The sequence below is a fragment of the Paraburkholderia sp. RL18-101-BIB-B genome, from assembly GCF_046026985.1.
Lineage (GTDB): Bacteria > Pseudomonadota > Gammaproteobacteria > Burkholderiales > Burkholderiaceae > Paraburkholderia.
This window is the reverse complement of the sequence record NZ_JARESV010000002.1, coordinates 115,344-341,788: the sequence shown is the minus strand read 5'-3', so window position 1 is coordinate 341,788 and position 226,445 is coordinate 115,344. Positions and strand designations below refer to the sequence as shown.

The 226,445-nt window shown below is 63.4% G+C and carries 209 protein-coding genes, 4 tRNA genes, 1 other RNA gene and 2 pseudogenes (2 of these 216 cut by a window edge); 128 read left to right on the top strand and 88 right to left on the bottom strand.

All coding sequences use genetic code 11. The annotated features are described in order from the left end of the window. Together P0D73_RS04585 and P0D73_RS04580 are read left to right on the top strand one after the other, a co-directional pair. Window positions 1–23: the final stretch of a heme-degrading domain-containing protein gene (locus P0D73_RS04585; protein ID WP_408429981.1), read on the top strand. Its footprint begins 475 nt before the window's first position; 23 of the gene's 498 nt are visible here — the last part of the coding sequence; its start codon lies beyond the left edge, outside the window; its stop codon occupies window positions 21–23. A gap of 10 nt (window positions 24–33) precedes the next feature. Beyond that, window positions 34–366: a DMT family transporter gene (locus P0D73_RS04580; protein ID WP_408175798.1), complete on the top strand. Its 333-nt coding sequence runs from the start codon at window positions 34–36 to the stop codon at window positions 364–366. Between the two features lie 31 nt (window positions 367–397). Here the strand turns inward: P0D73_RS04580 and P0D73_RS04575 are convergent, their stop codons facing one another. Both P0D73_RS04575 and P0D73_RS04570 read right to left on the bottom strand, forming a co-directional pair. After that, window positions 398–790, bottom strand: coding sequence for a hypothetical protein (locus P0D73_RS04575; protein ID WP_408175644.1), 393 nt, complete (start codon window positions 788–790; stop codon window positions 398–400). A gap of 75 nt (window positions 791–865) precedes the next feature. After that, on the bottom strand, window positions 866–1,057 hold the full coding sequence (locus P0D73_RS04570) for a hypothetical protein (RefSeq protein ID WP_134456271.1): 192 nt from the start codon (window positions 1,055–1,057) through the stop codon (window positions 866–868). A 289-nt stretch (window positions 1,058–1,346) separates the two neighbouring features. Here P0D73_RS04570 and P0D73_RS04565 point away from each other — a divergent pair, with 289 nt between their 5' ends. Both P0D73_RS04565 and P0D73_RS04560 read left to right on the top strand, forming a co-directional pair. Next, complete coding sequence (locus P0D73_RS04565) at window positions 1,347–1,631, top strand: hypothetical protein (protein WP_408429978.1); 285 nt, start codon at window positions 1,347–1,349, stop codon at window positions 1,629–1,631. Then, window positions 1,631–2,092 (top strand): DUF1488 family protein, encoded by a 462-nt coding sequence (locus tag P0D73_RS04560; RefSeq protein ID WP_408429977.1) that lies wholly within the window; start codon window positions 1,631–1,633, stop codon window positions 2,090–2,092. Before P0D73_RS04565 ends, P0D73_RS04560 begins: the two co-directional genes overlap by 1 nt. 48 nt (window positions 2,093–2,140) lie before the next feature. Here the strand turns inward: P0D73_RS04560 and P0D73_RS04555 are convergent, their stop codons facing one another. Further along, window positions 2,141–3,139 (bottom strand): NAD-dependent epimerase/dehydratase family protein, encoded by a 999-nt coding sequence (locus P0D73_RS04555; RefSeq protein ID WP_408429975.1) that lies wholly within the window; start codon window positions 3,137–3,139, stop codon window positions 2,141–2,143. Between the two features lie 135 nt (window positions 3,140–3,274). On the opposite strand from P0D73_RS04555, the gene P0D73_RS04550 reads away from it, so the two are divergent. Together P0D73_RS04550 and P0D73_RS04545 are read left to right on the top strand one after the other, a co-directional pair. Next, entirely contained in the window at window positions 3,275–4,153 is an 879-nt protein-coding gene (locus P0D73_RS04550) for a TetR/AcrR family transcriptional regulator (protein ID WP_408429972.1), read from the top strand. 46 nt (window positions 4,154–4,199) lie between these two features. After that, on the top strand, window positions 4,200–5,336 hold the full coding sequence (locus P0D73_RS04545) for an enoyl-CoA hydratase/isomerase family protein (RefSeq protein WP_408429970.1): 1,137 nt from the start codon (window positions 4,200–4,202) through the stop codon (window positions 5,334–5,336). Between the two features lie 90 nt (window positions 5,337–5,426). Here the strand turns inward: P0D73_RS04545 and P0D73_RS04540 are convergent, their stop codons facing one another. Beyond that, window positions 5,427–5,852: a hypothetical protein gene (locus P0D73_RS04540; protein WP_408429967.1), complete on the bottom strand. Its 426-nt coding sequence runs from the start codon at window positions 5,850–5,852 to the stop codon at window positions 5,427–5,429. 504 nt (window positions 5,853–6,356) lie between these two features. Between P0D73_RS04540 and ssuD the strand changes: the two genes are divergently transcribed. Genes ssuD through P0D73_RS04520 form a run of 4 tightly spaced genes read left to right on the top strand, consistent with a single transcriptional unit; the run spans window position 6,357 to window position 9,678 of the window. Next, entirely contained in the window at window positions 6,357–7,517 is a 1,161-nt protein-coding gene (gene ssuD / locus P0D73_RS04535; protein WP_408175637.1) for an FMNH2-dependent alkanesulfonate monooxygenase, read from the top strand. Window positions 7,518–7,573: 56 nt separating this feature from the next. Further along, window positions 7,574–8,416, top strand: a complete 843-nt coding sequence (gene ssuC / locus P0D73_RS04530; protein WP_408288226.1) for an aliphatic sulfonate ABC transporter permease SsuC — start codon at window positions 7,574–7,576, stop codon at window positions 8,414–8,416. Then, window positions 8,413–9,414 carry an ATP-binding cassette domain-containing protein gene (locus P0D73_RS04525; protein ID WP_408429964.1) on the top strand — a complete coding sequence of 334 codons (1,002 nt, stop codon included), beginning with the start codon at window positions 8,413–8,415 and terminating at the stop codon, window positions 9,412–9,414. The genes ssuC and P0D73_RS04525 overlap by 4 nt, the downstream gene beginning before the upstream one ends. 48 nt (window positions 9,415–9,462) lie before the next feature. After that, the gene (locus tag P0D73_RS04520) at window positions 9,463–9,678 is read left to right on the top strand and encodes a TOBE domain-containing protein (protein WP_012432764.1); all 216 of its coding nucleotides are present in this window, start codon (window positions 9,463–9,465) and stop codon (window positions 9,676–9,678) included. Between the two features lie 6 nt (window positions 9,679–9,684). On the opposite strand, the gene P0D73_RS04515 is transcribed toward P0D73_RS04520, so the two are convergent. Then, window positions 9,685–9,999, bottom strand: a complete 315-nt coding sequence (locus P0D73_RS04515; RefSeq protein ID WP_408429961.1) for a hypothetical protein — start codon at window positions 9,997–9,999, stop codon at window positions 9,685–9,687. A 150-nt stretch (window positions 10,000–10,149) separates the two neighbouring features. On the opposite strand from P0D73_RS04515, the gene P0D73_RS04510 reads away from it, so the two are divergent. The 3 genes from P0D73_RS04510 to P0D73_RS04500 all read left to right on the top strand — a co-directional run bounded on the left by P0D73_RS04510 (window position 10,150) and on the right by P0D73_RS04500 (window position 11,166). Continuing rightward, window positions 10,150–10,347, top strand: a complete 198-nt coding sequence (locus P0D73_RS04510; RefSeq protein WP_132374864.1) for a hypothetical protein — start codon at window positions 10,150–10,152, stop codon at window positions 10,345–10,347. A gap of 112 nt (window positions 10,348–10,459) precedes the next feature. After that, entirely contained in the window at window positions 10,460–10,705 is a 246-nt protein-coding gene (locus P0D73_RS04505; protein WP_408175633.1) for a DUF6566 family protein, read from the top strand. A 92-nt stretch (window positions 10,706–10,797) separates the two neighbouring features. Next, window positions 10,798–11,166 carry a glyoxalase superfamily protein gene (locus tag P0D73_RS04500; RefSeq protein ID WP_408175631.1) on the top strand — a complete coding sequence of 123 codons (369 nt, stop codon included), beginning with the start codon at window positions 10,798–10,800 and terminating at the stop codon, window positions 11,164–11,166. Window positions 11,167–11,315: 149 nt separating this feature from the next. Here P0D73_RS04500 and P0D73_RS04495 read toward each other — a convergent pair whose 3' ends face one another. After that, window positions 11,316–11,582, bottom strand: a complete 267-nt coding sequence (locus tag P0D73_RS04495; protein ID WP_408175630.1) for a hypothetical protein — start codon at window positions 11,580–11,582, stop codon at window positions 11,316–11,318. Between the two features lie 313 nt (window positions 11,583–11,895). Between P0D73_RS04495 and P0D73_RS04490 the strand changes: the two genes are divergently transcribed. The 4 genes from P0D73_RS04490 to P0D73_RS04475 all read left to right on the top strand — a co-directional run bounded on the left by P0D73_RS04490 (window position 11,896) and on the right by P0D73_RS04475 (window position 13,738). Next, on the top strand, window positions 11,896–12,120 hold the full coding sequence (locus P0D73_RS04490; RefSeq protein WP_408288215.1) for a hypothetical protein: 225 nt from the start codon (window positions 11,896–11,898) through the stop codon (window positions 12,118–12,120). 89 nt (window positions 12,121–12,209) lie between these two features. Beyond that, window positions 12,210–12,455, top strand: coding sequence for a hypothetical protein (locus P0D73_RS04485; RefSeq protein ID WP_132374860.1), 246 nt, complete (start codon window positions 12,210–12,212; stop codon window positions 12,453–12,455). 117 nt (window positions 12,456–12,572) lie between these two features. Beyond that, window positions 12,573–13,574 (top strand): tRNA dihydrouridine(20/20a) synthase DusA, encoded by a 1,002-nt coding sequence (dusA, locus tag P0D73_RS04480; RefSeq protein ID WP_408288211.1) that lies wholly within the window; start codon window positions 12,573–12,575, stop codon window positions 13,572–13,574. A gap of 88 nt (window positions 13,575–13,662) precedes the next feature. Continuing rightward, window positions 13,663–13,738 (top strand) — tRNA-His (locus tag P0D73_RS04475). A gap of 77 nt (window positions 13,739–13,815) precedes the next feature. Here P0D73_RS04475 and P0D73_RS04470 read toward each other — a convergent pair. Then, window positions 13,816–14,184, bottom strand: a complete 369-nt coding sequence (locus P0D73_RS04470; RefSeq protein WP_408175627.1) for a hypothetical protein — start codon at window positions 14,182–14,184, stop codon at window positions 13,816–13,818. 349 nt (window positions 14,185–14,533) lie between these two features. Between P0D73_RS04470 and P0D73_RS04465 the strand changes: the two genes are divergently transcribed. The 3 genes from P0D73_RS04465 to P0D73_RS04455 all read left to right on the top strand — a co-directional run bounded on the left by P0D73_RS04465 (window position 14,534) and on the right by P0D73_RS04455 (window position 17,420). Beyond that, a complete protein-coding gene (locus P0D73_RS04465; protein WP_408429959.1) occupies window positions 14,534–16,126 on the top strand; it encodes a tetratricopeptide repeat-containing sulfotransferase family protein in 1,593 nt (530 codons plus the stop codon). Beyond that, a complete protein-coding gene (cysC, locus tag P0D73_RS04460; protein WP_408429956.1) occupies window positions 16,123–16,662 on the top strand; it encodes an adenylyl-sulfate kinase in 540 nt (179 codons plus the stop codon). The genes P0D73_RS04465 and cysC overlap by 4 nt, the downstream gene beginning before the upstream one ends. Before the next feature lie 107 nt (window positions 16,663–16,769). After that, a complete protein-coding gene (locus tag P0D73_RS04455) occupies window positions 16,770–17,420 on the top strand; it encodes a trimeric intracellular cation channel family protein (protein ID WP_408429954.1) in 651 nt (216 codons plus the stop codon). Window positions 17,421–17,486: 66 nt separating this feature from the next. Here the strand turns inward: P0D73_RS04455 and P0D73_RS04450 are convergent, their stop codons facing one another. Next, on the bottom strand, window positions 17,487–17,732 hold the full coding sequence (locus tag P0D73_RS04450; RefSeq protein WP_132374854.1) for a hypothetical protein: 246 nt from the start codon (window positions 17,730–17,732) through the stop codon (window positions 17,487–17,489). Window positions 17,733–17,939: 207 nt separating this feature from the next. After that, window positions 17,940–18,152, bottom strand: coding sequence for a DUF3820 family protein (locus tag P0D73_RS04445; RefSeq protein WP_132376917.1), 213 nt, complete (start codon window positions 18,150–18,152; stop codon window positions 17,940–17,942). A gap of 155 nt (window positions 18,153–18,307) precedes the next feature. Between P0D73_RS04445 and P0D73_RS04440 the strand changes: the two genes are divergently transcribed. After that, window positions 18,308–19,360, top strand: a complete 1,053-nt coding sequence (locus P0D73_RS04440; RefSeq protein WP_408429951.1) for an NADP(H)-dependent aldo-keto reductase — start codon at window positions 18,308–18,310, stop codon at window positions 19,358–19,360. 138 nt (window positions 19,361–19,498) lie between these two features. Here the strand turns inward: P0D73_RS04440 and P0D73_RS04435 are convergent, their stop codons facing one another. Further along, entirely contained in the window at window positions 19,499–20,782 is a 1,284-nt protein-coding gene (locus P0D73_RS04435) for an MFS transporter (RefSeq protein WP_408429948.1), read from the bottom strand. 64 nt (window positions 20,783–20,846) lie between these two features. Then, entirely contained in the window at window positions 20,847–22,250 is a 1,404-nt protein-coding gene (locus P0D73_RS04430; protein WP_408429946.1) for a M20 family metallopeptidase, read from the bottom strand. 227 nt (window positions 22,251–22,477) lie between these two features. Between P0D73_RS04430 and P0D73_RS04425 the strand changes: the two genes are divergently transcribed. Together P0D73_RS04425 and P0D73_RS04420 are read left to right on the top strand one after the other, a co-directional pair. Next, window positions 22,478–23,440, top strand: a complete 963-nt coding sequence (locus tag P0D73_RS04425) for a LysR family transcriptional regulator (protein ID WP_408175617.1) — start codon at window positions 22,478–22,480, stop codon at window positions 23,438–23,440. 342 nt (window positions 23,441–23,782) lie between these two features. Further along, a complete protein-coding gene (locus tag P0D73_RS04420) occupies window positions 23,783–24,205 on the top strand; it encodes a hypothetical protein (protein WP_106283591.1) in 423 nt (140 codons plus the stop codon). An 86-nt stretch (window positions 24,206–24,291) separates the two neighbouring features. Here P0D73_RS04420 and P0D73_RS04415 read toward each other — a convergent pair whose 3' ends face one another. Together P0D73_RS04415 and nodI are read right to left on the bottom strand one after the other, a co-directional pair. Continuing rightward, window positions 24,292–25,119, bottom strand: a complete 828-nt coding sequence (locus P0D73_RS04415) for an ABC transporter permease (protein ID WP_408175616.1) — start codon at window positions 25,117–25,119, stop codon at window positions 24,292–24,294. A gap of 94 nt (window positions 25,120–25,213) precedes the next feature. Next, a complete protein-coding gene (nodI, locus tag P0D73_RS04410; protein WP_012432785.1) occupies window positions 25,214–26,128 on the bottom strand; it encodes a nodulation factor ABC transporter ATP-binding protein NodI in 915 nt (304 codons plus the stop codon). 288 nt (window positions 26,129–26,416) lie between these two features. Between nodI and P0D73_RS04405 the strand changes: the two genes are divergently transcribed. Next, entirely contained in the window at window positions 26,417–26,881 is a 465-nt protein-coding gene (locus P0D73_RS04405) for a universal stress protein (protein WP_091794608.1), read from the top strand. Between the two features lie 49 nt (window positions 26,882–26,930). On the opposite strand, the gene P0D73_RS04400 is transcribed toward P0D73_RS04405, so the two are convergent. The 3 genes from P0D73_RS04400 to lexA all read right to left on the bottom strand — a co-directional run bounded on the left by P0D73_RS04400 (window position 26,931) and on the right by lexA (window position 28,774). Continuing rightward, a complete protein-coding gene (locus tag P0D73_RS04400) occupies window positions 26,931–27,599 on the bottom strand; it encodes a DUF2939 domain-containing protein (RefSeq protein WP_408429941.1) in 669 nt (222 codons plus the stop codon). Between the two features lie 107 nt (window positions 27,600–27,706). Continuing rightward, window positions 27,707–28,051, bottom strand: coding sequence for a hypothetical protein (locus P0D73_RS04395; protein WP_132374847.1), 345 nt, complete (start codon window positions 28,049–28,051; stop codon window positions 27,707–27,709). 72 nt (window positions 28,052–28,123) lie between these two features. Further along, a complete protein-coding gene (gene lexA, locus P0D73_RS04390) occupies window positions 28,124–28,774 on the bottom strand; it encodes a transcriptional repressor LexA (protein ID WP_012432789.1) in 651 nt (216 codons plus the stop codon). A 313-nt stretch (window positions 28,775–29,087) separates the two neighbouring features. Here lexA and P0D73_RS04385 point away from each other — a divergent pair, with 313 nt between their 5' ends. The 6 genes from P0D73_RS04385 (at window position 29,088) to P0D73_RS04360 (ending at window position 35,539) form a co-directional block, all read left to right on the top strand. Beyond that, on the top strand, window positions 29,088–30,128 hold the full coding sequence (locus P0D73_RS04385) for a sulfate ABC transporter substrate-binding protein (RefSeq protein WP_408288178.1): 1,041 nt from the start codon (window positions 29,088–29,090) through the stop codon (window positions 30,126–30,128). 138 nt (window positions 30,129–30,266) lie between these two features. Continuing rightward, window positions 30,267–31,169 (top strand): sulfate ABC transporter permease subunit CysT, encoded by a 903-nt coding sequence (cysT, locus tag P0D73_RS04380; RefSeq protein ID WP_408429938.1) that lies wholly within the window; start codon window positions 30,267–30,269, stop codon window positions 31,167–31,169. Next, on the top strand, window positions 31,166–32,206 hold the full coding sequence (gene cysW / locus P0D73_RS04375) for a sulfate ABC transporter permease subunit CysW (protein ID WP_408175609.1): 1,041 nt from the start codon (window positions 31,166–31,168) through the stop codon (window positions 32,204–32,206). The genes cysT and cysW overlap by 4 nt, the downstream gene beginning before the upstream one ends. After that, window positions 32,206–33,264 (top strand): sulfate/molybdate ABC transporter ATP-binding protein, encoded by a 1,059-nt coding sequence (locus P0D73_RS04370; protein ID WP_012432793.1) that lies wholly within the window; start codon window positions 32,206–32,208, stop codon window positions 33,262–33,264. The genes cysW and P0D73_RS04370 overlap by 1 nt, the downstream gene beginning before the upstream one ends. Before the next feature lie 83 nt (window positions 33,265–33,347). Continuing rightward, a complete protein-coding gene (locus P0D73_RS04365; RefSeq protein WP_106283582.1) occupies window positions 33,348–34,274 on the top strand; it encodes a CysB family HTH-type transcriptional regulator in 927 nt (308 codons plus the stop codon). A gap of 221 nt (window positions 34,275–34,495) precedes the next feature. Continuing rightward, window positions 34,496–35,539, top strand: a complete 1,044-nt coding sequence (locus tag P0D73_RS04360) for an asparaginase (RefSeq protein WP_408288175.1) — start codon at window positions 34,496–34,498, stop codon at window positions 35,537–35,539. Between the two features lie 159 nt (window positions 35,540–35,698). On the opposite strand, the gene P0D73_RS04355 is transcribed toward P0D73_RS04360, so the two are convergent. From P0D73_RS04355 to gcl, 4 genes are all read right to left on the bottom strand, one after another. Next, window positions 35,699–36,100 carry a DUF3597 domain-containing protein gene (locus P0D73_RS04355; protein WP_408288172.1) on the bottom strand — a complete coding sequence of 134 codons (402 nt, stop codon included), beginning with the start codon at window positions 36,098–36,100 and terminating at the stop codon, window positions 35,699–35,701. Between the two features lie 554 nt (window positions 36,101–36,654). Beyond that, complete coding sequence (locus P0D73_RS04350; RefSeq protein ID WP_408175605.1) at window positions 36,655–37,563, bottom strand: 2-hydroxy-3-oxopropionate reductase; 909 nt, start codon at window positions 37,561–37,563, stop codon at window positions 36,655–36,657. 97 nt (window positions 37,564–37,660) lie between these two features. Further along, complete coding sequence (hyi, locus tag P0D73_RS04345) at window positions 37,661–38,470, bottom strand: hydroxypyruvate isomerase (RefSeq protein ID WP_408429935.1); 810 nt, start codon at window positions 38,468–38,470, stop codon at window positions 37,661–37,663. Window positions 38,471–38,576: 106 nt separating this feature from the next. Then, a complete protein-coding gene (gene gcl / locus P0D73_RS04340; protein WP_408175603.1) occupies window positions 38,577–40,352 on the bottom strand; it encodes a glyoxylate carboligase in 1,776 nt (591 codons plus the stop codon). Between the two features lie 157 nt (window positions 40,353–40,509). Between gcl and P0D73_RS04335 the strand changes: the two genes are divergently transcribed. From P0D73_RS04335 to P0D73_RS04290, 10 genes are all read left to right on the top strand, one after another. Next, the gene (locus tag P0D73_RS04335) at window positions 40,510–41,424 is read left to right on the top strand and encodes a LysR family transcriptional regulator (protein ID WP_408175602.1); all 915 of its coding nucleotides are present in this window, start codon (window positions 40,510–40,512) and stop codon (window positions 41,422–41,424) included. Between the two features lie 144 nt (window positions 41,425–41,568). After that, window positions 41,569–42,303, top strand: coding sequence for an RNA polymerase sigma factor (locus tag P0D73_RS04330; RefSeq protein WP_408430255.1), 735 nt, complete (start codon window positions 41,569–41,571; stop codon window positions 42,301–42,303). Then, window positions 42,293–43,237, top strand: a complete 945-nt coding sequence (locus P0D73_RS04325) for a zf-HC2 domain-containing protein (protein WP_408429932.1) — start codon at window positions 42,293–42,295, stop codon at window positions 43,235–43,237. The genes P0D73_RS04330 and P0D73_RS04325 overlap by 11 nt, the downstream gene beginning before the upstream one ends. 279 nt (window positions 43,238–43,516) lie before the next feature. Continuing rightward, a complete protein-coding gene (rpsF, locus tag P0D73_RS04320; protein WP_006048823.1) occupies window positions 43,517–43,891 on the top strand; it encodes a 30S ribosomal protein S6 in 375 nt (124 codons plus the stop codon). Window positions 43,892–43,941: 50 nt separating this feature from the next. Continuing rightward, entirely contained in the window at window positions 43,942–44,241 is a 300-nt protein-coding gene (gene priB / locus P0D73_RS04315; protein ID WP_007182110.1) for a primosomal replication protein N, read from the top strand. Window positions 44,242–44,243: 2 nt separating this feature from the next. Beyond that, window positions 44,244–44,519, top strand: a complete 276-nt coding sequence (gene rpsR, locus P0D73_RS04310) for a 30S ribosomal protein S18 (RefSeq protein WP_007182109.1) — start codon at window positions 44,244–44,246, stop codon at window positions 44,517–44,519. 27 nt (window positions 44,520–44,546) lie between these two features. Continuing rightward, window positions 44,547–44,999, top strand: coding sequence for a 50S ribosomal protein L9 (rplI, locus tag P0D73_RS04305; RefSeq protein ID WP_132374835.1), 453 nt, complete (start codon window positions 44,547–44,549; stop codon window positions 44,997–44,999). Window positions 45,000–45,172: 173 nt separating this feature from the next. After that, a complete protein-coding gene (locus P0D73_RS04300) occupies window positions 45,173–46,558 on the top strand; it encodes a replicative DNA helicase (RefSeq protein WP_064269887.1) in 1,386 nt (461 codons plus the stop codon). Window positions 46,559–46,686: 128 nt separating this feature from the next. Then, entirely contained in the window at window positions 46,687–47,313 is a 627-nt protein-coding gene (locus tag P0D73_RS04295) for a DUF47 domain-containing protein (protein WP_012432805.1), read from the top strand. After that, the gene (locus P0D73_RS04290; protein WP_132374806.1) at window positions 47,313–48,323 is read left to right on the top strand and encodes an inorganic phosphate transporter; all 1,011 of its coding nucleotides are present in this window, start codon (window positions 47,313–47,315) and stop codon (window positions 48,321–48,323) included. The genes P0D73_RS04295 and P0D73_RS04290 overlap by 1 nt, the downstream gene beginning before the upstream one ends. A 55-nt stretch (window positions 48,324–48,378) precedes the next feature. On the opposite strand, the gene P0D73_RS04285 is transcribed toward P0D73_RS04290, so the two are convergent. From P0D73_RS04285 to P0D73_RS04230, 12 genes are all read right to left on the bottom strand, one after another. Then, window positions 48,379–49,185, bottom strand: coding sequence for an SDR family oxidoreductase (locus tag P0D73_RS04285; RefSeq protein WP_408288156.1), 807 nt, complete (start codon window positions 49,183–49,185; stop codon window positions 48,379–48,381). A 128-nt stretch (window positions 49,186–49,313) separates the two neighbouring features. Next, a complete protein-coding gene (locus tag P0D73_RS04280) occupies window positions 49,314–50,513 on the bottom strand; it encodes an NlpC/P60 family protein (RefSeq protein ID WP_408429930.1) in 1,200 nt (399 codons plus the stop codon). Window positions 50,514–50,718: 205 nt separating this feature from the next. Then, a complete protein-coding gene (locus P0D73_RS04275) occupies window positions 50,719–52,578 on the bottom strand; it encodes a PhoH family protein (protein WP_132374804.1) in 1,860 nt (619 codons plus the stop codon). Between the two features lie 353 nt (window positions 52,579–52,931). Further along, window positions 52,932–53,393, bottom strand: a complete 462-nt coding sequence (locus P0D73_RS04270; RefSeq protein ID WP_408175596.1) for a peroxiredoxin — start codon at window positions 53,391–53,393, stop codon at window positions 52,932–52,934. 141 nt (window positions 53,394–53,534) lie between these two features. Further along, entirely contained in the window at window positions 53,535–54,428 is an 894-nt protein-coding gene (locus P0D73_RS04265; protein WP_408175595.1) for a polysaccharide deacetylase family protein, read from the bottom strand. A gap of 10 nt (window positions 54,429–54,438) precedes the next feature. Next, window positions 54,439–55,485, bottom strand: coding sequence for a bifunctional UDP-4-keto-pentose/UDP-xylose synthase (locus P0D73_RS04260; protein ID WP_132374801.1), 1,047 nt, complete (start codon window positions 55,483–55,485; stop codon window positions 54,439–54,441). Continuing rightward, on the bottom strand, window positions 55,482–56,417 hold the full coding sequence (locus tag P0D73_RS04255; protein ID WP_408429927.1) for a formyltransferase: 936 nt from the start codon (window positions 56,415–56,417) through the stop codon (window positions 55,482–55,484). Before P0D73_RS04255 ends, P0D73_RS04260 begins: the two co-directional genes overlap by 4 nt. After that, entirely contained in the window at window positions 56,414–57,457 is a 1,044-nt protein-coding gene (locus tag P0D73_RS04250) for a glycosyltransferase (protein ID WP_132374799.1), read from the bottom strand. The genes P0D73_RS04255 and P0D73_RS04250 overlap by 4 nt, the downstream gene beginning before the upstream one ends. A 6-nt stretch (window positions 57,458–57,463) precedes the next feature. Then, window positions 57,464–58,615 carry a DegT/DnrJ/EryC1/StrS family aminotransferase gene (locus P0D73_RS04245; protein ID WP_408175592.1) on the bottom strand — a complete coding sequence of 384 codons (1,152 nt, stop codon included), beginning with the start codon at window positions 58,613–58,615 and terminating at the stop codon, window positions 57,464–57,466. Between the two features lie 257 nt (window positions 58,616–58,872). Further along, window positions 58,873–59,244, bottom strand: a complete 372-nt coding sequence (locus P0D73_RS04240; RefSeq protein WP_132374797.1) for an SMR family transporter — start codon at window positions 59,242–59,244, stop codon at window positions 58,873–58,875. Between the two features lie 25 nt (window positions 59,245–59,269). After that, window positions 59,270–61,012 carry a glycosyltransferase family 39 protein gene (locus P0D73_RS04235; protein ID WP_408429924.1) on the bottom strand — a complete coding sequence of 581 codons (1,743 nt, stop codon included), beginning with the start codon at window positions 61,010–61,012 and terminating at the stop codon, window positions 59,270–59,272. 413 nt (window positions 61,013–61,425) lie between these two features. Beyond that, window positions 61,426–61,800, bottom strand: coding sequence for an Mth938-like domain-containing protein (locus P0D73_RS04230; protein WP_408175589.1), 375 nt, complete (start codon window positions 61,798–61,800; stop codon window positions 61,426–61,428). A gap of 462 nt (window positions 61,801–62,262) precedes the next feature. On the opposite strand from P0D73_RS04230, the gene P0D73_RS04225 reads away from it, so the two are divergent. The 6 genes from P0D73_RS04225 (at window position 62,263) to P0D73_RS04200 (ending at window position 68,705) form a co-directional block, all read left to right on the top strand. Then, a complete protein-coding gene (locus P0D73_RS04225; protein WP_408175796.1) occupies window positions 62,263–63,513 on the top strand; it encodes a pyridoxal phosphate-dependent aminotransferase in 1,251 nt (416 codons plus the stop codon). 98 nt (window positions 63,514–63,611) lie between these two features. Beyond that, window positions 63,612–64,943: a homoserine dehydrogenase gene (locus P0D73_RS04220; protein ID WP_132374792.1), complete on the top strand. Its 1,332-nt coding sequence runs from the start codon at window positions 63,612–63,614 to the stop codon at window positions 64,941–64,943. Window positions 64,944–64,951: 8 nt separating this feature from the next. Continuing rightward, the gene (gene thrC / locus P0D73_RS04215) at window positions 64,952–66,403 is read left to right on the top strand and encodes a threonine synthase (RefSeq protein ID WP_132374791.1); all 1,452 of its coding nucleotides are present in this window, start codon (window positions 64,952–64,954) and stop codon (window positions 66,401–66,403) included. Between the two features lie 236 nt (window positions 66,404–66,639). After that, complete coding sequence (locus P0D73_RS04210) at window positions 66,640–67,902, top strand: molybdopterin molybdotransferase MoeA (protein ID WP_408430252.1); 1,263 nt, start codon at window positions 66,640–66,642, stop codon at window positions 67,900–67,902. Window positions 67,903–67,928: 26 nt separating this feature from the next. Further along, window positions 67,929–68,186: a molybdopterin converting factor subunit 1 gene (moaD, locus tag P0D73_RS04205; protein WP_132374790.1), complete on the top strand. Its 258-nt coding sequence runs from the start codon at window positions 67,929–67,931 to the stop codon at window positions 68,184–68,186. 42 nt (window positions 68,187–68,228) lie between these two features. Further along, the gene (locus P0D73_RS04200) at window positions 68,229–68,705 is read left to right on the top strand and encodes a molybdenum cofactor biosynthesis protein MoaE (protein ID WP_408288133.1); all 477 of its coding nucleotides are present in this window, start codon (window positions 68,229–68,231) and stop codon (window positions 68,703–68,705) included. Window positions 68,706–68,859: 154 nt separating this feature from the next. Here P0D73_RS04200 and P0D73_RS04195 read toward each other — a convergent pair whose 3' ends face one another. Beyond that, on the bottom strand, window positions 68,860–69,405 hold the full coding sequence (locus P0D73_RS04195) for a group III truncated hemoglobin (protein ID WP_408429921.1): 546 nt from the start codon (window positions 69,403–69,405) through the stop codon (window positions 68,860–68,862). A gap of 305 nt (window positions 69,406–69,710) precedes the next feature. Here P0D73_RS04195 and P0D73_RS04190 point away from each other — a divergent pair, with 305 nt between their 5' ends. Both P0D73_RS04190 and clpB read left to right on the top strand, forming a co-directional pair. After that, complete coding sequence (locus P0D73_RS04190) at window positions 69,711–70,211, top strand: Rrf2 family transcriptional regulator (RefSeq protein ID WP_408175583.1); 501 nt, start codon at window positions 69,711–69,713, stop codon at window positions 70,209–70,211. Between the two features lie 118 nt (window positions 70,212–70,329). Then, the gene (gene clpB / locus P0D73_RS04185) at window positions 70,330–72,927 is read left to right on the top strand and encodes an ATP-dependent chaperone ClpB (RefSeq protein WP_132374786.1); all 2,598 of its coding nucleotides are present in this window, start codon (window positions 70,330–70,332) and stop codon (window positions 72,925–72,927) included. A gap of 151 nt (window positions 72,928–73,078) precedes the next feature. On the opposite strand, the pseudogene P0D73_RS04180 reads toward clpB, so the two are convergent. Further along, window positions 73,079–73,537, bottom strand: a pseudogene (locus P0D73_RS04180) (YidB family protein); the annotation flags it as partial. A gap of 186 nt (window positions 73,538–73,723) precedes the next feature. Next, window positions 73,724–74,314: a ComEA family DNA-binding protein gene (locus tag P0D73_RS04175; protein WP_408429919.1), complete on the bottom strand. Its 591-nt coding sequence runs from the start codon at window positions 74,312–74,314 to the stop codon at window positions 73,724–73,726. Window positions 74,315–74,635: 321 nt separating this feature from the next. On the opposite strand from P0D73_RS04175, the gene P0D73_RS04170 reads away from it, so the two are divergent. Further along, window positions 74,636–75,073, top strand: a complete 438-nt coding sequence (locus P0D73_RS04170; RefSeq protein ID WP_408429916.1) for a MerR family transcriptional regulator — start codon at window positions 74,636–74,638, stop codon at window positions 75,071–75,073. An 8-nt stretch (window positions 75,074–75,081) separates the two neighbouring features. Then, window positions 75,082–75,531 carry a carboxymuconolactone decarboxylase family protein gene (locus P0D73_RS04165; RefSeq protein ID WP_408429913.1) on the top strand — a complete coding sequence of 150 codons (450 nt, stop codon included), beginning with the start codon at window positions 75,082–75,084 and terminating at the stop codon, window positions 75,529–75,531. A gap of 194 nt (window positions 75,532–75,725) precedes the next feature. On the opposite strand, the gene P0D73_RS04160 is transcribed toward P0D73_RS04165, so the two are convergent. The 8 genes from P0D73_RS04160 to trxA form a co-directional block, all read right to left on the bottom strand. After that, window positions 75,726–77,105: an MATE family efflux transporter gene (locus tag P0D73_RS04160; RefSeq protein ID WP_408288118.1), complete on the bottom strand. Its 1,380-nt coding sequence runs from the start codon at window positions 77,103–77,105 to the stop codon at window positions 75,726–75,728. Between the two features lie 2 nt (window positions 77,106–77,107). Then, window positions 77,108–78,865: an ArnT family glycosyltransferase gene (locus tag P0D73_RS04155; protein ID WP_132374780.1), complete on the bottom strand. Its 1,758-nt coding sequence runs from the start codon at window positions 78,863–78,865 to the stop codon at window positions 77,108–77,110. Window positions 78,866–79,158: 293 nt separating this feature from the next. Then, the gene (locus P0D73_RS04150; RefSeq protein WP_064269917.1) at window positions 79,159–79,425 is read right to left on the bottom strand and encodes a type B 50S ribosomal protein L31; all 267 of its coding nucleotides are present in this window, start codon (window positions 79,423–79,425) and stop codon (window positions 79,159–79,161) included. Window positions 79,426–79,663: 238 nt separating this feature from the next. Beyond that, on the bottom strand, window positions 79,664–80,497 hold the full coding sequence (locus P0D73_RS04145) for a M90 family metallopeptidase (protein ID WP_408429910.1): 834 nt from the start codon (window positions 80,495–80,497) through the stop codon (window positions 79,664–79,666). A 15-nt stretch (window positions 80,498–80,512) separates the two neighbouring features. Beyond that, window positions 80,513–82,069: an MFS transporter gene (locus P0D73_RS04140; protein ID WP_408429908.1), complete on the bottom strand. Its 1,557-nt coding sequence runs from the start codon at window positions 82,067–82,069 to the stop codon at window positions 80,513–80,515. Continuing rightward, window positions 82,066–82,602, bottom strand: a complete 537-nt coding sequence (locus P0D73_RS04135; RefSeq protein ID WP_408313217.1) for a MerR family transcriptional regulator — start codon at window positions 82,600–82,602, stop codon at window positions 82,066–82,068. Before P0D73_RS04135 ends, P0D73_RS04140 begins: the two co-directional genes overlap by 4 nt. A 222-nt stretch (window positions 82,603–82,824) precedes the next feature. After that, window positions 82,825–84,093: a transcription termination factor Rho gene (gene rho / locus P0D73_RS04130; RefSeq protein WP_006048863.1), complete on the bottom strand. Its 1,269-nt coding sequence runs from the start codon at window positions 84,091–84,093 to the stop codon at window positions 82,825–82,827. 238 nt (window positions 84,094–84,331) lie between these two features. Then, on the bottom strand, window positions 84,332–84,658 hold the full coding sequence (trxA, locus tag P0D73_RS04125) for a thioredoxin TrxA (RefSeq protein ID WP_006048864.1): 327 nt from the start codon (window positions 84,656–84,658) through the stop codon (window positions 84,332–84,334). A 443-nt stretch (window positions 84,659–85,101) separates the two neighbouring features. On the opposite strand from trxA, the gene ffs reads away from it, so the two are divergent. From ffs to P0D73_RS04085, 8 genes are all read left to right on the top strand, one after another. After that, window positions 85,102–85,200: signal recognition particle sRNA small type (gene ffs, locus P0D73_RS04120), an RNA gene on the top strand. A 230-nt stretch (window positions 85,201–85,430) separates the two neighbouring features. Further along, window positions 85,431–88,136, top strand: a complete 2,706-nt coding sequence (dnaX, locus tag P0D73_RS04115; protein WP_408429905.1) for a DNA polymerase III subunit gamma/tau — start codon at window positions 85,431–85,433, stop codon at window positions 88,134–88,136. 67 nt (window positions 88,137–88,203) lie between these two features. Beyond that, on the top strand, window positions 88,204–88,530 hold the full coding sequence (locus P0D73_RS04110; protein WP_007182071.1) for a YbaB/EbfC family nucleoid-associated protein: 327 nt from the start codon (window positions 88,204–88,206) through the stop codon (window positions 88,528–88,530). Window positions 88,531–88,795: 265 nt separating this feature from the next. After that, entirely contained in the window at window positions 88,796–89,392 is a 597-nt protein-coding gene (gene recR / locus P0D73_RS04105) for a recombination mediator RecR (protein WP_011488245.1), read from the top strand. A gap of 149 nt (window positions 89,393–89,541) precedes the next feature. After that, complete coding sequence (locus tag P0D73_RS04100) at window positions 89,542–90,783, top strand: CaiB/BaiF CoA transferase family protein (RefSeq protein WP_408429903.1); 1,242 nt, start codon at window positions 89,542–89,544, stop codon at window positions 90,781–90,783. Between the two features lie 74 nt (window positions 90,784–90,857). Beyond that, complete coding sequence (locus P0D73_RS04095) at window positions 90,858–91,895, top strand: ABC transporter substrate-binding protein (protein WP_132374773.1); 1,038 nt, start codon at window positions 90,858–90,860, stop codon at window positions 91,893–91,895. 113 nt (window positions 91,896–92,008) lie between these two features. Next, window positions 92,009–92,821, top strand: coding sequence for an ABC transporter ATP-binding protein (locus P0D73_RS04090; protein WP_132374772.1), 813 nt, complete (start codon window positions 92,009–92,011; stop codon window positions 92,819–92,821). A gap of 58 nt (window positions 92,822–92,879) precedes the next feature. Then, a complete protein-coding gene (locus tag P0D73_RS04085; protein WP_132374771.1) occupies window positions 92,880–93,704 on the top strand; it encodes an ABC transporter permease in 825 nt (274 codons plus the stop codon). A 117-nt stretch (window positions 93,705–93,821) separates the two neighbouring features. Here P0D73_RS04085 and P0D73_RS04080 read toward each other — a convergent pair whose 3' ends face one another. Further along, window positions 93,822–94,796 (bottom strand): NADPH:quinone oxidoreductase family protein, encoded by a 975-nt coding sequence (locus tag P0D73_RS04080; RefSeq protein ID WP_408429899.1) that lies wholly within the window; start codon window positions 94,794–94,796, stop codon window positions 93,822–93,824. A 224-nt stretch (window positions 94,797–95,020) separates the two neighbouring features. On the opposite strand from P0D73_RS04080, the gene surE reads away from it, so the two are divergent. The 6 genes from surE to rlmD all read left to right on the top strand — a co-directional run bounded on the left by surE (window position 95,021) and on the right by rlmD (window position 101,224). After that, complete coding sequence (gene surE / locus P0D73_RS04075; protein ID WP_132374769.1) at window positions 95,021–95,779, top strand: 5'/3'-nucleotidase SurE; 759 nt, start codon at window positions 95,021–95,023, stop codon at window positions 95,777–95,779. Next, complete coding sequence (locus tag P0D73_RS04070) at window positions 95,776–96,843, top strand: protein-L-isoaspartate(D-aspartate) O-methyltransferase (RefSeq protein ID WP_408175565.1); 1,068 nt, start codon at window positions 95,776–95,778, stop codon at window positions 96,841–96,843. Before surE ends, P0D73_RS04070 begins: the two co-directional genes overlap by 4 nt. A gap of 5 nt (window positions 96,844–96,848) precedes the next feature. Beyond that, window positions 96,849–97,790, top strand: coding sequence for a peptidoglycan DD-metalloendopeptidase family protein (locus P0D73_RS04065; RefSeq protein ID WP_408175563.1), 942 nt, complete (start codon window positions 96,849–96,851; stop codon window positions 97,788–97,790). A gap of 16 nt (window positions 97,791–97,806) precedes the next feature. Further along, window positions 97,807–98,889, top strand: coding sequence for an RNA polymerase sigma factor RpoS (rpoS, locus tag P0D73_RS04060; protein WP_132374766.1), 1,083 nt, complete (start codon window positions 97,807–97,809; stop codon window positions 98,887–98,889). 4 nt (window positions 98,890–98,893) lie between these two features. Then, window positions 98,894–99,670, top strand: a complete 777-nt coding sequence (locus P0D73_RS04055; protein ID WP_132374765.1) for a 3'-5' exonuclease — start codon at window positions 98,894–98,896, stop codon at window positions 99,668–99,670. A gap of 135 nt (window positions 99,671–99,805) precedes the next feature. Then, a complete protein-coding gene (gene rlmD / locus P0D73_RS04050; protein ID WP_408429896.1) occupies window positions 99,806–101,224 on the top strand; it encodes a 23S rRNA (uracil(1939)-C(5))-methyltransferase RlmD in 1,419 nt (472 codons plus the stop codon). A 94-nt stretch (window positions 101,225–101,318) separates the two neighbouring features. Here rlmD and P0D73_RS04045 read toward each other — a convergent pair whose 3' ends face one another. After that, the gene (locus tag P0D73_RS04045; protein ID WP_132374763.1) at window positions 101,319–102,179 is read right to left on the bottom strand and encodes an outer membrane protein assembly factor BamD; all 861 of its coding nucleotides are present in this window, start codon (window positions 102,177–102,179) and stop codon (window positions 101,319–101,321) included. Window positions 102,180–102,217: 38 nt separating this feature from the next. On the opposite strand from P0D73_RS04045, the gene P0D73_RS04040 reads away from it, so the two are divergent. From P0D73_RS04040 to P0D73_RS03975, 14 genes are all read left to right on the top strand, one after another. After that, window positions 102,218–103,495, top strand: a complete 1,278-nt coding sequence (locus P0D73_RS04040) for an RluA family pseudouridine synthase (RefSeq protein ID WP_408429893.1) — start codon at window positions 102,218–102,220, stop codon at window positions 103,493–103,495. Beyond that, window positions 103,492–104,349 carry a peptidoglycan editing factor PgeF gene (pgeF, locus tag P0D73_RS04035; protein ID WP_408429890.1) on the top strand — a complete coding sequence of 286 codons (858 nt, stop codon included), beginning with the start codon at window positions 103,492–103,494 and terminating at the stop codon, window positions 104,347–104,349. Before P0D73_RS04040 ends, pgeF begins: the two co-directional genes overlap by 4 nt. A gap of 638 nt (window positions 104,350–104,987) precedes the next feature. Continuing rightward, the gene (gene phaC / locus P0D73_RS04030) at window positions 104,988–106,817 is read left to right on the top strand and encodes a class I poly(R)-hydroxyalkanoic acid synthase (protein WP_408430250.1); all 1,830 of its coding nucleotides are present in this window, start codon (window positions 104,988–104,990) and stop codon (window positions 106,815–106,817) included. A 137-nt stretch (window positions 106,818–106,954) separates the two neighbouring features. After that, complete coding sequence (locus P0D73_RS04025) at window positions 106,955–108,136, top strand: acetyl-CoA C-acetyltransferase (RefSeq protein WP_408175559.1); 1,182 nt, start codon at window positions 106,955–106,957, stop codon at window positions 108,134–108,136. 182 nt (window positions 108,137–108,318) lie between these two features. Further along, window positions 108,319–109,059 carry a 3-ketoacyl-ACP reductase gene (locus P0D73_RS04020; protein ID WP_408175557.1) on the top strand — a complete coding sequence of 247 codons (741 nt, stop codon included), beginning with the start codon at window positions 108,319–108,321 and terminating at the stop codon, window positions 109,057–109,059. A 132-nt stretch (window positions 109,060–109,191) separates the two neighbouring features. Next, the gene (gene phaR / locus P0D73_RS04015) at window positions 109,192–109,821 is read left to right on the top strand and encodes a polyhydroxyalkanoate synthesis repressor PhaR (protein ID WP_132374758.1); all 630 of its coding nucleotides are present in this window, start codon (window positions 109,192–109,194) and stop codon (window positions 109,819–109,821) included. Window positions 109,822–110,112: 291 nt separating this feature from the next. Continuing rightward, window positions 110,113–111,135, top strand: coding sequence for a tRNA dihydrouridine synthase (locus P0D73_RS04010; RefSeq protein WP_408429887.1), 1,023 nt, complete (start codon window positions 110,113–110,115; stop codon window positions 111,133–111,135). An 80-nt stretch (window positions 111,136–111,215) separates the two neighbouring features. After that, the gene (gene rimO, locus P0D73_RS04005) at window positions 111,216–112,601 is read left to right on the top strand and encodes a 30S ribosomal protein S12 methylthiotransferase RimO (protein ID WP_408429884.1); all 1,386 of its coding nucleotides are present in this window, start codon (window positions 111,216–111,218) and stop codon (window positions 112,599–112,601) included. 3 nt (window positions 112,602–112,604) lie between these two features. Next, entirely contained in the window at window positions 112,605–113,555 is a 951-nt protein-coding gene (locus tag P0D73_RS04000; RefSeq protein ID WP_408429881.1) for a sugar kinase, read from the top strand. 67 nt (window positions 113,556–113,622) lie between these two features. Further along, complete coding sequence (bktB, locus tag P0D73_RS03995; protein WP_408429878.1) at window positions 113,623–114,807, top strand: beta-ketothiolase BktB; 1,185 nt, start codon at window positions 113,623–113,625, stop codon at window positions 114,805–114,807. 49 nt (window positions 114,808–114,856) lie between these two features. Beyond that, window positions 114,857–115,501, top strand: a complete 645-nt coding sequence (locus P0D73_RS03990) for a hypothetical protein (RefSeq protein WP_408429875.1) — start codon at window positions 114,857–114,859, stop codon at window positions 115,499–115,501. Between the two features lie 139 nt (window positions 115,502–115,640). Then, window positions 115,641–116,825, top strand: coding sequence for a cystathionine beta-lyase (locus P0D73_RS03985; protein ID WP_408175549.1), 1,185 nt, complete (start codon window positions 115,641–115,643; stop codon window positions 116,823–116,825). A 192-nt stretch (window positions 116,826–117,017) separates the two neighbouring features. Further along, window positions 117,018–117,467, top strand: coding sequence for a hypothetical protein (locus P0D73_RS03980; protein ID WP_408429872.1), 450 nt, complete (start codon window positions 117,018–117,020; stop codon window positions 117,465–117,467). A gap of 49 nt (window positions 117,468–117,516) precedes the next feature. Beyond that, entirely contained in the window at window positions 117,517–117,648 is a 132-nt protein-coding gene (locus tag P0D73_RS03975; protein WP_408175545.1) for a hypothetical protein, read from the top strand. A gap of 52 nt (window positions 117,649–117,700) precedes the next feature. On the opposite strand, the gene serB is transcribed toward P0D73_RS03975, so the two are convergent. After that, a complete protein-coding gene (serB, locus tag P0D73_RS03970; protein WP_408429869.1) occupies window positions 117,701–118,540 on the bottom strand; it encodes a phosphoserine phosphatase SerB in 840 nt (279 codons plus the stop codon). 351 nt (window positions 118,541–118,891) lie between these two features. Between serB and P0D73_RS03965 the strand changes: the two genes are divergently transcribed. From P0D73_RS03965 to P0D73_RS03950, 4 genes are all read left to right on the top strand, one after another. Beyond that, the gene (locus tag P0D73_RS03965; RefSeq protein ID WP_408429866.1) at window positions 118,892–120,145 is read left to right on the top strand and encodes a cytochrome P450; all 1,254 of its coding nucleotides are present in this window, start codon (window positions 118,892–118,894) and stop codon (window positions 120,143–120,145) included. Between the two features lie 144 nt (window positions 120,146–120,289). Next, entirely contained in the window at window positions 120,290–121,300 is a 1,011-nt protein-coding gene (gene ku / locus P0D73_RS03960) for a non-homologous end joining protein Ku (RefSeq protein WP_408429863.1), read from the top strand. 42 nt (window positions 121,301–121,342) lie between these two features. Next, on the top strand, window positions 121,343–124,321 hold the full coding sequence (gene ligD / locus P0D73_RS03955) for a DNA ligase D (protein WP_408429860.1): 2,979 nt from the start codon (window positions 121,343–121,345) through the stop codon (window positions 124,319–124,321). Between the two features lie 42 nt (window positions 124,322–124,363). Further along, complete coding sequence (locus P0D73_RS03950; protein ID WP_408175538.1) at window positions 124,364–124,666, top strand: hypothetical protein; 303 nt, start codon at window positions 124,364–124,366, stop codon at window positions 124,664–124,666. Window positions 124,667–124,705: 39 nt separating this feature from the next. Here the strand turns inward: P0D73_RS03950 and P0D73_RS03945 are convergent, their stop codons facing one another. After that, entirely contained in the window at window positions 124,706–125,659 is a 954-nt protein-coding gene (locus P0D73_RS03945; RefSeq protein WP_408175537.1) for a LysR family transcriptional regulator, read from the bottom strand. 163 nt (window positions 125,660–125,822) lie between these two features. Here P0D73_RS03945 and P0D73_RS03940 point away from each other — a divergent pair, with 163 nt between their 5' ends. Together P0D73_RS03940 and P0D73_RS03935 are read left to right on the top strand one after the other, a co-directional pair. Further along, window positions 125,823–126,845 carry a zinc-binding alcohol dehydrogenase family protein gene (locus tag P0D73_RS03940; protein ID WP_408175535.1) on the top strand — a complete coding sequence of 341 codons (1,023 nt, stop codon included), beginning with the start codon at window positions 125,823–125,825 and terminating at the stop codon, window positions 126,843–126,845. A 362-nt stretch (window positions 126,846–127,207) separates the two neighbouring features. Continuing rightward, window positions 127,208–127,765 (top strand): DUF6013 family protein, encoded by a 558-nt coding sequence (locus tag P0D73_RS03935; protein ID WP_132374746.1) that lies wholly within the window; start codon window positions 127,208–127,210, stop codon window positions 127,763–127,765. 44 nt (window positions 127,766–127,809) lie between these two features. Here the strand turns inward: P0D73_RS03935 and P0D73_RS03930 are convergent, their stop codons facing one another. Together P0D73_RS03930 and P0D73_RS03925 are read right to left on the bottom strand one after the other, a co-directional pair. Beyond that, the gene (locus P0D73_RS03930) at window positions 127,810–128,616 is read right to left on the bottom strand and encodes an ABC transporter permease (RefSeq protein WP_408286736.1); all 807 of its coding nucleotides are present in this window, start codon (window positions 128,614–128,616) and stop codon (window positions 127,810–127,812) included. Then, a complete protein-coding gene (locus P0D73_RS03925; protein ID WP_408429857.1) occupies window positions 128,613–129,341 on the bottom strand; it encodes an ABC transporter ATP-binding protein in 729 nt (242 codons plus the stop codon). The genes P0D73_RS03930 and P0D73_RS03925 overlap by 4 nt, the downstream gene beginning before the upstream one ends. A gap of 158 nt (window positions 129,342–129,499) precedes the next feature. Here P0D73_RS03925 and P0D73_RS03920 point away from each other — a divergent pair, with 158 nt between their 5' ends. Together P0D73_RS03920 and P0D73_RS03915 are read left to right on the top strand one after the other, a co-directional pair. Further along, window positions 129,500–132,001: an AsmA family protein gene (locus P0D73_RS03920; RefSeq protein ID WP_408429854.1), complete on the top strand. Its 2,502-nt coding sequence runs from the start codon at window positions 129,500–129,502 to the stop codon at window positions 131,999–132,001. Further along, on the top strand, window positions 132,001–132,129 hold the full coding sequence (locus P0D73_RS03915) for a hypothetical protein (RefSeq protein WP_279388571.1): 129 nt from the start codon (window positions 132,001–132,003) through the stop codon (window positions 132,127–132,129). The genes P0D73_RS03920 and P0D73_RS03915 overlap by 1 nt, the downstream gene beginning before the upstream one ends. Window positions 132,130–132,276: 147 nt before the next feature. On the opposite strand, the gene P0D73_RS03910 is transcribed toward P0D73_RS03915, so the two are convergent. Beyond that, window positions 132,277–132,771, bottom strand: a complete 495-nt coding sequence (locus P0D73_RS03910; RefSeq protein WP_091794435.1) for a hypothetical protein — start codon at window positions 132,769–132,771, stop codon at window positions 132,277–132,279. Between the two features lie 414 nt (window positions 132,772–133,185). Here P0D73_RS03910 and P0D73_RS03905 point away from each other — a divergent pair, with 414 nt between their 5' ends. From P0D73_RS03905 to P0D73_RS03895, 3 genes are all read left to right on the top strand, one after another. Next, window positions 133,186–134,805: a sensor histidine kinase gene (locus tag P0D73_RS03905; protein WP_408429851.1), complete on the top strand. Its 1,620-nt coding sequence runs from the start codon at window positions 133,186–133,188 to the stop codon at window positions 134,803–134,805. Between the two features lie 79 nt (window positions 134,806–134,884). After that, window positions 134,885–135,394 carry a response regulator gene (locus P0D73_RS03900; protein WP_132374741.1) on the top strand — a complete coding sequence of 170 codons (510 nt, stop codon included), beginning with the start codon at window positions 134,885–134,887 and terminating at the stop codon, window positions 135,392–135,394. An 81-nt stretch (window positions 135,395–135,475) separates the two neighbouring features. Further along, window positions 135,476–137,449 (top strand): hybrid sensor histidine kinase/response regulator, encoded by a 1,974-nt coding sequence (locus P0D73_RS03895; protein ID WP_408429847.1) that lies wholly within the window; start codon window positions 135,476–135,478, stop codon window positions 137,447–137,449. A gap of 112 nt (window positions 137,450–137,561) precedes the next feature. Here P0D73_RS03895 and mscL read toward each other — a convergent pair whose 3' ends face one another. The 4 genes from mscL to mfd form a co-directional block, all read right to left on the bottom strand. Then, window positions 137,562–138,008, bottom strand: coding sequence for a large conductance mechanosensitive channel protein MscL (gene mscL, locus P0D73_RS03890; RefSeq protein ID WP_310812031.1), 447 nt, complete (start codon window positions 138,006–138,008; stop codon window positions 137,562–137,564). Between the two features lie 88 nt (window positions 138,009–138,096). Further along, on the bottom strand, window positions 138,097–139,131 hold the full coding sequence (locus tag P0D73_RS03885; RefSeq protein ID WP_408429844.1) for a threonine/serine dehydratase family protein: 1,035 nt from the start codon (window positions 139,129–139,131) through the stop codon (window positions 138,097–138,099). Between the two features lie 54 nt (window positions 139,132–139,185). After that, window positions 139,186–140,424: an acetylornithine deacetylase gene (gene argE / locus P0D73_RS03880; RefSeq protein WP_408313173.1), complete on the bottom strand. Its 1,239-nt coding sequence runs from the start codon at window positions 140,422–140,424 to the stop codon at window positions 139,186–139,188. Window positions 140,425–140,587: 163 nt separating this feature from the next. After that, complete coding sequence (mfd, locus tag P0D73_RS03875) at window positions 140,588–144,070, bottom strand: transcription-repair coupling factor (RefSeq protein WP_408429841.1); 3,483 nt, start codon at window positions 144,068–144,070, stop codon at window positions 140,588–140,590. A 121-nt stretch (window positions 144,071–144,191) separates the two neighbouring features. On the opposite strand from mfd, the gene ispD reads away from it, so the two are divergent. Together ispD and ispF are read left to right on the top strand one after the other, a co-directional pair. Next, window positions 144,192–144,905, top strand: coding sequence for a 2-C-methyl-D-erythritol 4-phosphate cytidylyltransferase (gene ispD, locus P0D73_RS03870; RefSeq protein ID WP_408286724.1), 714 nt, complete (start codon window positions 144,192–144,194; stop codon window positions 144,903–144,905). A gap of 45 nt (window positions 144,906–144,950) precedes the next feature. Next, on the top strand, window positions 144,951–145,430 hold the full coding sequence (gene ispF / locus P0D73_RS03865; protein ID WP_132374734.1) for a 2-C-methyl-D-erythritol 2,4-cyclodiphosphate synthase: 480 nt from the start codon (window positions 144,951–144,953) through the stop codon (window positions 145,428–145,430). 83 nt (window positions 145,431–145,513) lie between these two features. Here the strand turns inward: ispF and P0D73_RS03860 are convergent, their stop codons facing one another. From P0D73_RS03860 to ompR, 3 genes are all read right to left on the bottom strand, one after another. Further along, window positions 145,514–146,062, bottom strand: coding sequence for a peroxiredoxin (locus tag P0D73_RS03860; RefSeq protein ID WP_408175517.1), 549 nt, complete (start codon window positions 146,060–146,062; stop codon window positions 145,514–145,516). 186 nt (window positions 146,063–146,248) lie between these two features. After that, on the bottom strand, window positions 146,249–147,598 hold the full coding sequence (locus P0D73_RS03855) for an ATP-binding protein (RefSeq protein WP_007182020.1): 1,350 nt from the start codon (window positions 147,596–147,598) through the stop codon (window positions 146,249–146,251). Between the two features lie 44 nt (window positions 147,599–147,642). Continuing rightward, window positions 147,643–148,377, bottom strand: a complete 735-nt coding sequence (gene ompR / locus P0D73_RS03850) for an osmolarity response regulator transcription factor OmpR (RefSeq protein ID WP_006048917.1) — start codon at window positions 148,375–148,377, stop codon at window positions 147,643–147,645. Between the two features lie 229 nt (window positions 148,378–148,606). Between ompR and P0D73_RS03845 the strand changes: the two genes are divergently transcribed. The 3 genes from P0D73_RS03845 to P0D73_RS03835 all read left to right on the top strand — a co-directional run bounded on the left by P0D73_RS03845 (window position 148,607) and on the right by P0D73_RS03835 (window position 152,089). After that, window positions 148,607–148,927 (top strand): hypothetical protein, encoded by a 321-nt coding sequence (locus tag P0D73_RS03845; protein WP_132374732.1) that lies wholly within the window; start codon window positions 148,607–148,609, stop codon window positions 148,925–148,927. Between the two features lie 182 nt (window positions 148,928–149,109). Beyond that, window positions 149,110–150,747 (top strand): DUF1800 domain-containing protein, encoded by a 1,638-nt coding sequence (locus P0D73_RS03840; protein ID WP_408429839.1) that lies wholly within the window; start codon window positions 149,110–149,112, stop codon window positions 150,745–150,747. A gap of 97 nt (window positions 150,748–150,844) precedes the next feature. Next, a complete protein-coding gene (locus P0D73_RS03835; protein ID WP_408429836.1) occupies window positions 150,845–152,089 on the top strand; it encodes a DUF1501 domain-containing protein in 1,245 nt (414 codons plus the stop codon). 46 nt (window positions 152,090–152,135) lie between these two features. On the opposite strand, the gene P0D73_RS03830 is transcribed toward P0D73_RS03835, so the two are convergent. Further along, window positions 152,136–152,960 carry a squalene/phytoene synthase family protein gene (locus P0D73_RS03830; protein WP_408286716.1) on the bottom strand — a complete coding sequence of 275 codons (825 nt, stop codon included), beginning with the start codon at window positions 152,958–152,960 and terminating at the stop codon, window positions 152,136–152,138. Window positions 152,961–153,369: 409 nt separating this feature from the next. Here P0D73_RS03830 and P0D73_RS03825 point away from each other — a divergent pair. The 11 genes from P0D73_RS03825 (at window position 153,370) to P0D73_RS03775 (ending at window position 165,837) form a co-directional block, all read left to right on the top strand. After that, a tRNA-Leu gene (locus P0D73_RS03825) sits at window positions 153,370–153,456 on the top strand. Window positions 153,457–153,838: 382 nt separating this feature from the next. Further along, the gene (locus tag P0D73_RS03820) at window positions 153,839–154,975 is read left to right on the top strand and encodes a porin (protein ID WP_408313159.1); all 1,137 of its coding nucleotides are present in this window, start codon (window positions 153,839–153,841) and stop codon (window positions 154,973–154,975) included. A gap of 156 nt (window positions 154,976–155,131) precedes the next feature. Beyond that, window positions 155,132–156,541 carry an MFS transporter gene (locus tag P0D73_RS03815; protein WP_408429833.1) on the top strand — a complete coding sequence of 470 codons (1,410 nt, stop codon included), beginning with the start codon at window positions 155,132–155,134 and terminating at the stop codon, window positions 156,539–156,541. Window positions 156,542–156,550: 9 nt separating this feature from the next. Then, complete coding sequence (locus tag P0D73_RS03810; protein ID WP_408429830.1) at window positions 156,551–157,096, top strand: GAF domain-containing protein; 546 nt, start codon at window positions 156,551–156,553, stop codon at window positions 157,094–157,096. A 163-nt stretch (window positions 157,097–157,259) separates the two neighbouring features. Next, complete coding sequence (locus tag P0D73_RS03805; RefSeq protein ID WP_408429828.1) at window positions 157,260–158,408, top strand: branched-chain amino acid ABC transporter substrate-binding protein; 1,149 nt, start codon at window positions 157,260–157,262, stop codon at window positions 158,406–158,408. Between the two features lie 60 nt (window positions 158,409–158,468). After that, complete coding sequence (locus P0D73_RS03800) at window positions 158,469–159,743, top strand: NAD(P)/FAD-dependent oxidoreductase (RefSeq protein WP_132374724.1); 1,275 nt, start codon at window positions 158,469–158,471, stop codon at window positions 159,741–159,743. A gap of 73 nt (window positions 159,744–159,816) precedes the next feature. Then, complete coding sequence (locus tag P0D73_RS03795; protein WP_408429825.1) at window positions 159,817–160,719, top strand: dihydrodipicolinate synthase family protein; 903 nt, start codon at window positions 159,817–159,819, stop codon at window positions 160,717–160,719. A 57-nt stretch (window positions 160,720–160,776) separates the two neighbouring features. Further along, window positions 160,777–161,775, top strand: coding sequence for a 4-hydroxyproline epimerase (locus P0D73_RS03790; protein ID WP_408175505.1), 999 nt, complete (start codon window positions 160,777–160,779; stop codon window positions 161,773–161,775). A gap of 46 nt (window positions 161,776–161,821) precedes the next feature. Then, window positions 161,822–163,057 carry a metal-dependent hydrolase family protein gene (locus P0D73_RS03785; RefSeq protein WP_408429823.1) on the top strand — a complete coding sequence of 412 codons (1,236 nt, stop codon included), beginning with the start codon at window positions 161,822–161,824 and terminating at the stop codon, window positions 163,055–163,057. A 133-nt stretch (window positions 163,058–163,190) separates the two neighbouring features. Next, window positions 163,191–163,868: a GntR family transcriptional regulator gene (locus P0D73_RS03780; RefSeq protein ID WP_243658260.1), complete on the top strand. Its 678-nt coding sequence runs from the start codon at window positions 163,191–163,193 to the stop codon at window positions 163,866–163,868. A gap of 352 nt (window positions 163,869–164,220) precedes the next feature. Further along, the gene (locus tag P0D73_RS03775; protein ID WP_408429820.1) at window positions 164,221–165,837 is read left to right on the top strand and encodes an aldehyde dehydrogenase (NADP(+)); all 1,617 of its coding nucleotides are present in this window, start codon (window positions 164,221–164,223) and stop codon (window positions 165,835–165,837) included. 76 nt (window positions 165,838–165,913) lie between these two features. Here the strand turns inward: P0D73_RS03775 and P0D73_RS03770 are convergent, their stop codons facing one another. Next, window positions 165,914–166,312 carry a pyrroline-5-carboxylate reductase dimerization domain-containing protein gene (locus P0D73_RS03770; RefSeq protein ID WP_408429817.1) on the bottom strand — a complete coding sequence of 133 codons (399 nt, stop codon included), beginning with the start codon at window positions 166,310–166,312 and terminating at the stop codon, window positions 165,914–165,916. A 149-nt stretch (window positions 166,313–166,461) separates the two neighbouring features. Next, window positions 166,462–166,686: pseudogene (locus P0D73_RS03765) on the bottom strand (NAD(P)-binding domain-containing protein); the annotation flags it as partial. Window positions 166,687–166,815: 129 nt separating this feature from the next. Here P0D73_RS03765 and P0D73_RS03760 point away from each other — a divergent pair. Then, window positions 166,816–167,367: a cupin domain-containing protein gene (locus P0D73_RS03760; protein WP_408175502.1), complete on the top strand. Its 552-nt coding sequence runs from the start codon at window positions 166,816–166,818 to the stop codon at window positions 167,365–167,367. A gap of 259 nt (window positions 167,368–167,626) precedes the next feature. On the opposite strand, the gene P0D73_RS03755 is transcribed toward P0D73_RS03760, so the two are convergent. The 5 genes from P0D73_RS03755 to P0D73_RS03735 all read right to left on the bottom strand — a co-directional run bounded on the left by P0D73_RS03755 (window position 167,627) and on the right by P0D73_RS03735 (window position 172,632). Then, complete coding sequence (locus tag P0D73_RS03755) at window positions 167,627–168,097, bottom strand: aconitase X swivel domain-containing protein (protein ID WP_408429813.1); 471 nt, start codon at window positions 168,095–168,097, stop codon at window positions 167,627–167,629. 10 nt (window positions 168,098–168,107) lie between these two features. After that, entirely contained in the window at window positions 168,108–169,364 is a 1,257-nt protein-coding gene (locus P0D73_RS03750; protein WP_408429810.1) for an aconitase X, read from the bottom strand. 102 nt (window positions 169,365–169,466) lie between these two features. Continuing rightward, complete coding sequence (hpnR, locus tag P0D73_RS03745; RefSeq protein ID WP_408286699.1) at window positions 169,467–171,005, bottom strand: hopanoid C-3 methylase HpnR; 1,539 nt, start codon at window positions 171,003–171,005, stop codon at window positions 169,467–169,469. 250 nt (window positions 171,006–171,255) lie between these two features. After that, window positions 171,256–171,921, bottom strand: coding sequence for an ureidoglycolate lyase (locus P0D73_RS03740; protein WP_408175497.1), 666 nt, complete (start codon window positions 171,919–171,921; stop codon window positions 171,256–171,258). Between the two features lie 96 nt (window positions 171,922–172,017). Then, window positions 172,018–172,632, bottom strand: a complete 615-nt coding sequence (locus P0D73_RS03735) for a TetR/AcrR family transcriptional regulator (protein ID WP_132374713.1) — start codon at window positions 172,630–172,632, stop codon at window positions 172,018–172,020. 85 nt (window positions 172,633–172,717) lie between these two features. Between P0D73_RS03735 and P0D73_RS03730 the strand changes: the two genes are divergently transcribed. After that, window positions 172,718–173,848 (top strand): MBL fold metallo-hydrolase, encoded by a 1,131-nt coding sequence (locus tag P0D73_RS03730; RefSeq protein WP_408429806.1) that lies wholly within the window; start codon window positions 172,718–172,720, stop codon window positions 173,846–173,848. A 535-nt stretch (window positions 173,849–174,383) separates the two neighbouring features. Next, complete coding sequence (locus tag P0D73_RS03725; protein WP_408175494.1) at window positions 174,384–174,905, top strand: SgcJ/EcaC family oxidoreductase; 522 nt, start codon at window positions 174,384–174,386, stop codon at window positions 174,903–174,905. Between the two features lie 20 nt (window positions 174,906–174,925). On the opposite strand, the gene P0D73_RS03720 is transcribed toward P0D73_RS03725, so the two are convergent. Next, window positions 174,926–175,834, bottom strand: coding sequence for a LysR family transcriptional regulator (locus P0D73_RS03720; protein WP_408286691.1), 909 nt, complete (start codon window positions 175,832–175,834; stop codon window positions 174,926–174,928). Window positions 175,835–176,007: 173 nt separating this feature from the next. Between P0D73_RS03720 and P0D73_RS03715 the strand changes: the two genes are divergently transcribed. Beyond that, a complete protein-coding gene (locus tag P0D73_RS03715) occupies window positions 176,008–176,712 on the top strand; it encodes an SDR family NAD(P)-dependent oxidoreductase (RefSeq protein ID WP_408429804.1) in 705 nt (234 codons plus the stop codon). Between the two features lie 80 nt (window positions 176,713–176,792). Here the strand turns inward: P0D73_RS03715 and P0D73_RS03710 are convergent, their stop codons facing one another. The 9 genes from P0D73_RS03710 to P0D73_RS03670 all read right to left on the bottom strand — a co-directional run bounded on the left by P0D73_RS03710 (window position 176,793) and on the right by P0D73_RS03670 (window position 185,209). Then, window positions 176,793–177,146, bottom strand: a complete 354-nt coding sequence (locus P0D73_RS03710) for a RidA family protein (RefSeq protein ID WP_408175489.1) — start codon at window positions 177,144–177,146, stop codon at window positions 176,793–176,795. Between the two features lie 79 nt (window positions 177,147–177,225). Further along, the gene (locus P0D73_RS03705) at window positions 177,226–178,398 is read right to left on the bottom strand and encodes an NAD(P)/FAD-dependent oxidoreductase (protein WP_408286688.1); all 1,173 of its coding nucleotides are present in this window, start codon (window positions 178,396–178,398) and stop codon (window positions 177,226–177,228) included. Then, on the bottom strand, window positions 178,391–179,809 hold the full coding sequence (locus tag P0D73_RS03700; protein ID WP_408429800.1) for an FAD-dependent oxidoreductase: 1,419 nt from the start codon (window positions 179,807–179,809) through the stop codon (window positions 178,391–178,393). The genes P0D73_RS03705 and P0D73_RS03700 overlap by 8 nt, the downstream gene beginning before the upstream one ends. Continuing rightward, entirely contained in the window at window positions 179,799–180,179 is a 381-nt protein-coding gene (locus P0D73_RS03695; RefSeq protein ID WP_408286686.1) for a (2Fe-2S)-binding protein, read from the bottom strand. Before P0D73_RS03695 ends, P0D73_RS03700 begins: the two co-directional genes overlap by 11 nt. A 7-nt stretch (window positions 180,180–180,186) precedes the next feature. Next, window positions 180,187–181,335: an NAD(P)/FAD-dependent oxidoreductase gene (locus P0D73_RS03690; RefSeq protein WP_408429797.1), complete on the bottom strand. Its 1,149-nt coding sequence runs from the start codon at window positions 181,333–181,335 to the stop codon at window positions 180,187–180,189. Then, a complete protein-coding gene (locus P0D73_RS03685; RefSeq protein ID WP_132374704.1) occupies window positions 181,332–182,129 on the bottom strand; it encodes an ABC transporter permease in 798 nt (265 codons plus the stop codon). The genes P0D73_RS03690 and P0D73_RS03685 overlap by 4 nt, the downstream gene beginning before the upstream one ends. Window positions 182,130–182,145: 16 nt before the next feature. Then, window positions 182,146–183,018, bottom strand: a complete 873-nt coding sequence (locus P0D73_RS03680) for an ABC transporter permease (protein ID WP_408429794.1) — start codon at window positions 183,016–183,018, stop codon at window positions 182,146–182,148. Further along, window positions 183,005–184,084 carry an ABC transporter ATP-binding protein gene (locus P0D73_RS03675; protein ID WP_408429791.1) on the bottom strand — a complete coding sequence of 360 codons (1,080 nt, stop codon included), beginning with the start codon at window positions 184,082–184,084 and terminating at the stop codon, window positions 183,005–183,007. The genes P0D73_RS03680 and P0D73_RS03675 overlap by 14 nt, the downstream gene beginning before the upstream one ends. Window positions 184,085–184,141: 57 nt before the next feature. Then, a complete protein-coding gene (locus P0D73_RS03670; protein WP_408313133.1) occupies window positions 184,142–185,209 on the bottom strand; it encodes an ABC transporter substrate-binding protein in 1,068 nt (355 codons plus the stop codon). Window positions 185,210–185,366: 157 nt separating this feature from the next. Here P0D73_RS03670 and P0D73_RS03665 point away from each other — a divergent pair, with 157 nt between their 5' ends. Together P0D73_RS03665 and P0D73_RS03660 are read left to right on the top strand one after the other, a co-directional pair. Beyond that, entirely contained in the window at window positions 185,367–186,335 is a 969-nt protein-coding gene (locus P0D73_RS03665) for a LysR substrate-binding domain-containing protein (protein WP_132374701.1), read from the top strand. Window positions 186,336–186,536: 201 nt separating this feature from the next. After that, window positions 186,537–187,217: an alpha/beta hydrolase gene (locus P0D73_RS03660; RefSeq protein ID WP_408429788.1), complete on the top strand. Its 681-nt coding sequence runs from the start codon at window positions 186,537–186,539 to the stop codon at window positions 187,215–187,217. Between the two features lie 120 nt (window positions 187,218–187,337). Here P0D73_RS03660 and P0D73_RS03655 read toward each other — a convergent pair whose 3' ends face one another. Next, window positions 187,338–187,625, bottom strand: a complete 288-nt coding sequence (locus P0D73_RS03655) for a hypothetical protein (RefSeq protein ID WP_106283485.1) — start codon at window positions 187,623–187,625, stop codon at window positions 187,338–187,340. 451 nt (window positions 187,626–188,076) lie between these two features. Here P0D73_RS03655 and P0D73_RS03650 point away from each other — a divergent pair, with 451 nt between their 5' ends. Both P0D73_RS03650 and P0D73_RS03645 read left to right on the top strand, forming a co-directional pair. Continuing rightward, window positions 188,077–191,505, top strand: coding sequence for a DUF2339 domain-containing protein (locus P0D73_RS03650; RefSeq protein ID WP_408429785.1), 3,429 nt, complete (start codon window positions 188,077–188,079; stop codon window positions 191,503–191,505). Further along, window positions 191,502–192,962: a DUF3999 domain-containing protein gene (locus P0D73_RS03645; protein WP_408429782.1), complete on the top strand. Its 1,461-nt coding sequence runs from the start codon at window positions 191,502–191,504 to the stop codon at window positions 192,960–192,962. Before P0D73_RS03650 ends, P0D73_RS03645 begins: the two co-directional genes overlap by 4 nt. A 27-nt stretch (window positions 192,963–192,989) precedes the next feature. On the opposite strand, the gene P0D73_RS03640 is transcribed toward P0D73_RS03645, so the two are convergent. Then, on the bottom strand, window positions 192,990–193,439 hold the full coding sequence (locus P0D73_RS03640) for a MarR family winged helix-turn-helix transcriptional regulator (RefSeq protein WP_408429779.1): 450 nt from the start codon (window positions 193,437–193,439) through the stop codon (window positions 192,990–192,992). A 62-nt stretch (window positions 193,440–193,501) separates the two neighbouring features. Further along, on the bottom strand, window positions 193,502–194,647 hold the full coding sequence (locus P0D73_RS03635; RefSeq protein WP_408429777.1) for a glycerate kinase: 1,146 nt from the start codon (window positions 194,645–194,647) through the stop codon (window positions 193,502–193,504). Window positions 194,648–195,214: 567 nt separating this feature from the next. Here P0D73_RS03635 and tig point away from each other — a divergent pair. The 8 genes from tig (at window position 195,215) to P0D73_RS03595 (ending at window position 204,402) form a co-directional block, all read left to right on the top strand. After that, window positions 195,215–196,561 (top strand): trigger factor, encoded by a 1,347-nt coding sequence (gene tig, locus P0D73_RS03630; RefSeq protein WP_132374696.1) that lies wholly within the window; start codon window positions 195,215–195,217, stop codon window positions 196,559–196,561. A 192-nt stretch (window positions 196,562–196,753) separates the two neighbouring features. Continuing rightward, entirely contained in the window at window positions 196,754–197,407 is a 654-nt protein-coding gene (gene clpP / locus P0D73_RS03625) for an ATP-dependent Clp endopeptidase proteolytic subunit ClpP (protein ID WP_007182010.1), read from the top strand. A gap of 183 nt (window positions 197,408–197,590) precedes the next feature. Then, a complete protein-coding gene (gene clpX / locus P0D73_RS03620) occupies window positions 197,591–198,862 on the top strand; it encodes an ATP-dependent Clp protease ATP-binding subunit ClpX (protein ID WP_007182009.1) in 1,272 nt (423 codons plus the stop codon). 202 nt (window positions 198,863–199,064) lie between these two features. After that, window positions 199,065–201,488, top strand: a complete 2,424-nt coding sequence (gene lon, locus P0D73_RS03615; RefSeq protein ID WP_132374695.1) for an endopeptidase La — start codon at window positions 199,065–199,067, stop codon at window positions 201,486–201,488. A 342-nt stretch (window positions 201,489–201,830) separates the two neighbouring features. Continuing rightward, entirely contained in the window at window positions 201,831–202,103 is a 273-nt protein-coding gene (locus P0D73_RS03610) for an HU family DNA-binding protein (RefSeq protein WP_012432917.1), read from the top strand. A 73-nt stretch (window positions 202,104–202,176) separates the two neighbouring features. Continuing rightward, window positions 202,177–202,252: transfer RNA gene (locus P0D73_RS03605), tRNA-Val, on the top strand. A gap of 49 nt (window positions 202,253–202,301) precedes the next feature. Continuing rightward, window positions 202,302–202,378: transfer RNA gene (locus P0D73_RS03600), tRNA-Asp, on the top strand. An 86-nt stretch (window positions 202,379–202,464) separates the two neighbouring features. Next, window positions 202,465–204,402 (top strand): SurA N-terminal domain-containing protein, encoded by a 1,938-nt coding sequence (locus tag P0D73_RS03595; protein ID WP_408175474.1) that lies wholly within the window; start codon window positions 202,465–202,467, stop codon window positions 204,400–204,402. 93 nt (window positions 204,403–204,495) lie between these two features. On the opposite strand, the gene P0D73_RS03590 is transcribed toward P0D73_RS03595, so the two are convergent. Both P0D73_RS03590 and P0D73_RS03585 read right to left on the bottom strand, forming a co-directional pair. Then, on the bottom strand, window positions 204,496–204,837 hold the full coding sequence (locus P0D73_RS03590) for a hypothetical protein (RefSeq protein WP_132374693.1): 342 nt from the start codon (window positions 204,835–204,837) through the stop codon (window positions 204,496–204,498). 118 nt (window positions 204,838–204,955) lie between these two features. Further along, complete coding sequence (locus P0D73_RS03585; protein ID WP_207915635.1) at window positions 204,956–205,627, bottom strand: arylesterase; 672 nt, start codon at window positions 205,625–205,627, stop codon at window positions 204,956–204,958. 28 nt (window positions 205,628–205,655) lie between these two features. Between P0D73_RS03585 and P0D73_RS03580 the strand changes: the two genes are divergently transcribed. Beyond that, window positions 205,656–206,342 carry an ABC transporter ATP-binding protein gene (locus tag P0D73_RS03580; protein WP_106307454.1) on the top strand — a complete coding sequence of 229 codons (687 nt, stop codon included), beginning with the start codon at window positions 205,656–205,658 and terminating at the stop codon, window positions 206,340–206,342. Between the two features lie 137 nt (window positions 206,343–206,479). On the opposite strand, the gene pgi is transcribed toward P0D73_RS03580, so the two are convergent. From pgi to P0D73_RS03565, 3 genes are all read right to left on the bottom strand, one after another. Further along, window positions 206,480–208,102, bottom strand: coding sequence for a glucose-6-phosphate isomerase (gene pgi, locus P0D73_RS03575; RefSeq protein ID WP_408429774.1), 1,623 nt, complete (start codon window positions 208,100–208,102; stop codon window positions 206,480–206,482). A gap of 247 nt (window positions 208,103–208,349) precedes the next feature. Then, window positions 208,350–209,939 (bottom strand): NAD(P)H-hydrate dehydratase, encoded by a 1,590-nt coding sequence (locus tag P0D73_RS03570; RefSeq protein ID WP_408429772.1) that lies wholly within the window; start codon window positions 209,937–209,939, stop codon window positions 208,350–208,352. A gap of 117 nt (window positions 209,940–210,056) precedes the next feature. Then, window positions 210,057–211,355, bottom strand: coding sequence for an FAD-dependent oxidoreductase (locus P0D73_RS03565; RefSeq protein WP_408429770.1), 1,299 nt, complete (start codon window positions 211,353–211,355; stop codon window positions 210,057–210,059). 394 nt (window positions 211,356–211,749) lie between these two features. Here P0D73_RS03565 and purL point away from each other — a divergent pair, with 394 nt between their 5' ends. The 3 genes from purL to P0D73_RS03550 all read left to right on the top strand — a co-directional run bounded on the left by purL (window position 211,750) and on the right by P0D73_RS03550 (window position 217,723). Continuing rightward, entirely contained in the window at window positions 211,750–215,829 is a 4,080-nt protein-coding gene (purL, locus tag P0D73_RS03560) for a phosphoribosylformylglycinamidine synthase (RefSeq protein ID WP_408429767.1), read from the top strand. Between the two features lie 354 nt (window positions 215,830–216,183). Further along, window positions 216,184–216,441: a helix-turn-helix domain-containing protein gene (locus tag P0D73_RS03555; protein ID WP_408175791.1), complete on the top strand. Its 258-nt coding sequence runs from the start codon at window positions 216,184–216,186 to the stop codon at window positions 216,439–216,441. Beyond that, complete coding sequence (locus P0D73_RS03550; protein WP_408286666.1) at window positions 216,431–217,723, top strand: HipA domain-containing protein; 1,293 nt, start codon at window positions 216,431–216,433, stop codon at window positions 217,721–217,723. Before P0D73_RS03555 ends, P0D73_RS03550 begins: the two co-directional genes overlap by 11 nt. Before the next feature lie 153 nt (window positions 217,724–217,876). Here the strand turns inward: P0D73_RS03550 and P0D73_RS03545 are convergent, their stop codons facing one another. The 5 genes from P0D73_RS03545 to P0D73_RS03525 form a co-directional block, all read right to left on the bottom strand. Then, window positions 217,877–218,656, bottom strand: a complete 780-nt coding sequence (locus tag P0D73_RS03545; RefSeq protein WP_408175465.1) for a peptidylprolyl isomerase — start codon at window positions 218,654–218,656, stop codon at window positions 217,877–217,879. Between the two features lie 11 nt (window positions 218,657–218,667). Then, window positions 218,668–218,982: a BolA family protein gene (locus P0D73_RS03540; RefSeq protein WP_408175464.1), complete on the bottom strand. Its 315-nt coding sequence runs from the start codon at window positions 218,980–218,982 to the stop codon at window positions 218,668–218,670. 1 nt (window position 218,983) lies between these two features. After that, a complete protein-coding gene (locus tag P0D73_RS03535; protein ID WP_408175463.1) occupies window positions 218,984–219,514 on the bottom strand; it encodes a septation protein A in 531 nt (176 codons plus the stop codon). 167 nt (window positions 219,515–219,681) lie between these two features. Beyond that, window positions 219,682–220,104 (bottom strand): peptide-methionine (R)-S-oxide reductase MsrB, encoded by a 423-nt coding sequence (gene msrB / locus P0D73_RS03530; protein WP_132374684.1) that lies wholly within the window; start codon window positions 220,102–220,104, stop codon window positions 219,682–219,684. 93 nt (window positions 220,105–220,197) lie between these two features. Then, window positions 220,198–221,754, bottom strand: coding sequence for a protein adenylyltransferase SelO (locus P0D73_RS03525; RefSeq protein WP_408175462.1), 1,557 nt, complete (start codon window positions 221,752–221,754; stop codon window positions 220,198–220,200). A 191-nt stretch (window positions 221,755–221,945) separates the two neighbouring features. Here P0D73_RS03525 and P0D73_RS03520 point away from each other — a divergent pair, with 191 nt between their 5' ends. The 3 genes from P0D73_RS03520 to P0D73_RS03510 form a co-directional block, all read left to right on the top strand. Beyond that, window positions 221,946–223,631: a 3-(methylthio)propionyl-CoA ligase gene (locus P0D73_RS03520; protein WP_408429764.1), complete on the top strand. Its 1,686-nt coding sequence runs from the start codon at window positions 221,946–221,948 to the stop codon at window positions 223,629–223,631. 164 nt (window positions 223,632–223,795) lie between these two features. After that, window positions 223,796–225,880 (top strand): 3-hydroxyacyl-CoA dehydrogenase NAD-binding domain-containing protein, encoded by a 2,085-nt coding sequence (locus tag P0D73_RS03515; protein WP_408429762.1) that lies wholly within the window; start codon window positions 223,796–223,798, stop codon window positions 225,878–225,880. A gap of 87 nt (window positions 225,881–225,967) precedes the next feature. Beyond that, a protein-coding gene (locus P0D73_RS03510) for an acetyl-CoA C-acyltransferase (RefSeq protein ID WP_408429759.1) crosses the window boundary here: on the top strand, window positions 225,968–226,445 show its 5' portion. Its footprint extends 701 nt past the window's final position; the window shows 478 of its 1,179 coding nt (coding positions 1–478); the start codon lies at window positions 225,968–225,970; the stop codon falls past the right edge of the window.

Genomic DNA, 226,445 nt, shown 5'->3' with positions numbered 1-226,445 from the left:
AGCTCGCGCTTGCAAAGGCCTGAGGCGATGCGGCTGCCTCCTTATGCCTTGCTCGGCATCGCGATCGTGGCCGAAGTGATCGCGACGTCCGCGATGCGCGCGTCGGAGGGCTTCTCGCGGTTCCTGCCTTCAGCGGTTGTCGTGCTCGGCTACGGCGTGGCGTTCTATTGCCTGTCGCTCACGCTCAAGAGCATTCCGGTCGGCATCGTCTACGCGGTGTGGTCCGGCGCCGGCATCGTGCTGATCACGCTGGTCGCGGTGCTGCTGTACCGGCAGGTGCCCGACGTGCCGGCCGTCATCGGGCTCGGGCTGATCATTGCCGGGGTTGCCGTGCTGAACATGTTTTCGAAGATGCAGGCGCACTGAGCCGCCACGCGAACCCAGGCGCCGCGGGCGCTTATTTGCAGCGCACGATCATCGAGCGGTTTTTCACGTTGGCCGAGACGACGTTCGTGACGCTGCCGCCGGCCGTGCCGCCTTCGTCATTGTCTTTCGACACGATGTCGTAGCCCGTCGCGCCGCATGCCTTGCCGGCCTGCACGTAGCAGGAGGCCCAGCTGGAAGCGGCGTCGGCGCCGCTGCAATTCACGGCGAAGCCGGTCTGGCCGTTCGGCAGATTGATCAGCGACGTGGTGTTCGACGATGCGCAGCCGGCGAGGCCCGCCGCGCCGAGCAGCACGGCGGCGGGAAGGGCGGCCGACAGCGACGTCCGGCGAACCAGCGCAAACACTGCATTGGTTCGGAAGCGGTCGAGGCGGCCGGCGCGGCGCAGTTGCGTCATGAAATGCATCGTGTTGTTTCCTTTCAGATTGATATTCGGGCTTGCCACGCAGACCGGGAGCGCCTGTCGAGTCTCGCAAGACGTTCAGGGCGTTTCGATCGTAATGCCCGCCGCGCTGACCATCCGGCGGCTTTCCTCGCCCTCCTTGGTGGCCGCGTCTTCCCAGATGCTGATGGCTTTTGGAATGTCGATGCCGTGGCTTTCGGCGTAAGCAAACCATGTGTTCGCCGCATCCGGCTCGGGCAATTCGTGGTTTTGCAGAAAATATTTTCCCATATTGCGCTCGCTGAACTCGAAAAGGCGTCGTCGCGGCAGCACGGACCGTGCCGATGATCCCGTTCGACCGGCGCGAGCCGAACAAGTGCGATCGGGTCCGTCGCCGCGTGAGTCGGACAGAACTAATCGGCTCGCGAGGCGCCTTACATACTGGTTAACCGCGCGCCGACGCGCGTGCTGCACCGGCCGCGCGGCCGCAACCGGCGACATGAAGGTCAACGCACAGGCAGACGTATCGAACGCAGGTCCACGCGGCGTCCGCCCATGAATTGCAACGAGGAGAACGAATATGGCTGAACGGGTCAGCGGCCCTTACCGTGGTTATTACATCAGCGCCGCCGCGCGCCTCGTGCCGGCGACCGTGACCGATACGCCGGCCACGGCCGCCGGCAGTGCGAGCGGGATTTACGTCGGCTCGGTGAGCCTGGCTGAACACGGTCCGGACGATCCTCACCGAATGGAAACCTTGCTTGAACTTGGCGACGGGCAGCGCTTCGGCAGCGAAGAGGAGGCGCTCGTCTTCGTCGAGCAGGCGGCGCGCGATTACGTCGACCGCTTGTTGGGAGGCGCTTGATGGCAGTGAGTAAGGCGGAGAAAAGCGTGACTGCGAGCATTGACAAAACCGCTGACGAAAGCGCTGCGGCAGGCTGGACCGCGGTCCGGCCGCGCGAGTACCATATCGACGTTGTCCGGGGCCGGCCAGTTCTCGCCGGCGCCGGTTCCCTGCCGGATCTTTCTGATGAGGCGACCATGGAAATTCGGTTTCCCGCGGACGCGCCCGCTTACCGCGACTCGAATCTGACCGTTGTCTTTCCCGCACTGGTGGACGGCGAGCCGGTGCCGTGCGCGATCTCGGTGGAGGCGCTCGAAGATCACTTCGGCGCCTACTCCGAGGACCTGGAAGGCTGGATGCGGGCGTTCGACGCCGGACGTCCGCGCATCGAAGCGGTTGCGCGCGAGCACTTGCAGATCAGCAACGGCACGCCCGTGCTGCTCAAGAGTGGCCACTTTCCGCCGGGCAACGTAGCGGGGTAGTGGCGCTGCCACACCAGCGCCGTACCCGGACAGTGCTCGTATTCTCATTCAAGCCGCGCTCGCGGCGCTTCTGTTCGCTCCTGCATTTGCCGATGCCGACTTGCGCGCGGCATCGAAGGCATGGCGGATGCCTTCTTCATAAGACGTCCTGGCGATCGGGCCGATCAGTTCGGTCAACGCCGAGTCGTCGAGCACGACCGGTTCGGTCATCAGGTAATTCATCTCCACCAGTTCCCGCATCAACGGATTGAACAGGCCGAGGATGCGCAGCAGGGTTTTGCCCGCCACCATCAGCTTCGGTTGGCGGCCCGCCAGCGCGTAGGCTTGCCGCGCCACTTCGCGCTGCGTGATGGTGCCCGCGCCAGCGAGGTGCCACCATCGTCCATACGCCTCGGGCGTGCGGGTGAGCTGTTCGACCACCGGTCCGATATCCGGCAGATAGATGAATTCATGTGGCACATCCACGGGGCCGATCACCTGCGCGCGTTTGCCGTTAGCCGCGGCTTCGAACACGCCGTTCAGCAGACTGCGTTCGACACCCGGGCCGTAGAAGTCGGGCAGGCGCAGCACGAGGGTCGAGAGGCCGTCCTTGCCATGCGCGGCCAGCACCAGATTTTCCTGCGCGAGCCGCATTTGGCCCTTGAACGTATGCGGCTCACGCGGATGGTTTTCGCGGACCGGATTGCCGCGGGCGCGGCCGTACGGATACACCGTGCCGATCAGAATGAAGCGCTCGACGCCCGCTGCCGTTACGCCGGCAAGCGTTCTCTCCATGAGCGGCGGATGCGCGGCGAACTGATCATAGGGCACGCCGACCAGATAGATCACCGTCTGCAGGCCTTGCGACGCCGCGCGGATCGAAGCCGGGTCGTCCGGATTCCACGTGACGATCTCCGCGTGGGGATCGTGGCCGAACGCTGCCTCGAGCGGCTGGCGCGAGCGGCCGACTACCCGATAGTCGCGGCCCGCCGCGCCGAGCGCCGCCGCGATGATCTGACCGGCCGCGCCCGCGGCGCCGAATAAACCCACCTTGCCTGTGACTTGCATGACGACTCCTTGAAGCGGCGCCGCATCGCGTCCGCATGAATTGCGACTGATGTTCGAAAATTTAATGAACACCGTTCAGTGAACAGCGTTCAGTTTAATTTGACTTTTCAGTTTGTCAACCCGAAAATGCTCGTCATGGGAATAGCCGAACGAAAGAACCGCCAGAAACAGGCACTGCGCGAACGCATCCTCGATGCGGCGCGGCGCATCGTGATGCGCGAAGGCTTTGCCGCGCTGTCCATGCGCAAAATCGCCGACGCCATCGAATATTCACCGGCCACGCTGTATCTGCACTTCGCGAGCCGCGATGAGATCGCGCAAGCGTTGTGCGCGGAGGGCTACGCGCAACTGCTGGAGACGTTCGTGCCGCTCGCGGGCATCGCCGATCCTGCCGAGCGGCTCAAGGCGCTCGGGCGGGCTTATGTGGCATTCGGCGTCGCGCATCCGGAAACGTACCGGCTCATCTTCATGGAAGATCCGAGCTACACCGGCGCGGCGTTGGGTGGCGCGGCGAAGGGTAAGGCGGTGGCGGGCGAGGGCAACGGGATCACGGCGTCTGACGAGGCAAGCGGCGAAGCGGCCGCGCCCGAGGACGATCCCGGCGAGGCCGCCTTGCACATCATGATTTCCGCGCTCGAAGAACTCAAAGCGGCGGGGCGTCTGTCGGCGTCGATGGATGTGGCGGTGTGGGCCGAGGCGTTCTGGGCGAACCTGCACGGTATCGTTGCCCTGAACCTCACGTGTCCCGTGTTTCCGAGCGCGCCGCTCGATACGGTGGTGGAGGTCGCGCTCGGCGCCTGGCTGGGCACATCGCACGCAACGCAACCGCAGAGCACCAAGACCACCGCCGGCACGCGCAAGAAAAAATCCCCTGATGTTCGCACCGAATCGTCAGAGGAGTCGGAGCCGGAACCAGACAACGAGCCCGCCGCTCAGCCTTCAGCCAAAAAATCGGCGAAAGCGGCGAACGGTGTCAGCGTGCCGGCTCCCAGGCGCAAAGCCACGAGTGCGTGATAACGTTCAATTCCACCTCACTGTGCGCCGTTGCGCTTAGCTCTCCATGTCCATTTCCGCCTCGCCCGCCATCAGCGACGAAGTCGCGACTTACGTAGCCAACCGCATCGGTTTCATCGAACTGGAAAGGCCGAAGGCGCTCAACGCGCTGTCGACCGGCATGATTCGCGCGATGCACGCGGCGCTCGACCAGTGGCGCGAAGATCCGGACGTGCTCGCCGTCGTGGTGCGCAGCCAGCACCCGCGCGCGTTCTGCGCGGGCGGCGACATCCGCTTTCTCTACGAGTCGGCGCAGCGCGGCGCGCATGACGCGCGCGACACGTTTTTCATCGAGGAATACCGGCTCAATCACGCGATCTTTACCTATCCGAAGCCGTATATCGCGTTGATGAACGGCGTCGTGATGGGCGGCGGCATGGGCATTTCGCAGGGCGCGCATCGCACCGGCGGTCTGCGCGTCGTTACCGGTTCAATCAAGATGGCGATGCCCGAAACCCGCATCGGCCTCTTTCCCGATGTCGGCGCGGCCTGGTTTCTGGCCCGCACGCCGGGCGCGATCGGCCGCTATCTGGCCGTGACCGGCGAAACGATCGGCGCGGCCGACGCGCTCTACGCGGGTCTCGCCGACACGTATATGGACGACGCGGCGTTGCCCGCGCTGGTCGACACCTTGCGCGGCGAGCGGTTCGAGCGCGGCGCGGACGTGGTGGCGTGCGTCGAACGCGAGACGCTCGCGCATCAGGTCGTGCCGCGACCGGAGGCGTCGTCGCTGGCGAACGCGCGTGCGTTGATCGATCGTCACTTCGCGTTGCCGGATGTCGCGCGGATTCTCGCGTCGCTCGAAAGCGAGCGCAACGGCGGCGGCGACGCCGCCGATTGGGCCGAACAGATGATTGCGGTGTTGCGCGAACGTTCGCCGCTGTCGATGGCGGTGTCGCTGGAAGTGGTGACGCGCGCCGAGGGTTCGATGGCCGATGTGCTGCGTAGCGATCTCGATCTGACGCGCTCGAGCTTTCTGCACGGTGACACGATCGAAGGCATTCGCGCGCGCATCATCGACAAGGACAACGCGCCGCGCTGGCGCTTTGCGCGCATCGAAGACGTGAACCCCGCCGAGGTGGAGAAGATGTTCGAGAGCCCGTGGCCGGCGAATGAACACCCGCTGCGGGATTTGCGCGGTTAAGGCGCGAGCGATTCCAAGTTCAGCATGCTATGTGGCCCTTGCCGGCGGCATAGCGTTGCGACTGACCCTGCGGCCAAGCGGCCAAACCGCTCATTCCTCGTCTTCGCTCGCCATGAACGCGCGCATGAACACCAGCGCGCCCCAGCCCCACATCGCATTCGCCGCGAACGCCACGGACAGGCGCGGCAGCATGTTGCCGCTCGGCCAGATGCCGCGCAGCGGATCGATCACGAACACACTCGCCGCCGTCAACGCAATGCCGCCGAACACGAAAGCCGGCACCCACGGCGCACGCCGATGCGGCGCGACGCGCAAGAGCCACGCCATCAGCACGGCCCAGAACGCGCTCCAGATCGCATTGGCGATGAACTCAGGCAGCCCGAGCGGTAAAAACGGCGCGGTCGAAAAACCGGTCGGGTCGATCATCCCGGCCGCATGCAGCAGCGCCAGCGTCGATTCGTGAAAGAACAGGGAAGCCAGAAAACCGGCGACGAACGGCAGGATGAGTTTTTGCATGCATTGCACCGCCAGGGTACAGGCGGCGTGGTTCGCATGGCCTGTACCGGGATTATTGGAAACGTGCGCCATTATATATAGTGACCCTGCCTTTCCAGCGTGCACAACGCGCAACATCCGTATGCTTTAGCGTCGGGCTAATCACGAAAGTGGAAAACCTAAGCTAAAAAAAATCGTTCAAAAGCCGCAGCCCGATCCATAGACTGTTTCTCCATGCAGACGGTGTTTGCCGCCGTCGCCGTTTAATCGAGCGCATGACGCGCACGTTTGGTCGAGGGAAGCCGTCTCGATGTCCTGCCTGATGCCGATCTTCACCCGCCACATGGCGCACGCGCGCCGGTGGGTCCGCTGTCGCCGCTAGCCAGCGCCGCTACCGAATTTTTTCCGCCTCTTTGCGATGCACCGTCCGGCTGTGTGCCGGATGGATGCGCGCGGCCGGCGTGTGCGCGAACGCTCGACGCACCGTCTTCATTCAATCCAGTTTCGACCATGCAGGAGCAGCAAATGAATGTGTTCTGGTTCATTCCGACTCACGGCGACAGCCGCTATCTCGGTACGTCCCAAGGCGCACGCGCAGCCGATTACGACTATTTCCAGCAGATCGCCGTCGCCGCCGATACGCTCGGCTACGAGGGCGTGCTGCTGCCGACGGGCCGCTCGTGCGAGGACGCATGGGTCGTTGCGTCGAGCCTGATCGCCGCGACCAAACGCCTGAAGTTTCTGGTGGCGATCCGCCCTGGCATTTCGTCGCCCGGATTGGCTGCGCGCATGGCGGCGACCTTCGACCGCCTGTCGAACGGGCGTCTGCTGATCAATGTCGTGACCGGCGGCGACGCGGCGGAACTGGAAGGCGACGGCGTGTTCGTCGACCACGACACGCGCTATGAAATCACCGACGAATTCCTGCACATCTGGCGCAAGCTGCTGGCCGCCTCGCACACCAACGACGCGATCGATTTCGAAGGCAAGCATCTGAGTTCGAAGGGCGGCAAGGCGTTGTATCCGCCCGTGCAGAACCCGCATCCGCCCCTGTGGTTCGGCGGTTCGTCGCCGGCCGCGCACGATATGGCGGGCGAGCATATCGATACCTATCTGACGTGGGGCGAGCCGCCCGCAGCGGTGGCAAAGAAAATCGCCGACATTCGCGCGCGCGCCGCGGCGCATGGCCGCCAGATCAAGTTCGGGATTCGTCTGCACGTGATCGTGCGCGAGACGGAAGAAGAAGCGTGGGCCGCCGCCGACAAGCTGATCAGCAAGCTCGACGACGAAACCATCACGCGCGCCCAGGCCTCGTTTTCGAAGATGGACTCCGAGGGTCAGCGCCGCATGGCCGCGCTGCACGGCGGCAAGCGCGGCGGCCGCGCGGAGCTCGAGGTCTATCCGAATCTGTGGGCGGGCGTCGGCCTCGTGCGTGGCGGCGCGGGCACGGCGCTGGTCGGCAGCCCGGAGCAGGTGGCGGCGCGCATGAAGGAGTACGCCGAGCTCGGCATCGACACCTTCATTCTGTCGGGCTATCCGCATCTGGAAGAGTCGTATCGCTTCGCCGAGCTGGTGTTTCCGCTGCTGCCGAATCGTCAGAACAAGGTGTCGAACGGACCGCTGTCGGGGCCGTTCGGCGAGATCGTCGGCAACAACTATCTGCCGAAGGCGGCGAGTTCGAGCTGAACTCGCGTGTTGTGATCAGCAGGCACCACCACCGATAAGCAATGAGGAACGCAAGCATGGCTCAATCCACTGTGAGCGCCGGGCAGCACGAAGGCGCCGAGGCCGGCGTGGCTTTGAACGCGTTGCGCCGGATCGGCGCGCATCTCGCGCCGTGGCTCGCGCCGCTCGCGATTCTGCTGGCCTGGGAATTCGCCGCGAGGAGCGGCGTGCTGTCGACGCGCGTGCTCCCTGAACCGCTCGCGGTCGTGAAGGCCGCGTGGTCGCTGATCCAGTCCGGCGAAATGTGGGCGGACGTGAAGGTCAGCACGTGGCGCGCGGTGTCGGGTTTCGCGATTGGCGGCGGTATCGGCCTCGTGCTTGGACTCGCGACGGGTCTGTTCAAGCCCGCCGAGATCGCGCTCGACTCGACCGTGCAGATGATCCGCAACATCCCGGCGCTGGCGATGATTCCGCTCGTGATTCTGTGGTTCGGCATCGAGGAGCAGGCGAAGGTGTTTCTCGTCGCGCTGGGCGTGTTTTTCCCGATCTACGTGAACACTTTTCACGGCATTCGTTCGGTCGACGCCAACCTGATCGAAATGGCGCGCAGTTATGGCGTGAAGGGTTTCGCGCTGTACCGGCACGTGATTCTGCCGGGCGCGTTGCCCTCGATTCTGGTCGGCGTGCGCTTCGCGTTCGGGCTGATGTGGGTCACGCTGATTGTCGCCGAAACCATTTCCGCGCAATCGGGTATCGGCTACATGACGATGAATGCGCGCGAATTCCTGCAAACCGATGTGGTGGTGGTCGGCATTCTGCTCTACGCGGCGCTCGGCAAACTCGCCGACGTGCTGGCCAAGAGTCTCGAGCGCGTCTCGCTGCGCTGGCATCCGGCCTATCAACGAGGAGCGAAATCATGAGCGCAACGACCTTGTCCGCGTCGTTCGGCGGCATTGCCGGCAGCGATCTCGAAGCCGAGTTGGCGCAAGCGCGCACCGTCGATCATGACGCGCATGAAGCTGCTGACCGCGAATATGCCGATGCAGCGCACCATCATCAGGCGCGTGTCGATACGGCGCTGTCGGCCGGCGCGCTCGCGCGCAACGACGCCCGCCGCGCCGGGGATTATTCGGTGGAATTGCGCGGCGTCGGCAAACGCTATGGCGAGCGCCAGGTGCTGTCCGATTTCAATCTGTCGATCGAGCGCGGCAGTTTCGTGGCGATCGTCGGCCGCAGCGGCTGCGGGAAATCGACCTTGCTGCGGCTCGTCGCCGGTCTGGAAAAGACCACTTCGGGCGTGCTCGAAAAGCGCACCGAGGACGGCGGTCCGCTCGACACCCGCATCATGTTTCAGGACGCGCGTCTGCTGCCCTGGAAGAGCGTGCTGCAAAACGTGATGCTCGGCCTCGGCCGCAGCGCGCGTGAGGACGCCCGCGCCGTGCTCGCCGAAGTCGGCTTGCTCGAGCGCGCCAACGACTGGCCCGCGCAGCTTTCCGGCGGTCAGCGTCAGCGGGTGGCGCTGGCGCGGGCGCTCGTGCATCGGCCGCAATTGCTGTTGCTCGATGAGCCGCTCGGCGCGCTCGATGCGCTGACGCGCATCGAAATGCACGCGCTGATCGAGCGGTTGTGGCGCGAGCATCAATTTACCGCGCTGCTGGTCACGCACGACGTACATGAAGCCGTGGCGCTCGGCGACCGGATCCTGCTGATCGAAGAAGGGCGCATCGCGCTCGATCAGCCGGTGCCGCTGGCGCGTCCGCGGGCGCGCGCGTCGGCCGGTTTTGCCGCGCTCGAAGAACATGTGCTGCAACGCGTACTGAAGACGGCGCCGAATGACGACGCGCTGTCCCACCGCGCATACGACGCACGTGACGAAGGCCGTCTCAGGCGGCCGACGGAAGTTCGCTGGGCCGTTTGACATTGCTTGACTGACTGTTTCTAAATCGCTTTTCTGGAGTCACTCGATATGGGCATTTCCGCAATCAACGTACGCAATCAGTTCAAAGGCAAGGTCAAGGAAATCATCCGCGGACCGGTGGTGTCCGAAGTCGATGTGGATACGCCATTCGGTATCGTCACCTCGGTGATCACCACGCGCTCCATCGACGAACTCGAGCTGACGGTCGGCTCGGAAGTGATCGCGCTGGTGAAGTCGACGGAGGTGTCCATCGCGCGCCTCTGAGGCTCGCTATTTTGCGTTCGCGCCGCTGGCGGGCGGCTCGTGCGTCATCCTGTCGTTGGTCGGCTTGGTCGGACGCTTGATCGGCATGTTGTCAGGATTGCTCGAGCCGCCAGAGCCCGAGGCGGACTCGGGCGGCTTGACCATCGACGAGTTGTCGTTTTGCGGCGCTGCCTGGGCCGGGTTTTTCGTCGTTTGTCCGGTTTGCCCTGCTTGTTGCGCGGTTCCCGGTTTCGCCGTCTGTGCGAGTGCCACCGTGCCACTCGTGCCGGCTACCGCCAGCGCGACGCCCGCTGTCAGCGCCGCCCATCTGCTTCGCTCCATGTCCGTCCTCCTTGGCGATGCCGCCTGGCGGTTTCGCCGCTGTCACGCTGGTGGGATGACTCCCGCCACGCAACCCGCGTGCCTCGACGCGCGCCTGCATACGTCCCCGAAACTTGCTAGGATGAATTGAGCATGTAGACGGAGACGGCCATGTCGAAGTCATTGAGTCCCGAAGCGGTTGAAGCCTTGCGGCGTCTGAACGACGTCGGCGTCGGACAGGAGGCGCCGAAACTGGCGCAGTCCATTACAGCCGAATTGCTGGCAGGCGGCCTGGTTGCCGAAGCGAGCGGCGGCGACGTCGAAATCACCTGCAACGGCCGGCAATATCTGTCTGGCGATTGCGATTGATCGTCAGCGCAAGGTCGGCCTGACGCTCGGGCCGAATCGTTCCGCGAGCCGTCGAGCCTGCTCGCCGGACGAGTCTGGCCGTCACATTCACGGCGACACCACGGAGGCGCACATGGAGCCGAAGGGCCTCGACATGGGGGACTACCAGGAGCGCTATCAGGACTACGACATCGAGGTCGCCGTCGAGCAGGTGCTGACAGGCGTGAAAGCGCATTTTCGGGTGTTGCGGGGCGACGTGGTTGTGCTCGACTGGCGGCTCGTGCACATCGACACCTTATGGTGCACGGAGCATGCCGCGGCCGAGGCGGGCTTCCGGGCGGCGCGCGCAGTGATCGACGCGGGCGGCCTGGCCGCCTAGCCACCTGGCCGCCTGCTCCTTGCGCGCCTGGGTGAAATTGCGAACGCGTTCGATTAAGCTGGCTGTCCCGCCATGACTAGCTGGAGACCGCTGTGCATCTCGCGCGTGCCATCCCGATCATCCGTATCTTTTCCGAGGAAAAAGCCCGGGAGTTTTACGTGGACTTTCTCGGCTTCACTGTCGAATGGGAACACCGGTTCGAAGAGAATTTCCCGCTCTATGCGCAGGTGCGGCGCTCCGATCTGATCCTGCACTTGAGCGAGCATCATGGCGACGCCACGCCAGGTTCGACTATTTTCGTGCCGATGCAGGACATCGACGCGTTTCATGCCGAACTTCAGCGCAAAGACTACAAATATGGAAAGCCGGGTGTTGAAACGTTGCCGTGGGGAAGGGTGCTGGAGACGGTCGATCCGTTTGGCAACCGGATCCGGTTTTGCGAATCGCCGAAGGGCGACTAGGCGGGCGATCAGTCGCTGAGCAGTGAGCGGCGTGCAATGGTGCGGCTTGAATGCCGCGTAAACGCAACTGGACGCCGGCATCGATACTGCATGCGCGGCGCCCAGTTTACCGGTTGCCCTCGTGAGGCAGCCGGTTCAACGGCAACTGCTTAGTGGCCGAAGAAAACCGATTGCGGGCCCGAAACCGGCTCTTTGGTGCCCGATTGCGACGACACGTTGTTCACGCCGCCGTAGGCATTCGATTCAGCGTTGGCGCGTTCAGCTGCGACGGTTTGTGCGTTCTGGCCTTGTTGCGAAGCCGGTGCGCCGACCGACGGACGGTAGAACGGTGCCGGGCCGTAGCCGCTAGCAAAGGCGGGAGCAGCGATCGAGGCAGAAACAGCAACCAGCAGGGCGGCGATGAGCTTGGTCTTCATGGTGTGACTCCGATAACGTTTCGACTTCAATTCAGGAAGGCGTCGCAGGGGCCGGTGAGGTGTGTCTGCAACGTCGATGGGAGGCAGTGTATACCCCTACTATTGAAAATTTGTGCCGATAATCTGAAATTACTGTTCTTGATTCTGAAATAATCGGCTGAAGGTAAGCGGGACAAGCGTCAGCGGTGTTCCGACCCCGCGGGCCAAGCGTTTTGGGCCGTCAAAGACCCGCATGGCGGTGCGGGTTAATCGCAATTGGCAGCGGGGTGCGAATCGGCGTTCAGTCTGATTAGTTGCCTTGGGGAGCACTTCGATGGACCTGTGGATTCAACCGTGCGCCGACTGCTTCGAGCTTTTTGGCTTGCCGGCCGCCCATCGCCCGCATGACAACCTGACGTTGAATAGTCGCGAGGCAGTGAAGGACGAGCGAGCGGAGGAGCACTACACGTGCGTGCGCTGTCGAGCGGCGTTCGCGCGCGTCCTTGCCGGCGAGCCGCGGAAGCAGATATGGATGCTGTTGAACGCGGGGCAGCACTGATGGCTGGTCTGTTCCGCGAGGGGCGACCGTTTCGCATGCTCTCGTGAGCCCGCTGTAAAGTTTTCGGCGCGGCTGCCGAAAACGGGAGCATGAAATACTTCTTCGACTACAAGCTCGCCGATAAATATGGCTATGGGATGGCCGTATATATCGCCGCTGAAACTTCCGATTTGCAGCGCGCGATCGATTTGACGAACGCACGACGCCTGCGCGCCGGCCGACGCCTGATCGAGGACGCGCGCATCGAGGACGTGGTATCGGCCATGCGCAACACTGGGTTGCTGCAGGCTAAAACGGATGAGGGCGGAACGAACGTCTCGGGCGCGACTCGCTGAAGCTCAGCGTTTTGGTGTCAAACAATCGAAGCGCAGGTGGCCAGTAGCCCGCCCGGGCCGGCGATTTCACGCCTTGCGGTAAAATCGGTGTTTTGAATCAAGCCGTCTGGCCGCCCCATGTCTTCACCTCACACTCCCAGTCCGCGCCGCGTATCGGTTGCACCGATGATGGACTGGACCGATCGTCATTGCCGTTCCCTGCATCGCGTGATCTCTCGCCATACGTGGCTTTACACGGAAATGGTGACGACCGGCGCGTTGCTGCATGGCGACGTGCCGCGCCATCTCGCGTTCACGCCCGAAGAAGCGCCGGTCGCTTTGCAACTGGGCGGCAGCGAACCTGACGACCTCGCGCGCTCGGCGAAGCTCGGCGAGCAATGGGGCTACGACGAAATCAATCTGAACTGCGGCTGTCCATCCGAACGCGTGCAGCGCGGCGCATTCGGTGCGTGCCTGATGAACGAGCCGCAACTCGTCGCCGACTGCGTGAAGGCCATGCGCGATGCGGTGTCGGTGCCGGTCACCGTGAAGCACCGCATCGGCGTGGATGCCGTGGAAGAGTATGGTTTCGTGCGCGATTTCGTCGGCACGATTGCGGAAGCCGGCTGCAATGTATTCGTGGTGCATGCGCGCAACGCGATTCTCAAGGGCTTGAGTCCGAAGGAGAATCGCGAGATTCCGCCGCTCAAATATGAGTATGCATATCAGTTGAAGCGCGACTTCCCGCATCTGGAGATCATCATCAACGGTGGCATCAAGACGCTCGATGAAGTGGAGACGCATCTTCAACACGTAGACGGTGTGATGCTCGGGCGTGAGGCTTATCACAACCCGTATCTGCTGGCCGATGTCGATGCGCGCTTCTATGGTTCGACGGAAACGCCGCTGACTCGCGAGCAGGTCGAAGCGAAGCTGATCGAGTATTGCGCCGCTGAAATGGCGCGCGGCACTTATCTCGGCTCTATCACGCGCCATGCGCTCGGTCTCTATCGCGGCGAAGCGGGTGCACGTGGATGGCGTCGCGTGTTGTCCGATAGCAAGCGGCTCGCCGCGCGTGATCTGACCATCTTCGACGAGGCAAGACAGCATCTGCGCGAGCCTATCGAAATTTTTGAATAAAGGACTAGGCAAACGGGATTCTTGTTCGTATAATCTCGTTTCTTCATCGGCGAGCCAAGTTTTACGGCGAGTCAAGCAGATGTCAGTGGTGGCTGTAGCTCAGTTGGTAGAGTCCAGGATTGTGATTCCTGTTGTCGTGGGTTCGAGCCCCATCAGCCACCCCAAAGAATTCAGGCAGTAAAAGTTTTACGAACGGCGTTGTGAGAAATCACAACGCCGTTTTTGTTTTGGGTTCGCGGTTTCAATGCCCATGTCCTCCGTGGCCGCCACCGCCGCTGCTCCACGAACTTCCCCCGCCGCTAGCGCTGCTGCCGCCGTGAGATCCGCCGTATCCACCGCCATGCCAGCCACCGCCGCCGCCGTGCCATCCGTTTCCGCCATGCCATCCATGGCCGCCATGCCAGTACCCGCCGTGATAACAGCAGGATCCACCCCAGCCGCCATAGATGCCGACGCTGCCATAAACCGGCGCATACGGCGGCCCGTAGGCATAGCCGTAATCAGGGTAATAAGGTTGCGCGTAGCCGTAGTCATATCCCGGTGCGACCGCGCATCCGGTCAGACTGGCCGTCACTGCCAACAGCGCCATTGATGCAATGAGCTTGCTCACGATTTTCTCCTTCGTATGTGATTCAGAAAAAACGCACGCGCAGGAGTTCAGCAGCATTTGTGTCCACAAATTACGGTTTGCGCATGACATGGCGCGGCGCTCAGACTTGCATGGCGATCGAAAGCCATGGCAATAAGGCGGGGCGACAAGCTTTCCACACCTTACCCATGCGTCGTGCTGTAACAGTTAGTTAAATATTCGAAACGCAACTGTAGGGCGCGCCTGTTAAGTTGCCTTCAGACAATTACCTTCGACTCCCGACCGTGCCGCTTGCCGGGCTGGATGAAAAGATCGCACTCGCTCACTGTCAGGACCGCTCGATGCGAAGCCTGCAAAAATCCAGCCGTCAATGAAGCAAGATCCACAGCCGGCTACCGCATCGGAATGGCGCGCCGAAGGCGACGCCTGCGCCGCGCGCGGTGAACTCGACGCCGCGCTCCAACGTTACGAAACTGCCCGCGCCCTCGATCCTTCGGACGCACTCGTTCAGCAGCGCCTCGCGGCCACGCTCGCCGCGCTGAACCGTTTTCCCGAAGCCGTCGTCCGCTATCACGAAGCAATCGCGCTCGATCCGCGCGATACGGATTCGCATCACGGCCTCGGCTGGGCGCTCGAGCAGATGCATCGGCTCGAACCGGCGGTGGAGGCCTATCGCGAGGCGACGCGCGTGAATCCGCAAGCCGACGGCTCGCACAACAACATGGGCAACTGTCTGCAGGCGCTCGGCCGTTTCGACGAAGCGCACGAAGCGTATCGCCGCGCGATCGAAGCCGCGCCGCAAGTGCCGCTGTATTACCGCAACTTCGTGCAGTCCAAGCGCCTCGCCGCCGACGATCCCGTGTTCCTCGCGATGGCGCGCCTGGTCGACGACGCCGCTTCGCTCACGCCGGCCAATCAGGCGGAACTGCACTTCGCGTACGGCCAGGCGCTGTCCGACGTGGGCCGCAACGACGCATCGTTCGATCACTTCCTGAAGGGCAATGCGCTGCACCGCGCCGGCGTGCGGTACAACGAAGCGGAAACGCTCGGCCTGTTCGCGCATCTGCCGGAGCTGATGACCTCCGACGTGCTGGCGGCGAAGCGCGGTCTCGGCGACGCATCGCAGGCGCCGATTTTTATCGTCGGCATGCCGCGCTCGGGTTCGACCTTGATCGAACAGATTCTTGCGAGCCATCCTCAAGTGTTCGGCGCGGGCGAGCGCACGGAATTCGGCGAGGCGCTGGTGAATTGCATCCGCCGCGATCTCGGCGATCCGTTGCGGATCGATATCGAAGCATTGTGGGACGTCGGCGCCGCGCCGTTGCGCACGCTCGGCGCGGACTATCTGCGTCGCATGCGCAATGCGTTGCCGGAACTCCGGGACTTCGCACAAAACGATGAGTGCAATCCGGCTGCGAACTACACGCACTTCACCGACAAATATCCGTTCAACTTCATCAACCTCGGCCTGATCCATCTCGCGTTGCCGAACGCCCGCTTCATTCACAGCCGCCGCGCGCCGTTACCAACCTGCCTGTCGATTTTTTCGCGGATCTTTCACGACGTGCCGTTCAGCTATGATCTCGGCGAACTGGGCCGCTACTACCGCGCGTACGACGCCTTGATGGCTCACTGGCAACGCGTGCTCCCTGAAGGTGTGATGATCGAGGTCAAGTATGAAGAACTGGTCGGTGATTTCGAAGCCAATGTGCGCCGCGTGCTCGCGCATTGCGGGCTCGACTGGGACGAACGCTGTCTGTCGTTTTATCGGACCACTCGCCAGGTGAACACGGCCAGTTCCGCGCAGGTGCGCCGTCCGCTGTACAAGACGTCGCTGCAACGCTGGCAGCCGCAACGCGCGTTGCTGCAACCATTGCTCGAGGGCTTGGGCCCGGAACTCGCTCCGGCGTGTCACCACGAGGCTGACGAGGTCGCGGCCAGCGGCGCGGAGCGTCGCTCATGAGCGCGTCCCGCGGCGCCGTGATCTGGATGACGGGGCTTTCCGGCGCCGGCAAATCGACGCTCGCCAACGCCTTGCATCAGCGGCTGAAAAAAGCGGGGCATGCCGCGATCGTGCTCGATGGCGATGTGCTGCGGCGCGGACTGAACGCCGACCTCGGCTTCACGCCCGAGGACCGCACCGAGAACTTGCGGCGGGTCGCGCATGTCGCGGCGCTCTTCATGCAGCAGGGCTACGTTGTGATTGCCGCGGTGATTTCGCCGGAGCATCGGCATCGGCGTTCGGCGCGTGAAATTGTCGGTGACGGTTTCGTCGAAGTGTTCGTGAATGCCCCGTTGAAGGTCTGCGAAGCCCGCGATGCCAAAGGGCTTTACGCTCGCGCGCGGCGCGGCGAGATTCCGCATTTCACCGGCATTTCCGGGCCTTTCGAAGCGCCGCTCGCATCCGATGTGGAGATCGAGAGCGACCGGATGCCAGTCGACGAATCAGTGGATTGCCTGCTCGCGCATCTGGTCGCGACGGGGCGTCTGAGCGCTTAGCGCGCTTCGTCCTGAAACCCGGCGAGCCATGCGCAGATTTCTCACCCGGCCCACGACGTTTCGCTATACCGTTTCGATTTCTCGGGGACAGAAAGGGTGAAGCGTCGATGCCGACATTGCCGATACGAAAACTCAGGCTGAACGTCGAAACACTGGTGCTGGCGGCCGACCTGGCGGGCACGGTGGTCTTTGCGCTCGAGGGTGCGCTCAGCGCGATACGCGGCGGTCTCGACCTGTTGGGCGTGATGGTGATTTCGTTTGTCGCGGCGCTCGGCGGCGGCGTGATTCGCGATCTGCTGATCGGCGATTCGCCGCCGAACGCGATCCGCGACTGGCGCTATCCGGCGCTGACCTTCGTCACCGGTTTGCTCACCTTCATTTTCCACTCGACGGCGCAGCAGTTTCCCGTCGCGCTCGTCACCGTGCTCGATGCTGCCGGCCTCGCGCTCTTCGCCGTGGCGGGCGTGGAAAAAGCGCTGCTGTTCGGCATCCGTCCGTTCATCGCGATGTTGATGGGCACGGTCACGGGTGTGGGCGGCGGCGTGATTCGCGACGTGCTGCTGGCGCGCGTGCCGCTCGTCCTGCACGCCGACATCTATGCGACGGCTGCGTTCGCGGGGGCGTTCATCGTGGTGGTGGCGCGTCGCGCCGGCTTGCCACCGGGCGGGGCGGCGTTGGCGGGCGGCTCGGCGTGCTTCATCTTGCGCGTGCTCGCCGTGACTTACGGCTGGCAGCTGCCGAAGGTGTCGCCCGTTTGAGCGATGCGCATCGACCGTAGGCACACGCACACGCATATGCAAGGCGCGCTTCGAATCGGCTTCGCGTTACCGCAACAACCCGGCCGAATGATGCAAAGCCGGGTACACGCCGATGATGAACGCCGCATAGATGGCGGCCATCGTGACGCCGGCGGCGGTACCCCAGATGTCGCGCGATGCGGCGCCCTGGCGGAAATGCACAGGCAGTCCGACGACGAGGTAGCCGATCAGGAAGAACGCGATGACCGCCCGTACCGGCGAGAGGTCGTGGCCGATAAATTCGAGCAGCGCGGACAAGCTGAATTCAGACATGGACAGACAGGCAAGATGACAGGCGGACGATAGCGCGAATCATTGAAGTTTGCGCGAAGACCTACGTGGATTAAAGTCCATTCAACCGGCAAGGTACAAGCAAAAGACTGTATAAATTTGTACAGGCCTACATTGCTTGCACGATGCCTGCAGGGCAACTTTCAACCATGCTTCACGGCGCTTCACGCGGCTTTCACCGGGAGGCGATCAGCGCTTGCGCAACGGCTCGAGCAGCGACTTCAAACCGTTGTGATCGATCTCGTGCATTAACGCCAGCAGCCGGCCGATTTCGCCCGGCGGAAAGCCTTGGCTAGCAAACCAGTTTAGATAATGACCGGGCAGGTCCGCAATGATGCGGCCTTTATATTTCCCGTAAGGCATGACGCGCGTGACCAGCAGTTCGAGATGTTCGGGATTCATTGCAGAAGGGTCGGCGCTGGGAAACCGCCGCGACACGTTTTGCGCGGCAAAGCGGGCGGCGCCCGCTGGAACCGCATTTTAGCCTGTCCTGCAGGTATCGCGCGGGCATGGTAACGTCAGCGCTTTTCGTTCAACCAATCAACAGGACAAGTTCAATGGAATACCGCAGACTCGGCGACTCCGATGTGCAGGTTAGCCTGATCGGTCTCGGCACCATGACGTGGGGCGAGCAGAACACGGAGCGGGAAGCGCACGCGCAGATCGATTACGCACTCGATCACGGCGTCAATCTGATCGACACCGCTGAAATGTACCCCGTGCCGCCGCGTGCCGAGACGCAGGGTTCGACGGAGCGCTTCATCGGCACGTGGCTCGCGCAGCATCGCAGCGCCCGCGAGAAAATCGTGCTGGCCACCAAGATCGCCGGCCCGGCGCGTCAGCCGCACAACCCGACCCATATTCGTGGCAAAGGCAACCAGTTCGACCGCAAGAATCTGACTGAAGCGCTCGACGACAGCCTGAAACGCCTGCAAACGGATTACGTCGATCTGTATCAGCTGCACTGGCCGGATCGCAGCACGATGACGTTCGGCCGCCCCGCGTATCCGTGGGTCGACGACGCCTATACGGTGCCGATCGAAGAAACGCTGTCGGTGCTCGCCGAATTCGTCAAGGCGGGGAAGGTGCGCCACGTTGGCGTGTCGAATGAAACGCCGTGGGGCGTCGCGCAGTTTCTGCGCGCGGCCGAAAAGCTCGGCTTGCCGCGCATCGTCAGCATTCAGAATCCGTACAGCCTCGTCAATCGCACGTACGAAGTGGGTCTGTCCGAGTATGCGCATCGCGATCACATCGGCTTGCTGGCTTATTCGCCGCTGGCCTTCGGCTGGCTGACGGGCAAGTATGAAGGCGGCGCGCGTCCGGCCGGCGCCCGCATCTCGCTGTTCGAGCGCTTTCAGCGCTACAGCAAGCCGCAAGCGGTGCAGGCGATCACGCGTTACGTCGAGCTGGCGAAGCGTCACGGTTTGTCGCCCGCGCAATTCGCGCTCGCGTTCGTCAATAGCCGGCCGTTCGTGACCAGCAATCTGATCGGCGCGACCTCGCTCGAGCAGTTGAAGGAAAACATCGCCAGCGCCGAGGTGAAACTCTCGCCGGAAGTGCTGGCGGAAATCGACGCGCTGCATGAATTGCAGCCGAATCCGGCGCCTTGATGCGCGAGCGTTGAGCGCATGGTTTCGGCTCGGCTCGAATCATTCGTGACTGTGCCCCGGCTTCGCGGCCGGGGCGTTCGCAAGGCGGAGGTGTGCTTCGCTTTTACAACGCCGCCGCCTTGACCTCGACGTACGCTCTCAGCGGATTTTCAGCTTCCCGCGTACAGCATAAAGCGCGAGCAAACTCGCCACCGCACAGAACATCAGATAGAAACCAGGCGCGAGCTTGTTGCCGCTTGCGTCGATCAGCCACGTGATCACGAACGGCGCAAAGCCGCCGAACACCGTCACGCCGATGTTGTAGCTCACCGCGAGCCCGGTCGCACGCGTCTGCGTCGGGAAAATCTCCGACATCAACGCGGGCAGCGCGCCGAAATACGTCGCCTTCAATACGCCGATCCAGATCAACGCGAGCAGCATCGTCGCGAACGAGGGATGCGCGTTCATATACATAAAGGCCGGATACACCGTCACCAGCATCAGCACGGCGGCCGTCGCCATGATGCGGATGCGTCCGATGCTATCGGACAGATGGCCCGCGAACGGCGTCAGCACCGTGAGCACCACGCCGGTGGCGAGTGTCGCCGTGAAGCCGGTCGAGGCGGGCAGGTGCAGCTGCTTGATCGCGTAGGTCGGCATGTACAGGATCATGTAATTGGCCGCCGTGGAAATGATCAGCGAGCCGACCGCCAGCGTCATGCGAACCTTCTGCGTGCCGAACAGGTCGCGCAGCGGTGTGCGGGCTTTGGGCTCCGCATTGAACTCCGCGCCTTCATCCACGTAACGGCGGATGTAGAAGCCGACCGGACCGATCGCGAGGCCGAACAGAAACGGCACGCGCCATCCCCATGATTCGAGTTGCGCGCTCGTGAGCTGGCTCGTCAGCAACGCGCCGAAACTCGAGGCGAGCAGCGTCGCCATGCCCTGGCTCGCGAACTGCCAGCTACCCATGAAGCCGCGGCGCTCGGGCGCATGCTCGACCAGAAACGCGGTGGACGCACCGAACTCTCCGCCCGCCGAAAAACCTTGCACGAGCCGCGAGAGCATGATGCCCGCGGGCGCCCACAGGCCGATCGCCGCATACGGCGGCATCACGGCGATCGTCAGGGTGCCGATCATCATCAGCGCGATCGACAGCAGCAGCGACGCCTTGCGTCCGGCGCGATCCGCGAGCGAACCGAGCACGAGTCCGCCGAGCGGCCGGATCATGTACGAGATGCCGAACGTGCCGAGCGTGAGCATCAGCGAGATCGCTTCGGTGCGCGCCGGAAAGAACAGCTTCGCGATGGTCACCGCGAAGAAACCGTAGACGACAAGGTCGAACCATTCGAGCGCGTTGCCGATCGACGCCGCGAGAATGATGCGATGGACCTTCGCGGCGGACGGCCGCGCGGCGCTGGCTTGCAAAGTGGACGTGCTCATCGTGGACGTGCCTCGTGACAGATGCGGATAACGGCGGCTTGCGCCCGGTTGGTCCGGGCGTCGCTCAGGTTGCGGCGTGAGGTACGGCGCGCGGCGAGTTCTCGCCGAGATCCCAGAAGAGGCCCGCCATGATCTGCAGGCCTTCGCGCACGACCGGGCCGAGCAGGTGCTCGTTCGGCGCGTGCTGCGAACAGGCGGGGTAGGAGTGCGGCACCCAGATGGTCGGCAGGCCGAGCGTGTCGGCGAACACTTCGTTGGGCAGCGTGCCGCCCAGATTCGGCAGCACGGCGGTCTTCTTGCCGGTGGTCTGCTCAAGCGAGGCGATCGCCCAGGTGACCCACGGATCGTCCGGGTTCAGACGCGTGGCGGGCGCGCCGCGCTCGACGTCGATCCGCACCTGCGAGAAGCCGTGCGCATCCAGATGCATGCGCAGATGCCGTTCGAGGTTGTCCCAATCGGTGCCGACCACGAAGCGCAACTGGCAATGCGCGAACGCCGACGACGGGATTGCATTGACCGGGTTCTCCGGATTGCCGGCCTTGAACGCGAGTATTTCGAAGCTGTTCCAGCCGAACACGCGCTCAGGCGCGGAGAGGCCGGGCTCGCCCCAGTTCTCGTCGACGGCCGGATCGCCCGGGCCGCCGCCTACCGTGATATCCGCGAGAGCACGGCGCACCGCTTCGGGAATCGGCGGCGGCCGCAAACCGTCGACAGCGATCACGCCGCGCGCGTCGACGAGGCTCGCCAACGCGTTCGCGAGCACCGTGGCCGGATTGCGCAGCAGACCGCCCCAATTGCCCGAATGATGCGCGCCGTCGCGCAGATTCAACGACAGCTTGAAGTTCACCGAGCCGCGCGAGCCGAGGAACACGGTGGGGCGGCGCGCGGCAAGACGCGGACCGTCTGAGGCGATCAACACGTCGGCGGCCAGTTCTTCACGGTGCGCGTGGCAGATCGCGTCGAGTCCGGGCGAGCCGGTTTCCTCGCCCATCTCGATCAGCAGCTTCGCGTTGAAGCCGAGCTTGCCGTCGCGCGCGGCCAGCACGCTCGCCAGCGCGGCGAGGTTGATGCTGTGCTGGCCTTTGTTGTCGGCGGTGCCGCGGCCGAACCAACGCTCGCCTTCGACGGTCACGGCCCACGGCGTGAGCGGCGCGCGCCACTGGCTGTCGTAGCCGCGCACCACGTCGCCGTGGCCGTAGATCAGCACGGTCGGCAGATGATCGCCCTCGTGGCGGCTCGCGATCAGGAAGGGCCCGAAGCCATCCACCGGATTCGTGACGATGCGCGTGCGGAAACCGAGGGCCGCCGCTTCGGGCGTGATCTCGTCGGTCAGATACGACAGCAGTGTGGCGGCGCGATCGTCCTCCTGACTTTCGGTGCGAAAACCGACGCGACGGTTGAGGGTCTCGAGAAAGGCGCCGGATTCGAAATGCTGGGTGGCGTGCTCGATGGCCTGTGTGCGGCTCATGGGTGTCTTCAATGCGGGCGGAATGTGGGGGCGGGCGGCGCGTGGTCTTGTCTGATTTCGATTGGACGTAGCCTGCAGCTTCGAACCGATTCTAGAAGGCCGTTTTTTTTGTCACAATGATCGTCTTTCGAAGCTTGCGTTGCCGAAAAGGCAAAGCTCGCTGCATTGAGTTGAAGCGCTCGCGGACATTGGCTCGGCGGCGCATACCGTTGAACGAGGCACAAGGCATGGCACTTTCGCTGCATGGCATCGCGCTGCGCTATTTCGTCGAGGTCGCTCGCACCGGCTCGCTCAGCGACGCGTCCGCGCGCTTGCATGTCGCTGTCTCCGCGATCAGCCGGCAAGTGGCGCGGCTCGAAAGCGACCTCGGCGTCGCGCTGTTCGAGCGGCGTCCGCGCGGCATGGCGCTCTCGGAAGCCGGCGAGCGCCTGCTCGCCTACGCGCAGCGCAGCCTGCTCGAAGCCGAGCATGTGATGAAGGAGATCGGCGGCCTTGAGACCTTGCATGGCAGCATGATCAAGGTGGCGAGTTCCGAAGGCTTCGCCGCGGACTTCCTGCCCACCGCGATGGCAAGCTTCCGGGTTCAGTATCCGGGCATCGACTTCACGCTCTCGGTCATGTCGCCGGGCGAGGCGACCCGTCAGGTGCGCGACGGCGACGCCGACCTCGCGTTGACCTTTAGCCTCGCGCCGGAGAAGGGCGTCAAGGTCGAGCACACGGAACGCGCACCGGTGCTGGCGCTGCTGCGCGCCGATCATCCCTTGGCCGCGCGCGCGAAGGTGTCGCTCGCCGACTTGCAGCGCTATCCGCTCGTGCTGCCTGAACCCGGCACGACGATTCGTCAGTTGATCGACATTACCTGTGCGCTCGAAGGCGTCCTGCTCGAGCCCGAACTCACCTGCAACAACAGCGGCGCCATGTACCGCTACGCGCAGAAGTCCGGCGCGATCATGTTCACGGGTCTGCTGTCCGTGCGCGATCGTTATGCCGGCGATGGCTTCGTCGTGATGCCGATGACGCATCCGCAGATGCGCCAGCGCAGCATTCAGGTGCAGACCATGGCGGGGCGTGAACTGCCGCAATCGGTGAGGGCGTTCCGGGATCATCTGATCGCGGAAATCGCGGGCGCGAAGCCAGCCGATGCGGCTTCCTCGAAGGCCACGCGAAAGCGCAGCAGGAGCACGCGCTGACGGCTCCAGGGTTTGGAGAATCCACGCGGCATCTACGCGGCGAAACAGGGTTTGCGAGCGCCCGCGCATCACGAAGCAGGCTGGCCGCATGCGTGCGATAGCGATCCATTCGCTATCAAATGAAAGGCAAATGTCCCAGCCGGAACGCGAATCACGACCTAAACTGTGGTGGACGGGGCGGGTTGAAGACGCGGACTGCACGGCAGGCAATGCTGCAGTGCACGCACCGAAGGAAGTCACCTTGGGGACACCGGTGGTAGGATTCAGCCCGAAAAATGGACAGCGGCGCGCGCTCGAATTCGCGTGCCATCCACAACAGAGCGATAGGACTCAGGACATCGAATGGCGCAACAAAAAACAAACCCAAAACTTGAGCAGGCGCTGACGCGCGGGGATCTCGCAATCCGTCAGGCGAATTCGGCGCGGGCCACGGCGTTGCTGCGCGCGTTGGGCAAGATGATCGTGGACGCGTCGGCGACGATCGGCGTGGAAGCCTTCACACTGATTCCCGACGGCGACAAGATCTACGATCCGGCCGATGGGCTGTGGCCGCAGGAACTGCAGATCTCGCTCGACGGTCCCGTCGAAGAAGCCGATCCGGACGAAGTGCGTACGGTCCGTCTGATCGCCGACGATCCGGGCACGGTGTTCCGGGTCGAGTGGCAGCGCGCCGACGGCAAGATCGGGCGTCAGGACGGCGGCCCATTCGCCACGGTGGCGTTTATCTCCGACGTGGACATTCCGTGGACGGACGACGAGGACTAAGCAAGCCCGGTTCGCGACAGGCGCCGATGCCAGGTTGATTGCGGGTATCGGCGCCTGTGGTGCGTGGTTGTCGAAAGCCGGAAAACCTACTTCATCATCCGGCGCCGAAACAGAATCGCCGACACGATAAACCCGCCCACCGCATACGCGGCCAGCACGGCCACATGCCACAGCGCATTGTCGACGGGCCGGCCCAGCATGGCCGGCCGCATCAAGTCGACGGCATGCGCCAACGGCAACAGCTGGGTAGCGCCTCGCGCCACTGCGGGCAGTTGCGACACCGGAAAGAACACGCCGGATAGCAACAGCATCGGCGTCAACACCAGCGTCTGGTAAAACATGAAGAAGTCGTACGAAGGCGCAAGCGCTGTCACGACCATCGCGACGCTCGCAAACGCGAGCCCGGTCAGCACAATGACCGGCAACGCCAGCAGCATCGACGGAAAATTCGCGTAGCCCAATGCGCCGGCCACCAGCATGATCGCCGCGCCCGAGAGCACCGCCTTGCTGGCCGCCCAGATCACCTCGCCGAGCACGATGTCGCCGAGCGTCAGCGGCGTATGCATGATCGCTTCCCAGGTGCGTTGCACGTGCATGCGCGAGAAGCCCGAATACATCGACTCGAAACTCGCCGACATCATCACGCTCGAGGCCACCGTGCCCGCCGCGAGAAACGCGATATACGACACGCCGTCGACATGCCCCACCATCAGCCCCAGCCCGAAGCCGAGGCCGAACAGATAGATCATCGGATCGGCCAGGTTGCCGAACATCGAGGCGATCGCGAGCTTCTTCCACACCAGATAGTTGCGGCGCCACACGGCGATCCAGTTGCTTGCGTTCGCGGGAAAGGCGGCGAAGGCTTCCTGTTTCGACGGCGTATCGCCCGGGGTTTCGTAAGTGCGTGCGTCCATTGCGTGTCTCGTGCGGTGTTCCTCTACGGAACTTCCTTTTGGGGTGTCTTTGTATCTGTAGCGCGTTGCGTGCGAGTCCGGTCTCGATGCGCCTCTAATCCTGCATCTCGCGACCGGTGAGCCGCAGGAACACATCCTCCAGATTCGCCGGTCGATGCAGATAGCGCAGATCCGCGCGCTGCTTGAGCCGGGCATGCACCGGCTGCGCGTCGTTGACATAGCAGAACAGCGTCTCGCCGCTGATCTCGGTGCGCTCGACGAGCGGCGCCAGTTCATCGCGCAACGCCACCGGATCGGGCCCGAAGATCTCGATCACATCGCAACCGATCTCGGATGCGATCAACGCGCTCGGCGCGCCTTCCGCGATCTTGCGCCCTTCCTCGATCACGCACAGCCGGTGGCAGAGCCGTTCGGCTTCTTCCATGAAGTGCGTGGTCAGCAGAATGGTCTTGCCGCGCGCGAGCAAGGAGCGCAGCCGCTCCCAGATCAGATGCCGCGCCTGAGGATCGAGGCCGGTGGTCGGCTCGTCCATGATCAGCACATCGGGATCGTTGACGAGCGCGCGCGCCAACGTGAGGCGCCGCTTCATGCCGCCTGACAATTCGCTCACGCGCGCGTCCGCCTTGCTCTCGAGGCGCGCGAATTCGAGCAGCGACGGCACCATCGCGCGGCATTGCGCGGCGCTCAGGCCGAAGTAGCGGCCGAACACCAGCAGGTTCTCGCGTACCGTGAAGTCGGGATCGAGATTGTCGAACTGCGGCACCACGCCGACGCGCGCCCGCGCCACGCGCGCGCGGCCGGGGATCGGCTCGCCGCACAGACGGATCGTGCCCGCATCCGGTGCCGCGATACCGAGCAGCATGCGCAACGTGGTGGTTTTGCCTGCGCCGTTCGGGCCGAGCAGGCCGAAGCATTCGCCGGCGTTGACATGAAACGACAGTCCATCGACGACCGTTTTTTCGCCGTAGCTTTTTTTGACCTGATGAAATTCGATGGCGGCTTCGGGCATGGATCGAACGAGTCTCCGGAAAAAGACGTGAATGACGCGAATGGCCGGGGGAGGCCGCCTATTCTAGGGCATCGGCGGGACGCTGTTGGTTCGCCCCCGACAGTCCGAAGCGGGTTTCTTGCACTGCGGCATCGGCGCGCGGAGGACCCGCGGGCGGCTCGCGCACCTGTTTAGGGCGTCGTTAAGGGGCAGTTAGCGCACACTTAGCGTTTTCCATCCCTTGCAACCTGAATTGCGGCGCACCATGATTAATTCAGATCGCGCGTCCCGCGCGAAGGGAGAAAAATCATGGCGAGCTACCAGAAAATCCTGCTGTGCTACGACGGCTCGCGTGAAGGCCGCAAAGCACTACGTTGCGGCGCCGACCTGGCGTTGGATCTGAAAGCGGAAACGCACTTGTTGTCGGTCGTCGACATGCGTTCGAGCATTGCGCAAAGCGCGGGCCTGTTGACCGACGTGGCCTGCGGCAGTTTTGAAAAGACCGCGCGCGACATCCTGCAGGAAGGCGTGGACTGGCTCACGGAGCGAGGCGTGAGCGCCCAGGGGCATTTCGCGTTCGGCCATCCGATCGACGAGATTGCCAACCTCGCCAATGAATTGCATGTCGACCTGGTCGTGGTCGGCCACCGCTGCCGCACGGGTTTGTCGCGATGGTGGATGGGCGCGGGCAATACGCCGCTGCTCGACCGTGTCTCGTGCAGCATTCTGGTGGCGTGTTCTTCAGCGCAGGAGCAGCAGCAAGCGGCGGCTTGAGGCGGGCTAGTCACGTGACCGGCCGCCTCGGCCTGACGGCATCAGGTGATCACTCGTTCAGGTTGACCGCGGCCAGCTTCCACGTGAATACGCCCTCGCGCTGGAAGATCGCCGAGTAACGCGCGTCGCCGGCGCCATGCTGGTACGTGACGACGAACTCGTTGAGGCCGCGATAGCCCGCCGTGGTTTGCGGCGGTTGCGGTGGCGCGGAGTTGACATTGGCCGCGTTGCCGTTTGCGGGAGCTGCAGGCGCAGGTGCGGTCGCAGCGGCGTCCGGCGGATTATTCGCGGCCGGGGGCGCGGGTGGCCGCTCGCCCGGATCGCCGCGCGGCGGCATGCCGTTCAGCAAGGCCGCCACGCCGTCCGGTGTGGCATACGCATCCACGAGCGGACCGATCAACGCAACGCCGATCATCGCGCCAATGGCGGCCAATGGATTGCCGTTGCTGTGCGCGCCAAGCCGCCGTGTCAGCAAGCCGGCGACTTGCTCCTTCAGGCTCTCACGCAACGCGGGGAAGTCGACATACTGATTGACGGTTTGCGCGTCGCGCGCATCGGCCGCGCGTTTGAGATTGTTCAGCGCGATGTACGGTGTCGCGTAAGCAAACCCCAGCGCGGCGATCACCACGATCACGATCAGCGTGACGATCAGCGGCCGGGCGGCGCCGCCATGCATGCCGCGCTTGCTGCTGCGTTTGGTACGTTTTGAAACTGCCATCGAGTGGGACTCTCCATCAGGTGTGATCTAACGTGGACCGCAGCCACGCGAAAACGATCCCACGCAATACATCTCTCGCTGTCCCGTTCAAGACACATCAAGACCCATCAAGACTCGAACACCGCCCCATGCACGTTGGCTTCATCGGCGATGCAGCGGTCGATCATGCGGCAAACCGCGTCCATCGTGCCGACCATGATCAGACGCGACGGCCCGTGATAAACCCGCACCGGTGCGCGACGCGCCGGTTCCGCCGTATTCAAGCCCGAATTCAACGACACGCGGGCAAATGCCGGCATCGACGACGGCAGGCTCGGCGCGGCCTCGGGCGAGTCGAACAGCGACGGCGTGCCGAGCGTGGCCGCCTCGATCAATGAGCAGGGCACCAGCTTGCGAAGATGGCGCAGACGACCGAACTGGCGAAAGGGCAGCAGGCGGGCAAGACGTTCCATGAGACTCTCCAGGCGATGCAACGTTGATGCGACGTTGGCGCGGCTTCTTATTTTGTCGAACGGGCGAGAGGGTTAAAACTCGCCGGGGCGGATCAGCCCCACGGCGATACCCTCCAGCGCGAACTCCGCACTGCCGGTTTCAACGAAGATGTTTTCGTAATCGGGGTTCTCGGCGATCAGCTCGAGCCCGTTCGGCCTGCGCTTCAGGCGCTTGACCGTGACGTCGTCACCAAGCCGGGCAATGATGATCTGGCCGTCTTTGGCTTCGCTGCGCTTTTGTACCGCGAGCAGGTCGCCGTCGAAGATGCCCGCGTCGCGCATGGACAGCCCGCGCACCTTCAACAGGTAGTCGGGCTTGCTCGAGAACAGCGCCGGGTCGCACGCATAGTGCTGCGAGATATGTTCCTGCGCGAGGATCGGGCTGCCCGCGGCAACCCGCCCGATGAGCGGCAGCGACAGTTGCATGATGCTGGCGTGCGGCAGCGTGAACTGGTGCGGCGAGTCTTCCGGGCCGGCCAGCAGGCGAATGCCGCGCGATGCGCCGGCCGCGAGTTCGATCACGCCCTTGCGAGCCAGCGCGCGCAGATGTTCTTCTGCCGAGTTGGCCGAGCTGAAACCCAGCTCGGCGGCGATCTCCGCGCGGGTGGGCGGAAAGCCGGTGCGTTCGATAGCCCTGCGGATCAGATCGAAAACCTGCTGCTGTCGTGCGGTGAGTTTGGTCATGGCGCCACTGTATGTATGAACAGGTGACTGTATTTTTATACAGTATTCGGCGCAATTCAAGCTTTACTTTAAGTTCGGGGTGAAGGGTGTCGTTCCAGCGCCGTCAAGCGACGCTCAAACACCCGTTTTCCTGCCGCAACGCCTTATCCAGCTGTCATTACCACTTTTGCGTATTAAAGAATGAAGAAACATTATTTTTAATGATGAAAGCCCTTCGATAGACTGGCCTCCAGTTGGCGCTCATGTGCACGTGACCGCGACGTAAAAAGACACCACACGCTGTTTCAGCGGACACAACGCGGAGAAAGTTGACATGGATCACCAAGGTACGGGGCTGGCAGGCAGGACGAAAAAACTGATCGCGGCACTCGCATTGGGCGCGGCGGGCGCGCTCGGCGTGATGGCGCAGGCGCACGCCGCCGACACGACGCTGCTGAACGTGTCCTACGACCCGACGCGCGAGCTGTATCAGGACGTCAACCAGGCGTTCGGCAAGGAATGGAAGGCGAAGACGGGCGAGACGATCACCTTCAAGCAGTCGCACGGCGGCTCGGGCGCCCAGGCGCGCTCGGTGCTCGACGGCCTGCAGGCCGACGTGGTGACGCTGGCGCTTGCATACGATATCGACGCACTGGCCGGCAAGGGTTTGCTGGACAAGGGCTGGCAGAAGCGCTTGCCGGATAACGCGTCGCCGTACACGTCGACGATCGTGTTTCTGGTGCGCAAGGGCAACCCGAAGCACATCAAGGATTGGGACGATCTGACCAAGCCGGGCGTGTCGATCGTCACGCCGAATCCGAAGACCTCGGGCGGCGCGCGCTGGAACTACCTCGCGGCCTGGGCGTATGCCGAGCATCAACCGGGCGGCAATGATCAGAAGGCCAAGGAGTTCGTCGGCAAGCTCTATAAGAACGCCGGCGTGCTGGATTCGGGCGCGCGTGGCGCGACCACCAGCTTCGTGCAACGCGGTATCGGCGACGTGCTGATCGCGTGGGAAAACGAAGCATTCCTGTCGCTGAAGGAATTTGGTCCGGAGAAGTTCGAGATCGTGGTGCCGTCGGTCAGCATTCTGGCGGAGCCGCCGGTCGCCGTGGTGGACAAGGTCGTCGACAAGCACGGCACGCGCAAGGTCGCCGAAGCGTATCTGAACTTCCTGTATAGCGAGCAAGGGCAGGAGATCGCGGCGAAGAACTTCTACCGTCCGCGTTCGAACAAGGTGCCGGCTGAGCTGACCGCCAAGTTTCCGAAGCTGAAGCTGTACACGGTGGACGATTCGTTCGGCGGCTGGGCCAACGCGCAGAAGACGCACTTTGCCGATGGCGGCGTGTTCGATTCGATCTATCAACCGCAATAACACTGCCGATGCCGGAACCGGCATAGGCAACGAAGCGGCGCGGCAACGCGTCACTCCCAAGCGCGCCCATGGGCGCGCTTTTGGCCGCCAGGGCCCGGCGGCCGGCAACACGAGCATCAACCTGAACGAGTAACGAGCATGACGACGTTGACCTTCCGAAAACCGAGCGCGTTGCCCGGTTTTGGCCTGACACTCGGCATCACGGTGGCTTATCTGAGCCTCGTGGTGCTGATTCCGCTTGCGGCGACCTTTCTCAAGACCGCGACGCTCGACTGGAGCCAGTTCGTGCGGGCGGTGAGTTCGCCGCGCGTGCTCGCGTCGTATCGGCTCACCTTCTTTTCCGCGCTCGGCGGCGCGCTGATCAACGCGGTGTTCGGTTTTCTGGTGGCGTGGGTGCTGGTGCGCTACACGTTCCCGTTCAAACGTATCGTCGACGCCGTGGTCGATCTGCCGTTCGCGCTGCCCACCTCGGTCGCCGGCATTTCGCTCGCGGCCGTGTACGCGGGCAACGGCTGGATCGGGCAGTTCCTCGAACCGCTCGGCCTGAAGATCGCTTTTACGCCCGCGGGCGTGCTGGTCGCGCTGACGTTCATCGGCTTGCCGTTCGTCGTGCGCACGGTGCAGCCGGTGCTCGAAGAGTTCGAGCGTGAACAGGAAGAAGCGGCGGCGTGCCTCGGCGCCTCGCGCTGGCTGACGTTTCGCCGCGTGGTGTTGCCGGCGGTGTTTCCGGCCTTGTTGACGGGCTTCGCGTTGGCATTCGCCCGTGCGCTCGGCGAGTACGGTTCGGTGATTTTCATCGCCGGCAATGTGCCGATGAAGTCGGAAATCACGTCGCTGCTCATCATCACCAAGTTGGAGCAATACGACTACGCGGGTGCGACAGCGCTGGCGGTGGTGATGCTGGTCGTGTCGTTCCTGATGCTGCTCTTCATCAACACTTTGCAGTGGTATTTGCAGCGCCGCACGAGTCGCGGCGGTGCAGGCCCGGCGCCTGCCGCTGCGAGTGTCGCGGCGATCGGTATCGGCGGAGGTGCGCAATGAGCCGCCGCGCCGTGAACGAAGTAAATGGCGTGAACAACGCTGTAGCCGTGGCACCGCGCGCGCCGCTGAACGTCGCGCGCCGGCCCGATCCGGTCACCGAGCCGCCCGTTGTGCGCTGGATTCTGACCGGCGTCGCGCTGCTGTTTCTCGCGCTGTTTCTCGTCGTGCCGCTCGTCGCCGTGTTCTATCAGGCGTTGAACAAGGGGCTCGGTTTCTATCTGGAATCGCTCGCCGATCCGGACGCGCTCTCGGCGATCAAGCTCACCGTGATCACCGCCGCGATCGCGGTGCCGCTGAACCTCGTGTTCGGCCTCGCGGCTTCATGGTGTATCGCCAAGTTCGAGTTCCGCGGCAAGGCGCTGCTGACCACGCTGATCGATCTGCCGTTCTCGGTGTCGCCGGTGATCTCGGGCTTGATCTATGTCTTGATGTTCGGCGCGCAGGGCTGGTTCGGCCCGTGGCTGCAGGACCACAACATCCAGATCATTTTCGCGGTGCCGGGCATCGTGATGGCGACGATCTTCGTCACGTTCCCGTTCGTCGCGCGTGAACTGATTCCGCTGATGCAGGCACAAGGCAACGACGAAGAAGAAGCCGCGCACGTGCTCGGCGCGTCGGGCTGGCAGATCTTCCGCCGCGTCACGCTGCCCAACGTCAAATGGGGCCTGCTGTACGGCGTGATTCTGTGCAACGCGCGGGCGATGGGCGAGTTCGGCGCGGTGTCGGTGGTGTCGGGCCATATTCGCGGCCAGACCGACACCATGCCGCTGCACGTCGAAATCCTCTACAACGAATACAACTTCTCGGCGGCGTTTGCCGTGGCGTCGGTGCTGGCTCTGCTCGCACTCGTGACGCTCGGCCTGAAGCTGCTCGCCGAGCGCCATATGTCGGCGGAACTGTCGGCCGCGCGCGATGTGCCCGCGTACGCCGGGCCCGTCACGCCGCCGGCCAATGCCACACACGCAACACACGCAACACGCGCAACGCAAACAACGCATGCATCGCAGCAACACCCGCTCAAGCAAGGAGAGCTGTAATGGGTATCACCGTTCGTAACCTGCAGAAGCGCTTCGGCGATTTCGTCGCGCTCGATAACGTCTCGCTCGACTTTCCGCCGGGTGAACTGGTTGCGCTGCTCGGGCCGTCGGGTTGTGGCAAGACGACCTTGCTGCGCGTGATCGCGGGACTCGAATACGCCGATGGCGGCCAGGTCGTGCTGCAAGGCCAGGACGTGGCGACGGTCGGCGCACGCGAGCGGGAAGTGGGCTTCGTGTTCCAGCATTACGCGCTGTTCCGTCATATGACGGTGTTCGAGAACGTGGCGTTCGGCTTGCGCGTCAAGCCGCGCAAGGAGCGTCCCTCGGAAGCGGTGATTCGCGAGAAGGTGCATGAACTGCTCAAGCTCGTGCAACTCGACTGGCTCGCGCAACGCTATCCGTCGGAATTGTCGGGTGGCCAGCGGCAACGTATCGCGCTCGCGCGCGCGTTGGCGGTCGAGCCGAAAGTGCTGCTGCTCGATGAACCGTTCGGCGCGCTCGATGCGAAAGTGCGCAAGGAACTGCGCAGCTGGTTGCGGCGCCTGCACGACGATCTGCACATCTCGACGATCTTCGTTACGCACGATCAGGAAGAAGCGCTCGAAGTAGCCGATCGTATCGTCGTGCTCAATCGCGGGCACGTGGAGCAGGTGGGCAGTCCGCAGGACGTGTACGACCATCCGCAAACCTCGTTCGTCTATGAGTTTCTCGGCGCGGCCAACCGTTTGCACGGCAACGTCGACGCGAGCGGTTTCGTGGTTGACGGCGCGGCGCTGCCGGTCTCGATCAAGGCCGATTTCAGCGGCCCCGCGTTCGCCTACGTGCGTCCGCACGATCTGCAGTTGTATCCGCAGGCGTCCGGCCATCGCGAAGGCATCGTCGTCGACGTGCGGCGCGTGGTGACGCTGGGCGGCTCGGTGCGGGTCGAACTCGCGGGCCGCGAGGGCAATCTGCTCGAAGCCGAACTCGATCGCGAAGCGTGGCGCGATCTGCAACTCTCCATCGGCGACGGCGTGACCGCGGTGCCGCGCGCCTTGCGTGTTTTCCCGGCGCAATGAGCGTGCTCAGGCGCGCAGCAACACGACTCGGTGTTTCGATCAAACTCAAATAACTCAACTCTGGCTGAACCGGAGACATCAAGATGAATTTTCAGCAATTGCGCTTTGTGCGCGAAGCCGTGCGTCAGAACATGAATCTGACCGAGGTGGCGAACGTGCTGTACACGTCGCAGTCGGGCGTATCGAAACAGATCAAGGATCTCGAGGACGAACTCGGCGTCGACATTTTCATTCGACGCGGCAAGCGTCTCACGGGCCTCACCGAGCCGGGCAAGGCGGTGCATCAACTGATCGAGCGGATGCTGCTCGACGCCGAGAATCTGCGCCGCGTCGCGCGGCAGTACGCTGACCAGGATAGCGGGCACCTCGTCGTGGCCACCACCCACACGCAGGCGCGTTATGCGTTGCCGAAGGTGATCCGCCAATTCACCGAGGTGTTCCCGAAGGTGCATCTGGCGCTGCGTCAAGGCAGCCCGCAACAGATCGCGCAGATGATCATCAACGGCGAAGCGGACATCGGCATCTCGACCGAAGCGCTCGACCGCTTCCCGGATATCGTCACGTTCCCGTGCTATTCGTGGCATCACGTCGTGGTCGTGCCGAAAGATCATCCGCTGGTGGGCCGCCCGAATCTGACGCTCGACGAGATCGCCGAATTCCCGATCGTCACGTACGACCAGGATTTCACGGGCCGCTCGCATATCGACCAGGCATTCGCGAAAGCGGGTGCATTGCCCGACGTCGTGCTGACCGCAATCGACGCCGACGTGATCAAGACGTATGTCGAACTCGGCATGGGCATCGGCGTGGTCGCGGCGATGGCCTACGATCCGAAGCGCGATACGGAACTGGTCGCGCTCGACACGCAGCATCTGTTCGAGGCGAGCACGACGCGGGTCGGTTTGCGCAAGGGCGCGTTCCTGCGCGCGTACGCTTATCGGCTGATCGAGATGTTCGCGCCGCAGTTGAACGAAGCGGATATCGCCGCGCAGTTGCGCGAAGCGGTTTAAGGAATGCGCCGGGCTGTCGAGGTCCGGCGCGACAGGCCAATGGCGCCGCGCGGATCGTCCGCGGCGTCAGTGCGAACTTCATGCGGGCGGTGGCTGGCCTTGATGCAAACGGCACGCAAACTCGTGGCGCACAGAGCGCTGGTCTCATCCAGCTCCGAAACGAACGGACATCCGTTTTTTCACGCATGGCGGCGTGCGGCGCATCGCTTACAATCGCCGCCATGAATACTCCGACTTCTTCCTCCGCTATACCTTCAAACGAAGGCGCCACGCCGCTGCTGCCGCGCATCGTCGTCCTGGCGACCGGCGGCACGATTGCCGGCGCGGCCGCGAGCGCTACCAACACATCCGGTTATCAGGCCGGTGTGATCGGTGTCGAGCAACTGCTGGCCGTGGTGCCGGCCTTGTCCACGGTGGCGCAAATCGAGCGCGAGCAGATTGCGAGCGTCGACAGCAAGGACATGGCGATGCCGCTGTGGACCACGCTCGCGCAACGCATCAACACGCTGCTCGCCGACGACGACATCGACGGCGTGGTGGTCACGCACGGCACCGACACGCTCGAAGAAACCGCTTACCTGCTGCATCTGACCATCAAGTCGGACAAGCCCGTCGTGCTGACGGCGGCCATGCGCCCGGCGTCGGCGCTGTCCGCCGACGGCCCGCTGAATCTGCTGAACGCCGTGACGGTTGCGGCGCACGCAGCCTCGCGCGGGCAGGGCGTGCTGGTGGCCTTCAACAACAGGATCCATAGCGCGCGCGACGTGGTCAAGACGAGCACCTACGCGGTCGATGCTTTTCATTCGCCCGAAATCGGCGCGCTCGGCTGGGTGCAGGACGGTCGCGTCGAATTCCAGCGCGGCGTGGTGCGTCCGCATACGCTTGCGACCGAATTCGTGATCGGCGCGAAGTGGCCGCATGTGGAGATCGTCGTGAGTTACGCGGGCGTCTCGCGCATTGCCGTGGACGCGTTGGTTGCCGCTGGTGTGCGTGGCATCGTCGTGGCGGGCACGGGCAACGGCTCGATTCACGCTTCGGTGCAGCAGGCATTGGCCGATGCCGCTTCGCAAGGCGTCGTGGTGGTGCGTGCTTCGCGTGTGGGTTCGGGACATGTGATGCGCAATGGCGCAGCCGCCGACGACGCGCTCGGTTTCGTCAGCGCAGGTTCGCTGAATCCGTACAAGGCACGCGTGTTGCTGATGCTGGCATTGGCCGCGGGCGGCACAGGGCCGGTTGCGTTGCAGAAGACTTTCGATACGTACTGATTGATTGAGCACGGACGGCCCGGTTCAAAGTCGCAACCGTGTCTCGCGCATGAAGCTTAAATGACAACGCGGCGCCCAGGTCATCGACCCGAGCGCCGCGTTGTCGTTTCAGCTTGAGGTTTGTCGCTATCGCCAGAGATAGGCGGTGTCGGCAAGCAGTTAGTCCGCCAGATCCGCAGGCAACTTTCCGCCGTTCGCCGCCAGCGCTTTCATCACCTGCTTGTGCAGCCAGATGTTCATGCTCGCCGAATCGTTCGTGTCGCCGCTGTACTTCAATTCCTTGGCGAGCTCCTTGCGATGCTCGAGGCTGCTGTCGACGCCGAGCGCCTTCAGCGTGTCGACGATCGAGATCCGCCAGTTCAGCGTTTGCCCGCTCTCGCTCACGAACTGGTCCATCACGACAGCGACGTCGACGTCGGCCAGCGGCGCGGGCGCCGGTGCAGCCGCCGGCGCAGCAGCTTGCGCCGCTGCCGGATCCGGTGTCGGCTCAACCGCGGGCGCAGGCTGGTCGGGCTTCGCTTTGCCGAAGAGCTTGTTTACGATGTCACCAAAGATGCTCATTCTGAATCCTTTGCAGAGGGGTTACTGGCGCGAGCACATTCCGCTCACGGGTGAACACTGGTTGGGAATCGGGCGAATGATGCAGAGGACATGCGTTGCCTTGATCGGCAAGCCGCACTTGAATGCCGATACGCCCGCAACCAGACTCAACGAGTGTAGGAGAAAAGCGCGGACCGATGTGTCAAAAAAGGTCGTGCAAAGGGGACGGAGTTGCAAGCAAATGCAAGCGGACTTGCGAGCACACGTGCGAGGAGACCTGCAAAGAGAGGTGCCGGCAGGCGGCGTCATGACGCACCCGCTGCGAGAGTTTGGCCGAAAAAGCATAAGCATCGTTAAACATGAAATCCGACAGCCGGACACCCGACGACGACGTCTGACCGACCAAGGCTTCCCCGGCGCCGCCGGGTGCCGCTGCGGACCCCACTTGCCGCTCTCAGCCCAGAGCGGCACGATTTGCCCGTTCCGCCGTGCTTGCCGCACGACGAACCGGGCGCCCCACCTGCGACTGCCATGACGTTGAGCATGCAACGATCACGGCAGTCCGTATCACTTCCTCAAGCTGCCTTGGCTTCGCTGCCCGGCGCTTGCGCGACTTCGTAATTCGCCATGATTTCGAGCGCGCGCACCATCGCCGAGTGATCCCATGCCTTGCCGCCATTCGCCGCGCATACGCTGAACAGTTGCTGCGCGCTTGCTGTATGCGGCAGGGCGATACCCAGCTTGCGTGCGCCGTCGAGTGCGAGGTTCAGATCCTTCTGGTGCAGTTCGATGCGGAAGCCCGGATCGAAGGTGCGCTTGGTCATGCGCTCGCCGTGCACTTCGAGAATCCGCGACGAGGCGAAGCCGCCCATCAGCGCCTTGCGCACACGTTCCGGATCGGCGCCCGAGCGCGAGGCGAACAGCAGCGCTTCGGCCACCGCTTCGATGTTCAGCGCGACGATGATCTGGTTCGCGACCTTGCAGGTCTGACCCGCGCCGTTGTCGCCGATCAGCGAGATGTTCTTGCCCATCAGTTCGAACAGCGGCCTGGCCGTGGCGAAGGCTTTTTCCGGACCGCCCACCATGATCGTCAGCGTCGCTTCACGCGCGCCGACTTCGCCGCCGGAGACCGGCGCGTCGAGATAGTCGACGCCGAGCGCGTTGATCTTCTTCGCGAACGCTTGCGTGTCGAGCGGCGAGATCGAGCTCATGTCGATCACGAGCTTGCCGTTCGAGAGGCCGGCGGCGACGCCGTCGTCGGCGAACAGCACGTTGGCGACGTCAGGCGTGTCCGGCACCATGATGATGACGATGTCGGCGGCCTGCGCGACAGCGGTCGAATTCGCGACGACGCTCGTCGTTTTGCTCAGATCTTCCGGCACCGGGTATGCGCCATTCACGAACAGCGAGTGGCCGCCCTTGATGAGGTTGCGCGCCATGTGCGCGCCCATGATGCCGAGGCCGATGAAACCGATCTTTGCCATGTGTCTAAATCTCCAGTGTTGTTTGGTGTCCCGCAAAGGGGACGTCCTTCGGGGCGAGAAGCGCCTGATCCGACCGATCAATGCAGCGATGCGGCGCTCAGGCGGCGGCGTGAGCCGCACCGCGGGTTTGCCCGGCCACGCTCTGCACCCAGCCGAGGCCGGCGGCCGTGGTCGTGCGCGGTTTGTATTCGCAGCCGACGTAGCCGTCGTAGCCGAGCGAGTCGAGCAGATCGAACAGGAACGGGTAGTTGATTTCGCCGGTGCCCGGTTCGTTGCGGCCGGGGTTGTCGGCGAGCTGGATGTGCGCGATCTGCGGCAGGTTCTTCTTGATGGTCGCCGCGAGTTCGCCTTCCATCCGTTGCATGTGATAGATGTCGTATTGCAGGAACAGATTGTCCGAACCGACTGCGCGAATCACGTCGAGGCCTTCGCCCGAGCGGTTCAGTGCGAAGCCCGGAATGTCGTAGGAATTGCACGGCTCGACCAGCAGCTTGATGCCGGCCTTCTTCAGTTCGCCCGCGGCGAAGCGCAGGTTGTCGACGATCGTCGAGCGTGCCTTGTCCGCATCGACGCCGGCCGTCGGAATGCCAACGAGGCAGTTCAGTTGCGGCACCTTCAGTGCGGTCGCGTATTCGATCGCGCGGCCGACGCCTTCCTGGAACTCGCTCACGCGATCCGGCAGGCACGCAATGCCGCGTTCGCCCGCTTCCCAGTTGCCCGCGGGCAGGTTGTGCAGCACCAGCTTCAGGCGATTCGGCTGAAGACGTTCGCTCAATTCGGCGATCTGATACGGATACGGAAACAGGAACTCGACGGCATGAAAGCCCGCGTCCGCCGCAGCCGCAAAGCGGTCGAGGAACGGGACTTCGTTGAACAGCATGGTGAGATTCGCTGCAAATTTCGGCATGGTGCGTCTGTCTCTCTGGTCGGTCAGTGGAATAACTTTCGTGAGGCGGTTCGGTGTTGCTGAACCGCGCTCAAGTGATGCTTATTTGTTCAACACGTCAGGCCGCTCAGTCGAGCATGCTGATCGCGGTCGGTGCGTCTTCGCGCTTCGCGGCCAGTTCTTCGAACTCGTTGATCGCGTCGATCTCGGTGCCCATCGAAATGTTGGTCACACGCTCGAGGATCACTTCGACGATCACCGGCACGTTGAACTCGGAGAGCATCGACTGCGCCTTCAGCAGCGCGGGCTTCAGTTCTTCCGGCTTGAACACGCGGATCGCCTTGCAACCCAGGCCTTCCGCCACCGCGACGTGATCCACGCCGTAGCCGTTCATTTCCGGCGCGTTGATGTTCTCGAAGCCGAGCTGCACGCAGAAGTCCATGTCGAACGCGCGCTGGGCCTGGCGGATCAGGCCGAGGTACGAGTTGTTCACCACCACATGCACATATGGCAGCTTGAATTGCGCGCCGGCTGCCAGTTCTTCGATCATGAACTGGAAGTCGTAGTCGCCCGAGAGCGCGACGATCGAACGTTGCGGGTCGGCCGCACGCACGCCGAGCGCTGCCGGAATCGTCCAGCCGAGCGGGCCCGCCTGGCCGCAGTTGATCCAGTTGCGCGCCTTGTAGACATGCAGGAACTGCGCGCCGGCGATCTGCGAAAGACCGATCGTGCTCACGTAGCACGTGTCGCGGCCGAACACCTGGTTCATCTCTTCGTAGACGCGCTGCGGCTTCATCGGCACGTTGTCGAAGTGCGTCTTGCGCAGCATCGTCTTCTTGCGTTGCTGGCAGTCGGCGACCCATGCGCCGCGGTCCTTCAGCTTGCCCGCGGCCTTCCATTCCTGCGCCACTTCGACGAACAGTTCGAGCGCGGCCTTGGCGTCCGACACGATGCCCAGATCCGGGCCGAACACGCGGCCGATCTGCGTCGGTTCGATATCGACGTGCACGAACTTGCGGCCCTTCGTATACACCTCGACGCTGCCCGTGTGACGGTTCGCCCAGCGGTTGCCGATGCCGAGCACGAAGTCGGAGGCGAGCATCGTCGCATTGCCGTAGCGGTGCGAGGTTTGCAGGCCGACCATGCCGGCCATCAACGGATGGTCGTCGGGAATCGCACCCCACGACATCAGCGTCGGGATCACCGGCACGCCGACGGTTTCAGCGAACGTGACGAGCAGGTCTTCAGCGGCTGCGTTCAGCACGCCGCCACCCGAGACGATCAACGGCTTGTCCGAGTTGTTCAGCAACGTGAGCGCGGCTTCGATCTGCTTGCGCGTCGCTTTCGGCTTGTAGACCGGCAGCGGTTCGTACGTGTCGATGTCGAATTCGATTTCGGCGAGCTGCACGTCGATCGGCAGATCGACCAGCACCGGACCCGGGCGGCCCGAGCGCATCAGGTGGAAAGCCTGTTGGAACACGCGCGGCACCAGCGCCGGTTCACGCACGGTGACGGCCCACTTGGTGACGGGCTTGGCGATCGATTCGATATCGACGGCCTGGAAGTCTTCCTTGTACAAACGCGCGCGCGGCGCCTGACCCGTGATGGCGAGAATAGGAATGGAGTCGGCCTGAGCCGAGTACAAACCGGTGATCATGTCGGTGCCGGCGGGGCCCGACGTGCCGATACACACGCCGATGTTGCCCGGTTGGGCGCGCGTATAGCCTTCGGCCATATGCGACGCGCCTTCGACGTGGCGGGCCAGCACGTGGCTGATGTTGCCTGCCTTGCGCATGGCCGAGTAGAACGGGTTGATCGCTGCGCCCGGAACGCCGAATGCGGTGTCGATGCCTTCTTTTTCGAGCACCAGCACGGCTGCGTCGACGGCTCTCATCTTGGCCATGAATGTCTCCTGAATGTCTGGGAATGGGCGAATTAAACGTGTTGAGTGCACTTTAGGCTTGACGTAAAGGTTTGATAAGATCAGTCCGGGTCGCTTATTTCGAAACAAAAAGTATGGAATGGCCCGCAGCCTGGCGCCCGGCCAGTTGGAGACAAAAATGGACCGCTTCAAACAGATCGAAACCTTCGTGCGCGTCGCGGACGCGGGCAGCCTGGCGGCGGCCGCGCTGGAGGAGGGCGTGTCGCCGGTGATTCTCGGCCGCCGCATCGACGCGCTGGAAAAGCGCCTCGGCGTCAAACTGATGTACCGGTCGACGCGCCGGCTGGTGGTCAGCGAAGACGGCGCCGCGTTTCTGGAGCGCTGCCGGGGCCTGCTGACCGAGTGGGATCAGGCGGAAAACGAACTGAGCGCCGGGCGGCGCGCCGTGAACGGCCATCTGATCGTGTCGGCGCCGGCCGCGTTCGGGCGCAAGCACGTCGCGCCGCTCGCGCCGACGTTTCTCGCCGACAAGCCGGAATTGCAGGTGTCGTTCAATCTGACCGACCGGGTGGTGGATCTGGTGCGCGAGGGTTACGACCTGTCGATCCGCATCGGCGGCGCGGTCGATCCGAATTTCGTGGCGGTCAAGCTGGCGTCGAACCGGCGCGTGGTGTGCGGCACGCCGGAGTATTTTCGCCAGCACGGCAGGCCGAAAACACTCGAAGACCTGCCGCAGCACAACTGTCTCGCGTTCAATCTGCAAGGCGGACAGAACCGCGGCTGGTACTTCCGCCGCAACGGCAAGCTGGCGACGGTGCGGGTGGGCGGCACGCTCGACTGCAACGACGGCGAGCTGCTGCACCGCTGGGTGTCGGAAGGGCTCGGGCTCGGCTGGCGCTCCACGTGGGAGATCCAGCAGCAACTGGCGCGCGGCGAGCTGGAAACGGTACTCGACGAATTCGCGCTGCCCGACTACGACATTCTCGCGGTCTATCCGCAGCAGCGGTATGTGCCGGCCAAGGTGCGGTACTTCATCGATTATCTGAAAGAGGTGTACGCCAGCGAGGATTACTGGAACCGCCCGGCCTACTGACAGGCGGGCGCGCGTCGGCCCGGTCGGATTTTTGGCGGATTTCGTTCGGCGGCGGGAATAAACTTCGCAAATGCCCGGTTATGCGCTGTAGAGAGTGTCACGACGAGCTCCATCGCATAGCCCGCAATGCCCTGGAGGGCCGAGGTGGTCCAGACCGATTCAGAACCTGTCCGCGCGCACGGCGAGTCCGAAGCAGCGAGGAGCCGGCGCTTTCAGCAGATGGCGCTGCCGCACCTCGATGCCGCGTATAACCTTGCGCGCTGGTTGTGCGGTAACGCCAGCGATGCCGACGATGTCGTGCAGGAAGCCTTCATGCGCGCGTTTCGCTTCTTCGACACCTTTCGCGGCGATTCGGCGCGGCCGTGGCTGCTGGCGATCGTGCGCCGCACCTGGTACACGGAATGGCGACGGCGGGCTTCGTCGCACGAAACGGTCGAGTTCGACGACACCATGGACGACGCCACCTTCGACGGCTGGAGCGTGGGCGGCGCCGACCCGCAAGCGCTCCTGATCCGCGACGAGGACTCGAAGCTCGTGCACGAGGCGCTCGCGCAGTTGCCGGTCGAATATCGGGAAGTGCTGACGCTGCGGGAGCTGGAGGAGATGGGCTACAAGGAGATCGCGGCGGTGGCCGACGTGCCGATCGGCACGGTGATGTCCCGGCTCGCGCGGGGGCGTCGCAAGCTAGCCGCGCTGCTCATGGAGAAACAGGGGGGCGCAGCGGCGTCGCACAGGTCGTCCACGTGCGCGGGGCCCGGCCCAGGTAAATCGGCCACGGCGAGCGTGACCCCATTGCGGGCGTCCGCCAACGGCCGGCCACTCAACACGCCAGGCGGCAGCGCCGCCGGCAACGCTCAGGAGACGCCAGATGGACTGTAACGAAGCGCGGCCGCTCCTCGACGCGAACGCCGATCACGAATTACCCGCGCCGGATGCCCGGCGCGTCCAGCAGCATATCGAGAGCTGCGCCGCCTGCCGGCGCGAAAGCGAGAACCTGCGGGCCTTGAGTGGCGCGGTGCGCGCGGCGCCTTATCATCGTGCGCCGCAGTCGCTGCGTGAGCGGATCGTTGCCGGGTTGCCGCCCGTCGAGGAACCGGTTGCGGCGGCGGAGGCGCCGGTTGCCAACGTCAAGACGCCGCCGCGCGAGCGTGCGCGGCGGGGCTGGCTTGATCGCTGGCTGGACGGCCGGCGCGCGCCGCAAGGCGGCTTCGGCTGGCCGACGGGCGCGGGCGGCTCGGTTGGCTCAGGCGGCGTGTTTGCGCGCGGCTGGCTGACGGCGCTGGTCGTCGCGTTGTGCGCGGTCGCGGCGGGCGTGGCGTTGAACCTGCGCCGGCCGGCGGACTTCGGGCCGTTCGCCGACGAACTGGTGGAAAGCCACGTGCGCGCGCAGGTGTCGGGGCGCGACATCGACGTGATTTCGACGGACCGGCATACGGTCAAGCCGTGGTTCAATGGCCGGCTCGACTATTCGCCGCCGGTCGAGGATCTGGCGGCGAACGGCTTCGCGCTGGAAGGCGGGCGTCTGGACTACCTCGCGCATCAGCGGGTGGCCGTGCTGGTGTACCGCTACCAGAAGCACGTGATCGACGTGTACGTCTTTCCGCAGACCGGTTCCGGCGGTACAGGCCGAGACACCGGCGGCGCGGTGCCCGCGACGCTCGGTCGGGAAGGCTACTCGATCGCGCACTGGAACGCGGAAGGCATGACCTGGTGGGCGATCTCGGACGCCGCGCCCGATGCGCTGAAGGGGCTGGAAGTGGCGTTGAAGGCGCGGCTGCAAAGCGGCAGCGAGCGCACGGAAGCGGGCTCGTAGACGGCAAATGGCGGCTTGGCGGCCTTGGCGGGCCGCCAGGCCCCGCCGGCTGCTCTTGCTTAACGCGAAAAGGCTGACCGCCCGTTTCAGGCTGCCCCGCACGAAATGCTGCATCCGGCTTCGCGGCGCCACCGCCTAAACCCTTGAAAACACACCCGATTCACGCGCCGCAATAACGGGATGCCTTGCAACCCGGCCCCATTCGGGTTACACTCTTTGGCTTCTCACTTGCCACACCGGTTCCGACGCCCGGGTGGCTTTAATCCACAAGGAGTGTGTATGCGTCATTATGAAATCGTCTTTATCGTGCATCCCGATCAGAGCGAGCAAGTGCCCGCCATGATCGAGCGTTACAAGAGCACGATCACGTCGCACGGTGGCCAGATCCACCGTATCGAAGACTGGGGCCGTCGCCAACTGGCCTACATGATCGAGAAACTCGCGAAGGCTCACTACGTCTGCATGAACATCGAATGCGACCAAACCACGCTCGACGAGCTGGAACACGCATTCAAGTTCAACGACGCTGTTCTGCGTCACCTGATCGTCAAGATGAAGAAGGCCGAAACCGGCCCGTCGCCGATGATGAAGGAAGTGCAGCGCGAAGAAGCCAAGAAGTCGGCTGCTACGCAACCGTCCGAAGCGCAGGCTTAAGACACACTATTTAAGCTACCAGATTCAGCGTCGTTCTCGCCAAAGGCTACATGAACCGGCTGCAACTCACGGCCAGCGTCGTCGAACGCGAACCGGTGCGGTACACCCCCGCCGGCGTTCCGATTGCAGGCTGCACGTTGCACCATCGCACGGAAGTCGTCGAAGCCGGCATCGCCCGGCAAGTCGAACTGACCATGCAGGCAGTAGCCGCGGGCGAGGCGAGCGGTAAGCTGGAAAGCTGTCAGATGGGCGTAGAAACGCTCTTCACAGGCTTTCTGGCGAAAAAGCACCGCAACGCAAGAACTCTGGTATTTCACATCACAGCATTGCAGGACATTGGAAAGGACTAAACATGCCCCGCCCGACTGGTAAGAAATTCGACAAGCGTCGTCAGCAACAAAATCCGCTCTTCAAGCGCAAGAAGTTCTGCCGTTTCACGGCCGCTGGCGTCGATCACATCGACTACAAGGACCTCGAAACGCTGAAGGACTTCATCGGCGAAAACGGCAAGATCACGCCGGCGCGTCTCACGGGTACGAAGTCGCACTATCAACGCCAGCTGGACACGGCAATCAAGCGCGCACGTTTCCTCGCGCTGGTGCCGTACACCGACCAGCACAAGGCCTAACCCGACGACGCGATAAGGAGTCTCCGAATGCAAATTATTCTTCTGGAAAAAGTCGTCAATCTGGGCAACCTGGGCGATATCGTGAAGGTCAAGGACGGTTACGCACGTAACTTCCTGATCCCGAACAAGCAAGCTCGCCGTGCAACGAAGGAAGCCCTGGCTGAATTCGAAGTGCGCCGTGCAGAACTCGAAAAAGTCGCCGCTGAAAAGCTGGCTGCGGCTCAAGCTCAAGGCGAAAAGCTGGGCGGCTCGACGGTTCAGATCAATCAGAAGGCTGGCGTCGACGGCCGTCTGTTCGGTTCGGTGACGAACGCGGACATCGCTGAAGCTCTGGTCAAGCAAGGCTTCGCAGTGGAAAAGGCGCAAGTGCGTCTGCCGGAAGGCCCGCTGAAGATGGTTGGCGAACACGCAGTTCAAATCTCGCTGCACACCGACGTTCTGGTCGATGTGACGGTGGCTGTGATCGGCGAGCACGTCTAAGTCGACCGCGTCTAAGCCGACCGCGTCTAAGCATCAAATAGCATCTGCCAGGAGGTTGCTGGCAAAAGGCAGGGGCCGGGGAACCGGCCCCTGTTTTTTTGTGCCCGTTTTTTTGTTTTTCCCGCTCGCCGCAGCCGCCCGCGCGCCCCCGATTTGCCCGATAATCCCTCTCCATGAACGCACCGTCCAAAGATCCCCAACTCGAGTCGCTGAAAGTCCCGCCGCATTCGATCGAGGCCGAGCAATCGGTGCTGGGCGGCCTGCTGCTCGACAATGCCGCGTGGGACCGCATCGCCGACTTCCTGTCGCAGAGCGATTTTTACCGCTACGACCACCGTATCATCTTCGAGCACATCGGCAAGCTGATCGCGGCCACGCGTCCGGCCGACGTAATCACCGTGTACGAGGCGCTCGGCACCTCGGGCAAGGCGGAAGAGGTCGGCGGTCTCGCCTATCTGAACGCGCTGGCGCAGAACACGCCGAGCGCGGCCAACATCCGCCGCTACGCGGAAATCGTGCGCGATCGCGCGGTGTTGCGCCGGCTGGTCTCGGTTGCCGATGAAATCTCGGCCGACGCCTTCAATCCGCAGGGCAAAGAAGTCCGCCAGCTGCTGGACGAGGCCGAGTCGAAGGTGTTTTCGATCGCCGAAGACGGCGCGCGCGGCACGCAAGGCTTTCTCGAAATCGGGCCGCTGCTCACGGAAGTGGTCGAGCGGATCGACACGCTGTATCACACCGCCAATCCGAGCGACGTAACGGGCACGCCGACCGGCTTTGTCGATCTGGACCGCATGACTTCGGGCATGCACGGCGGCGAGCTGATCATCGTCGCGGGCCGTCCGTCGATGGGTAAAACGGCGTTTTCGATGAACGTCGGCGAATACGTGGCGGTCGAGTACGGCTTGCCGGTTGCGGTGTTCTCGATGGAAATGCCGGGTTCACAGCTCACCATGCGTATGCTCGGCTCGGTCGGGCGGCTGGATCAGCACCGCATGCGAACCGGGCGCCTGACTGACGAGGATTGGCCGAAGCTCACTCACGCCGTGCAGAAAATGAGCGAGGCGCAGATTTTCATCGACGAAACCGGCGGTCTGAACCCGATGGAATTGCGCTCGCGCGCGCGCCGATTGTCGCGCCAGTGCGGCAAGCTCGGGTTGATCATCATCGACTATTTGCAGCTGATGAGCGGCTCGTCGTCGGGTGAAAACCGCGCGACCGAAATCTCGGAAATCTCGCGTTCGCTGAAGAGTCTCGCCAAGGAACTCGACGTGCCGGTAATCGCCTTGTCGCAGCTCAACCGGGGTCTCGAGCAGCGTCCGAACAAGCGGCCGATCATGTCGGACTTGCGCGAATCCGGCGCTATCGAACAGGATGCCGACGTGATCCTGTTCATTTACCGCGACGAAGTGTACAACCCGGACAGTCCGGACAAAGGCACGGCCGAGATCATCATCGGTAAACAGCGGAATGGTCCGATCGGCCCCGTTCGGCTCACGTTCCATGGCCAATTCACGAAGTTCGACAACTTTGCCGGCGCGCAGAATTTCTACAGCGATTGAGCGGAGAAGTGAAGCGATAACTGGAGCGTCGTTGTAACGGCGCTTTCAAAAGTGCGGCTCGGGTCTCGCAACGGTACAATGTGGCGGTTTTATGTCAGCCATAAATGTGACCAATTTTCGGGATCCCAATGTTCGGTCGATTCATGCCCACCGAGGGCAAGTTCTTTGAAATTTTCAATGCGCACGCAACGTGCATCGTCTCTGCAAGCCGCGAACTCGAGCTGCTGATCGACAACCTGCAGGACGCCGAGACCCATAAGCAAAACGTGCAGAAAGCCGAGAAGGCCGCTGACAAGCTCACGCACGAAACCATCGACCTGCTGCACAAGACGTTCATCACGCCGCTCGACCGTGACGAGATCCACAAGCTGATCACCACGATGGACGACATCCTCGATTTGATGGAGGACGTCGCCACCGCCATTTCGCTGTACGACGTGCAGGCCGTGACCTCCGAGGCGAGCCAGTTGGCGCACATCTGCACGGCAACCTCTGAGCGCGTGCAGTTCGCCGTGAGCCTGTTGTCCGACATGAAGCAGGCGAGCCAGATCCTGAAGGCCTGCGAGGACATCGACCGTCTGGAATCGGAAGCCGACCGCGTGCTGCGCTCCGCCATGTCGAAACTGTTCCGCGAAGAAGACAACGTCAAGACCCTGATCAAGCTGAAAGCGATCTATGAATTGCTCGAAACGATCACGGACAAGTGTGAGGATGTAGCGAACATCATCGAAGGCATCGTGCTGGAAAACGCATAATGCAATCGATACAACTCGCAATCTGGGTCGTCACCGGCCTGGTCGCCGTCGCGCTGATTTTCGACTTCATGAACGGCTTCCACGACGCAGCCAATTCGATCGCCACGGTCGTCTCGACCGGCGTGCTGAAGCCGCAGCAGGCGGTGGCCTTCGCGGCGGCTTTCAACGTCATCGCGTATTTCGTGTTTCACCTGAAAGTGGCGGCGACCGTCGGCAAGGGCACGATCGACCCGAATATCGTCGACCATTACGTGATTTTCGGTGCGCTGGTCGGCGCGATCGGCTGGAACATCATCACCTGGCACTACGGCATTCCGTCGAGTTCCTCGCATGCGCTGATCGGCGGCCTGGTGGGCGCGGCGCTCGCCAAATCGGGTTGGGGCTCGCTGAATTTCGACGGCCTGATGAAGACGGTCGCCTTCATCTTCATTTCGCCGCTGCTCGGCTTCGTGCTCGGCTCGTTCTTCATGCTGGCGGTGTCGTGGATCTACTTCCGCACGCCGCCGAGCAAGGTCGACCGGCGTTTCCGGCGCCTGCAACTGGTGTCGGCGGGCTTGTATAGCCTCGGCCACGGCGGCAACGACGCGCAGAAAACCATCGGCATTATCTGGATGCTGCTGATCGCTACCGGCTATGCGTCGTCGTTTGCGGATGCGCCGCCGCTGTGGGTGATTGGCGGCTGTTATCTCTCCATGGGCGTCGGCACGCTGTTCGGCGGCTGGCGCATTGTCCGCACGATGGGCCAGAAGATCACCAAGCTCAAGCCGGTCGGCGGCTTTTGTGCGGAGACGGGTGGCGCGATCACGCTGTTTACCGCGTCATGGCTCGGCATTCCGGTGTCCACCACGCATACCATTACCGGCGCGATCGTCGGTGTCGGCGCGACGCAGAAGCTGAGCGCGGTGCGTTGGGGCGTGGCCGGCAACATCGTGTGGGCGTGGATTCTGACGATCCCGGCTTCCGCGGCGCTCTCCGGCGCTGCATGGTGGCTCGGCCACCGCTTCCTGTAAGCGCGCGGCGGCGCTGACCACCGCGTTATCACACTCGGGGTTCGAAGCGCGCCGTCTAGATCAGCGGCGCGCTGCCTCCATCCATCGGGACGATTGCGCCCGTCACATAGCTCGCGCGGCGGCTCGCCAGAAACAGCGCGACGTCAGCGATTTCCTCCGGTTTGGCATAGCGTCCGAGCGGCACTTTGGCCTGCCCGCGCGCGAGCGCTTCCGCGCTCTCGATGCCTTGCTGCGTCGCTTCGAGCTTGACCGCCTCCTCGACACGCTCGGTCAGCGTCGCGCCGGGGTTGATCGCGTTGATGCGGATGCCGTAGCGCGCGTAATAGTGGGCGAGGCCGACGGTGGCGAGCATCAGCGCGGCGTTCGCGGCGCCGCCTGCAATATGGATGTCGCTCGCGATCTTGCCGCCCATGCCGATGATGTTGACGATCGTGCCGGGCTCGCCGCCGTTGCTGGATTTGGCGCGCTCGGCCATGCGGCGCAGCACTTCCTGCTGGGGATAGATGTAGGGGAAGTATTTCGCTTCCATGGTGGCACGGAACGCGTCGGCATCGAGCGTTTCCGGGTCGTAGCGGCGCGCGGCGCCGGCGCTGTTGATCAGTATGTCGATCGGGCCGACCGCGGTGCTGACTTCCTCGACGATATCGGCGGCGCTGTGCGGTTCGTGCAGATCGGCGCGGGTCCGGTGCACGTGCAGGCCTTCCTGCTTCAACTGCTCGTAAGCGCGCGCGAGGTTCGCGGGATCGCGCGAGACGATCGCGACTTTCGCGCCTTCGAGCGCAAACGCGCGGGCGCAGGCGAACCCGATCCCCTTGCTGCCGCCCGTGATCAACACCACCTTGTCTTTAAGCCCGAGATCCATCGTCATCACCCGCTGTCGAAAGAATATCGATGACGATAGCAGATCGGCGGGGTCGTTGTGGCGTGCGGGGCGATGGCGACGCGCATGATGGCGCGCAAGTTGGCGCGGCTGAGCCCCGCGTGATGGCGTCAGTAGTTGCCGTTGGCGAAGCGGGCGATCGGATCGTCGTTGGTTTGCGTGGGGGCCGGCATGCCGCGCGAGGCCGTCGACGCGCGCATGATCTGCACGCTGCCATTCTCATCGGCTTGCTGCGCTTGTCGAGCCTGGCGCGCGGCGACGGACGCGGGCGGCGGTGGCTCGAACGCGTCGGCGGCGGCATCGATTGGATCGGGCGCGCGGGCGGCCGCCGTTTGCGCAGCGGTGCGTGAAGCCGTCGGCTGTTGTTGAGCGGGCGCGCCGGCGTCATACGCGCTGCCTTGAGCCGCCTGAACCGGCGTCGGCGATACGGCGCCCGCCGCGCGTGCCTGGATCTGCGCTGCGCTCATTCCGGGCGGTGGTGGTTCGAACGGATCGGCTTGGGGCGTGGCCGCGGTCGTTGTCGGTTGCGCCTCAGTGGTCAACGGCGCGCGCGGCGTCGCCGCGACGCGGGCTGTCTGCTGCGATTGCGATTGGGGTTGCAGCGCGCCTGCGGCATAAACCGGCTGCTGTGTGGCTGTCTTCGCCGACGTCGGCGCCACGGCCGCCGCCGTACCCGCATAAGCCGGCGCCGTCTGCGCCACAGGCGCGACGCGCTCAGGCTGGGGCGCCGCCGCCTGATAACTCGGCGTATCGAACGGCGCCGGCGTCGCAGCCGGTCCGGCCACGCGACGAATCCCGTCAAAACGCTTGGCCCAATACGGATTGGTCAGATAGTCGAGCCGCACCGTGCCACCGGTCGACGGCGCGTTGACGAAGCGCAGCTTGCCCACATAAATGCCGACGTGCGAATGCGCGCGCCCCGTCGTGTTGAAGAAAATCAGATCGCCCGGGGCGATCCCGTCCGGTTCGATCGATTCGCCGCGCCCGCTCATGTCCGCCGTCGTGCGAGGCAGATTCACCGACGCCGCGCGCAAGACGACATAGCGAACCAATCCGCTGCAATCGAAGCCGCTGTCCGGCGTATTGCCGCCCCAGCGGTATGGAATGCCGACGAGGCTCATCGCCTGAATCGAGATTTCCTCGCGGCCGATGCTGTGGTCGACGAAATTCGGAAAGCCGGGCGGCGGAGCATGATAAGCGCCGTTCGCCACTACGACCGAGCCGCCCGAGCGCGACGACGTTTTCTGCGGCGCGCCGGCGCAGGCGGCGAGCAGCAGAACGGTCAGCAGCGAAAAGGCGAGTCGGCGCATGAAGACGAGGAGAGCGGTAAACGCCCGTTTAACGACGAACGATGTCGGGATGGTAGCCCTTGGAACCTCGCTCCGGCAAGAATTCTTGACAAATTACATGAAGTTCGTGCGCTAAGTGTTGCCCGGCGAGAACGCACAGTCAAGAAAAAAGCCGCGTCCGGAATACTCCGGAGGCGGCTTCTGGTTAAAGCTAACTAACTGAAACTTAAAGAATTTCCGACGCGTAGTCGGCAAGGCGCGAGCGCTCGCCGCGCGCCAGTGTCACATGCCCGCTGTGCGCCCAACCCTTGAAGCGATCGACCACGTACGTCAAACCCGAACTGCCTTCCGTCAGATAAGGCGTATCGATCTGCGCGATGTTACCCAGACAGATGATTTTCGTGCCCGGACCCGCGCGCGTGACCAGCGTCTTCATCTGCTTAGGCGTCAGATTCTGCGCCTCGTCGATGATCAGATACTTGTCCACGAACGTGCGGCCACGCATGAAGTTCATGCTTTTGACCTTCAGGCGGGAGCGGATCAGCTCCTGAGTCGCGGCGCGGCCCCATTCGCCGGCTGCGTCGTCAGTCTTTTGCAGGACTTCGAGGTTGTCGTCGAATGCGCCCATCCACGGCTGCATTTTTTCCTCTTCCGTACCTGGCAGGAAACCGATGTCTTCACCGACCGGCACCGTCGCGCGCGTCACGATGATCTCGTTGTAGCGCTTGTCGTCCAGCACCTGCGCGAGACCGGCGGCGAGCGCGACCAGCGTCTTGCCGGTACCGGCCTGACCCAGCAGCGTGACGAAGTCGATCTCCGGATTCATCAACAGGTTCAGCGCGAAATTCTGCTCGCGGTTGCGCGCCGTGATGCCCCACACGTTGTTCTTGTGGTGGCCGTAGTCGCGCAAGGTTTGCAGCAGCGCCGTCTTGCCGTTCAGCTCGCGCACCAGCGCGTGAAACGCCGGCTCGCCGTTCTGCGGCTCGAGATAGACGAACTCGTTGACCAGCATCGAGGCGCACAGCGGACCCGTCACGCGGTAGTACGTCGTACCGGTCTTGGTGTCCTGCCAGCTCTCCATGCCCTTTGCGTGCTTGGTCCAGAAATCCTGCGGCAGCGCGCGGATGCCGGAATACAGCAGATCGCTGTCTTCGAGCACCTGGTCGTTGAAGTAGTCTTCAGCGGGCAGGCCGAGCGCATGCGCCTTGATGCGCATGTTGATGTCTTTCGACACCAGCACGACCTGACGATCCATCCGGTCGCGCTGCAATGCGCGCACCACGCCGAGGATCTGATTGTCGGCCTTGCCTTCCGGCAGACCTTCCACCGGCTCGATGGCGGTCAGCTTGGTCTGGAAGTACAGACGCCCAGACGCCTCGCGGCTGCCCAGACGCGCGAGCGAAATGCCGTCGGACATGTTGCCGGCGTTCGCCACCAGCGCGTCCAATGTGCGGCTCACCTGACGGGCGTTGCGCGCGACTTCCGACATGCCCTTCTTGTGGTTGTCGAGTTCTTCCAACGTCATCATCGGCAGATAGACGTCGTGTTCCTCGAAACGGAACAGGCAGCTCGGATCGTGCATCAGCACGTTCGTGTCGAGCACGAAAAGCTTCTGGACTTCGGCCGGCTGGGTGCCGGTGCCGCGTTTCTTGCTGGTGCCGCGCGTGCTCGGCGCGACGGCTGCGGGTGTGCTGGCTTCGGCCTGCTTCGCGCTCGGCGTACGGGCGACGACCGGCTGCGCAGCCGGCTCGGCTTGCGGACGGGTAGCGGGAACCGGTTGCAGCAGGGCGGCGGTCTGCTTCGATTTGCGGCCGGGCGCCGTTGCGCTGCGCGCCGGAGCGGCTTGCCCGGCAGACGCGGCAGGAGCAGCCGACGATGCCGGCACCGGCCGCAAGGTGGTCGCGGCATTGGCGGCGTGCGCCATCGGCGTGGCGACGTTCGCGCGGCCGTAGTCGGCCGACTCTGCGGATTCCCCGTCGGCAGCCTGTTTCTTCGCGGCGGAGCGCGCCGGGCTGGCGGCTTTGGCCTTGTATTCGTCAGGCGGCAGGAGATTGCCGAGCTTGCTGGGGGGGGTAGGCAAAGGCATGGTTTCCCTCGAATTAATCGGGTCACATATCGTGCGCCGCCTGTCGCATTCTGCCGGTGCCAATGAGTGCGCACGCAGATTGCGCCCGGAGGCGCGCATTCGGTCTAGAGATGCCGGTTCGCCTGGTCTTCGATCGGCTCCTTAACGGAAGCGCGCGGCCGAGTGAACGAACGGCTGCGCGCAATTAAAAAAGCCGCCGCCCCGGCGTACGGGGCAAGCGGCTCGCCTACAGTGCTCGCGTTGCACCTCACGACTCCGACGGAACCCAGGAAACGGGAAGCGGCCGTCAAGTCTGGCGCAGCGGCAAAAAATTGGGGTGTACAGGCACTCATTGCAACCCAATATAACGCGCCTCAAAGCGCTTGTACAGCCTCCAGAATATCGTCGACGTGGCCGGGCACTTTCACACCGCGCCACTCCTGGCGCAGCACGCCTTCGCCGTCGATGAGGAACGTGGAGCGTTCAATTCCCCGTACTTCTTTGCCATACATTTTCTTCATTTTGATGACGTTGAAGAGCGCGCACAGCGTTTCTTCAGGATCCGAGATCAGCGGGAAGGGCAATTCGAGCTTTGCCTTGAAGTTGTCATGCGAGCGCAGGCTGTCGCGCGACACGCCGAGGATTTCCGCGCCGGCCTTCTTGAACTTCGGATACAGATCACGGAACTGCAGACCTTCGGTCGTGCAGCCCGGCGTGTTGTCCTTCGGATAAAAATACAGCACCACCTTCTTGCCCCGCAGCTTGGACAGCGTGATCTCGCCACCGGTAGCAGGGGCGGTGAAGTCGGGGATGGGTTGGTCGACTGCAATGGGCACGAGGTTCTCCGGTTGTGATGGCCTGCGCCGGATGAGTGCGGCAGCGTCGGCCTGGCATCGAGACTTGGGGGTGGGGCAGCCGGCGCGCGGCATGCTCTCGCGCGGCGGACGGATCGTCAGGGCCGGCTGCACGTTGATCAGTCAGGGCTGGACAATCAACTCGCCGGAGCGCCCTGGAATTTCGCCCCATGTAACAGGGTACGATGGCAGCGTGCTGCGGTCTAGCGTGGCGTAGTAATCGCCCATCGTCGCGAAGGTGTGGCCTTGCGCGCGCCAGCCTTCCAGAAGCTGCTCGAAGATCGGCGCGAGCTTTTGCCCTTCGAGTTCCGCATGCAGCGTGTACACCTGATCGTGCGGATTGTTTTCGGTGTGCTTCAACATCCATGCGGCGACGTTGTGCGCTTCCACACCGTCCACGCCGAGCACTTCGTCGAGCGTGGGCAGGGTGGTGGGCATCTGCACATGCGTGAGCGTGCGGCCGTCGACCACCGGCAGATACGGCGAGTGGCCGCGCCCGTCGGACGCGTAGTGCATGCCCCACGCGTCGATCTGCTCGAACGCATGGCCGTTCATCTGCCAGCCGGCCGCGCCGTGCGTGGTCGGCGGCGCGCCGAACACCTCGACGAAACGGTCGTGGCTTTGCTGCATCTGCGCCGTGGTCCATGCGCGATCTTTCGAGCGCACGTTGTCCTGCCAGTAGACGTGATCCCACGTATGAATGCCGCATTCAAAGCCGGCTTCGTGGATCGCGCGCATTTCCGCCGAGGCCTTGGCGCCGATGTCCGGACCGGGCAGCAGCACGCCGTACATCAGCTGCTTGACACCGTAGTGTTCGACCACCGAGGTACGCGAGACCTTTTTCAGAAAGCCCGGGCGCAACACGCGGCGCATTGCCCAACCGGTGTGGTCGGGCCCGAGGCTAAAGAGGAAGGTGGCGCGCGCCTTGAAGCGGTCGAAGATACGTGCGAGGTTCGGCACCCCCTCGCGGGTGCCGCGCAGCGTGTCGACGTCGATCTTCAGGACGATACGAGCCAAGGATCAGCCCTTATTGCTGTTCGACGAGCGCGCGCGCTTCGCCGACGTGGCCGCGATACGCTTCGAAAATCTTGCGCAGCGCTTCGTCGAAGGTCGACTTCGGCGCCCAGCCGAGTTCCTGCATCGTGTTGTCGATCTTCGGCACGCGGTTCTGCACGTCCTGATAGCCCGCGCCGTAGTAAGCGCCCGACGACGTTTCGATCAGTTGCACCTGCTTGGCCGTGTCGGCGTACTCCGGGAATTCGGCGGCGAGCGTCAGCATCTTGTGCGCGAGTTCACGCACCGAGAAGTTGTTGGTCGGGTTGCCGATGTTGTAGATCTTGCCCGTGGCGATGCCGTCCTTGTTCTCGATGATCTTCATCAGCGCGCCGATGCCGTCGTCGATATCCGTGAACGCACGCTTTTGCGCGCCGCCGTCGACGAGGCTGATGTTCTCGCCGCGCACGATATGGCCGAGGAACTGCGTGACCACGCGCGAGCTGCCTTCCTTCGGCGTGTAGATCGAGTCGAGGCCCGGTCCGATCCAGTTGAACGGACGGAACAGCGTGAAGTTCAGGCCTTCCATGCCGTAACCCCAGATCACGCGGTCCATCAACTGCTTGGAGCACGCGTAGATCCAGCGCGGCTTGTTGATCGGGCCGTACGAGAGTTGCGACTCTTCCGGATCGAACTGCTCGTCCGTGCACATGCCGTAGACCTCGGACGTGGACGGAAACACGAGGTGCTTGCCGTATTTGACGGCCGAACGCACGATCGGCAGGTTCGCCTCGAAGTCGAGTTCGAACACGCGCAGCGGCTGCTTGACGTATGTGGCGGGCGTGGCAATCGCGACCAGCGGCAGGATCACATCGCATTTCTTGACGTGATATTCGACCCACTCCTTGTTGATCGTGATGTCGCCTTCGAAGAAGTGCATCCGCTCATGATTGATCAGATCGCCCAGACGCTCGGTCTGCATGTCCATGCCGAAGACTTCCCAATCGGTCGTTTCGAGAATGCGTTTGGACAGGTGATGGCCGATGAAGCCATTCACACCCAGGATCAGGACTTTTTTCATGAGTAACGGGGAGTTTGGATGAGCTGGGCAAATTCGGCCGGAGTGACGACAGTCTCGCTGCCGTCGTGCTGGTGCCGCAATTCGTGGATGGCGATCGCGCGGCCGTCGCCGCATATCGCGAAAACGGCATTATCGCTTACGTGCAGGCCCGGGGGCAAATCCGAGCGAAGCGCGCCGGGCGCGGCGAGGCGCGCCCGCGTGACGATGAAGCGCCGCTCGCCGATATCCGTGAAAGCGCCGGGATAGGGCGGTGCGACCGCGCGGATCAGGTTGTAGACCTGTTGCGCCGATTGTGTCCAGTCGATGCGGCCGTCTTCCGGCTTGCGTCCGCCGTAGTAGCTGCCGTGCGCGATGTCGTTCGGCAGATGCGGCGCCTCGCCCGCCAGCAGGGACGGCAGCACGCGCCACAGCGTTTGCTCCGCGGCCACGGTGACCTTGTCGAAGACTTGTGCTGCGGTATCGTCGGGCAGGATCGGCACTGGTGTTTGCGCGAGAATCGCGCCCGCGTCGGGCTTGGCGGCCATTTCGTGCAGCGTCGCGCCGGTTTCCGTTTCGCCGTGAATCACCGCCCAGTTGGTCGGCACGCGGCCGCGGTATTTCGGCAGCAGCGAGCCGTGCATGTTGTAAGCGCCCCGTGCGGCGAGCGCCAGCACGTCGACCGGCAGCATGTGGCGGTAGTAGAACGAGAAGATGAAGTCCGGGCGCGCGGCGCTTACCGCGGCGCGCAGCTCGGGGCTCTTCGGGTCGTTCGGCGTCAAGACCGGAATGCCGTGCTCGGCCGCGACGGAGGCGACGCTGCCGAACCAGATGTTTTCGGTCGGGCTGTCTTCGTGCGTGACGACGAGCGCCACGTCCACGCCGCGCGCGAGCAGCACCTGCAGGCAGCGCACGCCGACGTTGTGATACGCGAATACGACAGCGCGTGGCTTCATGGATTCGGGCCCTGATCGAGGAGCGGCGCGGCCTGCACGGCCTGCACGACGGTCTGGCGCGGCGCTTCGGTCACGGTCGTGCCGTCGCGCTGTTCGAGAATGGTCTGCACGAGGTAGCGTGGACGCGCACGCACTTGCTGATAGATCCGGCCGATATATTCGCCGAGCAGGCCGAGCGCGAAGATGATTACGCCGAGCAGGAAGAACGTGATAGCGAACAGCGTGAACACACCTTGCACTTCCGCGCCGATGATGAAGCGTCGAATCAGCAGCAGCACGAACAGTGCCGCGGACCCGAGCGACAGGATCACGCCGATGAACGACAGCCATTGCAGCGGCACGACCGAGAAGCCGGTGACGAGGTCGAAGTTCAGGCGGATCAGCGAATACAGCGAGTACTTCGATTCGCCGGCGAAACGCTCTTCGTGCGCCACCTCGATTTCCACCGGATTCTGCGCGAAGGTGTACGCGAGCGCCGGAATGAACGTGTTGATTTCACCGCAGCGATTGATCGTGTCGATGATGTGCCGGCTGTACGCGCGCAGCATGCAGCCCTGGTCGGTCATCTTGATGCGGGTGATGCGCTCGCGCAGCCGGTTCATCGCGCGCGAAGCCTTGCGGCGCCACAGGCTGTCCTGGCGTTGCAGGCGAATCGTGCCGACGTAGTCGTAGCCTTCGCGCATCTTGTTGACCAGCTTGCCGATTTCTTCCGGCGGATTCTGCAGGTCGGCGTCGAGTGTGATGACGATCTCGCCGCGCGATTGCTCGAAGCCCGCCAGAATCGCCATGTGCTGGCCGTAGTTGCCGTTCAGCAGAATCACGCGCGTCGTGTCGGGACGCGCGCGAAACTGTTCGGCGAGCAGGGCGGCGGATTTGTCGCGGCTGCCGTCGTTGATGAAGATCACTTCATAACCGGTGCCGAGCGCGTCGAGCGCCGGATACAGGCGCGCGAACAGCGCAGCCAGACCGGCTTCCTCGTTGTACACCGGGATGATGACCGACACTTCCGGTGCGGCAGCGCGATGTTCCGAATAAATCATTTCCGCTTATTTTCCGTATTGTTCGCAAATTTCATTGACCGCGCGGCACACGCGCTCCACGTCGCCTTCGTTCATCAACGTGAAGAGCGGCAGCGTGACGTTGGTCGCGCCGAACCGTTCCGCATGCGGGAACATGCCTTCCTTGAAGCCACGCGCGCGGTACAGCGAGAACAGGTGGATCGCCGGGTAGTGCACGCCCGAACCGATGCCGCGCTCCTTCAACTGACCCATGAAGCCGGCGCGGTCGATCGACAGTTTCTCGAGCGGCAGCGTGATCTGGAACATGTGCCAGTTGCTGTTTTCAAGGTCAGCAAGTGGCAGGCCGACTCCCAGTTTTGACGCCGCGCCACCTTCCAGGCCCGCGAAATACGCGCGGACCAGTTTCCTGCGCTGCGCGAGGAAACGCTTCAGATGCGGCAATTGGCCGAGGCCGACGCGCGCGGCGACATCCGTCAGGTTGTATTTGCCGCCGAGCACGTCGCAGTCCATGCCGTCGAAGCCGGTGCGCGTGATGCCCTGCAGGCGGTATTTCTGCGCGAGGATCGCTTCTTCCTCGTTGTTCAGCACCAGCGCGCCGCCTTCGATCGAGGTCAGGTTCTTGTTCGCATGGAAGCTGAACGAGACCATGTCGCCCAGCTTGCCGATGCGCTCGCCTTTCCACGTCGAGCCGAACGCCTGTGCGGCGTCTTCGATCACGCGCAGCTTGTGGGCGCGGGCGATCTCGTACAGACGATCCATGTCGACCGGCAGGCCCGACAGATACACCGGAAGCAGCGCCTTGGTGCGCGGCGTGATGGCTTTTTCGAGCAGGTCGAGGTCGATATTGCGCGTGGCCGGGTCGATATCGACGAACACCGGCGTCGCGCCGACTTCATAGATCACGTTGCTGGTCGAAACCCACGACGCCGGTGTCGTGATGACTTCGTCGCCTTCGCCCACGCCGGCGATGCGCAGGCCGATCTCCAGCGTCGCCGTGCCCGAATTGAACGTGCGCACCGGACGGCCGCCGCAGAACTCGGAGAGCGCCGCTTCGAATTTCTGGTTCTGCGGGCCGGTGGTGATCCAGCCGGAGCGCAGCACGTCGGCGACGCCCTGAATCGTTTCCTCATCGATCTCGGGTTTGACAAATGGCAAGAACGGGACTGTTGACTGGCTCATGAATGCTTCGCTCGATTGAAAGGGCGCAACCCGAAGGGCGCGAAGTAAACCACACACTGAGCGCAAATTGTGCGCAAATCCAGGCCGCGGCAAAAAAGGGCGCAACCGCACAGCATACCGTGGTCAACCTTACGGATTCCTTAGCCGGTTGGGTTGCCCGCTTACGGTTTCTTTTGCCGTCTGCATCTTCCCAGTCGGCGCTGGCGATAAACAGTAATAAATTGTGTCCGGCACACCGTTGCCCAGGACCGCGGCATCTAGCTGCGCGCCAGCACCAGCACGCCGATCAGGATGATGCCGATACCGATCAGCTTCTGTACCGACAGCACTTCGCCGAACAGGTACCACGCCGCGAACGCATTGACGACGTAGCCGAGCGACAGCATCGGATAGGCGATCGACACGTCCACCCGCGACAGCCCGATGATCCACACCGCCACGCTGATCACATAACAGGCCAGCCCGCCGATGATCGGCGGCTGGGTTGCCAGGCGAAAGGCGATGGGCAGGATGTTCGCACGGGTGAATTCGAAGTGTCCAACGGCATTCGTACCGGCTTTGAGCAGCAACTGCGCACCAGCGTTCAACGTGACGCCTGCAAGAATGCAAAAGAGGGAAATCGGGTTCATCGAACGGTTAGATCCTGATATGGGGTCATTGTTGTGGTTTTTCTACTGACGCGGGTGTCGATGCGTCGGTTGCCGGCGCGCCGGGCGTGGCCAGCGGCTTTTCCACCACCACACGGCGCGAGTCACGGGCGATCACCTGCATCGGCAGGCCTTCCTTGAGGAGCCGGTCGTAGGTCGGCGGCGGGAGCAGCGCGAGCGCGTAGCGGTCGGCCTTCCAGCGCTCGATCCAGGCATCGATGGTGGGAATCCATTTCTGCGGCTCGACGGACACGCCGAACGCCAGTTCGTCCGGATGCTCGACCATGATCATGGCGTGGTCGACATAGAACGGCATCGTGTGGTCGAGCACGCCTACCGAGTAGAACGGCGTATCCGCCGGCAACTTCGCGATCTCCGCCTTGATGGCGGGCGCAAGCGGCGCGCCGGAACTCAGGCGGCCAAACACGTCGTGACCCGTGCCGGCGATGGTGCCGAGCAGCAGCCACGCCGCGCCGAAGGTGGCGACGGCACCGAGGCTGCCGGCCCGGCTGCGGCGGTTCAGCCACAGCGCGGCCAGCGTCAGCACGAAGGCGACCGCGAGCGCCGCCAGCACCCACGTGCGGTACTCCGCATAGAGTTCGGCCGGATTGCGGGCGCTGCCGAAGCGCGACATGAACAACGCGGCAAACGCGGCGACTACGAGAAAAAGTGCATAGCCGGCGAGATGGCGGCGCAGTTGTTCGCGCGTGACGAGCGGCAGGTACATGCCGATCAGCAGCGCGATCGGCGGCGCGATCGGCAGCGTGTAGGACAGCAGCTTCGAATGCGACGCGCTGAAGAACAGGAAGATGAAGACGGTCCACGTCAGCATCAGCGTGACCGGCGCGAAGCCGTTCGGCTGGCGCGGCAGGCGCCACACGTGGCGCACGCTTTGCAGCGTCACCGAGAGCCACGGCAGGAAGCCGACGATCATCACCGGCACGAAGTAGTAGAACGGCCCCGGACGGTTCTGCTCGGGCGTCAGATAGCGCTTGAACTGCTGAACGATGAAGAAGAAGTTCAGGAATTCCGGGTTGCGCTGCTGCACCAGCACGAACCACGGCGTGACGATCGCGAAGAACACGATCAGGCCACCGATCAGATGCAGGCGCTTCCACACGGCCCAGTCGCGCGCGATCACCGTGTACAGCACGAGCACCGCACCCGGCAGGATCACGCCGACGAGTCCCTTGGAGAGCACCGCCAGCGCCATCGAGCCCCAGCACACCCACATCCAGCCGCGCACGCAGCCGGTCGGCAGGTTGGGCCGCTGCGCGAGCAGCAGCGCGCACAGCGTCAGCTCCATCCAGAAGGACAGGCCCATGTCGAGCGTGTTGAAGTGGCCCATCAGGTTCCAGTAGGGCGAAGTCGCCAGCACGATCGCCGCGAACACGCCGGTCGCCGCATTGAACACGCGCGCGCCGGTGAAGCCGACCAGCAGCACGCCGGCAAAGCCCGTCAGCGCCGTGTAGAGCCGCGCCTGCCATTCGCCGATGCCGAACCACGCGAACGTGAGCGCGTTCGCCCAGGTTTGCAGCGGCGGCTTTTCGAAATACTTGTAGCCGTTGTAGCGCGGCGTGATCCAGTCGCCGGTCGTGAACATCTCGCGCGCCATTTCGGCGTAGCGGCCTTCGTCGCTCGGCAAGAGGTGGCGCCAGCCGAGCGGCACGAACCAGATCACGGCAAGGGCCAGCACCAGCAGCAGGATCGTGGTGCGGTTGAGCGGTAGCCTGGACGGCGTATCGTTCATGGATTTCAACCTTTGTGGCGACGCCGCGCGGGCGGCGAAGCGGTGTTGTTCGGAAATGGCGACCGGTCAGGCGGGCGGTCGCCCGCGAGGCGGCCGGCGCCTGGCGGGACGGCCATCCTCGGCGCGCGCGTGCATGAGACCGTCCGCGTGGCGTTCTGGTTGCGTTGCGACGCGCCGCTAGCTTCGACGGCGGCGCTTGCTTCACCTTGCGTCGACAGAGGTCGCTGCCGGCGCGCGCGGTCATGCTTAGACTGGCGGTCCGGCAATCAATGGCGCGCAGTGTACGTTATCGGCCGTGACGCGGCCAGGGCGCGCGCTCCAATGCGGTGGCGCGAACGCCCTGGACAAGTTGCGCAGCAGCCCGCGCGCGCATTGCAACCGACACGCTCCGGGCCGGCAGCGCGACCACGGTTCTAGGCTTCGATCAGCAGCGCGGCCGCGACCTTGCGGCCCTCGGCCATCAGAATGTTGTACGTGCGGCAGGCGGCCTTGAAGTCCATCGTTTCGACGCCGATGCGCTTCGCGGTGAGCGCGGCGATCAGGCGCGGATGCGGAAAGCGCAGCCGTTCGCCGCTGCCGAACACCACCACTTCGGGCGCGGAGTCGACCAGCATGGCGAAGTGCTCGGCACTGAGCTGCTCGAAAGAGGAGACGGGCCAAGGGATGACCGGTGCGTCCGGCAGCACGAGAATGCTGCCCGAATGGCGCACCAGATTGATTTCGACGTAGTCGGCGCCGTAGCCGGTGACGGTGTTGAGGGCGCCGCTCGAATCCTGATGTAATTTCAAATTGGTTTTCCGAAGTCGTCGTGAGACATCATGCGTGTGGGCGGCCTGACCGGCTTGAGCCGAGGCAGGGCGATTCGACGCGAGTGGGACACGCGCATGGGGCACAAACTGGCACAAACGGGGCACAAGCGGGTCACAAGCGGGTCACAAGCGGGTCACAAGCGGGTCACAAGCGGCCGAAAAGGCTTGCCGTTGCGGTTGGTGCATTGCGGAAGTCGGCCAAAATCCGCTAAATTATAACTTTTTAGCCGCCTTGCGGCGCCCCTCGCTCATGCGCCGCCACAAGCCGCGCTGAGTCCACGGGTGCGGCCCACCGGCTACCCGCCTTGGTTTTGCCCGCTTTCGGCCGCTTTTCGTCTGCTTTGTCTGTGTGTGTTCTGCTCGCTGCCGTACCGGTGCAATCCGCCGCTGGCGCGCCTGAGGAACGCACGTCTGTTCGCCCAAGCCATCAACCAGGATGAAGTGCCCGCCGTGAAACCGATTCTCAAATCCAACAAGTTGTTGAATGTCTGTTATGACATTCGCGGGCCCGTCCTCGAACACGCGAAGCGGCTCGAAGAAGAGGGTCATCGCATCATCAAGCTGAACATCGGCAATCTCGCGCCGTTCGGCTTCGACGCGCCGGACGAAATCATTCAGGACATGATCCTGAACCTGCCGGGTTCGTCGGGTTACTCCGATTCCAAGGGTGTGTTCGCCGCGCGCAAGGCGATCATGCATTACACGCAGCAAAAGGGCGTGCACGGGGTCGAACTGGACGACATCTACATCGGCAACGGCGCCTCCGAGCTGATCGTGATGGCGCTGCAGGGCCTTTTGAACGACGGCGACGAAGTGCTGCTGCCCGCGCCCGATTACCCGTTGTGGACCGCCGGCGTGAGCCTGTCGGGCGGCACGCCAGTGCATTACATCTGCGACGAATCGAATAGCTGGATGCCCGACCTCGACGACATTCGCGCGAAGATCACGCCGAACACGCGCGCGCTCGTGGTCATCAACCCGAACAATCCGACCGGCGCACTGTATTCGGACGAACTGCTGCTCGGCCTGATCGAGATTGCCCGCCAGCACGGCCTCGTAATCTTCGCCGACGAGGTCTACGACAAGATCGTCTACGACGGCAAGAAGCACACGTCCATGGCGGCGCTCTCCGAAGACGTGCTCACGGTCACCTTCAACAGTCTGTCGAAGAGCTACCGTTCGTGCGGTTACCGCGCCGGCTGGATGTTCATCTCCGGCCTGACCGCCGGCGAGAACCGCCGTCACGCGAAAGACTACTTCGAAGGGCTCGGCATTCTGGCGTCCATGCGCCTGTGCCCGAACGTGCCCGGCCAGTACGCGATCCAGACCGCGCTCGGCGGCTATCAGAGCATCAACGACCTGATCGTGCCGACCGGGCGCCTGTACAAACAGCGCGAACTCGCGTATGACATGTTGACGGCCATCCCGGGTGTGAGTTGCGTGAAGCCCGAAGCGGCGCTGTACATGTTTCCGCGTCTGGACCCGAAGATTTATCCGATTCAGGACGACCAGCAGTTCATCCTCGACCTTCTGCTGGAAGAGCGTGTGCTGCTCGTGCAGGGCACGGGCTTTAACTGGAAAACGCCGGATCACTTCCGCGTCGTGTTCCTGCCGAACGTGGACGATCTCGCGGATTCGATCAACCGCATCGCGCGCTTCCTCGACGGTTACCGCAAGCGTCACTCTGCCTAGCGCACAATACGGCGTACGACGCGGCTCCCACCGCGTCGCGCCGTCCGCCAGGCGCCACCCGTTTCCCTTTTAATCATCTACTCGAAAACACACGCTGCATGGAACCGATCAAAGTTGGACTGCTGGGCTTCGGCACGGTAGGCAGCGGCACCTTCACGGTACTGCGCCGCAATCAGGAAGAAATCAAACGCCGCGCGGGCCGCGGCATCGAGATTGCGCGCATTGCCGTGCGCAATCCCGCGAAGGCGACAGCGGCGCTGGGCAGCGAAGCCGGCACGGTGGCGCTGACCGATGACTTCAACGCGGTGGTCGACGATCCGTCGATCGATATCGTGGCCGAAATGATCGGCGGCACGGGCGTGGCGCGCGACCTCGTTCTGCGCGCGATCAAGAACCGCAAGCACGTGGTCACGGCCAACAAGGCGCTGCTCGCGGTGCACGGCACGGAGATTTTCGAAGCGGCGCGCGCCAACGGCGTGATGGTGGCGTTCGAGGCGGCGGTGGCGGGCGGCATTCCGATCATCAAGGCGCTGCGCGAGGGTCTGACGGCCAATCGCATCCAGTACATCGCGGGCATCATCAACGGCACGACGAACTACATCCTCTCGGAGATGCGCGACCGCGGGCTCGATTTCGCGACCGCATTGAAAGCCGCGCAGGAACTGGGCTACGCCGAAGCCGATCCGACCTTCGACATCGAAGGCGTGGACGCCGCGCACAAGGCGACCATCATGAGCGCGATCGCGTTCGGCGTGCCGGTGCAGTTCGACCGCGCCTACGTCGAAGGCATCAGCAAGCTCGCGGCGATCGACATCAAATATGCCGAGGAACTCGGCTACCGCATCAAGCTGCTCGGCATCGCGCGCCGCACCGACAAGGGCATCGAATTGCGCGTGCATCCCACGCTGATTCCGGAAAAGCGTCTGCTGGCGAACGTGGAAGGCGCGATGAACGCGGTCGTCGTGCACGGCGACGCGGTCGGCACCACGCTGTACTACGGCAAGGGCGCGGGCGCCGAGCCGACGGCCTCGGCCGTGGTGGCCGATCTGGTCGACGTGACGCGTCTGCACACGGCCGACCCGGAGCATCGCGTGCCGCATCTGGCGTTCCAGCCGGACAGTCTGTCGAGCACCCCGATCCTGCCGATCGACGAAGTCACGAGCGGCTACTACCTGCGTCTGCGGGTGGCGGACGTGACGGGCGTGCTGGCCGACATCACGCGCATTCTGGCCGACACCGGCATTTCGATCGACGCGCTGCTGCAGAAGGAATCGGAGCAGGTCGACGCGAACGGCAAGGGCGAAACCGACATCATCCTGATTACGCACGAAACGGTTGAGAAGAACGTCAACGCCGCGATTAAAACGATCGAAGCGTTGAAGACCGTTGTCTCGCAAGTCACGAAGCTGCGCATGGAAGCGCTGAACTAGGCCGAACTATGAACTACCTCTCCACGCGCGGCGCCGGAGCCGGCGAGCGCCATACCTTTTCCGACATCCTGCTGGGCGGTCTCGCCAAAGACGGTGGCCTCTACCTGCCCGCCGACTACCCGCGCGTCACGGCTGACGAACTGACGCGCTGGCGCACGCTGCCGTACGCGGACCTCGCCTTCGAGATCCTGTCCAAATTCAGCGACGACATTCCCGCCGAAGACCTGCGCGCGCTCACGCGCAAGACGTACACGGCGGCCACGTACTGCAACGTGCGCGACGACGAAAGCGCCGCGCAGATCACGCCGCTGAAAACACTGGGCGTCGAGAACGGCGCGCCGCTGTCGCTGCTGGAACTGTCGAACGGTCCGACGCTCGCGTTCAAAGATATGGCGATGCAGTTGATCGGCAACCTGTTCGAATACGCGCTCGCCAAGCATGGCGAAACGCTGAACATTCTCGGCGCGACCTCGGGCGACACCGGCAGCGCCGCGGAATATGCGATGCGCGGCAAAAAGGGCATCAGCGTGTTCATGCTGTCGCCGCACAAGAAGATGAGCGCGTTCCAGACCGCGCAGATGTACAGCCTGCAGGACCCGAACATCTTCAATATCGCCGTGGAAGGCGTGTTCGACGACGCGCAGGACATCGTCAAGGCCGTTTCGAACGATCACGCGTTCAAGGCGAAGTACAAGATCGGCACGGTCAACTCGATCAACTGGGCGCGCGTCGTCGCGCAGGTCGTGTACTACTTCAAGGGCTATTTCGAAGCCACGAAGTCGAACGACGAGCGCGTGTCGTTCACGGTGCCGTCGGGCAACTTCGGCAACGTGTGCGCGGGCCACATCGCGCGCATGATGGGCTTGCCGATCGAGAAGCTGGTCGTCGCGACCAACGAAAACGACGTGCTCGACGAGTTCTTCCGCACGGGCATTTACCGCGTGCGCAAGGCGGCCGAGACGTATCACACCAGCAGCCCGAGCATGGACATTTCGAAGGCGTCGAACTTCGAGCGTTTCGTGTTCGATCTGCTCGGCCGCGATCCGGCGCGCGTGCTGCAACTGTTCCGCGATGTCGAGGAGAAGGGCGGCTTCGATCTCGCGGCGAGCGGCGATTTCGCGCGCGTGAAGGAGTTCGGTTTCGTGTCGGGCAGCAGCAGCCATGACAGCCGCGTGGATACGATCCGCGACGTGTTCGAACGTTACGACACGATGATCGACACGCACACGGCCGACGGTCTGAAGGTGGCGCGCGAACATCTGCAGCCGGGCATTCCGATGATCGTGCTGGAGACGGCGCAACCGATCAAGTTCGGCGAGACGATCCGCGAAGCGCTGTTGCGCGAGCCGGAGCGGCCGGCCGCATTCTCGGGCCTGGAGTCGCTGCCGCAGCGTTTCGAAGTGCTGCCGGCGGATGCGCAGCGCGTGAAGGACTTCATTGTGGCGAAGGCGGGCGCTTAAGACGCGGTTGCCGTGAAGCGTGAGCGCGTTGTCCAGGGCTCACGCAGCCTGGCCGACATGCTCCAGGCGCCTCACGCAAAATGACGCTTGCCGCGAAGCCTCGCGGCAAGCGCTCAAGCTCCAAAAAACTCCCCTGATAACGCCCGCCGCCCAGGCTCTCTGCTTCGACCGCTACAATATTCTTTTAACCTGCGGCTTCGAGACCTGAGATGTCCACACCCACGCCCCGCGCGCCGATGCTCGCCACCGCCGAAGCCTTGGCGACCCTGCTCAGCGCAGCGAGCCCGATTGCCGGCACAGAATCGATCCCCACGCTGGAAGCGCTGAACCGCGTGCTCGCGGCCGACGTCACGTCGCCGCTCGACGTCCCGCCGATGAACACGAGTTCAATGGACGGCTACGCGATCCGCACGGCGGATCTGACGACGCAGGGCAACAGCCGCTTGCCGGTCTCGCAGCGCATTCCGGCCGGTCACGCGCCGGAGCCCCTGAAGCCCGGCACGGCGGCGCGCATCTTCACCGGCGCTACGGTGCCGCCCGGCGCCGACGCGATCGTGATGCAGGAGCAAACCGAAGCCGCCGGCGCGGAAGTCACCATCCTGCACAGTCCGCAACCGGGTGAATGGATTACGGCGCAGGGCGCGGATATCCGCAGCGGCTCGGTCATTCTTCCGGCGGGCACGCGGCTCACGCCGCAGGCGCTGGGACTCGCCGCCTCGGTCGGTTGCGCCGAACTGGTGGTGCGGCAGCGCGTCAAGGTCGCCGTGTTCTTCACCGGAGACGAGCTGACCATGCCCGGCGAGCCGCTGAAGCCGGGCGCGATCTACAACTCGAACCGTTTCACGCTGCGCGGCCTGCTGGAGAAGCTCGGCTGCGAAGTCACCGACTACGGCATCGTCGTGGACAAGCTCGACGCGACCCGCGCGACGCTGCGCGAAGCCGCCGAGGCGCATGACCTCATCCTGACTTGCGGCGGCGTGTCGGTGGGCGAGGAGGATCACGTGAAGCCGGCGGTGGAGGCAGAGGGCCGGCTTGCGATGTGGCAGATCGCGATGAAGCCGGGCAAGCCGCTCGCGTTCGGCGCGGTGCGCCGCGCGGCGCAGCGTGGTGAGGCGGCGGAGTCGGCATCCGCTTCGGCATTGGCCTCGGACTCGGCGGAAACCTTCTTTATCGGCTTGCCCGGCAATCCGGTGTCCAGCTTCGCCACTTTCCTGCTGTTCGTGCGGCCGTTCATCCTGAGCCTCGCCGGCGTGCAGACGGTCGCGCCGCGCGCACTGTCGCTGCGGGCGGATTTCACGCAGAGCAAGGCCGACCGCCGCAACGAATTCTTGCGCGCGCGCATCAACCCGGCCGGCGGCCTCGATCTGTTTCCTAATCAAAGTTCGGCCGTGCTGACGTCGACGGTCTGGGGCGACGGCCTGATCGACAATCCGCCGAATCACGCGATCAGCGCCGGCGAGACCGTGCGCTTCATTCCTTTTTCCGAATTGCTGAACTGAGGCCGGCCAGAGCCGGTGGCATCCCGATGAAGATTCAACTCCGATATTTTGCGAGCGTGCGTGAAGCGCTCGACCTGGCCGACGAAACCGTCGACCTGCCCGACGGCATCGCGACCGTCGGCGATGTGCGCGCGTGGCTGCGCGTGCGCGGCGGCATCTGGGCCGACACGCTGGCTGAAGGCCGCGCGCTGCGCATGGCCTGCAATCACGTGATGACCAGCGCCGGCACGCGCGTCACCGAAGGCTGCGAAGTCGCGTTTTTTCCGCCCGTCACTGGTGGCTGAGCCGCAACGCCGCCACGCCGCTTAACCGCATAGGAGTCACAGATGCCCGTTCGCGTCCAGACGGAAGACTTCGACCTCACCGCCGAGGTCGCCGCATTGCGCGCGCGCAATCCGAAGATCGGCGCCGTGGCGTGCTTCGTCGGCACCGTGCGCGATCTGAACGACGGCAGCACGGTCGAGACGATGGAACTCGAACACTATCCCGGCATGACGGAGAAGTCGCTGGAGGCGATCATCGTGAGCGCGCGGGAGCGCTGGCCAGGCATCGAGGTATCGATCGTGCATCGGGTCGGCAAGCTCTATCCGCTCGACCAGATCGTGCTGGTGGCGACGACGGCCATGCATCGCGGGGAAGCGTTCGCGTCGTGCGAATTCGTGATGGACTACCTGAAGACCCAGGCGCCGTTCTGGAAGAAAGAGAAGACCGAGGCCGGTGAGCATTGGGTTGATGCCCGCGTCACCGACGACGCGGCGCTCGCCCGCTGGGGCATTGAATCGGGCAATCGGACGGGGGAATAGACGCGGCGGGTTCGGGTTTGCAGGATTCTGCGGGCCAAACAAGCATCTTGCCGCCACTCACGACGGTCTGAAGCGCTCCCAAAACTGTAACCGTACGGGTGATGCTTTCCGGCCCGCCGGATGGGATAAAACGACCCTGAAGCCTGAAACCGGCTCATTCATCCCGCGCCCGGCCAATGATCCGCGCCGGAAACGGCTCGCCTGACGGACGCGCCGCGTGAGCCGCATCCTCACCGTCGCGCGGACGCCGTTTCGGCGCAACGCGCTCCAGCAGTGCCTGCTGTTCCTCCGGAATCTTGTAGTCCCAGCCGAAACGGCTCAATTGTAGACTCTGCGCGATCCGCAGCGCCGGTTCCATGAAGCGCACCGCCGCGGCAGGCTGATAACGCGATTCGACCGTATCCAGAAACAGATACAGCCAGCGGCTGAAGTGCTGCGGCTCGATTCCCTCGAGCGGCTGATGCGCCTGCTGCACGTTGCCGCGGTATTGCTTCGCGCCCAGCACGAGGCTGCCCCAGAACGTGCACATCTTGGGCAGATGATCGTCCCAGCGGCCCGCCAGCGTCGCGTCGAATACAGGGCCGAGCAGCGCATCGGCACGCACGCGGTCGTAAAAGCCGTAGACGAGATCGCGGATATTCGCCTCGGTGGGTTCGGCGGCGCGCTCGACGACCGGCGCGGCAGGGAAGGACGGGTTCATGCAAATTCCAAAAGAATGCGGCTATTCATCGCGCCTCGCAATAGGGCGCCGCGGAGCGTCAGGAATGGCCTCAAATCGAGGCCGAATGGAAGGAAGTAGGATGCGAACACCCCGCTTTTCGTAAGAATGCCCCAGGCAGGAAACGTTACCATTACTGCCGAATGACCCACCCCGCCTGTCTGCGCAGAACCGGAAAATATGCGTAGCGCCTGCATCTTAGGGCGAAGCGACGGCCCACGGCAACCCTTGCATCGACGCGGTTATCTCCCGGATCGCGGCTTGCGCTCATTGCGATACCTGCACTCATGAGACTGACCGACTATACGGATTACTCACTACGCGTCCTGCTCTACCTCGCCGTTCGCGGCAGCGGCTTGTCGACGATCCAGGACATTTCAGACGCGTACGGCATTTCCAAGAACCACTTGATGAAAGTCGTGCAGCAACTCGGCGAACTCGGCTGGGTCGAGACCGTGCGCGGTCGCAACGGTGGCCTGCGGCTCGCGGAACAGACGAACGCGCTGACGGTCGGCGAAATCGTGCGCGCGACGGAAAGCGACTTTGCGCTGGTCGGCTGTTTTCCGGATCAGCACGGTGAGCGCCGTGGTTGCGTGATTACCGCGCAGTGCCGTCTGCGAAACACGCTGGAGGCGGCGCGCAATGCCTTCCTCGCGGAACTCGACCGTCATACCATTGGAGAGGTGGCGCAGCCGCACGGCCCATTGGCCGCGCTACTCGGTTTGAGCAACGTGATTCCGATTACGCCGGTCGCATCGGCTGGCGGCGACTCTGCGTCGCTGGCCTGAATGCGCCAGGCATTTCTCTCGCGCCAAATGTTAAATAGTTGACGCTTGAGGCAAAAAAGCGCTTGAAACCTGGATAAAACGCCTCATTTTGGTGGTAATCGAAATTGGAGGTCGCTTGATGAGAATCGACAAACTCACCACTAAATTCCAGGAAGCGCTGGCGGATGCCCAGAGTCTGGCCGTCGGCCATGACAATCAATACATCGAACCGGTTCACGTCCTTTCGGCGCTCGTCGCCCAACACGACGGCTCGGCACGCTCGCTGCTCTCGCGTGCCGGCGTGCACGTGCAGGCGCTGCAAACGGCGCTCGGCGACGCCATGACGCGTCTGCCGCAAGTGCAGGGCACGGACGGCAACGTGCAGATCGGCCGCGAGCTGACCGGTCTGCTGAACCAGGCCGACAAGGAAGCACAAAAGCTCAACGACACGTTCATCGCGAGCGAGATGTTCCTGCTCGCGGTCGCGGACGACAAAGGCGAGGCCGGCCGTCTCGCGCGTCAGCACGGCTTGTCGCGCAAGTCGCTGGAAAGCGCGATCGCCGCGGTGCGCGGCGGCTCGCAAGTGCATAGCCAGGACGCCGAAAGCCAGCGTGAAGCGCTGAAGAAATACACCGTGGATCTGACCGAGCGCGCGCGGGCCGGCAAGCTCGATCCGGTGATCGGCCGCGACGATGAAATCCGTCGTTCGATTCAGATTCTGCAACGCCGCACCAAGAACAACCCGGTGCTGATCGGCGAACCGGGCGTGGGTAAGACCGCGATCGTCGAAGGTCTGGCGCAGCGTATCGTCAACGGCGAAGTGCCGGAAACGCTGAAGGGCAAGCGCGTGTTGTCGCTCGATATGGCGGCCTTGCTGGCCGGCGCCAAGTATCGCGGCGAGTTCGAGGAACGCCTGAAGGCCGTGCTGAGCGACATCGCGAAAGACGAAGGCCAGACCATCGTCTTCATCGACGAAATTCACACCATGGTCGGCGCGGGCAAGGCCGAAGGCGCGATGGACGCGGGCAATATGCTCAAGCCGGCGCTCTCGCGCGGCGAACTGCATTGCGTCGGCGCGACCACGCTCGACGAATATCGCAAGTACATCGAAAAGGATGCCGCGCTCGAGCGCCGCTTCCAGAAGGTGCTGGTCGACGAACCGACGGTGGAAGCGACCATCGCGATCCTGCGCGGTCTACAGGAAAAGTACGAGCTGCATCACGGCGTCGATATCACCGACCCGGCGATCGTGGCGGCGGCGGAACTGTCGCATCGCTACATCACGGATCGTTTCCTGCCGGACAAGGCCATCGACCTGATCGACGAAGCCGCTTCGAAGATCAAGATGGAAATCGACTCGAAGCCGGAAGAGATGGACCGGCTCGACCGTCGTTTGATCCAGTTGAAGATCGAACGCGAAGCCGTCAAGAAGGAAAAGGACGAAGCGTCGCAAAAGCGCCTGCAGTTGATCGAGGAAGAAATCGAGCGGCTGAATCGCGAATATTCGGACCTCGAAGAAATCTGGACTGCGGAAAAAGCGGCGGTGCAGGGCAGCGCGCAACTGAAGGAAGAGATCGAGAAAACGCGGGCGGAAATCACGCGTCTGCAACGTGAAGGCAAGCTGGAAAAGGTCGCCGAATTGCAGTACGGCAAGCTGCCTGGTCTCGAAGCGCAGTTGAAGGAAGTGACCAAGGCCGAGGCGAACGAGCAGAACAATCCGACGCGTCCGCGGCTCTTGCGCACGCAGGTCGGTGCGGAAGAAATTGCTGAAGTCGTGTCGCGTTCCACCGGTATTCCGGTGTCGCGCATGATGCAGGGCGAACGCGAAAAGCTGCTGCAGATCGAGGAGAAGCTGCACGCGCGCGTGGTCGGCCAGGACGAGGCGATCAGCGCGGTGGCCGATGCGATCCGCCGCTCGCGCGCGGGTCTGTCGGATCCGAACCGGCCGTACGGTTCGTTCCTGTTCCTCGGACCGACCGGCGTCGGCAAGACCGAGTTGTGCAAGGCGTTGGCGTCGTTCCTGTTCGATTCGGAAGATCATCTGATCCGTATCGACATGAGCGAATTCATGGAGAAGCACAGCGTCGCGCGGTTGATCGGTGCGCCGCCGGGATATGTCGGCTACGAAGAAGGCGGTTATCTGACGGAAGCCGTGCGTCGCAAGCCGTATAGCGTGATCCTGCTCGACGAGATCGAGAAGGCGCATCCGGACGTGTTCAACGTGCTGCTGCAAGTGCTCGACGACGGCCGCATGACCGATGGACAGGGCCGCACCGTGGACTTCAAGAACACGGTGATCGTGATGACGTCGAACCTCGGTTCGCAAGTGATCCAGTCGATGGTCGGCGAGCCGCAGGAAGCGGTGAAGGACGCGGTCTGGGAAGAAGTGAAGCTGCACTTCCGGCCCGAGTTTCTGAACCGGATCGACGACGTCGTGGTGTTCCATGCGCTCGACCGCTCGAATATCCAGTCGATCGCGCGGATCCAGTTGCAACGTCTGCACGAGCGGCTGGCCAAGCTCGACATGCAACTGGTGGTGTCGGATTCGGCGCTCGAGCATGTCGGCAAGGTCGGCTACGATCCGCTGTTCGGCGCGCGGCCGTTGAAGCGCGCGATCCAGCAGGAGATCGAGAACCCAGTCGCCAAGCTGATACTCGCCGGCAAGTTCGGTCCGAAGGACGTGATTCCGGTCGAACTGGAAGAAGGCAAGCTGGTGTTCGAACGCGTCGTGCATTAAGCGAAACGCGTTCTTCGAAGAAGGGAACGGCGGCGATCGAGCCGTTCCCGTCGACGTTAAAAAGCGGCAACGAGGGTGACTTCGTTGCCGCTTTTTTTTATGCCCGTTGATTGCGCAAGCGGGCACACGGCAGGCGAGGCCGCCCGCGTTGTTACGCGTTGCCTTTACCGAATAGCGCGGACAAGCCGCCGAGCGCGCCGAGTACGGTGGTGGCGTTCAGCTTGCCTTCGGCCGGCACTTCGCCTTCCGGCGTGGCCGCGTTGACGACGTGCGGCAGAATCTGCGACAGCAGGCCGGTGACCTGATCCGGCTGCACGCCGGCCTTCGCCGCGAGGTTGGTCACGGTCTCCGAGCCGAGCACGCTGTGCAGCGCGTCCGGCGCGATCGGCTGGTTCTCGCCGTTGCTGACCCACGAGGTCACGATGTCGCCGAGGCCTTTTTCCTTGAAACGGTCGATCAGGCCGTTCAGCCCGCCCGGCTGGCTATTGACGAATTCGAGTGCGGCCGAAACCAGGGCTTGCTGGCCACCGCCTTCGGGGGATTTGCCAACCAGGGAACCGAGTGTGTCGAGTAGGCTCATGACGGTCTCTCTTGAATGCCGACACGTGCTTGACGGGTCAGCGGGTGAAAACGCTGCGCGGTTGCGCGGCGCCGTGGAAGGAAGGCGGGCGGCGGCGCGGCGGCGCTGATGGTTCGTCGCGTGGGATCACGCGCGTATCACCTGGGCCTTTACGCTGCCGGCGCACAATCCTGTTTCGTACTCCGTTTCATTCTGTCCGGTCCTCGTTTCGTGCAGTCAGGCACCGCCCGAGGCCGCCGCAGCCGATGCGGCCTTGCTCTTCTTGGCTTTCTTCTTCGATGCTTTGGTATCCGAGGCATCAGCCGGCGCCGCCGCTGCCGCAGTAGCCGGCGCGGAAGCCGCTGCCGCCTCGGACGCCGCAGCCTTGCTCTTCTTCTTCGACTTCGACGCCTTCGCGCCGGAAGCATCCGCCGGGGCGGCTGGCGTCGTATTCGCAGCCGTGGTTGGCGCCGCCGTAGGCGCAGTAGCCGCGGGCGCTGCCTTGGTGCCGGCCGTGCTGCTCGGCTTCGCGACGGGCTTGGCGCCGCTCGGCGGCGTGGACGAGCCATTGATCGTCAGTCCGGCCGCTTCGAGATTGGTCACCGATTTGGCTCCGATGCCCTTGACGCGCGTGGCGAGATCATCGGCGTCTTTGAACGGGCCATTCTTGGTGCGTTCGTCGATGATCGCTTTCGCATGCACCGGGCCAATACCCTTAACCGATTCGAGCGCCGCCTGATCGGCGGAGTTCACTTCGACGGCCGCCGCAAATCCGGCCGACAGCGACAAAGCCAAAGCAACGCAAAGCATTAAAAGCTTCTTCAGCATGGCAAGCACTCCATTGAGGGCAAAAAAGTGAGCCGCAAAGGGACGACTCAAACGACTCGGGACGACGCATCCTGTCAGCATTCGCTGCGCTTAAGCATAGAACAAATTGCGCGCCCTTATTTGCGAACGCGGACGATTTATACCGATCGATTCATGACAAGTAAATCAGTGTGAACAAGATTTAAACCTTTTGCCTCGTTATTAGGCTCTTATGAGTTTATCGATCAAACCCCCACGCCATAAAAAAATGACCGTGGAGACAAATGACAGCACGACGCGCTTGACTTAGAGTGCACTCGAAGTCCTAACCTGAGTTCCGTCATGTCGAATATCTCGAAAGCACTCACCATCGGGCAGGTCGCTGAAACGATCGGCGTTTCGACGCATACGCTGCGCTACTACGAACAGGCCGGGCTGATTCGCGCCGTCGGCCGCACGCAGGCGGGGCATCGGCTGTATTCGCCGGCCGATCTCGACTGGCTGCAGTTCGTGATGCGCCTGAAGGCGACCGGTATGCCGATCGCCGGCATGCAGGCGTTCGCGGCGTTGCGCGCGCAAGGTCAGCCGACGGTGGGCGCGCGCCGCGACATGCTGGTGGCGCATCGGGATGCGGTTTTGGCGCGAATCGCCGAGTTGCAGATCAACCTCGGCGCGATCGTCGACAAGATCGCGTACTACGAAGCGGCCGGGCGCGCACCGGCCGCCGATCGTTCGACACGACAGACCGACGAAACCCAGGCGCATTCACATTCGGAATAGGACTCACCATGGACCACCCACACAACGACCGCTACACCCGAGGCTGGGACAAACTGAAGCAGATCGACGGCTCGGCCGGCGAGCAGGTGATCGCCGCGCTCGCGCCGATCGCGCCGGATTTTGGCCGTCTGCTGATCGAATTCGGCTTCGGCGACATTTACAGCCGGCCGCAACTCGATCTGCGCGCCCGTGAAATCGCCACGATTGCCTCGTTGGCCACGCTCGGCTGCGCGCAGCCGCAGCTGAAGGTGCATATCGAGGCGGCGTTGAACGTCGGCTGCACGCGCGAGGAAATCGTCGAGGTGTTCATGCAGATGGCGCTTTATGCGGGATTTCCGGCGGCGCTGAATGCGCTGTTTGCCGCACGCGAGATTTTCGAGCGCCATGATCAGGCATTGAATGACGCGCAATCGGCGAGCGCCGCGCAGGTGCGGGAGAAGGAAACCCACGCGGGTTGAGATCCGCGAGGCAAGGGCGACAGCAAGGGTAGGGCGAGCGGCTGCTTGGATCAGCCGCTTTTTATTGAGCCTGCAACGCAACTAACGGTCTATTATTGGCAGCCACTACGACAGAGCGTATGTGGGCAGGAACCAAACAGCGGCTTATCAGGAAGAAAGCCCGGCCATTCTGCAGCCTACGACAGACAACCCCGTCAAGTCGCCGAATCCGCCCGAAGCGCCGCCTCGGCATGCGAATGCCGCTTGCTCACCACACGCCAATACATCAGCAAGCCGATGCCCGCAATCGCGAGACTCGCGGTATTCGCCACCCAGAAACCGCGCGCGCCGGTCAGCCATTCCGGCGTGACGCCGGTCACGTTGAAGCCGAGCACATAGCCGCCGCCGAGCCCGACGCCCCACAGCGCCACCGCGTAGATCACGGTCGGCACGACCGCCACCTTGTAGGCGCGCAGCACGAACGCGGTGGTGATCTGCAATGCATCGAACAGGTGGTAGCACACGACGATCAACACCAGCGGCAACGCCGCCGCCACGACCTGCGCATTCGGCGTATAGCCTTCGATGATGTAGGGCCGCAGCACCAGCACGATCGCGCCGTAACAGCAGGCGATCGCCATGGCCATCATGATGCCGTGACGCGACAGCGTGCGCGCCGCTTCCGGACGATGCGCGCCGAGCGCCTGCGCGACCAGCGTCGACGAAGCGATGCCGATCGACAGCGGCGTCATGTACAGCACCGCGCCGATATTGCCGGCGATCTGGTGGCCGGCCAGCGTCGTCGTGCCGAAGCGCGCAATGAAGAGCGCCATGAACGTGTAGGAGGTCACTTCGATCAGATACGACAGGCCCATCGGAATGCCCAGCCGCAATTGCGCCGCCTGGCGTCGCCAGACCGGCCAGCAGAACTGCGCGAAGATCGCGAACGGCGTGAATACGTCGACGCGCGTCAGCAGCAGCATGCCGAGTGCGGCCAGCGCCCAGTTGATCATGGTGCTGGCGAGCGCGCAGCCCGGCCCACCGAGCGCCGGCACGCCGAACCCGCCGAAGACGAACCACGTATTGAGCGGCACCTTCAGCAGCAGCGCGCCGATCTGCAGGATCATCACAAGCCGCGGCTTGCCGACCGCATTGGTGATCGAACTGTAGACGCGAAAAGCGAGGCCGGCCGGCAAGCCGAAGGCCAGAATCCGCAGATACGCGACAGTGCGCTCGTGCAGCGCCTCGGGCACGCGCGCCAGCTGCAGCACGGGGCCCGGAAAAAACAGAATCAGGAAGCCGATCACGGTCAGCGCCGCCGCGAGCCACAAGGCCTGGCGAACTTCCTCGCCGATCTCGGCATAGCGGCGCGCGCCGTAGAGTTGCGCGGTAATCGGTTGCAGCGCGGTCAGAATGCCGGTCAGGCCGATATACACGGAGATATAGATCGACGAGCCGAGGCCGAGCGCGGCCAGGTCGACTGCCGAGTAGCGGCCGACCATCGCCGTATCGATCACGCCAAACGCGATGATCGCCAGTTGGCCGATCAACACCGGCCACGCGAGGCCGGCGATTTTCCGTACGTCGGCGAGCATGCTCAGTCGGACTTCTTGTGCCAGTTGCGGCGTTTGACGACTGGCGGCTTCGGACGGTCGATGCGCACGTACAGACGGAAGCGTTCGTCACGGTCGGCCACGCGGCGGCCTTCCCACACCAGCTTCCAGACGAAGTCGGACATTGCGCTCGGTTCGCCGTAATCCTGCGTGTCCTGACGCAGGATCACATCGCAGTCCTGGTCGAAGGAGAAGTGCATGTCGCCGAAATAGGCGAAGGTCGCGATCTGCGCATTGCCGAGGCGCACCGGTGAAATGCAGGTGTAGTCGTCCGGCAGATGGGCGGATATCTGTTCAGCGACGTCCTTATAGGTCCGGCTGTAGTTGACGACCGGCAGCCATAGCGTCATGAGCAGCACCCACATCAAGGTGGTGCCGGCGCTCGAAAGCACCACGCTGCGCCACAAGACTTTCGGATGGCGCGCGAGACGCCACCGCACCAGCACGAACCAGCAGATCGTCACGGCGACCGCGCACACGAACGACAGGATCTTGAACTGCGGCGCGAAGCCCGGCGCGAGACGCGCGAGGTTGCGCGCGAGCGGATGCGGGAAGCCGGTCAGCCCCGCGATATAGACCAGCCAGACGAAGCTGCCGAGAATCGTGAAGCTCAGGAGCGCGAACCAGTCGATCGCGTTGATCGCGCCGCGCTTGAGCGTGGGCAGCGCGAAAGCGGCCAGCACCGCGAGCGGCGGCAGCAGCAGCATGTAAAGCCGGTTCGACTGATGGCTCTGCAGCACGACCAGCACGAACAGCGGCCCGATTACCGAAAGCGGAATGGCGACGTGCGGCGCGCGCCGCAGGCCCGACCAGCTGAACCATGCCCAGAGTGCCAGCGGCCACGCCGGCCAGGTGAAGAGCGGCAGATTTTTCAGCGCATAGCCGGCGACCGAGCCGGGCGGCCCGGCGAACGAACTCAAGCTGACGTGCACCCACTGATTGAGGTACCAGACGGCGTCGTTGGGGAAGGCGGCGAGCGCGGCGATCGGCCACGCCACGGACAGCGCGAGCGCCACCGGCAGACCCGCCAGCAGGAGCCAGCGCGAGCGCGTCTCGCGCACAATCAGGGTCATCGCTAGCGTGCCGAGCAGCAGTGCGCCGACCAGCACCGGGCTGCTGGCCAGGGTAACGAGCGCGATGGCGAGTCCCCAGATCAGCGCGCCCTGAATCGGCTTGTCGATCATGCGCACGAGCCCGTACACGAGCATCGCGATGCCGAAGAACTGCGCGAGCTGCGGCGTGGTTTCGTGGCCGCGCTCGGCGAGGCCGAAACAGGCGAGCAGGATCAACAGCGCGCCGTCGGCGAGCGTGCGGCCGTAGTCGCGTGGTTCAGGCTCGCCGCCGAACGCGTACTTGAACGGCTGGACTTCGGCGCGGCGGCCGAGCAGGTAGGCGGCGTACCAGACGAACGCGCAGCCCGCGCAGAACATCAGGCCGGTGAAGACACGCGAGGCATTGCTCGCATCGACCCATGGCGCGAGCAGGCGGATCGCGCTGGCGCCGAACCAGTAGCCGAGCGGACCGTCTTCAGTGAGGTATTTGCCGACCAGATTCGGCAGCAGCCAGTCGTGCGCGCCGCCGTTCGCCATGGTCCACATGACGCCGAAGCCGGCTGCATCCTCGTTCTTCCACGGATCGCGGCCGAACAGTCCGAACGATGCGTAGACGATACAGATGGTCAGCAACAGCCAGCGCGGCAACGCACTGGTCGCTGAGGCAGTGAGGCGAACGACAGGTCTCATGCGGTGTGTGGATATCGGATAAGCGGTGCAGCCGGGACCGGACGGCATGTCCGGCTGGAATGGCCAATTTGGAGCATCCGGCATTGTAGTCGTGCCGTGCGATGCGCGTCACGGCCGGTAACGGCTCGCAACGTCGTTGGGAAAGCTGTAACACGGGTTCGGCGCTGCGCCGCGCGCGAGCGTTTGACCCTCGGGCATTGGCGATGAATCAGCCAGGCGACAAAAAAGGGCAGCTCGCGCTGCCCTTTTTGCTCCTGCTTCGCTGCCGGCCAAAGCCGGCGACGAGCCAGGTATTACTTCGCTGCTGCCTTGCCGGTAGCGCGCGAGCCGAACTTGTTGCGGAACTTCTCGACGCGGCCTGCCGTGTCCATGATCTTTTGCTGGCCGGTGTAGAACGGATGCGATTCCGACGACACTTCGATCTTGGCGAGCGGGTAGGTCTTGCCGTTGAATTCGGCGGTTTCACGCGTCTGGATGGTCGAGCGCGTCACAAACTTGAAGTCGTTCGACACGTCGATGAACAGAACTTCGCGGTAATCCGGGTGAATGCCTTCTTTCATGGTCTTTCCTTTAATCTGGCGGTAGCCAACCCGCGTGCGACCGTATTTGAACGGACCGCATCTAGGCGCGAGCCACTTGCCTATGGTCGAAAAACGGCGATTATGCCAGAAAATCAGTCGCTTGACGACTTTTGCGCCGGCTTTTTGCTAACGGTGCATGCCGTTTTCACGGCTGTTTTGCAGGGTCGCGGCGCGTGTGCGCACCGGGCGGCGGCCGTTGCCTGGCGGGCGTTGCGCGTCAGGCGGCAGTGAATGTCATGCCGACCCGCGCCGGATCCTGCCTGTAATAGCGTGCGAGCAACCGGTAAAGCTCCGGATACTCGGCTTCGAACGCCTGCGGTTGGACGAACAGCGCCTCGCTGCAAACGGCAAAAAATTCCGATGGATGATCCGCCGCGTACGGATCGATCAGCGAGTCGCGCTCGAAGCGCGCCCAGCGGCGCTCGGGCACCGCGTCGACTTTCGCGCAGAAGTGGTCGTAAGCGTGGTCGAACACGTCGGCCCACGCTTGGGAATCGAGCGGCGCGTGCCAGCGGCGAATGAGTGGCGGGTGGCCGTCCGCCTCACCGTTCAGCATGTCGATCTTGTGCGCGAATTCGTGAATGACGACGTTATAGGCGTCCGAGCCGTCCGTCATCTGCGCGTCTTCCCACGACAGCACCACGGGCCCGCCTTCCCATGCTTCGCCGCTCGCGTCCTGTTCGACTTCGTGCACCACGCCGTCTTCGTCCTCGACGGTTTTGCGGATCACGAACTCGCCCGGATAGACGATCACGCCGACCCAGCCGCGATACAGATCGAGGCTCAGGTTCAGCACCGGCAGACACGCTTGTGCCGCGATCGCCACGGTCATCGCGTCGGTCAGCTCAAGCTCGTGCGCGGTCGAAAATTCCTTCTGCGCGAGGAACAGGCTCGTCAGTTCGCGCAAGCGCACGAGTTCCGGCGCATCGAGATGCGCGAGGAACGGCAGGCCGTCGAACGTGGCCTGCCAGAGCGAATCGTCGATCGCGTAGTCGCGCAGCGCGCGCTCGCGCCGGCGTGTGCCGAACCATTGAGTCAGTTTCGAGAGCATGGCCTGAAGCAACCCTTAGTCGATCTGTTTTTGCCACGCGGCAAATAGGCCGCCGCATATCGCTACGCCGATCAGGAAGTAGAAGCCGTCCAGCGAGGCCAGAAAACTGGCCTGTTGCGCGACCGCGCGGCTGATTTCCACGATCGCCAGCGAGTGCGCCTCGGACGGCGAGCGGCCGGCGACGGCAAAGCCATTCGTCAGCGCGGCGAGCGAGTTCTGGAACAAAGGATTGTACGGATTCACGAACTCCGCGAGGCGAGTTTCGTGCAGCGCCTGCCGATGCTGCTCGACGATGATCACGGAGGCCGTCGCGAACGACATGGTCAGTTGCCGTACGATGTTTTTCAGCCGGTAGCCGTGCGTGAATTCTTCGATGGCGAAAATTCTGAATGTCAGATTGGCGACCGGCAGCACGATGAACAGCAACAACAGGCCGCGCAACAGCAGCGGCAGCAGCAACGCCGCTTCGCCGACGCCGGGCGACATGCGCGTCATCCACGCCGCCGCGAACGCGGCCACCGCGAAGCCGGGCACGATGATCCACTTCTTGCGCGGCAGCAGCTTCGCATAACGGAAATAGACGAACAGGGCACTCGCCGAAATCAGCGACGTCACGCCGACCAGTTGCCCGGTGTTTTCGACCGGATAGCCGAGTCCACTCTCGAGAAAGCGCGAGATCAGATAGCTGAACACGGTCGAGATGTAGTAGTAGAACATGTAGAGCACGAGCCCGACCTGGAAGACCTTCTCTCGCAACGCATTGAGGCGCACGAGCGGCGCGGGATGATGCCACTGGTGATAGGCGAACCAGCCTAGCGCGACGATCCCGGCGACGCTCAGCAGAATCAGTCCGGGCGACGCGCTGAACAACTGGAAGCGCACCTGCTGCATCACGATTTGCAGCGCGCCTTGTGCGAACGCGAAGATAATGTACGGCCAGAAATGGGCGGCGCCCCGTTCCTCTGGCAGGCGGTTGCCGGAGTCGGGCAGCGCGAGCAAGGCCAGCACGGCGAACAGCACGCCCACGGGCGCCGTGCACGCGAACAGCGCGCGCCAGTCGAAATGCCCGACCAGTTGGCCGCCGATCAGCGGCGCGAGCGCGCTGCTCAGGACGATCAGCACGAGAAACGCACGGGTGGCCGCGGGCCGCTGCTGCGGTTTGAAACTCATCTGAATCAGGATGCGGCAGGTGCCCATCATCGGCCCGATGATGTAGCCTTGGAAGCCACGCGCGAACGCCAGTTCGATCGACGATTCGCACATCGCCGCGGCCATCGCACCGGCAGCATAGAGCAGCATGCAGCCGGCCACGTAGCGCCGGTAACCGAAGCGTTCGACCCACCATTGCTGCTGCATGATGCCGAGCACCGCCGCGACTGCATAGGCGCTCGACGCCCACACCAGTTCATCGGGCGACGCGTTGATGCCGCCGGCGATATAGCTGGTGAAAAACGAGAAGATCGAGTTGTCGAAATAATCGAGGCCGGTGACGACGGCCAGCACCCAGGGGAAGAAATCGCCGCGCAGTTTTTCGACGCTGAACAACCGTACGCGGGATGACGTCGTGCTCATGAAGATTCGCCCGGCGTGGGGTCGTCAGATTCTTTTGCCTGCTTTGCGGGTGGCGCATTGCCCGCTTTGGCGCGCGCGCTGCGGCGCTGTTCGAGCAGCGCCTCTGCGTTCTCGCCAGCGAGGCGCCGCTTGAGATAGTCGAGGTCGGGGCTCAGTTCGGCGCGCAGCTTCTGCGCTTCCTTCAGTTCGCGGCGCATGCTTTCGATGCGCGCGTCGAGTGCTGCGACCTGTTGCTCGATGGCGTCGTGAATCTGCTGCAGCGATTCGGTCGAGTAGCGGTGGCCGCCGTCGACGGCCTCCAGCGGACGCTTGAGCATTTCGGTGACGCTGTGCAGCGAGAAGCCGAGCGAGCGCAAACGCAGAATGCGGCCGAAGCGCTTCAGATCATCCTCGTCGTAAAGCCGGTAGCGGCCTTCGCTGCGCGTGGGCGAAACGAGGCCGCGTTCCTCGTAGTACTTCAGGGTGCGCGCGGTGACGCCGAGACGTTCGGCGGCGTCGCGTACCGTCAGCAGAGTGGGTGAGTCCTTGGACATAGGCGTGTGACAGATATGACGGATTGGTTGCATTGTACTTCAACGTGTACGTTCACGTACATGTTGCTGCGCTAGACGACGTCGACGTTGGGAAGCTGACATGGTTTGCGCGCGACGCGGAGACGACAAAAAGGCGGACGAAAAAAACCGCTCGTTTGCGACGAGCGGCTTTTCTATGCGATGCGGATGAAACGGCTAGTGCGGCAATATCGGCCCAAGGCCTTAGCTGCCACCGCCACGACGCATCATGTCGAAGAACTCGGAGTTGCTCTTCGTCTGACGGATCTTGTCGAGCAGGAATTCCATCGACTCGACTTCGTCCATGTCGTGAATGAACTTGCGCAGCACCCAGATCTTTTGCAGCACTTCGGGCTTGATCAGCAGTTCTTCGCGGCGCGTGCCTGACTTGTTCAGGTTGATCGACGGGTAGACGCGCTTTTCAGCAAGACGGCGCTCGAGGTGCACTTCCATGTTGCCGGTGCCCTTGAATTCTTCGTAGATCACGTCGTCCATGCGGCTGCCGGTTTCGATCAGCGCCGTGCCGATGATAGTCAGCGAACCGCCTTCCTCGATATTGCGCGCCGCGCCGAAGAAGCGCTTCGGACGTTGCAGCGCGTTGGCGTCGACACCACCCGTCAGCACCTTGCCCGAGGCCGGCACGACGGTGTTGTACGCACGCGCGAGACGCGTGATCGAGTCGAGCAGAATCACCACGTCGTTCTTCATTTCGACGAGGCGCTTAGCCTTCTCGATCACCATTTCGGCGACCTGCACGTGACGCGCGGCCGGTTCGTCGAACGTGGAGGCGATCACTTCGCCCGCCACCGAACGCTGCATTTCGGTCACTTCTTCCGGGCGTTCGTCGATCAGCAGCACGAACAGCACGACATCCGGATGGTTCTGCTTGATCGCGTGAGCGATGTGCTGAAGCATCACGGTCTTGCCGGACTTCGGCGACGCCACCAGCAGGCCGCGTTGCCCTTTGCCGATCGGCGCGATCATGTCGATGATGCGGCCCGTGACGTTTTCTTCGCCACGCATTTCACGTTCGAGCAGCAGCACCTTGTTCGGGTGCAGCGGCGTCAGGTTTTCGAACATGATCTTGTGCTTCGAGGCTTCCGGCGGCTGGCCGTTGACCTTGTCCACCTTCACCAGCGCGAAATAGCGTTCGCCGTCTTTGGGCGTGCGCACTTCGCCTTCGATCGTGTCGCCCGTATGCAGGTTGAAGCGGCGGATTTGCGACGGGCTGATGTAAATATCATCCGTGCTGGCGAGGTACGAGGTTTCCGGCGAGCGCAGGAAGCCGAAGCCGTCCGGCAGCACTTCAAGCGTGCCGTCGCCGAAGATCGTGTCGCCCGTTTTGGCTCGTTTTTTTAGAATGGCAAACATCAATTCCTGCTTGCGCAGGCGGTTCGCACTTTCGATCTCGAGGCCATTGGCCATCTCGATCAATTCGGACACGTGCAGAGTCTTAAGCTCGGATAAATGCATACGGAGAACCCGCAGGAGAAGGTGCGACGAAATGAAATCTGGGAGGAGAGTGAGCGGAACCGCTCAAGGACTTACACGTCTTTTCGACGTTTTGCGGATTCTAGCATAGCACACGCCAGTTTCCGTCAGTGCGACGGCATGGCATCTTTCTTGTTGAGCGTGTTGCCGGCTGACAACACGCTCAACACAACGCGCCCGCGGGCCCCGGAAGGCTCGGAGCGCGCCGTTGCGACCGCTATTACAGGTTGCCGTCGAGGAACGCGGTGAGTTGCGACTTCGACAACGCGCCGACTTTCTGCGCGGCGACAGCGCCGTTCTTGAACAGGATCAGCGTGGGGATGCCGCGCACGCCGAACTTGACCGGCGTCGATTGATGTTCGTCGACGTTGATCTTGGCGATTTGCAGGCGATCGGCGTAATCCTTCGCGACTTCGTCGAGGATCGGCGCGATCATCTTGCACGGACCGCACCATTCAGCCCAGAAATCGAGCAGCACGGGTTTATCGGATTTAACGACGTCCTGTTCGAACGATGCGTCGCTAATATGCTTGATTTGTTCGCTCATTGTATGAATACCTCTATCGGTTCGAGGCCCGCCTGAATTGCTCGCCACGATACGTCAAAACCTAAGGAAACTTCCGTTCGCTTTGCCGCAATCGGAGCCTTTCGACACACGCCGGAAAAGGTGAAAGCCCGTTTCGGAATATGCGGAGAGCTCGCGCTTGCGGGTCATCCGTACGGCAGTTTAGCTTAATTCGCTATGCGTTGCCGGGGGCGATAGTACCCATCAGGGGCAGTGGGGCCAACGGCTGCCGATGAAGTGCCACCGTGTTTCATCAACCATGACGCAGCCTATCTGGAGGCTCCGCAGCCAAACTCAAGTGGCATCCGCACGGGTTGGTCGCGGCATTCGTCTATATGGTGTAAAGGGCGCGATTCGGCGCGCCGTTGACGCTTTGCTCGTATTAACAGTCGCACGACGGCCCAAGCGGTGATAGAATGTTTCGTGACGGGCCTCCTCGCATGGAGGGATGGTCAACCTGGTCAGGTCGGGAACGAAGCAGCCACAGCCGTTTTCCACCAGTGCCGAGGGTCGGGCTCGTCACCTTCCTTTTTCTGTTTTCTCTAGTTGTTCTCCGCGGGTTCTTCCGCGAACGCTTTCCATCTCCTGTTTTACCCTGAGTGCAGCGGCATGCAACCGTGCCTTATCGTGTTTTCGCGCGCCTTATCTATTTTTTTCTATCGGTCCGTTAGGCAGTTTCAATGAAGTGGCGCGAAGCGTTCGCGCGCCGTCGCGAATCGGTTTTGCGCGGCATCGTTACTGATACAATTTCCGGATGACCTATCAAGTTCTCGCACGCAAATGGCGGCCGAAGGATTTCGCTTCGCTCGTCGGACAGGAGCACGTGGTGCGCGCGCTCACGCACGCGCTCGACGGCGGCCGTCTGCACCATGCCTATCTGTTTACCGGCACACGCGGCGTCGGCAAAACCACGCTGTCGCGCATCTTCTCCAAGGCGCTGAATTGTGAAACCGGCGTGACCTCCACGCCGTGCGGCGTGTGCCGCGCGTGCCGCGAGATCGACGAAGGGCGCTTCATCGACTATGTGGAGATGGACGCGGCGAGTAATCGCGGCGTCGACGAAATGGCGGCGCTGCTGGAGCGCGCCGTCTACGCGCCGGTGGATGCGCGCTTCAAGGTCTACATGATCGACGAAGTGCACATGCTGACCAACCACGCCTTCAACGCCATGTTGAAGACGCTGGAAGAGCCGCCTTCGCACGTCAAGTTCATTCTCGCGACTACGGATCCGCAAAAGATTCCGGTCACGGTGCTGTCGCGCTGTCTCCAGTTCAATCTGAAGCAGATGCCCGCCGGCCATATCGTCTCGCATCTCGAGCACATTCTCGGCGAAGAGAAAGTGCCGTACGACGCCCAGGCGCTGCGCCTGCTCGCACGCGCGGCCGACGGTTCGATGCGCGACGCGCTCTCGCTGACCGATCAGGCGATCGCCTATTCGGCCAATCAGGTCAATGAAGAAGCCGTGCGCGGCATGCTCGGCGCGCTCGACCAGAGCTACCTGATTCGTCTGCTCGACGCGCTCGCGGACGGCGACGGCGCCGCGGTGCTGTCGGTCGCCGACGAGATGGCGTTGCGCAGCCTGTCGTTTTCGACGGCGCTGCAGGATCTGGCGAGTTTGCTGCATCGGATCGCGTGGGCGCAATTTGCGCCGTCGTCGGTGCTGGACGAGTGGCCCGAGGCGGCCGACCTGCGCCGCTTCGCTGAAGCGCTGAGCGCCGAGCAGGTGCAATTGTTCTATCAGATCGCGACGATCGGCCGAAGCGAACTGGGTCTCGCGCCGGACGAATACGCCGGCTTCACCATGACGCTGCTGCGCATGCTTGCGTTCGAACCGGCGCCGACGGGCGGTGGTGGCGCAGTGGGTTCGGGCCGTGCGCCTGGCCAGGCGGGGGCGAGTGGGGCGAAACGCGCGGGTGCGCCGGCTGTGGCCGCGCACCAGGGCGCGTCGGCAGCGCCGGCGATCGCGGGTGCGAGCGCTGTGTTGGGGAGTTCGCGTGGAGCGAGCGTGGACGCCACTGCGCCGGTCCGCGAAACGCAGACTGGCAATGCTGCGGCAGTAGGTAAGGGCGCTGCGGCTGACGCATCGGTTCAGCCTGCGCAGCAAACCAATAGCTCGATTGAAGTACGGCCTGCTGATAACAGCATTCAAGCTACGCCGCCGGATTCTGCTCAAGGCATGGCAGCAGAGCAATCGCTTGATGCGCAGCCGGCAATCACCGCCGAGTCGGCGCCGGTTGTTCATGAGGTGAATTCAGCGCCGTTGCAGGCGGTGGACGATGCCGCCGCGACACCTGCGTCGCCAGTGTCGTCTGCAACCCCTGCGGCCGCCGCCTTGGCGCCGTGGGATGACGCGCCCGCCGACTCGGCAGCGAACGAAGCTTCCGTAACCGCTGGCGTTGATGGCTCGGCCACAACTGAAGCCCCCGCAGCCGCATCCCTCGACGACTCAGCGCCCGCGTCTTCGCTAAGCGCACCCGCAGCCGCCGCGCTCGCACGCACCGAGCAGGCCGCAGCAGTACCGTCTCAAGAGCCGTCACCCGCAGCCGATAGCGCGCCGCGTCGCGCAGGCGGCGCGAGCGCCGCACTCGACGTCTTGCGCAGCGCCGGTTTGAAAGTGTCCTCGGACCGTGGCCGCGCAACCGCGGCAGCGGCCGCGAAGCCCGCCGCGCCGGCTACGCCGAAGCCGGCCGCGCCGCGCGTCGTTGTTCCCGTGCCGACGCCGCGCGCCGCGCGCCGCGCGCCGCAGCAGGATGCCGCGCCAGCAGCGCCGGCCGCTCGCGCCGCAGGGGCAGCGCAGTCAGCGCCCGCGCAGCGTAACGGCGCCGAGCAAAGCGGCTCGTCGGTGCCTCCGTGGGACGACATGCCGCCCGACGAATACATGCCGCTCACCGCCGCGGACGAAGGCTACTACGGCCTGCCGGACGACAGCTACATGCCCGTGTTCGACAGCGGCCCTGACGATGTCCGCGTAAGCGCGACGCCAGCGGCCACACCCGCGCCGGTGGTCGATCAACGTCCGCTGCCGCCCGCCGTGCCGCTCGATCCGCTGGGTTTCAAAGGCGACTGGCCGGCGCTCGCCGTCGACCTGCCGCTCAAGGGCATTTCATATCAGCTCGCATTCAACAGCGAACTGATGGCGCTCGAAGGCAACACGCTCAAATTGAACGTGCCTGTTCCGCAGTACGCGGAAACCTCGCAGGTCGCTAAACTGAAGACGGCGCTCGCCGACAAGCTCGGCCAGACTGTCGAGGTGCTGGTCGAAGTCGGTCCGGCGCGCCGCACGGCCGCCGCGCACGACGCCGCCCTGCGCGCGCAGCGTCAGCAGGAGGCCGAGCGCGAGATCGGCGCCGATCCGTTCGTGCAGTCGCTGATTCGCGAGTTCGGCGCGAGCATCGTGCCGGGCTCGATCCGCCCGATTACTCCGGACGCCGGTTCGAACGGCGCGCCGTCGGTCCACTGATTCGCCGCGCGATGCACCATAGCGCGCCCGATTTCCGAATTTCACGCTATCAAGAAGGAGCATGTCCATGATGAAAGGCCAACTCGCCGGGCTGATGAAGCAAGCCCAGCAGATGCAGGAAAACATGAAGAAGATGCAGGAGCAACTCGCGCTGATCGAAGTCGAGGGGCAGTCGGGCGCCGGTCTCGTGAAGGTGACGATGACCTGCAAGAACGACGTGCGCCGCGTATCGATCGACCCGAGCCTGCTCGCCGACGACAAGGACATGCTGGAAGACCTCGTCGCCGCTGCGTTCAACGACGCCGTGCGCAAGGCCGAAGCCACCGCCCAGGAAAAGATGGGCGGCATGACCTCGGGCCTGCCGCTGCCGCCGGGCTTCAAGCTGCCGTTCTGAACCAGGCCGCCGCAAGGTGGCGGGTCACGCGCCGTAGCTGCTGTCGCCGCGGCGTGAACGGAACGCGCGAATTGCGCACGCTGCACGTGCCGTCTGTGCGGCACTCGCTGCGCGCGTGTTCCGGCTGGACCCGACCGGCCGTGGCTCGGCTGAAGTGCGCATCGCGCGCGCTTAACCGGGCCGTCGCCGGAATGATGTAAACCGATCGAATCAACCGCATCGCCACCCGGACAGCCGGGCACTACCCACTTCGACGCCGATCCGCATGAAACAACCTTCCGCCTTGTCGGCGCTCGTCGAAGCGCTGCGCGCGCTGCCCGGTGTCGGGCCGAAGTCCGCGCAACGCATGGCGTACCACCTGATGCAGCACGACCGTGACGGCGCCGAAAAACTCGGCCGCTCGCTGCTGTTCGCCACCGAGCATCTGCAGCACTGCGAGAAGTGCAACACCTTTACCGAAGCGCAGATCTGCGAGGTCTGCCTCGATGAAGAGCGCGATCCCACCTTGCTGTGCGTCGTCGAGACCCCCGCCGACCAGATCATGCTCGAGCAGACCATGACCTATCGCGGCCTTTATTTCGTCTTGATGGGGCGCCTGAGTCCGCTCGACGGCATCGGTCCGAAGGAGATTCATTTCGACCGGCTGGTCAGACGCGCGTCGGATGGCGTCGTCAAGGAAGTCGTGCTCGCCACCAATTTCACCAACGAAGGCGAGGCGACCGCGCATTACCTCGGGCAGACGCTCAAGGCGCGCGGCCTCGCTGTTACGCGCCTCGCGCGCGGCGTGCCGGTGGGCGGTGAACTCGAGTATGTCGACGCCGGCACGATCGCCCGCGCCATGCTTGATCGTCGCTCGATGTAGAAGGCGCCCGCCGCACGGCAACGGGCGTCAGGATCGGAACGGCTTTGCATGGGGCAGGAGTAGGCGCTAAAGCGCCAACTCCTGCCGACAGCTTTGCATGGGGCGGGAGTAGGCGCTAAAGCGCCAACTCCCGCCGACAAAGGAGACACATGAGCGCTACCTCTGAATCAGGCGCGAGCGCCGCGCCTCAGGATAAAACCGGCCCGCTCGCCGGCGTCAAGGTGCTGGAACTCGGCACGCTGATCGCCGGCCCGTTCGCCGCGCGCTTTCTCGGCGAGTTCGGCGCCGACGTCATCAAGATCGAAGATCCCAAGGGCGGCGACCCGCTGCGCAAGTGGCGCAAGCTCTATCCGGAAGTCGGCGGCACGTCGCTCTGGTGGGCCGTGCAGGCGCGCAACAAGAAATCCGTCACGATCAATCTGAAGGCCGAAGAGGGCAAGGAGATCGTGCGGCGCCTCGCGAAAGAAGCGGATATCGTCGTCGAAAATTTTCGGCCGGGTTTGCTGGAAAAACTCGGGCTCGGCTATGACGTGCTCTCTGCGGACAACCCCGGCCTCGTGATGGTGCGCCTGTCCGGCTACGGCCAGACCGGCCCGTATCGCGACCGGCCCGGTTTCGGCGCGATTGCCGAATCGATGGGCGGCCTGCGTCATATCACCGGCTATCCGGATTTACCGCCGCCGCGCATCGGCATTTCGATCGGTGATTCGATTGCCGCGCTGCACGGCGTGATCGGCGCGCTGATGGCGCTGCATCACAAGCAGGTGAACGGCGGCAAGGGGCAGGTCGTCGACGTCGCGCTGTACGAGGCCGTCTTCAACATGATGGAAAGCGTGGTGCCCGAGTACGGCGTGTACGGGATGGTGCGCGAGCGCACCGGCGCGTCGCTGCCGGGGATCGTGCCGTCCAATACGTATCCGTGCCGCGACGGCAGCATCGTGATCGGCGGCAATAGCGATCCGATCTTCAAGCGCCTGATGATCGCCATCGAACGCGAGGATCTCGCGGACGATCCGGCGCTCGCGCACAACGACGGCCGCGTGCCGCGCACCCAGGAAATCGACGGCGCGATCGCCGCGTGGCTCGCCACGCGCACCATCGACGAAGCCCTCGCGGTGCTGAATGCCGCCGACGTGCCGGTGGGCCGCATCTACAGCGTGGCGGACATGTTCACCGATCCGCAGTTCATGGCGCGTCAGATGATCCAGCGTTTCAAGTGGCAGGACGGTCAGGAAATCACGCTGCCGTCGGTTACGCCGAAGCTCTCGGCCACGCCGGGCGAGACGCGCTGGCTGGGCCCGGAACTGGGTGAACATACCGATGAAGTCCTGCAATCGCTAGGTTATGATGCAGACCACATTGCAAGGTTGCACGCGCAACAGATCGTTTGAGCAGCACACGCGGCGCCCACGAGCGCCGTGCTAAAAGATAAAACCGGACAACAAAAGTTTGGAGACTCGAGACCATGCAACGGAGAAGTTTTCTCGCCGGCACCGCCGCACTCGCGGGCGCTACGCTCGCCGCCACGCCACTCGCCTTCGCGCAGGGCAAACCTGAAACCACCAAGGTGGCGATCGCCGTCGGCGGCAAGAACCTGTTCTACTACTTGCCGCTCACCATCGCCGAGCGTCGCAACTACTTCAAGGACGAAGGGCTAGAGGTCGAAATTTCCGACTTCGCCGGCGGCTCGCAAGCGTTGAAGGCGGCGGTCGGCGGCAGCGCGGATGTGGTGTCCGGCGCGTTCGAGCATACCTTGCTGCTGCAGGCGCAAAAGCAGATGTTCCGCGAATTCGTCCTGCAGGGACGCGCGCCGCAGATCGTGCTCGCGGTCTCGAAGAAGACCATGCCGAACTACAAGTCGATCGCCGATCTGAAGGGCAAGAAAATCGGCGTGACCGCGCCGGGTTCGTCGACCTCGATCATGGCGAGCTTCGTGCTGGCAAAAGCCGGGCTGAGCGCGAAAGACGTCGCGTTTATCGGCGTGGGCGCGGGCGCCGGCGCGATCGCCGCGTTGCAGTCGGGGCAGATCGACGCGATCGCCAATCTCGACCCGGTCATGACCAAGCTCGAGCGCACCGGCGAGATTCGCGTGGTGTCGGACACGCGTACGCTTGCCGACACGCGCAGCGTCTTCGGTGGCGATATGCCGGCGGGCTGCCTGTACGCATCGCAAAGCTTTATCACGAAGAATCCGAATACCACTCAGGCGCTGACCAACGCGATGGTGCGCGCGCTCAAGTGGCTGCAAACGGCGACCGGCAGCGAACTGATCAACACGGTGCCGGAAGGCTACCTGCTCGGCGACCGCGCGGTGTATCTGGACGCATGGCAGCACGTGAAGGAAGCGATGTCGCCCGATGGCCTGATGCCGGCGGACGGCCCCGCGACGTCGCTGAAGACCTTGCAGGCATTCGACCCGAACGTGCAGGGCAAGCCGATCGATCTGTCGAAGACGTGGACCAACGACTTCGTCAAGAAAGCGCTGACTACCGTCAAGGCTTAAGTTGAACGCGTGGACAGGGAGGCCGTGACGCGCGGCGTTTTCGCCCGGCCGCGGCCCCGCATGCCATGACGCGATCACCAACCCCAATCCGATCTTTCGAAGCGAGCTGAACGATGACCGTTGCCGCACTGGCGCTCGACAACATCACCTGCACGTTCGCTGCGCGCGACAACCGCGCACAGCGCTACACCGCGGTGAAGGACACTACCTTGCGCATCGCGCCGGGCGAGTTCGTCTCGGTGGTCGGCCCGACCGGCTGCGGTAAATCCACGCTGCTCAATGTCGGCGCGGGTCTGCTGGGGCCGTCGTCGGGCACGGTCAGCGTGTTCGGCGAGCCGCTCAAGGGCATCAACCGGCGCGCCGGCTATATGTTCCAGGCCGACGCGTTGATGCCGTGGCGCTCGGCCATCGACAACGTCATGGCTGGTCTCGCGTTCCACGGCGTGCCGCCCGTCGAAGCCCGCGTCAAAGCCGACGAGTGGTTAAAGCGCGTCGGCCTCGGCGGCTTTGGCGATCGTTATCCGCATCAACTGTCGGGCGGCATGCGCAAGCGCGTCGCGATGGCGCAGACGCTGATTCTCGATCCGGACATCATTCTGATGGACGAGCCGTTTTCGGCGCTCGATATCCAGACGCGTCAGTTGATGGAAAACGAGTTGCTCGACTTGTGGGCCGCCAAACGCAAAGCGGTGTTGTTCATCACGCACGATCTCGACGAAGCGATCGCCATGTCGGACCGCGTGGTGGTGCTCTCGGCCGGGCCGGGCACGCATCCGATCGGCGAGTTCACGATCGATTTGCCGCGTCCACGCGACGTTGCTGAAATCCGTTCGCATCCGCGTTTCGTCGAGTTGCATGCGCAGATCTGGAGCGTGTTGCGCGACGAAGTGCTCAAGGGTTATCAGCAGCAACTCACTGCCGTTTAAACGCGTCACGTTTTTGCGTCACGTATTGGCCACTCAATCGTCCAAGGCAAACCGAGTCATGTGGAAGACGTTGCGCCCGAACCGGGCGAATCTGGTGATCTGGCAATGGCTGCTGCTCGTGCTGTGCTTCGTGCTCTGGTACGTGCTGACCAGCCCGACGCTGCTGCCGGCGTTCTATTTCGACGACCCCAACAAAGCCGCGTTCTTCTTCGGCGAGCCGCAGAAAGTGCTGCAGCGGATCTGGGAATGGTTCACGGGCGGCGAGATCTATCTACACCTATGGATCACGCTGGTCGAAACCGTGCTCGCGTTCACGCTCGGCACGGCGCTCGGGCTCGGCGTCGGCTTGTGGCTCGCACTCTCGCCGCTCGCGAGCGCGCTGTTCGATCCGTACATCAAAGCCGCTAACTCGATGCCGCGCGTGATTCTCGCGCCGATCTTCGGCGTGTGGTTCGGGCTAGGCATCTGGTCGAAGGTGGCGCTTGGCGTCACGCTGGTGTTCTTTATCGTGTTCTTCAACGTCTATCAGGGCGTGAAGGAAGTCAGTCCGGTCGTGCTCGCCAACGCGCGCATGCTCGGCGCGAACGGCAAGCATTTGCTGCGCTTCGTCTATTTGCCGAGCGCGATGAGCTGGGTGTTTTCCAGCTTGCATACGTCGGTGGGACTGGCGTTCGTCGGCTCGGTGGTAGGGGAGTATCTCGGCTCGGCGCGTGGCGTCGGCTATCTGATTTTGCAGGCCGAAGGCACCTTCGATATCAATACCGTGTTTGCGGGGATTCTGGTGCTAACCGCGTTCGCGCTGATTCTGGATGCGATCGTCGGCATCGGCGAGCGGCGCTTGATGAAGTGGCAGCCGAAGACGGGCGATACGGAAAAGCTGTAGGTCGGCGCGGCGCGGCGCGGGGTTGTAAAGTGCGAAGCTCAATAAAAACGACGCGCCGGTTGGAAACCGCGCGTCGTTTCTTTTGGCGCCGAGCAGAACGAATCGGCCGCGCCAGGACTAAGGCGTCACCACCACCTTCCCGATCACACGACGCTCGGCCATGTCCCGCAACGCGCGCCCGGTGTCCTCGAGCGAATAGCGCGCCGACACGTACGGCTTGAGCTTGCCTTCACCGATCCACCGCGTCATCTGTTGAAACGCCGCGTGATTGTGCTGCGGTTCGCGCTTCGCAAAGTCGCCCCAAAACACGCCGACCAGACTCGCGCCTTTGAGCAGCGTCAGGTTGAGCGGCAGCTTCGGAATCTCGCCGTTGGCGAAGCCCACCACCAGATAACGCCCGCGCCAGCCGATGCTGCGAAACGCCGGCTCCGCATACACGCCGCCGACGGGATCGTAGATCACATCCGGGCCTTTGCCGTCGGTGAGCGCCTTGATGCGCTCGCGCAGGTCTTCGGTGCTGTAGTTGATGGTGGCGTCCGCGCCGTGCTCGACGCAGGTCGCGAGTTTCTCGTCGCTCGACGCCGCCGCGATCACGCGCGCGCCGAGCGCTTTGCCGATTTCGACGGCCGCTAGTCCGACGCCCCCGGCCGCACCGAGCACGAGCATCGTCTCGCCCGCTTGCAAGGCGCCGCGATCGACCACGGCGTGATGCGACGTGCCGTACGCCAGCGTGAACGCTGCCGCCAGCTCGAAGTCGACATCGTCCGCCAACGGCACGCAGGCCGCGGCGGGCGCGAGCGCCTGCTCCGCGAAACCACCGTGGCCGGTGAAGGCGACCACGCGCGAGCCGGGCTTGAATTGCGTGACGTCGGCGCCGACCGCGCGCACCACGCCCGCGACTTCCGAGCCGGGCGTAAAGGGCAGAGGCGGTTTGAACTGGTATTTGTTCTCGATGATCAGCACGTCGGGAAAGTTGACGGCCGCGGCTTTGACGTCGATCACGACGTGGCCCGGCGGCGGCTCGAGGTCCGGCAGGTTTTCGACGACCAGGCTCTCCGGCGGCCCATATTGTTTACAGCGAATCGCGCGCATCGTGTCTCCATATCGATCAGGGGTTCGCAAGTATTCTGAGTGTAAAACAATCAGCACGACCGTGCGTTTTTATTGCTTCGCACGCGATCGGCAAATGCTCGATGCATGTCCGGACGCCGACTCGCGCCAGCCTTTCACGATCCCGACGCGTGCGTGTTGCATACGTCGTGCGCACGGCCTGCCGTGTCGTTCGCGCGTCTTCTTTCCTCGGTTACAATCGCCGCATGCGAATCCTACTCAGTAACGACGACGGTTATCTGGCGCCCGGCCTTGCCGCGCTTTACGAAGCGCTCAAGCCGATCGCTGACGTCACCGTGATGGCACCCGAACAGAATTGCAGCGGCGCGTCGAATTCCCTGACGCTGTCGCGGCCGCTCTCGGTACTGCGCTCGGCCAATGGTTTCTATTACGTGAACGGCACGCCCACCGACTCGGTGCACATCGCGCTGACGGGCATGCTCGACCATACGCCGGACCTCGTGGTCTCGGGCATCAACAACGGTCAGAACATGGGCGAAGACACGCTCTATTCGGGCACCGTCGCGGCCGCCACCGAGGGCATCATGTTCGGTGTGCCGGCCATCGCCTTCTCGCTGGTCGACAAGGACTGGGTGCATCTCGACGACGCCGTGCGTGTCGCCGCTGAAATCGTCGCGCACTATCTCGAGCAGCCGTTACCCGGGCATCCGCTTCTGAACGTCAACATTCCCAATCTGCCGTACGAGCAACTCGGCGACTGGCAGATCACGCGTCTCGGCAAACGGCATCCGTCGCAGCCGGTGATCCGCCAGACCAACCCGCGCGGCGAACCGATCTACTGGATCGGTCCGGCGGGCAGCGCGCGCGACGCGAGCGAAGGCACCGACTTTCACGCCATCGCCAACGGCCATGTGTCGATCACGCCGCTGCAACTCGACCTGACCCACACGCAAATGCTGCCCGCGGCGCGCGACTGGGCACGCGCAGGCAGCGGCGCTTCATGACCAGCGAGCGCGCCAAGCGCTTTCCGCTCGGCCTCGAGGACCTGGTGCGCGAACCACGCAGGCCCGAAGGACGCCCAGGCGAAATCCGCGCGGCGGCGCTGGCCGCGAGCGCGGCACTGAACGCGCGTCAGCAACCCGCGAAGAACGCTCCGCTCGGTTCCACGGGTAAGTCCCAATCCAAGCAGGCGAGGGCGCAGACCGCGGTGCAGATAAAGCCGCAAGCCAAGCCCTCGGCGGTGACGCCGCCGAAGCCGCTGGCCGCGCCTTCCGCCAAAGCACCGGTCAAGGCGCCACCTAAACCTGTCGTGCAGAGTTCGACCGCGCGTGCCGTGTCATCGTCGGCACCTACGCCGGCCAGGCCCGCTGCCCGATCCAACGAGCGCAGCGCCGCGCCGAATGTCGCTTTGAACGGCGCGATGGCACTGACGTCGGAACGGGTTCGCGAACGGATGGTCGAACGCCTGCGTGCGAACGGCGTGACCGATCAGCGCGTGTTGAACGCGATGTCGGTGGTGCCGCGCCACATGTTCGTCGACCCGGGTCTCGCGGTCCAGGCCTACGAAGATGCGGCCTTGCCGATCGGCCATCACCAGACGATCTCCAAGCCGTCGGTAGTCGCGCGGATGATCGAACTGGCCGCCGCCGGCCGCGCGCTGAACAACGTGCTCGAAATCGGCACCGGCTGCGGCTATCAGGCGGCCGTGCTGAGCCAGGTCGCGCGCGAGGTTTACTCGATCGAGCGCATCAAGCCGTTGTCCGAACGCGCGAAGACGAACTTACGTCCGCTGCGCATTCCGAACATCCGCTTGCACTATGGCGATGGGCGGTTGGGATTGCCGTCGGCGGCGCCGTTCGACGCGATCGTGATCGCCGCGGCGGGGCTCGACGTACCGCAAGCATTACTTGAACAACTCGCGATCGGCGGCCGTCTGGTCGCGCCGGTCGGTTCGCAGGACGGCCAGAACCAGGTGCTGACTCTGGTCGAGCGCCTCGGACCCGCGCAGTGGCGCGAGTCGCGGCTTGATCGCGTTTTCTTTGTACCCTTAAAATCCGGAGTGATTTGACACCGATGAGTATGTTGCGCGCGATGCAAAGAACCAGACTGAATGTCCCCATGACCGTAACCCAGCGTAGCGTGTGCGTGCTCGCCTTGTCCCTGTTGATGACGGCCTGTGCATCCCGGCTCGATCAGGCGCCGGTCGTCGACCGCTCCGGCGGCGGCGTGCTCACCACGCAAGGCGCGCAGCCGGCCGTGCCGCTCGGACCGCCGCCGCCGGGCTACTATCGCGTGAAGCCGGGCGACACGCTGTACCGGATCGCGTTGGAGAACGGCCAGAACTACCGCGACATTTCGGCGTGGAACAATCTGACCAACCCGAATCAGATCGAAGTCGATCAGTTGCTGCGCGTCGTGCCGCCGGGAGCGAACACCGCGGCGCTGACGCCGGGCGTGTCGACTGCGCCGATCGGCAGTGGTGGTGCGGTGCAAAGCGCACCGCTCGGCAGCACGCCGCCGTCGGGTGGGACTGCTGGCGCAGCCGGCGTCGCGGCGCCGCCGCTCTACGGTTCCGCCACGAACAACGCGTCGCTGACGCCGCCGGCCAGCCCGGGTGCGGCCAGCGACTCGAACGCCGGCGCGTCCGGCAACGTCGCCTTCGCATGGCCGGTGCGCGGACCGCTGCTCGGCACGTTCAACGATTCGACCAACAAGGGCGTGAATATCGGCGGCGCTGCGGGCGATCCGGTGAAGGCGTCGGCGGACGGCCGCGTCGTTTATGCAGGAAATGGGCTGCGTGGTTACGGCAATCTCATTATCATCAAGCATGATGCAACTTATCTCACGGCGTATGCACATAACCGCGCTTTGATGGTAAAAGAGGGAGACGCGGTAACGAAGGGGCAGAAGATCGCCGAGATGGGCAATAGCGATTCCGACCGTGTGATGTTGCATTTCGAAGTTCGCCGGCAGGGTAAACCTGTCGACCCACTGAAGTATTTGCCGCCGCAATAAGCGATACGATACGACCATGCCGAAATCGAAGCGCCGCCCACCGCAAGCCGAGTCTGAGACGATCAGCCACGCTATGTCCGCTTCGGTCGAAGAAAGCGGCGCTTCGGAAGTGGAAGAAGAGATCGCCGAGGAGCGCGATCTCGACGAACGCCAGGGCGGCGTGGATGAAGCCGGCGAGACCCGTGAAGGCGCGGCCGAAGCCGCGCCGGATGCGGACGATTTCCGCGCGCTGCTGCAAGCCGAGCTGACGGCCGACACGATTCAGCACTACCTGAACCGTATCAGCGTCAAGCCGCTCCTGACCGTCGAGGAAGAGCAGAAGTATTCGCGTCTTGCCAAGGCGGGCGAGTTCGAAGCGCGGCAGGTCATGATCGAGCGCAATCTGCGGCTCGTCGTCAGTATCGCCAAGGGTTATCTGAATCGCGGCGTTCCGCTGCTCGATCTGATCGAGGAAGGCAATCTCGGCCTGATGCACGCCATCGAAAAATTCGATCCGACGCGCGGCTTCCGGTTTTCTACTTACGCCACGTGGTGGATCCGCCAGAGTATCGAGCGCGCCATCATGAACCAGGCGCGCACAGTCCGTTTGCCGGTGCACGTGATTCGTGAGCTCAACCAGGTGCTGCGCGCCAAGCGCCATCTGGAAAAAAATTCGATGAATTCCGGCGAGGCCGCCGAGCGCCGCGACGCCAGCATCGACGACATCGCCTATCTGACCGGCAAGACCACCGACGAAGTCACCGACATCCTCGCGCTGAACGAGCACACCGCATCGCTCGACGCGCCGCTCGATCTCGATCCGGCGAGCAGCCTGCTCGATCTGCTGTCAGACGACCAGAGCCAGTCGCCGGATGCCGAAGTGCAGCACCGCGAACTGGAAACGCTTACACGCGCGTGGCTCGCTCGCCTGTCGGACAAGCATCGTCATGTGATCGAGCGCCGCTTCGGCCTGAATCACATCGAACCCGCCACGCTCGAAGAGCTGGCCGACGAAATGGGCCTCACGCGCGAGCGTGTGCGCCAGATCCAACAGGAAGCGCTCGTGCGGTTGAAGCGCTTCTTCGCCTCCAACGGTGTTCGGAAGGACGCCGTTCTATAACCTGATGACACCGATTCTTGTATTCGACATCGAGACGATTCCCGATGTCGCCGGCATTCGCCGCCTCGAAGATTTGCCTGCCACCTTGAGCGACGCCGAAGTCGCCGAGCATGCGTTCGCCGCGCGCCGCGAAAAAACCGGTAACGATTTCCTGCCGCACCATCTGCAACGGATCGCGGCGATTTCCTGCGTGTTCCGCGACAACAACGGTTTCCGCGTACGCTCGCTCGGCACGCTGGAAGACGGCGAAGCGGCGCTGGTGCAGTCGTTCTATCGCGTAATCGAGAAGTACACGCCGCAACTCGTGTCGTGGAACGGCGGCGGCTTCGACCTGCCGGTGTTGAACTACCGGGCGCTCGTCAACGGTATTCCCGCCTACAAGTTCTGGGATCTCGGCGAGGACGACCGCGAGTTCAAGTGGAACAACTACATCAGCCGCTATCACGCGCGTCATACGGATCTGATGGACGTGCTCGCCATGTACCAGGCGCGCGCCAACGCGCCGCTCGACGCGCTCGCCAAGATGTGCGGCTTCCCCGGCAAAATGGGCATGGACGGCAGCCAGGTGTGGCACGCGTACCAGCAAGGGCGCATCGAGGAAATCCGCAATTACTGCGAGACCGACGTCGTCAACACGTACTTGCTCTATTGCCGCTTCCAACTGATCCGCGGCGCGTTTTCGCCCGCGGAGTATGCTGATGAGATCAACCTGGTCAAGAACGCACTAGCGCTGGAAACGGCGCCGCAATGGGCCGAGTATCTGGCGGCATTCGATCAGTAAGGTTGTACGGGGAGGGGGCGACGCCGTCTGACTGGCCAGCGCGTGCAGCGGCCGTTGCCGCCGTGCCGAATGATGGCGAGGCGCGGCGCTTCGTCTACAATCTCGCCTTTCCCCAAGTTTGTCAGGAAGTCGCAGGTGTCCCGAACTGCCCCCCATCGCCGCGCGCCGAAGCGCTACAAGACGCCCCCGCCCGCGCCGGCACACGTCGTCACCGGCAACGAGCCGGTCATCGAAATCGTTTCGCTCGATATGGAAGCGCGCGGCGTTGGCCGCACCGAGACCGACGACGGTACGCCCGGCAAGGTGATCTTTGTCGAAGGCGCGTTGCCCGGCGAGCGCGTCAGCTATTCGACGCATCGCAGCAAGCCCAAATTCGAGCAGGCCGAAGTGGTTCAGGTGTTCCGCGAAAGCGTGATGCGCACCAAGCCGAAATGCACTTACTTCGATATCTGCGGCGGCTGTTCGATGCAGCATCTCGACATCCGCGCTCAGGTGGCGGTCAAGCAGCGCGTGCTCGAAGACAACCTGCAGCATCTGGCGAAGCTGCGCCCGGAAACGGTGTTCCGGCCGATTCACGGGCCGGCCTGGGGTTATCGCTACCGTGCGCGTCTGGCAGTGCGTTTTCTGCCGGAAAAGGGCGGTATGCGGATCGGCTTCCACGAGAAGAAGAGCAGCTACATCGCCGACATGAAGACCTGCGAAGTGCTGCCGCCGCATGTGTCGGCCATGCTGATGCCGCTGCGTTTCATGGTTCGCAAGCTGTCCATCTACGATCGCATGCCGCAGCTCGAACTGGCGGTCGGCTCGTCGGTCACGGCGCTGGTGGTGCGCAATCTCGAGCCCATCACGGCCGCGGACGAGCAGGTGCTGCGCGATTTCGCCGACGAGCACAAGGTGCAGTTCTGGCTGCAGCCGGGCGGCCCGGACACGGTCACGCCGTTCTATCCGCTCGACGTGGAACTCGACTACACGCTGCCGGAATACGGCATCCGCATGCCGTTCAGGCCGACCGACTTCACCCAGGTGAATCACGCCATCAACCGCGTGCTGGTGAGCCGCGCGTTGCGGTTGCTGGCGCCCGCGCGCACGGATCGCGTGCTCGATCTGTTCTGCGGGATCGGTAACTTCACGCTGCCGCTTGCGCGGATCTCGAAGGAAGTGGTGGGCATCGAAGGCAGCGAAGTGCTGACCTCGCGCGCGCTGGCCAATGCCGAGCTGAACGGCGTGGCGGGGCATACGTCGTTTGCGTGCCGCAACCTGTTCGACATCACCGCCGACGACCTGCGCGCGCTCGGCCACTTCGACAAGTTCCTCATCGATCCGCCGCGCGAAGGCGCGCTAGCCGTCGCCAAGGCGCTGGTGGAGATTGCGCAGAGCGGCAATGGGCCACTGCCGAAGCGCATCGTCTACGTGTCGTGCGCGCCAGCGACGCTCGCCCGCGATGCCGGCCTGCTCGTGCACGAGGCGGGCTACCGGCTGGTGGGTGCGGGCGTGGTCAACATGTTCCCGCACACGTCGCATGTGGAGTCGATTGCGTTGTTCGAGCGGGATTGAGTCGCGCCGCGGCAAAGTAAGGCGCAAACAAAAACGCCACGACGGAAGTCGTGGCGTTTTCTATTTCCGGCTGATTTTCAGCGAGTCGCGTGGCTTAGAACTGCCACCACGACTTTTCCTTACCCGGCCTTGCATGCCCCGTGATGTACGGGCTGTCGGGGAAGGTGCCGGCCAGCACGCGCTTCGTGTCGTCGGCCAGTTGCGGCTGGTTCAGCTTCTCATACGACAGCATCATGATGTGCAGTGCGTCTTCGATAGCCGGTGCGTTCTTGTATTGCGTAAGCGCCAGTTGTGCGCGGTTGATCGCGGCGACATAGGCGCCACGGCGGTAGTAGTAATCCGCCGCGTGGACTTCGTGCGACGCCAGCGCGTTGACGATATAGCGCATGCGCTGCGCGGCGTCCGGCGCATACTTGCTGTTCGGATACTTGTCCACCACGACCTTGAAGGCGTCGTACGACTCGCGCAGCGACTTCGGATCGCGCTCGCTCATGTCCTGGCCGGAGAAGCGGCCGAACAGACCGAGGTCGTCGTTGAAGTGGATCATGCCCTTCAGGTAGTACGCATAAGCGATGTCCGGATGATCCGGGTGCAGCTGGATGAAGCGGTCGATAGCCTGGTCGGCGGCGGCGTTTTCGTTGTCTTTCCAGTTGCAGTACGCGACGTTGATCTGCGCCTGCTGGGCGAAGTGGCCGAACGGATCGCGACCTTCGAGCATTTCGAAGTACTTGGCGCACTTGCCGAAGTCACCACCGCTCAGGGCGTCGTTCGCCTCCGTATATAATTTGTTGTTGTTCCACGTTGCCGTCTCGTCGGTCTTTTCCGGCAGGCCGTGGCAAGCCGCGACAACGGCGACGGCTGCGGCGCACGCAATGTATCCGGCCACTTTCCGGGCCGCCTTCTTGATGGCCGCCAAATTGATCGCCGCTTTAGTGATGGTGTTCAAGGCTCGCATTTTCCAGTCTAGCTTTACGTCCAGGTGACCCAGACTCAATGACCCGCTCAAATACTCCAGGCGCCGCAACCGGCGCCGGGAATAGCAACAAAGATTATAGCGTAAGCGCTGACCCCTCCGACGCGTTGGGCGTTGATTCCCTCGACGACGATCTCGGCAGCGACGCGCTCGGCGCCGCCGTTCTGCCCAGCCACGTGCCGACCGTGGCGAGCCGCGTGGCGGACGAGACGCCGCGCAGCGTCGTGGTGCCCGACGAGATGGCCGGCGAACGTCTCGACAAGGTGCTCGCGCGGGTTTTTCCCGAGTTCTCGCGCAACCGTCTGCAGAGCTGGATCGAGGCTGAGCGCGTGCGGATCGACTGCAAGCCCGCGAAAATCCGCCAGCCGGTGCCGCTCGGCGCGACCATCGAGCTCGTGCCCGATCTGCTGCCGGAGCAGCTCGCGTTCACGCCGGAGCCGGTGCCGCTCGAAATCGTCTATGAAGACGACACCCTGGTGGTCATCAACAAGCCGGCCGGCATGGTGGTGCATCCGGCGGCCGGCAACTGGAGCGGCACCGTGCTCAACGGTTTGCTGTATCGCTATGGCGACGCGGCGGCGGGCCTGCCGCGCGCGGGCATCGTGCACCGGCTCGACAAGGAAACCTCCGGCCTGATGGTGGTGGCGCGCACACTCGAGGCGCAGACCGACCTCGTGCGGCAGTTGCAGGCGCGCACGGTGAAGCGCCGCTATCTCGCGCTGGTGTGGGGCAACATGCCCGAAGAAGGCACGATCGACGCCCCGATCGGCCGCGATCCGCGCGAACGCACGCGCATGGCGGTGGTGACGAGCGCCTCGGGCAAGCCGGCGCGCACGCATTTCCGGCGTGTCGATTCGGCGATCTGGCAGCGTCAGCCGGTCACCGCGATTCATTGCGATCTGGAAACCGGGCGCACCCATCAGATTCGCGTCCATTGCGCGCACATCGGTCATCCGCTGCTCGGCGACCCGGTGTACGGGCGCGCCCGTGGCAAGCGTTCCGTCACGCCGCTGCCTGATGGGTTCGCGCGCCAGGCTTTGCATGCATGGCGCCTCGGTCTGATTCATCCGCAGACCGGCCGCACGATGCAATGGCGCGCCGATGTGCCGGCCGACATGGAAGCGCTGTCGGCGGCGCTCGGCCTCGGCCGCGACGACGCGGGCGAGTTCGACGAGACGTACTACGAGGAAGACGACTACGATGCGTCGCTCGACGAGGACGCCGATGAAGACGGCGCAGTCGAACACGACGAAGCCGACGACGAAGCCGATAAACACGACGAGGACGATCACGCATGAATGTGCCCGAGCTGAGCTTTGCCGATGTCGTGCAACCCGCATGGAATGTCTCGCCGCGCGTGCGTGCGCTCGTCACCACGCGTGACGGCGGCGTGAGCGAAGCGCCGTTCGGCCGCTGGCAGAACGGCGTGGACTTGCCTGGCGGCCTGAATCTGGGCATGAAATCCGGCGACGATCTGGCCGCGGTCGCGGCCAACCGCGCGCGTTTGCTGAAGCTGGCCGGCGTGAGCGAGGCCGCGTGGCTCGAGCAGATTCACGGCGCCGGCATCGTGCGAGCGGAAGACGTGCTTGCACAGGCGCATGCGAACGGCACGCCGACGCGCGCCGATGCCAGCGTCACGGATCGTCCCGGCACCGTGTGCGTCGTGATGGTGGCCGATTGCATGCCGGTGCTGTTCTGCGACGAAGCCGGCCGCGCGGTCGGCGCGGCGCACGCGGGGTGGCGCGGGCTGGCGGCGGGCATCGTCGAACAGACGGCGCAGCGCGTCGCCGAACTTGCCGGCGTGGAGGCGGGCGCACTGCACGCTTATCTCGGTCCGTCGATCGGTCCTGATGCCTTTGAAGTCGGTGCAGACGTGCGTGACGCCTTCACGAACGGCGTCGGCGTCGCACAACGCGATGCGACTGCGAACGCCTTCGTCGAGCATCCGCACAATCCAGGCAAATATCTCGCCGATCTCCCGGCGCTGGCGCGTTTGCGTCTGCAACGGCTCGGCGTGACGCGCATTGTCGGTGGCGATCTCTGCACGGTCACGCAACGTGAGCGTTTCTATTCCTATCGCCGCGATCGCGAGACCGGCCGCATGGCCGCGTTGATCTGGCTGGACGATCAGGCGCAGTCGATCGCGGACTAGCTTGCAACGCGCATCGCGCGCGGCCATTTTCTGCGGAATCCAAGGCACGTGTGCCCGCATCACGACGTCCACATGGCGAGACGTCCTGCATGCGGGCATGCTTGTCTGAGCATTGCCACGGCTCGCATGCCCCTTGCCCACGAACACACGTATGAGGGTTTGTTCGGAGAAGCGCAGGCGTTTTTGCTGCGCTGCCGGAATTCCCGACGCTGGCGTAAATCTGCCGCCAAAACTGTCCGCCCGCGAACGGATAAATGCACATAAGCCCATGCAATTTGGGAGCTTTTTTCGTTCGCGTGCGTCTCGAATCACGCAGGTTCCAAAAGCGCGTTCTTCTACACAGGGAAAACGATAATTAAAAAACTATCGCACTGCGGCAAAATCGGGAACAAGCATTGACATGCCTTGCGATGGGGAGCAAGAATGTTCCTCACGGCTCCTCGTACAAGGGACAGGGCGTGACGAGGTCGCGAGCATTTGCTCACGTGCGCACGAACCTGCCTCTCAACCCGTCCGCAAGGACTTACCGGTCAAAAGCAGGTATGGCAGCTTCACATTCCTCAGCTTCCCCCAGCACGGACTCCTCGACGGAGCACACGCAGCAGGCCGGTACGAGCGGTGCAACACCGGCCGCAGGCATGCAGCAGTTTCTCGACGCCTGGATGAACGCATGGCGTTCGCTCGGCACATCGCCTGGCGGTAGCGGCATGCCTTTCGCGATGCCTCAGATGCCGCTGCAAATGCCTCAAATGAGTCTGCCGCAGGGTTTCCCTCAGATGCCGTCGTTTCCCGGCATGCCGGACTTCAGCAAACTGGCGGCGGGATCGATGCCCGGCATGCCGTCCTTCGCCGGTCTGAGCATACCGAGCGCGGCCATTCCCTCCGGGCGTCTACAGAAACTGCAGGCTGACTATTCGCGCGAGGCAATGGATCTGATCCAGCAAGCCACCACGTCCGCGACTCAGGCGCCCCAACTCAAAGACCGCCGCTTCAGCTCCGACGCATGGAGTTCGGCGCCGGCCTATGCATTCACCGCCGCGTGGTATCTGTTGAACGCGCGCTATCTGCAGGAAATGGTCGACGCGCTCGACACGGAACCCAAGGTTCGCGAGCGCATCCGTTTCGCTGTCCAGCAGTGGACCGCGGCGGCCTCGCCGAGCAACTTCTTCGCGTTGAATCCGGAAGCCCAAAAGACCTTGCTGGACAGCAAGGGCGAGAGCCTGCGCCAGGGTGTGATGAACCTGCTCGGCGACTTGCAGCGCGGCAAGATCTCGCAGACCGACGAATCGGGTTTCGTGGTCGGTGAAAATCTCGCGAACACCGAAGGCTCGGTCGTGTTCGAAAACGACCTGATGCAGGTGATCCAGTACAAGCCGCGCACGGCGACCGTGCGCGAGCGGCCGCTTCTCATCGTGCCGCCTTGCATCAACAAGTTCTACATTCTCGATCTGCAGCCGGAGAATTCGCTGGTCGCTCACGGGCTCGATTCGGGGCACCAGGTGTTCCTGATTTCGTGGCGCAATGCCGATCAATCGATCGCGCATAAAACGTGGGACGACTACATCGGCGAGGGCGTGCTCACCGCCATCGATACGGTGAGCAAGATCAGTGGGCGCGAGCAGATCAATACGCTTGGCTTCTGCGTCGGCGGCACGATGCTCGCCGCGGCGCTGGCGGTGGCCGCCGCGCGCGGCGAACATCCGGCCGCCTCCATGACGCTGCTTACCGCCATGCTCGATTTTTCGGACACGGGCGTGCTCGACGTGTTCGTCGACGAGGCGCACGTGCAGATGCGCGAGCAGACCATCGGCGGCAAGAACGGTACGCCGCCGGGGCTGATGCGCGGCATCGAGTTCGCCAACACGTTCTCGTTCCTGCGCCCGAACGATCTGGTGTGGAACTACGTCGTCGACAATTACCTCAAAGGGCGCACGCCGGTGCCGTTCGACCTGCTGTACTGGAACAGCGACTCGACCAGCCTGCCGGGCCCGATGTACGTCTGGTATCTGCGCAACACGTATCTCGAGAATCGTCTGCGCGAGCCGGGTGCATTGACCACGTGCGGCGAGCCGATCGATCTCTCGAAGATCGATGTGCCCACCTTCATCTACGGTTCACGCGAAGACCATATCGTGCCGTGGCAAACGGCGTACGCGTCGGTGCCGCTCCTCAACGGGCCGTTGAAGTTCGTGCTCGGCGCCTCCGGTCACATCGCCGGTGTGATCAATCCGCCGGCGAAGAAAAAGCGCAATTTCTGGATGCTGGACGGCGACGTCAAGACGCTGCCGGAGAACCCGGAAGAATGGCTCGATCAGGCTACCGAAGTCCCTGGCAGCTGGTGGCCCGAATGGACCACCTGGCTCGATCAGTACGGTGGCAAGAAGGTGAAGCCGCGCGCCACGGCCGGCTCGGCTGACTTCCCGGTGATCGAACCGGCGCCGGGGCGTTATGTGCGGCAACGAGAGTAGGTTCGAGCGCGCTTTCATGGCGCGGTTGTTTGCGGTGTGAATGAGCGTCTGATTGAGTTAGGGCGTGATTAAGAGCAACGAGATTTTTAACTTGACGGGCAGCGGCGCATGCGGCCGACCGCCCGGAGGATATGGAAATGACTGATGTTGTGATCGTATCGGCCGCCCGTACGGCAGTAGGCAAATTCGGTGGGTCGCTGGCGAAGATCGCCGCGCCCGAACTCGGCGCCACGGTGATTCGCGCCGTACTCGAGCGGGCTGGCTTGAAGCCCGAGCAGGTGAGCGAAGTGATCCTGGGTCAGGTGCTGACGGCAGGGTCGGGCCAGAATCCGGCGCGTCAGTCGCTGATCAAGGCGGGCTTGCCCGCGGCTGTGCCCGGCATGACGATCAACGTGGTGTGCGGCTCGGGTCTGAAGGCCGTGATGCTCGCGGCCAACGCCATCATCGCGGGTGACGCGGATATCGTGGTGGCCGGCGGTCAGGAGAACATGAGCGCGGCGCCGCACGTGCTGCCGGGCTCGCGCGACGGGTTCCGCATGGGCGACGCAAAGCTGATCGACTCGATGATCGTCGACGGCCTGTGGGACGTCTACAACCAGTACCACATGGGCGTGACGGCGGAGAACGTCGCCAAGGAATACGGCATCACGCGCGAGCAGCAGGACGCGTTCGCTGCGTTGTCGCAGAACAAGGCGGAAGCCGCGCAAAAGTCGGGCCGTTTCGACGACGAAATCGTGCCCGTCGAAATTCCGCAGCGCAAGGGCGAACCGCTACGTTTTGCCACCGACGAGTTCGTGCGTCATGGCGTGACGGCCGAAGCGTTGGCGGGCCTGAAGCCGGCGTTCTCGAAGGAAGGCTCGGTGACGGCGGCCAATGCGTCGGGTCTGAACGACGGCGCGGCGGCGGTGCTGGTGATGTCGGCGAAGAAGGCCGAAGCGCTCGGCCTCAAGCCGCTCGCGCGCATCAAGGCGTACGCCACTTCGGGTCTGGATCCGAAGGTGATGGGCATGGGCCCGGTGCCGGCCTCGCGCCGCTGTCTCGAACGCGCGGGCTGGACGCCGGCCGATCTGGACCTGATGGAAATCAACGAAGCGTTTGCCGCACAGGCGTGCGCCGTGAATCAGCAGATGGGCTGGGACACGTCGAAGATCAACGTGAACGGTGGCGCAATTGCAATCGGTCACCCGATCGGCGCATCCGGCTGCCGGATTCTCGTCACGCTGCTGCACGAAATGCAGAAGCGCGATGCGAAGAAGGGTCTGGCGTCGCTGTGTATCGGCGGTGGCATGGGTGTGGCGCTGGCGCTCGAGCGCGCCTGAGCAAGGGCGCGTGGCGGGCGCCGCGGGCGTCGGCCACGCGTCCAACGGAACGTTGTCGCGCGCTGTGGCGCGCGGTCAGCGGAGGCCTCGTCAGCCGGTCGCCCGGCGGCAGCGGAGATGAAGCACAGGCGAGGGAAGAGGCAGCCAGTCGGCGCCTCGAAAACGATAACGGAGTGTAGTTTATGACACAGCGAATTGCGTACGTAACGGGCGGGATGGGTGGCATCGGCACGAGCATTTGCCAGCGGCTGCACAAAGAGGGCTTCAGGGTCGTCGCGGGCTGCGGCCCGAACTCGCCGCGCCGCGTGAAGTGGCTCGAAGAGCAAAAGGCCCTGGGCTTCGATTTCGTCGCGTCAGAAGGCAATGTCGGCGATTGGGAATCGACCAAGACCGCGTTCGACAAGGTCAAGGCCGAAGTCGGCGAGATCGACGTGCTGGTGAACAATGCCGGCATTACGCGCGACGTCGTGTTCCGCAAGATGACGCACGAAGACTGGACGGCGGTGATCGACACCAACCTGACCAGCCTCTTCAACGTCACCAAGCAGGTGATCGACGGCATGGTCGAGCGTGGCTTTGGCCGCATCATCAACATTTCGTCGGTGAACGGCCAGAAGGGCCAGTTCGGCCAGACCAACTACTCGACCGCGAAGGCCGGCATTCACGGCTTCACGATGTCGCTGGCGCAGGAAGTGGCCACCAAGGGCGTGACGGTCAACACCGTGTCGCCGGGCTACATCGGCACCGATATGGTCAAGTCGATCCGCCCCGACGTGCTGGAAAAGATCGTCGCGACGATTCCGGTGCGCCGTCTCGGCCAGCCGGACGAAATCGGCTCGATCGTGGCATGGCTGGCATCGGATGAATCGGGTTTCTCCACGGGCGCTGATTTTTCGCTGAATGGCGGTTTGCATATGGGCTGAGTCAGCGGCGCGCCGCTCACAAGGCAGCGCGCTTCGGCTCAGATGGTTCGGCGGCGTCTCGACTGCGCAATAGCCCGATTGCGCAGCCGCATGACGCCGTTTCCGCGCTCAACTTGCGCTCAAAGGCGTTACATGACCACTACTACAAAGAAAACAGCCGAACGACTGATCAAGAAATATCCGAATCGTCGGCTCTACGATACCGAGACAAGCACGTACATCACGCTGACGGACGTCAAACAGCTCGTGTTGGATCAGGAGGATTTCAAGGTCATCGATGCGAAGAGCAACGAGGATCTGACGCGCGCCATCCTGTTGCAGATCATTCTCGAGGAGGAGAGCGGCGGCTTGCCGATGTTCTCGTCGTCGATGCTCTCGCAGATCATCCGTTTCTACGGTCATGCCATGCAGGGCATGATGGGCACGTACTTGGAAAAGAACATCCAGGCCTTCATCGACATTCAGGCGAAGCTCGCCGACCAGTCGAAGAATCTGTACGAAGGCAAGGCCATGAACCCCGAGGTCTGGTCGCAGTTCATGAACATGCAGGCGCCGATGATGCAGGGCATGATGACCAGCTATATCGAGCAGTCGAAGAACATGTTCGTGCAGATGCAGGAGCAGATGCAGAACCAGGCGAAGTCGATGTTCGCCACGTTCCCGTTTACACCGGGTGGTGCGGTCAACGCGGCCAATCCCGGGAATGCGCCGGCCAATCCGCAAAGTAATCCGGAAGTCAATCCGGAGCCGGAGAAGAAGTAAGGGCGGCAAGGGCGTTCGGGCGAGCGGGGTTTCCCGGCGTTGGGCGCCGCCGGGGCACGGCCCCGGAGCCCTGACGCGTCGGCAGCTCAGCCTTTGCGTTGGGGCCAGGTGGCTCGGCGGCGGCCGGTTGGTGCCGACGCGGTACAATCGCCACCTGCGTGTGTGGGGCATTTTCCTCGGAGAGGGCGCTCTGGCCGCCAACTCCAACCCCATTCCGACGGCCGATCGCATGTTTCATGGATGTCCCACCTATCCTCAGGGAAAGCGCCACCTCTCGGCGCCCATTCCTGCATGAGCCGGCTCTATCTCGCGCCGATGGAAGGCCTCGCGGACTACGTATTGCGCGACGTGCTGACCGGCATCGGCGGATTCGACGGATGCGTGTCCGAGTTCGTCCGCGTGACGGGCTCCCTGCTTCCGAGCCGCGTCTACGAGCGCGAAGCGCCCGAAGTGCTCGATGGAGCCCACACTCCCAGCGGCACGCCGATGGTGATCCAACTGCTCGGCAGCGATCCCGAATGGATGGCCCTGAATGCCGCCCACGCGGCCACCTTGTCGCCACATGGAATCGACCTGAACTTCGGATGTCCCGCCAAGGTCGTGAATCAGCACGGCGGCGGAGCCATGCTGCTGGCCGACCCTGAACAACTCAACCGTATCGTGTCCGCCGTTCGCGCCGCTGTGCCTGTCGGCATCGCCGTGACGGCAAAAATGCGCCTCGGCGTGTCCGACACCTCGCTGGCGATCGATTGCGCCACGGCGCTGGCGGAAGGCGGCGCGGCCTCGCTCGTCGTGCATGCAAGAACGCGCGATCACGGCTACCGGCCGCCCGCGCATTGGGAGTGGATCGCGCGTATCGATGCCGCCGTGGACGTGCCTGTCGTCGCGAATGGAGAAGTCTGGACGGTGGCCGACTGGGAGCGCTGCCGCGCGGTCAGCGGTTGCGCGGACGTGATGATCGGGCGCGGCGCCGTATCGGACCCTTTCCTGGCGCTGAGGATACGCGGACTGATGGACCGCTCCCCATCCGCCGGGGAATGGCAGCACGTGCTTGGCCACATCGCCGATTATCTGCGGAAATTGCAGGCCCGTGTCGGCTCCCGGCACGAGCACGGACGCGTCAAAAAGTGGCTCAGCTACCTGCAGCGCACCTGGTCGCAGGCGGCCGAGCTGCATGCGGCGATCCGCAGAGTGCATGATTCGCACGAAATCCTGCAAGTGATCGAACGCGCTTTGAGCGTCGGTCAATTAATGGCGACACATCAATCCGCTCGCGTCGGCCGACTCGACCCGGCGGACGCCGCAGTCGTTTGAGGGCGAATATTCAAAGACTTACGAGCGGCAGCCTTGGCGAACCGCTACAATTCAGGGTTTAACGTCTTCAAGCGGTCCCCATGTCTGCCACTCTCCCGATTGCCCCGACTGCCACGCCGAAGGTCGGCTTTGTGTCGCTCGGCTGCCCGAAAGCCCTGGTCGATTCCGAGCAGATCATCACCCAACTGCGCGCCGAAGGTTACGAGATTTCCGGCACGTACGACGGCGCGGACCTCGTGGTCGTCAACACCTGCGGCTTCATCGACGAAGCAGTGCAGGAAAGTCTCGACGCGATCGGCGAAGCGCTCAACGAAAATGGCAAGGTGATCGTGACCGGGTGTCTCGGCGCCAAGAAGAGCGCGAGCGGCTCGGGGCTGATCGAAGAAGTGCATCCGAAGGTGCTGGCCGTGACCGGCCCGCACGCGCTGGGCGAAGTGATGCAGCATGTGCATACCCATCTGCCGAAGCCGCACGATCCGTTCGTCGACCTGGTGCCGGCTGCGGGCGTGAAGCTCACGCCGCGTCATTACGCGTACCTGAAGATTTCCGAAGGCTGCAATCACCGCTGCACGTTCTGCATCATCCCGTCCATGCGCGGCGACCTCGTGTCGCGTCCCGTCGCCGACGTGATGCTCGAAGCGGAGAATCTCTTCAAGTCGGGCGTGAAGGAACTGCTGGTGATTTCGCAGGACACGAGCGCCTATGGCGTCGACGTCAAATACCGCACGGGTTTCTGGAACGGCAAGCCGATCAAGACGCGCATGACCGATCTGGTCGGCGCGCTCGGCGAACTCGCCGCGCAATACGGCGCGTGGGTGCGTCTGCATTACGTGTATCCGTATCCGAGCGTCGACGAAGTCATTCCGATGATGGCCGAAGGTCCGTACAAAGGCCACGTGCTGCCGTATCTCGACGTGCCGTTCCAGCACGCGCATCCGGAAGTGTTGAAGCGCATGAAGCGCCCGGCCAACGCCGAGAAGGTGATGGAGCGCGTGAAGAAATGGCGCGAGATGTGCCCGGATCTGACTATTCGCAGCACGTTCATCGCCGGCTTCCCCGGTGAGACCGAAGAGCAGTTCCAGACGCTGCTCGATTTCATCCGCGAGGCGGAACTGGATCGCGTCGGCTGCTTTGCCTATTCGCCGGTCGAAGGCGCGACGGCCAACGAACTCGACGGCGCATTGCCCGACGAAGTGCGCGAAGAGCGCCGCGCGCGTTTCATGGAAGTCGCCGAAGAAGTATCGGCCAAGCGTATCGCGAAGAAGGTCGGCAAGACGCTGAAGGTGCTGGTCGACGAGATCAACGCGGACGGCGGCATCGGCCGCACCGCGGCTGACGCGCCGGAGATCGACGGCGTCGTGTATATCGCGCCGGCCGTCAAGGCGTCCAAACGCTACAAGGTCGGGGATTTCGTGTCGGTGAAGATCACCGGCGCCGACGGTCACGACCTGTGGGGCGAGGTTTAATCGATGACGGTGAGCACGGCCGCAGTGCCGCAAGCCCGGCACCCCGAGATCCTCGCGCTCGGCGAGGCGATGATCGAATTCAACCAGTCGGCGAAAGACCAGCCGAACTATCTGCAAGGCTTCGGCGGCGATACCTCGAACTTCTGTATCGCGGCCGCACGTCAAGGCGCGCAGACTGGTTTCGTGTCCGCGGTCGGCGCGGATCACTTCGGGCGTTTGCTGGTCGATCTGTGGGAACGTGAACAGGTGGACACGTCGCTGGTGCGCGTCGATCCGCAGGCGCCCACTGGCGTCTATTTCGTGTCGCACGGTCCGAATGGCCACGCGTTCGACTATCTGCGCGCCGGCTCGGCCGCGAGCCGCTATGCGCCGCACGATCTGCCGCTTGATGCGATCGCCGCGGCCAAGGTGATTCATCTGTCCGGCATCAGCCTCGCGATCAGCCTGAGCGCTTGCGATGCGGCGCTGGAAGCGATCGCGCATGCGCGCGCCAACGGCGTTCGCGTGAGCTTCGACACCAATCTGCGTCTGAAGCTGTGGCCACTCGCGCGGGCGCGCGCGGTGATGCTCGAAGCCATCCGCCAGACGGACATCTGCCTGCCAAGCTGGGACGACGTCACCGACCTCACCGGCTTGACTGGCCGTGATGAGATTGTCGATTTCCTGCTGTCGCACGGTCCGAGCGTCGTTGCGCTGAAGCTCGGCAAAGAGGGCTCGTATATCGCGACACCGAACGAGCGGCGCGTCGTGCCGGGCCACGTCGTCAATGCCGTCGATGCAACTGGCGCGGGCGACTGCTTCGGTGGCGCGTTCATCGCGCGCATCGTCGCGGGTGACGATCCATTCGCAGCGGCGCGTTATGCGAACGTCGCCGCGGCGCTGTCCACGCAAGGTTACGGCGCAGTGGCGCCGATTCCGTCGCGCGCGACAGTCGAACAACTTCTGGCGGACTGAACATGCGCGCTATGGAGCGCGGCCCGCCGAGGCAAGATCATCTTAGAGACTGGAAGAGGAGCGAGCGATGCAACGGGACGTAGTAGTGGTAAGCGGTGTGCGTACGGCAATCGGCGGTTTCGGCGGCAGTCTGAAGGATTTTTCGCCGACTGATCTCGGCGCACGCGTCGTGCGTGAAGTGCTCGCGCGCGCCAACGTATCGGGCGACGAAATCGGCCACGTGGTGTTCGGCAACGTCGTGCATACCGAACCGAAAGACATGTACCTGGCGCGTGTGGCCGCGATCAACGGCGGCGTCGCGCAACATGCGCCGGCGTTGACCGTGAACCGTTTGTGCGGCTCCGGCCTGCAGGCCATCGTTTCGGCCGCACAAAGCGTGCTGCTCGGCGACGCCGATATCGCGATCGGCGGCGGCGCGGAAAACATGAGCCGCGCGCCTTTCTCCATGCCGGCCGCGCGCTTTGGTCAGCGCATGGGCGACGCGCGCCTCGTCGACATGATGGTCGGCGCGCTGAACGACCCGTTCCAGTCGATCCATATGGGCGTGACCGCCGAGAACGTCGCGCGCAAATACGACATCTCGCGCGAAACGCAGGACGCGCTCGCCCTCGAATCGCATCGCCGCGCGGCCAACGCGATCACGAGCGGCTACTTCAAGCAACAGATCCTGCCGATCACGATCCCGTCGAAGAAAGGCGACGTCGTATTCGACACGGACGAGCACGCGCGCATGAACGCATCGGCGGAAGACTTCTCGAAGCTCAAGCCGGTGTTCGCGAAGGAAAACGGCACGGTTACAGCCGGCAACGCGTCGGGCATCAACGACGCCGCCGCGGCCGTCGTGCTGATGGAGCGCGGCGTCGCCGAACAGCGCGGCATCAAGCCGCTGGCGCGGCTGGTGTCTTACGCGCATGCCGGCGTCGATCCCGCGTATATGGGCATCGGCCCGGTCCCAGCCACGCGCAAGGCGCTCGAACGCGCCGGGCTGACCGTTGCCGACCTCGACGTGATCGAGGCCAACGAAGCGTTCGCCGCGCAAGCCTGCGCGGTCAGCAAGGAACTGGGCTTCGATCCGGCCAAGGTCAATCCGAACGGCTCGGGCATTTCGCTCGGCCATCCGATCGGCGCGACCGGCGCGCTCATCACCGTCAAGGCGCTGTACGAACTGCAACGGATCGGCGGGCGTTATGCGCTGGTCACGATGTGTATCGGCGGCGGGCAAGGCATCGCGGCGATCTTCGAACGGATCTGATGCGCGGCATGTCAGTAGCAAGCGGTATCGAGCAATGAGGAAGGAAGGGATGCGGGAATTGAAAGCGATGAAGGGTGCGGTGCGCCGGCGCGGCTGGGTAGTGACGAACGTCGCCGCATTGCTGTGTGCCGGCGCAGCGGCAATGCTGCCCGCGCAGGCATGGGCGGAAAGCGACGCGGTGAAGGAGTTGGCGGCGCCCCCGCCGATCCAGTTGCCGCTCAAGCCAAGCCCTGAATTCGCGAAGTTCCCGCGCTACGCCGGTATGCTGGGGTCGCGCCAGATCGTGCTGAAGCTCGGCCCGAAAAGCGACGACCCATCCGGCGTCCACGGCGAGTATCAGTTCACGGATACCGGCGCGGTGATCCTGATCGCGGGCGACCGCGACGGCGACACGCTCGAAGCCGAGGAATCGAACGACGGCACGCATATCACCGGCAACTGGGTCGGCAAGTTCGCGGCGGACGGCTCGGTGGCGGGCGACCGCATGAACGTCGACGATTCCGACCCGCAGCCGTTCGACCTGAAACCGCTGGCAGCGGGGCAGGCGGTGCCGCCTGCCGGCGCGCCGGCGAGCGCCGCGAACAAGGCTGCGCCGCAGCCTTCCGCGGGCGCTGCCACGGTGCCGGCTTCAAGCGCCGCCGCTACCGGCGGCCACGCCGTGGGCGGCGTCAGCAACTTGCAAACCGGCGAGTGAACCCGCAGCCGCGCGGCGCCCGACAACTCGCGCGTTGTCTCTCAAGCGAAATCCCGCCGGCTCGTCTACTCTTGCGTGTGCGGCGCGCGCCCTGAAACCGCGTGCCTCCGTTTCCGTCTGCTTCTCAACGAAACTCACCATGACCCAATCCAAACTCCAACGCGGTCTGCAAACCCGCATCGTGCGTGCCGAGGACCAGCTCACGCCGGGCTTCGAGTCGTTCTCGATGCCGGTCACGCGGGCATCGACGGTCGTGTTCCCCGATCTCGCGACCATGCGCGCGCTCGACTGGAAAAACGACGCGCAATGGCGCTACGGGCTGCATGCCACGCCGACTTCGCTCGCGCTGGCGCAACGCCTTGCCACCATCGAAGGCGGCAACCACGCGTTGCTGCAGCCGTCGGGGCTGTCGTCGATTTCGAACGTGTATTTCGGCCTCGTCAAAGCCGGCGACGACGTGCTGATTCCCGATAACGTCTACTCGCCGAACCGCGATCACGGCGACTGGCTGGCGCGCGATTTCGGCATCACCGTGCGCTACTACGATCCGATGATCGGCGCGGGCATCGCCGATCTGATCCAGCCGAACACGCGCCTGATCTGGCTCGAAGCACCCGGCTCGGTGACGATGGAAGTGGCCGACGTGCCCGCCATCACCGCGGCGGCGCGCGCGCGCAACGTCGTCACGGCGATCGACAACACGTGGTCGGCGGGGCTGGGTTTCCGGCCGTTCGATCACGGCGTCGATATCTCGGTGCAGGCGCTCACCAAGTATCAATCGGGCGGCGGCGACGTGCTGATGGGCGCGACCATCACCGTCGATCGCGAGCTGCATCTGAAGCTGAAAGCGGCGCGCATGCGCATGGGCATCGGCGTCTCATCGGATGACTGCTCGCTGATTCTGCGCAGCCTGCCGACCATGCAATTGCGCTTCGAGCAGCATGATCGCGCGGCGCTCGGCTTGGCGAAATGGCTGAAGACGCGGCCGGAAATTTCAGCGGTGTTGCACCCGGCGCTATCCGATTGTCCGGGCCACGAGTTTTACAAACGCGACTTCACGGGCGCGGGCGGGCTCTTTTCGGTCGTGTTCGACGGCCGCTACAGCCCGGCGCAAATCGACACGTTCTGCGAGTCGCTCGAACTGTTCTCGCTCGGCTGGAGCTGGGGCGGGGCGCACAGCCTCGTGATGCCGTACAACGTCGCGTCGATGCGCACGGCGGGGCAGTGGCCGCATCGCGGGACGTTGGTGCGGTTCTATATCGGGCTCGAAGCCGAGGCGGACTTGCGTGCGGATATGGAGCAGTCTCTGGCGACACTGGGTTAAACGTCCGAGCGACGTTTTTCCGTAGGACAAGCAGGCCCATCGGGACGTGTTCCCGGTGGGCTTTTTTCTTGTCAACAGTGTGTGTCAAGGTAGCCAGTAAGCCTAACCATTCGGCTGAATGTTCAGCGTGAAATCTCGACGCTACGATGGCTTGCATCCCGACTAACGGTTGCCGCACTATGGTGAGCTTCGATGAATTTCTTCTTCTGGATGTTGCTGAATCTCGGCGTGCCGATCATCGGCCCGATCTTTACGCTTGCGCTTGTCGCACCCGCGCACGGTTGGCGCGTCGCGAAGACATTGATCGCCGGACCCGTGAAAGACGGCCAACTGTTCTGGTGTGCGATCGGGCTGTTTGCGTCGGCGCTTTATGAGGTGGTGACGGCGCTGGAGCGGGGCCGTGGCGAGGCGTCGGTTCTGGCGTACTGTGCGGTTGGGCTGTGTGTGATGGCATTTGCCCGTTCCGGCCTCGTGATGTCGGCGCTGGTCAATCCACATTCCGGACGGGCAAGGGCGACGGCGGCGCAGCGGAACAGATCACTTGCAAATGGAAGCTTTTCGCCAACGGAAATAGCCCTGTCAATTTTCTTCACGCTCGCTGCCGCAGCTTTCTTTGCATTCCTACATGTACTGCTGATTTAGATTTTTCAGATAGTGCAGCATTTATACTGGTCCTCTCAAGGAGGCAATCATGAAAAAATTCTCGTTGTGGCTAGTCTCAGAGGAAATCTACCCACGCTTTTTGATGTGGACCGCGATCATCGTGAGCCTTGATGCGATCAGCATGATCGTGGTACTCACAACGGACATTCTGAAAAAATAGAGCCACTGCCAGCGCTGGCCGTCATTGCATCTGCCAGCGCATCGAACCAATGTCAGAACAGGCGCAGCAGCCCGTCCAGCCCGACATGGTTGAACGCCACGCTGGCCGCTTCGCGCACCACCGGCTTCGCACGGAACGCAACGGAGAGCCCGGCCTCGGCCATCATCTTCAGATCGTTCGAGCCATCGCCCATGGCGATCGCCCGGCTCGGTTCAATGCCCAATTGCGCGCATGTTTCGCGCAGTGTGTGTGCTTTGACATCGGCATTGACGATCTCACCGATTACCTTGCCGGTCAGCTTGCCGTCCACGATTTCAAGCGTATTCGCGCGCGTGAAATCCAGGCCGAGACGTGCCTTCAGCTTTTCGGTGAAGAAGTTGAATCCGCCCGACACGAGCAGCGTTTTCAACCCAGCGGCCTTCGCACCAGCCAGCATCTGCTCGGCGCCCGGTGAGAGTTGCAGCCGCTCTTCGTACACACGTTCGAGCGCGCTTGCGTCGAGGCCTTCGAGCAGCGCCACGCGACGCGTCAGGCTTTCGTTGAAGTCCTTGATTTCGCCGCGCATCGAGGCCTCGGTGATCGCGGCCACTTCCGCTTTCAGCCCGCAGAAGTCGGCGATCTCGTCGATACATTCGATCGTAATCAGCGTCGAATCCATGTCCATCGCGACCAGCCCGAAGTCGCGCAACTGGCGGCCAGCTTCGACGAACGCATAGTCCAGTTGATGGGTGCCGCAATACACGTCGAGGTCGGCGCGCTGGGCGACATTTGCATCGGCGATGCGAATCGCGTTCGCGTCGATGACGCTGGCGTGCGAACCGCGCGCGAGCGCGACGAGCGCTTTGTGATGATCGGCGGAAAGGGGCGCGGAGCTTTGAATGACGAGGTTCATGGACGACGACGCAGTAACGCGGAAAAGGACGGACGCGCGGCGCGCGCGGAAAATCCCGCTATTGTAACGGTTCGCCAGTTGGCCACGCCTCTTGCGATCGGCATGGAGCGCTGAGCCGCACCTGTTGCAATCCGCTTGGGACGTTGCGTCGCGCTGCACCTCTTGCAATCCACCGGGCACGCCGAGCCGTGCAAACCTGCGGCGCGCGGTCCATACTGGCGCTTCGAACAAACAACGCCTCGCAGCCAGTAAGTGCACCGGCCGGCGGCCGCGCCACCACACGTGGTGCGCAACGTCGCTATGCACTCACACCGGCACCCATGACGAGGCGGATCACTACGGAGACAACGCATGCCCCCGGCGACCGCCAGCGACGCATCCACTCTTGCGCGCGACTTCGATCTGCGCCACCTCAATCCCGCTTTCTATGCCGATCCGTATCCGGTCTACCACGCGCTGCGCGCTCACGAGCCGGTCAAGCGCATGCCGGACGGTTCGCTGTTTCTGACGCGATTTCGCGACGTGCAGGCGGTCTATCGCGACCCGAAAACCTTCAGCTCCGACAAGACCGTCGAATTCAAGCCGAAGTACGGCGACTCGCCGCTCTACGCGCATCACACGACGAGTCTCGTCTTCAACGACCCGCCACGCCATACGCGAGTGCGCAAGCTGATCGCCGGGGCGCTGACGGCGCGCGCCATCGCGGCCATGGAGCCGGGACTGGTGCGCCTCGTCGACGGCTTGCTCGATGCCGCCGCCGAACGCGGCCGGATCGATCTGATCGGCGAGTTCGCGTCGGCGATTCCGGTCGAGATCATCGGTAATCTGCTGGATGTGCCGCACGCGGAACGCGAGCCGCTGCGTGACTGGTCGCTCGCGATTCTCGGCGCGCTCGAGCCGTCGCTCACCGAGGCGCAGCTCGAACGCGGCAATCGCGCGGTGAGCGAATTCGTCGACTATTTGCGCGGTCTGGTCGCGCGACGCCGGCGCGAGCCGGGCGACCCGCAGCATGACGTGCTGACGCGTCTGATTCAGGGCGAAGAGGGCGGCGAGCAATTGTCCGAAGCGGAGTTGCTGCAAAACTGCATTTTCATTCTGAACGCCGGTCATGAGACGACCACCAATCTGATCGGCAACGGTCTCGTCACGCTGGCGCAATGGCCCGAGCAGCGCGCGTCGCTGCTGCGCGAGCCGTCGTTGATCGGATCGGCGGTGGAGGAGTGTCTGCGTTTCGAGAGTTCGAATCAGCTGGGCAACCGCATGGCGACCGTCGACACCGAGATCGGCGGTGTCGCGGTGGCGCGCGGCACGCCGGTCACGCTGTGCATCGGCGCGGCCAATCGCGACCCGGAGCAGTTCGCGGATCCGGACCGCTTCGACATTCGCCGCGATCCGAACCGGCACCTTGCATTCGGTTTTGGCATCCACCAGTGCGCCGGGTTGTCGCTCGCGCGGCTCGAGGCACGCATCGCGATCGGCCGTTTCGTCGAGCGCTTTCCGGCCTATCGCCTGGATGGCGAGCCCACGCGCGGCGGGCGCGTGCGGTTTCGCGGCTTCGCCGCGGTGCCGCTCGAACTCGAACCGGCGGGATCCCAAACGACGTAGCGCACGGCGTAGCTTTTGCAGGCCTGACGCAAGACTTACAGCCTGTGTATGAGGCCGTCAAATGGCGGCGCGCGCCGGCTATGGCTAACAAGCGGTGGCACGCTTGCTGCTTGACGTCAGGTCTTAGGCCTAGGGGAGCGCACGATGGCACACATGATCTGGAAGGGCGCAATCAGCTTCGGCCTCGTCCACGTACCGGTGCAGTTGTATCCGGCGACGCAGTCGGAGAAAGTCGGCTTCAATCTGCTGGATAAGCGCACGATCGATCCGATCGGCTACAAGCAGATCAACAAGCGCACCGGCAAGGATGTGACGCGCGAGAACATCGTGCGCGGCTTCGAGTACGAGAAGGACAAGTACGTCGTGCTCTCGGACGACGAGATCCGCTCGGCGAACCCCGAGTCGACGCAAACGGTCGATATTCTCGCGTTCGTCGACGCCCCCGACATCTCGTTTCTCTATCTCGACACGCCTTATTTCCTCACGCCCGACCGCAAGGGTGAAAAGGTCTACGCGTTGCTGCGCGAAGCCATGAAGGCGTCGGGCAAGATCGGCGTGGCGAGCGTCGTGCTGCACAACAAGCAGCATTTGGCGGCGCTGATTCCGGTCGGTCCGGTGCTAGCCTTGAACACGCTGCGCTGGGCCGCGGAGGTGCGCGATTTCGACGATTTCAAGCTGCCGGCCGACGGTGTCAAAGCCGCAGGCGTGTCCGCGCGCGAGCTCGACATGGCGAAGAAGCTGATCGACGACATGAGCGACAAGTGGGATCCGTCGCAGTATCACGATACCTTCCGCGACGACATCATGGCGCTGGTCGATCGCAAGATTCGCGCGGGCAAGACCGAGGAAATCACCGAAGTCGAAGCGCCGCACGAGTCGCGTCAATCCGCCGACATTCTCGATCTGTCCGACTTGCTCAAGCGCAGCCTTGGACGCGGCAAGAGCAAGCCGGCGGCGGGCGGCCGCAAGCGCGCCGCGGACGAGGACGGCGATGAGGACGACTCTGATGCCGAAGCAGAGGCTCCGGCCCGCAAGAAACCGCGCACGACGCGCACGGCAAGCAAGACCACCACCCGCGGCAGCGGCACCGGCGGTCGCGCAGCTGCCAAGGCGGCAGCCACGCCAGCGGCCCGCAAACGTCGGGCAGCGGCCTGATCGTCAACGTCGCGCTGAGCCACTCACGACGAAGTCATCGCCATGAACGACAGACTCGACCTCTACAACCGCAAGCGCCGTTTCGACGAAACGCCGGAGCCATCGGGCGCGCGTGCGAGTCGCAAGCAAGGCGCCCGGAAAACGACAAGACAGGCAGCCGACGAAGCGCTCTCCTACGTGATTCAGGAGCATGACGCGCGGCGCTTACACTACGACTTCCGGCTCGAACTGAACGGCACGCTTCTCTCATGGGCGGTGCCGAAAGGGCCGAGCCTCGATCCGTCGGTAAAAAGGCTTGCGGTGCATGTCGAAGACCATCCGGTTGAATACGGTTCGTTCGAAGGCGAAATCCCAGCTGGCAACTACGGAGCAGGCAGCGTGATCGTGTGGGATCGCGGCACCTGGGAACCGGTCGGCGGCGCGGCGGAAGCGGCGCGATCATACGCGGCCGGCAAACTCAAGTTCCGGCTGCATGGCGAGAAGCTGCAAGGCGGCTGGACACTGGTGCGCAGCCATATGCGCGGCAGCGGCGACAAGGAGCAGTGGCTGCTGATCAAGGAACGCGACGATGAAGCGCGTGATGAGAGCGACTACGACATTCTGAAGAAGCGTCCGGGCAGCGTGCTCAGCGTCGGCGCCTCGGCGGGTAAAGACACGAAAACGACGCGGACAGCGGCAACCAAGGGCACTGGCAAAGCCGCAGCAGCCGCAATAGCGACTGCTGGGGCTTCCGATGCGAAGCCAGCCGCAAAACGGGCCGGCAAGAACAGCGCGAAAGCCGCGTCATCGAGCCGCGCCGATCCCAAGCGACCCGACATCGTAGCGACGCGCAACGCGCAGTCGCTGCGCGAACTAGCCGCCTCGCCCTCGATCGAGGGCGCGGTGAAAGCGCGCTTGCCCGCGACGTTCAAACCGCAACTGGCGACGCTTGTCGACGCCGCGCCTCCCGGCGATGAATGGTCGTACGAAATCAAGTTCGACGGCTACCGAGTGCTGGCCCGAATCGATCGGGACACCAAGGGAAGCGCAGTTAAAGTATTCACTCGCGCGGGCAACGACTGGACCGCGAAATTCAGCAAACAGGTCAAGGCGTTCGAACAACTCGGCATCGAAAGCGCATGGCTCGACGGCGAAGCGGTGGTGCTGGACCAGAACGGCGTGCCGAATTTTCAGGGGCTGCAAAACGCCTTCGATGCGAACCGTCCGCAAGACATCATCGTCTACCTGTTCGACATACCGTTCCTGAACGGCTACGACTTGCGCGGCGTGCCGCTCGAACAGCGCCGCGCGATTCTGCGCGCCTTGATGGAAGAGGTCGACGACAGCGTCCTGCGCTTCTCGAACAATTTCGACTTCAGCGCGGAAGATCTGTTGAGGAGCGCGTGCGATATGGCGCTGGAAGGCATCATCGGCAAACGGCGCGACAGCGGCTATCTATCGGGTCGTTCGTCGACGTGGATCAAGCTGAAATGCCGCCGACGCCAGGAGTTCGTGATCGGCGGCTATTCGGAACCGTCCGGCAGCCGCGCGGCGTTCGGCGCGCTGCTGCTCGGCGTCTACGACGGCAAAGGCAAATTGCAGTATGCGGGCCGCGTCGGCACCGGCTTCGACGCGGCGTTACTGCGCTCGGTCAAGAAAGAACTCGACGCGCACGCGACCCAGCGCATGCCGTTTGCCGCCGCGCCGCGCGAGCGTAGTCGCACGCCGGTGCATTGGGTCGAACCGGTGCTCGTCGCCGAATGCAATTTCGCGGAATGGACGAGCGAGGGCATCGTGCGTCAGGCGTCGTTCGTGAGTCTGCGCAACGACAAGCCGGCGCGCCAGATCGTCAAGGAAACACCTCGCCAAGGAGCCGACGTGCAACAGCAAACCGATTCTGGGTTCGACGAAGCGCCGAAGAAACGTGTGGCGCGGAAAACTTCCGTCAGTACTGCGGCCGCATCCGGCGAGGGGAAAACCGCCGCGGCGAGTTCGAAGGCCGAGGCAAAAACGGCGGGCGCGAAAGACGTCGGCATGAAGAGCCGCGGCGTGGAGACAGGTGGCGCGAAGCTGAGTGCAACGAAAGCCTCGGCCACTAGAGCCAAAGCGACCAAAGGCGCAGCGACAAATTCAAGCACCGCGTCCGCTCCCGCCGAAGTCGCCGGCGTCCGCATCTCGCATCCCGATCGCGTCATCGACAAAAGCAGCGGCGCGCGCAAGATCGATCTCGTGCAGTACTACGAATCGGTCGCCGACTGGATGCTGCCGCATCTGCAAGATCGCCCGGTGTCGCTGGTGCGTGCGCCCGAGGACATCGGCGGCGAGCTGTTTTTCCAGAAGCATAGCCAGAAGCTGTCGATTCCGAATGTCACGCAGCATCCTGGCCTCGATCCGGGCCATCCGGCGCTGATCACCGTCGATACGCTCAAGGCGCTGGTCGGCGCGGCGCAGATGGGCACCGTCGAATTTCACACGTGGAATGCCGTCGTGTCGAATATCGAAAAGCCGGACCGCGTGGTGTTCGACCTCGATCCCGACGCGTCGCTGGGTTGGGAGCGCATGATCGAAGCCGCGCAACTGACGCGTTCGCTACTCGAAGAACTCGGCCTCAAGTCGTTCTGCAAGACGAGCGGCGGCAAGGGCTTCCACGTGGTCGTGCCGCTCGCGAAACAGGCCGGTTGGGACGAAGTGAAGGACTTCTCGCAAGCCGTCGCGCAACACATGGCGGCGACGCTGCCCAAGTACTTCAGCGCGAAGATGGGCGCGCAGAATCGCAAGCAGAAAATCTTCGTGGACTATTTGCGCAACAACCGCGGCTCCAGCACGGTCGCCGCCTTCTCGGCGCGGGCGCGTCCGGGCCTGGGCGTATCGGTGCCGCTTTCGTGGGATGAAGTCGCCAGCACCACGGGCGGCGATCAATGGACCATCGAGAATTTGCATGAGCGCCTCGCCGACCTCAAAAGCGACCCGTGGGCGGACTATACGAAGACGCGTCAGCGCATCACCGCAGCCATGAAGAAGCGTCTGGATGACGCAGAGTAAGCGCTTCGACGGACCCGATTCAGAACGACAAGGAGCAAGACCATGAAGACCTCACCGCAATCGTCCGACGGCGACAAGCAGGCAGACCCGCATGCCAAGAAGCAACCCAAATCGATGCAGGAAGCTGCCGCGCCGCTGCCGCATGAAGCCGATCAGGATCCCGAATCGCAGCACGAGGACGGTCCGCGCCATATCGGCAAGCAGGCGCATCGCGATCTCGAACGCGGGCTGAAAGATACCGACCGCCGCGGCGGCGACGAGTATCAGCAAAAGACGCAGAACGACGCGCACACCGACGTCAACTCCGACGGCAAAGGCGCCGGCGGCGCACGCGGCAAGCATTAATGACGTATCGATTCGGGCACCGTCGCCGGCGCATCTGTCTCAGCCCGGCTCTCTGTCCCAGTAAGGCGGATCGCCGAAGTGCGCCGCCAGGAATTCGATCAAGGCGAGCGTCTTCGGCGGCACGAACGAACGGCTCGGGTACACCGCCCAGATTGCCACGTTCTCGGCGAGCGGATAGCTGTCCAGCACGCTGACCAGTTCGCCGCTGCGCAAATAAGGCGCGACGTCCCAGGTCGATTTCAGCGCGATGCCGAAACCGGCCAGCAGGGCGTCGCGGATCACTTCGCCGTTGTCGGTGACGAGGCGCCCGCTCACGCGCACCTCGAGCGCTCCGGCGGGCGTCACGAAGGCCCAGTCGCGCTGGTCCGACAGAATCATGCACTCGTGCTCCGCGAGGTCCGAAGGATGATGCGGCGTGCCGCGCCCGGCAAGATAAGCGGGCGCCGCGCACAGCACCCGCCGATTCACCGCGAGGCGCCGCGCCACCAGCGACGAATCCTTCAGCACGCCGACGCGGATCGCCACGTCGATACCCGCATCGACGAGATCGACCAACTTATCGGTGAGCCGCAAATCGACGCTCACGCCGGGATAGCGGCGCAGAAATTCGCTGATCACCGGCGACACGTGCTGCCGCCCGAACGACGACGGCATCGAGACCCGCAAGCGGCCCTGCGGCTCGGCCTGCGCCCGGCCCACCGAGGCGCGTGCGGCGGCGGCCGCGTCGAGCAGGGCTTCGGCGCGCGTCATGAAGACTTCACCGTCCTGCGTGAGGCTGATGCGGCGGGTGGTTCGGTGCAACAGGCGCGCGCCGAGCAGCTTTTCCAGTTGCGCGATGCGGGAACTGGCCACCGCCGCCGACAGCCCGAATTCGCGCCCGGCCGCCGACACGTTGGCCAGCAGCGCGGCGCGCATGAACAGGGCGACGTCGAGCAGATCGAGGCGCTCCCGTTCTCCGGGCGAGGTACGTGTGGATGAGGCCGGAAGGTTCATTCTTCTGGAATTCAAAAAGATGTTTCAGCCATTATGACGGTTTTAAGAGAATAAGAACCGCCTTAGGATGACGCCAATGGGATCGATGACGCGCAAACGGCACGACAGACCGCCCGCAAAAACCGCGATCCTTCAAACCTCGTCTGAACCAACAGGAGCATGTATGAAAGCCGTCGGTCTCTATCGCTATTTGCCGATCGATCAAGCCGAAGCCTTGGTCGATGTCGAAATCCCGAAACCGGAAGCCACCGGTCGTGACCTGCTGGTCAAGGTCGAGGCGATTTCCGTCAATCCGGTCGACACCAAAGTGCGCGCGCCGAAAGACACGGTCGAAAAGACGCCGCGCGTCCTCGGCTGGGACGCCGCCGGCACGGTAGTCGCGGTCGGACCGGACGTCACGCTGTTCAAGGTCGGCGATCCGGTGTTCTATGCGGGCAGCATCACACGGCCGGGTGCCAACAGCGAGTTCCACCTGGTCGATGAGCGGATTGTCGGGCGCAAGCCGGCGTCGCTCGATTTCAGCCACGCTGCCGCGTTGCCGCTGACCGCGATCACCGCCTGGGAGGCCCTGTTCGACCGTCTCGGCGTGTCGCCGCAAGGCGCGGACGAAGGCCGCACCGTGCTGATCATCGGCGGCGCGGGCGGGGTCGGCTCGATCGGCATTCAACTCGCGAAGCAACTCGCGAAGCTGAAGGTGATCGCGACCGCGTCGCGTCCCGAGTCGGCCAAATGGGCCACGGAACTGGGCGCGGATCACATCGTCGATCATTTCGGCGACATGCCCGCGCAATTGAAAAAGCTCGGCATCGACCAGGTCGATTACGTGCTGATGTTCAACGACACCGACAAGAACTTCCCGGCCGCGGCCGAGGTGATCAAGCCGCAAGGCAGCATCTGCACGATCGTGGAAAACAGCAAGCCGGTGCCGGTCGAATTGTTGAAAGCGAAGAGCGCCGCCTTTCATTGGGAGTTCATGTTCACGCGCTCGATGTTCGGCACGCCGGACATGATCGAGCAGCACAAGCTGTTGACCGAAGTAGCGCGTCTCGTCGACGCGGGCACGCTGTGCACGACCGTCGGCCAGAACGTCGGCGCCATCAACGCCGCGAATCTGCGCCGCGCGCATCAGCTGCTCGAAGAAGGGCGCGCGATCGGCAAACTGGTGCTGACGGGATTCGAGGCGTAAGCCGCAATTCGCCTGAACCGGGCCTGAACGAACATGGCCGGCGTCGCAGCAATGCGCGCCGGCCATGTTCATTTGATGCGCAACAAGCGGTGCGATCGGGCGAGGCGGCGTGTCGATTTGCAGCAGTGCGGCGCGGCGGGCGCGTGTGTGCGCCTGAGCCGCCACACGCGCAGAAAACGCGTCGCCGCAAGCGGGTTAACACCCGATTCGCGGGCAGCGCGCGCAGCGTCGCTTGGCGTTAGACTGGCAGGGCATCATGCTAAAACAGTTGCGTGTCTCGCGGCCCGGCGTCGTCCAGTCGGGCGGTGCGTGAGCAGTAGCGCTGAAGCGGGCGCGCAGCGGCACAACAACGAGGTGACAGTATGAGCTTCAGACTCTCCGCCGTTTCAGTTGTTGCTTCTCTCGCATGCGCGCTCGCGCCCGGCATGCTCGTGCCGGCGGCTCACGCCGCCACGCCGATCACGGTCACGTCCCAATCCGCCCTCGACGGCCCGATCCGCTACACGGTGCGCGTCACGTCGAAACAGTTCGGTAATTCGCAGGAAACGCGCACGATCCGCTCCGGCGAATCGGACGACTTCACGTGGAAGACCGTGCCTCCGGGTGGTCCGGTTCCCGCGACGGATGCGTGCCCGAACTACGCGTCGCTGCCGATCGACACCAACGGCGCGATGATCAGGCAGACGCAGATCCGGTTCGCGCCGGTCGTCGGCGGCGACGGCACGGCGACCGTGCAATTGAGCTTCCAGGCGCAGACGCCGAAGGGCGTGAAAACCGTGACGAGCGGCGGCAAAACGCTCAAGTGTCCGAACGACGTGACCGTCAGTCAGATCGTGCGATTCACGATGCCGGTCAATGGCAGCACGAAAACGCTCACGCTCAGCGACGGCACGGAAGTCGCGATCAGCGCGAAGCGTTGAGTCCGGCGTGTGATTGAGGGCACAGCGGCGGGTCGGAGCGCGGCTCAGCGCCGCGCCGCGGCCCGCTCGACCAGCCGCGCCGACAGAAAGCGGTGCTCCGCCGAAAAGAGCCGCCGGTACGTAAGCAGCACCGCGCCCACCGTCCCCAGGGCCGACGACGCGGCGATCAGGAACATGATCACGATCTGATAGCGCACCGCCTGCAACGGCGACTGCCCGGCCAGCACCTGGCCGGTCATCATGCCGGGCAGGCTCACCACGCCGACCACGGCCATCTGATTGAGCGTCGGCATCATGCCCGCGCGCACGGCTTGGCGCGCCGGCGCCTGCGCCGCTTCCCAGCGTGTCGCGCCTAGCGCGAGCGCCATGTCGACGCGGTCGCGCCGAGCGGTCAATTCCTCGGTCATCCGTTCGATGCCGAGCGACACGCCGGTCAGCGTATTGCCGAGGATCATGCCGAGAATCGGAATCGCATACTGCGGCTCGTACCACGGGTGAATGCGGATCACGACGAACAGCCCGACCGCGGCCACCAGCCACGAACTGACCCAGATCGACAGCACACTGTCCGCGCGTTGTCCGCGATACGTGCGGTTGCCGCGCTGCGCGCCCGCGAAGCCGGCGATCAGCGTCATCACGATCATCAGCGGCAGCACCACGTACCAGCGGTCGTAACGGAACACCCAGCCGAGCACGTAGCCGATCGCCAGCAACTGCACGACGGTGCGCACGGCGGCCCACGCCAGCTTGCGCTCGAGATCGAGCTTGAGCGCCACCGACACGGCACCGTTCACGACGATCAGCAGCGCCGCAATCGCGACATCCCACAGACTCAGGTTTTGCAATGTCATTGGCCGAACTCCTGGTGATCCTGATGCGCGGGCGGTAGCTCGCGCTGCGCGGTCTCGTCGAGCACGCCGGCGCGCATGGTCAGATGCCGCGCGCTCATGCGCGTGGCTTGCGCCGGATCGTGGGACACCCAGATCGACGCATGACGCCCGGGATCGGCGTCGAACCATGCGTGCACCAGACCTTCGATCGCATGCGACGACTCCGGGTCGAGCGACGCGGTGGGTTCGTCGAGCAACAGAACCTCGGGCGCGAGTTGCAGCACGCGAATCAGCGCGGCGATCTGCGCCTCGCCGCCGGACAACTCGCTCGAGCGCTTGTCGAGAAAGTCGTCGCCGCGGCCGGCCTGAGCGGCGAGGCTCGCCGCGCGCGCGCGATCGAAACGCACGTCGTGATACGTGCGCAACTCGAACGGATAGCGCAGATTGTCTTCGACGCTGCCGTCGAGCAGCGCGGGCCGTTGCCGGATATACGCGACGTTGCGCCGGTAGCGCGGAATAGCGGTGCGCTCCACCGGCGCGCCATGCCACATGATGCGTCCCGCATCGAGCGGATCGAGCAGCGCAAGGGCGCGCAGGAACACGCTCTTGCCCGAGCCGGACGGCCCGGTGATGGCGACGCGGTCGCCCGCGTGCAACGCGAAGGTGGTCGGCTGCAGTAGCGTCTGGCCGCGCACGGCATCGCGCCGGACGATGCCGTCGGCGAGGACGAAGGGAACATCGGTCATGAGTGAATTTGTAATGGGGGATGCGTAAGGTCGAAGCTCGCTGCGACCTGCGTGTGCAACATGATAAAGCGGCAAAGGCATAGCGCTTGCCGCCCACGGACCGGGCACGCAACGTGCTGAACGGTGCTCAACGTAGAAAAAAATAGCGGAGCTTCTCAATGGCAGTGTCGAGCACGATCGGAAGGCGGATCGGAAAAATCATCGCATGGCTGCTGGCGATCATCGTCATTCTGATTGTCGCGCTGGCCATTTTCATCATGACCTTCGACTGGAACCGGGCAAGACCCTATATCAACGACAAGGTCACGCAAGCCATCGGCAGGCCATTCGCCATCAACGGCGATCTGAAGGTCGGCTGGCGGCATCCGGTCGGCGAGACCGGCTGGCGAGGCTGGGTGCCCTGGCCGCGTTTCTCGGCGGCCAATATCACCGTGGGCAATCCGGACTGGACCAAGCAGCCGCAGTTCGCCACGCTCGACGAGATCGACTTCCAGGTCAAGGTGCTGCCGCTGCTCGCGCACGATATCGTGATTCCCACGATCAACCTCGTGAATCCTTCGGTCGATCTGGAGCGCGTGCTCGACGGCCGCAACAATTGGACCTTCAAACTGGCGTCATCCAGTGGGCCTTCCGAATGGAAGCTCGATCTGCACGATATCGCTTTTGCGAAGGGCAATATCGCGCTGTCCGATCAGCAGAAGAAGGTCGATTTGCAGATGGCGATCGACACGCTCGGCCAGCCGATTCCGATCGGCGAAGCGATGAAGCAGCAGGAAGCGGCGTCGCGCAGTTCCTCGGCGCAGACAATCGGCAAGTCGGGTGCCAACAAGCTGACGCAGCAGGCGAATGCGCAGGCGGCGTCGGAGGCTGCGGCGGCGTCCGCGGCGGCAGCCTCCGGCGCGTCGTCGACGGATATCACCGCGTCCGGTACGACGGCGGCGACGGGCGCTTCGGGCGGGCTGGTCGCGGGCGGCTCGAAGGGCGCCAGCCAGGCCGTCGCCGCGGGCGCGAGCGGGGCAGTCGTGGCGTCCGCGCCGGCATCGGCTTCGGGCGCGAGCGGGGCACAAGCTCAGGCCGGCGCGAAGCAGGAGGTTCCGCCGTACGCCATCGGCTGGACCGTCAAAGGGACTTACAACAAGACGCCGGTGTCGGGCAGCGGTAAGGTCGGCGGCGTGCTGGCGTTGCAGGACGCGAACCGGCCGTTCCCGGTGCAGGCCGATGTGAAGGCAGGCGATCTGCATGTCGGCCTCGTCGGCACGATCACCGATCCCGCGCATCTTGCTGCGGTCGATCTGCGCCTCTGGCTGCAGGGCAACAGCATGGCGCGCCTCTATTCGCTGACCGGCGTGACCTTGCCCGACACGCCGCCGTATGCGACCGAGGGGCGGCTCGTCGGCCAGTTTAAGTCCACCGGCAACGTCTTCAAGTATGAAAATTTTACAGGCCGGGTCGGCGGCAGCGATATCAACGGCTCGTTGACGTATACGGCGCGTGAACCGCGTCCGCGGTTGCAGGGCGAACTGGTTTCGCATTTGCTGCAGTTCTCCGATCTGGCGCCGGTGATCGGCGCGGATTCGAACGCGAGCAAAGCGAAGCGCGGTGATGCGACGGCGCAGCCGTCCAGCAAGGCGTTGCCGGTCGAGGAGTTCCGTACCGACCGCTGGAAGGCGATCGACGCCGACGTGAAATTCACTGGCCGGCGCATCGTCAAGGACGTGAATCTGCCTATCACGGATCTGTACACGCACGTCGTAATGACCGACGGTGTGCTCTCGCTGGAACCGTTGAAGTTCGGCGTGGCCGGCGGCACGCTCGCTTCGGACATTCATCTGGACGGCAGCGCGACACCGCTCAAAGGACGCTTCGCGACGTCGGCGCGGCATCTGAAGCTCAAGCAGTTGTTCCCGAACTTCAAGACGATGCAGAACGCGCTCGGTGAAATCAACGGCGACGCCGCGCTCACCGCGACGGGCAATTCGCCGGCGGCGCTCGCGGCATCGTCGAACGGCGAGGTCAAGGCGCTGGTGACGGACGGCACGGTGAGCCGCCTGCTGATGGAAGCGGCCGGGCTGAACGTGGCGAACGTGGTGTATGAAAAGCTGTTCGGTAATCGCGACGTGAAGATCAACTGCGCGGCCGCCGATTTTGTCGCGACCAACGGCGTGCTCGAGTCACGCGTCTTCGCGCTCGATACGGACGACGCCGTGATCGATATCGACGGCAACGTGAACATGCGTGACGAATCGTTGGATCTCGGCGTGCATCCGCATACCAAGGGTTTCAGGGTGTTCTCGCTGCGCTCGCCGCTCTATGTGAAAGGCACCTTCAAGGATCCGCACGTGGGCGTGAACGCGGCCGCGCTGGCGTTGCGCGGCGGCGCGGCGGTCGGCCTCGGTTTGATCAATCCGTTCGCGGCGCTGATTCCGCTGCTCGCGCCGAGCAACAACAAGCCGTTGCCGTGCACGCAGTTGCTGGCCCAGGTCCGGCAGGCGCCGACTGCGCCGCCGCCGGGCACGAAGCAGCAGCCCAAGTCCGCCATTTCTCTGGATGGCGCGCCAGTGAACAAGTCTTCTGGCGGCGCTTCGTCGCCGGCTGCGACGGACAAGAAAAAGCCGGCGGTGATGTCGCCCGCCAGCGCGGCTGAATACAAGGGGAGTTGATGATGCCTTTCATCCTGCCTGCGGACTGGCTGAACTGGAGCTTCGGCGGCGGCCTGTCCTTGATTCTTTTGTGGCTCATCAGCGTGCCGCCCGGTGGCGACCACATCGATGACATCACGATGAAATGAGAAGGCGAAATGAGGCAAGGCGAGCGCAAACACATCACCTGAGATGACACGCGCCGAATCAAGGAAGGGTGATGACGCAACGCCGCCTGACGAGCTTTGCCAACAGACGGTGTTGCGAGTGTGAAGGTCTACCGTAAAGCTAAAGGTCTACCTGAGCGAGCGCGGCGCGGCATCCCCGGCAGCATCCTGCCGACGCACCCCACGACGGGCGCCGCCAATGCGAGTCGCGCCGAATTCCGTCAGGATCTTGCCGCGAGCGCGGCTGGCGAACACCAGAAAGCCGAAACCGTCCGCCTCATACCAGTAGCCGCCGTTCTCGAGGCCGTCGAGCGGTTGCTCCAGCGCATTGGTAATCGATTCGATACAGCGACGTCGCAACTCCGCGGGTGCAGGATAGGGCGGTTGCGCGCCACGCACACTGCACAGAAGCACATCGAGCCCTGGCAGCACATGTGCATAAAGGACAGGCTCGTCTTGCGCGCGAGCGCGCGCAATCTTGGTGTCGAGCTGACCGAACGGCTTGAAATGCCGTAGTACCGCGAGGAACGACTCATCGCCGTCCACCTTCGCGCGTCTACGCTTTTTCGGGAAGGACATAAAAATTCGCCTGAAAAAGAATTGCAAGAAACGCAGCGTCCTCATGCGACCACTCCCGGCTTCGCGCGCCGCACGTCGATCTTTTATAGCATACGACAAGGCCGGATTCACGGTGATTCGACGATTACGCCGCCCCACCGCCTCCCGCACGAATCATGCCGAACCGCCTCGCCGCGCGCTTTCGCTTCTCAGCACATCTGTCTCCATCATAGACGCACGAGGCGCTGAAAAATCATCTCATACCAATAAAAAAGTCATTTTTGTGTGGACGAGCGCATCCTGCCGCTACGTTGAAATATCTCGAATTCACGTCGATAATGGCCCGTCCGGCTGCACTGCGCCGAGCTCGCCGATCCGGCACCGCAAAGTCCCGCCAGGGCGGCGCGGCGTGGCCGGTCATGCGAACCGCCGCGGCTTGAGTGACCGCTTGAGTGACTCTTTGCGACCCTTCGGGCGAACATGAAACTATTCACCAAGGGTCTGCTGCTGATTGCAGTGCCGAGCGTGGTCGAGCTGGCGCTTCTCGGCGTCGTCTTCGATACCCAGGAGCAGACAGCGCAGGCCGCGCAGTGGGTCACCAACAGCAAGCAGATCCTCTATCAGTCGTCGGCCATCGTCGATCCGTTGCTGCGTCAGGCGGCGCGGGTTCGCACGGCTATGGTCATCGGTGATGCGTCGCTGATCGACCGCCATACGGTGTGGGTCGATCTGGGCGACCGGCTGTCGAATCTCGAGGTGCTGGTCGCCGGCACGCCGCAGCAGGTCGAGCGTGTGCACAAGATGCAGCGGGCGATCGACGCGTATCGCGCGCAGACTGTCGCGATCTCACAGTCGCTGCATGCGGGGCATCGCCCGAATTCGTTTGCCGCGCTGGAGACCGGCGCGTTGCCGCAGCAGATCGCGGTGTTTCGTGACGAACTCGCCGCGTTCGGCGACGAGGCGTCGCGGCTCGACGCCGAGCGCTCGGCCGCGCTCGCGCGGCGGCGGGACCGCCAGCAGTACGCGCTGATCGGCGCCGTGCTGGGCTCGATGCTGATCTGGGCGGCCACTGCGGTGGTCTTTGCGCGCAGCATCGGCCGGCGGCTGGAAGTGTTGGCCGATAACGCCGAACGTTTGGGCAGCGGGCGCACGCTCGCGCCGCCGCTGTCGGGTAGGGACGAGATTGCCGCGCTCGACACCGTGCTGCATCAGACGAGCGCGCGCCTGCGTGAGGCCGACGCCGAGCAGGCCATGCTGAAAACGCGGCTCGAAGCGCGCGCGCAAGAATTGGCGGGCGTCAACGAGGAACTGCGTCAGGAGACGCAAGATAATGAAATGTTCATCTACAGCGTGTCGCACGATCTGCGCTCGCCGTTGGTGAATCTGCAAGGTTTCTCGAAGGAGTTGCAGGTCTCGTGCGACGAGCTGGACAGCGTCGTCGAGGCGGCAAAATTGCCGGAGGCCGAGCATCGGCGCATGGCGCATATTCTCGACGGCGAGGTGCGCGAGTCCTTGCAATATTTGCGCGCGGCAGTGACGCGGGCCGCCGCGATCATCGACGCGCTGCTGCGCATCTCGCGCGCCGGCCGGCTCGAGTACCAGTGGCAACGTGTGAGCGTCGGGCGCGTGGTGGGACGGGTGGTCGACGCGCTGCAGGGCGCGATCGGGCAGCATGCGGCCGTGGTGACCGTGCGCGACTTGCCACCGGCATGGGGCGACCCGGGCGCGATCGAGCAGATTTTCAGCAACCTGATCGGCAATGCGTTGAATTATCTCGACCCGGCGCGCAATGGGCGTATCGAAGTCGGCGCGCTGGAACCAGAACCGGTCGAGCCGGGCGAGGCGGGCGAACCACGCGCGGTGCGCATGCGCACGTATTATGTGCGCGACAATGGCCTCGGCATTCCGGCCGCGTATATGTCGAAAGTGTTCCGGGCATTTCAGCGCCTGCACGGCGACGTCGCTAGTGGCGACGGCATTGGCCTCGCGGTGGTGCGTCGCACGGTGGAGCGGCATGGGGGCCGCGTGTGGGTCGAGTCGGCGGAAGGCGCGGGGTCGACGTTTTTTGTGGTGTTGCCGGAACAGCCCGCGCGTCTCTGAATAAGAGCGGGTAGACGCGGCGGCGGCGCGGATCTTCACATGTGGCAGGCATCAACCAATCGTTCAGCACGGAGAGCATATGAGTCACGGGGAAACGGTCAGCATCGTACTGATCGAAGACGACGACGGCCACGCCACGCTCGTCGAGCGCAATCTGCGCCGTGCCGGCATTTCGAACGGTTTCGTGCGCTTTCGCGACGGCCAGCAGGCACTCGATTATTTTTTCGGTCCAACGCCGTCCCCGGCGGACGCCGCCGCGAGTTCCTCGGCCGATCCCGCTGACAGCGCTGTACCCGCGCGCGAAGATTTGATGAATTTCGTCGTGCTGCTCGATCTGAAAATGCCGCGGGTGGACGGCTTCGAAGTCTTGCGGCGTCTGAAAGAGTCGCCGCAAACGGCCGCCGTGCCGGTGATCGTCCTCACCACGACCGACGACCCGCGCGAAATCGCTCGCTGCTACGAACTCGGCTGCAATGTCTACATCACCAAGCCGGTCGAGTACGATGCGTTCATCGAAGCCGTGCGGCGCCTCGGGTTTTTCCTGCAGGTGGTCAAGCTGCCCTCGGGGCATCGTCTCGCGGCGCCGTGATGGAAGGTTCGCATGAAGCCGGCCGAAAGCCGCTCGTGACAAGATAGACCACTTGAAGACCCTAGCCAGAGAAGACTCCGCATGACCGAAGAAGTGTCCACGCCGCCTGCCGCGTACGTGCTGGTCGTCGATGACGACGAAGGCATCCTGCGGCTCGCGCGCAAGTCGCTCGAGCGCGCGGGCTGCCGGGTCGCGATCTGCGCCGGCGTCGAAGCGGCCCGTGAGCGGCTTGCGGGCGGCGGTCCCGACTTGCTGGTGCTCGACTATCAACTGAGCGGCCCCGAGACCGGCCTGGACTTCTTTCGCCGTTTGCGCACGGAAGGCGTGCGAATTCCCGCCATCCTCGTGACCGGTTTCACCGACGAATCGCGTGTGATTGAAGCGCTGCGCGCAGGCGTGTCCGACGTGGTGCCGAAATCCGGCGATTACCTCGATTACCTTCCTGAAGCCGTCGAACGTGTGCTCTCGCAAGTGCGCCTGCAGCGCGCATCGGACGAAGCCTTGCTGCTGCGCGATCGCGAGCAGCATTACCGCACCTTGTCGGAGGCCTTGCCGCACCTCGTCATGACCTGCAACGCCACGGGCGACTGCGATTTTCTGTCGAAGCAGTGGTACGACTATACGGGCCTCGCTGAAAGCTGTTCGTACGGTCTCGCCTGGCTCGACGCCGTGCATCCGGACGACCGCGAAGAGGTTCGCCGTAGCTGGCTGAAGGCGGTGTCGGACAAAGTCGGCGACTACCGGCACGAGTTGCGGATTCGCCGGCACGACGGCGAATACCGCTGGTTCGACGTCCGCGTGGTGGCGATGCGCGACGCCGAAGGCAACGTCAGCAAATGGTTCGGCAGTTGCACGGACATTCATTCGCAGCGCGAGGCGAACGAGGAGCGCGAACGGCTGCTGGCGTCGGAGCAGGCCGCCCGCCAGACCGCCGAAGAAGCCAATCGCGCCAAGGACCGCTTTCTCGCCATGCTGTCGCACGAATTGCGCACGCCGCTCACGCCAGTGCTGGCCGGCGCCAGCGTGCTGGAGATGATCCCGGATCTGCCCGATCAGGCGCGCGCGAGCGTGCGCATGATCCGCCGTAACGTCGAACTCGAAGCGCGGCTGATCGACGACCTGCTCGATCTCACGCGCGTGGCGAACGGCAAGTTGCGGCTGTCGCTCGAAACCGTCGACGTGCACGAGGTGATAGACAGCGTGCTCGAACTGTTTCGCAGCGAGATTCAGGTCAAGCAGCAGGACGTGCACGTCCATAAGGACGCCCAGCACCATTACGTGCTGGCCGATCGCGCGCGGTTGCAGCAGATGCTGTGGAACCTGATTCGCAATGCCGCCAAGTTCACGCCGGACGGCGGCCATATTTATGTGCGCACCCGCGACGAACGCATGCATGTGCAGATATCGGTCGAAGACACGGGGATCGGCATCGAGCCGAAGCAGATCGGCAAGCTCTTCAACGCGTTCGAGCAGGGCAATCAGAACATGACGCGGCAGTTCGGCGGCCTCGGCCTCGGACTCGCGATCACGAAAGCATTGACCGACGTGCACGGCGGCACGGTGACCGCGCAGAGCCCCGGCGCGCACTGCGGCGCAACCTTCACGATCACCTTGCCGACCGCCGCTGCGCCTGAGGTGACGTCACCGGTCGTGGTGCCGGACGAAGTGCATTCGGCCGGTCTGCTGAACATCCTGCTGATCGAAGACCATTTGGACACCGCCGAGGTCATGGAGCAACTGATTCGCAGCCTTGGCCATGAGGTCACGACCGTGGGCCGGGTCGACGACGCGTTGGCCGCGACTCAATCGCAGACCTTCGATCTGATCGTCAGCGATGTCGGTTTGCCCGACGGCACCGGCCTCGACTTCATCAAGGCGTTCCGCGAGCACTCGGACGCGCCCGCGGTCGCGTTGACCGGCTTCGGCACCGACGAAGACGTGCGTCGCTGCCTGAGCGCCGGCTTCACTTCGCACCTGACCAAGCCTGTCAACTTCGGCCAGCTCGAGACGATGATCGAAGGCGCGGTCAGTCAGAAGGAGCAGAAGGACGCTTGAGCGTGTGCCGCCGGCATCGGCGCTCGGTAAGGAAAAAGGCCTGTTGCGAGGGAATCGCAACAGGCCTTTTGCTTGCGGCTTGTGGCTGGCTCCGGCTGAGACGCCGGCATGCTCAACGCGGTGAGTTCTTCAACGAATCGCGGATTTCACGCAGCAGCAGCACGTCTTCCGGTGTCGGCGGCGGTTCTGCCGGTGCGGCTTCAGCCGGCTTGCGCAGATTGTTGATGAACTTGACCATCAGGAAAATGATGAACGCGAGGATCAGGAAGTTGATCAGCACGGTGATGAACGAGCCATAACCGAACACGGCAACACCCGCCGTTTGCAAGTCTTTATACGACTCGGGACTGCCCTTGAAGCTAGGTGGAATTGCACCGAGCCGAACGAACTTATTGGAGAAATCGAGGCCGCCGGTGGCAAGCCCGACAACCGGCATGATCAGGTCTTTAACAATTGAATTGACGATGGTGGAGAAGGCGCCGCCGATAATCACACCGACCGCGAGATCCATCACGTTGCCCTTGAGGGCAAATTCCTTGAATTCCTTGACCATGCTCATAGAGGTTCCTCCCAGAAGTCGATATTCGAATGATACCAACCTGAGATTGATAGGCTAGTCTTTTGCCGGGGAATGCGAGGATTGTTTTTTATTGAGGAAACAGTGACTCGCTATGTCGCGCGTAGTCTATATGCGTGGCAAATGTGACCGGGTCGGTATTGGTGCCGCACAGCAGAACACCCACGCGTTTGCCTTGCAACTGTTCGCGCAGCGGGCCGAGCAAGCCGGCGGTAGCCGCGGCGCAGGCCGGCTCGACCGCAAGCTTCAGTTGTCCGAACAAGGTCAACATGGCCGCGCGTAACTGGTCGTCGGAAACCGTGACGAGCTGATCGATATGACGGCGGCACAATTCGTAGCTGTATTCCTCGGTATGCGGCGACATGAGCGAGTCGGCAATGCCGTGCATCTGGCGCATCTTGACCGTGTGATTGGCGGCGAAACTCTTGCCCATGACATCCGCGCCTTCGGGTTCCACGCCATATACATGCACGTTCGGATTCGCGAGCCGCATGGCGGTCGCCACACCCGCCGCGAGGCCGCCGCCGCCGATCGGCACGATCACCGCTTCGAGATCCGGCGTTTGCGTGGCCCACTCGTAGCCGAGCGTGGCCGAACCCAGCACCGTGCGATAGCCGTTGAACGGATGCACGAAATAGCGGCCTTCTTCAGCCTCGATACGGCGCACCAGTTCGAATGCCTCGGCAATGTCTTGCGCGAACACGATCTCGGCGCGGTATTGCCGGCACAGCGCTACGCGCGCCGGATTGGCCGCGTGAAACAGCACGACCTTGGCGCTGATGCCGAGGCGCATGGCCGCATACGCGACCGCCACCGCATGATTGCCGCCCGACACGCAAGTGACGCCCGCGCTGCGTTGCGCTTCGTCCAGTGCGAGCAGATTGGTGAACGCGCCGCGCGCCTTGAAGCTGCCGCCCGCCTGCAACAGCTCGAACTTGAAGTTCACCACCGTGCCTTCCAGCGACGGAAAGTCCGCCCTGTCGAACACCGGCGTTCGCGTCACCCACGGCGTCAACGCAAAGTGCTGTGCGGCGATGTCGTCGAGCGTGGGGATCGGCTCCCCGTCGATCGTATGGTCGGTGTGTTGCGGCGTGGCGGTGGACATGGCGTGGGCGTGCTTGGGTCGGTATGGGTAAGACTCTTTCTACGCGCGTCAGTTTCAGCGCGCGTGCGCGTCGACCGACATGCTGTGAATGAATTTGTGCAGGAAACGCTCGCACGCCACCAGTTGATCCAGCGCGACGAATTCGTTGGGCTTGTGCGCCTGCTGAATGTCGCCTGGGCCGCATACGATGCTCGGAATGCCCGCCAGCGAGAAGAGGCCGGCTTCCGTGCCGTAGGCGACCTTGCGCCTGTCCTGATCGGCGGTCAGCGCGCGCACCAGTTGCGTGATGGCGGCTTGTTCAGACGAATCGAGTCCGGGCGCCGCGGCGATCTTCGTAATCTCGATCGCCGCCGATGGATGCTCGCGCAACATTTTCGGCAGCAGCGTTTCGCGTGCGTATTGATCGACGCGCGCGAAGATCGGTTCGGGATCGAGCGTGGGCAGGTTGCGGAATTCGAACTGGAACTTGCATTCGGCCGGCACGGTATTGATCGCATTGCCGCCCACGATCGTGCTGGTTTGCGCGGTGGTGAAGGGCACGTCGTACAGTTCGTCGAACGGGCCCTGCTCGCGGAACTGGTCGGCCATGTCGCGGATGTAGCAGATCAGCCGCGCGGCGTATTCGATCGCGTTCAAACCCTTCGGCGTAAGCGACGAATGCGCCGCCTGACCGCGCACACAGCACTGGTAAGCATTGATGCCTTTGTGCGCCACGATCGGCCGCATGCTGGTCGGCTCGCCGACGATGCAGCCGTCCGGCTTCACGCCGCGCTTCATCAGGTCGGCAATCAGGAGCGGCGCGCCCGCGCAGCCCACTTCCTCGTCGAACGACAGGGCAAAGTGAATCGGCTTGGCGAGTTTGGTGCGCTGCATCTCCGGCACGAGCGTCAGCGCCGCGCCGATGAAGCCTTTCATGTCGCAGGTGCCGCGGCCGTACAGCTTGTCGCCGCGAATTTCCGGCTTGAACGGATCGCTGTCCCATTGCTGGCCGTCCACGGGTACGACGTCGGTGTGGCCCGACAGCACCACGCCGCCGTTCGTTTCGCCGTCGTGTGCGGGAATCGTCGCGAACAGGTTGGCCCATTTGCCGCTTTCGTCGTGCGTGAGCGTGGCCTGAATACCGACGGCACGCAATTCGTCGCGCACGGTTTCGATCAGGCCGAGATTCGGATTGCGGCTGACCGTGTCCATCGACACGAGACGGGTGACCCACGGGAGCGAGACAGGAGAGGAGGAATTTGAAGCGGAGGCGGACGATTGCGAAGACTGCGCTGATTCAGCGACATGAGACATGACAAGACTCCGGCATTTAAGTCTTTCGATCATACCCAAAAAAAAGCCGTCCGTATGCTGCGGCGCGCGTTTGCGCACCGCAGCATGAACGAAAAAACGCTAGACGTCCCGCGTTTTTTTAACGCCGCGCCAACGCCGCATTAGCGCGGCGCGATCGACGAACTCATCGCGCAGCAGCGCTGGCCGCGGTGCCGCGGCTCGGCGTGCCGAGCGCGCGCAAGGTTTCCTTGACCGTGGCGACACGCACCGCGAGATCCGGGCTGCGCGTTTCGATACGCAGCTTGTCCTGGCCCGCGAGCTTGATGTGCTTGTGCTTCTGCACCATCTCGATGATCCGCATCGCGTCGATCGGCGGATTGGGGATGAACTGCAAGCCGATCACCGCTTCGCCGGCGTCGATCTTCGAAATACCCAGCGGCTTCGCCGCCAGCCGCAGACGATGCGTCTCCACCAGCGCATGCGCTTGCGGCGGCAACTTGCCGAAACGGTCGATCAATTCTTCCTGAATGCCGTCGATCGAATCGTTGTGTTCGCAATTAGCCAGCCGCTTGTAGAGCGACAGACGCTCCTGCACATCGCCGCAATAGTCCGCCGGGAGAATCGCCGGCGCGTGCAGGTTGATCTCGGTGGTCGCGGCGAGCGGTGCGGTGAGGTCGGGCTCCTTGCCTTCCTTGAGCGCCTTCACGGCGTCGTTCAGCATGTCGGTGTAGAGCTGGAAGCCGATCTCGTGAATCTCGCCCGACTGTTTGTCGCCGAGCACTTCGCCCGTGCCGCGAATCTCGAGGTCGTGCATGGCCAGATAGAAGCCCGAACCGAGTTCCTCCATCTGCTGGATCGCTTCGAGGCGACGTTGCGCCTGTTTGGTCAGCCCTTGCGGATCGTGGACCAGCAGATACGAATACGCCTGGTGATGAGAACGGCCCACACGGCCACGCAACTGATGCAATTGCGCGAGACCGAACTTGTCGGAGCGATGAATCAGGATCGTATTGGCGCTCGGCACGTCGATACCGGTTTCGATAATCGTCGTGCACAGCAACACGTTGGCGCGCTGCGCAACGAAGTCGCGCATCACGCGTTCGAGTTCACGTTCATGCATCTGTCCATGCGCGACCGCGATGCGCGCTTCGGGCACCAACGTTTCGAGCATTTGCCGGCGATTTTCGATCGTCTCGACTTCGTTGTGCAGGAAGTAGACCTGGCCGCCACGCTTCAACTCGCGCAGCATGGCTTCGCGAATCACGCTGTCTTCCTCGCGCCGCACGAAGGTTTTGATCGCGAGGCGCTTTTGTGGCGCGGTGGCGATCACGGAGAAATCGCGCAGGCCTTCGAGCGCCATGCCGAGCGTACGCGGGATCGGCGTGGCGGTGAGCGTGAGCACGTCCACTTCGGCGCGCAAGGCCTTCAAGGCCTCTTTCTGACGCACGCCGAAACGGTGTTCCTCGTCGATGATCACGAGTCCCAGCCGCTTGAACTGCACGTCGGACGAGAGCAGCTTGTGCGTGCCGATTACGATATCGACACTGCCGTCGTTGATCTGCTGGATCGCCGCGCTGACTTCCTTGGTCGACTTGAAGCGCGACAGTTCGGCGATCCGCACCGGCCAATCTGAGAAGCGGTCGCTGAAGGTTTGCGTGTGCTGTTCGGCGAGGAGCGTGGTGGGCGAGAGCAGGGCAACCTGCTTGCCGCCCATTACCGCGATGAACGCCGCACGCAGTGCCACTTCGGTCTTGCCGAAGCCGACGTCGCCGCACACGAGGCGATCCATCGGCTTGCCGCTCGTCATGTCGCCGATCACGGCCGCGATCGCCGCAGCCTGGTCCGGCGTTTCCTCGAAGCCGAAACTCTCCGCGAACTTCACATAGTCTTTCGGTTCGAGCGCGAACGCATGGCCCGAACGGGCGGCGCGGCGCGCGTAGAGATTCAGCAGTTCGGCCGCGGTGTCGCGGATCTGCTGCGCGGCCTTGCGTTTGGCTTTTTCCCACTGGCCTGAGCCGAGCGAGTGCAGCGGCGCGCTTTCCGGATCGGCGCCGCTATAGCGCGAGATCACGTGCAACTGCGCGACCGGCACGTAGAGCTTGCTGTCGCCCGCGTATTCGAGGTGCAGGAACTCGGTCTCGCCTTCGCCGAGATCCATGGTCACGAGTCCCATATAGCGGCCGATGCCGTGCTGCGAATGCACGACCGGATCGCCCACTTTGAGCTCGGACAGATCGCGCACCATCGAATCGACGTTGCTCGCCTGTTCCTGACGGCGGCGCCCCGAGCGACGCGCGAGCGGACCATACAGCTCGGTTTCGGTGATGATCGCGATGCCGTCGACCGGCACGGCAAAACCGTTGGCGAGCGGCGAGACGCCCAATGAAAAGCGCTCGTCGCTCGTGAGCCAGTCCTGGAAGCTGTCGCTCGATACCGGTCGCAGATGATTGTCGGCGAGCAACTGCAACAGCGTTTCGCGCCGGCCCGCCGATTCGGTGGCGAACAGCACGCGGTTCGGCGTGGTGTCGAGATACGCGCGCAAGGCTGCGACCGGATCTTCCGCATGACGATCGATCGCGAGATTGGGCAACGGCGTCGACCAGCCGCCGCCGGCGTTGGCGGGCAGCGAGAGCCGCGCGAACGGTTTGGCGAGCGTGAAGAAGTCTTCGTCCGACAGGAACAGGCGCTGCGGCTCCAGAATCGGCCGGTCGCGGTCGTGCGAGAGGAAGTTGTAGCGCTGCTTCGTGTCGTTGGTGAAGCGCCGGATCGCCGCCTCGAGATCGCCGACGAACGCCAGTTGCGCGCCTTGGGGCAGGTAATGGAACAGCGTGGCCGTGTCGTCGAAGAAGAGCGGCAGATAGTATTCGATCCCCGCGGACGGCACGCTGTTGCCGATGTCCTTGTAGATCGACGCGCGGCTCGGGTCGCCCTCGAAGGTCTCACGCCAGCGGCTGCGGAAAGCGGTGCGGGCGGCTTCATCGAAGGGAAATTCGCGGCCCGGCAAGAGGCGCACGTCTTTCACCGGGTACAGGCTGCGCTGCGTGTCCGGGTCGAACGCGCGGATCGAGTCGACCTGGTCGTCGAACAGGTCGATCCGGTAGGGCAAGGGCGAGCCCATCGGATAGAGATCGAGCAACGAGCCGCGTACGCAGTATTCGCCCGGACGCACCACCTGGCTTACGTGTTCGTAGCCGGCCAGGGTCAACTGCGCCTTGAGCTTGGCTTCGTCAAGGCGCTCGCCTTGCGAGAAGGAGAACGTGTAGGCCGCCAGGAACGAGGCGGGCGGCATGCGGTACAGCGCCGTGGTGGCGGGCACCAGCAGGATGTCGCAGCGGCCTTCGCCGAGATCGTGCAGCGTGGCGAGGCGCTCCGAGACCAGATCCTGATGCGGTGAAAAGGTATCGTAAGGGAGCGTTTCCCAGTCTGGCAGCAGGCGCACGCGCGCCTCGGGCGCGAAAAAGCCGATTTCTTGTGCCAAACGCTGCGCATCGACGGCGCTTTCGCACACGACCGCCAGCAGCGGCACCTTCTCGCGATAGGCGAGATGGTAGCGGGCGATCAGCAGCGCGTCGGACGAGCCGTGCGTGCCGTCGAAGGCGAAACGCTGGCCGGCCTTGACGAGCGCGACGGGCGGGGAGTACTGCGATGATGCGGCGATGTCTGGCATAGATGAGAAAAAGCGGCCTCAGGCTCACACGTGACCGGCAAGTTTACGCGTGTCGGGGCGTGGATGCGAAGGACCTATTATAAAATCCGTCCTTTACTTTGACTTCGCGGCATCCGCACTCGTGACTTCCCGTCTATTTGCCCTGATTCCGTGCGCTGGCACCGGCAGCCGTTCCGGCGCCGCGATGCCCAAACAATATCGCACTGTCGCCGGTCGCGACATGTTGCATTACTCGCTGGCGGCATTCGACGCCTGCAGCGAGTTTGCGCAAACCCTTGTCGTGATCGCCCCGGACGACGCGCACTTCGACGGCCGCCGCTTCGGCGGCTTGCGTTTTGCCGTGCGCCGCAGCGGCGGGGCCTCGCGCCAGGCGTCGGTGCTCAACGGCCTGCATGCGCTCGCCGAGTTCGGCGCGCGTGACGACGACTGGGTGCTCGTGCACGACGCGGCGCGGCCGGGCATCACGCCCGCGCTGATTCGCACGCTGATCGGCGCGCTGAAGGACGACGCGGTGGGCGGCATCATGGCGTTGCCCGTGGCGGACACGCTGAAACGGATCGACGCTAGCTCGTCCGACGGCCGGATCGCCCGCACCGAGGCGCGCGACGGCTTGTGGCAGGCGCAGACGCCGCAGATGTTCCGCATCGGCATGCTGCGCGAGGCGATCCTGCGCGCGCAGGCCGACGGTCACGACCTGACGGACGAAGCGAGCGCTATCGAATGGCTGGGCTATGCGCCGAAGCTGGTGCAGGGCAGCTTGCGCAACTTCAAGGTGACATATCCGGAAGACTTCGATCTGGCCGAGGCGATTCTGAGCCGGCCGGCGGCTGCGTGATCAGCGATTTCAATTTTAGTGAGCGGACTTGAGGACTTGACGCATATGGATTTCAGAATTGGGCAAGGGTATGACGTGCATGCGCTGGTGCCGGGACGTCCGTTGATCATCGGCGGCGTGACGATTCCCTATGAGCGCGGCCTGCTCGGCCATTCGGACGCGGACGTGCTGCTGCACGCCATTACCGACGCCATTTTCGGCGCCGCCGCGATGGGCGATATCGGCCGGCATTTCTCCGATACCGACGCGAAATTTGCCGGCGCCGATAGCCGCGTGTTGCTGCGTGAATGTTTCGCGCGCGTGAAGGCGGCGGGTTTTTCCATCGCCAATGTGGATAGCAGCGTGGTGGCGCAGGCGCCGAAGCTGGCGCCGCATATCGAGGGCATGCGCGCCAATATCGCCGCGGATCTTGATCTGCCGATCGAGCGGGTCAACGTCAAAGCCAAGACCAATGAGAAGCTCGGTTATCTCGGCCGAGGCGAGGGCATTGAAGCTCAGGCTGCGGTTCTGCTGATCAAGAACTGATTGGTTTTACAAAGCGCGCAGCGGCGGGAGCCTCGCCGCGTTGCGCGCATTCAAGCCCTAGGCGGGCTTTTCACCAGCACCGCTTAGAGCGTGTCGCCGCCGACTTCGCGGTTGCAAGCACACGGCTCGTCCGTTTGCAAGCCGTCCAGAATGCGCAGCACTTCTTCCGGGTTGCGGCCCACGTTCAAATTGTTCACCGACACGTGCTGGATCGTGTTGTCCGGATCGACGATGAAGGTGGCGCGCAACGCGACCCCGGCCTCCTGGTCACGCACGCCCAACTGGTCGATCAGCTCGCCCTTCACGTCGCCGAAGGCGTAGTGGTTCAGCCTGTCCAGGTCCTTGTTCGCGCGGCGCCATGCCAGTTTCACGAATTCGTTGTCGACGCTGCCGCCCATCAACACCGCGTCGCGCTCTTCGAAATCTTTGGCCAACTTGGCGAATTCGACGATTTCCGTCGGACACACAAACGAGAAATCCTTCGGGTAGAAGTAGATGATCTTCCACTTGCCCGGGAACGACTGCTCCGTGATCTCTTCGAACGCCGACATGCCGTTCTCTTCATGATGGTTGAAGCCCGGCTTCGCGGCAGTGACGGTGAACGCTTCGAGTTTATCGCCAACGGTTCTCATGGAAGTGCTCCTTCGTGTGTCGGAAAACAGCATGCTTTCAGGCTACCAACTCGCCGCAACGAGCGCGTTCCATGTGATTCGCGGTCGTGCTATTGAATTATCTGTCCGATAGCTATAAATAACTAACCGGGTGGTTATTATTCGACGCGGCATATCCTCACGAAGGACGGATGACGCCCGTTCCGATCAGACGCCCTTGGCGAGCGGAAACTCGATGGTGACCTCCAGACCCGGTCCAGGCGTGCGATTGCGCAAGCGCAGCGCGCCACGGTAACGGCCCACGAGGCGCTGGACGATGGCCATACCAAGGCCCGTGCCGTTCGCCTGAGTGCGCGCCGAATTCACACGATAGAACGGCCGCGTGACAAGCGCCAACTGGTCTTCCGGAATGCCGGGGCCTTCGTCGACCACGGACAGCTCGACCCGCGAGTGCGACACCCGCGTTTCCAGAATCACGTGCGGAATGCCGTCGCCGTCGCTCAGACCATACTTGCGCGCGTTTTCCAGCAAGTTGCCGACCACCCGCCGCATGTCGGTTTCGTCGGCTTCGATCACCGCCGACGGCGCGAGCCGCGTGATCAGGCGCATGCTGTCTTCGCTCTGCATGCGCGCGGCCAGTTCTCCCGCGATCACGGACAGGTCCACGGGTTCCGGCACGCGCTGCACCGGGCGCGCGTAATCGAGGAACCGGCCGATGATCATGTCCATCTGCTCGATGTCGTCGACCATCGCATCTTTGGTGGCCTGGTCGGACGGGCTCATTTCGGTTTCGAGCCGCAGCCGCGCGAGCGGGGTGCGCAGATCGTGCGAGATGCCCGCGAGCATCAGCGCGCGGTCGGCCTCGAGCTGTTCGAGGTCCTGCACCATCTGGTTGAAACTGCGATTGGTTTCCGCAGCGACGCCCATGCCGCGCTCGGGCAGCGGCTCCGGCGACTGCCCGGAGCCGACCTTGCGCGCGGCCATGGCGAGGCGCGCAAACGGACGGTTCACGAGACTCGTAATGAAGGCCGCGCCGAACAGCGACAGCGCCAGCGCGAACACGCCCCAGCCGGCCCATTGCAAACCGGTGGCGTTGTCGAGCTGATCGCGGTCGAGCGCGACCCAGTAGTCGTCGTCGTCGATCTTGAAGCTGATCCAGACGCCGGGGATGTCGTTCACGCTCTGGGCAATCACGGTGTCGTCGCCGAGGCGGCCGCGAATGTCGTGTTCGATCAGCCGGTTCAGCGACTCGTCGGGCTGCAGCTTGTACTTGTCGGTGGTTTCGCGCGGGTACACGCGCACCCCTTCATTGCTTTCCAGATCCTGCAGCAAGGCGCGCCGCAGGTCGGGATCGGAATAGAGGAGTGCGGTGCGCGTGAGCTTGACGATGGCGACGAGCTGCAACGCCACGCGCTGCGCGCGCGGCTCGCGTTCGATCACCCGGAAGCTCTGGAACCACGCGGCGAGACTGACTGCGATCAACAGCGCGATCAACAGAAAGGTCCGCCAGAAAAGGCCGCCGAACGCGAGCGTCAGGAGGCGCCGGTCGATCCGCATGGGCCCTTCTTATTTAGAATCAAAAGCAGCAGATGAAAACAAACTCAGGCTGCACCGTCGGGGATGAACACGTAGCCCAGACCCCAGACGGTCTGAATGAAACGCGGGCTGCCCGGATCAGGTTCGATCAGCTTGCGCAGACGCGAGATCTGCACGTCGAGACTGCGGTCGAAGACTTCGTACTCACGGCCGCGTGCGAGCTCCATGAGCTTTTCACGCGACAGCGGCTGGCGCGGGTGACGCGCGAACACCTTGAGTACCGAGAACTCGCCCGTGGTCAGCGGAATTTCCTGGCCGGCCTTGGTGAGCGTACGGGTGGCGAGATTCAACGCGAACTCGCCGAACTCGAACACCTCGGTGGTTTCGGACGGCGCGCCCGGCAACTCCGAAGGCGACTGGCGGCGCAGCACCGCGTGGATGCGTGCAACCAGCTCGCGCGGGTTGAATGGCTTGGGTAGATAGTCGTCGGCGCCCATTTCGAGGCCGACGATCCGATCGACGTCTTCGCCCTTGGCCGTCAGCATGATGATCGGCGTGCGGTCGTTGCTGCCGCGCAGGCGCCGGCAGATCGACAAACCATCTTCGCCTGGCAGCATCAGATCGAGCACCAGCAGGTCGAAGCGCTCACGCACCCAGAGCTTGTTCATGGACGGCGCGTTCTCGGCGACATAGACATTGAAGCCCTGTTCACCGAGGTAGCGGCGCAGCAGATCGCGCAGGCGCGGATCGTCGTCGACGACGAGGATTTTCGAAGGGTTTTTAGTTTCCATGGTCGGCATCTTAGCGCGATTAGAAAGTGGTGCGCGTTTGCATCATTTAACGGGTTACAGTCAGTTACAAAATTTACCCGCACTGTGGCACGACGTAAAGCGGGGGCAGGTAGACTCCTTTACTGAATGCGGCTGTTCGGTGGATACTTCACACGACTAAAACTATCGCACCCGGCTCGTTACCGGGGTTCGTATACGCATTTGAGGTAGCCGGTTGCCGCGCCACGAAGGGAACAACATGAAGGGAGGGGTTTGGCCGAATGTGCGCCTAAGCGTGATTGCACTGGCGGTAGCCGGTACGCTTGCAGGCTCACTAGGACCAACGCTCGCCCATGCCCAGCCTTCCGCCGACAGAGCTGCGAGCGAGCACGCGCCCAAGCAGGGCAAGCCCAGCCGCCACAACCCGAACACCGACCACCCCGCATCAGACGTCATGTTGCGCACCGCAGTTCCCCCCGATCTTGATCAACGTCGTCGTGACGGTCATATGACGCCCGACGAACGGCGTCTGTTACGGCAGCATATCGAAGACGCTGTCCGCGAACTTTATAAGCGGTAGCTATTATCGTGCCAGCCCTCGGCACGAGTTTCACGCTTCTGCCCCGCGTGAAAGAATTCATCGCATTTCCCCCGTCAACTTTCCCGTTCAGTCTGCCGTTGAGTCGTCAGAGCGAAGCGCGCCATGCACGCACTGCACGCGCCAACGCCTGTTCCATGACGTCGCGCCAATCTTGATGACCGATGATGAAATTGCTCACGCGTGGTAGTCATGGCCGCCGGTTCGCAGCATCGGCGATTGCGCTGGCGGTGGTGGCATGTGGTGGACCGGCCGTCGCTGTGCAGCCGGGCGCGACCCATGGTCAACAGTTCAGGCACCGTGTGGCGACCGCCGATGAGCGTGCAGCTTCAGAGCGCGAACAGAGCATCCTCGGTGCCGACGATGCGCGCTTCTTCCTGACGCGCGTCGGCTTCGCGCCGGATAGCGCCGAGCTTGCGCAATACGTTGGACTCACGCGAGCGCAGGCGGTCGACAAGGTACTCGCGAGCACTCGAACCGAGGCGGTCACGCCGTTGCCCGACTGGGTCCTCGAACCGATTCCGACACGCGAGACGCGCAAGGCGTGGAGCGACGATCAACGTCGCGAAGCGCTGCGCCTGCGTGGCCAGCGTTACGAACTATTACGCGCGTGGTGGGTGCGTGAGATGTCGACCACGCCGTCGCCGCTCACCGAGCGCATGACGCTCTTCTGGCATAACCACTTCACGTCGGGTCAGGACAAGGTGCCGTATCCGCAGCAGATGGCGCTGCAGAACATGCTGTTGCGGCGAGACGCGCTCGGCCACTTCGGCGAGCTGTTGCACGACGTCGCCAAAGATCCGGCGATGCTGCAATACCTCGACGGCGCGAGCAATCGCAAGGGCAAGCCCAACGAAAATTTTGCCCGTGAAGTGATGGAGCTGTTCACGCTCGGCGAAGGGCATTACACGCAGCGCGACGTGTCGGAGGCTGCACGTGCGTACACCGGTTGGAGTCTCGATCCGGACACGCAGGCCTACGTGTGGCGCGCCAACCAGCACGACGACGGCGAGAAGACCGTGCTCGGCGAGACGGGGCCGTTCGACGGCGACCAGGTGCTCGATATTCTGCTCGCACGGCCGGAAACGGCGATCTTCGTGACCACCAAACTGTGGCGAGAGTTCGTCTCGGATACGCCGGACCCGTCGCGCATCGAACCGATCGCGGCGCGGTTTCGCGCGAGCCACTACGATATCAAGATCGCGTTGCGCGGTGTCTTCCTGACCGACGCGTTCTGGGACGACGACAATCGCGGCGTCCTCGTGAAGTCGCCGGCGGAGTTCGTGGTCGGCACGCTGCGGGCGTTCGACATCGGCTACGACGACACTGCGCCGTTCGCCTCGCAAATCCGCGCGCTCGGCGAGAACCTGTTCTATCCGCCGAACGTCAAAGGATGGCCGGGCGGCACGACATGGATCAATAGTTCCACGCTGCTCGCCCGCAAGCAATTCGTCGAGCAGCTGTTTCGCGCGACCGAGGCTGCCGGTACGCGGCGCATGACCAATCCGATGAACGCAGAGTTCGCGGCAAGCGGCGCGATGCCGGACATGCAGACGGCGCCAACGCCGCAACGCACGATGGCGCGGGCCGCTCAAGGTGGCAAAGGTGGCGTACGCTTCGACATCGAGACGTGGCTCGCGCACTACAACACCGCGCCGACGGCCAGGCCGGGCGTGTCGGCCGAGTTGCAGTTGCAGCATGCGGTCTTGCCGCTCACGCCGGTGGATGCGATCGAAACCGGTTCGACCGCGAGTGCGTATCTGGAGGCATTGTTGATGGACCCGGCGTATCAACTGAAGTGAGGTGAGCCGCTGAAATAAGCACGCGCCAGGACGCTAAAAAGAATGTGTCTGTCGGCGGCGACACGATTCGCGCCGCGACAATCGAACGAGGTGCAGGATGAAACGACGCAGCTTTCTCTCGATGAGCGCGGCCGCCAGCGCAACACTCTGGCTGCCCCACGCGTTCGGCGCGCAGATGGCGGCGCCGGGCGCGTCTTCGGCACGCGGCTACGACAACCTGTTGATTCTCGTCGAACTGAAGGGTGGCAACGACGGTTTGAATACCGTGATTCCCTTTGCCGATCCCGCCTACTACCAGTTGCGCAAGAACATCGGCATCAAACGCGAGCAGGCGATTCAACTCGACGAGCGCACCGCGCTGCATCCGTCCTTGCAACCGCTGATGCCGCTGTGGCGTGGCCAGCAACTGGCGATCGTGCAGGGCGTGAGCTATGCGCAACCGAACCTGTCACATTTCCGCTCGATCGAGATCTGGGACACCGCGTCACGTTCCGACCAATACTTGCGCGAGGGATGGTTGACGCGCGCGTTTGCGCAGACGCCGGTGCCCGCCGGTTTTGCCGCCGACGGCGTGGTGATCGGCAGCGCCGAGATGGGGCCGCTCGCGAACGGCGCGCGTGCGATCGCGCTGGTCAATCCGGCGCAGTTCGTCAAGGCTTCGCGGCTCGCGAAGCCGGTATCGCTGCGTGAGCGCAATCCCGAGCTGGCGCATATTCTCGACGTCGAGAACGACATTGTGAAAGCCGCCGACCGGCTGCGTCCCGCGCGAGGACAGGCTCAGTTGAAAACCGTGTTTCCCGGCGGCGCGTTCGGCAGCTCGATCAAAACGGCGATGCAGGTAGTGGCGGCGGGTGAAGCTCCGAAGAAAGTTTCTTCGGGAAACGCGCCACAAGAACAGCCGAAGCGTGGCCAGGGTGTCGCGGTGATCCGCCTCACGTTGAACGGGTTCGACACGCATCAGAATCAGCCAGGTCAGCAGGCGGCGCTGCTCAAGCAGCTCGCGGAAGGATTGATGTCGATGAAGTCGGCGCTCGTCGAACTCGGCCGCTGGGACGATACGCTGGTGATGACCTATGCCGAGTTCGGCCGGCGTCCGCGTGAGAATCAGAGCAACGGCACCGATCACGGCACCGTGGCGCCGCATTTCGTCATGGGTGGACGCGTGCGCGGCGGCTTATATGGCGTGCCGCCGGTGCTGGCGCGGCTCGACGGCAATGGCAACTTGCCGGTCGGCGTCGATTTCCGGCAGCTTTACGCCACCGTGCTCGGGCCGTGGTGGGGACTCGACGCGTCGACGATTCTGCAGCAGCGGTTCGAGCCGCTGCCGTTGCTACGTGTCTGACAACGTGCTGTGAGCGCAACTGGGCTGATGCAGCCGCGCCGGTCGATCACCTCGCGCGCCACGCGATCCACAGCTTGCGGATCGGCGTCAACGCGATGCGCTGATGCAGAACGTGATAGCCGTCGCGTTCGATTTCATCCAGCAAGGCCAGCGCCAATGCCGCCTGCGCGACGAGCGTGCGCTGCGAGCGGCGCTTGCTTGCAGGCACGGCGCCGAGCGCGGTCTGCAACGCATCGCGGGCGCGCTTGGTCTCGAAGCGCATCAACTCGGTGAACGCGTCGCTATATTTTCGATTGATCAGGTCCGCGGCAGTCACATTGAAGCGCTGCATTTCGTCGATGGGAATATAGATGCGGCCGTGGCGCGCGTCATTGCCCGTTTCGACGACGATCTGCGCGAGCAGCAGCGCCTCGCCAAGCGGTGCGGACCAGTTCGACGCCTGCGCGGGATCTTTCGCCGTCGCGCGCGCGATCAACGACGCGAAGGTGCCACCCACGCCTTGCACGTAGCGCCGCAGATTCGGGTAGTCGAGATAACGCGCCTGGTCGAGGTCCATCTCGAAGCCGGCGAGCAACGCCTGCAGCGCCGGGTACTCGGCTTTCACATCGGGCAGATAGGCTGCCAGCGCCTTGGACACCGGATGCGACGGCGAGCCCGAAGCCAGTGCGGCGAGCTCGTTTTGCCACCACGCGAGTTTCGTGCGGCCGATGGCCGGATCGCTGGTCTCCTTGACCGTTTCCTCGAACTCACGGCGCAGCGCGAACAGCGCGGTCAACAGCGGCTGGGTGGCTGCGGGCGCCTGCCGAAGCGCATAGTAGGTGCTCGATCCGGGCGGCGCCGCTTTCTGCTGGCAATATTCGTCGAAATTCACAGGATTGGGAATGTGGGGAAGGCAGGCGAAGAAGGGGCACGCCGTGCGTGCATCAAGCCAAAAATTGTAGCATCGGCGCCGCCCGGACAGATGCCAGGCAAATGCAGACAAGCGCGAATCAATCGGTTAGAATCTCGCGCTTACGCTTTCGGGCACGTGTTTCTGACGCGGCTGACGGCATGCGGGACAACGGGCAGGCGCATCGTGCCGTGCCTGCCTGCGCGGGTAGCGAAATGGGTGGGCGGACCAGGTTCAGGTCCTGACGCTCCGCCAGGCGGCGGCAGGGCTGAAGTCGCGGGAACCCGCGTAGAATAAGGGCTGTTGCTGGTATCGCAGAACTTCGATGTCTCGCCTAGGTTTGTATCGCTCGCGATATCGTAGCGGTCCTGCCTGCCAGGTAAAAAAATTCGCGTGAGTGGCGAAATTGGTAGACGCACCAGGTTTAGGTCCTGACGGGAGCAATCTCGTGCCGGTTCGAGTCCGGCCTCACGCACCAAAGAAATAAGGCCACGTTCCCAAAAGGTACGTGGCCTTTTTTACGTCCGTCGCGCGCTCAAGCTGCCGATCCGCCATCAACGTCGGGCTTGTGATCGCATCCAGCATATTTGGGCAGTTCTCGCCATAGGCGCACGCCCGAGCCTCACAACATCCACTGAACGCTGCGGGAACCGCTTGACCGATTATATTGGATCCAGGATATTGTAGTTCGTTGTGAGGGTCTTTCTGTGTGGAGACCCGCAAGCGTCGTCCTGTGAAGATGACGGGGCAATCGGTTCCCGTCCGGCTGTCACCCAAGCCGCGCGGGCGGCACCATACACAGAGATCTGGCAGGACATTCCATTTGCTATCAGTAGTACCACTTATTAAAGAGGGGCGAGATGAAGAAGGCAGGTATGGCAGCTGCGATCATGTCCACCGCGGTCGTGTGTCACGCGCAGAGTTCCGTTACGTTGTACGGCACGCTGGACGATGGGATCACGTATACAAACAACCAGGGTGGCCACTACAACGTCCAGGCCTCCAACGGTGCATTAGGCAGCACAAAATGGGGGTTTCTGATCAACGAGGATCTCGGCGGCGGATACAGTACGGTGGCCCGTCTGGAAAGCGGCGTCGATATCAATACCGGAAAGCTGAATAACGGTGGGCGTCTGTTTGGCCGTCAGGCCTACGTCGGCCTCGGCTCGCCCTTCGGTACCGTGCTGATGGGGCGCCAGTACGATCTGGTGCTCGATTCGCTGATCGGTCTTTCAGCTTCTGGCCGGTTCAATGGAATTCTCGCTACGCACGCAGCAGACGTCGATAACGTCTGGGGCAACTACTCGCTGAGCAATTCGATCAAGTACATCTCGCCTACCTACGGCGGTTTCAAACTGTCGGGGCTTTTCAGCCTGGGCGGCGTGGCAGGAGACTTCTCCAACGGTAAAAAGGAGGCGATCAGCCTCAGCTACGCGAACAACGCGCTCAGCGCCAGCGCGGTATTCTCGCGAATCAATAACCCCGCGACGTCCATCTACGACGCGACGGCAAACCCCGTGGCCGGCGGCACGTTTGTGAACCCGATCACCAATCCGACTTACAGCGGGTACACGTCGGCCCAGACCCTGCAGGTTGCGGGCGCTGGCGTCAACTATCGCATCGGCGCGGCGCTGCTGGGGTTCACCTATACGAATACCCGCTTTGAAGACGTGGTGCGGACGTCGTCGACGCCGTTTTCGGGCACGGCGACCTTCAATAACTACGAGGCGCTGGCAACGTACAACGTCACGCCGGCACTTCTGCTGGGAGCCTCGTATGACTATACGAAGGCTGAATCGGCGAAATATTTGCAGCTCAACGTGGGCACTCAGTACAGCCTGTCGAGGCGGACGTTGCTCTATGCGACGACCTCCTGGGAGCGGGCGACCGGTATCGATTCGACCGGCAAGTCCGCCGTCGCGGCATTGTCCTTCCTGACGCCGTCGTCCACGAATAGCCAGGTCGCCGTCCGCGCGGGCATCCGCCATACTTTTTAAGGGCTCCAGGTCCCGATTCACAGTCGCGTCCCGGGCGACGGAAGCACACGCGGAGGTTTACCCGGCCTTGACTCTGGATTTTGGATACAGGATATTGTTATCGCACTTCGGTCCGGAACTCCGGGCTGGTCGATCCCTCATTGCGGGAGCAACTACATGTCACCGATTGCAGCCCGGCTCGAACGACTTCCGTTCAGCCGTTTCCACTTCAAGCTGCTCATCATGGGCGGCTTGGGCTTCATGTTCGAAGCCGTTGACGCAGCCATCATCGCGTTTATCCTGCCCGTTGTTCGTACCAAATGGCATCTGACGAGTTTCGAAACCGGGCTACTCGGTAGCAGCACTTATGTCGGCTTTCTCGTCGGCGCGCTATTCGCCGGCTTGCTGGGCGACCGTTTTGGCCGCCGTGTCGTGATGATGTGGGCGTTGACCTTCTTCTGCGTGCTGACGTTCGCCAACGCGTTTGTGAACGACTGGCACACGTTCGCCTTGCTGCGAGCCATAGCCGGCATTGGGATGGGCGCCGAGGGCGCGATCATTGCGCCGTTCCTGGTGGAGTTCGTCAGTAACCGCTATCGGGGTGCCTTCACCGGAGCGCTGGCTGGTTTCTTCTCGTTCGGTTTCGTGGCTGCGGCGCTGATCGGCTACTTCGTGATCCCGCTGAACCCGGAAGGCTGGCGTATCGCGCTGGTGATCGTTTCCGTGCCTGTCGTCGTGCTGCTGTGGTGGCGGCGTTCGCTACATGAGTCGCCGCGGTGGCTGGAGATTCGCGGCCGTCATGCCGAGGCCGAAGCCGTCGTGTCCGATATCGAACGGCAGATCGAACGCACGGGTGTGACGCTGCCTCCCGTCGTGCCTGTGGCAGGCGCTGGCGCCAGCTATGAGCACTCGGGTTCCTTCTTCGGAAACCTGAAGCTGCTGTGGAAGCCGCCGCTCGCCAAAACGACGTTGATGAGCTGGTGTCTATGGCTGTCGGTGACGTTCTGCTCTTACGCCTTCTTCGTCTGGATCCCCGGCTTGCTCGTTCAGCACGGCATGACCATTACGAAGAGCTTCTCCGTCTCGATCCTGATCTACCTCGCGCAGATTCCGGGCTACTACTCGTCGGCATATTTTTGCGAAAAGCTGGGGCGCAAGGCCACGATCGTCACGTACATGGGACTGGCTTGCGTCGCAGGTATCTGGTTGGCCAATGCAGGCAGCGACACATCGATCGTCCTTGCTTCGATCTTCATGTCCTTCGCGATGAACGGCGTCAACGCGGGCGAATATGCCTATACCCCTGAGGTGTTCCCGACGCATCTGCGTGCGACGGGGATGGGTACGGCTTCGGCGTTCGGCCGTATCGGCGCGATCTGCTCACCCATGCTGGTGGGCTACATCTACCCGCTGTGGGGTTTTGCCGGCGTGTTCGGCATGACCACCGTCATCCTGCTGATCGGCGCGCTCGCCGTGATTTTCCTGGGCGTCTCGACAACCGGGAAGACGCTCGAACAGATTTCCGACGAGGAGTACGGCTCAATGCGTCCCGACGCGCAAAGCGCCGCACTTCGAACCGCGAAATAAGGAGTTTTCATGACGAACACAAACCACGCACACAATTTTCAGGCGATCGAGCGTCTGGCCGCGATTCAACAGAAAGGCGGCGGTGCCGACAGCATATGGTCCGAGTTCGAGCGCTCCCTCACGGAGGTATTCGGACAGCGACTCTTCACGGTGCTGGCGTATGACGAGGCGTCGAGCCGGCTGGGACGTCTGCATAGCAATCGCCTGGATATCAATCCGGTAGGTGGGCTCAAGCGAGTGACGCAAAGCCGCTGGTCCGACCAGGTGCTTCGCCGCGGTGAGATCTTTGTCGGTTCATCGCGCGAGGATATCAAGGCGGTGTTTTCAGAGTACGAGGTGTTGTGGTCGATCGGGTGTGAGAGCGTGCTGAACATCCCCGTGCGCAAGAACGGTGTCACGCTGGGCACAATGAATCTGCTTGGCGAAGCTGGGCTGTATGACCATGCTGATATCGGACTGGCGCTGGTGTTCGCACAACTGGCGGTTTCGCCGCTCGAAGATCAGGTTCACAGGCTGCGCGGGCTCGAGGATCCTGACTTCATGGAACAGGTGTAGGACTTGGGGCGGGGCGGCCGTCATCGCGCTCCGCCGAATTTTTCGGACGCATTTGACAGACCCGCTGAAGGGGCGCATCATACGCAGAGTATTTGTATATTGGATCCAATATAATGTGTTGCGGCGAACCCAACGCGGCTTTACGGGTAGTAAGGAGACTGGTATGAAAGTTCGCACGATCGCTTTTGCAGCCGCTGCTTCGGGATTCCTCGTCCTGTCCCTCGGAGCCGCCCAGGCCGCCGAAACACAAATGGTCAAGCTGGGTCTGGCCGCTCCGATGACAGGCGCGCAGGCGCAGTACGGCAAGGATTTTGAATCGGGTGTGCAGCTCGCCATTGACGACTTCAATGCCACGAAGCCCAAGGTCGACGGCAAGGAAACGAAGTTCGTGCTGGAGGCGCTCGACGACCAGGCGGACCCGAAGACGGGCACGGTCGTCGCCCAGAAGCTGGTCGATGACGGCATCAAGGGCATGCTCGGTCACTTCAACTCCGGCGTGACGATTCCCGCTTCGGCGATCTATTCACGCGCAGGCATTCCGCAGATTTCGACGGCAACCGCGCCCGCCTATACGCGCCAGGGCTTCAAGACGACGTTCCGGATGATGACGTCGGATACGCAGCAGGGCAGTGTGATGGGCAAGTACGTCGTCGAGACACTCCATGCGAAGCGTATTGCCATCATCGATGACCGCACGGCATACGGCCAGGGTCTTGCGGAGCAGTTCGAGGCGGCAGTGAAGGCGGCTGGCGGCAACATCATCGATCATCAGTTCACGTCCGACAAGGCCGTCGACTTCAAGGCCATTCTCACCGGCATCAAGTCGAAGAATCCTGATTTCATCTACTACGCAGGCGCCGATGCGCAGTCCGCACCGCTGGTCAAGCAGGCGCGCTCGCTGGCAATGAAGGCAACGTTTGCCTCGGGTGAAATGTCGAAGACGGAAGATTTCATCAAGATCGCCGGGACGGCTGCGGACGGTGCGATTGTCTCGCTCGCGGGGCTGCCGCTGGAGAAGATGCCGGGTGGCGCGGGCTTCACGCAACGCTACAAGAGCAAGTTCGGCACTGAACCGACAACCTATGCGCCGTACACGTACGACGGCGCGATGGCCATGATGCAGGCGATGCAGAAGGCCAATTCGTCGGACCCGGCCGTCTACCTGCCGGTGCTCGCGAAGACTGACATGAAGGGTGTCACGAGTGAGCACTTCGCCTACGACAAGTTCGGTGATCTGCGCGACGCAATCATCACCGTCTACAAGTGTGAAAACGGACAGTGGAAGCCGATCACGGTACTCGGATCCAAGTAACTGAAGCAACGGCGGACGGCGAGTCTGCCGTCCACTCATGCAATACCTCGACTCACGGAAATGACTCAGCAAGCTCAACACTCCCGGACGACTCCCGACGTCGTGGTTATCGGTAGCGGAATCGTCGGTCTCGCCTGTGCGTGGTCCGCACTGCGCGACGGCGCGAGCGTCACCGTCATCGACCGCGACTTCGAAGGCGACCGTACGTCGCACGGAAACGCGGGCGGTATAGCCGTGACGGAGAGCACGCCCATTTCAGTGAACGGGTTGTACATGAAGGCGCTGAAGTGGCTATTCGATCCGCTGGGGCCGCTGGCGCTCGACTGGAAACATGTGCCGAGCGCGTTGCCCTGGTTCATGGAGTTTCAGCGCTCGGGCAACAAGGACCGTTTCCGCGAAATCTCGCTGGCTCTCGCCAAACTGAACAATCGTGTCTATGACGACATCGTCCCGATGTTCGAGGACATCGGCGCGATGGACAGTTTCTATCGCCGCGGCGCCTTGACGGTCTACGAAAGCGACGAAGCCTTCGCCGCGGATCAGCATGAATGGGAATTCAAGCGGGATCTGGGCGTGCGCTGGCATGCCATGTCGGCCGACGAGGTTCGCGATTGCGAGCCGTCGCTCGCGCCGGTTTTCCGCCACGGCGTATTTCTCGACGACTGGTCGCACATCGGTGACCCGAAGCGTCTCGTGACCCAACTGCGTGAGCGCGTGAAGCAACTCGGCGCCACGTTTGTCGTCGGCACCGTCAAGGCGCTCGATCTCGCTGACGAGCTTGCGCCGGCAGCGGTCACCGAGACCGGTGAACGGGTGAAGGGACGCCGCCTCGTCGTGGCGACGGGTGCATGGTCCGCCGCGCTGGCCGGATCGATCGGCGACCGCGTCCTGCTGGACAGCGAACGCGGTTACAACACGACGCTTCCCGCGCATGGCATCAGCCTGTCACGCGAAGTGATTTTCGCCGAACGCAAGTTTGTCGCCACCCCGCTGGATATCGGTGTGCGCATTGGCGGCGCGGCGGAGTTCGCCGGCCTCAAGGCGCCACCCAACTACAAGCGCAGTGACGCGCTGCTCGCGCTCGGCAAGCGCTTCCTGCCCGGCATCAACGACCAGGGCGCCGTGAAATGGATGGGGCACCGTCCAGCCACGCCCGACTCGTTGCCCGTCATTGGCCGGTCGCCACGCTCGCCGTCCGTCATCTATGCGTTCGGCCACGGTCATCTCGGGCTGACGCAATCGGCAACGACAGGTGCGCTGGTTGCCGACCTGCTTGCCAATCGAACACCTGGAATCGGCCTCGATCCGTACTCGATCAGCCGCTTCCGGAATTAACGGGGCCCCCGCGACCTCGATCGACCCGCGGGACATCCCGCCTCTGATTATCATTTTTTGAAAAGGTGTAGCCATGCAAGTCAACTGGAAAGGTGTATTCCCCGCTGTCACGACGAAGCTGAAGGACGACGGTTCCCTCGATCACGAAGCCATCAAGGCGGGTCTGAATCGCCTCATCGAGAACGGCGTCGGTGGCGTCGTCATGATGGGTATGGTCGGTGAGAACGCCCAACTTACGCCGGACGAGAAGCGCACGGTGATCAAGCTTGCGGTTGAGGTCGTGAACGGCCGCGTGCCGGTGATCGCCGGTCTCGCCGAAACCAATACGGCAAACGCGGTCCAATACGCGAAAGAAGCGCAAGCGCTAGGCGTTCAAGGCCTGATGGTTTTCCCGGGACTGACGTACAAGTCCGACCCGCGTGAAACCGTCGCCTTCTATAAGACGATCGCGCAAGCGTCGACGCTGTCGATCCTGCTCTATAACAACCCGCGTGGCTACGGCGTGGACCTCACGCCGGACCTGGTGGCACAGTTGCTGGAAGAGCCGACGATCGAAGCCATCAAGGAGGAATCGTATGACACGACGCGCGTCACCGATCTGATCGGCCGCTTCGGCGATCGTCTTGCAGTCGTGTGCGGTGTCGACGATCTGGTGCTCGAGTCGGCTGCCTTGGGCGCGAAGTGCTGGGTCTCGGGCATGGCTAACGCGGTTCCGAAGGAATCGGTCGAGCTACTGAATCTGGCGATTGCCGGCGACTATGAATCGGCCCGCAAGCTGTACCGTGTACTGATCGACCTGTTCCACCTGGATACGCATGTGAAACTCGTTCAGTACATCAAGCTGGCGGAGAACATCACGGCGGGTTACTCGGAAGCCGTCAAGGCTCCGCGACTGAAGCTCGAAGGCGAAGAACGCCGGAGGGTCGTTGCAATCGTGGAGAAGACGCTCGCCGACGTGCGCGCCCTGTCGAAGTAATGCGCACGGGCCTGGACCGGGCCACTTTTTGCAGGTCATTCTGGATGGAGCAGGGCTATGAAATCGACATTCTTTTGCATCGACGGACATACGTGCGGCAATCCGGTCCGCGTCGTCGCAGGAGGTGCACCGCGGCTGGAAGGCGCGAACATGATCGAGCGACGCGCGCATTTTGAGCGCGAGTTCGACTGGATCCGGACATCGCTCATGTTCGAACCTCGGGGCCATGAAGTGATGTCGGGCAGTATCCTCTATCCGCCGACCCGTTCCGATTGTGACGTCGCCATCCTGTTTATCGAGGTCAGCGGCTGTCTGCCCATGTGTGGCCACGGCACCATCGGGACGGTGACAACGGCCATCGAGCACGGTCTGGTGCGTCCGCGTGAACCGGGTGTGCTGCGTCTGGACACGCCGGCCGGTCTCGTGGTTGCGCGCTACAAGATGGACGGAGACAACGTCGACTCGGTGCAACTCATCAATGTTCCGTCATTCCTTCACTCGACGGACCTGACAGTTGAAGTCGAGGGGCTCGGCGAAATCCGCTTCGATGTCGCCTACGGCGGAAATTTCTACGCGATCGTCGAACCGCAGCAAAACTTTGGTGGCCTCCATACACTCAAGCCTTCGGATATCCAGCGTCTGAGTCCGATCTTGCGCCAGGCAGCGAACGAGAAGTACCCGTTCGTTCACCCAGAAAAGGCGGAAATCCGTGGTCTAAGCCACGTGATGTGGACAGGCGAACCCACGGTCGAAGGGGCAAGCGCACGCAATGCGGTGTTCTACGGTGACAAGGCCATCGACCGGTCGCCCTGCGGCACGGGGACTTCCGCCCGTATGGCACAGCTGGTCGGCAAGGGCAAACTCAAGATCGGCGAGCGTTTTGTTCACGAGAGCATTATCGGCACGCTCTTCACTGGTGTGCCGGAAGAAGCGACCAGGGTCGGTGAACTTGACGCGATTATTCCGAGCATCGAAGGGTGGGCGCGGGTGACGGGACACAACACGATCTTTGTCGATGACCGTGATCCGCTCGCCAAAGGCTTTTTGCTGAAATGATCTACAGCGGCCCGTGGGCCGCTCAACTATCAGTTGAGGAATCGAAATGTTGATCCTGAAGAACGCACGTGTCCTGGACGTGAATCACGAAAACGACACGGCCCGCTATTCGATTGTCGTGGACGGGGATGTCATCAAGGAAGTGACCCGCGAGCCGGTGTCGATAAATGGCGCGCAGGTCATTGACGTCGGGGGCAAGACAGTCATGCCCGGCATGATCGACTGCCACGCGCACGTCATTGCCTCGGTGGCGCACCTTGGTAACAACGGGCGTTTGCCGAATACCTTCGCCGTGTTGCGGGCGGTACCTATCCTGAGCGGTATGCTCAACCGGGGTTTCACCACGGTGCGGGATGCCGGCGGCGCCGACTACGCGCTCTCGCGTGCCATCGAGGAAGGCGTGATCGCCGGGCCGCGGTTGTTCGTGGCCGGCAAGGCGCTCTCGCAGACGGGCGGTCACGGCGACTTTCGCGAGCGCTTCGACAACTCCGATCCCGATCCTTGCGGCTGCCATCGCAATCTCGGGGCAATCGGACGCATCGTCGATGGCGTGGACGACGTTCGCAAGGCCGTGCGGGAAGAGATGCGCGCCGGCGCGCATCACATCAAGATCATGGCGTCGGGTGGCGTTGCTTCGCCGACGGATCCGATCGGCAACCTGCAATTTTCCGTCGACGAGGTCAAGGCCATCGTCGAGGAAGCCGCGTCGCACCAGACCTATGTCATGGCACATGCCTACACAGGGAAGGCGATTGCTCGCGTCGTGAAGCTCGGTGTGCGCACGATCGAGCACGGCAACCTGATCGACGACGAGGCGGCGGCCGTCATGGCGGAGTTTGGCGCGTTTGTAGTGCCCACGCTCGTGACCTATGACGCAATGAACAAGGTCGGTGCAAAAGCGGGTGTGGCGGAAAGCGCGCTCGCGAAAAACGAGAATGTTCGTATCCAGGGCCTGAAGGCGCTTGAACTGCTCAAACGCAACGGCGTGAAAATGGGTCTTGGCACCGACCTGCTGGGCGACATGCACGAGTATCAAAGCGATGAACTGACGATCCGTTCAGCCATTCTCGGTGCTTTCGAGACGATCTGCCAGGCCACCGCCGTAGGTGCCGAGATCGTCGGACAGCAGGGACGTCTGGGCGTCGTGTCCGCGGGAGCCTTCGCTGATCTGCTGGTCGTCGATGGTGATCCGCTAGCGGATATCAGCGTGCTTGCCGGGCAGGGTGAGCGCATCGCCGGCGTGATGAAGAACGGCGCGTGGGTCCGGCAAACGTTGCAGTGACGCAGCGTCGGTCATTGGATTTTGTATCCGAAAGCCGGGAGCATGGTAGCATGTCCACTGTATCCTGAATCCCCACTTGAACCTGACCATGCCCCCGGTAGCCGCCAAACGTCGTACCAAAGAGGCGTCCGCGATGAGCGAAGTTATCGCGGACGAAAGCACGCGAAAAATCGTCCGGCCAACTACGGTCGAACTCGTCACCACGGCGGTTCGACAGCGAATCCTGAGCGGCGACCTGGCGCCGGGTGAGGTATTGCGGCAGGAGGCGCTCGCCGAAGAGCTCGGCGTCAGCCGTGTTCCTATCCGCGAGGCAATCACCCGTCTGACGGCAGAGGGGTTGCTGATCAATGTGCCGCACAAGGGCGCCTATGTCGCTGAGCTGTCGATAGGCGAGGTGAAGGAGACGTTCGACATTCGGCTACGTCTTGAACCGTGGATATTTTCGGAAGCAATCCCGCGCATCACCGAAGCCGAGATGGGCAAGGCGGAGCGGCTTATCAAGGAAATGGACAAGGCGGACTCGGGCGTGTGGGGGCAACTGAACTGGCGTTTGCACGAAACGCTCTATCTGCCTGCGCAGCGGGATATCACGCTTCAGTTGTTGCGGGTACTGCATGACCGCTGCGATCGGTATTTCCGCTTTCAGGCCGTGCAGGTGCCGATCCGCGAACAGTCGCATGATGAGCACATGGCGTTGGTCGAGGCGTGCAGGAAGCGCGACGCGAAGCTTGGAGCCAAACTCCTGGAGCAGCACGTCAAGACGGCCGCACAGCAGATCATGTCGGTTGTCGAGGCGGTGGTGACGCGTTGATTCCGCTGGTCAGCGTGTGTAATGCTTCGTGCTGTCTACCCTTGGCACGCTGAGAGCGCAGATCAATTCCGCAACGCGTTTCGGTAAGCTCGCCGCGCATCCGTAGTGCTGATAGTGCGCGTCCGCGCGCTGCTTTCTCAACGCTGATTGCGTTCCACTACATCGCAGAAACGAACCTGTCCTATCTGCCCGGCGGACCCAAGACCTCGGCGGTGTTTGCACTGCGCGCGGTGACTTGCATAACGCGGTCGAGTCTAGTCAACGGCATTCACGGAGTGGCCTTCGGTCCCTGTACGAACCACGACTCCGCCGTAGTCCACGCCATCCCATTGAACCTTTTGAGGATATCGACATGACTCTTACTGGCGAAATGCTTATCGGCTTTTCCGCGGTGCGTGGCACCGAAGGCAGCCAGCGCGCGTTCAATCCGGCCACCGACGCCGAGATCCCGGAGCCATCCTTTGGTATGGGCGGCGCGGCGGAAGTCGAGCGCGCGGCCTCTCTGGCCGCGCAAGCCTTCGACGTGTTCCGGAACGTCTCCCTTGCGAAACGCGCCGCGTTTCTCGATGCAATCGCCGACAACCTCCTCGGTATCGGAGATGAACTGATCGAGCGGGCCCATGCCGAGACGGGTCTTCCCGTTCCGCGTCTGCAGGGCGAGCGTGGCCGCACCGTCGGTCAGTTGCGTCTTTTTGCGAAGGTCGTGCGGGACGGGCACTTCCTCGGCGCCACGATCGATCATGCCCAGCCGGAACGGCAGCCGCTGCCGCGTGCGGATCTGCGCCTCGCAAAAGTACCGGTTGGTCCCGTCGCTGTGTTTGGCGCGAGTAACTTTCCGCTAGCCTTCTCGGTTGCGGGAGGCGACACCGCTTCGGCACTCGCAGCGGGCGCACCGGTTATCGTGAAGGCACACGGCGCGCATCTTGGAACCTCAGAGCTGGTAGGTCGCGCAATCCAGAAAGCAGTCAAGGAGCAGGGCTTGCCGGAGGGCGTGTTTTCGCTGCTTTTCGGCGCCGGCCGCAAGCTCGGCGAAGCGTTAGTCGCGCATCCTGCCATCAAGGCGGTTGGCTTCACGGGTTCCCGTCAAGGCGGTCTCGCGCTGGTGCGGATCGCGAACGCTCGACCCGAGCCGATTCCCGTCTATGCCGAAATGAGCAGTATCAACCCGGTGTTTCTGTTCCCGGGCGCGCTCGCGAGCCGCGCTGAAGCGATCGGCAAGGCTTTCACGGATTCGCTGACGTTAGGTGCAGGACAGTTCTGCACGAACCCGGGGTTGGTGCTTGCGATCGACAGTCCGGACCTCGACCGTTTCGTCAAGGCGGCGGGCGAAGCGCTGGCAAGCAAGCCGGCCCAGACGATGTTGACCCCCGGAATCTTCGATGCCTTCCGCGACGGAGCGCAAAAAGTCGACGCGGTTCAGGGCGTGACAAAGGTGGCAGAGGGCAGGTCGGCGGGCGAACTTCCGAATGCCGCGCAGGCTGCCCTGTATGTGACCGATGCACGTCGCCTGCTGGCTACGCCCGAGCTTGAGGCAGAGATGTTTGGCCCGGCTTCTGTGGTGATTCGTGCCCGCGACTTTGAGGAATTGCTATCGGTTGCGGAACATGTGGAAGGGCAGCTTACCGTCACTCTGCAGATCGACGCTGTCGATTATGCAGACGCCCAGCGCCTGCTGCCGGTGCTCGAGCGCAAGGCCGGACGTATCCTCGCCAATGGTTTCCCGACGGGTGTGGAAGTCTGCCACGCGATGGTTCACGGCGGTCCTTTCCCGTCCACGTCGAATTCGATGTTCACCTCGGTGGGCGCGACAGCGATCGACCGATTCCTGCGGCCTGTGTGCTATCAGGATCTCCCCGATGCATTGCTGCCGGCAGCGGTAAAGGAAGCCAATCCACTGGCCGTTTGGCGTCTGGTTGACGGCGAGCTGAGCGCACCGCAGCAAGCCGCGAGTTCAGCGGCCAAAAGCTGACGTGCCGGAAAGTGCGGGTCGCCAATGCAGCACCGGCGACCTGCAAAGGCGGCGGACTTTGCGCTCGAGCAGGTGTTCAGCGATTCTTGATGCGTTCGAGAACGCGATCGAGGGCGAGGTGCTGAGCGTCCAGTGCTCCCGCGCGTTCAAGATCGGCTGTCATCTGCTCATTCAAACCGCCCGGCGTTGAAAATTCCTTCGACAGATCGGCGAAGGTTTCAAGCCGCGTCTGGGCGGTGCGCGCCAGCCCGCTGAATAGCGACGCGAGGTAAGTCCGCGCGTCGACGTAGGGAATGCCTTTGTCTTGCAGCCAGATTGCATGTCTTTCGAGCATGGCGAAAAAACTGCCCATCAAGGCGGTCGACGCGAACAGGCTGTCGAACGCATCTTCGTCGTCGACAGGTATTGCTGTGCCGAGCGGTGCGAAAAGCTCGATCGCGACAGGATCGGCCGGAAACACGATGGTCGGGCCCATTGCCTGGGCGACCATCGGCAAGGGGGCAGACGCACTATATGTGCGACATCAGGCATCAAAGCTGCCAGCCGCTCGCGATTCCACGTAGCAACGAAGCTGAGAACGCGGTGTGTTGGCCCAAGCCGAAGCTCCGACAGTACCTGTCGTGCAATTTGAGGTCGAATTGCCAGACACAGCACGGTGCACCGATCCGCGACGTCCTGGTTGTCGCGTCCGACGTGCACTAGCGGGTGTTCGTGTGAAAGCCCTGCAGCGGTTTCGTGATTGCGAGGCGAGACCCATATCTCGCGCAGACCGCGCGGCTGTGCCGCCAAGCCGGTGACGATCGCCTCCGTGATGGTGCCTGTCCCGATGAAACCTATTCGCTCAATCATCTCCAGACCTCCTGCCTGAACGCCCGTATTCGCGGTGTAGGGAAAATATGCGTTGAACCATCTTTGGATACAGGATATTGTTTCACACTAGTGGGCTTGCTGTGCATCCCGCTTACAAGTGAGGCGCAAATGACGGATGACGCATCCGATGGCCCGGCCTCGGACGTCAATTTTGACGACCGCGACGGCAAATCCCAGTTCCTGATCGTGTATCCGGGCGAGGAAGAGAGCTACTGGCAGCCCGTGCCCGCCAATGGGTATGCCGCGGTCCACGTCGCGCCCCACCTCGTGTCGATGCAGCGGCCCTTTTCGGCAGGCACGCAGACAGTTCCACCCGGAGGCTTCGTTCGCCTGCACGCGCATGCAGAGTCTGAAGAGGTGCTTCATTTCATTCGGGGAAAGGGAACGGCAATAGTGGAGGGGCGCGAGTATCGAATCGAGCCCGGCGTGACGGTCTTTCTCGGACCACGACAGTCGCATACATTGATCAACGACGGGACTGAAGACCTGCACTGGGTGTGGTTCTTTCTACCGTCGGGCCTCGAGACATTTTTCAAGGCTATCGGACGTCGGCGCAATCCTGACGAAGAGGCTCCAGACCCGTTTAAGAGACCCGAGAACGTCAGCGAAATCGAAGCGAGCACAGGGTTCGCGCCGTTAGAAGCGAAGCGCGCAGAATAGGGCGCTTGCGTCGGCCGTTTCTTTTACTGTTTTAGGACAGAGTTTGTCATGGTACACATCGCATCACCGCGTTCATTCCATCACCAGATCAGGAACATTGGCCATCGCAACGGCCAACGCTCGAACGCTGCCGCGCTGGTTTCTTCCTATGCGGCGCTTCTGACGCCGCCGCTTTCGGGGCTAGCAGGCAATACGCTCGAGCGGGCTGATGTCGCTTCTGTCGCTATCCTGGGCTACAACTAGCGTTTGTGCGAAACCGCTACGCGTTGCGGCGTCCTTCGCCTTCGCTGTCTGTGACATGGATGCTCGCGGGCCGCGCGGCATCGCACGCGTCAATCTCCAGTGTCGCGGTGAAAGACGCAATCTGCGCGAACACGTTCTCGTCGACGCTCACCACCGGCACGTCGAGGGCGTAGAGCTCATTGGCGGCAATCACACCGATGGCGAGAATCAGGTCGCGTTCCGCCAGTATGATGCCGCTCGGGCCAGTCCCGTTGCGCAACGCTTCAGCCAGTACGCTGCTGCTGGAACTCGATCCGCGCGCTCGCGCCATCACGAGCATCCGGCCTTTCAGGCTTTGTCCGTAGCCGGAATGGGTCTTGTCGATGATCATCCCGCTTTCGGCGTCGTAGCCGCCCCAGAAGCTCAGGGGAGGCAGCGCGATTGCAAGGCCGCTTGCGCGGCCCGGAACGAGTACTTGCCCGGCAAGTACGGTAGTGGGTGAAATCATGGTCGTACCTTTAGCCGGCCAGTTCATCGATGCAAACTCTCCCTTCGAAGGCTGAGCGAACGCACTCGGCCATGCTTCCAAACGCAACGGTGACACCGATGTTCGCAGGTGCGTAGTGGGCCCACTTCCCTGAGTTAGTCATCACGAGTCCACTGATCTGTTTCATCACGGGAGTGATGTAGGTGCAGGTGTCCACCACAATCTGGACGCCGCGGGAGGCGAGTTGCTGGGCGACCCCTTCAGCTTCGATCTGCCACAGCACGAAACGGCTCGTATTCACATAGAAGTCGCATCGTGGCGAGCCATCGTGGCCTTCGAACAGCTTGCCAAGCGTGTGGAACTCATCGACCGAAAAATGCGGGGTTCCCAGACTGATCGCGGCGAGTGGCTCGCTAGAACGAGCACCGTTCCACTTTCGATGGATGCCGACGAGATCCGCCTCGGTGATAACAATGGTCCGTTCCGGTTCGCCGCCCTGCAGCGCGGCGTCGAGTGTCGGCGCTTCCGGCGTGATGCCTACCGCGTGAAAGAGCGCCACAGAGCCACTGGAAGCGGCTGCCGCGCCCAGAGCCTTAAGCTCGTCCTCCGTTGTGTCGACAGGCAGTCCCGTGATTGCCGCCACCGTTGCGCCGGCATTGAGGCCAAGCAGAAAACCGAGTGCCGCGAAATACGTATCGCGTCGCGGGGAATCACCGAAGCTGGGCGCTTCGAGCACGATGCGGGCGGCCCTGTTTTCGGTGACGTGCAGTCCGGCGTTTGGCACGCGGCCGGTAATGGCCGCCGCAAGATCAAGAAAATCGCCGTAGCGACTTGTACGGGCGCCCAACACGGAGTTGGCGAAAACGATCGCGTTCGATTCAGCCCATGCGATCTGATCGCCCAGACGCGGGCGGTGCTTGAGTTGATACGGCGCGCATGTGAAGGTCGCTTCGCAGCCGAGTTCCAGATGCGCTTCCATCAGGCGTTTGGCAGCATTCGCAATTTCCGCTTTGCCGCGATACAGCTCTGGATGAATGAGATCGAGCGATCCGACATTGAGCGTGGTCGGCACGGCGACCCGCGTTCCGGATGCGACAAACCGTTCGACGAAATCGAGACTGACGGATCCGTGATACAGACACCCGTCGATGTGGGCGGAGGAAACGTCGACGAGTTCCTGGGCGTTCATCACATGCGCCGTGGCGGCAACTATTCGCATCGCGAGCGCTGCACCTTCACCCAATTCACCACTCAGCATTGCTTTGTCACGAACCGATAGTTCAAGCACTGTCGCCTCTTCGTTGTGGTCATTCTCAAATCAGGAATGAGGATACCCGAAGTCCGCATCGGCGACTGTATGACCGCTGTAAAGAACGGCTAGATCAAAACATCAGCCCGCACCCGTGCGGGTTTCGTCGACGAAGCTTTCCGTTGCATCGTCGAGCTTGCGGCCCTTGCGTCCCGCCGGCCCGTGCACATACAGCACCTTGACATTGGCGTGCTCGGTCGAGGCGGCGGGCGGCGTCATCGAATACCGGACTTCGCGCGCGTGGTCATTCAATTGCAGGTTCGGATTGAACACCGAGTTGAAGCGCCACAGCATCCGCACAAAGTTCGTTTGCCCGTGCATCAGCAGATGTGCCGCTTCGCTCGCCGCGCCGCGCAGTGCGCTCCAGCCAAGGTGTTTCCGGTTGAGTACCTGCTGCGTGCGCACCAGTTCGCGGTAGAACTCGGGCAAGGGCAGCTTCGTCGGCAGGACGGCGTGCTGGATGTCATAGAGCCGGTAGTCGAGGCTCGTCAACTGGCGATGCTCGCGCAGCCAGATTTCCGTACCCGGATAAGGCGTGTTCACGCTGATGTTGACGATCTCGGGAATCTCCAGACACCATTGCCTGATCGCTTCGAAGCGGTCATGGTCCCAGTCGGGATCGGCGATCAGATTGATCGCGACCGTGATGCCGAGCGAGCGCGCGAACGCGAGCGCCTCGAAGTTCTTGTCGAGATTGACGCGCTTGCGAAACGCCTTGAGGCCTTCTGCATCGATCGCCTCCATGCCGATAAACATGTATTGCAGGCCCAACTCGCGCCAGTATTCGAAAACCTCCTTGTTGCGCAACAGCACATCGCCGCGTGTCTCGAGGTAGTACTTTTTACGTATGCCGCGGCGCTCGATTTCGCGGCCGATCGCCATGCCGTGATCCGCATGCACGAAGGCGACGTCGTCGACAATGAAGATGCCTGGCTCGCGAATCGACGCCAGTTCGTCGGCGATCACTTCGGGGCTGCGCGAGCGATAGCTGCGTCCGTAGAATGTCCACGCGCTGCAGAACGTGCAATCCCACGGGCAGCCGCGCGCGAATTCGATCGATGCACACGGATCCAGCACGCCGATGAAGTATTTGCGCCGATGTCGCAGCAGATCGCGCGCGGGGCGAACCTGATCGAGGCTTTCGGCGAAGCCTGGCAGCGGCCCTTCGCCGCGGCAGGTCACGACGCCGGGTATCGCGAGTAAGTCGGCGTGGCGCGCGACGGCGTCGAGAAGTTCGGCGACCTTCGCTTCGCCTTCGCCTCTTAGCACGCAGTCGATTGCGCCGTCGGCGTGCTTGAGCATATCGGCTGCGGTGAACGACGCGCTGTGTCCGCCCACGAACACGAAGCAGTCCGGCCACTGCGCCTTGATCGCTTTCGACAGATCGATGATTTCGGGAATATTGGCGAGGTAGTTGCCGGAGAAACATACGGCATCAGGGCGCCATTTGCGAATCAACCGCTCCAGATCGCGATGCGATTCGACTTGCAGGTCGAGCAACCGGACCTCGTGCGCAGCCGCGCGGAGTACGGCCGCGACCGTCTCCAGGCCGAGCGGTTCGAGTCGCAGGAACACGCGGGTGTACATCAAGCCACTGGGATGTACGGCGAGCACCTTCATGAGATCTCCTTGGCAGAAAGGGCGCGTCCGAGACCTGTCGGTGCGCGCTGGACTTTCCTGCAGAAATCCTTGGTACGGTTGACTGCCGCGCCCTGCGTCCTGGCGATGTCAACGCGCGCGGCTTCTTGCGATTCTACTGCCCGTCGTCGCAGCTTGCTCGTACGAGGGCAGAGGCGCAATGTCTGCGCCGTATTGGTTTGGCACGGGCGACGACAAAACCATCCGCGCTCTACCGCTGCGGGTCGCCGCCTCAACCAGACCGTTGCGCCTCACGGGCGATCGGCGCCTCGAGAAGACAACCAAACTCGCGGGCAAAGTCGACAGAGACCCGTGCATGGACGGCGCCCTGCTTGTCAAAGAACCGCTGGGTCCCTCCAAGAGCGAACACCCCTTCATGCCAGATGTTCGGATGGATGTAGAGACCCTGCTGTCCATCGAAGCGAAAGCACACGAACTTCTCCGGCGCAATGTCGTCGCCGGGCAATGCCAAGGGAACGTAGAACGGGCGATGGTCGAGAGGGAAGAACAGTTGCCCACCATCCGGGTGGTAGTTCGCGTGCCAAAGCAACATCCGTTCCGGTGCATGGGCGTTGTCGTCACGGGCAACTTCAGGCTCTGTCGCGTACGCAAGAATGTAGTCGCCGCCCACGGCCTCGTTTGAACCGTACAGAATGTCCCCGCGCCATTCGCTTACAAACGTGCCTTCGGTAGTGCCGGCCTCGTCACCGGTTCCGGCGTCTATGGGCCGTGTCCCCATTGCAGGCCACTGCACGATCTCGATCGGGCACTCGCTCGGATCCGCCACGAGCCTGCCAAATCCGTCAAGCGTTGTCGGGGTCGCGTCGACCACGGGCATCGACACGCGCCGGAGGCCAGGAGGAAGAGCGGGGTTGAGGTAGTCGATCTTTTGGGACATCGGCACAGTTTGAACGAGTCGAAAATACAGATTGTAGACGCTCGAACAAGACGTTTGGCCGACCCTTATGCACATGAAAACGGTCCGGCGGTCCGCTCATGCGTAGCGCGCGAGGAACATGTCGGCGGCCGATTCCGCGACCTGCTTTTGCTCCCGTTCGCCGAGCGGCGCCTGGCCCATCGTCACCTGCGGCCAGAAGGCGAAGGCTTTCACCAGCGCCTGCAGTTGCAGCGCCGCGAAGAGCGGATTGTCGGTCTTGAGACGGCCGTCGGCGACGGCCGCCCGGATCCACACGGTCAGGTCTTCCTCGCGTTCGCCGAGGCGCGCGACCATGTCCCGCGCCCGCTCCGGCGAATGGATGCCGGCCGCGATCGCCACACGTGCCAGCGACAGAAAGGACTCGTCGTTCAAGAGCCGCAGCTTGCGGCCCAAAAGGTCGAGCAACTGCGCGCGCAACGGTTCGTCGGCGCGGTAGGCGGGTGCGTCGCCGCTCTGGCTCGCGTCCCACAACTGATGGAGAATCGCGGCGAAAAGGGCTTCCTTGCTTGGGAAATGGTTATAGACCGTACGTTTGGAGACGTTCGCGCGGGCGGCGATGCGGTCCATGCTGGTCGCGTCGTAGCCGGCCGCGAGGAATTCCTCGATCGCGGCGCCGACGATGGCGACCCGCTTGCGGTCAGTCAGGCGTTGATGGGTGGCACTGGGATCCATAAAAGGATTTTACACCGGGCAGTTTACTTTTCTCGAAAATAAACTACACTGGCTAGTGTACATTTATCTACGGATGGCCTGACTTATGACGTCGCTTCCCGCTGTTGTCAGCCGCATGCTTGGCTTTACCGCCGCGCGACGCGGTCGCGCGTTGTCCAGCACCTCGCCGCAGCACGACGGCGAACGCTTTCGCAACGTCAAGCCGCGTCCCGTCGAGGGCCTGCGCAAGACGCTCGGCATTGTGTGGAACGTGTTGCTCAACAAGCCGAACGGCACCGTGCCGACAGACGCGTTGCCCGTCGATGCGCTGACGCGTGCGCAGCTCGATGCGGCGCCCGACCGCAGCCTCTACCGGCTCGGCCATTCGACGATGCTGCTGAAGCTCCGCGGCCAGTTCTGGCTGACCGATCCTGTGTTCGCCGAACGTGCCTCGCCGTTCCGGCATCTCGGCCCGAAGCGCTTCCATGCGCCGCCGATCGCGCTCGCCGATTTACCGCCGTTGCGCGGCGTGATCCTGTCGCACGACCACTACGACCACCTGGACCGCGAAACCGTGCTCGCGCTCGCGCAGACCACCGGCGTGTTTCTGACGCCGCTCGGCGTCGGCGACCGGCTGATCGAATGGGGCATCGACGCATCGAAGGTGCGGCAGTTCGACTGGTGGCAGGGCGCCGAGGTCGACGGTGTGCAGTTCACCGCTACGCCCGCACAGCATTTTTCCGGCCGCAGCCTGTTCGACGGCAACAGCACGTTATGGGCGTCGTGGGTGATCGTCGACGATGATCTGCGTGTGTTCTTCAGCGGCGACACCGGCTACTTCGAAGGCTTCAGAACGATCGGCGAGCGCCTTGGGCCATTCGACGTCACGCTGGTCGAGACGGGCGCCTACGACGCGCAGTGGCCGTACGTTCACATGCAGCCCGAAGAAACCGTGCAGGCGCACATCGATCTGCGCGGCCGTTGGCTCGTGCCGATTCACAACGGCACGTTCGACCTCGCGATGCATCGCTGGCAGGAGCCGTTCGAAAGGGTGACGGGCCTGGCCCTCGCTCGCGGCGTCGTATTGTCGACGCCCCGCATGGGCGAGCGGCTGGATCTGAGCGCGCCGCATCGCGGCGAGCGCTGGTGGCGCCACGTTGCAGAGACCGTCGCTGCACCGAAGGCCGCATGGCGTCTGTGTGCCGCGCGCAATGCCGGAGATGCGGAGTCTTCGTGATCTTTTGTGAGCGTCGGCTGTCTGAAAGCACGCTCACCTGGGGCCACACGGAGTGCATTGCGGGTATGACCATCGGCGCGCCGTCGACCGCCGGGTGATCTTCGGGCGGCTGCGTCGAACAGCAGCCAGATCAACCCGCCCGGGGTTCGTCGTCCCCGGTACTTAGCGCCGCGATGCGCACACGGTTGCGGCCTTCCCGTTTCGAACGGTAGAGCGCCTCGTCGGCGCGTTGCAGGATGCGTGGCTACCCCATGTAACGGAAATGCGCCAGTCACGCCGGCAACAGCGGCGTTGCGCCCAGCGATGCTAGCAGCAAACCTCGATGCGGATTCGAGCGCTTTGACGAGCGGCACGGCTACCCGACTAGGCGTATCAGGCTGAATCCCCTAGCCCCCGCGCGAAGCTCACCCTTGCACGAATAGCGGGCGCACAATCCCAATCAGTCTCGCCGTCGTCAATAGCGCCTTTCGACCGCTGACTGGCGCCTCGGTGATGCGTCGAGATTCGACCAGGGGGAAATGTGCGGCACGTACAGATGTGGACGACGTCCTTTATTGCCGTTGCGGCGATCGGATTTAGTATCGGTTGCGCGCAAAATGCGAGCATGCACAGCACGAGCAGCCTTCAGGACGAATCCGCGATCAAAGAAGTGATCTACGAGATGACAGCGGGCTTTAACAGCCATGATGCGGAGGCGGCCACCCGGATGTACACGGAGGATGCCGACTTCGTCAGTGTCCGCGGCGAGGAGGCAAAGGGAAGGGGCGAAATTAGAAAGGGGCTGGCTGCCATTCTGAGCACAAGAGCAAGGAACGCAGCGCTCGAAACTCGGAACGTGGCAATCCGATTTATTCGGCCTGACGTTGCTCTTGTGCACGTCACCAATGAGCTGAGCGGGCTCATGAATTCTGATGGGCAGACACTGCCCGCGCATCGGGAGCGAAGCCTCAGAGTCTTTGTGAAGGAGTCCGGGGTTTGGCGGGTCGCCGCCTTTCAAAACACCCTAGCGAAACCGTTTGAGGCTAGCTCGACGGGGCAAGGCGCTGCCGCGCCGTGACACGCAAGCTCGACTTGCGTTCAGAACGGCACGTGCTGACGACACACGCTGAGAACCAGTTGCCGAAACCAACGATGAACAGGGTCATTCTCTAAACGAGGATGCCACATCTGAGAAATCGTAAAGCCATCAGTCGCCACAGGAAGCTCGAAAACGTAGACGGACGCGGCGTGCTGAGCGTTCGCGAACGATGCAGGCAGGAGCGCAACCAGATCGGACGCGCGCGCCACCGCCAACGCGGCGGGAAAGCTGGGCACGACCGCTACGGTCGTTCGTTCCAACCCTAACAGGGCAACCGCAGCGTCGAGAGATTCAATTATCTGGCGACCGTGCGGAGCGACTACGTGGCCAAACGCTGCGTATTGCTCGGTAGTCACTTGCTGTTTCATGTCGAGTGCGTGTCCCTTTCTGACAACGGCGACGTAGCGGTCTCGAAACAATGCCCGGACGCGTATTTCAGGTCCCATTTCCTCCAGGACACCAATCTCGAGATCGGCCGAACCATTTCGAAGATACTCCGCACTCTTTTCCGATTTGGACGAGAAGTGCAAACGCACAAGTGGCGCCACTGCAGTCACTTCAGCAATCAAGGGTGCACCGAGGGCTTCCACGAAAGCTTCATTGGCACGAATCCGAAAGGTTCTGCGCAACGTTGAAAAATCTGTCGCCACCGGCGACGGATGGAGCAAGGCGCGCGCCTCAAGAACAGTATTGTGTGTCTGCTCACGAATCTCCTCGGCATACGGCGTCAGCACCATATGGCGCCCGGCGCGGACCAACAATGGATCGCCGGTCGCAGCACGAAGGCGAGTCAGCGTGCGGCTCATTGCTGAGGCACTCAGATGCAGCGACCGGGCAGCGCGCGTCACGTTTTTCTCGGTCAGCAACGCATCGAGCGCGAAAAGTAGATTGAGGTCCGGTTCAGGCATCGCTTGATCGTAGTCAGCAAGGTGAGATAGGGCGTCCGATGCATATATTAGTTGCATTCGGCGCGGCTTCCGCCATCCCCTATGAACCGCTACATTGGTTTGCGTGATTGACCCCGGAGGATCGCTCCCGTCACGTTCAGATTCGAGAGCGGCTTTGCTTATCGAGGATGCCAATGCAAAACACACTTTCGCAGAAAACCGTTCTCTTGATCGGCGCCTCGCGCGGCCTTGGCCTGGCGATGGTTGAGGAGTATCTGAAGCGCGGCTACCGAGTCATCGCCACCGCACGAGCGGCCTCCACAGATAAGCTTCGGCACGTCGCGGAAGCGTCTGCTGGCGCGCTCGAAGTAGAGACTGTCGATATCACGATTCCAGAGCAGGTCGCAGCTCTGCGCGCCCGCCTCGAAGGTCGGCATATCGATGTGCTTTTCGTGAATGCCGGTGTCAATAACGACGATGGTGAAACGATAGCGGACGTCTCGACCGAAGAATTTATACGGGTGATGGTAACGAACTCGCTGAGTCCCATGAGGGTCATTGACGCGCTTCAAGACCTCGTCCCGCCGACTGGAACGATCGGTGTCATGTCGTCGGGGCAGGGCAGTATCACCAATGCTACTAGCGCGAATTATGAAGTCTACAGAGGGAGCAAGGCCGCGCTGAATATGTTCATGCGTACCTTCGCGGCGCGCAGCGCGAGTTATCCGCGCAGCCTCCTGACCATGGCGCCTGGATGGGTCCGGACAGACATGGGCGGCCCGACGGCGCGCCTGACGATCGAAGAAAGCATTCCGAACCTGGTTAATACGATCGAGGCTTATGAGGGGCGCCCCGGCTTGCACTACCTCGACTATCTCGGAAGGCCCGTGCCTTGGTGACGGGCCGCTTGCAAACTTGCGCCGCCGCACGCGGTACATCAGTGCAGATGTGATTACCTCGGACGCGCTAACGGCACCTCTCAACCAAGCGCCACGACCGCGATCTCGACGAGCAGCTCGGGCGCGGCAAGCTTCGCTTGCACCGTCGCGCGCGCCGGTGCGTGACCTTGCGGAACCCACGCATCCCAAACCTCGTTCATGCCTGCGAAATCGCGGGCGATGTCCGCGAGCCAGACTTGCGCGGAAACGAGGCGCGTCTTGTCGATGCCGGCCTTCTCCAGATAGCCGTCGATCTTTTCCAGCACCTTCGCGGTCTGGAGTTTCACGTCAGCGGTGTGATCGGCGGAAGTCTGGCCGCCGACGAACACGAGGCCGCCGGCTTTGACGACGCGGCTCATACGTTGGTTGGTTTCGATACGAACGATATCGGTCATGACAATCTCTCCACTTGAACGCGAATGAAATCGCCGCGCGCTTCGACCGAAGGCGCGACGGAGCAAAAAATAAAACCGGTTAGTGCGTCACGAGATGCGAAGCGCCCGTGCGGGAAGCCGCCGCGTCGCGGCCAAAGCGATCGACGGCAAACGCATCGAGCGAAATGGACGGCGCGCCGTCCAGCATCAGTTCGGACACGAGCTTGCCGCAACCTGGCCCGAGCTGAAAGCCGCTGCCGCAATAGCCGAACGAGTAATACAGATTCGACGCCTGGCGGCTCGCGGAAATCACCGGCAGTTCATCTTCCGTAAAAGCTTCGACACCGGCCCAAGCGCGGTTCACGCCGAGATTGCGCAGATGAGGAAACAGATCGGTCACGGTCCGCGCACTGCGCACGAGGCGGGCGAAGTCGACTTCGCCGTGACGATTCGCCAGGTCCGCGATGCCGATCAGTTTGCCGCCGATTACTACGGTGCCGTTGTCGAACTGCTTGAAGGACAACGGCCGGCCCGTTGCGCCGAGCGTCGCGTGGCAGAAGGGCGCGACGCGCTGCGTGACCATCAGCATCAAACCTTCGGCATGCACCGGCACAGGCTCGCCGACCTGCTTCGCCAATTCGCCGGACCATGCGCCCGCGGTGACGAGCAACTGGTTCGCGCTGAACGTGCCATGCGGCGTGACGGCGAACCATCTGGTGCCGCGCTGCTCGATACGACGCACCGGCGTACCTTCCAGAAAACGCGCGCCGAGCCGCTGCGCGGCGAGCCGGAACGCCGTCGTGGTTCGATAAGGCAGCGCGTAACCGTCGCGCTCGACCCAGATGCCGCCCGTGACATGCCGCGCCAGCGCCGGTTCGAGTTCGAACACGGTTTCGCGGTCGACCACCTTCTCCTGCGTGAATCCATGCGATTCGAGCAGCGCGACCCGCTGGCGGCACGCTTCGAGTTCGTCATTCGTTTCGGCGATCTTCAACTGACCGGAAGCAACGAAGCCGCCAGTCTCGCCGAGCAATTCGCTCATGCCGTGCCAGATTTCCCGCGACATCAGCGCGAGCGGAATTTCAGGCAACGGACGGCCCAGCGTGCGCACGCCGCCCGCGTTCACGCCCGACGAATGACGCGCGACATAATCGGCTTCGAGCACGATCACCTTCACGCCGCGCCGCGCCAGGTGGAACGCGCTGCTCGTGCCGTGCAGGCCGCCGCCGATCACGAGCACATCGGCTTCCTGGATGTCGGTCGGGTCACTCACCGGCGAGTTCTCCGAGCGTGAGCGGCTTGATCGGCGGACGGATGCGGTAATAGCCGACTTCGGCGGGCGAGACGCGGCGCGCATCGGCGATCACTTCCGTCACCGTGAGGCCGCACATGCGTCCCTGACACGGACCCATGCCGCAGCGTCCGAACGACTTTGCCTGATTCGGTCCGACGCAGCCGAGCTCGACGAACTTGCGCAACTCGCCCGCGGTGACTTCCTCGCAACGGCAGACGATGGTCTCGTCGCGCGGAATGCGGTTGATGTCGCGCGGACGATACAGGCTGTCGAGAAAAGGCCGGATGCGCATGACGCCCGCGAGCGCGCGGCGATGCGCGAGAGCTTCGGCATCGCGCGACTCGGAGGTGATCGCGCCGAGCTGCGCAGCCGCCGCGAGACCCGCGAGCGTGCCCTGCAAGGCTGCCGCCTGCGCGCCGCCGATGCCCGCGCCATCGCCCGCGACAAAGATGCCGGGCACCTCCAGTTCGCCCCACGCATCGACTTTCGGCGTGAAGCACAGTTGTGCGTCGTCCCAGCGGTGCGAGGCGCGTAGCGCTTGCGTGAATTGCGTGTTCGGCACGACGCCCTGATGCAGCAGGATCACATCGGCTTCGAGACGATGCGCCGTGCCTTGCGTCGTGAAGTGAAGCGCGGCGGCGCGCTCGATATGATCCGTGCCGATCCGTGCTTCCACGCGCAGATCGTCGGCTGCCTCGAAGATCGGCACGTTCGCTTCGCGCAGCGTGCGGATCAGTTGCAAGCCTTTGCTCAGGAACGGCCACGCGCGCAGCGCCGCCAGCATGTGACGCTTGGCGCGCCAGCGGTCTTCGTGACGCGTGGTGTCGACCAGCGCGCGGATCGGTACGCCGGCGCGCACGTATTGCCAGCCGAGCAGATACAGCAGCGGCCCGCAGCCGGCGAGCACCGGCGGCGCGGCGGGCACTTCGCCCGCGCTCTTCAACAGGATCTGCGCCGCGCCCGCTGTCAGCACGCCGGGCAGCGTCCAGCCGGGAATCGGAAAGGGCCGCTCCAGCGCGCCGCTGGCGAGAATCACGCGTTGCGCGTCGAAGCTGCCGATCTTGCCGCCCTGCAGATAATTGACGCCGCGCTCGCGAGTAACCTGCCACACGCTCGCGTTCGTCAGGTGGCGCGCACCGGAGGCGGCGAACGCTTCGGCGACAGCCGCACCCGCCGCGTAGTCCGGCCCGAGAATCTCCTTGCGGCGCGCATCGGCGCGGCCGATGGCGCGATAGATCTGGCCGCCCACGGCGTCCTGTTCGTCGATCAGCACGGTCGTGAGGCCGGCGCGCGCCGCGCGCGTCGCCGCGCTCATGCCGGCGGGACCGGCGCCGACCACGACGACGTCGACGGCTTCGGAAGCGAAATCGGATGCGAAATCAGCGGTCATGGGCGTTCTCCAGCGGTGCGTCGGTCGCGGCAGTCGCGCCGAAGTGCGGCAGATCGCGCGCGCCTTCCTGCGAGCGGATTCGCATGCCGGCCTTGACTTCGACCATGCAGGCCTGGCGGCTCGGCATGCCGTCGATCTCGACGAGGCATTCGAAGCACGCGCCCATCATGCAGAAAGGCCCGCGCGGTGCGCCGGATACAGGCGTCGCACGAAACCGCGACACGCCTGCGGCGAGCAGGGCCGCCGCTACCGAGCAGCCGCCCGGCACGGACAGCGGCTGATCGTTGAACCAGATGGCGACGTTCGTGGCGGCCGCGCCTTGCACGCCCGGCAGCGGCTTGAAAAGCGTGTGAGTCGATTGAGTAGTCATGTCGAATTCAATGAGCGGGAGTCAGTTCTCCGGCGTGCTCGAAGCGGCGCGCGGAGAAGTGGGGCAGTTCCTCGGGCATCGGCGCGCCCATGATCCACGGCGCGACGCGCAGCGCATGCGCGGCCGCCAGCGTCACGCCGCTATGGCAGGTGACGACGAACGCGCCGGGGTGCCCCTCGGAGTGGTCGTAGATCGGAAAACCGTCGGGGCTATAGACACGCAACGCGGCCCACATGCGCACGAGCCGCACGTGCTGCAACATCGGGAACGCGCGCACGCCGCGCCGGGCGATGTCGGCAAGCACGTGCGTGGTGGTGAAATCGTTGAAGCCGACTTCTTCCATTGAATCGCCGAACTGCACGCTGCCTTCGTCGGTCTGGCGCACGTTGAGCGTCGGATAGTCGAGAAACCGCGCGACACGCTCGCTCACCAGCACCTGTCCGCGATTGGGCGCGACCGGCGCGTCGAGCCCGACGAACGGCGCGAGCGCGCGATTGCCGAGGCCCGCGGCGAGCACGACCCGCGCGGCGCGATAGGTCCCGTGCTTTCCGTGCACGACGAAGCCCTGCGCTTGCGGTTCGATGCGCTCCGCGCGTCCGCCCGACACGAGCCGCACGCCTCGCGCCTGCATGGCGGTATGCAGGCCGCGCAGGAGCTTGAGCGGATTCACGTGACCGTCCATCGGCGAATAGCTCGCGCCGATCACCGCGGGGCCGATTTGCGGAATGCGCGCGCGGACTTCGGTGGCGTCGAGCATCTGATACGGGTAATCGCCCAGTTCGGCTTGCAGCGTCGAGAGGCGCTTGTCGCGTTCAGCGAGTTCGTTGTCGTTGAAGCAGAAGTGAAAGCCGCCGGGTTGACGCAACGCCACGTCCACGCCCGTTTCCTTCAGCAGCGCTTCGGCGAGTCCCGGCCAGCGCGTGGCCGAACTGCTTGACCAGCGTGCATAAGGCGACAGGCCATAGCCCTTGCCCTGAATCCAGACGAGGCCGAAATTGCCGCGCGACGCGCGAAAGCCGCCGTCGTCCTCGTCGAGCACGGTCACGCGCGCGCCCTCGCGGGCAAGGCCGTAGGCCACGGCCGAACCGACGAGGCCGCCGCCCACAACCACCACATCCGCCGGGACGCCGGGGCGGGCGCTACTAGTCAATGTCATCGGGTTTCTCCGATCAGAATGCGATCCAGTCCGACCATGCGGTCGAGCAGGACCATCAGTAGGACCGTGCCGACGATCAGCACCGCCGACACCGAAGCGACCAGCGGATCGATCGTCTGCGCGATCTGGTTGTACATGGCGACGGGCAGCGTGGTCGTGCCGGGCGTCGCGACGAAGATGGTCATGGTCAGTTCGTCGAAACTCTGGATGAACGAGAGCACCCAGCCGCCCGCCACGCCGGTGCGGATCATCGGCAGGACCACGCGGCGAAACGCGGTGAAGCGGCTCGCGCCACAGGAGAGCGCGGCGCGTTCGGCATCGCGGTCGAGCCCGACGGCCGACGACAGCGCGAGCCGCAACGCATACGGCAGCACGATGATGACGTGCGCGCAGACCAGCGACCAGAACGATCCCGACAGATGCAGCAGCGACAGAAAGCGCAGGAACGCGATGCCGAGCACGACTGCGGGAATCATCATCGGCGAGAGGAAGAAACTCGTGAGCGCGGCGCGGCCCGGGAAGCGATAGCGCGCGATCGCCAGCGCGGCGGGCACCGCGAGCAGCACGCCGATGCTCGCCGCCGCGAACGCGAGCCGCACCGACAGCCAGAAGGCCGCCACGATGTCGCCGTTCTCGATGATCGCGCGGAACCAGCGCAGCGACGCGCCATCGAACGGCATCGAGATGAAGCCCTTGTCGGTGAAAGCCACCAGCATCACCACCGCGAGCGGCGCGAGGATGAAGGTCAGAAAGAACGCGTTGTAGACGAGCCCGAGAATGCCGTTCTGTTTCATGATCGCTGTCTCCCGCTCAATCGAAGATGTGCTGGAAGCGGCGCTCGGCGAGGCGGCTGCAACCCATCACGATCGCCACGTTGGCGATCAGCAGCAGCACGGCGATGCTTGCGCCGAGCGGCCAGTTGAGCGTGCCGAGGAACTCGTCGTAGGCGGCGGTGGCGACCACCTTGAGGCGCCGGCCGCCGATCAATGCCGGCGTGGCGAACGCCGATGCCGACAACGCGAACACGATGATCGAGCCCGACAGCACCCCCGGCATGATCTGCGGCAGCACCACGCGGCGGAACACCGCGAACGGCGAGCCGCCGAGCGAGCGGCCGGCCCATTCGACTTGCGGATCGAGCTTCTGCATGGTCGCCCAGACCGACATCACCATGAAGGGCACCAGCACGTGCGTGAGCGCGATGATCATGCCGGTCATCGTGAAGACGAGGCGGATGGGTTCGTCGGTGACGTGCAGGGTCTGGAGCAGGTTGTTCAGCACGCCGTTGTTACCGAGCAGAATCTGCCAGCCGAGCGTGCGCACCACCACGGAGATGAGCAGCGGCCCGAGCACGATCAACAGACACAGCGACTGCCACGGACGCTTCATGCGCGCGAGCACGATGGTGTCCGGCACGCCGAGCACGATGGACAGCAGCGTGACGGCGAAGGCGAGGCCGGCGGTGCGCAGGAAGATCGTGCCGTAGTACGGGTCGCTGACGACTTCCCAGTAGTTCGCGAGCGTATAAGCAGCAGTGACGCCCGCCGTATCGCTGAAGACGCGGAACGACAGCATCAGCGTGAGCAGCAGCGGCACCAGCAACAAGCCGACGAACAGCAGCAGCGCGGGCCCCGACAGCAGCCACGGCGCGGCGCCGGGACGGGCGCCGTCAAGCGTGGCCATGAGCGCTCTCCGGATTGTCTTGCGTGAGCACGCGCAGGTCGTCGTCGGTCCACGCGAGACCGACTTCGTGGCCTTCCTCGGGCGGCGGCGCGCCATGGTTCGGTTGCGCGACGCGCAACTTGCCGAGTTCGGTGTCGACTTCGAGCAGCCATTGATTGCCGACGAAGACACGCGTCGCGATGCGGCCGCGCACGCGCGCATCGCCATTGGCCAGGTGAACCTTTTCTGGGCGGATATAGACGTTCACCGTGCCGTCGACATGGCGGCCTTCGTGCGGCACATGCAGCGTCGTGCCCGCCACGTCGATTTCCGCGCAGCGCGGGTTGCGGCGCAGCACTTCGCCGGAAAACGCGTTGGTGCGCCCGAGAAACGTCGATGCAAACGGCGTGGCGGGACGCTCGTACGCGTCATACGGCGTGCTGAGCTGCGCAATGGCGCCGCGATGCATCACCGCGATGCGGTCGCTCATGGTCATCGCTTCGACCTGATCGTGCGTGACGAGAATCGTCGTGATGCCGAGGCGCTTCTGGATCGCGCGCAATTCGATGTGCATCTCCTCGCGCAGCTTGGCGTCGAGGTTGGACATCGGTTCGTCGAGCAGCAATAGTTCCGGCTGCATCGCGATGGCGCGCGCAATCGCCACACGCTGACGCTGGCCGCCCGACAGTTCCTTCGGATAGCGGTGGCCGAGGCCCTTCAGACGCACGAGCGAGAGCGCTTCGGCGACGCGCTCATCGCGCTCCTGGCGCCTGACCTTGCGCATCTCCAGCCCGAAGCCGACGTTGCCCGCCACCGTCATGTGCGGAAACAGCGCATAGCTCTGGAACACCACGCCGATGCCGCGCTTCTCGGGACGCTCGTTGGTGATGTCGCGGCCATCGAGCAGAATGCGGCCCGTCGTCGGCGTGATGAAGCCCGCGACCATTTGCAGCGTGGTGGTCTTGCCGCAGCCGGAGGGTCCGAGCAAAGACAGCAGTTCGCCGCGTTCGACGGCCAGATCGAGTCGATCGACCGCCGTGAAATCGCCGTAGCGTTTCGAGATGCCTTGCAGAGTCAGGAAGGCCATGCGCCTCGCTCCTTCATCAGATCGCGCGCCGCGCGAGGAACCTGCTGGTGCCGCACTTCAGCGTTCGACCGAACGGTTCCAGCGCTCGGTCCATTCGGTCCGATGCTGGTTGATCGTGGCCCAGTCCATTGCGGTCAGCTTCGAGATCTGCTCGGGACCGTAGGGCACGCGCGCGGCGATCTCAGGCGTGAGCTTGACGGTCTTGTTGACCGGACCCAGACCGATGCCTTGCGCCTGCAGTGCCTGCACTTCCGGGCTCAACAGGTACTGCACGAACTGCTGCGACAACTGCGGCTGCGCGTTCTCCGCGATCGCGCAGGCCGCCACCTGCAACGCGACCGCGCCTTCCTTCGGGTAAATGAACTTGAGCGGGAAGCCGGTGTTCTGCAAGGCGACCGCGCGGCCGCTGCCGTAGGGCGCGAGGATCACGTCGCCGGACTGCATCTGGCCGTCCATCTCGCCGGGCGTCGGCGCCCAGGACAGCACGTTCGGCGCAACTTGTCGGGTCATCGCGGTGAAGCCTGGATCGATGTTCTTCTCGCCTCCGCCGGACAGACGCGCGAGCATCACGAGCGTATGCAGACCATAGGTATTGGTGATCGGCGGCACGCCGAGTTTGCCCTTGATGCGGCTGTCGGTGAGCGCCTTCCACGAGTCGGGCGGCGGCAGGCCGGCCTTTTTGAAGGCCTCCTCGTTATAGCCGATGCCGGTCGCCACCATGCCGACGCCGATCGCGCTCGGCCCCAGCTTCGCGAGCGGGTAGAGATCTTTCATCACGGGCGCGTCGTCGAGCTTCGCGCACAGGTTCAGCTGCATCGCCTGGTACATGGGACCATCGTCCATGACCGCGACGTTGATCTGCTGATGGCCTTTCTGCGCCTGCAGCTTGGCGAGCGTATCGCTCGAATTGCCCGCCACGTAGACGATCTTGACGTTATGCGCCTTCTCGAACGGCGGGATGATTTTCTGCCGGTAGAGCTGCTCGTTCGAGCCGCCGACGTTGGCGACATAGAGCGTCGTTTCGGCCTGCGCGAAGAGCGGAGCGGCGAGGGCGCAGGCGCATAAAAGCGCCGCGAAGGCAGGGTGGGACGGGGCGGACAGGCGGCGATGCAACGCTCTTCTCATGACGACGATCTCCAGTTCCGGTGTGGGGAGGCGGGCTTCGCTGCCCGTCGTTGGAATGCAGTGTCGCGCCGGCTGGTCATGTCGTCCAATACGAATAAAATACCTATCTATGCATGGATGATATGGGTTGCAGGACGTCGTCTAAGGGAGAATACGGATGAATCTCAAGCACATCGAGGCGTTCCGCGCGGTGATGGTGTCGGGGTCGATGACCGCCGCGGCCAAGGCGCTCTTCACGTCGCAGCCGAACGTGAGCCGTCTGATCGCGCAACTCGAACGCGACACGGGGCTGCAACTTTTTCAGCGCAGCGGCGTGCGGCTGATTCCGACGAGCGAGGGCGAAGCGTTCTTTCGCGAAGTCGAACGCGCGTTCGTCGGCTTGCAGGGATTGGCGAATGCCGCGGCGCAGATTCGCAATCTCGGCAGCGGGCGTCTGCGCATCGCGGCGATGCCCTCCGCGGGCATGACGCTGGTGCCGCATGCCATCAAGCGGTTTGTCGAACTGTTTCCGGATGTCACCGTGTCGCTGCACGTGAATACGTCGGGCACGGTCAATCATTGGACGGCGTCGCAGTTTTGCGATCTCGGCGTCGCGGTGTATGTCAGCGAGGCGTCCGATTGCGAGGTCGAACAGCTGGCGGACGTGGCTGCCGTGTGCGTGATGCCGGCGGCGCATCGGCTGGCGGCGAAGCGCAGCATCAAGCCGGAGGATCTGGAAGGCGAGTCGTTCATCTCGCTGTGTCACGGCGACGGCACGCGCGCCTTGATGGACGAAGTGTTCCAGCGCGCGGGCGTGCAGCGTGTCATGGCGATCGAGGCGCAATACACCGCGATGTGCTGCGAGATGGTTCGTCACGGCATGGGCGTGACGCTCGCGCATCCGATCGTCGCGCGCGACTTCGCCGGGCCGGAAATCGCGATTCGCCCATTCCTGCCGGCCACGCGCTTTCAGACCTATCTGCTGTTTCCTCCGCACAGGCCGCGAGAGCGGCTGGCGTCGGCGTTCGTCGAGGTCTTGCGAGCGCTGCACGAGGAACTGCTCGCTGAGGTCGTGGCGCCGGCGCGGAGCGCGGCGGGACGCGGGCGGGCGCGGTCGCGGGCGGAGGCGGGAGGAGACAGGCTTTGAATCGAACAGCCTGCAATTGACAACCGGAGGATCACGGCGCTTTGGAAGAAACAGGAGGCGAGCCGTGCTCGCGCCGTACTTTGATGACTGGGCACGATGACAATCGAGATGACTGGTGTACCTTGTCTAACTTGGCGGTATATCCTCCCTGTACTCATTCCGATCCTCTGAACGTTTTCTGAAACCGAGTAATCGCGATACATGAACGAGCAACCGTCCACCATCGAAATTGAAAGTGCGCCGAATCCCAGGTTCGCCGTGATCCTGATGCACGGTCTCGGCGCCGACGCCAACGACTTCGTGTCGCTCGTGCCCGAACTGCGTCTCGCCGATGCGCCCGCCGTACGCTTCGTATTTCCCAATGCGCCGGAGATTGCCGTTACCGCAAACAACGGCTACGTGATGCGCGCGTGGTATGACATCCGGTCGTTTCAGAGCATCAATGAGCAAGTCGACGAAGCGGGTATCGAATTGTCTTGCGCAACCGTGCGGCATTTGATCGAAGCGCAGAACCGGCGAGGCATTCCGACTTCGAACATCTTTCTCGCGGGTTTTTCGCAAGGCGCGGCGATGACCTATTCAGCGGGGCTGACGCACCCTGAGACACTTGCCGGCTTGATCGTGCTGTCGGGTTATGTGCCGTCGCCGGGCTTTATCGACAGCCGCTTGAGCGCTGCGAACCGTGGCACGCCGATCTTTGCCGCGCATGGCATGTACGACGACGTGTTGCCGATCCAGTTAGGCGAGGCCGCGCGCGACTTTGCGATCACGCGAGGTTGCAAGGTCGACTGGAGCGCGTATCCGATGCCGCATTCAGTGTGCGGGGAGGAGATATCGGCGCTGCGCACCTGGCTCGGCACAATTCTCGCAGCGTCGTCCTGAAGGGTGTAGGCGTTCGACCTTCTCCTTCGCACCGTCTATTCGCAGAAGAAAACCCCGTTGAATCCGTGGACTGACAGGGTTCCGTTTTTCGGCGCTACCGGCGGCGCGGTCTGGCCGGGCTCAGGCGTCCGGCGTTTGCGCAGGCGCTTGCGTGCCCGGCAGGTCCGCTTGCGCGGCGCCTTCGAGAAAGCGGCGGGTCGATTCGAACGCCTGCAGCATCGGCTCGGGCCACGGCGTTTGCAGCATGACCGCCTGATGGTTTTCGAACGCCGACGACAACAGCTTCGCTAGCTCAGGCGAGCGCAGATGACGCAGCAGCACGCTAACCGCAATCGCCGTGGCCTGGCTCGCGCCGGCCGTCTGGAGTTCCGAAGCGGTGAGGGCCGCGACCTGTTTGTTGATGTCCACTGCAACTTCCTTGGATGAGATGTGGGAGATGGATGGCCCGATGGCCGGTGCCGAATTTTGACATGGTTGGCCGCTCGTCGTGAGCAGCCGGCGGTGCGAGTCTATATTGACGACCTCACGCAGGCCGAGCGTTACCCGTATGAGATGCTTTCCGGTAATGGCCATTGCCACAGTTTGCTAATTCGCCGGCTGAATTAATCGGGGTATTCGCTAGCGCGGCTTGCGCGGCTGCGGGAATCAATTCGCTGGGTATCAATGGCGGAATGTCGTAGGAAAAATCATTAAGCATCGTTGCATATTCGCTATTCACCGCGTTGTTGGCTCGAAAGCGCGATTTGCATGGTATTCTGCGCGCCGATTTTCGCCGTATCGTTGACGTAATACTCGCGGATTAATCCGTGCGTGACCAAACAGATCTCGCTACAGAACACAATAAGAAGGTGGGGGTGCGATGAGCGTGATATTGACCGTGCTTGGCGCGGTGGTCGGCATGCTGGCCGCCTTGTCGAACGATTTTTCGATCAGCCTCGGTGCACTGCTGGGCGCCGTGGCCGGTTTCGCGTTTTCGCGTCTGCTGCAAAAGAAGTCGTCGGGTGCCGCGACGGAATCTGCTGCCAAAGCGGCCGCGACTGATAGCTGGAATTCTCCGGGTGAACTGGTGGCGCGCGTCGAGCGGCTCGAACGCGAGATCGTCGTGTTGCGCGGCGAGATTCGTCAGTGGCGTGCGGGCGGCGTCGAGGGCGCTACGGATACCACTACGCAGGCCGCCGATAGTGCGGCGTTCAAGCCGCGGCCAGCGGACGCCGCGTCGAGTCCTTACGCGATCCCGCCTGCAAATGAGCAGACGGCACGTCCGCAGCCTGCGGTGCTGACGATGCAACTCGCTGCCGCGCGCTCACCGACAAGCGCCGAAGCCAGCGTGCCGGCCTCCCAGAGTGCGGCGCGCACAGCCGGCGCACCCGGCACTCCAAGCACTCCAGGGGCACCAGGGGCACGAGGCGCACCAGGCGCCACACCGGCCACCTCAACCGCACCGCTGGTTTCAGCCCAGCCGACAACGTCAGCGCCGCTGCCTCCCGTACCCCCTTCACCACCCGCGCCCCCGCGTGGCCCCGGTCTCACCGAACGTCTCTTCAAAGCGGGCCGCGACTGGCTTCTAGGTGGCAACACGGTCGTGCGCGTCGGCATCATCGTGCTGTTTTTTGGCATTGCCTTCCTGCTCAAATACGCCGCCGACAACAGCCTGCTGCCGATCGAATTCCGCCTCGCCGGTGTAGCGCTCGCCGCGACGGCCTTGCTCGTGCTCGGCTGGCGTATCGGCGAGCGACGCGGCGCGTACGGTCTGATCCTGCAAGGCGGCGGCGTTGGCGCGCTGTATCTGACCGTGTTCGCGGCCACGAGGCTTTACCACTTGCTACCGGCGGGCGCGGCCTTGCCGCTGATGGTCGCGATCTGCGCGCTCAGCGCGTTTCTGGCGGTGCGGCAGAACGCTTCGTCGCTGGCCTTCATGGGCAGCGCGGGCGGTTTTCTCGCGCCGGTGTTGCTGTCGACGGGCGGCGGCAGTCATGTGATGCTGTTCAGCTACTACGCGCTGCTCAACGCGGGCATCTTCGCGATCGCCTGGTTCAAGGCGTGGCGCCCGTTGAATCTGCTCGGCTTCGTATTCACGTTTTCGATCGGCGCCGCGTGGGGCGTGATGGCCTACCGCCCCGAGCTGCTCGCGAGCACCGAGCCGTTCCTGATTCTGTTTTTCCTGATGTACGTCGGCATCGCGCTGCTCTACGCGGTACGGCGCGAAATCGCGCTCAAGCATTACGTCGACGGCACGCTGGTGTTCGGTACGCCGCTGGTGGCGATCGGCCTGCAAGCCGCGCTGATGAAGAACACCGAATTCGGCCTGGCGTGGAGCGCGGTGGCGCTGGCCGCGTTCTATCTTGCGATCGCGGGCTGGCTCTCGCGGCGCCGCGAACGCCTCGGCATGATGTTCGAGGCGATGCTCGCGCTGGCGGTGATCTTCGCCACGCTCGCCGTGCCGCTCGCATTCACCGGACCGACGACGAGCGCGACCTGGGCCATCGAAGGCGCGGCGATCACCTGGCTCGCCGTGCGTCAGCGGCGCCTGAGCGCGTTTGCCTTCGGCCTGCTGTTGCAACTGGCGGCGGCGGGCGCCTACGCGATCGGCACGATCACGCAGAGCCCTGACGCGAGCGTCTGGCCGGTCCTGAACGGCGCCTACATCGCGTCCGTGCTGATCGCGCTCGCGGGCATCTTCACGGGATGGCGTTTGCACGGCCGCAGCGAAGCAGGCGAGTGGCACCCGTGGATGCCGCAGATCGGTCTCGTCGCCAGCGTGTGGGGTTTGTTGTGGTGGACCTTCGGTGGCCTGTACGAAATCCATGCGTACACGAGCGCTCATCCTGGCTACGGCCACGCCCGCTTCGACACCGCGGCCGTCGCGCTCTTCGCCGTGCTGACGGCGTGGCTCGCTCACGGCGCGCGCCGCGCGCTGCGCTGGCCGCTTGCCGAATTGCCGGCGCTGGCGCTCGTGCCGGTCCTCGCGCTGCTGACTGCGGAGCTTTTCACGTTGGGCATGGCGCCCGTGAGCGGCTACGGCTGGCTGGTCTGCGCGCTCGCAGCGCTCTCGGCGTATGCGTTGTTGTGGCGTCAGCAGCGCGACGTCAGCGATATCCTGCTCGCGCCGCTGCATACGCTGATGTTCTGGACGGCCGGCGCGCTTGCCGCGCTCGAAGGCTACTGGGGATTGCGGGCCTACGTGCCCGAAGGCGCGTGGAGCTGGAGCGCGTGGGCGTACGGCTTCGGCGTGGTGCTGCTGTTGCTGGCGGGCGCCGGCCATCGTCTGCGCTGGCCGGTCGCGCGCTTCATGCAGGCGTATCAGGTGTGGGCCGCGGCGCCGCTCGCCGGCCTGCTGTGGGCGTGGAGTATCGCGAGCGTGACGAGCGACGGCAGCGCCGCGCCGCTCGTGTGGTTGCCGATCCTCAATCCGCTCGACGTCGCGCAGATCCTCGTGTTCGTCGCCTGCGCGGTATGGCTGCGCAGACTACGCGCATTGGGTGTGCAATGGCATCCGCGCGCCTTCGATTACCTGGTGCTCGCCACGCTGTTTCTATGGTTCAACGCGCTGCTTTTGCGCACGCTGCATCATCACTTTCACGCGGCGTACGATGTCGATGCGGTGCTCGCGTCGTTCAGTCTGCAGCAGCTGTTTCTGGTCGGCTGGAGCGCGTTTGCTTTTGCCGGGTTGTGGCTCGCGCGCCGCGACAGTATCGTGCGGCTGTGTGCGATCGCCTCGACGCCGCTCGTGCTGGTGATGTGGATATGGACGTTCTTTGCGAACCTGACGCAGGACGGCGGCACATGGGCGCGTCTGCCGTTGCTCAATCCGCTCGACCTGGTGCAGGCGCTGATATTCGCGCTGGCGGCGTTCTGGCTCGTGCGGATTCACCGGCTCGGCGTGCCGATCGGCGAATATCGCGTGCCGTTGCAGGTGGCGGCCGGCGCGACCGGATTCTTCTGGCTGAACGCCATGCTGCTGCGTACGCTGCATCATTGGACGGGAGTGCCGTACCAGCTCGAGACCATGTCACACTCGATGCTCGTGCAGGCGTCAATATCGGTATTCTGGACCGTGTGCGCGCTTGCCATGATGATCTGGGCGACGCGCCGCGCGAGCCGGATCTTCTGGTTCATCGGCGGCGCGCTGCTGGCGGTGACCGTGGTCAAGCTGTTCCTGTTCGACCTGTCTCACGTGACCGGAATCGAGCGGATCGTTTCGTTTATCGGCATCGGGTTGATGTTGTTGCTGATCGGCTACTTCTCGCCGTTACCGCCTAAGGCTCTGGTCGTGGAAACTAAGCAATGAAGCGTGTCTTTACATTGACCGGCTGGTGTTTTGCGATCGTGGCGACGTGGGCGTCCGCGCCCGCGGTCGCGGCCGACGACTTCGCGCAGCATTTTGCGCTGCAACTCGACGAGGGCGCCGCGTACTACAGCGTGACGTTGCCGGCAACTGTCTACGCGGCAAGCCAGCGTCACGATCTCGGCGACGTGCGCGTCTTCAACGGCACCGGCGAACCCGTGCCGTACTCACTCGATGCGCCACGCGAGCCTGCCCGCACGCCGCCCACGCTGCGTCCGGTGCGATGGTTTCCGTTGCCGCCCGCGGCCTCCGGCAGTTCCGGCGCGCCGCTCGGCGTGACGATCGCCGCTGACGGTTCGCTGCGCGCGACCTCGGCTCCGCCCTCCCGCGCGCAACACGACACCGACCTGATCGACCTCGGACGCGCGTCGCGTACGAGCCGCGTGAGCGCGTTGCTCGTGCACCTGCGCGACGACAATTACCAGGGGCGCGTCACGGTCGAAGCGAGCGACGACTTGCGGCACTGGCAACCCGCCGGCGATGCGCAACTTCTCAAGGTCAGCTACAACGGCAGCACGCTGAGTCAGGACCGGATCGAACTGGACGGCATGCGGGCGCGTTACCTGCGTTTGCGCTGGCTCGACGGCGCGCCGTATGTCGAGTCGTTGGACATGGAGATACAGGCGCTGGCCGCCGACGCCGCGCAACGCGCCGAGCGGACGTGGCGCGACGGCATTGTCGCGCACGCGGGGCCGAAACCCGGCGAGTATTTCTTCAGCACCGGCGGCCCGTATCCCATCGACCGGTTGCGCCTGAATCTGCCTCAGCCGAATACCGTTGCGCCTGCGGTCGTCTACTCGCGAGCGGGGCTGGATACGCCGTGGCGCGAAGTCGCGGGCGCGACATTGTTCCGCCTGCACAACGGCGACGTGGAGCAAAGCAATCCTTCGCTCGAATTGACGCCCGACACGGATCGTCAATGGCGCGTGGTGGTCGACCCGCGCAACGGCGGACTCGGCAGCGGCACACTGACCATTGCCGCGGGCTGGCGTCCGGCGACGCTGACGTTCGTCGCGCGTGGGACCGCGCCGTTCACGTTGGCGGTGGGTAGCGCGACGACGGTGTCCTCGGCGGTGACCCGCGACGAGCTGTTGATGGGTGCCTCAGCGGTCCCCGCGACGGCGCGCCTGGGTGATGCGCTGTCACCGGAGCAGGCCGCGAGGGCGCAATCCGCGAAGGATCCGGATGCGATGCGCCGCTACTTGCTATGGGCGGCGCTGCTACTGGCAGTCGGTTCGCTCGCGGCGATCGCGTGGCGGCTCGCGCGCGGTACTCATGCGCAGGCGGGCGTTACGCCCGTTGGCGTACCTGGCGCGTCGGAAGGGTCCGGGGTAGCGGGCGCGGCGGCTAGCGATCCCGGCGCGGGCGACGCGAACGGGCAGGACGAGCGCAAAGGCTGAATTCAGCGCCCGCATGCGGCGCGCAGGTCACTCCTCGCGCGCTGTCATGGTGCCGATGATCTTGTCGAGCGCGTCGCCGAAGGCGAGCTTCTCCTGCTCGTCGAGACAGTCGAACATATCGCCGTTCCATTTGCGCGCGATCGGCATCACCTTCCGATACAGCGCGCGGCCCTCGGGAGTGAGCGACACCAGCACGACGCGGCCGTCTTCGGCGCTCGCGTCGCGTTTCACGAGTCCCTGCTTGATCAACGCTTCGGCGGCGCGGCTTGCCTGGCTTTTGTCGAGATTGGCATGCCTTGCCAGTTCCATGATCGAGAACGGCCCGAACGATCCCACCGACGCGATCACGCGTGCTTCAGGCAAGGTCACGCCGAGCTTGTTCTGATAGCGTTCGCTGATGCCGCGTTCGGCGAGTTTGTTGAGGACATGCAGACGGTACGTCAGGAACTGTTCGAGCCCGGCTTTGGCGTCCTTCATGGTCTTCCCGTAGTGTGTGAGCGGTCGCGGCGCTGTGATTGTTGCCGCAACCGTCTTGCCGGTCAACGCGTGCCGTATTTCAGGCGCGTCAACTGTTCGGCTTCGTCCGCCAAGAGGCGCGCCGCGTCGCGGATCGCGACTTCGAGCGTGATCGGTCCAGGCGCCGGCGAGAAGCAGCCGCTGAAATATTCGGCGAGGCGCGGCAAGGCAGCGGAGTCGACGCCACCTGAGAGGAGCGTGGCCGGCACACCGGCAGCCTGTGCGTGACGGCAGGCGATGAAGGGTGCCTTGCCGTGCAGCGTTTGCACATCGGAACGGCCTTCGCCGGTGATCAGCCAGTCCGCGCCTTCGAGCGCGGCGTCCAGCCCGATTTGTCGCGCGACGGTTTCCGCGCCCGGTTCGAACTGCGCGCCAAGCATATGCAGCGCGAAGCCGAGGCCGCCGGCCGCGCCCGCGCCGGGCAGTTCGCGCGCCGTGCGGCCGAGCGCCGGTTCGAGCAGATCGGCGAAACGGGCCAGCGCTGCGTCGAGCGCGGCCACCTGGTCCGGTTTCACGCCCTTTTGCGGACCGAACACCGCGGTGGCGCCGTGATCGCCGGTAAGCGGATTGTCCACGTCCGACATGCCGACGAAGTGCGTGTCGGCGAGACGCGCGTCGAGTTGCGACACGTCCACTCGCGCGAGACGGGCGAGCTGTTCCGGCGTGGCGTCGAGTTCATTGTCCTGGGCGTCGAACAGCTTGAGGCCGAGGCCGGCCAGAAGGCCCGCGCCACCGTCGTTCGTGCTGCTGCCGCCAAGCGCGACGAAAAAGCGCCGCACGCCGGCGTCCATCAGCGCGCGAATCGCCTCGCCCATGCCGCGCGTGCTGCGCGCCTCGACGGGCACGCCCATTCCCACCGGGTCCGTAATGCCGACGACCTCCGCCGTTTCGATGATCGCGCTGCCGTCGGCGAGCAGACCCGTGAGCGCGTCGCGCACCGGACCGGCCGCGCCGCGCACGCTCAGCGTGCGGCGTTCGCCGCCGCTCGTGAGCATGGCGTCGAGCGTGCCTTCGCCGCCGTCGGCCATCGGGCAGATGCGCACGTCCGCGTCAGGACGGGCGCGCTGGATGCCAGCTGCGATCGCTTGCGCGACCTGTTCCGCGCTGAGCGAGCCTTTGAAGGAATCGGGAGCAATGACGACGACGGGCGAGGACGGCGAATTCGGCATGGTGTCTCTGAATGGTTGGAATCGTTGCGAGGGCGGGTGAAATGTCGGGATGCGCGCGCAGCCCCGAGCGCGTCCATTAGCTTATCAGCATGGGCGCGCCGACTGAATATGTCGAATGGCATAGCCGGCATTGACAGCGTCAGCGCGCGCACGCGCGGCGCGTGCTTTTGCTTTGCTCTTGCTTTTGTCCGCGCCGGGTGATGGAAGCGAAGCTGTCGGGAAAAATTGTGCAGACAGGCGCGGCGTAGTGGTGGCGCGGCACCCCTGCCGCACTGGAACAGTGCGCAAACGGGCCTGAAACAGCGCGGAAAGCGGCCGGAATCCGAGCAAAATCGCGATAAAAACGCGCCCATTCATCGAATCCCGGCTAGGCGCGCAAATAGTTTGCTAAAATATTCGGCTCTTTGGACCCAACCGTGCTGCCGGCGGCCTGCAAGCCCGCGGCGCAGGCGCGCAATCGAGGCGAAGCGATCAACACGCGACCAAAAACGCGAGATCGCGCGACATCGACAAGCGGCACGGAGAAGATAACTGATTCGCTCGAATAATTTTAGGACGATTGAAGCCATGGCTAACGTTGTTGAAAACCTCGGCAAGCTCGAACGCCGCGTAACGATTTCCCTGCCGAAGGACGCCGTGCAGAAGGAAGTGGACTCGCGTATCCGTCAACTCGCGAAGAACGTGCGCATGCCGGGTTTCCGCCCGGGCAAGGTGCCGCTCAAGATGGTGACGCAACAGTATTCGGGCCAGGTGGAAGCCGAAGTGCTGAGCGACAAGGTCGGCAAGGAATTTTTCGACATCAGCCGCGCCGAAAACCTGCGCGTCGCCGGTCAGCCGAGCTTCGCGCCGAAGGCCGAGGCCACTGAAGGCGACTACGCGTTCGACGCGACCTTCGAGGTGTATCCGGAAGTGAAGCTGGGCGACGTCGCCACGGCTGAAATCGAGCGCACCACGACCAGCATCAGCGAAGCGGAAATCGACCGCACGCTGGACATCCTGCGCAAGCAGCGCGTGCACTTCCACGCTCGCGGCGAAGCCGGCGAGCACGGTGATGGCGGCGGCGACACGGCAGCGAAAGAAGGCGATCGCGTGACGGTCGACTTCGTCGGCAAGATCGAAGGTGAAGTGTTCCAGGGCGGCAGCGCAGACGACTTCGCGTTCGTGCTGGGCGAAGGCCGCATGCTGCCGGAATTCGAAAAGGCAGCCACGGGCCTGAAGGTCGGCGAGTCGAAGGAATTCGATCTGGCGTTCCCTGAGGACTATCACGGCAAGGACGTCGCCGGTAAGACCGCGCAATTCACGATCGCGATGAAGAAGATCGAGTGGCCGCATCTGCCGGAAATCGACGCTGAATTCGCCAAGTCGCTCGGCATCGAAGACGGTGACCTGACCAAGATGCGCGCCGAGATCAAAGACAATCTCGAGCGCGAAGCGAAGCGCCGCACGCAAGCCATCGTCAAGAACCAGGTGATGGACGCGCTGCTGAAGATTTCCGAACTGGACGTGCCGAATGCGCTGATCGAACAGGATCAGGAACGCCTCGTCGCGATGGCGCGTCAGGATCTGGAGCAACGCGGCGTGCCGAACGCCAAAGATGCGCCGATCCCGGCTGCCATGTTCAAGGAACAGGCTGAGCGCCGCGTCAAGCTGGGCCTCGTGCTGGCCGAGCTGGTCAAGGCCAACGAACTGCAAGCCAAGCCGGAGCAGATTCGCGCCGAAGTGGACGAGTTCGCGAAAAGCTACGAAGACCCGAAGGAAGTCGTCCGCTGGTATTATTCCAACCAGCAACGTCTTGCCGAAATGGAAGCGTACGTCGTTGAGGCCAACGTCGTCGATTTCGTCCTCAGCAAGGCCAAGGTGACGGACAAGGAAGTGAGCTTCGAAGAACTGGCAAGCGCAACGGCGCAAGCGTAAGCGTCGCTGCAACGGCGTGCCGGCTGTCGGAGCGACGGCCCGCACGCCGTTTTTTTGTGCTGTGAATGTGTATTGCGTTTTTGCTTCGTGTTGCGCGGCGCACATGCACTGATCGCGCACTTGAATACGGGGTTGTCGACCACACCTGTCCAGCATCTAATAGTTAGAATATTTCAGACAAGGATCCACTGCATGACCTTTCGCGCTCAAATGCTGGACACGTTGACCTCCCAGTCGTCGCGGGATCTCGAAGCGCAGGCGCTCGGACTGGTGCCGATCGTCGTGGAAACGAGCGGCCGGGGCGAGCGCTCGTATGACATCTACTCCCGTCTGCTCAAGGAACGCATTGTGTTCCTGGTCGGTGAAGTGAACGACCAGACGGCCAATCTCGTCGTCGCGCAGATGCTGTTCCTCGAAAGCGAGAATCCGGACAAGGACATCAGTTTCTACATCAACAGCCCGGGTGGCTCGGTTTCCGCCGGCATGGCGATTTATGACACGATGCAGTTCATCAAGCCGGACGTCTCCACGCTGTGCATGGGTCTCGCAGCCAGCATGGGCGCATTCCTGCTGGCGGCCGGCGCGAAAGGCAAGCGTTTTGCTCTGCCGAATTCGCGCGTGATGATTCACCAGCCGCTCGGCGGCGCGCGTGGTCAGGCGTCGGACATCGAAATTCAGGCGCGCGAAATCCTGTATTTGAAGGAACGGCTGAATCATCTGCTCGCGCATCACACCGGCCAGCCGGTCGAGCGTATCGCGCGCGACACCGACCGTGACAACTTCATGTCCGGCGACGACGCGCAAGCTTACGGCCTCGTCGACCAGGTGGCGCACAAGCGTCCCTGAAATGGTGCGTTTTTGCCCCGAATTGGGGCAAAAACGTCGCCGGATCGGTTGTGAAATAATCAAATTTCGTCCGAGTGCCTGCGGCAAACGCCGTCACCTTGGCTCAAGCCCGGCCCCGCCCAAACTGCGAGGCCAGGGCAAACGGCGTATCATGTAATCGAGTGTCCGGAGGCTCACACATCTATGGCGGACAAGAAAGGTTCTAACAGCGAAAAGCTGTTGTATTGCTCGTTTTGCGGCAAGAGCCAGCATGAGGTCAAAAAACTGATTGCCGGCCCGTCGGTGTTCATCTGTGATGAATGTATCGACCTGTGCAACGAAATCATCCGTGATGAGGCTGCAGGTGCGGGCATCGAGGCGGGCTTGTCGAAGTCCGATCTACCGAGTCCGCAGGAAATCCGTGAAATCCTCGACCAGTATGTGATCGGTCAGGAACGCGCGAAGAAAATTCTCGCGGTCGCGGTGTACAACCACTACAAGCGTCTCAAGCATCTCGACAAGAAGGATGAGATCGAGCTGTCCAAGAGCAACATCCTGCTGATCGGCCCGACCGGTTCCGGCAAGACGCTGCTCGCGCAGACCCTCGCGCGCCTTCTGAACGTTCCGTTCGTGATTGCCGATGCAACCACGCTGACGGAAGCCGGCTATGTCGGTGAAGACGTCGAGAACATCATTCAGAAGCTGCTGCAAAACTGCAATTACGAAGTCGACAAGGCCCAGCGCGGCATTGTCTACATCGACGAAATCGATAAGATCAGCCGCAAGTCCGACAACCCGTCGATCACCCGCGATGTGTCGGGCGAAGGCGTGCAACAGGCTTTGCTGAAACTGGTCGAGGGTACGATGGCGTCGGTGCCGCCGCAAGGCGGCCGTAAGCACCCGAATCAGGACTTCATCCAGGTCGACACCACCAACATTCTGTTCATTTGCGGCGGCGCGTTTGACGGCCTCGAAAAGGTCATCGTCGATCGTACCGAGAAGACCGGTATTGGCTTCGGCGCAAGCGTGAAGAGCAAGCAGGATCGCGACGCCGGCGAAGTGCTGCGCGAAGTGGAACCGGAGGATCTGATCAAATTCGGCCTCATTCCCGAACTGATCGGCCGTCTGCCGGTGGTCGCCACGCTCGGCAAGCTCGACGAAGTGGCGTTGATGAAAATTCTCGTCGAACCGAAGAATGCACTGGTGAAGCAGTACCACAAGCTGTTCAACATGGAACGCGTCGAGCTCGAAATTCGCCCGGCCGCGTTGCAAGCTGTCGCGCGTAAGGCAATTCGTCGCAAGACGGGTGCGCGTGGTCTGCGCTCCATCCTGGAACAGGCGTTGCTTGATGTGATGTACGACCTGCCGCAAATGAAAGGCGTTAGCAAGGTCATCATCGACGACAACGTGATTGACGGCGACGGCAAACCGCTACTGATCTACGAAGACGCGCCCAAAGTGGCGGGTTCGAACTGATCGGCTTTCGGGTTCTGCAAAAAAAGCCGTTCATGGCAACGTGAACGGCTTTTTTCGTTTATCGTGTGGTCAGGCTGGTTGTTTTCACTATGGAGTCACTGAACCTTCGGAGTCACTGAACTTTTCCCACACGCGGAGGCTTGCAATCTTTTCTGCTGGCCTCACCTATCGAACGAACTGATTCCACTCATGGGGAAATGAAATGTCAGGAACCCAACTCCTTCCGCCGGAACGCATTACGCTCCCGCTGCTCCCGCTGCGTGACGTAGTCGTCTTCCCGCACATGGTGATTCCGCTCTTCGTAGGCCGCCCGAAGTCGATCAAGGCTCTCGAAGCAGCGATGGAAGGCGGCAAGCACATCATGCTCGTTGCCCAGAAGACGGCTGCGAAAGATGAGCCGACCGAAAAGGACATGTACGAAGTAGGGTGTGTCGCCAACATCCTGCAAATGCTGAAGCTGCCCGATGGCACCGTGAAGGTGCTCGTCGAAGGCTTGCAGCGCGCGAAAACGCTTTCCATCGAAGAACAGGAAACGCAGTTCTCGTGCGAAGTCATGCCGCTCGAACCTGACCACGCCGACAGCGCTGAAACTGAAGCGCTGCGCCGCGCGATCGTGTCGCAGTTTGACCAGTATGTGAAGCTGAACAAGAAGATCCCGCCGGAGATCCTGACGTCGCTGTCGGGTATCGACGAAGCCGGGCGTCTGGCCGACACGATCGCGGCGCACTTGCCGCTCAAGCTCGACCAGAAGCAGCACATCCTCGAAATGTTCCCGGTCATCGAGCGACTCGAGCATCTGCTCGCGCAACTCGAAGCCGAGATCGACATCCTGCAGGTCGAAAAGCGCATCCGTGGGCGTGTGAAACGCCAGATGGAGAAGAGTCAGCGCGAGTACTACCTGAACGAACAGGTCAAGGCGATCCAGAAGGAACTCGGCGAAGGCGAAGAAGGTGCGGACCTCGAAGAACTCGAGAAGCGCATCACGGCTGCCCGCATGCCGAAGGAAGCCAAGAAGAAGGCCGACGCCGAGCTGAAAAAGCTCAAGCTGATGTCGCCGATGTCGGCTGAAGCGACCGTCGTGCGCAACTACATCGACACGCTGATCGGCTTGCCATGGCGCAAGAAGAGCAAGGTCAACAACGACCTCTCGAATGCGGAACGTGTGCTCGACGAGGACCATTTCGGTCTCGAGAAAGTGAAGGAACGCATTCTCGAGTATCTCGCGGTCCAGCAACGTGTCGACAAGGTCAAAGCGCCGATCCTGTGCCTCGTTGGGCCTCCGGGTGTCGGTAAGACGTCGCTGGGTCAGTCGATCGCTCGCGCCACGAACCGCAAGTTCGTGCGTATGGCGCTCGGCGGCGTGCGCGACGAAGCCGAGATTCGCGGTCACCGTCGTACGTACATCGGTTCGATGCCCGGCAAGATTCTGCAAAGCCTGACCAAGGTCGGCGTGCGCAATCCGCTCTTCCTGCTCGACGAAGTCGACAAGATGGGTCAGGACTTCCGCGGCGATCCGTCGTCGGCTTTGCTGGAAGTGCTCGATCCGGAACAGAACCATACGTTCGCTGATCACTACGTCGAAGTCGACTTCGATCTCTCGGACGTGATGTTCGTCGCGACGTCGAACTCGCTGAACATTCCGCCGCCGTTGCTCGACCGGATGGAAGTGATCCGTCTGTCGGGTTACACGGAAGACGAGAAGGTCAGCATTGCGCAACGTTATCTTTTGCCCAAGCAGAAGAAGAACAACGGCCTCAAGGAAGGCGAGGTCGATGTGACGGAAACCGCGATCCGCGACATCATTCGTTACTACACGCGTGAAGCGGGCGTGCGTTCGCTCGAGCGTGAAATTTCGAAGATCTGCCGCAAGGTCGTGAAGATGCTTCTGCTGAAGAAGGCGGAAGGCGCGGTGAAGGTCGACGGCAGCAACCTCGATACGTTCCTCGGCGTGCGCAAGTACGACTTCGGTCTGGCTGCGAAGGAAAATCAGGTTGGCCAGGTTACGGGTCTCGCATGGACGGAAGTGGGCGGCGATCTGCTGACCATCGAAGCTGCGGTGATGCCGGGCAAGGGCAATGTGATCCGCACGGGTTCGCTCGGCGACGTGATGAAGGAATCGGTCGAGGCAGCACGCTCGGTGGTTCGTTCGCGTTCGCGCCGTCTCGGTGTCAAGGACGAAGCATTCGAGAAGCAGGACATTCACATTCACGTGCCGGAAGGTGCGACGCCGAAAGACGGTCCGTCTGCCGGTATCGCGATGACGACCGCGCTGGTGTCGGTGTTGACCGGGATTCCGGTGCGCGCCGATGTCGCGATGACGGGCGAAATCACGTTGCGTGGCGAAGTTCTGCCGATCGGCGGCTTGAAGGAAAAACTGCTGGCGGCGCATCGCGGCGGTATCAAGCTGGTGCTGATTCCGGAAGAGAACGTCAAGGACTTGACGGAGATTCCGGACAACGTGAAGAACGCAATCGAAATCGTGCCGGTCCGTTGGATCGACAAGGTGCTCGAACTGGCGCTCGAACGTGTGCCGGCGGCGTTGCCGGAAGAAGAGCCGAAGCCTGCTGCGCCGGTCGCAGCGGAGCCGGGCAAAGACGCCGCAGCGACGGAAGTCGTGAAGCACTAAGATAGTCAGTAACGAAGCTGTGTGCTTGAAGAAAACCCGCGGTCACGGCCGCGGGTTTTTTTATGGCCGCGCGACTTGCGTCAAGCGTCGCGCGAGGTGCGTTTTCCCACCTATTGAGCAAAGCTGCGGTGCGCTTGCCGACTGGTTGCATGCGCATCGATTTGCGGCAACATCTTGTTATAGGAAGCCCCCTCGAAAACCACCCAAATCAGGCTCAACCCCGCTTGACACAAGGGTTTCGGCCAATTCTAATGATTGCGCCCGGCGTTGCCCGCCGGCCGCGTGATGCTAGGCGCTAAGAGAGTGCCGTCACGATTGCCATAAACATTCTCGGGGGTTGGAATGAACAAGACGGAATTGATCGATCACGTTGCACAGCAAGCCGACATTTCGAAGGCAGCAGCAGGCCGTGCACTCGACGCTGTGATCGATGGTGTCAAAGGTACGTTGAAGAAGGGTGGTTCGGTGACGCTGGTCGGTTTCGGCACCTTCGCGGTTGGCAAGCGTACCGCGCGCACCGGGCGCAATCCGCGCACCGGCGCTGCCATCAAAATCAAGGCGGCCAAGGTTCCTAAATTTAGGCCTGGCAAAGCTCTGAAGGATGCGCTAAACTAATGGGCTCGCTGCTTGAGGAACGTCGGTTGACGAGAATCGGGCGGCAGACAGAAGAAGCACTGAATCGTGAAACGGGTGCTTAGCTCAGTTGGTAGAGCGGCGCCCTTACAAGGCGTAGGTCGGGAGTTCGAGCCTCTCAGCACCCACCAGTTTCAGATTCGTTTAAGTGTTTCAGCGCAGCGCAGTTGTGCTGCATAAGGAGTGGTAGTTCAGTCGGTTAGAATACCGGCCTGTCACGCCGGGGGTCGCGGGTTCGAGTCCCGTCCACTCCGCCAGTATCCTCGAAAGGCGAACTCCGGTTCGCCTTTTTTATTGCCCGCTGTTGTAAGATCGGGCGTTCTGTTTTTGGCACTCCTCACGCATGCTCGATTTTTTCCGCAATCACAAACGCCTGATGATGTTCATGCTCATCCTCGTCATTGTGCCGGGGTTGGGTTTTGTGGGTATTCAGGGCTTCCGCGGCTTCTTTGACGAAAGTGCAAACGTCGCGAGCGTCAACGGTCACAAGATCACGCGCGCTGAATACGACGACGCGATGCGTCAGCAACTCGACCGCGCCCGTCAGATGCTCGGCGCGCAGTTCGACATGAAGTCGTTCGACACGCCGGAACGCCGCGCTCAGATGCTCGATGGTTTGATCGAGCAACGCGTGCTGGCCGATGAAACACAGCGCCTGCATCTGACCGCGTCTGACGACGCCGTACGCCGTGTGTTGATGAACGATCCGGTGATCTCGTCGCTGAAGAATCCCGACGGCACGGTCGACGTCGAACGCTACAAGCAGTTGCTCGCCATGCAGGGCATGACGCCCGACCAGTACGACGAACGCGTGCGCTACAGCATTGCCACGCAGCAGTTGCCGGCCAGCATTCAGGGCAGCGCGTTTACGTCGAAAACGCTCGCTCAGCATCTGACTGAGCTCGCGGAACAACAGCGCGAAGTGCAGGGCATTGCGTTTCATCCGCGCGATTACGCCGCGAAGGTGCAGCCCACCGACGCGCAGCTGCAAGCGTATTACGACGCGCATCGCAACGAATTCGCTACGCCCGCGACGGCCACGATCCAGTATCTCGTGATGTCGCCGGCCACGCTCGCCGCTTCCGCGCAGCCTACCGACGCCGATCTGAAGAAGTACTACGACGACAACATCGCGCACTACCGCACCGACGGCCAGGTGCGTGCGAGCCACATCCTGATCGCGGCGCCGAAAGACGCGAGCGCGGCTGACAAGGCCAAGGCCAAGCAGAAGGCCGAAGATCTGCTCGCGCAGATCAAGGCGCATCCGGACCAATTCGCGCAGATCGCGCAGCAGAATTCGCAGGATCCGGGTTCGGCGTCGAAGGGCGGCGATCTGGGTTACTTCGGCCGCGGCATGATCGCGGGCGGCCAGGCGTTCGACGACGCCGTGTTCGCGCTGAAGAAAGACGAAGTGAGCGGCATCGTGCAGACCGACTTCGGCTATCACATCGTCAAGGTGACGGACGTGAAGCCGGCGGTCACGAAGCCGTTCGACGAAGTGAAAGATCAGATTTCGAAAGACCTGAAGACGCAGTTGGCCAGCAAGGCATTCACCGACGATTCGGAAGGCTTCACGTCGATCGTCTACGAAAAGGCGAAGAGCCTGCAGCCCGCTGCCGACAAGTACAAGCTGCAATTGCAGACCGCCACGGTCACGCCTCAGCCGGATCCGAAGCTCGCGCCTGACAGCCCGCTGAATAACGCGAAGTTCCTCGCCGCGGTGTTCGCTAGCGACGCCACGACGGCACGCAACAACACGCAGGCCATCGACGTCGGCGGCAACACGTTGATCGCGGCGCGCGTGACCGACTACAAGGCCGCGGCGGTGCCGGCGCTCGACGCCGTCAAGGACGCCGTGCGTCAGAAGGTGATCGCCGTTCAGTCGGATGAAGCGGCTCACAAGGACGGCGTGGCCAAACTGGCCGAGTTCGAAAAGTCGAAGGCGACCACGGGCTTCTCGTCGCCGTTGAAGGTGTCGCGCAACGACGCGCAAGGCGTGCCGCCGGCCGCATTGAGTGCAATCTACAAGGCGGACGCGCAAAAATTGCCGGCCTATGTCGGCGTGGATCTCGGCGACGACGGCTATGCAATCTATCGCGTGAACGCGGTGGTGGCCGGTAACACGGTCGATCCGCAACGTCTGGCCGCAGCGCAGCAACAGATCGCACAGGTCGATGCGCAGTCCGAAGCAGAGGCCTACGTCGAAGCGCTGCGCGCGCGTTCGAAGGTGAAATTCTACGGCTCGCTCGACAGCAGCAATGCCCAGGCAAGCGGCGAATAACACCGCACAAACACAAAAAAGCCCCGCAATTGCGGGGCTTTTCATTTGACGAGTGCAAGCTCGTCAAACGGTTTGCTGCGGCACGCTGCGGTATTACAGGCAGCCGCTGATTGCACCTGTGGCGTCGCTGCCCGCAGCGCCATTCGCGCGGAAGCCGACCCACGTACCTTTGCCGGTGTACGACGGGCGTACGACAGCGGCGGCGCCATTAGGCGGCTGCTGACCCGGAACATAGACATCCATGGCTTGATCGTTAGCCAGCGTGTCTTGCGACACGACTTGTTGTTGCGAGCTGTCTGCCCACTTCTGCGCGATACAGGTAGCGACAGCCTTCGGCGGTTGCTGGCTTTGACCAACGGACTGAACGCCAGCGGGTGGTTGAGCGGCGCAGGCAGAAATTGCCACGGTCAAAGCGATTAACGGTAAATATTTCACGTTATCTCCTCAAAAGTCGCTCAAAATCGAGCCGGTTACGCGGGATTACGAAAGTGTCAGAGAGAACTTACCGATCCGCGTTCCCGCAGTTCTGGAAACAAGTTGTTAGCAGGCTTTTTCAGTGCGGCGAACTTGTGCGAAGGAGTGGCTTGACTGCGGGCCACACGTTGTTGAGTAGCACTGGCTGTGCCTGCTGGGTCGGATGAATCTGATCGGCCTGGAACATGTCCGGTTTGTCGGCAATGCCGGCGAGCAGAAACGGCACGAGCGGCACACGCAATTGCCTGGACAGTTCGCCGTACAAGCCGTGGAACTTTTGCGTGTAGTCCGGGCCGTAGTTAGGCGGCACATACATGCCCACCAGTACGACCTTCGCGTGACCTTGCTGAGCCTGCTCGATGATCGTGCGCAGGTTGTCTTCGGTGGTGGAGAGCGGCACGCCGCGCAATGCGTCATTGGCGCCGAGTTCGACGATCACGATGCTCGGCTTCAGGCGCTGCATGAGCGCGGGCAAGCGGGCTCGTCCGCCGCTCGTGGTGTCGCCGCTGATGCTCGCATTGGCGACGCTATAATCGATTCGCTCGTCGGTGAGGCGCTGGCGCATCAAGGCGACCCAGCCCGTGTCGCGGGGCAGGCCGTATTCGGCGGAGATGCTGTCGCCGAGCACGACGATCACCGGCTTGGCCGGTTCGGGCGCGTTGGCGGCCCGGGCCGCGAGGCTCACTGAAAACAGGGTAGCGGCCACGGCAACGCCGCATGCCGTTGTCAGCGCCGTGGCGCGAGACGTCATGGCACGCACTTTCAACCTACGCTTCACCATGCTAAACAAAACTGATCCAGTCATTGAAGTGCGGGGTTTGTGCAAGAAGGTTAAGGATGCAACGGGCGAACTGACGATTCTCGACGACATCGATCTTGCTATCGATGCCGGCAGCAGTGTGGCAATCGTCGGTGCATCCGGGTCGGGCAAGTCTACGCTGCTCGGCTTGCTCGCAGGATTGGACAGCGCGAGCTCGGGCTCGGTTCGGTTGCTCGGCCGCGAACTCGGTGAACTGAACGAAGACGAGCGCGCCGCATTGCGCAGCGGCTCCGTCGGCTTCGTGTTCCAGTCGTTTCAATTGATGCCTCATTTGACGGCGCTCGAAAACGTCACCTTGCCGCTGGAACTGCAAGGCGGCATTGGCACCCGCGAAGCCGCAACGCGTGCGCGCGGCTTGCTGGAGCAGGTGGGTCTCGGCAAGCGCACCAGTCATTATCCGAAGCTGCTGTCGGGCGGCGAGCAGCAACGTGTGGCGCTCGCGCGCGCGTTCGTCACACACCCGGCGATCCTCTTCGCCGATGAGCCGACCGGCAGTCTCGATGCCGCCACCGGTCACGCGGTGATCGATCTGATGTTCGAGATGAACCGCGCGAACGGCGCTACGTTGATTCTCGTCACGCACGACATCGAACTGGCGCGCCGCTGCGATACCACGGTGACGATCGAGGCAGGACGTCTCGCCTGAGCGGGCGTCGATACAAAGCAAAAGCGGGCCGCAAGGGCCCGCTTTTTTCATTCCGGCTCACTTCGTCAGCAGGCGAATTCGCCAACCACCTCAGCATAAAACTTCAGCGGCACGGCGACGTACCGCGCCGCTCACCATTACTTCTTCAACGCCGCGCGCGCCCGCGCGATCAATGCAGACGTCGACGAGTCGTGCTTCTTCTCATCGACGCTCGACGCCGTCAGGTCGGCCTCGACCACCTTGCCGAGAATCTTGCCCAACTCCACGCCCCACTGATCGAAGGAATTGATGTTCCACACCGACCCCTGCACCAGCACCTTGTGCTCGTACAGCGCGATCAATGCGCCGAGCGAACGTGCGGTGAGCGCGTCGACCAACAGCGTGCTGGTCGGACGGTTGCCCGGAAATACCAGATGCGGTGCGAGTTCAGGCTTGTCCGCACCGGCCACTTTCTTCGCTTCTTCGAGCGTGCGGCCGAGCATCAGCGCTTCACTTTGCGCGAAGCAATTGGCGAGCAGCTTTGGATGATGGCTGACGAGCGGATGCTCCGGCGTCAACACAGCGATGAAGTCGATCGGCACGATCGTCGGACCCTGATGCAGCATCTGGAAGAAAGCGTGCTGACCGTTCGTGCCCGGTTCGCCCCACGTCACTGCGGCGGTCGGGTAGTCGACCATCGCGCCGTCCAGACGCGCGGACTTGCCGTTGCTTTCCATCTCGAGCTGTTGCAGATACGAGGGCAGGAAATGCAGCGCTTCGGAATACGGCGCGACCAGGTAGCTTTGCGAGCCGAAGAAGTTGCGATACCAGATGCCGATCATGCCGAGCAGAACCGGCAGATTTTTTTCGAGCGGTGCGTCGCGGAAATGCTGGTCCATCTCGTTGGCGCCGGCGAGCAGTTCGTCGAACTGCTTCGGCCCGATCGCAATCATGATCGACAGACCGACTGCCGACCACAGCGAATAGCGGCCGCCGACCCAGTCCCACATCTCGAACACGTTCTCTTTCGCGATGCCGAACTTGACCACTTCCGCGGGATTGGCCGACACGCCGACGAAGTGCTTCGCCAGCGCGCTTTCCGGGCAGCCTTTCTCGATGAACCAGTCGCGCAGCGAGCGCGCGTTGGTCATGGTTTCGAGCGTGGTGAAGGTCTTGGAGACGATGATCGCGAGCGTCTCTTCGGGATCGATCTGCTGCATCACGTTGTACAGATCGGCGCCGTCGACGTTCGACACGAAGTGTGTGGTGATCTCCGGCGTGGCCAGATGATGCAGCGCGTGCACGACCATCTTCGGCCCAAGATCCGAGCCGCCGATGCCGATGTTCACGACATAGCGGATCCGCTTGCCGGTATAGCCTTTCCACTCGCCGCTGCGCACCTGGTCGGCGAACGCGGCCATCTTGGCGCGCTCGGCCTGCACCTGAGCGTAGAACGGCGCTTTCGGATCGGTGGCGCGCAGGGCGGTGTGCAGCACGGCGCGGCCTTCCGTCGGGTTGACGATTTCACCCGCGAACATGGCGTCGCGGCGTTTCTCGACGCCGGCTTCGCGCGCCAGTTGCACGAGCAGTTTCAGCGTCTCTTCGGTGATGCGGTTCTTCGAGAAATCGGCCGCGAGACCGCCGCCCGCGAACGCGAAGCGCTCAGCACGGGTAGGGGCGGGATCGTTCTCGGGGGCGAACCAGTCGCGCATATGTGCATCGCGAATCTTTTCGTAATGCGTTTGCAGCGAGGACCAGGAGGGGAGCGAGTTCTGGGTCATAGCGTCCGTCTAACCAAGTGGCACGAAGAAAGGCGCGCGCGTGAAGCGCTGCCGAGGATGATGCAACGATGCTGTTAGAGCGATGCCGCGCGGCCGGGTTCGCCATGGGTGGCGGGGAAAGTTCGCCGTAACCCGTGGTGGCTCCGACGCGCGGCGCAGTCAGTCAGTATAACGGCGTTGCGTGACGGGCGGCAGCGGTTTGGGGCGTCCATCCATAGGTTGGGACGGACAGTTTCAGCACACCGCCTCAGCTCTCCGCTGCCGGGTAGAACAAACGGTTCAGCAAGGTTCGCACCATCGGCGCCAGTTCGCCCGCCGTCAGGCCGGCGGGGCCGTGGCCTTGCGCGCTCAGCGTGTCGGCGGCGAGACCGTGCAGATAGACGCCCGCGAGCGCCGCTTCGTAACGCGGCAGATGCTGCGCGAGCAGCGCGCCGATGATGCCGCCGAGCACGTCGCCGGTGCCGCCCGTCGCGAGCGCGGCGTTGCCGGTCGGATTGATCGCGAGGCGGCCGTCCGGCGCCGCGATGACGGTGCCGGTGCCTTTGAGCACGACCACGGCGGCGTAGCGCGCGGCGAGCGAGCGCGCCGCGGTGAGGCGGTCGCGCTGCACCCCCGGCGCGTCGGTGCCGAGCAAACGCGCGGCTTCGAGCGGGTGCGGCGTGAGGATGCACGGATCGCCTTGCACGCCGCGCGCGGTGACGTCGGCGGCGAGCGCGGAGTCCTTCGAGATCAGGTTCAGCGCGTCCGCGTCGAACAGCTTGGGCACGTCGAGTTGCAGCACGTCGTGCATCACGCGCGTGGCGCGTTCGCGATGACCCATGCCGCAGCCGACGGCGAGCGCGTCCATCTGGTCGAGGGGCAGATCGTCGATGGCATGCAGCATGAGTTCGGGATGCGGCGGGTCGTAGGGCGGCGCGCCTTCGCCCAGCAACGCGACGTGCACCTTGCCCGCGCCGGTGTACAGCGCCGCGCGCGAGGCGAGGATCGGCGCGCCGCACATGCCGGTTTCGCCGCCGACCACGGCGAGGCTGCCGAAGCTGCCCTTGTTGGTCGCGAAATCGCGCGCGGGCAGGAAGGCGGCGAAGAGCTCGGGCGCGTTCAACTGCACGGCCGTGCGGCCGCTAGTGTCGACGCCGATCGGCGCGAGCGTGACCGCGCCGGCAAGATCACGCCCTTGCGCGGTGAAGAGCCCGGGTTTGGCGCCGATGAAGGTGACCGTATGGGTGGCATGGACGGCGGCGCCGTCGCCGTTGCCCACAACCGTGCCGGTGTCGCTGTCGAGTCCGCTCGGCACGTCGAGGGCCAGCACGCCGCCTTTGCGCGGCCGCGTTTTGGCCCGTTGCGAAAGCTGCCGGGCGACGGCCGCGAACACGCCTTCGAGCGGGCGCGTGAGGCCGATGCCGAACATGCCGTCCACCAGCCACCGGTAGCCGTCCAGCGACGCGGGCGGCGTGCTGCTGATCGCGACGCCTGCCGCGCGGGCCGTGTCGAGAGCCCAGCGCGCGTCTTCCGGCTTGACCTCGACCGGCATGCACAGTTCGACCGCGATGCCGGCTTGGTGCAGTTCTGTCGCGAGAATCAGCGCGTCGCCGCCGTTGTTGCCCGGTCCGGCGATGAGCCACACCTTCTGCCTCGATTTCTCGATCGAGGTATCGCGGGTGATCTGCTCGCGCAGGAAGCTCGCGGCGGCTTTCCCGGCGCGCGACATCAGCGTGTGTTTCGGCAGGGCGGCCGCCGCCTGGGATTCGGCGATCCGCAGGTCGGTGAGCGTCAGGAGCGGCAGCGCCCGATTGAGGGGGCTGATGAGCGTCGGCGGCGTGTTGTCAACTTCTGTCATAGCGAGGCTTGGCGGTTCGCCTGGTGGCAGGCGAAAAAGCTTGGGGAATCGCTATGGTAGTGCCGATGGGCGCCTGGCGGGCGCCTCTTGCGGCCCGCTCGCGCGCGGGCCGGCGATTTACCTGAACCGATCAGGACGTAGGGCGGCCAGCGTGTCCGCGGGGACGTCCGGCGTGCCGCCCGAAATCAGGTCGGCAACCAGTTTGCCCGACCCGCAGGCGAGACCCCAGCCGGCGGGGCCGTGGCCCACATTGACGAAAAGCCGCGGATGCAGTGCGTTGCCGATCACCGGCAAGCCGTCCGGCGACAGCAGTTTGACGCCTTCCCAAGGCAAGGCCACCGAGATTCGCGCGGCGCCTGGAATCCAGTCGTGCGTGGCCTGGCCGAGCAGGGCGAGGGCTTCTTTCGTCACCGCTTCGCCCAATGGCTTGTCGATCTGGCCAGCGCTTTGCAAGACCGCGCCGCCCGCGATCCGCAGCCGATGGTTCATGCGACTGATCGCGATCCGCTTCACCGCGTCGACGATCGCGACGTGCGGCGCGCATTCCTCATGCGCGATCGGTGCGACCAGCGTGTGCAGGCGCAGCGGATGCAACGGCAGCCGCAAGCCGAGTCGTTCGAGCAGCGGCAGGCTGCCGTGGCCGGCCGCCACGACCACCGCGTCGGCGTGGATCACATCCACTTCGCGCGAACGGGAGGTCGCACCCGGCTGCGGCGCCAGTTCCACCGAGGCGCGCTGGCCCTCCAGGCGGATCGACGAGACTTCGCAGCCCAGCATGAATTGCACGCCGCCTTGCGTATCCAGCGTCTGCTTGATCAGCTTGGTGAAGAGCGGTGCATTGGCCGTGCGCTCCTGGTCGAACAGCACGCCGCCCGCGAATTCCGGCTCGGTGCGCACGGAGTGCTCGAACGCGGCGCATTGTTCGGGTGTGAACTCGTGGTGCGGCACTTCGAAAAGCTGCAGCAGGCCACGCGCGGGCCGCATTTGCTCCCATTCCTGTTCGGAGCGCACCAGATAGAGCACGCCGCTGGTCTGTTCGAACTCGAGGCCGAAGCGCGCCTCCATGTCCGCCATGGTTTCGCGCGACAGCTCGATCAGCGGTCGCAGCAGTCCGTATTGATGGCCGAACGCGTCGGGTTCCTGCAACTCGGCGAGCTGCTTGACGAACTGGCGCGCCGATCCGTTGAAGCCGGTCTTGTTGACGACGCCATTTTTGGCGTTTTGACGGCTCGCCATGAAAGTCGGGCCGAACCAGACGTCGAGCGGGGTCGGCAGGACGGTGCCGCCGTGTCCATAGGTTGCGCCCTGCGCGACCGTGGCGTGGCGCTCGACGACGCATACCCGATGGCCGGCCGCGCGCAGTTGATAAGCGGTGGCGACGCCCACAATCCCGCCGCCGATGACGATGACATCCATGTTCTGATTCGAGTTGCCGACGGGACGCCGAAGCGGCGCATTCCCGTTGAGCGTGACATGCGGCGCGCTGCCCGGCCTGCTCAGGCCGCTCGCGCCGATCTGGTGAAAGGGCGAATGATAGCAGTCAAACCGCTGGCGCGGCCACGCGGGTGCAACGCCGGAGCGCCGCCGCCGTGCGTGCCGCGGGCGAGGCCGAGTCCGGCCGAAACGTGGCTGGGATCTGCGCCGAAGCGCCGCGGAACCAACTCGAAACCTGCCCGAAGCCGCACCGCCAAGCCCGCTGGAAGCCTCTTCCCGGGGTATAATCTCGGACTTCCTTTCCGCCTCACGTCGCCTTCACGCGCGACTCATCGGCATCACTCATCGGCATCATTAGCGACGCAACGTCAAGTCCATGGCCCACTTCTCGTGTTTCCCCGGCGCTTCGGCCCTTTCCGATTTCCGTCAAACCCGCCTGCTCGAAACGCTTACGCGCATCGATCCGAACATCACCGGTGTGCGCGGGCAATATCTGCACTTCGTCAACGCCCAGACACCGCTCTCCGCTGAAGACAACGCGAAGATCGAAGCGCTGATGCATTACGGCGATCCGCTCGAAGAAACCAAGGAGCGCGGCACGGCCGAGACCTTCCTCGTGGTGCCGCGTTTCGGCACGGTGTCGCCATGGGCCAGCAAGGCAACGGATATCGCGCATCTGTGCGGCCTCACGCAGGTGCGCCGCATCGAGCGCGGCGTCGAGTACACGGTCACGCTGAAAAGCGGCCTGCTGGGCGGCAAGAAGGCGCTCACCGACGAAGCCCGCGCGGCCGTCGCGGCAGCCTTGCACGACCGCATGACGGAAAGCGTGTCACCGTCGCGCGACTACGCGCTGCATCTGTTCGACGAACTGCCGGCCAAGCCGCTGCAAACCGTCGACGTATTGAACAACGGCCGCGGCGCGCTGGAAACGGCGAACACGGAACTGGGCCTCGCGCTCGCCGACGACGAAATCGACTACCTGGTCGACGCCTTCACGAAACTCGGCCGCAACCCGACCGACGTCGAACTGATGATGTTCGCGCAGGCCAACAGCGAACATTGCCGTCACAAGATTTTCAACGCGGACTGGACCATCGACGGCGAGAAACAGGACATCTCGCTCTTCAACATGATCCGCAATACCGAGAAGCTAAATCCGCAAGGCACGATCGTCGCGTATTCGGACAACTCGGCGATCATGGCGGGCGGCATGGCCGAGCGCTGGTTCCCGCGCACGCCGGCCGACCCCGGCGCGATGCCGGAGCACTATCGCCGCAGCAATGAACTCACGCACACCTTGATGAAGGTGGAAACGCACAACCATCCGACCGCGATCTCGCCGTTCCCGGGCGCCGCGACCGGCGCGGGCGGTGAAATTCGCGACGAAGGCGCGACCGGCCGTGGCGCGCGTCCCAAGGCGGGGCTGGCGGGCTTCACGGTGTCGAACCTGGAACTGCCGGACGGCGTCGAGACATGGGAAAACGCGCGCGACGCCGCGCAGCCTCTCGCGCACCGCAATCCGGACGACAAGCACGAAGCGTACGGCCGGCCCGACCGGATCGCCTCGCCGCTGCAGATCATGATCGACGGCCCGCTCGGCGGCGCCGCGTTCAACAACGAATTCGGCCGGCCCAACCTGGGCGGTTATTTCCGTGCGTACGAGCAGAACGTCGCGGGACTGGTGCGCGGTTATCACAAGCCGATCATGATCGCCGGCGGTATCGGCAATATCTCGGACCAACATACGCATAAGCACGATCTGCCGGAAGGGTCGCTCTTGATCCAGATCGGCGGTCCGGGCATGCGCATCGGCATGGGCGGCGGCGCCGCGAGCTCGATGGCGACCGGCACCAACACCGCTGAACTCGACTTCGATTCGGTTCAGCGCGGCAACCCGGAAATCGAACGCCGTGCGCAGGAAGTGATCAATGCGTGCTGGCAACTCGGCGAGAAGAACCCGATTCTGAGCATCCATGACGTCGGCGCGGGCGGTCTCTCGAACGCCTTCCCGGAAGTGGTCGACGGCGCCGGTAAGGGCGCGCGCTTCGATCTGCGCAAGATTCAACTGGAAGAGAGCGGTCTGTCGCCGCGCGAAATCTGGTCGAACGAAGCGCAAGAACGCTACGTGCTGGCCATCGCGCCGGCCGATCTGCCGGCGTTCGCCGCCATGTGCGAGCGCGAGCGCTGCCCGTTCGCGGTGATCGGCACGGCCACGGCCGAGCGTCAACTCAAGCTGATCGACTCCGAACTGAACGACGACACCGCGCATGAGCCGGTCGACATGCCGATGGAAGTGCTGCTCGGCAAGGCGCCGCGCATGCACCGCGACGTCAAGCGCGTCAAGCAGAAGCTCGAACCGGTGGATGTCACCGGCCTCGCGCTGTCGGATGTGGCGGTCAGCGTGCTGCGTCATCCCACAGTGGCGAGCAAGTCGTTCCTGATCACGATCGGCGACCGCTCGGTGGGCGGCACGACCGCGCGTGACCAGATGGTCGGCCCGTGGCAAGTGCCGGTGGCCGACGTCGCGATTACCACCATGGACTACGCGGGCTTTACCGGCGAAGCCATGACGATGGCCGAGCGCACGCCGCTCGCCGTGATCGACGCGCCGGCTTCGGGCCGCATGGCGGTTGGCGAGGCGGTCACGAATATCGCGGCGGCGCCGATCGCGTCGCTCGACAAGCTCAAGCTGTCGGCCAACTGGATGGCCGCGTGCGGCGCAGCGGGCGAAGACGCCGCGCTCTACGACACGGTCAAGGCGATCGGCATGGAGTTGTGCCCGGCACTCGGCATCAGCATTCCGGTCGGCAAGGATTCGCTGTCCATGCGCACCAAGTGGGAAGACCGCGGCGTCGCGAAGGAAGTGGTCGCGCCGGTCTCGCTGATCATCTCGGCGTTCGCGCCGGTCGAAGACGTGCGCCGCCACCTCACGCCGCAACTGCGCCGCACCAGCGACGTGGGCGAGTCCGTGCTGATCGCGATCGACCTCGGCCGCGGCAAGCATCGCCTGGGCGGCAGTATTCTCGCGCAGGTCACGCAGCAGGTCGGCGACACGGTGCCGGACGTGGACGATCCGGAAGACCTCAAGCGTTTCTTCGCCGCGATCCAGGCGCTGAACCAGGACGGCAAACTGCTCGCTTACCACGACCGTTCCGACGGCGGCCTGTGGGCGACGGTGTGCGAAATGGCGTTCGCGGGGCACGTGGGTGTGTCGTTGAACGTCGACATGCTGGTGCTCGATCCGAACCATGAATCCGATTACGGCGACGCCAAAGATTGGGCGAAGCAGACCAGCGGCCGCCGCGAAGACCGTACGATCCGCGCGCTCTTTAACGAAGAACTCGGCGCCGTCGTTCAGGTGCGTGCGTCTGAGCGCGACACGGTGCTGGCTGCGTTGCGCGAACATGGGCTGTCGGCGTGCGCGCATGTGATCGGCAAGCTCAACGAGCGCGACACGATCGAAATCTATCGCGACGCCAAGAAGATTTATGAAGCGCCGCGCACCGAATTGCATCGTACGTGGAGCGAAGTGAGCTGGCGTATTGCGCGTCTGCGCGACAACCCCGCTTGCGCCGACGCCGAATACGACGCGCTCTCCGACGCGGCCGATCCGGGCATCACGCCGGTGCTGAGCTTTGATCCGGCTGAAGACGTCGCCGCGCCGTTCATTGGCAAGAGCGCGCGTCCGCGCGTCGCGATCCTGCGCGAGCAGGGCGTGAATTCGCACCTCGAAACGGCCTACGCATTCGACCGCGCCGGCTTCGACGCGCACGACGTGCACATGAGCGACCTGCTGGCCGGCCGCGCGAATCTCGCCGATTTCGCCGGCGCGGTGGCGTGCGGCGGCTTCTCTTATGGCGACACGCTGGGCGCTGGTGAAGGCTGGGCGAAGGCGATCCGCTTCAACGCGCAACTGGCCGATATGTTCGCCGCGTTCTTCGGCCGCGAAGACACGTTCGCACTCGGTATCTGCAACGGTTGCCAGATGATGAGCAGCCTCGCCTCGATGATTCCGGGCGCCGAAGCGTGGCCGAAGTTCACGCGCAACAAGTCGGAGAAATTCGAAGCGCGCTTCTCGCTGGTCGAAGTGCAGGCTTCGCCGTCGATCTTCTTCAACGGCATGGAAGGCTCGCGCATTCCAGTGGCGATCGCGCACGGCGAAGGCTACGCGGACTTCTCGCAGCAAGGCGATGCGTCGAAGGTCGCGGTGGCGATGCGTTATGTCGATCACCGTGGTCAGGCGACCGAGCAGTATCCGTTCAACCCGAACGGTTCGCCGAACGGCATCACGTCGGTAACGACGCCGGACGGTCGCTTCACGGTGCTGATGCCACATACGGAGCGCGTGCATCGCGCTGTGCAGATGAGCTGGCATCCGGAAGGCTGGGGCGAGGGCGCCACGGACGCAAGCCCGTGGATGCGCGTGTTCCAGAACGCGCGCCGCTGGTTGGGCTGATGATGTAAGACAGGCTGCCGTGTAGTTGGCACGGCAGCCTGCTGGCCCGACGGCTGTGTAGGCCGCCTGGCGCCGGCAAGGCGGGCGGCACATGCGCCGGCCCTCGCAGCAGTGAGCGGATTGTCGACGCCTTGGTCCGTATCCGAGCTGGTACGGGAAGAGCGATACACTCCAAATTATTGTGTTTCGTATCCGTTCGGGTACGAAGCAGGCGTATAAGCCTCCAAAACATCATTTGGTACCCGACCGGGTACGAAATCAGGCCTGCCCCTTCGCCCCGTGGCATAATGTTCCCGAGCGGGTACGAACATACAGGGGCGGAAAGTGGTGCAATCCGAGACTTTCATTGGCGATATGACGGCCTTAGGCGATCTTGTGCGGGCATCACGGCTCGCACAAGGGCTGACGCGCGACGACGTCGCCACCGCGACCGGCCTGTCTCCCAAGTTCATCACGCATATCGAGGCAGGTAAGCCGACAGCGCAGATCGGCAAGGTGCTGCACCTGCTCGCCGAACTGGGTATCACGCTGCGCGCCCAGGTTTCCGTAGACATCCCCGCAGACGTCTCGACCAAGGCGTCCCATCGCCGACGGAATCCTCATGGCCGCTAGAACGCTCGTCGCCTATGCGAATGGCCAACGAGTGGGCGTCGTGAGCGATGACAGCGGCGTCTGGTCATTTACCTACGACGAGGATTGGCTGAGTCGTGAAGACGCGTTTGCGCTTTCACCCGCTTTCCCACTGGAAGCCCGGCCTTTCGTCGACGGCTCGAGCCAGCGGCCGGTGCAATGGTTCTTCGACAACCTTTTGCCGGAAGAGGAAATGCGCAGTGCGCTCGCTCGTGAGGCCAGGGTCGATGCGAGCGATGCGTGGGGTCTGCTTGCCTATTACGGCCGGGAGTCGGCTGGCGCCTTGACGCTGCTTGCCGAGGGCGAACAGGAGGCACCGAGCGGTCTGCAACCGTTGACGTACGCGAATCTGGAGGCACGCATTCAGGCGATGCCGCAGCATGCGCTCACCGCCACGGCGCCCAAACGCATGTCCGCGGCGGGCGCCCAACAGAAGCTGCTGCTGACCTTGCGCGGCGACGCGCCGGATTACGCGCTCTTTGAACCCGTGGGCAGTGAACCGTCCATGCATCTGCTCAAGCCCGACATGCGAAGCACGGGCTATCCGCATTCGGCGATCAACGAATTTTTCTGCATGCAACTCGCGCATGCGATGGGTGTGCGCGTACCGCCTACGCATTTTATGCGCGTGCCTTCGGCCTGCTACGTGATCGATCGCTTCGACCGTGACACGAGCAGCGAGCCGGCGCGGCGGCTGCATACCGTCGACGCCATGCAACTGTTGAACTACGACCGCAGCTTCAAATATCAGAACGCCACGGCGCAGGTGCTCAGGGACGCCATCGAGAAAACGAGCACGCGGGCAGTGGCGCGTCTCGATGTATTCCGATGGGCGATCTTCAATGTGCTCATCGGCAACGCCGACTCACATCTGAAAAACCTCTCGTTCTTCGTCACCCCGCGCGGCTACATGCTGGCTCCGTTTTACGACCTGCTCAGCACGGTCGTCTACCATACGCCGACCTACCAGCCGCAGCAGCGGGATCGTTGGCCACACTGTGACCTCACCATGCCTGTCGGAGACGCCACGCAGTTCGCGCAGATTTCCAGGAAGAACATGCTCGCATTCGGCGAAGCGCTTCGTCTCGCGCCGAAAGGCTCGGAAAAATTGCTGGATGACATGCTGGCCACGCTCGACGCCCGCGTGGCGGACACCCGGCGCAGCGTCGACAAGATCGCGCAGCCGAATGCCGGTGAGGTCCGGCTGCTCGACTCGATTGTCGCGATGCCGCTTGCGGAGATGAGCCGGGCCCTGCGCAAGTGATTGCCGCCGGCCTGACCAGACATGAAAAAGCCCCGTTCAGTCATTGACTGAACGGGGCCATGAACAGAAGCCGGGGCCGCTGGCAAATAAGAACCGAAAAGAACCGAAGTACCCGCTCGAAGCGAGCCGCTCGCTCTTCAGCGGCAAACCTGCTTACTGAATCTTCGCGTTCTTACGCAGACCTTCTTCGAACGCTTGCAGCTTTTCCTGCTGGATCTGCTGCACGATCTGCGGGCGCACTTGCTCCAGCGGCGGCGGCGTGACGTCGCGCACGTCGTCGACACGGATGATGTGCCAGCCGAATTGCGTATGCACCGGCGTGTCGGTCATCTGGCCTTTCTGCAGATGCGTGGCCGCGTCCGCGAATTCAGGCACGTAGGCCTTCGGGTCCGACCAGTCCAGATCGCCGCCGTTCTTGCCCGATCCCGGGTCCTTCGAGAATTGCTTGGCCAGATCCTCGAAGCTTGCGCCGGCCTTGATCTTCGCGATCAGGTCCTTCGCCTGCTGTTCGTTATCCACGAGGATGTGGTGCAGGTGATATTCCTTGCCGCCCGCGTCCTTGATCAGCGCGTTGTAACGCGCGGTGACTTCGGCGTCGCTCGGCGCGTTGTTCTTCACGAAGTCTTCGATCAGCGCGCGCAGCACGACGGTTTGCTGTGCCACGGCGATTTGCGCCTTGATGTCCGGACGATTCGGCAGGCCGCGGCGCAGCGCTTCCTGCATCAGGATCTCGCGGTTCACCAGTTCTTCGCGCACGGCCGTTTGCAGTTGCGGCGTATTTTGCTGGCCTTGATGAACCAGTTGGTCGATCAGCGCGTCGGCGCGTGCTTTGGGAATCGGCGTGCCGTTCACGACGGCGATGTTCTGTGCGAATGCAGGTGCGGCTGCAAATGCAGCCAGCAATACCCAGAGGCGGGTTTTCTTCAAGGTCATCGAAAATTTTCCTAGCGGGGCAACAAAGCGAATTCTTCGGGCGTATACGCCGTGATGGCAAGGGCGTGAATGCCGCGCTGCATGGCATCGGCCAGCGCATCATACACCATGCGATGCCGCGCCACGCGGGCCTTGCCGGCGAATGCGGCCGCCACGATCGTGACACTGAAATGACCGCCGGCGGAGGCGCCGGCGTGACCGGCGTGCTGAGCGCTGTCGTCGGTGATCTGGATCGAAGTGACCGGCGCCAGCGCGGCGGCGAGGCGCGCCTCGATCAACGCGGCGCGCTCGGCGGTGGTGGCGTGCATGAATACATCGCTCGTCATGTCATTCTTCCTTCATATACTTCGACAACCACAAACTCTGCCCGACGATGAACACCACCAGGCACCCGGTGGCGCCGAACAGCTTGAAATTGACCCACTGGTCGGTCGTGTAGTTGTAGGCGACGAACAGATTGACCAGCCCGAGCAGCACGAAAAACACCGCCCACACGACATTCAGCTTGCCCCAGATCGCGTGCGGCAGCGTGATCTGCTTGCCCATCATCGCTTCGATCAGGTTCTTGTTGAAGGCCAGTTGCGAGACGATCAGCGCGACCGAAAACGCCCAGTAGAGCACGGTCGGCTTCCATTTGATGAACGTGTCGTTGTGCAGCACGAGCGTGGCGCCGCCGAACACGGTGACGACGCCGAGGCTCACCCACAGCATCGGATCGACCTTGCGGTGGCGGAAGGCCACCCACGCGATCTGCATCAGCGTGGCGACGATCGCCACTGCCGTCGCCGTGAAAATGCCCCAAATCTTGAAGGCGACGAAGAACAGGATGATCGGGAACAGATCGAACAGGAATTTCATTATCTGGTCGGGGAATCGGAAAGTGAGCGGAAAGCGAGTCGAAGAATAAGGGTGCGGTGCGAAGCGTCGGGGCAGCCGGTTCGCAAACTGGATGAAGGGTGTCGCGGCCGGCGCGCGCCTGAATGGTCGCAGACGCCGGCCGGCAACGCGCCGGACTCCGCGCTGCGTTACTTGGGCTCGAATTGTAACGCAGCTGAATTGATGCAGTACCGCAGGCCGGTCGGCGCGGGTCCGTCTTCGAACACGTGGCCCAGATGCGCGCCGCAGTTCTTGCACTCCACCTCGATACGCAGCATGCCGTGCGAACGGTCGGTCTTCTCGGTGATCACTTCGCCGTCGATCGGCTTGAAGTAGCTCGGCCAGCCGCAACCGGCGTCGAACTTGGTGTCCGATTCGAACAGCGGCGTGCCGCAACAGACGCAGTCATAGATGCCGCGGTCCCAGTGATCGTGATAGCGGCCGGTGAACGGGCGCTCGGTGGCCGCGTGGCGCGTCACCTGATATTCGATGTCGGAGAGCTGCTTGCGCCACTCGGCGTCGTCTTTCTGCACGGCGGGGGCGTCGGTCTTGAGTTCGTCGGGTTTGTTCATGGTCGGAGTTCCTGTCTCGGGCTTGTTTTGAGGGGACGCATGATGATCATGCAGATTCGGCTCATCACGCGCGATCACACGGCGTTCAGCACGTCACGACGAGCAGCTCACTTCCAGCGAACTCGCCCAGTCCGGCGGCAGCCCCGCATATGCTTCGTGCTCGGGCTGTTCGTCGAACGGACGGCGCAGCACGGCCGCCAGTCGTTCCACTTCGGAAAAATCCTTCTCTTTCGCGTGACGGATTGCCGTCTCCGCCAGATGATTGCGAAGTACGAATTTGGGGTTCACACGGTTCATTGCAATGGCGCGCTCGGCGTCGTCGCGTGTTTCTTCGGACAGCCGCGCGCGGTAGTCGTTCGCCCAGGCGTCGAACGCGGCACGGTCGAGAAACAGGTCGCGCACCGGCGCGTCGCCGCTCGCGTCGTGCTTCGACATGCGCGCCAGGTTGCGGAAAGTCAGCGTGAAATCCGCACGACTGGCATGCATCACTTCGAACAGACGATTCACGAGCGAAGCGTCACCGTCACGTTCGGTTTCGAGGCCGAGCTTGGCGCGCATGCGCCGCTCCAGCGCCGGGGCGAAACGATCCTTGAAGCCGCCGAGCACGCGCTGCGCGTCTTCGATCGCCTTGTCGCCGCGCACGCTTTCCTCATGCTTTTCGCCCAGCAGCGGCAACAGCCCCTGCGCGAGGCAGAAGAGATTCCAGTAAGCGATCTGCGGCTGCATCTTGTACGCGTAACGGCCTTGCGAATCGGAGTGATTGCAGATGTAGCCGGCGTCGAAGCCGTCCATGAAACCGAACGGACCGTAGTCGATGGTGAGGCCGAGTATCGACATGTTGTCGGTGTTCATCACGCCGTGGCAAAAGCCGACCGCCTGCCACTCGACCATCAGGTCAGCGGTCGACATGACCGCTTCGTCGAGCAGCGCGAGATACGGATCGTCGGCTTCGCGGCAATGCGGATAGAAACGCTCGATCACGTGATCGGCGAGCGCGCGCAGCGCGTCGGTGCGATCGTTCGAATAGAAGTGCTCGAAGTGGCCGAAACGCACGAAGCTCGGCGCCACGCGCGTGACCACCGCCGCCGTTTCGATCGTCTCGCGCCGCACCGGCTGATCGGAGCCGATCACGCACAGCGCGCGCGTGGTCGGAATGCCGAGGTGATGCATCGCCTCCGAACACAGATACTCGCGGATCGACGAACGCAACACCGCGCGGCCATCGCCCATACGCGAATAGGGCGTGCGCCCCGCGCCTTTGAGCTGCAACTCGAAGCGCTGGCCGTCGTGTTCGACTTCGCCGAGGCCGAGCGCGCGGCCGTCGCCGAGCTGGCCGGCCCACACGCCGAACTGATGCCCGGAATACACCGACGCATAAGGCAGCGTCTCGGCCGGCCACTCGCGCGTGACGTTGCCGGAGAACAGTTCCGCAAAGCCCGGATCCTTCTCGAGGCCCGGCTCTAGACCGAGCAGCGCGGCGGTTTCGGCGGAGAACCCGACGAGGTACGGCGCGCTGAGCGGCGCCGCGGGCAGACGCGTCAGAAACACGCTGCCGAGCCGTGCGAACGCGCTCTCGTGCAACGTGGTGAGCGCGTCGGAAAGGGCCGTCAAAGGCCCGGATAACCCTGCAATGCTTGGGGAAAACGACATGTTGAGCGCCTCTGGATTAACCGATATTGTAAGTCCGCGCCCGCGGAGCTGCTGGCCGGCCGTACGTCTGTCACGTACCGATCCTGTCCAGATCGTTTGCCGGCTTCGCGCTTTTCGCCGATGGCGCGACGAGGCGCGCCCCCCGAGCTGCAAAACCAATTGAAACGATCAAGCCGAGGAGACCACTCTTTATGACGACGCCGCTGCTTGGCCAGATGATGGACGTGCCGCTTACTGTGCCTTCGTTGCTCGCACACGCCGCGCGGCATTTCGGCAGCACCGAAATCGTGTCGCGGCGTATCGAAGGCGACCTGCATCGCTATACCTATCGTGATTGCGAAAAGCGCGCGAAGCAGCTCGCGCAGGCTTTGATCGCGCTTGGCGTCGAACCCGGCGAACGGGTCGCGACGCTTGCATGGAACGGCTACCGCCATCTGGAAGCGTATTACGGCACGACCGGTTTCGGCGCCGTTTGCCACACGATCAACCCGCGTCTCTTTCCCGATCAGATCGCTTACATCATCAATCACGCCGACGACGCCTACGTGCTGTTCGACACCACGTTCGCGCCACTCGTCGATGTCCTCGCGCCGCAATGCCCGAAAGTGCGCGGCTGGATCGCGCTCGCCGACGAAGCGCATCGGCCCGCCATGCAGACGCCGGCGCTCAGCTACGAAACGCTCGTCACCGCGCAGGACGGCGACTTCGAGTGGCCGCCGCTCGACGAGAGGCAAGCCTCGTACCTGTGCTATACGTCGGGCACCACCGGCAATCCGAAGGGCGCGCTGTATTCGCATCGCTCGACGGTGCTGCATGCGTTCGGCGCGTCGCTGCCTGACGCGATGAGTCTTTCCGCGCGCGATTGCGTGCTGCCCGTCGTACCCATGTTTCATGTGAACGCATGGGGCATTCCGCATGCCGCGCCGCTGACCGGCGCGAAGCTCGTGTTCCCCGGCAAGGACCTCGACGGCAAGTCGCTGTATGAATTGATGGAAAGCGAACGCGTTACCTATTCGGCCGGCGTGCCGACCGTGTGGCTCGGCCTGCTCAACTACCTGCGCGAGGCCAACGTGCGGTTTTCGTCGCTCAATCGTACGGTGATCGGCGGCTCGGCCTGTCCGCCGGCCATGCTGCGCACATTCGAGGACGACTACGGCGTGCAGGTGATCCATGCGTGGGGCATGACCGAAATGTCGCCGCTCGGCACGTTGTCCAAACTGACGTGGGAACAGAGCCAGCGTCCGCTGGAAGATCAGCGCAAATTGCTCGAGAAGCAGGGGCACGTGCTCTATGGCGTCGACATGAAAATCGTCGGCGAAGACGGGCGTGAACTGCCGTGGGACGGCGTGGCATTCGGCGATCTGCACGTGCGCGGACCGTGGGTGATCAACCAGTATTTTCGCAAGGACGACTCGCCGCTCGTGGACGGCTGGTTTCCCACCGGCGACGTCGCCACCATCGACCGCGACAGCTTTCTGCACATCACGGACCGCTCAAAAGACGTGATCAAGTCAGGCGGCGAATGGATCAGTTCGATCGACGTCGAGAACGTGGCAATCGCGCATCCGGCCGTGGCCGAAGCGGCGTGCATTGCCTGCGCGCATCCGAAATGGACCGAGCGGCCGCTGCTGGTGGTCGTCAAGCGGCCCGGCTTCGAAGTCACGCGCGAAGAACTGATCGCCTTCTACGACGGCAAGGTCGCCAAATGGTGGATTCCCGACGACGTGGCCTTCGTCGACGAACTGCCGCACACGGCGACCGGCAAGCTGCAGAAACTCAAGCTGCGCGACTTTTTCCGCGACCATGTCCTGCCGTCCGCGCTCGAAGACGAAAAGGATTGTCCTCTGACGCCGCTTGCCAGGGGAAACCCCGCCTAGAAATAAAACGAACGAGAATTGAACGAGCGTGCTTTTTTGTGTATTCTGCCTGCTGACCTCGGGAAAATCAGACAATGGGTCGGATCGCTGATCCGGCTCGATGAACCGGAAGGGCGGCGCGCCCACGCGTCGCCGTATTGCATGGATCGCATGGAGGCAGGCAGATGGCAGTGGACTACACAACTCATGACGGCGTGGCCGTCATCACGCTGAACAATCCTCCCGTGAACGGCCTCGGCCTGTCGACGCGAGCGGGTATCGTCGAGGGGATCGAGCGCGCGCAGAACGATCCGGCCATCAAGGCCATCGTGCTGACGGGCGCGGGCAAGGCCTTCTCGGGCGGCGCCGACATCACCGAATTCAATACGCCGAAAGCGACCCAGGAGCCGACGCTCGCCACGGTCATCAAGATCGTGGAAGGCAGCGCGAAGCCGGTGATCGCCGCGATTCACAGCGTCGCGATGGGCGGCGGTCTGGAGTTGGCGCTCGGCGCGCATTACCGCGTGGCCGCGCCCGGCGCGCAAATCGCGCTGCCGGAAGTGAAGCTCGGCATTCTGCCGGGCGCGGGCGGCACGCAGCGTCTGCCGCGCGCCATCGGTCTCGAAGCGGCGCTCAATATGATCGTCTCCGGCGCGCCCGTCATGTCGGAGAAGCTTGCTGACTCCGGTCTGTTCGATGAACTCGCGCAAGGCGATCTGGCCGAAGCAGCGCTGGCGTTCGCGCGCAAGGTCGGCGCGAAAGAAGGCCCACATCCGAAGGTGCGCGACCGTAAGATCGAGCATCCGAACGCTGCCGGGTTCATTCAGTTCGCGCGCAATACCGTCGCGGCCGTCGCGAAGAATTTTCCGGCGCCGCAGAAATGTATCGACGCGGTGGAAGCGGGCGTGCAGAACGGCTTCGACAAGGGCCTCGCGTTCGAACGCGAATGCTTCATGGCGCTCGTGCAGACGCCGGAAAGCCATGCGCTGCGTCACGCGTTCTTCGGCGAACGCGCGGCGAGCAAGATTCCCGATGTGCCGTCGGACACGCCGGTGCGCGACATCAGCCAGGTGGCCGTGATCGGCGCGGGCACGATGGGCGGCGGCATCGCGATGAACTTCATCAACGCGGGTATTCCGGTCACGCTGCTGGAAACTAAGCAGGACGCGCTCGAGCGCGGCCTCGCCACGATCCGCAAGAACTACGAAGCGACCGTCAAGAAGGGCAAGCTCAAGCCCGAGGCGCTCGAACAGCGCATGGCGCTGATCACGCCCACGCTTTCCTACGATGACCTGAAAAACGCCGACCTGATCGTCGAAGCGGTGTTCGAAGAACTCGGCGTGAAAGAGCAGGTGTTCAAGCGTCTGGACGAAGTGGCAAAGAAAGGCGCGATCCTCGCCTCGAACACGTCGACACTCGACGTCGACAAGATCGCCGCATTCACGAAGCGTCCGCAGGACGTGGTCGGCATGCACTTCTTCAGCCCGGCCAACGTGATGAAGCTGCTCGAAGTGGTGCGCGGCAAGGAGACGGCGAAAGACGTGCTCGCCACCGTCATGAAGCTCGCCAGGAAGATCAGGAAGACCGCGGTGGTCTCGGGTGTGTGCGACGGTTTCATCGGCAATCGCATGATCGAGCAGTACATCCGCCAGGCGCTCTTCATGCTCGAAGAAGGCGCGTTGCCCGCGCAGGTCGATCGCGCGATCGAGAAGTTCGGCTTCGCGATGGGTCCGTTCCGCATGAGCGACCTGGCCGGCAACGACATCGGCTGGGCGATCCGCAAGCGCCGCTATCAGGAACATCCTGACATGCACTACTCGAAGATCGCCGACCGTCTGTGCGAGACCGGGCGCTTCGGCCAGAAGACCGGCGGCGGCTGGTACGACTACAAGGCGGGCGACCGCACCGCGTATCCGTCGAAAGTGGTCGATGACATGATCGTCGCGTTCTCGAAGGAAACCAATAGCGAGCGCCGCAAGATCTCCGACGAGGAAATCGTCGAGCGACTCGTATTCGCGCTCGTGAACGAAGGCGCGAAGATTCTCGAAGAAGGCATTGCGTCGAAGGCGTCGGATATCGACATGGTCTATCTGACCGGCTACGGCTTTCCGCTCTATCGCGGCGGCCCGATGCTGTACGCGGATGCGGTCGGCCTCTACAACGTCGAGCGCGCGATTCGCCGCTATGCGGCGCGGCCGAACGGCGACGCCTGGGAACTGGCGCCGAGCATCGCGGAGCTGGCGGCGAAGGGCCGCGGGTTCAACGGCTGAGCTGGCGCTCTAGTGAACTGACTGAGGTGGCGCCGCGCGACGATTCGCCGGCGCGCCACCATCGATATCTGGAAGTAGGAGATATGCATGACTGATGCCGTAATCGTATCGACCGCCCGTACGGGTCTCGCCAAATCATGGCGTGGTGGTTTCAACATGACGCACGGCGCGACCCTTGGCGGCCACGTGACGCAGGCCGCCGTCGAGCGCGCGAAGCTCGACCCGGCGCGCGTCGAAGACGTGATCATGGGCTGCGCCAATCCGGAAGGCGCGACGGGCATGAACATCGCGCGGCAGATCGTGCTGCGCGCCGGTTTGCCGGTCAGCGTGCCGGGCATGACGGTGAACCGTTTCTGTTCATCGGGATTGCAAACTATTGCGCTGGCCGCGCAACGCGTGATCGCCGGAGAAGGCGACGTGTATGTGGCAGGCGGCGTCGAATCGATCTCGTGCGTGCAGAACGAGATGAACCACCACATGCTGACCGAAGGCTGGCTCAGCCTGAACAAGCCGGAAATCTACTGGTCGATGCTGCAGACCGCGGAGAACGTCGCGAAACGCTATT

Coding starts and splice junctions, on each gene's coding strand:
- P0D73_RS04420 (WP_106283591.1), top strand. CDS start 23,783: ATGGCGCAACAAAAAACAAACCCAAAACTTGAGCAGGCGCTGACGCGC.
- P0D73_RS03645 (WP_408429782.1), top strand. CDS start 191,502: ATGAAGCGTGTCTTTACATTGACCGGCTGGTGTTTTGCGATCGTGGCG.
- P0D73_RS04240 (WP_132374797.1), bottom strand. CDS start 59,244: ATGAACCCGATTTCCCTCTTTTGCATTCTTGCAGGCGTCACGTTGAAC.
- cysC (WP_408429956.1), top strand. CDS start 16,123: ATGAGCGCGTCCCGCGGCGCCGTGATCTGGATGACGGGGCTTTCCGGC.
- P0D73_RS03860 (WP_408175517.1), bottom strand. CDS start 146,062: ATGAGAACCGTTGGCGATAAACTCGAAGCGTTCACCGTCACTGCCGCG.
- P0D73_RS03545 (WP_408175465.1), bottom strand. CDS start 218,656: ATGACCTTGAAGAAAACCCGCCTCTGGGTATTGCTGGCTGCATTTGCA.
- ispF (WP_132374734.1), top strand. CDS start 144,951: ATGGATTTCAGAATTGGGCAAGGGTATGACGTGCATGCGCTGGTGCCG.
- P0D73_RS04080 (WP_408429899.1), bottom strand. CDS start 94,796: ATGCGCGCGATTCGCTGTAAACAATATGGGCCGCCGGAGAGCCTGGTC.
- msrB (WP_132374684.1), bottom strand. CDS start 220,104: ATGAACAAACCCGACGAACTCAAGACCGACGCCCCCGCCGTGCAGAAA.
- P0D73_RS04210 (WP_408430252.1), top strand. CDS start 66,640: ATGCTCGCCACCGCCGAAGCCTTGGCGACCCTGCTCAGCGCAGCGAGC.
- P0D73_RS03565 (WP_408429770.1), bottom strand. CDS start 211,355: ATGGATGTCATCGTCATCGGCGGCGGGATTGTGGGCGTCGCCACCGCT.
- P0D73_RS04170 (WP_408429916.1), top strand. CDS start 74,636: ATGTCGAATATCTCGAAAGCACTCACCATCGGGCAGGTCGCTGAAACG.
- P0D73_RS04555 (WP_408429975.1), bottom strand. CDS start 3,139: ATGCAAGTCACAGGCAAGGTGGGTTTATTCGGCGCCGCGGGCGCGGCC.
- dusA (WP_408288211.1), top strand. CDS start 12,573: ATGTCTTCACCTCACACTCCCAGTCCGCGCCGCGTATCGGTTGCACCG.
- rpsR (WP_007182109.1), top strand. CDS start 44,244: ATGCCCCGCCCGACTGGTAAGAAATTCGACAAGCGTCGTCAGCAACAA.
- ku (WP_408429863.1), top strand. CDS start 120,290: ATGGCACACATGATCTGGAAGGGCGCAATCAGCTTCGGCCTCGTCCAC.
- rpoS (WP_132374766.1), top strand. CDS start 97,807: ATGCCGAAATCGAAGCGCCGCCCACCGCAAGCCGAGTCTGAGACGATC.
- P0D73_RS03885 (WP_408429844.1), bottom strand. CDS start 139,131: ATGTCCACCGCCACGCCGCAACACACCGACCATACGATCGACGGGGAG.
- P0D73_RS03985 (WP_408175549.1), top strand. CDS start 115,641: ATGACCCAATCCAAACTCCAACGCGGTCTGCAAACCCGCATCGTGCGT.
- rplI (WP_132374835.1), top strand. CDS start 44,547: ATGCAAATTATTCTTCTGGAAAAAGTCGTCAATCTGGGCAACCTGGGC.
- serB (WP_408429869.1), bottom strand. CDS start 118,540: ATGAACCTCGTCATTCAAAGCTCCGCGCCCCTTTCCGCCGATCATCAC.
- moaD (WP_132374790.1), top strand. CDS start 67,929: ATGAAGATTCAACTCCGATATTTTGCGAGCGTGCGTGAAGCGCTCGAC.
- P0D73_RS04550 (WP_408429972.1), top strand. CDS start 3,275: ATGGGAATAGCCGAACGAAAGAACCGCCAGAAACAGGCACTGCGCGAA.
- P0D73_RS03910 (WP_091794435.1), bottom strand. CDS start 132,771: ATGAGGACGCTGCGTTTCTTGCAATTCTTTTTCAGGCGAATTTTTATG.
- P0D73_RS04140 (WP_408429908.1), bottom strand. CDS start 82,069: ATGAGCACGACGTCATCCCGCGTACGGTTGTTCAGCGTCGAAAAACTG.
- lon (WP_132374695.1), top strand. CDS start 199,065: ATGTCAGGAACCCAACTCCTTCCGCCGGAACGCATTACGCTCCCGCTG.
- P0D73_RS04085 (WP_132374771.1), top strand. CDS start 92,880: ATGTGGAAGACGTTGCGCCCGAACCGGGCGAATCTGGTGATCTGGCAA.
- ssuC (WP_408288226.1), top strand. CDS start 7,574: ATGGCTCAATCCACTGTGAGCGCCGGGCAGCACGAAGGCGCCGAGGCC.
- P0D73_RS04455 (WP_408429954.1), top strand. CDS start 16,770: ATGCCGACATTGCCGATACGAAAACTCAGGCTGAACGTCGAAACACTG.
- P0D73_RS03710 (WP_408175489.1), bottom strand. CDS start 177,146: ATGACCGATATCGTTCGTATCGAAACCAACCAACGTATGAGCCGCGTC.
- P0D73_RS03990 (WP_408429875.1), top strand. CDS start 114,857: ATGCGGGAATTGAAAGCGATGAAGGGTGCGGTGCGCCGGCGCGGCTGG.
- P0D73_RS04235 (WP_408429924.1), bottom strand. CDS start 61,012: ATGAACGATACGCCGTCCAGGCTACCGCTCAACCGCACCACGATCCTG.
- P0D73_RS04190 (WP_408175583.1), top strand. CDS start 69,711: ATGAGACTGACCGACTATACGGATTACTCACTACGCGTCCTGCTCTAC.
- P0D73_RS03585 (WP_207915635.1), bottom strand. CDS start 205,627: ATGACGTCTCGCGCCACGGCGCTGACAACGGCATGCGGCGTTGCCGTG.
- P0D73_RS04465 (WP_408429959.1), top strand. CDS start 14,534: ATGAAGCAAGATCCACAGCCGGCTACCGCATCGGAATGGCGCGCCGAA.
- P0D73_RS04430 (WP_408429946.1), bottom strand. CDS start 22,250: ATGAGCCGCACACAGGCCATCGAGCACGCCACCCAGCATTTCGAATCC.
- P0D73_RS03640 (WP_408429779.1), bottom strand. CDS start 193,439: ATGAAGGACGCCAAAGCCGGGCTCGAACAGTTCCTGACGTACCGTCTG.
- P0D73_RS04405 (WP_091794608.1), top strand. CDS start 26,417: ATGGCGAGCTACCAGAAAATCCTGCTGTGCTACGACGGCTCGCGTGAA.
- P0D73_RS03790 (WP_408175505.1), top strand. CDS start 160,777: ATGAAATCGACATTCTTTTGCATCGACGGACATACGTGCGGCAATCCG.
- P0D73_RS03525 (WP_408175462.1), bottom strand. CDS start 221,754: ATGTCGTTTTCCCCAAGCATTGCAGGGTTATCCGGGCCTTTGACGGCC.
- P0D73_RS03895 (WP_408429847.1), top strand. CDS start 135,476: ATGACCGAAGAAGTGTCCACGCCGCCTGCCGCGTACGTGCTGGTCGTC.
- mfd (WP_408429841.1), bottom strand. CDS start 144,070: ATGCCAGACATCGCCGCATCATCGCAGTACTCCCCGCCCGTCGCGCTC.
- P0D73_RS04425 (WP_408175617.1), top strand. CDS start 22,478: ATGGCACTTTCGCTGCATGGCATCGCGCTGCGCTATTTCGTCGAGGTC.
- P0D73_RS03780 (WP_243658260.1), top strand. CDS start 163,191: ATGAGCGAAGTTATCGCGGACGAAAGCACGCGAAAAATCGTCCGGCCA.
- ompR (WP_006048917.1), bottom strand. CDS start 148,377: ATGCCGACCATGGAAACTAAAAACCCTTCGAAAATCCTCGTCGTCGAC.
- P0D73_RS03775 (WP_408429820.1), top strand. CDS start 164,221: ATGACTCTTACTGGCGAAATGCTTATCGGCTTTTCCGCGGTGCGTGGC.
- P0D73_RS04360 (WP_408288175.1), top strand. CDS start 34,496: ATGAATACTCCGACTTCTTCCTCCGCTATACCTTCAAACGAAGGCGCC.
- P0D73_RS04020 (WP_408175557.1), top strand. CDS start 108,319: ATGACACAGCGAATTGCGTACGTAACGGGCGGGATGGGTGGCATCGGC.
- P0D73_RS04040 (WP_408429893.1), top strand. CDS start 102,218: ATGACCCGCTCAAATACTCCAGGCGCCGCAACCGGCGCCGGGAATAGC.
- P0D73_RS03555 (WP_408175791.1), top strand. CDS start 216,184: ATGACGGCCTTAGGCGATCTTGTGCGGGCATCACGGCTCGCACAAGGG.
- P0D73_RS03845 (WP_132374732.1), top strand. CDS start 148,607: ATGAAGGGAGGGGTTTGGCCGAATGTGCGCCTAAGCGTGATTGCACTG.
- P0D73_RS03855 (WP_007182020.1), bottom strand. CDS start 147,598: ATGCGGATCGACCGGCGCCTCCTGACGCTCGCGTTCGGCGGCCTTTTC.
- P0D73_RS04095 (WP_132374773.1), top strand. CDS start 90,858: ATGCAACGGAGAAGTTTTCTCGCCGGCACCGCCGCACTCGCGGGCGCT.
- P0D73_RS03935 (WP_132374746.1), top strand. CDS start 127,208: ATGAGCTTCAGACTCTCCGCCGTTTCAGTTGTTGCTTCTCTCGCATGC.
- P0D73_RS04570 (WP_134456271.1), bottom strand. CDS start 1,057: ATGGGAAAATATTTTCTGCAAAACCACGAATTGCCCGAGCCGGATGCG.
- pgeF (WP_408429890.1), top strand. CDS start 103,492: ATGAATGTGCCCGAGCTGAGCTTTGCCGATGTCGTGCAACCCGCATGG.
- pgi (WP_408429774.1), bottom strand. CDS start 208,102: ATGACCCAGAACTCGCTCCCCTCCTGGTCCTCGCTGCAAACGCATTAC.
- hpnR (WP_408286699.1), bottom strand. CDS start 171,005: ATGAAGGTGCTCGCCGTACATCCCAGTGGCTTGATGTACACCCGCGTG.
- gcl (WP_408175603.1), bottom strand. CDS start 40,352: ATGGCCAAGATGAGAGCCGTCGACGCAGCCGTGCTGGTGCTCGAAAAA.
- P0D73_RS03980 (WP_408429872.1), top strand. CDS start 117,018: ATGAATTTCTTCTTCTGGATGTTGCTGAATCTCGGCGTGCCGATCATC.
- P0D73_RS03665 (WP_132374701.1), top strand. CDS start 185,367: ATGAATCTCAAGCACATCGAGGCGTTCCGCGCGGTGATGGTGTCGGGG.
- P0D73_RS04540 (WP_408429967.1), bottom strand. CDS start 5,852: ATGCAAAAACTCATCCTGCCGTTCGTCGCCGGTTTTCTGGCTTCCCTG.
- P0D73_RS03770 (WP_408429817.1), bottom strand. CDS start 166,312: ATGGGCCCGACCATCGTGTTTCCGGCCGATCCTGTCGCGATCGAGCTT.
- P0D73_RS03930 (WP_408286736.1), bottom strand. CDS start 128,616: ATGACATTGCAAAACCTGAGTCTGTGGGATGTCGCGATTGCGGCGCTG.
- P0D73_RS03925 (WP_408429857.1), bottom strand. CDS start 129,341: ATGACCGATGTTCCCTTCGTCCTCGCCGACGGCATCGTCCGGCGCGAT.
- clpB (WP_132374786.1), top strand. CDS start 70,330: ATGAGAATCGACAAACTCACCACTAAATTCCAGGAAGCGCTGGCGGAT.
- P0D73_RS04255 (WP_408429927.1), bottom strand. CDS start 56,417: ATGAAGCCACGCGCTGTCGTATTCGCGTATCACAACGTCGGCGTGCGC.
- P0D73_RS04010 (WP_408429887.1), top strand. CDS start 110,113: ATGAGCCGGCTCTATCTCGCGCCGATGGAAGGCCTCGCGGACTACGTA.
- P0D73_RS03570 (WP_408429772.1), bottom strand. CDS start 209,939: ATGACAGAAGTTGACAACACGCCGCCGACGCTCATCAGCCCCCTCAAT.
- P0D73_RS03635 (WP_408429777.1), bottom strand. CDS start 194,647: ATGCCGAATTCGCCGTCCTCGCCCGTCGTCGTCATTGCTCCCGATTCC.
- P0D73_RS04025 (WP_408175559.1), top strand. CDS start 106,955: ATGACTGATGTTGTGATCGTATCGGCCGCCCGTACGGCAGTAGGCAAA.
- P0D73_RS03945 (WP_408175537.1), bottom strand. CDS start 125,659: ATGAACCTTCCGGCCTCATCCACACGTACCTCGCCCGGAGAACGGGAG.
- P0D73_RS03520 (WP_408429764.1), top strand. CDS start 221,946: ATGACGACGCCGCTGCTTGGCCAGATGATGGACGTGCCGCTTACTGTG.
- P0D73_RS04295 (WP_012432805.1), top strand. CDS start 46,687: ATGTTCGGTCGATTCATGCCCACCGAGGGCAAGTTCTTTGAAATTTTC.
- priB (WP_007182110.1), top strand. CDS start 43,942: ATGAACCGGCTGCAACTCACGGCCAGCGTCGTCGAACGCGAACCGGTG.
- P0D73_RS04055 (WP_132374765.1), top strand. CDS start 98,894: ATGACACCGATTCTTGTATTCGACATCGAGACGATTCCCGATGTCGCC.
- P0D73_RS03950 (WP_408175538.1), top strand. CDS start 124,364: ATGAAGACCTCACCGCAATCGTCCGACGGCGACAAGCAGGCAGACCCG.
- P0D73_RS04260 (WP_132374801.1), bottom strand. CDS start 55,485: ATGAAAAAAGTCCTGATCCTGGGTGTGAATGGCTTCATCGGCCATCAC.
- P0D73_RS03805 (WP_408429828.1), top strand. CDS start 157,260: ATGAAAGTTCGCACGATCGCTTTTGCAGCCGCTGCTTCGGGATTCCTC.
- phaC (WP_408430250.1), top strand. CDS start 104,988: ATGCAGCAGTTTCTCGACGCCTGGATGAACGCATGGCGTTCGCTCGGC.
- P0D73_RS04415 (WP_408175616.1), bottom strand. CDS start 25,119: ATGGACGCACGCACTTACGAAACCCCGGGCGATACGCCGTCGAAACAG.
- P0D73_RS03815 (WP_408429833.1), top strand. CDS start 155,132: ATGTCACCGATTGCAGCCCGGCTCGAACGACTTCCGTTCAGCCGTTTC.
- P0D73_RS04220 (WP_132374792.1), top strand. CDS start 63,612: ATGGAACCGATCAAAGTTGGACTGCTGGGCTTCGGCACGGTAGGCAGC.
- P0D73_RS03715 (WP_408429804.1), top strand. CDS start 176,008: ATGCAAAACACACTTTCGCAGAAAACCGTTCTCTTGATCGGCGCCTCG.
- P0D73_RS03720 (WP_408286691.1), bottom strand. CDS start 175,834: ATGCCTGAACCGGACCTCAATCTACTTTTCGCGCTCGATGCGTTGCTG.
- P0D73_RS04175 (WP_408429919.1), bottom strand. CDS start 74,314: ATGCTGAAGAAGCTTTTAATGCTTTGCGTTGCTTTGGCTTTGTCGCTG.
- P0D73_RS03920 (WP_408429854.1), top strand. CDS start 129,500: ATGGCAGTGTCGAGCACGATCGGAAGGCGGATCGGAAAAATCATCGCA.
- P0D73_RS03840 (WP_408429839.1), top strand. CDS start 149,110: ATGATGAAATTGCTCACGCGTGGTAGTCATGGCCGCCGGTTCGCAGCA.
- P0D73_RS03610 (WP_012432917.1), top strand. CDS start 201,831: ATGAACAAGACGGAATTGATCGATCACGTTGCACAGCAAGCCGACATT.
- P0D73_RS03785 (WP_408429823.1), top strand. CDS start 161,822: ATGTTGATCCTGAAGAACGCACGTGTCCTGGACGTGAATCACGAAAAC.
- cysW (WP_408175609.1), top strand. CDS start 31,166: ATGAGCCGCCGCGCCGTGAACGAAGTAAATGGCGTGAACAACGCTGTA.
- P0D73_RS03965 (WP_408429866.1), top strand. CDS start 118,892: ATGCCCCCGGCGACCGCCAGCGACGCATCCACTCTTGCGCGCGACTTC.
- phaR (WP_132374758.1), top strand. CDS start 109,192: ATGACCACTACTACAAAGAAAACAGCCGAACGACTGATCAAGAAATAT.
- P0D73_RS04165 (WP_408429913.1), top strand. CDS start 75,082: ATGGACCACCCACACAACGACCGCTACACCCGAGGCTGGGACAAACTG.
- P0D73_RS04370 (WP_012432793.1), top strand. CDS start 32,206: ATGGGTATCACCGTTCGTAACCTGCAGAAGCGCTTCGGCGATTTCGTC.
- P0D73_RS04495 (WP_408175630.1), bottom strand. CDS start 11,582: ATGAAGACCAAGCTCATCGCCGCCCTGCTGGTTGCTGTTTCTGCCTCG.
- P0D73_RS03835 (WP_408429836.1), top strand. CDS start 150,845: ATGAAACGACGCAGCTTTCTCTCGATGAGCGCGGCCGCCAGCGCAACA.
- P0D73_RS04250 (WP_132374799.1), bottom strand. CDS start 57,457: ATGATTTATTCGGAACATCGCGCTGCCGCACCGGAAGTGTCGGTCATC.
- P0D73_RS04575 (WP_408175644.1), bottom strand. CDS start 790: ATGCATTTCATGACGCAACTGCGCCGCGCCGGCCGCCTCGACCGCTTC.
- dnaX (WP_408429905.1), top strand. CDS start 85,431: ATGACCTATCAAGTTCTCGCACGCAAATGGCGGCCGAAGGATTTCGCT.
- P0D73_RS04160 (WP_408288118.1), bottom strand. CDS start 77,105: ATGCTCGCCGACGTACGGAAAATCGCCGGCCTCGCGTGGCCGGTGTTG.
- recR (WP_011488245.1), top strand. CDS start 88,796: ATGAAACAACCTTCCGCCTTGTCGGCGCTCGTCGAAGCGCTGCGCGCG.
- P0D73_RS03595 (WP_408175474.1), top strand. CDS start 202,465: ATGCTCGATTTTTTCCGCAATCACAAACGCCTGATGATGTTCATGCTC.
- P0D73_RS04285 (WP_408288156.1), bottom strand. CDS start 49,185: ATGGATCTCGGGCTTAAAGACAAGGTGGTGTTGATCACGGGCGGCAGC.
- P0D73_RS03810 (WP_408429830.1), top strand. CDS start 156,551: ATGACGAACACAAACCACGCACACAATTTTCAGGCGATCGAGCGTCTG.
- P0D73_RS03660 (WP_408429788.1), top strand. CDS start 186,537: ATGAACGAGCAACCGTCCACCATCGAAATTGAAAGTGCGCCGAATCCC.
- P0D73_RS03670 (WP_408313133.1), bottom strand. CDS start 185,209: ATGAGAAGAGCGTTGCATCGCCGCCTGTCCGCCCCGTCCCACCCTGCC.
- P0D73_RS03515 (WP_408429762.1), top strand. CDS start 223,796: ATGGCAGTGGACTACACAACTCATGACGGCGTGGCCGTCATCACGCTG.
- P0D73_RS04110 (WP_007182071.1), top strand. CDS start 88,204: ATGATGAAAGGCCAACTCGCCGGGCTGATGAAGCAAGCCCAGCAGATG.
- P0D73_RS04200 (WP_408288133.1), top strand. CDS start 68,229: ATGCCCGTTCGCGTCCAGACGGAAGACTTCGACCTCACCGCCGAGGTC.
- P0D73_RS04245 (WP_408175592.1), bottom strand. CDS start 58,615: ATGAGCCAGTCAACAGTCCCGTTCTTGCCATTTGTCAAACCCGAGATC.
- P0D73_RS04440 (WP_408429951.1), top strand. CDS start 18,308: ATGGAATACCGCAGACTCGGCGACTCCGATGTGCAGGTTAGCCTGATC.
- ligD (WP_408429860.1), top strand. CDS start 121,343: ATGAACGACAGACTCGACCTCTACAACCGCAAGCGCCGTTTCGACGAA.
- P0D73_RS03905 (WP_408429851.1), top strand. CDS start 133,186: ATGAAACTATTCACCAAGGGTCTGCTGCTGATTGCAGTGCCGAGCGTG.
- P0D73_RS04065 (WP_408175563.1), top strand. CDS start 96,849: ATGAGTATGTTGCGCGCGATGCAAAGAACCAGACTGAATGTCCCCATG.
- P0D73_RS04100 (WP_408429903.1), top strand. CDS start 89,542: ATGAGCGCTACCTCTGAATCAGGCGCGAGCGCCGCGCCTCAGGATAAA.
- P0D73_RS03760 (WP_408175502.1), top strand. CDS start 166,816: ATGACGGATGACGCATCCGATGGCCCGGCCTCGGACGTCAATTTTGAC.
- P0D73_RS04505 (WP_408175633.1), top strand. CDS start 10,460: ATGGAGCCGAAGGGCCTCGACATGGGGGACTACCAGGAGCGCTATCAG.
- P0D73_RS04560 (WP_408429977.1), top strand. CDS start 1,631: ATGGCAGTGAGTAAGGCGGAGAAAAGCGTGACTGCGAGCATTGACAAA.
- P0D73_RS04365 (WP_106283582.1), top strand. CDS start 33,348: ATGAATTTTCAGCAATTGCGCTTTGTGCGCGAAGCCGTGCGTCAGAAC.
- P0D73_RS04275 (WP_132374804.1), bottom strand. CDS start 52,578: ATGCCTTTGCCTACCCCCCCCAGCAAGCTCGGCAATCTCCTGCCGCCT.
- bktB (WP_408429878.1), top strand. CDS start 113,623: ATGCAACGGGACGTAGTAGTGGTAAGCGGTGTGCGTACGGCAATCGGC.
- thrC (WP_132374791.1), top strand. CDS start 64,952: ATGAACTACCTCTCCACGCGCGGCGCCGGAGCCGGCGAGCGCCATACC.
- trxA (WP_006048864.1), bottom strand. CDS start 84,658: ATGAGCGAACAAATCAAGCATATTAGCGACGCATCGTTCGAACAGGAC.
- P0D73_RS03940 (WP_408175535.1), top strand. CDS start 125,823: ATGAAAGCCGTCGGTCTCTATCGCTATTTGCCGATCGATCAAGCCGAA.
- P0D73_RS04335 (WP_408175602.1), top strand. CDS start 40,510: ATGGACCGCTTCAAACAGATCGAAACCTTCGTGCGCGTCGCGGACGCG.
- P0D73_RS04485 (WP_132374860.1), top strand. CDS start 12,210: ATGAAATACTTCTTCGACTACAAGCTCGCCGATAAATATGGCTATGGG.
- tig (WP_132374696.1), top strand. CDS start 195,215: ATGGCTAACGTTGTTGAAAACCTCGGCAAGCTCGAACGCCGCGTAACG.
- P0D73_RS04150 (WP_064269917.1), bottom strand. CDS start 79,425: ATGAAAGAAGGCATTCACCCGGATTACCGCGAAGTTCTGTTCATCGAC.
- P0D73_RS03535 (WP_408175463.1), bottom strand. CDS start 219,514: ATGAAATTCCTGTTCGATCTGTTCCCGATCATCCTGTTCTTCGTCGCC.
- P0D73_RS04355 (WP_408288172.1), bottom strand. CDS start 36,100: ATGAGCATCTTTGGTGACATCGTAAACAAGCTCTTCGGCAAAGCGAAG.
- P0D73_RS03680 (WP_408429794.1), bottom strand. CDS start 183,018: ATGGCCACGCTTGACGGCGCCCGTCCCGGCGCCGCGCCGTGGCTGCTG.
- P0D73_RS04400 (WP_408429941.1), bottom strand. CDS start 27,599: ATGGCAGTTTCAAAACGTACCAAACGCAGCAGCAAGCGCGGCATGCAT.
- P0D73_RS03820 (WP_408313159.1), top strand. CDS start 153,839: ATGAAGAAGGCAGGTATGGCAGCTGCGATCATGTCCACCGCGGTCGTG.
- clpP (WP_007182010.1), top strand. CDS start 196,754: ATGACCTTTCGCGCTCAAATGCTGGACACGTTGACCTCCCAGTCGTCG.
- rpsF (WP_006048823.1), top strand. CDS start 43,517: ATGCGTCATTATGAAATCGTCTTTATCGTGCATCCCGATCAGAGCGAG.
- P0D73_RS03740 (WP_408175497.1), bottom strand. CDS start 171,921: ATGTCCCAAAAGATCGACTACCTCAACCCCGCTCTTCCTCCTGGCCTC.
- P0D73_RS04145 (WP_408429910.1), bottom strand. CDS start 80,497: ATGCTCTCGAAACTGACTCAATGGTTCGGCACACGCCGGCGCGAGCGC.
- P0D73_RS03900 (WP_132374741.1), top strand. CDS start 134,885: ATGAGTCACGGGGAAACGGTCAGCATCGTACTGATCGAAGACGACGAC.
- P0D73_RS03730 (WP_408429806.1), top strand. CDS start 172,718: ATGACGTCGCTTCCCGCTGTTGTCAGCCGCATGCTTGGCTTTACCGCC.
- ssuD (WP_408175637.1), top strand. CDS start 6,357: ATGAATGTGTTCTGGTTCATTCCGACTCACGGCGACAGCCGCTATCTC.
- P0D73_RS04000 (WP_408429881.1), top strand. CDS start 112,605: ATGACGGTGAGCACGGCCGCAGTGCCGCAAGCCCGGCACCCCGAGATC.
- P0D73_RS04135 (WP_408313217.1), bottom strand. CDS start 82,602: ATGTCCAAGGACTCACCCACTCTGCTGACGGTACGCGACGCCGCCGAA.
- P0D73_RS03975 (WP_408175545.1), top strand. CDS start 117,517: ATGAAAAAATTCTCGTTGTGGCTAGTCTCAGAGGAAATCTACCCACGC.
- rimO (WP_408429884.1), top strand. CDS start 111,216: ATGTCTGCCACTCTCCCGATTGCCCCGACTGCCACGCCGAAGGTCGGC.
- lexA (WP_012432789.1), bottom strand. CDS start 28,774: ATGACCAAACTCACCGCACGACAGCAGCAGGTTTTCGATCTGATCCGC.
- purL (WP_408429767.1), top strand. CDS start 211,750: ATGGCCCACTTCTCGTGTTTCCCCGGCGCTTCGGCCCTTTCCGATTTC.
- P0D73_RS04385 (WP_408288178.1), top strand. CDS start 29,088: ATGGATCACCAAGGTACGGGGCTGGCAGGCAGGACGAAAAAACTGATC.
- P0D73_RS04290 (WP_132374806.1), top strand. CDS start 47,313: ATGCAATCGATACAACTCGCAATCTGGGTCGTCACCGGCCTGGTCGCC.
- P0D73_RS03735 (WP_132374713.1), bottom strand. CDS start 172,632: ATGGATCCCAGTGCCACCCATCAACGCCTGACTGACCGCAAGCGGGTC.
- P0D73_RS04520 (WP_012432764.1), top strand. CDS start 9,463: ATGGGCATTTCCGCAATCAACGTACGCAATCAGTTCAAAGGCAAGGTC.
- P0D73_RS04070 (WP_408175565.1), top strand. CDS start 95,776: ATGACCAGCGAGCGCGCCAAGCGCTTTCCGCTCGGCCTCGAGGACCTG.
- P0D73_RS03695 (WP_408286686.1), bottom strand. CDS start 180,179: ATGACTACTCAATCGACTCACACGCTTTTCAAGCCGCTGCCGGGCGTG.
- P0D73_RS04545 (WP_408429970.1), top strand. CDS start 4,200: ATGTCCATTTCCGCCTCGCCCGCCATCAGCGACGAAGTCGCGACTTAC.
- P0D73_RS04395 (WP_132374847.1), bottom strand. CDS start 28,051: ATGGAACGTCTTGCCCGCCTGCTGCCCTTTCGCCAGTTCGGTCGTCTG.
- clpX (WP_007182009.1), top strand. CDS start 197,591: ATGGCGGACAAGAAAGGTTCTAACAGCGAAAAGCTGTTGTATTGCTCG.
- argE (WP_408313173.1), bottom strand. CDS start 140,424: ATGTCTCATGTCGCTGAATCAGCGCAGTCTTCGCAATCGTCCGCCTCC.
- P0D73_RS04195 (WP_408429921.1), bottom strand. CDS start 69,405: ATGAACCCGTCCTTCCCTGCCGCGCCGGTCGTCGAGCGCGCCGCCGAA.
- P0D73_RS03800 (WP_132374724.1), top strand. CDS start 158,469: ATGACTCAGCAAGCTCAACACTCCCGGACGACTCCCGACGTCGTGGTT.
- P0D73_RS03540 (WP_408175464.1), bottom strand. CDS start 218,982: ATGACGAGCGATGTATTCATGCACGCCACCACCGCCGAGCGCGCCGCG.
- P0D73_RS04515 (WP_408429961.1), bottom strand. CDS start 9,999: ATGGAGCGAAGCAGATGGGCGGCGCTGACAGCGGGCGTCGCGCTGGCG.
- P0D73_RS04510 (WP_132374864.1), top strand. CDS start 10,150: ATGTCGAAGTCATTGAGTCCCGAAGCGGTTGAAGCCTTGCGGCGTCTG.
- P0D73_RS03700 (WP_408429800.1), bottom strand. CDS start 179,809: ATGACCGCTGATTTCGCATCCGATTTCGCTTCCGAAGCCGTCGACGTC.
- P0D73_RS04435 (WP_408429948.1), bottom strand. CDS start 20,782: ATGAGCACGTCCACTTTGCAAGCCAGCGCCGCGCGGCCGTCCGCCGCG.
- P0D73_RS04155 (WP_132374780.1), bottom strand. CDS start 78,865: ATGAGACCTGTCGTTCGCCTCACTGCCTCAGCGACCAGTGCGTTGCCG.
- P0D73_RS04280 (WP_408429930.1), bottom strand. CDS start 50,513: ATGCGCCGACTCGCCTTTTCGCTGCTGACCGTTCTGCTGCTCGCCGCC.
- P0D73_RS03580 (WP_106307454.1), top strand. CDS start 205,656: ATGCTAAACAAAACTGATCCAGTCATTGAAGTGCGGGGTTTGTGCAAG.
- nodI (WP_012432785.1), bottom strand. CDS start 26,128: ATGCCCGAAGCCGCCATCGAATTTCATCAGGTCAAAAAAAGCTACGGC.
- P0D73_RS03795 (WP_408429825.1), top strand. CDS start 159,817: ATGCAAGTCAACTGGAAAGGTGTATTCCCCGCTGTCACGACGAAGCTG.
- P0D73_RS04350 (WP_408175605.1), bottom strand. CDS start 37,563: ATGGCAAAGATCGGTTTCATCGGCCTCGGCATCATGGGCGCGCACATG.
- P0D73_RS04090 (WP_132374772.1), top strand. CDS start 92,009: ATGACCGTTGCCGCACTGGCGCTCGACAACATCACCTGCACGTTCGCT.
- P0D73_RS04525 (WP_408429964.1), top strand. CDS start 8,413: ATGAGCGCAACGACCTTGTCCGCGTCGTTCGGCGGCATTGCCGGCAGC.
- cysT (WP_408429938.1), top strand. CDS start 30,267: ATGACGACGTTGACCTTCCGAAAACCGAGCGCGTTGCCCGGTTTTGGC.
- P0D73_RS03690 (WP_408429797.1), bottom strand. CDS start 181,335: ATGACATTGACTAGTAGCGCCCGCCCCGGCGTCCCGGCGGATGTGGTG.
- P0D73_RS04445 (WP_132376917.1), bottom strand. CDS start 18,152: ATGAATCCCGAACATCTCGAACTGCTGGTCACGCGCGTCATGCCTTAC.
- P0D73_RS03550 (WP_408286666.1), top strand. CDS start 216,431: ATGGCCGCTAGAACGCTCGTCGCCTATGCGAATGGCCAACGAGTGGGC.
- P0D73_RS04565 (WP_408429978.1), top strand. CDS start 1,347: ATGGCTGAACGGGTCAGCGGCCCTTACCGTGGTTATTACATCAGCGCC.
- hyi (WP_408429935.1), bottom strand. CDS start 38,470: ATGCCGAAATTTGCAGCGAATCTCACCATGCTGTTCAACGAAGTCCCG.
- rho (WP_006048863.1), bottom strand. CDS start 84,093: ATGCATTTATCCGAGCTTAAGACTCTGCACGTGTCCGAATTGATCGAG.
- surE (WP_132374769.1), top strand. CDS start 95,021: ATGCGAATCCTACTCAGTAACGACGACGGTTATCTGGCGCCCGGCCTT.
- P0D73_RS04490 (WP_408288215.1), top strand. CDS start 11,896: ATGGACCTGTGGATTCAACCGTGCGCCGACTGCTTCGAGCTTTTTGGC.
- P0D73_RS03650 (WP_408429785.1), top strand. CDS start 188,077: ATGAGCGTGATATTGACCGTGCTTGGCGCGGTGGTCGGCATGCTGGCC.
- mscL (WP_310812031.1), bottom strand. CDS start 138,008: ATGAGCATGGTCAAGGAATTCAAGGAATTTGCCCTCAAGGGCAACGTG.
- P0D73_RS03675 (WP_408429791.1), bottom strand. CDS start 184,084: ATGGCCTTCCTGACTCTGCAAGGCATCTCGAAACGCTACGGCGATTTC.
- P0D73_RS03685 (WP_132374704.1), bottom strand. CDS start 182,129: ATGAAACAGAACGGCATTCTCGGGCTCGTCTACAACGCGTTCTTTCTG.
- P0D73_RS04300 (WP_064269887.1), top strand. CDS start 45,173: ATGAACGCACCGTCCAAAGATCCCCAACTCGAGTCGCTGAAAGTCCCG.
- P0D73_RS03915 (WP_279388571.1), top strand. CDS start 132,001: ATGATGCCTTTCATCCTGCCTGCGGACTGGCTGAACTGGAGCTTCGGC.
- P0D73_RS03755 (WP_408429813.1), bottom strand. CDS start 168,097: ATGATTTCACCCACTACCGTACTTGCCGGGCAAGTACTCGTTCCGGGC.
- P0D73_RS04450 (WP_132374854.1), bottom strand. CDS start 17,732: ATGTCTGAATTCAGCTTGTCCGCGCTGCTCGAATTTATCGGCCACGAC.
- P0D73_RS03725 (WP_408175494.1), top strand. CDS start 174,384: ATGTGGACGACGTCCTTTATTGCCGTTGCGGCGATCGGATTTAGTATC.
- P0D73_RS04325 (WP_408429932.1), top strand. CDS start 42,293: ATGGACTGTAACGAAGCGCGGCCGCTCCTCGACGCGAACGCCGATCAC.
- P0D73_RS04045 (WP_132374763.1), bottom strand. CDS start 102,179: ATGCGAGCCTTGAACACCATCACTAAAGCGGCGATCAATTTGGCGGCC.